The sequence below is a fragment of the Pedobacter steynii genome (genome assembly GCF_001721645.1).
Lineage (GTDB): Bacteria > Bacteroidota > Bacteroidia > Sphingobacteriales > Sphingobacteriaceae > Pedobacter > Pedobacter steynii_A.
On record NZ_CP017141.1, the window covers coordinates 980414 to 1211099 of the forward strand.

170 protein-coding genes, 3 tRNA genes, 3 rRNA genes and 1 pseudogene (1 of these 177 only partly in view) are annotated in these 230686 nt (G+C 40.8%); 78 read left to right on the forward strand and 99 right to left on the reverse strand.

What is annotated here, in order from left to right; translation table 11 throughout:
- From BFS30_RS03930 to BFS30_RS03940, 3 genes are all read right to left on the reverse strand, one after another.
- On the reverse strand, positions 1 to 1541 hold the 5' end (the start) of the coding sequence (locus BFS30_RS03930) for a TonB-dependent receptor (RefSeq protein ID WP_083251948.1). It extends 1936 nt beyond the left edge of the window; 1541 of the gene's 3477 nt are visible here — the first part of the coding sequence; it begins with the start codon at positions 1539 to 1541; its stop codon lies off the left edge, out of view.
- Between the two features lie 246 nt (positions 1542 to 1787).
- Positions 1788 to 2924, reverse strand: coding sequence for a FecR family protein (locus BFS30_RS03935; RefSeq protein ID WP_069378074.1), 1137 nt, complete (start codon positions 2922 to 2924; stop codon positions 1788 to 1790).
- A gap of 70 nt (positions 2925 to 2994) precedes the next feature.
- Complete coding sequence (locus BFS30_RS03940; RefSeq protein ID WP_069378075.1) at positions 2995 to 3558, reverse strand: RNA polymerase sigma-70 factor; 564 nt, start codon at positions 3556 to 3558, stop codon at positions 2995 to 2997.
- A 503-nt stretch (positions 3559 to 4061) separates the two neighbouring features.
- Between BFS30_RS03940 and BFS30_RS03945 the strand changes: the two genes are divergently transcribed.
- Positions 4062 to 4850, forward strand: coding sequence for a DUF6266 family protein (locus BFS30_RS03945; protein ID WP_069378076.1), 789 nt, complete (start codon positions 4062 to 4064; stop codon positions 4848 to 4850).
- Between the two features lie 99 nt (positions 4851 to 4949).
- On the opposite strand, the pseudogene BFS30_RS03950 reads toward BFS30_RS03945, so the two are convergent.
- Positions 4950 to 5846, reverse strand: a pseudogene (locus BFS30_RS03950) (Rpn family recombination-promoting nuclease/putative transposase).
- Between the two features lie 103 nt (positions 5847 to 5949).
- Here BFS30_RS03950 and BFS30_RS27690 point away from each other — a divergent pair.
- Complete coding sequence (locus BFS30_RS27690; protein WP_208603030.1) at positions 5950 to 6096, forward strand: hypothetical protein; 147 nt, start codon at positions 5950 to 5952, stop codon at positions 6094 to 6096.
- A 58-nt stretch (positions 6097 to 6154) separates the two neighbouring features.
- Here BFS30_RS27690 and BFS30_RS03955 read toward each other — a convergent pair whose 3' ends face one another.
- From BFS30_RS03955 to BFS30_RS03985, 7 genes are all read right to left on the reverse strand, one after another.
- Positions 6155 to 7558, reverse strand: coding sequence for an aryl-sulfate sulfotransferase (locus tag BFS30_RS03955; protein WP_069378077.1), 1404 nt, complete (start codon positions 7556 to 7558; stop codon positions 6155 to 6157).
- A gap of 60 nt (positions 7559 to 7618) precedes the next feature.
- Positions 7619 to 9136 (reverse strand): RagB/SusD family nutrient uptake outer membrane protein, encoded by a 1518-nt coding sequence (locus BFS30_RS03960; protein ID WP_083251949.1) that lies wholly within the window; start codon positions 9134 to 9136, stop codon positions 7619 to 7621.
- A gap of 18 nt (positions 9137 to 9154) precedes the next feature.
- Positions 9155 to 12169 (reverse strand): SusC/RagA family TonB-linked outer membrane protein, encoded by a 3015-nt coding sequence (locus BFS30_RS03965; protein WP_069378079.1) that lies wholly within the window; start codon positions 12167 to 12169, stop codon positions 9155 to 9157.
- 43 nt (positions 12170 to 12212) lie between these two features.
- Positions 12213 to 13208, reverse strand: a complete 996-nt coding sequence (locus BFS30_RS03970; protein WP_083251950.1) for a c-type cytochrome — start codon at positions 13206 to 13208, stop codon at positions 12213 to 12215.
- Between the two features lie 457 nt (positions 13209 to 13665).
- Entirely contained in the window at positions 13666 to 14997 is a 1332-nt protein-coding gene (locus BFS30_RS03975; RefSeq protein WP_083252283.1) for a hypothetical protein, read from the reverse strand.
- A gap of 46 nt (positions 14998 to 15043) precedes the next feature.
- Positions 15044 to 15805 (reverse strand): DUF2490 domain-containing protein, encoded by a 762-nt coding sequence (locus tag BFS30_RS03980; protein ID WP_167353125.1) that lies wholly within the window; start codon positions 15803 to 15805, stop codon positions 15044 to 15046.
- 200 nt (positions 15806 to 16005) lie between these two features.
- Positions 16006 to 17808 (reverse strand): serine hydrolase, encoded by a 1803-nt coding sequence (locus BFS30_RS03985; protein WP_069378082.1) that lies wholly within the window; start codon positions 17806 to 17808, stop codon positions 16006 to 16008.
- Between the two features lie 150 nt (positions 17809 to 17958).
- Here BFS30_RS03985 and BFS30_RS03990 point away from each other — a divergent pair, with 150 nt between their 5' ends.
- The 5 genes from BFS30_RS03990 (at position 17959) to BFS30_RS04010 (ending at position 26852) form a co-directional block, all read left to right on the forward strand.
- Complete coding sequence (locus BFS30_RS03990) at positions 17959 to 18549, forward strand: RNA polymerase sigma-70 factor (protein ID WP_069378083.1); 591 nt, start codon at positions 17959 to 17961, stop codon at positions 18547 to 18549.
- Between the two features lie 100 nt (positions 18550 to 18649).
- The gene (locus BFS30_RS03995) at positions 18650 to 19816 is read left to right on the forward strand and encodes a FecR family protein (protein ID WP_069378084.1); all 1167 of its coding nucleotides are present in this window, start codon (positions 18650 to 18652) and stop codon (positions 19814 to 19816) included.
- 210 nt (positions 19817 to 20026) lie between these two features.
- Positions 20027 to 23407 carry a TonB-dependent receptor gene (locus tag BFS30_RS04000; protein WP_167353126.1) on the forward strand — a complete coding sequence of 1127 codons (3381 nt, stop codon included), beginning with the start codon at positions 20027 to 20029 and terminating at the stop codon, positions 23405 to 23407.
- Positions 23408 to 23417: 10 nt separating this feature from the next.
- Positions 23418 to 25076 carry a RagB/SusD family nutrient uptake outer membrane protein gene (locus BFS30_RS04005; protein WP_069378085.1) on the forward strand — a complete coding sequence of 553 codons (1659 nt, stop codon included), beginning with the start codon at positions 23418 to 23420 and terminating at the stop codon, positions 25074 to 25076.
- Positions 25077 to 25274: 198 nt separating this feature from the next.
- Positions 25275 to 26852 carry a discoidin domain-containing protein gene (locus BFS30_RS04010; RefSeq protein WP_069378086.1) on the forward strand — a complete coding sequence of 526 codons (1578 nt, stop codon included), beginning with the start codon at positions 25275 to 25277 and terminating at the stop codon, positions 26850 to 26852.
- Positions 26853 to 26957: 105 nt separating this feature from the next.
- On the opposite strand, the gene BFS30_RS04015 is transcribed toward BFS30_RS04010, so the two are convergent.
- Positions 26958 to 28640: a PNGase F N-terminal domain-containing protein gene (locus tag BFS30_RS04015; RefSeq protein WP_069378087.1), complete on the reverse strand. Its 1683-nt coding sequence runs from the start codon at positions 28638 to 28640 to the stop codon at positions 26958 to 26960.
- Between the two features lie 185 nt (positions 28641 to 28825).
- Between BFS30_RS04015 and BFS30_RS04020 the strand changes: the two genes are divergently transcribed.
- The 7 genes from BFS30_RS04020 to BFS30_RS04050 all read left to right on the forward strand — a co-directional run bounded on the left by BFS30_RS04020 (position 28826) and on the right by BFS30_RS04050 (position 40993).
- Positions 28826 to 29728: a helix-turn-helix domain-containing protein gene (locus tag BFS30_RS04020; protein ID WP_069378088.1), complete on the forward strand. Its 903-nt coding sequence runs from the start codon at positions 28826 to 28828 to the stop codon at positions 29726 to 29728.
- A gap of 101 nt (positions 29729 to 29829) precedes the next feature.
- On the forward strand, positions 29830 to 30690 hold the full coding sequence (locus BFS30_RS04025; protein WP_069378089.1) for an alpha/beta hydrolase: 861 nt from the start codon (positions 29830 to 29832) through the stop codon (positions 30688 to 30690).
- Between the two features lie 32 nt (positions 30691 to 30722).
- Complete coding sequence (locus BFS30_RS04030; protein ID WP_069378090.1) at positions 30723 to 31736, forward strand: alpha/beta hydrolase; 1014 nt, start codon at positions 30723 to 30725, stop codon at positions 31734 to 31736.
- Between the two features lie 8 nt (positions 31737 to 31744).
- Positions 31745 to 33025, forward strand: coding sequence for a serine hydrolase domain-containing protein (locus BFS30_RS04035; protein ID WP_069378091.1), 1281 nt, complete (start codon positions 31745 to 31747; stop codon positions 33023 to 33025).
- A gap of 142 nt (positions 33026 to 33167) precedes the next feature.
- Positions 33168 to 36065, forward strand: coding sequence for a TonB-dependent receptor (locus BFS30_RS04040; protein WP_083251952.1), 2898 nt, complete (start codon positions 33168 to 33170; stop codon positions 36063 to 36065).
- Positions 36066 to 36320: 255 nt separating this feature from the next.
- Entirely contained in the window at positions 36321 to 39461 is a 3141-nt protein-coding gene (locus BFS30_RS04045; RefSeq protein WP_208603031.1) for a SusC/RagA family TonB-linked outer membrane protein, read from the forward strand.
- Between the two features lie 29 nt (positions 39462 to 39490).
- Positions 39491 to 40993 (forward strand): RagB/SusD family nutrient uptake outer membrane protein, encoded by a 1503-nt coding sequence (locus BFS30_RS04050; RefSeq protein WP_069378093.1) that lies wholly within the window; start codon positions 39491 to 39493, stop codon positions 40991 to 40993.
- Between the two features lie 92 nt (positions 40994 to 41085).
- Here BFS30_RS04050 and BFS30_RS04055 read toward each other — a convergent pair whose 3' ends face one another.
- Both BFS30_RS04055 and BFS30_RS04060 read right to left on the reverse strand, forming a co-directional pair.
- The gene (locus BFS30_RS04055) at positions 41086 to 42471 is read right to left on the reverse strand and encodes a sugar porter family MFS transporter (RefSeq protein ID WP_069378094.1); all 1386 of its coding nucleotides are present in this window, start codon (positions 42469 to 42471) and stop codon (positions 41086 to 41088) included.
- Between the two features lie 33 nt (positions 42472 to 42504).
- The gene (locus BFS30_RS04060) at positions 42505 to 44367 is read right to left on the reverse strand and encodes a class I mannose-6-phosphate isomerase (protein WP_208603032.1); all 1863 of its coding nucleotides are present in this window, start codon (positions 44365 to 44367) and stop codon (positions 42505 to 42507) included.
- Between the two features lie 221 nt (positions 44368 to 44588).
- On the opposite strand from BFS30_RS04060, the gene BFS30_RS04065 reads away from it, so the two are divergent.
- The gene (locus BFS30_RS04065) at positions 44589 to 45320 is read left to right on the forward strand and encodes a GntR family transcriptional regulator (RefSeq protein WP_069378095.1); all 732 of its coding nucleotides are present in this window, start codon (positions 44589 to 44591) and stop codon (positions 45318 to 45320) included.
- Positions 45321 to 45431: 111 nt separating this feature from the next.
- Here the strand turns inward: BFS30_RS04065 and BFS30_RS04070 are convergent, their stop codons facing one another.
- Complete coding sequence (locus BFS30_RS04070; protein WP_069378096.1) at positions 45432 to 47816, reverse strand: GH92 family glycosyl hydrolase; 2385 nt, start codon at positions 47814 to 47816, stop codon at positions 45432 to 45434.
- Between the two features lie 191 nt (positions 47817 to 48007).
- On the opposite strand from BFS30_RS04070, the gene BFS30_RS04075 reads away from it, so the two are divergent.
- The 3 genes from BFS30_RS04075 to BFS30_RS04085 all read left to right on the forward strand — a co-directional run bounded on the left by BFS30_RS04075 (position 48008) and on the right by BFS30_RS04085 (position 53939).
- Positions 48008 to 48400 carry a hypothetical protein gene (locus tag BFS30_RS04075; RefSeq protein WP_069378097.1) on the forward strand — a complete coding sequence of 131 codons (393 nt, stop codon included), beginning with the start codon at positions 48008 to 48010 and terminating at the stop codon, positions 48398 to 48400.
- A 69-nt stretch (positions 48401 to 48469) separates the two neighbouring features.
- Positions 48470 to 52798 carry a CusA/CzcA family heavy metal efflux RND transporter gene (locus BFS30_RS04080; protein WP_069378098.1) on the forward strand — a complete coding sequence of 1443 codons (4329 nt, stop codon included), beginning with the start codon at positions 48470 to 48472 and terminating at the stop codon, positions 52796 to 52798.
- Between the two features lies 1 nt (position 52799).
- Positions 52800 to 53939, forward strand: a complete 1140-nt coding sequence (locus BFS30_RS04085; protein ID WP_069378099.1) for an efflux RND transporter periplasmic adaptor subunit — start codon at positions 52800 to 52802, stop codon at positions 53937 to 53939.
- 55 nt (positions 53940 to 53994) lie between these two features.
- Here the strand turns inward: BFS30_RS04085 and BFS30_RS04090 are convergent, their stop codons facing one another.
- Positions 53995 to 55563 (reverse strand): M61 family metallopeptidase, encoded by a 1569-nt coding sequence (locus BFS30_RS04090; protein WP_069378100.1) that lies wholly within the window; start codon positions 55561 to 55563, stop codon positions 53995 to 53997.
- A gap of 188 nt (positions 55564 to 55751) precedes the next feature.
- Here BFS30_RS04090 and BFS30_RS04095 point away from each other — a divergent pair, with 188 nt between their 5' ends.
- Entirely contained in the window at positions 55752 to 56600 is an 849-nt protein-coding gene (locus tag BFS30_RS04095) for a sigma-70 family RNA polymerase sigma factor (protein ID WP_069378101.1), read from the forward strand.
- Here the strand turns inward: BFS30_RS04095 and BFS30_RS04100 are convergent.
- The 12 genes from BFS30_RS04100 to BFS30_RS04155 all read right to left on the reverse strand — a co-directional run bounded on the left by BFS30_RS04100 (position 56575) and on the right by BFS30_RS04155 (position 75291).
- Positions 56575 to 57210, reverse strand: coding sequence for a hypothetical protein (locus BFS30_RS04100; RefSeq protein ID WP_069378102.1), 636 nt, complete (start codon positions 57208 to 57210; stop codon positions 56575 to 56577). The two genes, BFS30_RS04095 and BFS30_RS04100, sit on opposite strands and share 26 nt — an antisense overlap.
- Before the next feature lie 52 nt (positions 57211 to 57262).
- Positions 57263 to 58411 carry a TlpA disulfide reductase family protein gene (locus BFS30_RS04105; protein ID WP_069378103.1) on the reverse strand — a complete coding sequence of 383 codons (1149 nt, stop codon included), beginning with the start codon at positions 58409 to 58411 and terminating at the stop codon, positions 57263 to 57265.
- A 13-nt stretch (positions 58412 to 58424) separates the two neighbouring features.
- Complete coding sequence (locus BFS30_RS04110; RefSeq protein WP_069378104.1) at positions 58425 to 60338, reverse strand: TlpA disulfide reductase family protein; 1914 nt, start codon at positions 60336 to 60338, stop codon at positions 58425 to 58427.
- A 7-nt stretch (positions 60339 to 60345) separates the two neighbouring features.
- Positions 60346 to 61176, reverse strand: coding sequence for a hypothetical protein (locus tag BFS30_RS04115; RefSeq protein ID WP_069378105.1), 831 nt, complete (start codon positions 61174 to 61176; stop codon positions 60346 to 60348).
- Between the two features lie 10 nt (positions 61177 to 61186).
- Entirely contained in the window at positions 61187 to 62632 is a 1446-nt protein-coding gene (locus BFS30_RS04120; protein ID WP_069378106.1) for a RagB/SusD family nutrient uptake outer membrane protein, read from the reverse strand.
- A 17-nt stretch (positions 62633 to 62649) separates the two neighbouring features.
- A complete protein-coding gene (locus BFS30_RS04125) occupies positions 62650 to 66051 on the reverse strand; it encodes a SusC/RagA family TonB-linked outer membrane protein (RefSeq protein WP_167353127.1) in 3402 nt (1133 codons plus the stop codon).
- A gap of 182 nt (positions 66052 to 66233) precedes the next feature.
- Entirely contained in the window at positions 66234 to 67370 is a 1137-nt protein-coding gene (locus BFS30_RS04130; protein ID WP_083251955.1) for a TlpA disulfide reductase family protein, read from the reverse strand.
- A gap of 24 nt (positions 67371 to 67394) precedes the next feature.
- Positions 67395 to 69977 carry a M1 family metallopeptidase gene (locus BFS30_RS04135; RefSeq protein ID WP_157262871.1) on the reverse strand — a complete coding sequence of 861 codons (2583 nt, stop codon included), beginning with the start codon at positions 69975 to 69977 and terminating at the stop codon, positions 67395 to 67397.
- Between the two features lie 2 nt (positions 69978 to 69979).
- Positions 69980 to 71332, reverse strand: a complete 1353-nt coding sequence (locus BFS30_RS04140) for a TlpA family protein disulfide reductase (protein ID WP_069378110.1) — start codon at positions 71330 to 71332, stop codon at positions 69980 to 69982.
- A 147-nt stretch (positions 71333 to 71479) separates the two neighbouring features.
- Positions 71480 to 72628: a FecR family protein gene (locus tag BFS30_RS04145; RefSeq protein ID WP_069378111.1), complete on the reverse strand. Its 1149-nt coding sequence runs from the start codon at positions 72626 to 72628 to the stop codon at positions 71480 to 71482.
- 7 nt (positions 72629 to 72635) lie between these two features.
- Positions 72636 to 73184, reverse strand: a complete 549-nt coding sequence (locus tag BFS30_RS04150; protein WP_157262873.1) for a sigma-70 family RNA polymerase sigma factor — start codon at positions 73182 to 73184, stop codon at positions 72636 to 72638.
- A gap of 28 nt (positions 73185 to 73212) precedes the next feature.
- Positions 73213 to 75291, reverse strand: coding sequence for a carboxy terminal-processing peptidase (locus BFS30_RS04155; RefSeq protein ID WP_069378113.1), 2079 nt, complete (start codon positions 75289 to 75291; stop codon positions 73213 to 73215).
- Between the two features lie 284 nt (positions 75292 to 75575).
- On the opposite strand from BFS30_RS04155, the gene BFS30_RS04160 reads away from it, so the two are divergent.
- The 4 genes from BFS30_RS04160 to BFS30_RS04175 all read left to right on the forward strand — a co-directional run bounded on the left by BFS30_RS04160 (position 75576) and on the right by BFS30_RS04175 (position 79243).
- Positions 75576 to 75797 (forward strand): hypothetical protein, encoded by a 222-nt coding sequence (locus tag BFS30_RS04160; protein ID WP_069378114.1) that lies wholly within the window; start codon positions 75576 to 75578, stop codon positions 75795 to 75797.
- Positions 75798 to 75850: 53 nt separating this feature from the next.
- Entirely contained in the window at positions 75851 to 77236 is a 1386-nt protein-coding gene (locus tag BFS30_RS04165; RefSeq protein WP_069378115.1) for a TlpA family protein disulfide reductase, read from the forward strand.
- A gap of 271 nt (positions 77237 to 77507) precedes the next feature.
- A complete protein-coding gene (gene lat, locus BFS30_RS04170) occupies positions 77508 to 78839 on the forward strand; it encodes an L-lysine 6-transaminase (protein WP_083251957.1) in 1332 nt (443 codons plus the stop codon).
- Entirely contained in the window at positions 78839 to 79243 is a 405-nt protein-coding gene (locus BFS30_RS04175) for a hypothetical protein (protein WP_069378117.1), read from the forward strand. Before lat ends, BFS30_RS04175 begins: the two co-directional genes overlap by 1 nt.
- A 6-nt stretch (positions 79244 to 79249) precedes the next feature.
- Here BFS30_RS04175 and BFS30_RS04180 read toward each other — a convergent pair whose 3' ends face one another.
- The 4 genes from BFS30_RS04180 to BFS30_RS04195 all read right to left on the reverse strand — a co-directional run bounded on the left by BFS30_RS04180 (position 79250) and on the right by BFS30_RS04195 (position 82546).
- Entirely contained in the window at positions 79250 to 80611 is a 1362-nt protein-coding gene (locus BFS30_RS04180) for an acyl-CoA dehydrogenase family protein (protein WP_069378118.1), read from the reverse strand.
- A gap of 75 nt (positions 80612 to 80686) precedes the next feature.
- A complete protein-coding gene (gene bshB1, locus BFS30_RS04185; RefSeq protein ID WP_069382292.1) occupies positions 80687 to 81403 on the reverse strand; it encodes a bacillithiol biosynthesis deacetylase BshB1 in 717 nt (238 codons plus the stop codon).
- A 24-nt stretch (positions 81404 to 81427) separates the two neighbouring features.
- Positions 81428 to 81925, reverse strand: a complete 498-nt coding sequence (locus BFS30_RS04190) for a glutathione peroxidase (protein WP_069378119.1) — start codon at positions 81923 to 81925, stop codon at positions 81428 to 81430.
- 3 nt (positions 81926 to 81928) lie between these two features.
- Positions 81929 to 82546: a DUF4294 domain-containing protein gene (locus BFS30_RS04195; RefSeq protein ID WP_069378120.1), complete on the reverse strand. Its 618-nt coding sequence runs from the start codon at positions 82544 to 82546 to the stop codon at positions 81929 to 81931.
- Between the two features lie 348 nt (positions 82547 to 82894).
- Here BFS30_RS04195 and BFS30_RS04200 point away from each other — a divergent pair, with 348 nt between their 5' ends.
- The 4 genes from BFS30_RS04200 to BFS30_RS04215 all read left to right on the forward strand — a co-directional run bounded on the left by BFS30_RS04200 (position 82895) and on the right by BFS30_RS04215 (position 88307).
- Positions 82895 to 85105 carry a RelA/SpoT family protein gene (locus BFS30_RS04200; protein WP_069378121.1) on the forward strand — a complete coding sequence of 737 codons (2211 nt, stop codon included), beginning with the start codon at positions 82895 to 82897 and terminating at the stop codon, positions 85103 to 85105.
- A gap of 63 nt (positions 85106 to 85168) precedes the next feature.
- Positions 85169 to 85660, forward strand: a complete 492-nt coding sequence (locus BFS30_RS04205; protein ID WP_069378122.1) for a Fur family transcriptional regulator — start codon at positions 85169 to 85171, stop codon at positions 85658 to 85660.
- A 40-nt stretch (positions 85661 to 85700) separates the two neighbouring features.
- Entirely contained in the window at positions 85701 to 86978 is a 1278-nt protein-coding gene (locus BFS30_RS04210) for an adenylosuccinate synthase (protein ID WP_069378123.1), read from the forward strand.
- A 75-nt stretch (positions 86979 to 87053) separates the two neighbouring features.
- The gene (locus BFS30_RS04215; RefSeq protein ID WP_069378124.1) at positions 87054 to 88307 is read left to right on the forward strand and encodes an anthranilate synthase component I family protein; all 1254 of its coding nucleotides are present in this window, start codon (positions 87054 to 87056) and stop codon (positions 88305 to 88307) included.
- Positions 88308 to 88360: 53 nt separating this feature from the next.
- On the opposite strand, the gene BFS30_RS04220 is transcribed toward BFS30_RS04215, so the two are convergent.
- From BFS30_RS04220 to BFS30_RS04235, 4 genes are read right to left on the reverse strand one after another with little or no spacing between them, the layout of a single operon-like run.
- Positions 88361 to 89191 (reverse strand): M48 family metallopeptidase, encoded by an 831-nt coding sequence (locus BFS30_RS04220; RefSeq protein WP_069378125.1) that lies wholly within the window; start codon positions 89189 to 89191, stop codon positions 88361 to 88363.
- Positions 89192 to 89203: 12 nt separating this feature from the next.
- On the reverse strand, positions 89204 to 89851 hold the full coding sequence (gene plsY / locus BFS30_RS04225; protein WP_069378126.1) for a glycerol-3-phosphate 1-O-acyltransferase PlsY: 648 nt from the start codon (positions 89849 to 89851) through the stop codon (positions 89204 to 89206).
- 52 nt (positions 89852 to 89903) lie between these two features.
- The gene (gene nadC / locus BFS30_RS04230; RefSeq protein WP_069378127.1) at positions 89904 to 90746 is read right to left on the reverse strand and encodes a carboxylating nicotinate-nucleotide diphosphorylase; all 843 of its coding nucleotides are present in this window, start codon (positions 90744 to 90746) and stop codon (positions 89904 to 89906) included.
- A gap of 36 nt (positions 90747 to 90782) precedes the next feature.
- Positions 90783 to 91175, reverse strand: coding sequence for a DUF4783 domain-containing protein (locus BFS30_RS04235; RefSeq protein WP_069378128.1), 393 nt, complete (start codon positions 91173 to 91175; stop codon positions 90783 to 90785).
- A gap of 152 nt (positions 91176 to 91327) precedes the next feature.
- Here BFS30_RS04235 and gpmI point away from each other — a divergent pair, with 152 nt between their 5' ends.
- From gpmI to BFS30_RS04255, 4 genes are all read left to right on the forward strand, one after another.
- The gene (gene gpmI / locus BFS30_RS04240; RefSeq protein ID WP_069378129.1) at positions 91328 to 92848 is read left to right on the forward strand and encodes a 2,3-bisphosphoglycerate-independent phosphoglycerate mutase; all 1521 of its coding nucleotides are present in this window, start codon (positions 91328 to 91330) and stop codon (positions 92846 to 92848) included.
- Entirely contained in the window at positions 92848 to 93381 is a 534-nt protein-coding gene (locus BFS30_RS04245; RefSeq protein ID WP_069378130.1) for a hypothetical protein, read from the forward strand. The genes gpmI and BFS30_RS04245 overlap by 1 nt, the downstream gene beginning before the upstream one ends.
- Positions 93382 to 93683: 302 nt before the next feature.
- Entirely contained in the window at positions 93684 to 94913 is a 1230-nt protein-coding gene (locus BFS30_RS04250; protein WP_069378131.1) for a PAS domain S-box protein, read from the forward strand.
- A 65-nt stretch (positions 94914 to 94978) separates the two neighbouring features.
- Complete coding sequence (locus BFS30_RS04255) at positions 94979 to 95368, forward strand: response regulator (RefSeq protein ID WP_069378132.1); 390 nt, start codon at positions 94979 to 94981, stop codon at positions 95366 to 95368.
- A 57-nt stretch (positions 95369 to 95425) separates the two neighbouring features.
- On the opposite strand, the gene BFS30_RS04260 is transcribed toward BFS30_RS04255, so the two are convergent.
- Positions 95426 to 96052: a tetratricopeptide repeat protein gene (locus BFS30_RS04260; protein WP_069378133.1), complete on the reverse strand. Its 627-nt coding sequence runs from the start codon at positions 96050 to 96052 to the stop codon at positions 95426 to 95428.
- A 380-nt stretch (positions 96053 to 96432) separates the two neighbouring features.
- Here BFS30_RS04260 and lon point away from each other — a divergent pair, with 380 nt between their 5' ends.
- From lon to BFS30_RS04275, 3 genes are all read left to right on the forward strand, one after another.
- The gene (lon, locus tag BFS30_RS04265; protein WP_069378134.1) at positions 96433 to 98904 is read left to right on the forward strand and encodes an endopeptidase La; all 2472 of its coding nucleotides are present in this window, start codon (positions 96433 to 96435) and stop codon (positions 98902 to 98904) included.
- A 39-nt stretch (positions 98905 to 98943) separates the two neighbouring features.
- On the forward strand, positions 98944 to 99453 hold the full coding sequence (locus BFS30_RS04270; protein ID WP_069378135.1) for a hypothetical protein: 510 nt from the start codon (positions 98944 to 98946) through the stop codon (positions 99451 to 99453).
- A 61-nt stretch (positions 99454 to 99514) separates the two neighbouring features.
- Positions 99515 to 100477, forward strand: a complete 963-nt coding sequence (locus BFS30_RS04275; protein WP_069378136.1) for a lipid A deacylase LpxR family protein — start codon at positions 99515 to 99517, stop codon at positions 100475 to 100477.
- A gap of 5 nt (positions 100478 to 100482) precedes the next feature.
- On the opposite strand, the gene arfB is transcribed toward BFS30_RS04275, so the two are convergent.
- Complete coding sequence (gene arfB / locus BFS30_RS04280) at positions 100483 to 100893, reverse strand: alternative ribosome rescue aminoacyl-tRNA hydrolase ArfB (RefSeq protein ID WP_069378137.1); 411 nt, start codon at positions 100891 to 100893, stop codon at positions 100483 to 100485.
- Positions 100894 to 100974: 81 nt separating this feature from the next.
- Here arfB and cmk point away from each other — a divergent pair, with 81 nt between their 5' ends.
- The 5 genes from cmk (at position 100975) to BFS30_RS04305 (ending at position 108224) form a co-directional block, all read left to right on the forward strand.
- Positions 100975 to 101655: a (d)CMP kinase gene (cmk, locus tag BFS30_RS04285; protein WP_069378138.1), complete on the forward strand. Its 681-nt coding sequence runs from the start codon at positions 100975 to 100977 to the stop codon at positions 101653 to 101655.
- Between the two features lie 174 nt (positions 101656 to 101829).
- A complete protein-coding gene (locus tag BFS30_RS04290; protein ID WP_069378139.1) occupies positions 101830 to 102417 on the forward strand; it encodes a TetR/AcrR family transcriptional regulator in 588 nt (195 codons plus the stop codon).
- 30 nt (positions 102418 to 102447) lie between these two features.
- The gene (locus BFS30_RS04295; protein ID WP_069378140.1) at positions 102448 to 103608 is read left to right on the forward strand and encodes an efflux RND transporter periplasmic adaptor subunit; all 1161 of its coding nucleotides are present in this window, start codon (positions 102448 to 102450) and stop codon (positions 103606 to 103608) included.
- A 10-nt stretch (positions 103609 to 103618) separates the two neighbouring features.
- Positions 103619 to 106795 carry an efflux RND transporter permease subunit gene (locus tag BFS30_RS04300; protein WP_069378141.1) on the forward strand — a complete coding sequence of 1059 codons (3177 nt, stop codon included), beginning with the start codon at positions 103619 to 103621 and terminating at the stop codon, positions 106793 to 106795.
- A 22-nt stretch (positions 106796 to 106817) separates the two neighbouring features.
- Complete coding sequence (locus BFS30_RS04305) at positions 106818 to 108224, forward strand: efflux transporter outer membrane subunit (RefSeq protein ID WP_069378142.1); 1407 nt, start codon at positions 106818 to 106820, stop codon at positions 108222 to 108224.
- Between the two features lie 89 nt (positions 108225 to 108313).
- Here BFS30_RS04305 and BFS30_RS04310 read toward each other — a convergent pair whose 3' ends face one another.
- Positions 108314 to 109258 carry a hypothetical protein gene (locus tag BFS30_RS04310; RefSeq protein ID WP_069378143.1) on the reverse strand — a complete coding sequence of 315 codons (945 nt, stop codon included), beginning with the start codon at positions 109256 to 109258 and terminating at the stop codon, positions 108314 to 108316.
- A gap of 48 nt (positions 109259 to 109306) precedes the next feature.
- Between BFS30_RS04310 and BFS30_RS04315 the strand changes: the two genes are divergently transcribed.
- The 4 genes from BFS30_RS04315 (at position 109307) to BFS30_RS04330 (ending at position 112543) form a co-directional block, all read left to right on the forward strand.
- A complete protein-coding gene (locus BFS30_RS04315) occupies positions 109307 to 109990 on the forward strand; it encodes a response regulator transcription factor (protein ID WP_069378144.1) in 684 nt (227 codons plus the stop codon).
- Between the two features lie 10 nt (positions 109991 to 110000).
- A complete protein-coding gene (locus BFS30_RS04320) occupies positions 110001 to 111323 on the forward strand; it encodes a sensor histidine kinase (protein ID WP_069378145.1) in 1323 nt (440 codons plus the stop codon).
- A 78-nt stretch (positions 111324 to 111401) separates the two neighbouring features.
- Positions 111402 to 111605 carry a hypothetical protein gene (locus tag BFS30_RS04325; protein ID WP_069378146.1) on the forward strand — a complete coding sequence of 68 codons (204 nt, stop codon included), beginning with the start codon at positions 111402 to 111404 and terminating at the stop codon, positions 111603 to 111605.
- Positions 111606 to 111712: 107 nt separating this feature from the next.
- On the forward strand, positions 111713 to 112543 hold the full coding sequence (locus BFS30_RS04330) for a 3-keto-disaccharide hydrolase (RefSeq protein ID WP_069378147.1): 831 nt from the start codon (positions 111713 to 111715) through the stop codon (positions 112541 to 112543).
- 10 nt (positions 112544 to 112553) lie between these two features.
- On the opposite strand, the gene BFS30_RS04335 is transcribed toward BFS30_RS04330, so the two are convergent.
- Both BFS30_RS04335 and serC read right to left on the reverse strand, forming a co-directional pair.
- Positions 112554 to 113414 (reverse strand): sigma-70 family RNA polymerase sigma factor, encoded by an 861-nt coding sequence (locus BFS30_RS04335; RefSeq protein WP_069378148.1) that lies wholly within the window; start codon positions 113412 to 113414, stop codon positions 112554 to 112556.
- Positions 113411 to 114514 (reverse strand): 3-phosphoserine/phosphohydroxythreonine transaminase, encoded by a 1104-nt coding sequence (serC, locus tag BFS30_RS04340; RefSeq protein WP_069382293.1) that lies wholly within the window; start codon positions 114512 to 114514, stop codon positions 113411 to 113413. Before serC ends, BFS30_RS04335 begins: the two co-directional genes overlap by 4 nt.
- A gap of 316 nt (positions 114515 to 114830) precedes the next feature.
- On the opposite strand from serC, the gene BFS30_RS04345 reads away from it, so the two are divergent.
- Positions 114831 to 115292, forward strand: coding sequence for an Lrp/AsnC family transcriptional regulator (locus tag BFS30_RS04345; protein WP_069378149.1), 462 nt, complete (start codon positions 114831 to 114833; stop codon positions 115290 to 115292).
- Between the two features lie 16 nt (positions 115293 to 115308).
- Here BFS30_RS04345 and BFS30_RS04350 read toward each other — a convergent pair whose 3' ends face one another.
- Positions 115309 to 115677 (reverse strand): VOC family protein, encoded by a 369-nt coding sequence (locus BFS30_RS04350; RefSeq protein ID WP_069378150.1) that lies wholly within the window; start codon positions 115675 to 115677, stop codon positions 115309 to 115311.
- 186 nt (positions 115678 to 115863) lie between these two features.
- Between BFS30_RS04350 and BFS30_RS04355 the strand changes: the two genes are divergently transcribed.
- Together BFS30_RS04355 and BFS30_RS04360 are read left to right on the forward strand one after the other, a co-directional pair.
- A complete protein-coding gene (locus BFS30_RS04355) occupies positions 115864 to 117018 on the forward strand; it encodes a PepSY-associated TM helix domain-containing protein (RefSeq protein ID WP_069378151.1) in 1155 nt (384 codons plus the stop codon).
- 90 nt (positions 117019 to 117108) lie between these two features.
- Positions 117109 to 118083, forward strand: a complete 975-nt coding sequence (locus BFS30_RS04360) for a GlxA family transcriptional regulator (RefSeq protein WP_069378152.1) — start codon at positions 117109 to 117111, stop codon at positions 118081 to 118083.
- On the opposite strand, the gene BFS30_RS04365 is transcribed toward BFS30_RS04360, so the two are convergent.
- A complete protein-coding gene (locus tag BFS30_RS04365; protein WP_069378153.1) occupies positions 118064 to 119416 on the reverse strand; it encodes a PepSY-associated TM helix domain-containing protein in 1353 nt (450 codons plus the stop codon). The two genes, BFS30_RS04360 and BFS30_RS04365, sit on opposite strands and share 20 nt — an antisense overlap.
- Before the next feature lie 281 nt (positions 119417 to 119697).
- Here BFS30_RS04365 and rpsA point away from each other — a divergent pair, with 281 nt between their 5' ends.
- Positions 119698 to 121632 (forward strand): 30S ribosomal protein S1, encoded by a 1935-nt coding sequence (rpsA, locus tag BFS30_RS04370; protein ID WP_069378154.1) that lies wholly within the window; start codon positions 119698 to 119700, stop codon positions 121630 to 121632.
- Between the two features lie 94 nt (positions 121633 to 121726).
- Positions 121727 to 123337, forward strand: a complete 1611-nt coding sequence (locus tag BFS30_RS04375; protein WP_069378155.1) for a beta-N-acetylhexosaminidase — start codon at positions 121727 to 121729, stop codon at positions 123335 to 123337.
- 5 nt (positions 123338 to 123342) lie between these two features.
- On the opposite strand, the gene BFS30_RS04380 is transcribed toward BFS30_RS04375, so the two are convergent.
- Positions 123343 to 123750, reverse strand: a complete 408-nt coding sequence (locus BFS30_RS04380) for a thiol-disulfide oxidoreductase DCC family protein (protein ID WP_069378156.1) — start codon at positions 123748 to 123750, stop codon at positions 123343 to 123345.
- A 211-nt stretch (positions 123751 to 123961) separates the two neighbouring features.
- On the opposite strand from BFS30_RS04380, the gene pyrR reads away from it, so the two are divergent.
- The 11 genes from pyrR (at position 123962) to BFS30_RS04435 (ending at position 140387) form a co-directional block, all read left to right on the forward strand.
- A complete protein-coding gene (pyrR, locus tag BFS30_RS04385; protein ID WP_069378157.1) occupies positions 123962 to 124510 on the forward strand; it encodes a bifunctional pyr operon transcriptional regulator/uracil phosphoribosyltransferase PyrR in 549 nt (182 codons plus the stop codon).
- A 1-nt stretch (position 124511) separates the two neighbouring features.
- The gene (locus tag BFS30_RS04390) at positions 124512 to 125444 is read left to right on the forward strand and encodes an aspartate carbamoyltransferase catalytic subunit (protein ID WP_069378158.1); all 933 of its coding nucleotides are present in this window, start codon (positions 124512 to 124514) and stop codon (positions 125442 to 125444) included.
- 131 nt (positions 125445 to 125575) lie between these two features.
- Complete coding sequence (locus BFS30_RS04395) at positions 125576 to 128593, forward strand: tetratricopeptide repeat protein (protein WP_069378159.1); 3018 nt, start codon at positions 125576 to 125578, stop codon at positions 128591 to 128593.
- A gap of 10 nt (positions 128594 to 128603) precedes the next feature.
- Entirely contained in the window at positions 128604 to 130307 is a 1704-nt protein-coding gene (locus tag BFS30_RS04400; protein WP_069378160.1) for a TonB-dependent receptor, read from the forward strand.
- A gap of 54 nt (positions 130308 to 130361) precedes the next feature.
- Positions 130362 to 131864, forward strand: a complete 1503-nt coding sequence (locus BFS30_RS04405) for a tail fiber domain-containing protein (protein ID WP_069378161.1) — start codon at positions 130362 to 130364, stop codon at positions 131862 to 131864.
- A 3-nt stretch (positions 131865 to 131867) separates the two neighbouring features.
- Entirely contained in the window at positions 131868 to 132578 is a 711-nt protein-coding gene (locus BFS30_RS04410) for a MotA/TolQ/ExbB proton channel family protein (protein WP_157262874.1), read from the forward strand.
- Positions 132578 to 132979, forward strand: coding sequence for an ExbD/TolR family protein (locus BFS30_RS04415; protein ID WP_069378162.1), 402 nt, complete (start codon positions 132578 to 132580; stop codon positions 132977 to 132979). The genes BFS30_RS04410 and BFS30_RS04415 overlap by 1 nt, the downstream gene beginning before the upstream one ends.
- The gene (locus BFS30_RS04420) at positions 132979 to 133794 is read left to right on the forward strand and encodes an energy transducer TonB (protein WP_069378163.1); all 816 of its coding nucleotides are present in this window, start codon (positions 132979 to 132981) and stop codon (positions 133792 to 133794) included. Before BFS30_RS04415 ends, BFS30_RS04420 begins: the two co-directional genes overlap by 1 nt.
- A 29-nt stretch (positions 133795 to 133823) precedes the next feature.
- The gene (locus BFS30_RS04425) at positions 133824 to 135110 is read left to right on the forward strand and encodes a bifunctional folylpolyglutamate synthase/dihydrofolate synthase (protein WP_069378164.1); all 1287 of its coding nucleotides are present in this window, start codon (positions 133824 to 133826) and stop codon (positions 135108 to 135110) included.
- A gap of 74 nt (positions 135111 to 135184) precedes the next feature.
- Positions 135185 to 136852 carry an alkaline phosphatase PafA gene (gene pafA, locus BFS30_RS04430; protein ID WP_069378165.1) on the forward strand — a complete coding sequence of 556 codons (1668 nt, stop codon included), beginning with the start codon at positions 135185 to 135187 and terminating at the stop codon, positions 136850 to 136852.
- A 142-nt stretch (positions 136853 to 136994) separates the two neighbouring features.
- Positions 136995 to 140387 (forward strand): methylmalonyl-CoA mutase family protein, encoded by a 3393-nt coding sequence (locus BFS30_RS04435; RefSeq protein WP_069378166.1) that lies wholly within the window; start codon positions 136995 to 136997, stop codon positions 140385 to 140387.
- 75 nt (positions 140388 to 140462) lie between these two features.
- On the opposite strand, the gene BFS30_RS04440 is transcribed toward BFS30_RS04435, so the two are convergent.
- The 9 genes from BFS30_RS04440 to BFS30_RS04480 all read right to left on the reverse strand — a co-directional run bounded on the left by BFS30_RS04440 (position 140463) and on the right by BFS30_RS04480 (position 153135).
- Positions 140463 to 142085: a SusD/RagB family nutrient-binding outer membrane lipoprotein gene (locus BFS30_RS04440; RefSeq protein ID WP_083252284.1), complete on the reverse strand. Its 1623-nt coding sequence runs from the start codon at positions 142083 to 142085 to the stop codon at positions 140463 to 140465.
- A 25-nt stretch (positions 142086 to 142110) separates the two neighbouring features.
- Positions 142111 to 145257, reverse strand: coding sequence for a SusC/RagA family TonB-linked outer membrane protein (locus BFS30_RS04445; protein ID WP_083251958.1), 3147 nt, complete (start codon positions 145255 to 145257; stop codon positions 142111 to 142113).
- 47 nt (positions 145258 to 145304) lie between these two features.
- Complete coding sequence (locus BFS30_RS04450) at positions 145305 to 146528, reverse strand: ROK family protein (protein WP_069378168.1); 1224 nt, start codon at positions 146526 to 146528, stop codon at positions 145305 to 145307.
- A 260-nt stretch (positions 146529 to 146788) separates the two neighbouring features.
- The gene (locus BFS30_RS04455; protein ID WP_069378169.1) at positions 146789 to 147769 is read right to left on the reverse strand and encodes an acyl-ACP desaturase; all 981 of its coding nucleotides are present in this window, start codon (positions 147767 to 147769) and stop codon (positions 146789 to 146791) included.
- A 243-nt stretch (positions 147770 to 148012) separates the two neighbouring features.
- Positions 148013 to 148124 (reverse strand): 5S ribosomal RNA (rrf, locus tag BFS30_RS04460).
- Positions 148125 to 148237: 113 nt separating this feature from the next.
- A 23S ribosomal RNA gene (locus tag BFS30_RS04465) occupies positions 148238 to 151115 on the reverse strand.
- Positions 151116 to 151330: 215 nt separating this feature from the next.
- Positions 151331 to 151407 (reverse strand) — tRNA-Ala (locus BFS30_RS04470).
- A gap of 14 nt (positions 151408 to 151421) precedes the next feature.
- A tRNA-Ile gene (locus tag BFS30_RS04475) sits at positions 151422 to 151496 on the reverse strand.
- A gap of 117 nt (positions 151497 to 151613) precedes the next feature.
- Positions 151614 to 153135: ribosomal RNA gene (locus BFS30_RS04480) — 16S ribosomal RNA — on the reverse strand.
- The 16S, 23S and 5S rRNA genes sit together here with 2 tRNA genes alongside, the layout of an rRNA operon.
- Before the next feature lie 808 nt (positions 153136 to 153943).
- On the opposite strand from BFS30_RS04480, the gene queD reads away from it, so the two are divergent.
- Both queD and BFS30_RS04490 read left to right on the forward strand, forming a co-directional pair.
- Complete coding sequence (gene queD / locus BFS30_RS04485; protein ID WP_069378170.1) at positions 153944 to 154297, forward strand: 6-carboxytetrahydropterin synthase QueD; 354 nt, start codon at positions 153944 to 153946, stop codon at positions 154295 to 154297.
- Positions 154287 to 155321: a COX15/CtaA family protein gene (locus BFS30_RS04490; protein WP_069378171.1), complete on the forward strand. Its 1035-nt coding sequence runs from the start codon at positions 154287 to 154289 to the stop codon at positions 155319 to 155321. The genes queD and BFS30_RS04490 overlap by 11 nt, the downstream gene beginning before the upstream one ends.
- Before the next feature lie 118 nt (positions 155322 to 155439).
- Here BFS30_RS04490 and tsf read toward each other — a convergent pair whose 3' ends face one another.
- The 4 genes from tsf to rplM form a co-directional block, all read right to left on the reverse strand.
- Positions 155440 to 156279, reverse strand: a complete 840-nt coding sequence (gene tsf / locus BFS30_RS04495) for a translation elongation factor Ts (RefSeq protein ID WP_069378172.1) — start codon at positions 156277 to 156279, stop codon at positions 155440 to 155442.
- Between the two features lie 101 nt (positions 156280 to 156380).
- Positions 156381 to 157205, reverse strand: coding sequence for a 30S ribosomal protein S2 (gene rpsB, locus BFS30_RS04500; protein WP_069378173.1), 825 nt, complete (start codon positions 157203 to 157205; stop codon positions 156381 to 156383).
- 19 nt (positions 157206 to 157224) lie between these two features.
- Positions 157225 to 157611, reverse strand: coding sequence for a 30S ribosomal protein S9 (gene rpsI, locus BFS30_RS04505; RefSeq protein WP_069378174.1), 387 nt, complete (start codon positions 157609 to 157611; stop codon positions 157225 to 157227).
- Between the two features lie 16 nt (positions 157612 to 157627).
- Positions 157628 to 158071, reverse strand: coding sequence for a 50S ribosomal protein L13 (gene rplM, locus BFS30_RS04510; RefSeq protein ID WP_069378175.1), 444 nt, complete (start codon positions 158069 to 158071; stop codon positions 157628 to 157630).
- A 932-nt stretch (positions 158072 to 159003) separates the two neighbouring features.
- Between rplM and BFS30_RS04520 the strand changes: the two genes are divergently transcribed.
- Genes BFS30_RS04520 through BFS30_RS04530 form a run of 3 tightly spaced genes read left to right on the forward strand, consistent with a single transcriptional unit; the run spans position 159004 to position 161327 of the window.
- Positions 159004 to 159210: a hypothetical protein gene (locus BFS30_RS04520; protein WP_069378177.1), complete on the forward strand. Its 207-nt coding sequence runs from the start codon at positions 159004 to 159006 to the stop codon at positions 159208 to 159210.
- Between the two features lie 8 nt (positions 159211 to 159218).
- Positions 159219 to 160616: an MBL fold metallo-hydrolase RNA specificity domain-containing protein gene (locus BFS30_RS04525; RefSeq protein WP_069378178.1), complete on the forward strand. Its 1398-nt coding sequence runs from the start codon at positions 159219 to 159221 to the stop codon at positions 160614 to 160616.
- A gap of 27 nt (positions 160617 to 160643) precedes the next feature.
- A complete protein-coding gene (locus tag BFS30_RS04530; protein ID WP_069378179.1) occupies positions 160644 to 161327 on the forward strand; it encodes a class I SAM-dependent methyltransferase in 684 nt (227 codons plus the stop codon).
- A gap of 40 nt (positions 161328 to 161367) precedes the next feature.
- On the opposite strand, the gene pepT is transcribed toward BFS30_RS04530, so the two are convergent.
- Complete coding sequence (pepT, locus tag BFS30_RS04535) at positions 161368 to 162621, reverse strand: peptidase T (RefSeq protein ID WP_069378180.1); 1254 nt, start codon at positions 162619 to 162621, stop codon at positions 161368 to 161370.
- 28 nt (positions 162622 to 162649) lie between these two features.
- Here pepT and BFS30_RS04540 point away from each other — a divergent pair, with 28 nt between their 5' ends.
- From BFS30_RS04540 to BFS30_RS04550, 3 genes are read left to right on the forward strand one after another with little or no spacing between them, the layout of a single operon-like run.
- Positions 162650 to 163345 carry an outer membrane beta-barrel protein gene (locus BFS30_RS04540; protein ID WP_069378181.1) on the forward strand — a complete coding sequence of 232 codons (696 nt, stop codon included), beginning with the start codon at positions 162650 to 162652 and terminating at the stop codon, positions 163343 to 163345.
- A 19-nt stretch (positions 163346 to 163364) separates the two neighbouring features.
- Entirely contained in the window at positions 163365 to 165104 is a 1740-nt protein-coding gene (locus tag BFS30_RS04545) for a M14 family metallopeptidase (protein ID WP_069378182.1), read from the forward strand.
- Positions 165105 to 165107: 3 nt separating this feature from the next.
- Positions 165108 to 165722: a rhomboid family intramembrane serine protease gene (locus tag BFS30_RS04550; RefSeq protein WP_069378183.1), complete on the forward strand. Its 615-nt coding sequence runs from the start codon at positions 165108 to 165110 to the stop codon at positions 165720 to 165722.
- Here BFS30_RS04550 and BFS30_RS04555 read toward each other — a convergent pair.
- The gene (locus BFS30_RS04555) at positions 165705 to 166673 is read right to left on the reverse strand and encodes a hypothetical protein (RefSeq protein ID WP_069378184.1); all 969 of its coding nucleotides are present in this window, start codon (positions 166671 to 166673) and stop codon (positions 165705 to 165707) included. The genes BFS30_RS04550 and BFS30_RS04555 overlap by 18 nt on opposite strands.
- 87 nt (positions 166674 to 166760) lie before the next feature.
- On the opposite strand from BFS30_RS04555, the gene BFS30_RS04560 reads away from it, so the two are divergent.
- Positions 166761 to 167798, forward strand: coding sequence for a dipeptide epimerase (locus BFS30_RS04560; protein WP_069378185.1), 1038 nt, complete (start codon positions 166761 to 166763; stop codon positions 167796 to 167798).
- On the opposite strand, the gene BFS30_RS04565 is transcribed toward BFS30_RS04560, so the two are convergent.
- Together BFS30_RS04565 and BFS30_RS04570 are read right to left on the reverse strand one after the other, a co-directional pair.
- Entirely contained in the window at positions 167770 to 167973 is a 204-nt protein-coding gene (locus tag BFS30_RS04565; protein ID WP_069378186.1) for a DUF6358 family protein, read from the reverse strand. The two genes, BFS30_RS04560 and BFS30_RS04565, sit on opposite strands and share 29 nt — an antisense overlap.
- Positions 167974 to 167976: 3 nt before the next feature.
- Entirely contained in the window at positions 167977 to 168294 is a 318-nt protein-coding gene (locus BFS30_RS04570; protein ID WP_069382296.1) for a rhodanese-like domain-containing protein, read from the reverse strand.
- A 170-nt stretch (positions 168295 to 168464) separates the two neighbouring features.
- On the opposite strand from BFS30_RS04570, the gene BFS30_RS04575 reads away from it, so the two are divergent.
- Genes BFS30_RS04575 through BFS30_RS04590 form a run of 4 tightly spaced genes read left to right on the forward strand, consistent with a single transcriptional unit; the run spans position 168465 to position 176084 of the window.
- Positions 168465 to 169565 carry a DUF4407 domain-containing protein gene (locus tag BFS30_RS04575; protein ID WP_069378187.1) on the forward strand — a complete coding sequence of 367 codons (1101 nt, stop codon included), beginning with the start codon at positions 168465 to 168467 and terminating at the stop codon, positions 169563 to 169565.
- Between the two features lie 21 nt (positions 169566 to 169586).
- A complete protein-coding gene (locus BFS30_RS04580; RefSeq protein ID WP_069378188.1) occupies positions 169587 to 171416 on the forward strand; it encodes a M61 family metallopeptidase in 1830 nt (609 codons plus the stop codon).
- Positions 171417 to 171443: 27 nt separating this feature from the next.
- Positions 171444 to 172754, forward strand: a complete 1311-nt coding sequence (locus tag BFS30_RS04585) for a M20/M25/M40 family metallo-hydrolase (RefSeq protein WP_069378189.1) — start codon at positions 171444 to 171446, stop codon at positions 172752 to 172754.
- 15 nt (positions 172755 to 172769) lie between these two features.
- Complete coding sequence (locus BFS30_RS04590; RefSeq protein ID WP_069378190.1) at positions 172770 to 176084, forward strand: S41 family peptidase; 3315 nt, start codon at positions 172770 to 172772, stop codon at positions 176082 to 176084.
- 3 nt (positions 176085 to 176087) lie between these two features.
- Here BFS30_RS04590 and BFS30_RS04595 read toward each other — a convergent pair whose 3' ends face one another.
- Positions 176088 to 176582 (reverse strand): GNAT family N-acetyltransferase, encoded by a 495-nt coding sequence (locus BFS30_RS04595; RefSeq protein ID WP_069378191.1) that lies wholly within the window; start codon positions 176580 to 176582, stop codon positions 176088 to 176090.
- Positions 176579 to 177142, reverse strand: a complete 564-nt coding sequence (locus BFS30_RS04600) for a thiamine pyrophosphokinase (protein ID WP_069382297.1) — start codon at positions 177140 to 177142, stop codon at positions 176579 to 176581. The genes BFS30_RS04595 and BFS30_RS04600 overlap by 4 nt, the downstream gene beginning before the upstream one ends.
- Positions 177143 to 177217: 75 nt before the next feature.
- Here BFS30_RS04600 and BFS30_RS04605 point away from each other — a divergent pair, with 75 nt between their 5' ends.
- Positions 177218 to 177799: an RNA polymerase sigma factor gene (locus tag BFS30_RS04605; protein ID WP_069378192.1), complete on the forward strand. Its 582-nt coding sequence runs from the start codon at positions 177218 to 177220 to the stop codon at positions 177797 to 177799.
- Here BFS30_RS04605 and BFS30_RS04610 read toward each other — a convergent pair whose 3' ends face one another.
- From BFS30_RS04610 to BFS30_RS04645, 8 genes are all read right to left on the reverse strand, one after another.
- Positions 177800 to 178999 carry a DUF5009 domain-containing protein gene (locus BFS30_RS04610; protein ID WP_069378193.1) on the reverse strand — a complete coding sequence of 400 codons (1200 nt, stop codon included), beginning with the start codon at positions 178997 to 178999 and terminating at the stop codon, positions 177800 to 177802.
- Between the two features lie 2 nt (positions 179000 to 179001).
- The gene (locus BFS30_RS04615; RefSeq protein WP_167353128.1) at positions 179002 to 180345 is read right to left on the reverse strand and encodes a glycosyl hydrolase family 18 protein; all 1344 of its coding nucleotides are present in this window, start codon (positions 180343 to 180345) and stop codon (positions 179002 to 179004) included.
- Positions 180346 to 180385: 40 nt separating this feature from the next.
- Positions 180386 to 181375: a glycosyl hydrolase family 18 protein gene (locus tag BFS30_RS04620; protein WP_083251960.1), complete on the reverse strand. Its 990-nt coding sequence runs from the start codon at positions 181373 to 181375 to the stop codon at positions 180386 to 180388.
- Between the two features lie 17 nt (positions 181376 to 181392).
- Positions 181393 to 182988, reverse strand: coding sequence for a SusD/RagB family nutrient-binding outer membrane lipoprotein (locus BFS30_RS04625; protein ID WP_069378196.1), 1596 nt, complete (start codon positions 182986 to 182988; stop codon positions 181393 to 181395).
- 26 nt (positions 182989 to 183014) lie between these two features.
- Positions 183015 to 186515 (reverse strand): SusC/RagA family TonB-linked outer membrane protein, encoded by a 3501-nt coding sequence (locus BFS30_RS04630; RefSeq protein WP_069378197.1) that lies wholly within the window; start codon positions 186513 to 186515, stop codon positions 183015 to 183017.
- 37 nt (positions 186516 to 186552) lie between these two features.
- A complete protein-coding gene (locus BFS30_RS04635) occupies positions 186553 to 187605 on the reverse strand; it encodes a FecR family protein (RefSeq protein ID WP_069378198.1) in 1053 nt (350 codons plus the stop codon).
- Positions 187606 to 187776: 171 nt separating this feature from the next.
- Entirely contained in the window at positions 187777 to 189270 is a 1494-nt protein-coding gene (locus BFS30_RS04640; RefSeq protein ID WP_069378199.1) for a RagB/SusD family nutrient uptake outer membrane protein, read from the reverse strand.
- 25 nt (positions 189271 to 189295) lie between these two features.
- Entirely contained in the window at positions 189296 to 192379 is a 3084-nt protein-coding gene (locus tag BFS30_RS04645; RefSeq protein WP_069378200.1) for a SusC/RagA family TonB-linked outer membrane protein, read from the reverse strand.
- A gap of 475 nt (positions 192380 to 192854) precedes the next feature.
- Between BFS30_RS04645 and BFS30_RS04650 the strand changes: the two genes are divergently transcribed.
- The 3 genes from BFS30_RS04650 (at position 192855) to BFS30_RS04660 (ending at position 194654) form a co-directional block, all read left to right on the forward strand.
- A complete protein-coding gene (locus BFS30_RS04650) occupies positions 192855 to 193406 on the forward strand; it encodes an RNA polymerase sigma-70 factor (protein WP_167353129.1) in 552 nt (183 codons plus the stop codon).
- A 62-nt stretch (positions 193407 to 193468) separates the two neighbouring features.
- Positions 193469 to 194128: a hypothetical protein gene (locus BFS30_RS04655; RefSeq protein WP_069378201.1), complete on the forward strand. Its 660-nt coding sequence runs from the start codon at positions 193469 to 193471 to the stop codon at positions 194126 to 194128.
- Between the two features lie 151 nt (positions 194129 to 194279).
- Entirely contained in the window at positions 194280 to 194654 is a 375-nt protein-coding gene (locus BFS30_RS04660; RefSeq protein WP_069378202.1) for a transcriptional repressor, read from the forward strand.
- On the opposite strand, the gene BFS30_RS04665 is transcribed toward BFS30_RS04660, so the two are convergent.
- From BFS30_RS04665 to BFS30_RS04675, 3 genes are all read right to left on the reverse strand, one after another.
- The gene (locus BFS30_RS04665) at positions 194627 to 197062 is read right to left on the reverse strand and encodes an outer membrane beta-barrel family protein (RefSeq protein WP_069378203.1); all 2436 of its coding nucleotides are present in this window, start codon (positions 197060 to 197062) and stop codon (positions 194627 to 194629) included. The genes BFS30_RS04660 and BFS30_RS04665 overlap by 28 nt on opposite strands.
- Positions 197063 to 197097: 35 nt before the next feature.
- A complete protein-coding gene (locus tag BFS30_RS04670; RefSeq protein WP_069378204.1) occupies positions 197098 to 198210 on the reverse strand; it encodes a PepSY-associated TM helix domain-containing protein in 1113 nt (370 codons plus the stop codon).
- A gap of 323 nt (positions 198211 to 198533) precedes the next feature.
- Positions 198534 to 199997: a gluconokinase gene (locus tag BFS30_RS04675; protein ID WP_069378205.1), complete on the reverse strand. Its 1464-nt coding sequence runs from the start codon at positions 199995 to 199997 to the stop codon at positions 198534 to 198536.
- A 274-nt stretch (positions 199998 to 200271) separates the two neighbouring features.
- Here BFS30_RS04675 and BFS30_RS04680 point away from each other — a divergent pair, with 274 nt between their 5' ends.
- Positions 200272 to 200934, forward strand: coding sequence for a porin family protein (locus tag BFS30_RS04680; RefSeq protein WP_069378206.1), 663 nt, complete (start codon positions 200272 to 200274; stop codon positions 200932 to 200934).
- A gap of 89 nt (positions 200935 to 201023) precedes the next feature.
- On the opposite strand, the gene BFS30_RS04685 is transcribed toward BFS30_RS04680, so the two are convergent.
- From BFS30_RS04685 to metG, 11 genes are all read right to left on the reverse strand, one after another.
- The gene (locus BFS30_RS04685; protein WP_069378207.1) at positions 201024 to 201509 is read right to left on the reverse strand and encodes a hypothetical protein; all 486 of its coding nucleotides are present in this window, start codon (positions 201507 to 201509) and stop codon (positions 201024 to 201026) included.
- A gap of 8 nt (positions 201510 to 201517) precedes the next feature.
- Positions 201518 to 202981, reverse strand: a complete 1464-nt coding sequence (locus BFS30_RS04690; RefSeq protein ID WP_083251962.1) for a SusD/RagB family nutrient-binding outer membrane lipoprotein — start codon at positions 202979 to 202981, stop codon at positions 201518 to 201520.
- An 11-nt stretch (positions 202982 to 202992) separates the two neighbouring features.
- Positions 202993 to 206094 (reverse strand): SusC/RagA family TonB-linked outer membrane protein, encoded by a 3102-nt coding sequence (locus BFS30_RS04695; protein ID WP_157262875.1) that lies wholly within the window; start codon positions 206092 to 206094, stop codon positions 202993 to 202995.
- Between the two features lie 304 nt (positions 206095 to 206398).
- A complete protein-coding gene (locus BFS30_RS04700; RefSeq protein WP_069378209.1) occupies positions 206399 to 207370 on the reverse strand; it encodes a hypothetical protein in 972 nt (323 codons plus the stop codon).
- A gap of 481 nt (positions 207371 to 207851) precedes the next feature.
- Positions 207852 to 209120 (reverse strand): DNA methyltransferase, encoded by a 1269-nt coding sequence (locus tag BFS30_RS04705; RefSeq protein ID WP_069378210.1) that lies wholly within the window; start codon positions 209118 to 209120, stop codon positions 207852 to 207854.
- Positions 209120 to 210178, reverse strand: a complete 1059-nt coding sequence (locus BFS30_RS04710) for a hypothetical protein (RefSeq protein ID WP_069378211.1) — start codon at positions 210176 to 210178, stop codon at positions 209120 to 209122. Before BFS30_RS04710 ends, BFS30_RS04705 begins: the two co-directional genes overlap by 1 nt.
- Positions 210168 to 210773: a hypothetical protein gene (locus BFS30_RS04715; RefSeq protein ID WP_069378212.1), complete on the reverse strand. Its 606-nt coding sequence runs from the start codon at positions 210771 to 210773 to the stop codon at positions 210168 to 210170. Before BFS30_RS04715 ends, BFS30_RS04710 begins: the two co-directional genes overlap by 11 nt.
- Complete coding sequence (locus BFS30_RS04720; protein ID WP_069378213.1) at positions 210774 to 212714, reverse strand: AAA family ATPase; 1941 nt, start codon at positions 212712 to 212714, stop codon at positions 210774 to 210776.
- A 388-nt stretch (positions 212715 to 213102) separates the two neighbouring features.
- Positions 213103 to 214299, reverse strand: a complete 1197-nt coding sequence (locus BFS30_RS04725; protein WP_069378214.1) for a HEPN domain-containing protein — start codon at positions 214297 to 214299, stop codon at positions 213103 to 213105.
- Between the two features lie 811 nt (positions 214300 to 215110).
- Positions 215111 to 215182, reverse strand: a tRNA-Arg gene (locus BFS30_RS04730).
- Positions 215183 to 215189: 7 nt separating this feature from the next.
- A complete protein-coding gene (gene metG, locus BFS30_RS04735) occupies positions 215190 to 217340 on the reverse strand; it encodes a methionine--tRNA ligase (protein WP_069378215.1) in 2151 nt (716 codons plus the stop codon).
- On the opposite strand from metG, the gene BFS30_RS04740 reads away from it, so the two are divergent.
- Positions 217339 to 218238 carry a S66 peptidase family protein gene (locus BFS30_RS04740; protein WP_069378216.1) on the forward strand — a complete coding sequence of 300 codons (900 nt, stop codon included), beginning with the start codon at positions 217339 to 217341 and terminating at the stop codon, positions 218236 to 218238. The two genes, metG and BFS30_RS04740, sit on opposite strands and share 2 nt — an antisense overlap.
- On the opposite strand, the gene BFS30_RS04745 is transcribed toward BFS30_RS04740, so the two are convergent.
- The 14 genes from BFS30_RS04745 to BFS30_RS04810 all read right to left on the reverse strand — a co-directional run bounded on the left by BFS30_RS04745 (position 218233) and on the right by BFS30_RS04810 (position 230351).
- Entirely contained in the window at positions 218233 to 218781 is a 549-nt protein-coding gene (locus BFS30_RS04745) for a hypothetical protein (protein ID WP_069378217.1), read from the reverse strand. The genes BFS30_RS04740 and BFS30_RS04745 overlap by 6 nt on opposite strands.
- Position 218782: 1 nt before the next feature.
- Positions 218783 to 220003 carry a PilN domain-containing protein gene (locus tag BFS30_RS04750; RefSeq protein WP_069378218.1) on the reverse strand — a complete coding sequence of 407 codons (1221 nt, stop codon included), beginning with the start codon at positions 220001 to 220003 and terminating at the stop codon, positions 218783 to 218785.
- A 1-nt stretch (position 220004) separates the two neighbouring features.
- The gene (locus BFS30_RS04755; RefSeq protein WP_069378219.1) at positions 220005 to 221900 is read right to left on the reverse strand and encodes a type II secretion system protein GspD; all 1896 of its coding nucleotides are present in this window, start codon (positions 221898 to 221900) and stop codon (positions 220005 to 220007) included.
- 65 nt (positions 221901 to 221965) lie between these two features.
- The gene (locus tag BFS30_RS04760) at positions 221966 to 223396 is read right to left on the reverse strand and encodes a GspE/PulE family protein (RefSeq protein ID WP_069382300.1); all 1431 of its coding nucleotides are present in this window, start codon (positions 223394 to 223396) and stop codon (positions 221966 to 221968) included.
- 5 nt (positions 223397 to 223401) lie between these two features.
- On the reverse strand, positions 223402 to 223923 hold the full coding sequence (locus BFS30_RS04765; RefSeq protein ID WP_069378220.1) for a hypothetical protein: 522 nt from the start codon (positions 223921 to 223923) through the stop codon (positions 223402 to 223404).
- Complete coding sequence (locus BFS30_RS04770; protein ID WP_069378221.1) at positions 223923 to 224342, reverse strand: type IV pilin protein; 420 nt, start codon at positions 224340 to 224342, stop codon at positions 223923 to 223925. The genes BFS30_RS04765 and BFS30_RS04770 overlap by 1 nt, the downstream gene beginning before the upstream one ends.
- Before the next feature lie 68 nt (positions 224343 to 224410).
- The gene (locus BFS30_RS04775; RefSeq protein ID WP_069378222.1) at positions 224411 to 225553 is read right to left on the reverse strand and encodes a type II secretion system F family protein; all 1143 of its coding nucleotides are present in this window, start codon (positions 225551 to 225553) and stop codon (positions 224411 to 224413) included.
- A 2-nt stretch (positions 225554 to 225555) separates the two neighbouring features.
- Positions 225556 to 226029 (reverse strand): hypothetical protein, encoded by a 474-nt coding sequence (locus tag BFS30_RS04780; protein ID WP_069378223.1) that lies wholly within the window; start codon positions 226027 to 226029, stop codon positions 225556 to 225558.
- Complete coding sequence (locus BFS30_RS04785) at positions 226019 to 226384, reverse strand: PulJ/GspJ family protein (RefSeq protein WP_069378224.1); 366 nt, start codon at positions 226382 to 226384, stop codon at positions 226019 to 226021. The genes BFS30_RS04780 and BFS30_RS04785 overlap by 11 nt, the downstream gene beginning before the upstream one ends.
- On the reverse strand, positions 226372 to 227610 hold the full coding sequence (locus BFS30_RS04790) for a hypothetical protein (RefSeq protein ID WP_069378225.1): 1239 nt from the start codon (positions 227608 to 227610) through the stop codon (positions 226372 to 226374). Before BFS30_RS04790 ends, BFS30_RS04785 begins: the two co-directional genes overlap by 13 nt.
- Before the next feature lie 16 nt (positions 227611 to 227626).
- Complete coding sequence (locus tag BFS30_RS04795) at positions 227627 to 228205, reverse strand: toxin-antitoxin system YwqK family antitoxin (RefSeq protein WP_069378226.1); 579 nt, start codon at positions 228203 to 228205, stop codon at positions 227627 to 227629.
- Positions 228202 to 228696 carry a hypothetical protein gene (locus BFS30_RS04800; protein ID WP_069378227.1) on the reverse strand — a complete coding sequence of 165 codons (495 nt, stop codon included), beginning with the start codon at positions 228694 to 228696 and terminating at the stop codon, positions 228202 to 228204. The genes BFS30_RS04795 and BFS30_RS04800 overlap by 4 nt, the downstream gene beginning before the upstream one ends.
- 2 nt (positions 228697 to 228698) lie before the next feature.
- Positions 228699 to 229646, reverse strand: coding sequence for a hypothetical protein (locus BFS30_RS04805; protein ID WP_069378228.1), 948 nt, complete (start codon positions 229644 to 229646; stop codon positions 228699 to 228701).
- Between the two features lie 66 nt (positions 229647 to 229712).
- Complete coding sequence (locus tag BFS30_RS04810) at positions 229713 to 230351, reverse strand: DUF6266 family protein (RefSeq protein ID WP_069378229.1); 639 nt, start codon at positions 230349 to 230351, stop codon at positions 229713 to 229715.
- Positions 230352 to 230686 lie beyond the last annotated feature (335 nt).

Consider the following 230686-nt stretch of genomic DNA (forward strand, 5'->3'; position numbering starts at 1 on the left):
TAAAGATTTGGTGTATCAAACAATTCCCTGGAAAAGCTTCCTCTGAAATTAAAGGTAAGCCATTTGGTTACGTCTGAGGTTAGGTTTGCCCGCAGGTTATAGCGCTTATATTTGTCATTTCCATAATTATACATTCCGCTTCTATCGTTAAGCCCTGCACCAATAAAATAAGTAGAGGATTCAGAACCGCCAGTTACACTCATATTGTGTTGCTGACTATAAGAGCGGTCCTTATAATAGATTTTAAACCAGTCATTATTTGAATTGGCAGCATTCCATGATAAATAGCTATTATTAGCCGGATTAGGATCCTTTATGGTTTCCGTAGCCAATGTTCCGGCCTGGTAATCCTTGATTCGCTGAATGGTTGCGGCATCATAAAAAGGGGATCTTCCTGCATTGATAAAAGCTTCATTATAGATATTGGCAAAATCCAGGGAATTTACCATTGTCGGCAAATTGAAGATTTTGTTCATGGAAATGTTATTGTTGTAGGTGATGCTTGGCGCTTTCCCGCGGCTTCCCTGTTTTGTTTTGATCAAAATTACTCCATAAGGTGCACTGGATCCATAAATAGCAGCTGATGCGGCATCTTTAAGCACAGAAATACTTTCCACATCATCCGGATTAAGCGCGTTGATGTCTCCACCCTGAACGCCGTCTATTACAATTAATGGTGAGGCAGGAGTTCCCAAACCGGTATATCCGCGGACGTTAATTCTCTGCGTTGCATTTGGCGCACCACCCCCGCCTCCGATACTGACATTCAGGTTGGCTACCTGCCCTTGTAAGGCCTGGCTCACCCGTGTAATCGGACGATCCGCCAGGTCTTTCCCCGTAACCTGAGCAACTGCACCGGTAAGGCGTGCTTTCTTTTGACTACCGTAAGCGACCACCACTACATCATCAAGTTCATTTGGTTTCGGCACCAGCTTAATCACCATATTTTGAGCCGAGGTCTTGATTTCCTGACTGATATAACCTACAAATGAAACCTCAAGAGTGACATTCTCCTCCACATTCTGGAGTACAAACGCTCCCGTGGCATCGGTAACCGTTCCTTTGCCTCCTCCTTTTACTTTAACGGAAGCTCCGGGTAAAGGCCCACCATTCTCATCTACCACCTTACCCCTCACCTCTATAAAGCGGAAAAGCTGGTTTATCTTTTCAGAAATGATGGTTTCTTTTTCTCTGATGACGACTATTTTGTCTTCGATGACATAAGCTAAAGGCAAATCTTTAAGGCAGACATCCAGCACAGTCTCCAGTGAAGCATTGTTAAAATTTGCATTTACACTGGTCGTATTTTTTACTTTTTTTGCAGACCAGATGATGTTGTACCCGGTTTGTTTGTTGATTTCATTAAACACCTGTTTAAGGGTGGCATTTTTTCTGGAATAAGTAACTTTTTGGGCGAAGCCGGTTGCGCTTACCTGCAGCGCAGTCGCAATCAAAAAGATGACGGTCAGTTTTATACTTCTCAGAAATTTAAGGGTGTAACCAGGAGGCACACCAAGACTTTTAGTATAATTTTTATACATTTGGTTGTTCTTTTTCGTCTGATTGCCAAAGCTTTCGACAGTTTCGGGCAAGCAGAAAAGGATTTAAGAAAATGGTTGAATCAATTGTTTTCAGTGATCACAGAACATGGGTCAGGGGCGTTCCAGCGCTCCTGATTTTATGGATCCTGAATCTGATAGCCGGTTGGGCTAAGGATCTTTTTCTATACGTCTCATACTGTTTTTGGTTAGGTTAGGTTTTAATATTTAGTTTCTGGTCTGATTCTGTTATTTTTTATGCTTGACGAGGATTCTTTTCCCTTCCAGCCTAAAAGTTACTGTTTTGGTGAGCTCCAGCATCCTCAATACCTTGGAGACTTTTTCTGACCTGCTGATGATGGCACCGAATTCCAGCTCTTTAAGGTCTGGTTCCTCAAATTCTATCTCGACATCATACCACCGGGATATCTTCTTCATGATGCTTTCCAGGGATTCTTCATCGAATCTGAAATACCCCATTTTCCAGGCCATTACACTTTCAATATCCGCTGGAACCACCTTTATATTTCCGGCATTGAAGATAGACTGCTGTTCGGGCTTGAGACGTGTTCCGTTTACGCCCACGCTCCCTTCCAGCAAAGTGGTATAGGTTTGTTGTTCATCAGGATAACTACTGATGTTAAAATGCGTTCCAAAGACAGCCACTTCCTGTCCGGCGGAACTCACTTTAAAGACCTTCTTTGCATCTTTAGCTACCTCGAAATAAGCTTCGCCAATCAGTTCTACACGGCGTTCCCTGCTAGCGGAAAAGTTCGTTGGAAACCTGAGCGATGAAGCCGCATTCAGCCAGACCTGTGTCCCATCCGGTAGGTTCACCTGGTACTGCCCTGCTCTGGGGGTACTGATGGTATTATAATCCACTTTATTTCCTGCAGAAGGTAATACGGTATAAATCAGTTGTGCATCTTTTCCTTTAGTGATCCTGACCCCTGCCTGTTCTGCCAGCTTTCCCGCTTTGCTATCGGTAAGGGATAGCTTTGTACCATCAGAAAGTGTTAGAAAAGCCTTATTTGTTCCCGGTAAAATGTCCTGGTTTTCAGAAATTTCCGTATGATCCCCGGATGCAGAAGGATATTGGTAAAAGAACAGTCCAACAGAAAGGCTGATCAACAAGATGGCCGCTATAGCGATACGGTACCGGATCAGAAAGGGTTTTTCCTGCCGGATTTCCTGTTGGATTTTTTTAAACAGCCGTGTCTTATGCCAGTCCTCATTATTGACAAAGGCCTCCGGAATCTCCAGTTCCAGTTCCTGATCTTTGTTATACCAATTGGCAAACTCGACTTCTTCTTCGGCTGTAATTGTTTTATCCAGCCATTTAGAAGCCAGTTCCTGATACCGTTTATTTTCTTTAGAATCGTCCATCCGTTATAAGGGCTATATAACAGAGGTCTCTTGTAAAAGACGAATCCCTTAGTGCGCTAAAAAATATTTTTTACAATAAGGTTGTCATAAATTGATTTAGCCCTGCACGCAAAGTTTTAATGGCTTTTCCTAGGTGGGCTTCAACGGTCTTTTCAGATATTTCCAGCTCCTCGGCTATTTTTTTCTGGGATAAACCTTCCTCCCTGCTCATCCGGTATACGATGCGGCATTTTTCAGGTAAAGTACAAACAAGTTTCTCTAAACGTTCCTTGAGTTCTAAAAAGTCAAGCCACTCCTGAGTGGAATCGTCTGTAATTCCTTTCATACCCAAACTGGCAGTATATTTTTGCTGGTGGTATTGTTTATCCAGGGACTTGATGACCCGGTATTTTACAGAAACAGACAGGTAGGCAGAAAGGCTGGAAGTAATCTTTAAGCTATCCCTTCTGTTCCAGAGAGAAACGAAGATATGCTGTACAATTTCTTCTGCCTCTTCCAGGTCCTTTATTTTATGTGCCGCAACGAGGAACAATTTTTTCCAATACCGGTTATAGATCTCAGTAAAGGCGGTATGATCCCCGTTCTCAAGCAAGCCGGTTAATTCCGGATCAGTAAAACTGCGATACCTATTCATGATTCTTCCCCTTTTTTAAATTCTAAAGAATAAGACCATCGAAACCGGTCCTTCTGTAAGTATGTCCCCTCACAATTGTAACAAAAAAATTAGGCAAAATGCACGGAGGAGAACCACAAAAAGTTGCGCATACGTTTGCATTATACATTTCAAACGTATGCGTAAATTGGGATTGAAGAATGATGAATAACCAGACCTATTATTAAATACAATTATATCAAGATACAAACCACACAAAGATATCAACATATCATGATATCAATATATAGAGATTCCGTCTGAAACCCTTCCGAAATCTTTTGTAGGTGCATTTAATTTTAATTGATTGTTACTTGGTTGTTATTAGGTAGTTGATAGGTCAATCATTGGTCTGTTAGACCTTTTAACAACGTCTTTACCCCTTAGCAACAATTAACTTTAATTAAGCATACGTTAATATTATATGCAAAACATTTCGTAACTTACTGTCAATAAAACCTAATAAGTTAATTAAAAGCATAAATATGGGAAAATTGATAAACGGGATATTTGGCGGATTCCATGGCAGAATCGGCAACCTGGTAGGTTATACCTTAAAAGGTAAACACATCATCAGAAGAATAGGTGTCAGCACTAAACCGCTTACCCCCGCAAGAAAAGCGAATTGCCAAAAAATGAAGGTGGTCAATGAAATTCTGAGCCCTTCACTCCCTGTTATCCGGGCCGGATTCCGTCTGGCGGTTACCGGAACGGACAAAAACGAGTATAACGAAGCCGTTTCTTATAATAAACTGAATGCCCTTCAGGGAGAATATCCGAACATCAGCCTGGATTATACTAAGGTACTGGTCAGCATGGGAGATCTCCCTATGGCGTTTAATCCTGCAATCAGCCAGAATGCTGATGGCAATGAAATCGAATTCAGCTGGGAAGTACCGGCTGATTTGTCCTATCAATATGATAACGACCGTGCCATGCTGATGATTTATTTCCCGGCATTGAAAGTAACCTGTTATCATTTGATCGGATCAAAAAGAACGGAAGGGAAAGACACCATCCGTATCGATGCAGCCCATGCAGGAGAACGTATGGAAGCTTATATCTCTTTTATCAAAGACGATGGAAAGGCGGTATCAAACAGTGTTTATGCCGGTTCCCTGAATACAAAGCCTAAAGTTAACGCTGAGATAAAACCTGAAAAAGAAACAAAGATCCCGGATAAAGAGGAACAAATTCAGAATAAGCCAGAAAAATCATCTCTTCGTTCTGAATTATCTGCCGAAAGAAATGATCTTTCCTCCGCTCCATCCTGAGTAATAGTTCTGAATAGAAACTAAGATTGTAAAGCAGGAAAAATAGTGAGAATGACCCATCTAATAATTAGATGGGCGGGTTTTTCTATGGCTGCTGTATTATAATAAAATGATTTCCTCAACTGAAAGCTTCGTGATTCTGGAAACCTGCTCAACTGACATTCCGGTTTCTCTGAGCTCCCGGGCAATAGCTGACCTCTCTTCCAATTTTCCTTCCAATTTTCCTTCTATCTTTGCCTTTGCCCCCGCTTCCGCACTGGCTGTAGCGAGGCCATTCTTATAGTCCCACTTCGCTTTTAAATTGGATTCATAAATTCTCCGTTGCGCTTCTGTTAGTTTACTCACCTCTGCAATTTTAAATAACTTTTGAAAGATTCCCTTATTGAGGTATAATGGTATCTTTTCCAAACGGCTCATATTTTTAAGAATATAGAACCATTTATCCAGATCCGATTCCAGCTCATGTTCCTCTTTATCAAAATTAGGTAATTCGAGAAACTTAAACCCCAACCCTTTATAAAAAACTTTACCGGTATCTTTATTCATTAAAGCAATATCATGCAAACAACTATCCCCTTCGTTATTTCTAAATTTGAATTCCAATATTGCAATTAAATGCACTTCCTTAAGCTGGACATCTCAGCTGGACTTCCCTTTGGGAAACTGTTCGCTGACCAATCTGGATAAATAATAAATGCATCGATCATGAAAATACGTTTGCTCTGTACGCTGCATTTCAATAATAAACTGATCTCCTTCCTTTCCGGTACACATCAGGTCAAAATACACTTTCTTGTACTTATTGGTACTTGCGGCATATTCAGTGGGACTGAAAACCAAATCAACAATTTCTTTTTCTCCGTCAAAAATCGCATTCAGAAAATTAATCATGATATCTTTACTGGGTTCACTTCCTAGAAGGTGTTTAAAACCAAAATCAGTAAGCGGATCGATAAAACGAGCGCTGGTGCCAGATGCTATAGCTGTAATTGTCATAGGCTAACTTATGTATAACAATACAGAAAATCAAATTTAAATTAAATTATTATCTCAATAATTAACAACATAAACCGACTTCGAGGTATCTGAACAAGACAGGATGATTCCACCGGCAACACAACATTTCTTTGCAGAACGAATGAAAGCTGAAACGATCAGTTTACCTTCAAGTCATGCTTCTATGGCTTCCCACCCACAGGAAATCGCTGATTTGATCCTGAAAGCAGCAGAAACACTTGAGGCATAATTTCCAGTTGATTTATTAAGAATTAAAAAAGCCTGATCTTTAAAAGATCAGGCTTTTTTTAGTTAACCAGAAAGGGTTTCAAACTTTCTTCCGGAATAAACTCCACCCGGTACGGCATAATGCTCGTATTTAACATCCATAAAAAAGTACCGGTAAAATTAGTGAGTACCACAATATGTCGCTTGGAAGTGGTCTGTAATATCGCTTTTCGATCAACTAAATAGGCACTTCCCATACGTTCGTTATAGATCTCTGAAGGAAGCTTAGTTTCTGTGATCAGCTTCGCCTGCTTCTGTTGCTCATCCAGTTTAAAGATCAGCGTTCTAGATCGCTTTTTACTCGTTCCATTATCAAACAGCATCAGGTTACCATCGCTGTTCATATGTACCGCATGGCCCTGATCAAAGGCGCTTCCTGCAGGCATTTTAAAATCCCCGTCCTTACCAAATTTCCAAATCACTTTTCCTGTTTTAGAATCGATTTTCCAGACCTGTCCGTTGTTATAAAATGAGATCAGGTAATTGCCATCAGCATCATAGTTCAGACTATTTGCATGCATCCAGTCTTTTTTGTCCCTGACTACATTTTTATCCTTTAACGGATCCAGCTCATCAAAAACAGACCAGCTCCAGATCTTTTTCCCTTGCCGGTCTAACACCATAATGCCATCGCTTTTTACCGTATCCTGCTTTCCACCTCCATATTTGCTCAGGTCAAAGATCTTTTGCTCTACACAAAGTGTTACGACCTGATCTTTTTTATTGAGTAAAATCTCATGATGGATAGTTTGCTTAAAATCTTTCTCTCCCTTTTTCAGGTGTAGCAGCGTATCTCCATTTAAAGAAACCTCCAATATCTCATTCCCGTAGCTGGTTGGATATTCTTCATTGCCTAAAATGGAAAGGATTGTTTTATTTTGGCTGAAGTGGCTGGTTTTAAACCCCGTTCCTGTTACCTGATGGTACCATTTGATCTCTCCTCTGGCATTGATCAGAAAGATGACACCAGGAAGTTCCCGCTGATAAATCAGCATAAAGCCTTTTTTAAAAACTTCAGGAATAACTTTTTGATCCGGGGCAGTGACTTTAAAAAGATCATGGATCCAGACCGGAAAATTCTGGGTGGCAAAATCATAGATTTTACTTTCTGCCTTGCAGCTTCCATCTTCGGTAATGACTTTATACTGGTAAGATTGCTTCGGCATCAGGTTGGTCATCATCAGGTGATGGTTCTTTTTATTCCTGGAAACCGGCGTACTGAATACCTCTTTTTCTTTTCCTTTTACCCAGTATTCGATCCTCGCATTTAAAGGCTCGGAAAGTACCACATCGGCATTTACCTTCAACGTGTTCCGCCCCGGGTTACTCAGCTTAACCTCTACGATTTTCTGATCACAGGTATTGCTACAAGCGGCAAGCAGGCCTAAAAACAAAAAAGGGAAGCTGATTTTAATCCATCTCATATGCTGTAAATGAAAAATCGGGGCAGCATGTACTGCTGCCCCGATCAAATATAATTAATATTACTGTCTGCCTGCGTTATTCAGATTTGGGTTTAAATCCGTCTGAGTCTGAGGATAAGAAAAATACTTATCTCTGGCAATGTTTACATTCGCCGGCTTACCGATCTTTTGAAGGTAGTTGTTTACCACCTGCTGATACATGCCTGTGCGGATCAGATCCTGTCTGCGTTTACATTCAAAGAAGAACTCCCATCCACGTTCCTGCAAAATGGCAGTACGTAACGTTTCTTTGGTATAACCAGCTGCAGGTCCAAGTAAAGTTGCTTTCGAACGTGCTTTTACCCTGTTGATCAGGTCTATACTTTGTTGTGTAGGTCCGTTCAATTCATTTAGCGCTTCTGCATGACACATGATGATATCCGCATAACGAAGAATCGGAATACCATGTCCATCATAATAAGTTTTGGAACCTGAAGGATCCGCATATTTTTTGGTGGCCACATCAGGCAGATAATAAACTCCTGCCGGCGGTGTAGTTTGCCCTGCAGGCGCCTGCATATAATGCAATTTATCAGAGCCAATATAATCGTAATAAAACATCTCACGACGCTCGTCATTTGGCGCATAAGAATTCCAGAAGGACCAGCTCGCCGCATAATACTGCCAACGATCAGCAACTTCTGTATTGTTTAAAGGCCCAAAGTGGTTCATTAATTCCGTACCATCGTTTAGCGCATCTGCAAGTGCACTAAAGATCGACTCCTGACACCATTTGTTGCTCTCTGCGAATAAACCTTTATAAGAAGGGAATAAATCATACTCGTTTAAAGCATTCACTTTTTGGATGGTCGACAAAGCATCCTGCCATTTGTGCTCCCGCATGTATAATTTCACCAGTAAAGAAAGCGCAGCACCTTTGGTTACACGTCCTACATCGTTAGTCGGATACATTGTTTTGCTTTTATAATTTACCGGCAGATTGGCCGCGGCAAATTCCAGGTCAGCAATGATGAACTGATTGATGTCTTCTACACTTGAGGGCGCTACCTTGGTTACATAATCAGGATTCTCTACATTCTTCTCTGTTACCAGAATTACCGGACCAAAAGCATCCGTTAAGTCCATATAGCCCAATGCCCTCAGGAACCGGATTTCGGAAAAATACTGGTTCCGCTCTTCAGCTGTCAGGGTTTTGATCCTCGGAATATAAAACAATGCATTGTTCGCGTCAGAGATCATTTTATATTGATGCTGATAGGCGAAATTAGTGTATTTATTGGTTGGTGACCATTGCGCATCCGAAAGCAGGGAGATGTCTCCCGACTGAAATGAATGGCCGATATCTGTAGTAAAATCGGTAATTGCCATCTGGAAACCAGCATAATACTGGTAGGAATCACTGATCCCACTTGGCTGTTTTAAACGGGCATAAACCCCATTTACTGCAGCAATGGCATCTGCTTTTGTTTCGAAGGCATTTACATCTGTTAAAAGGCTGTAAACTTTAGGTTCCGCCATCTTTTTACAGGAGGTAAATCCTATTAAACAAGCTGAAAATATAAATATTGTACGTTTCATAATTAACATTTTAACAGGTTAGAAGTTTACTTTTAAGCCAAGTGTGTAAGAACGGAATGCCGGATACGCATTGAAATCCAAACCAGCTCTTAAGTTAGAGTTTCCGCTATCATTGGTACTTACCTCAGGATCTGAACCTGTGTATTTAGTAATGGTGAACAGATCCTGTGCAGTAAAATAAACTCTTGCTTTACTGATCCCTTTCAGGACGCCTATTTTGGCAGTTGGCAGACTATAGCCAATGGTCAGATTTTTAAGCTTCAGGTAAGAAGAATTCTCTACAAAACGGGAGTTGATGTAATTTCCATATTTGGAAGTAAAATAACCGTTTCTTGGAATGTCTGTATTCTCATTTTGTGGTGTCCAGCGGTTTAAGGCATCAGTACCGGTGTAAGTTTCCAATAGCAATCTATTCATATTGAACAGATTAGAACCTAAAGCACCCTGGAAGAATATACCCAGGTCAAAGTTTTTATAGGTAAAATCGTTGCTAAAGCCTAAAACAAAACGCGGATATGCATGTCCTAATACTTTACGGTCGGCGGAATTGACAATTCCATTGCCATCCAGATCTGCATATTTCGGATCACCAGCTTTAGAACCCGGCTGTGGAGCATATACCTCGCCCGTTTTAATCACTCCAATATACTCATAACCAAAAAGTTCACTCAGCTCTCTACCTACAGCCAGCTTGGTAAAATCAGCCGCCGGTACGGAACCGTCAGGATTTGCAGTTTGGCTAATGATAGATGGTCTTCCATTTAAATCCAAAGCCTTCTGTTTATTATAGGCTATATTTAAGGTAGTGTTCCAGCTTAAGTCATCATTTGAAATGTTTTTGCTGCTGATGGAAAGTTCAACCCCTTGGTTTTGCAAGGAGCCACCATTAACCAACTGGCTATTAAACCCATTGATTTGTTCAATAGGCAGATCCAATAATAAATCCTTCGTCGTTTTTTTATAATAATCTATAGTTACGTTTAAGCGGTCTTTCAAAAAGCCCATGTCCAGACCTGCATTAAACTGCGCATTACTTTCCCATTTCAGGTCAGGGTTAGCCAAACGTGTAGCCACTAATCCACCAGCACTATGCCCCCCATCATCCAGCGTCACATTGGTTGGACCAAAAGTGGCCATGTAAGCATAATTATCGATCCTGTCATTACCTGTCACTCCATAACCAGTTCTGACTTTCAAGCTCGAGAATACCTTATTATCCTTCATAAAATCTTCATCGCTGACTTTCCATGCCAATGATCCTGAAGGGAAAAGCCCGGCACGGTTATTAGGACCAAACTTTGAGGAAACATCCTGACGTAAAGTAAATGTAGCCAGGTACCGGTCTTTCAGGCTATAGTTTACACGTCCAAAATAAGAGTACATAATGGCCTCATCCTTATAACTCAGGGAAGCAATCCTTTCGGTACCTGCATCTAATCTGTGGTATAAATACTTATCTGTTGAAAATTTCTGCACCTGAGTATAATGTCTTTCGTAAGTATCAAACTGGTAAGAAAAACCAGCCAATGCAGTTAAGGAATGAATTCCTCCAAAAGTCTTTTTGAACGTTAAGTACGATTCCATCAGGTTCCTGGTGGTATTAAACTCATTTACCGCAGCCTGCCCGCCCACTTTATTACCAGGAAGCAAGGTGGTAGGTAAATACGTTCCTTCTTTAGTAGCCGAGAATTCGGTACCTCCGCTAACATGTAAAGTAAGGGGTTCAATAATTTTCAGATCACCAAATATATTGGCTGTAAGTTTATTATTGAAACGCTCATTAGTCGGTTCCAATAACCAGGCTAAAGGATTGTCCTTTCCATTTCTAACCCCGTATGTACCATTTGCATTATAAGCAGGAATAGCTGGTGAAGTAAGCATAAGCCCGTAGAGTACATTTGAAGGCACGATATTCCCATCATAAGTTTTATACTGAGCAGAAGCACGCGCACCGTAAGCATTAGCACCTACTGTTAACCTGTTATTTACCTTATGATCAATATTAAAACGACCTGAATAGCGGTCATAATCTGTTTTTTTCAAAGCTCCCAACTGGGAAAAATAGTTTCCTGAGATGGAAATTTTAGTGCCTTCATTCCCCCCTCTGATGCTGAGGTTATAATTTTGTACGCCTGCATTACGTGTAGCAAGGTCAAACCAATCAGTATTGACATTGCTGTTCAGATCTGCTGCTGTATATTCAGGCGGGTTTCCCTGCTCGATGGCTTTTGCATTGGCAATGGCTTTGAAATCAGTTGCATTCATCAGTTCTGGTTTCGTTTTGATGCGCTGCGTTCCATAATACCCTTCCAATTCCACAATAGACTGACCTGTTTTACCCCTTTTAGTGGTAATCAATACTACACCATTTGCTCCACGGGAACCATAAATTGCAGTTGCAGAAGCATCCTTAAGGATCTGGATATCCTCAATATCACCCGGAGCGATATCTTTTCCATAATCAGAGATGAATCCATCGACTACATATAAAGGTTCATTGGTTGATTTAATAGAGTTACCGCCGCGGATACGGATAATCGTAGTTCCACCTGGTGCAGCACTGGCCTGACTAACCTGTACCCCCGAAGCACGGCCTTGAATGGCTTGCGCAACATTCGATGTTACCCCTCCAAGATTCAGGCTTTCTTTACCAATAGAACTAATAGAGCCCGTCAGGTCTTTCTTTTTAACCGTACCATAACCTACAACCACGACCTGGTTCAGGTTATTTTCTGTTTCAGTTAAAACAATATTGAGCTGGGTTTTCCCAGCCAGTTTAATTTCCTGGGCATCATAACCGATAAAAGAAAATTGCAGGACACTGGATGGCTCCAATGCCGCAAAACTGAAATTTCCTTTCCCATCAGTCACAGTTCCCATCTGCGTTCCTTTTACTTTTATGCTTACGCCAGGCATTGGTGCCCCGGCAGCATCGGCTACTTTACCCGTAATTTTCGACCCATTCTGAGCATAACTTTCAATCGATAAAATGAAAGAGATCAGTAGTGAAAATAGTAGAATTTTTGTTTTCATATTTATAGGTTTAGGTGGTGTTAGTGGTTAGTATTGATATTTATTAATAGGTCGGTGTATACCCCCTACTGTTCAGGTAATCAATGATTGGCTGATATGGGCCCAACCGGTGTTGTTCTTCAGAAAAAGGGTCTACAAATGGCTTGTGTGCATAATCTATCGCTTTCTCCTCCGCATGAGGGTAGTCAAAATTTTTAGGATTTGGTCTTTTATGGATCAGGTCTGAATTCACGAAAGAAGCAATATCCAGGGCTTCTTTATCGGTTAAGAAAGGTTTATCTGCAGTAGCCTTATCATGGGGCATATTCGCTTTTAACCATTGTGCCTGCTTGATATTTCTATGCATACTGGAGCCCGGCTGATAACCTTCAGGTCCCCATAATGGCGGATACTGGTAACTGAGTTTGTCTTTTTGCAATAAGCCTTCCCCATCTTTGCCATGACACCTGACACAATGAGCCTGATAGAGTATCTGTCCCCGCTCCGGACTTGCAGCGGTGGTGGGTAATTCAATGCTTTTATTTTTTTGTCCGGGGAAAGGATCTCCTTTTGGGACGAAAGAGTTAATCCATTTAAAATAGGATAAAAGAGCTACCATCTCCGCCCCGTCCAGAGGAAGAGGTTTTCCGTTATGGGGGCGCATCACACAATTGTTTACCCTTTCTGCCAATGTCAGGATTTTTGCTTCCCTTGCCCTGTATTGCGGATAATCTTCATGAGATTTCATCAGGTTAAAAGAGTACAGCTTGGTTCCCGCCTCCTGATGACAATTTGTACAATTCATTTTATTTCCCAGAAACCTGCCTTTAACCCCATTTGGCCCGATGTAATAGGCCGTATTGAGCATCAGGCTCCGGCCATATTTAACGGCCTTTCCAAATTTATTATCGGGAATTTTAGTGGTGTCTACCTGTATGATCTGCGGTTCTTCAGTTAGTTTCTGTTCCGCTGCAGTATTACAGGAAAAAAATACAATACCAAAAGATGCTGTAATGAATAAAGAGGCCGTAATAACAGCCCTATTAAAATTAAATATCATGTAGTATTTCGGTTAGTCTTGGTCTGGTCTAGTTAGGTATATTTTGGATAGCCCCCTGCCTCCCTGGGGCATTGGATTCGATCTAAAACATTAAAAGTAAAGATATCACTAAGAATCAAGGGCTTGCCCAGTTAACAGGGCATAAAAACTGCGCAAACGTTAGTGTTGAATAAGATTTTTTACGGAGTTATCCCTCCTTAATAAAAAATTAATTTTATTAAAAAACACGTACAAGACCCTATTTTAAAGATAGTTACATTGACCGTATTAGCTGATTTATAAGCAAATAAAGATGGAGTAAGCAGCATGCTTTCCTAAAAAATCAGGAAGAATCAATTGCAAAGCGCAAAAATAAACCCCAGTCCACAACAACAAGAAAATCAGACACTTAACATCAATGCAAACGTTTGTTTTAGAAAATCGGCTAATTCCCGGGAATCAGACTCATCCCGATGGCTTAGCGTATGGTAAGGTTAATTGGCAGGAACGAATAAACCGGAAAATTATAGTCATTGTAAGTGCTGAAAAATGTTGTTCCACAATTTTCCGGTAAAGATGCCAATCCAAAAAGCATGGATGAAAAATCTATTCCCTGAACTTCATTTGCCCTCCAGGAAGGATTGCTGATGCTATATCTCCATAAAATTTTATGGGAAGTTCCGGGAAGGGTATAAACGCCCTTATTGGCATTGTACAAACTCAGTAAATCATCTTTTGCACTGGAGTTGATGGGAATAAAGCCACTGATGATATGAGGGGAAACGACCTTACCCGAATTGTCGTTAATCCGGTTGGCATGATAACCCGATGGATCGCTACCAGCACCTAATCCCCATTCGTATGGCGAAATACCACTAGTAAAAGTCCACCATTTTTTATCCGCCTGCATGGCATTGTTCATGTATTGTATGTAAGCTGTATTTGCAGCATAGGGATGGCATAGGTAATAACAGAACTGCGGTATAAAATCAGAAAGGAACGAACCCGGTGCATCCGTTAAAACCTGATATCCCCAATAATTCGATTTCGGCAGATTGCTGGTATTTGCATAGAAGTTATTCCATAGCGTTGTTGCCGGTCCACCGGCTCCGTTTTCAGCTTTATAAGCAAGATGAGCCACGATCATGTATTCATTATACACTGCGGTATGCCCGATACCATTTCCATTGGCATCCAGAGAAAGGTAGATGGCACCGGTTGAAGGATTGGCAATCGCTTTTGACCAGTTTATGGATTGGTATAAGGCATCGACAAGACTGGCGATAGTAGTATTTGCACTGAAGTATTTTTTACAAAATAATGCTCCTGAAACCATGATCGCCGCATCAATCGTACTATATTCTGAATTCCACGCCCGGGCACCCGTTTCCATATCGACAAAATGTCTGGGGAAACCTGCAGTGTTTACATCCAAATGAAAAGCCGGGTTCTGACCTAATATCGTTTGCAGAGTGGTAATGGCCTGCTGGCTTCCATTGGAAGTCCATCCCATTTTATCGGCAATACAAAGGGAGATTAGTCCCGTTCCTATGTTGGCAACCGATGCGGGATGGTAGTCCGTACCATTGAATAGTTTTGAATCCCTATAAATCCCTTTTGCGTTTCGCTGCATTTCGTAGACACGATAGGAATTTCGGAACAGATCAGTTAAAATGGGAGAACCAGAAGGTTTGGCTTTTACTTCCTCTCCAGAGGTAGCCTGTTGTTCTTTTGAGCAGGAGGTTAATACTGAACAGAATAACGTTAAAATTAAAGGTAGCTTTAAGCTGATTAACAGGTTTGATTTCATAAAATCAATAGTTTTGTTTAAGATCATATTAAGCATTGAACTTATTTCAGAGTCTCTTAAGGTGCTGAATCCAATTATACATGCTGAAGTTTAATTGCATCGCATGATAAGAAGACTGTTTATTCTTATAAAAATAGTAATCATTGGAATAATCCAGTTCGATTAAAAGATCATCACTTAAAGCATAGCCGCAACCTAACATTAACCGGTTACTTCCAAATGAAGGCTGACTAAAAACGTCAGCTGAAGCCTGGGTAAATAATTCTTCTGACATTACCCCATAGATTGTTCCTTTAACTACTTCTTGAGCATTTAATGGCTTTACGAACTTTAGTTGACCTCTTATCCTGTAATTATCACTAAAATCCCCGGATTCTTTTTTCTTATGATGATCTTCAATCCGTAGACGCCCACTTAATGTGTACCCCTCCTTGTTAAAATAATAAAGCCCCTGAACCGCAGAACGAAACTCGGGCAATCCCTTTTGTCCGACTGCCATGAGTTCAGGATTATGATTATAACCTGTAAATACCGATAATTTCCAGTTTTTTAAAGCGTAATGCAGCCATATTCTGGCATACAGTTGCGCGTTTGAGTGAAAAGGAGTATTGCTTAGTCCCGGGATACTTGTCCAAACCTGACCAAGGTTAATTTCATTGCTCCAATTATGGGAAACAGGAGTAACAAACTGAAAATCATTCCAGAATTGATTATAGGAACTCTTTTGCGCGTTTACAAAACTACAAGAAAAGATTCCCATCCAAAGTAAAATCAGCTTTAATAAGCTAATCAGATTAAAATGCTCCACCCTCATGAATTTATTGCTGAACTTATCTTTTCAAATCAATATCAATCCCGCCTCATTTCCGATGTTTAATACAACCGATGCGGTAAACAAATATAAAACAATAGTTTAGTATTTATAAACAAAATCATTTATTCATAAAAAAGGCCTGCCGATTTTTTCGGCAAGCCTTTTCTTATTATTTCTGTTAAATATTATTTCTGTTAATTTTTCCGGCTCGCTTTAAAATTACCATTTGGCTGTTTAAACGTAAGGGACTGCACTTTATCACCGGTCAACTCAAACTTCAGGCTGTATCCTTTTAAGGCATTAATTTTAAACGAATGCTCCCCTAAAGAAGTGGTTTCATAATCTGGCTGTCCCGGAACGAGAACAAACAGGCTCTTCTCTTTAAGATAGACTTTAACCACAGTTTTGTTCAGGTCATACTCCCCTACATATTTTTGAAGCATTTCTTTAGTTAAAGCGACTGCTTTAGGTTGAAAGGCGAACATCACCTGCTTTCCATCAAGAGGAACATTCATACCTTCTATTTTTCCATCGGCCCCGGAGCGAAAATTGATTCTGAAAGTGCTTACTGCAGAATCGATTTTCCCTTTTTTGTCCATATCTCTGCACTCAAAAACATCATAATGATAATGTTTCAGGAAAACCTGCTCTTTACCCAATACTGCAAACAGGGAATCGCCTCTCTGAAATACGTCAATAGCTCCTGCAATTGGGTTTTGGTAGAAGCCCACATAACTTTTAGCAGGGTGCGAAGGTTTGGTATTTAGGACCTGCTCCGGTCCTGATTCTGGCTTTTCGGCTTTTTTCTTCTCCATAGCCTCTTTTTTCTTTTTGTTTTGCTGACCATTCCAATCGATGTTGTTCAGCTTAAAGATCCGGTCGGCGATGCTGTTGCGGATCAGGCCTGGAATGGCAGAAACATTCTGATTGCTCAGCACTACAATTCCAATCTTATCTGCGGGAAAGAAAGCAGCATTGGCCGAAAAGCCATCAATATTTCCACCATGTTCTACCAGGTAATGTCCACGGTAAGAGCTGATCATCCAGCCAAGGCCATAGCTAGCGGAGTAAATATCTTTAAATTCTCCGGGCAAAGCCTCATTCATGACCATTTGTGCACCGGCAGCCTCAGCAATATAAGACGGGGGAAGGATCTCCTTACCCTGATATTGACCTCCTTTTATCCAAAGCTGTAACCAATGGGCCATTTCATTTACACTACTGTTGATTGATCCCGCCGGGCCCATACCAGAAATATCATAGTAATCCATCTTTTTGATGATGCTATCCCGCTCCAAGCCATAAGGTAAAGAAGCGTCAGCGTCTTTCTGCATGTCGTAGATACTGGTATTTGATCGCTGCATGTCCAGGGGAACAAAGAACTTCTCCTTTATATTTTGTTCCCAGGTTTTTCCTGTTAATTTTTCGGCGATCATTCCCTGAGCAAGAAACATATAATTGTTATACTGCCATTTCTCTCTTAATCCGGCATTGGGTTCCATATATTTCACACGTTGCAGAATGCTATCCCGATTAGGCGTGTTAAAGAGATACCAGGAATAATCATAGCGGGAAAGTCCCGTTCTATGACACATCATATCACGAACGGTAATCTGGTTATTCATATGGTCATTAAAAAAACGCAACTGCGGCAGATAAGAAGTTGCCTTACCATCCAGGGAGAGTTTACCTTCCTTCTCCAGTAATCCAAGCAAAGCTGAGGTAAACGCTTTCGAGCTTGAACCTATCGCAAAAAGTGTATTTGGAGTTACAGGTTTCTTATTTTCCAGGTCCCGGTAACCAAATCCTTTGCTATAAATTACCTGATCTCCCTCTACTACTGCTACTGCAAAACCAGCGGCTTTCTGATCTTTTAATATTTGATTTAGCAGGATATCCAGATCTGCGAGCCGGCTATCCGGAGTAGTTTTCTTTTGTTGGGCAAGGACGCAAACGCTAAAACAAGAAAGAAAAAGGCAGGTAAATATTTTTTTCATACAATTGGGTTTTGTAGCATAGGACGCATGATTTTGCAGATAGTTACAATAATTTGAGCTTAATGAACTTCCTTCAATTTTAGATCATCGTGACACATTAAACTATTTTTTCATAAAAAATATACTAGTTTAGTAACTCGAACGTTACAAATGCACCTAAAGAAACAACAACGCCAATCTGATGATGAGCTTCTGAAAGCAATTCAAAACGATGATCGTTCTGCTTTCGAGAGTCTCTACTATAAATACTGGCAGAAGCTCTACCTTTCTGCCTACCATATTCTCAAGGATATCCATGCTGCGGAGGATATCATTCAGGAAATCTTTGCACAATTGTGGTTAAAACGAGATCAGGTTTCCATTGATAATTTAGCCGCTTATCTACATACTGCAGTCCGTTTTCAAGTGTTTAAAGCCATCCGTGACGGTAAAGCCAGGATAGATTTATCAAGTCAGGCCGAAGAATTTTTCGACAAAAACAGTATAGAAGATTCCCTTCATGAAAAAGAGCTGGATAAGCGTTTAGAAGAAAGCATTGCAACCTTACCGGAGAAATGCAAGGAAATTTTTATCCTGAGCCGTAAGGAGCACCTAAGTGTTAAAGAAATTGCAATACGCCTTAACATCTCTCCGAAAACCGTAGAAAATCAAATCACCATTGCATTAAGAAAGCTTCGCACCCATATGGGTGATCTTTTATTCTGGGCACTAATCTTACTCCGGGTGATCATAAGACATTAGCCACTGGCAATTTTCTGATCAGAAACAATATTTTTTTATTTTTCTTCAGTTCCTTTGGGGGATCGCCCTTGTTTATGGTACATACCTAAAAATAACAGGAGTGAACGAAGCTGAATTCAAACATTTAATAGAAAAATACCTGGACGGGAAAGCCAGCGATGCCGAACAGGTATTACTGTTTAGTTTTTATGATGAATTGCATAAGGACCAGTCAGACTGGAATCCGACAGTGATGGGTGAATCAGAAGAAATAGAACGGATGATTTTAGGAAGGATCAATGTGAACATTGATGCAAACGAAGTAAAACCTGTCATCAAAAGGTTCCCTTGGTGGTCTGTTGCCGCTTCCATACTCATCCTGTTAAATCTGGGCCTTTATTTTTTTAGTCAGCAACCACCAGCTCATAAAGTAACCGAACAAGCCATATCAAGGATTAAAGCAGGCGGAGATAAAGCCTTTCTGATCCTTGCCAATGGAACAAGGGTAAGCTTAACCGATGCCGATACCGGAAAAATCGCTGAACAAATGGGTTTAAAAATATCAAAATCTGCAGACGGACAGTTGATTTATACCATTTCAGACACCAAATTATCCATGCCAACCGGCGAACCTGTTTATAATAAAATTGAAACCCCTATTGGCGGAAAATACCAGATTAACCTGCCCGATGGCACAAAGGTATGGCTGAATGCCGCATCATCCTTAAGGTATCCTGTTATTTTTACCGGTACAGAGCGTAGAGTAGAGCTTACCGGGGAAGGTTATTTTGAGGTCTCCAAAGATAAACACAAAAGGTTTATTGTAAGCACAGAAGGTCAGGAATTAAGCGTTTTCGGGACTCATTTTAACATCAATGCCTATCATGATGAACCTGCCATAAAAACAACGTTATTAGAGGGTAGTGTTAAAGTAAGCCAGACCAGCCGAACCCATTCGGCACAACCTGCCCTATCCCGTTTTCTTAATCCCGGACAGCAATCTATATTAAGTGCCAAAACTTTTGAAGTGAGGACAGTAGATACAGAAAGTGCAGTAGACTGGAAAAACGGACGGTTTATATTTAATAATGAAGACATTAAAAGTGCCATGCGCAAACTGTCAAGATGGTATGACATTAAAGTTTCTTATGATGGGAATTTTGAGAACATCCACTTTGGAGGCTCGTTTTCACGGACGAATCACCTGGCTGATATTGTAAAAATTTTAGAAGCTACCAATGAGTTTAAGTTTAAAGCTGAAGGAAGGGAGGTGACGATTGTAAAATAAACATTTACTCAACAGCAGCCCAAAATAAAACCGGAAGTGTTGACTCCACTCCCGGCAGTAATAGTTTTGGGATTGCCATTCCAAAGAATCAATATTTTTTAATCAACCAAACATAACAGCACATGACTTGTCATGCGATGTCTGTTGTTGAAACCCAAACTAACCAAATGTATGAAAAATTACACTTTTAATTCATACGGCACCCGCTGTATGAAAAATAAGTTACTTGTTACCCTAAAGTTTACAGTACTCTTAATTATTTCTGCTTTTATGCAGGTAAGTGCTGCCAGCTTCGCTCAGAAAAACATCACCTTATCCGAAAAGAACGGTTCCTTAAAACAAGTCCTGAAATCTATAGAGACACAAAGCGGATACAGCGTTTTTTTTATCCAGAAAATCATAGACAAAGCACTTCCGGTAAGCATTGATGTAAAAGATGTTCCCTTAAAGACAGCCCTTGACCAATGTTTTGAAAATCAGCCACTCAGCTATTCCATTCAGGCAAACACCATTGTTATAAAGGAAAAAGATCAGAAAATCCTGAAAGTAAGTATAGCGGCAAATGCACAGGATGTAACAGGAACGGTTGTTGATGAGAACGGATCCGGAATTCCCGGGGCAAACATCAGGATCAAAGGAACTGATCGCGGTGGCGTAACCGACAACAATGGACAGTTTAAACTGACCAATGTACCGGCAGGGGCTATTTTAGTGATCTCTTATATCGGCTATTTTACCCAGGAAGTGAATGTAGGCTCAAACAGCCGTATCTCCGTTAAAATGCAGGTACAGCCCAGCGACCTGACCGAGGTTGTAGTGGTTGGTTATGGTGCACAGAAGAAAGCTAACTTATCCGGATCAGTAGCCACCATCACCTCTTCTCAACTGAAAGATCGCCCCGTAACCTCTATGCAAAATGCTTTACAGGGATTAACACCGGGATTAACCATTATACAACGTCCCGGAGATGTGACTTCTGTAGGTTCAGTGACCTTAAGAGGGCGTACCAATCTGGGCGCCGCAAGTCCGATGTACATCATCGACGGGATACCCGCTACCAGCACTCAGTTTGCCTCATTAAATCCAAATGATGTGGAAAGTATTTCTGTATTAAAAGATGCTGCCGCAGCTTCAATTTATGGATCCAGAGCAGCGAATGGCGTATTGGTCATCACCACCAAACGAGGTAAAGGAGAGGATAAAGGTGCTGTAGAATTCAATACCACCTATGGTTTACAATCCCCGACCAGGTTACCAAAATATACCAATGCAACAGATTATGCCACCTTGCTGAACGAGGCATTGACTAATGCAGGGAGAGCAGCACTCTATTCTCCTGAACAAATACAAAAATTTGGCAATGGCAGTGATCCGGATAACTATGCCAATACCGACTGGTACAAACTTGCATTACGGAAAAATCCGGCGCAAAGCAACTCAACTATTAGTGTGAGCAGTGCGGGGAAAGCTACCAACTACTATTTAAGCGCATCTTATCTGAATCAGCAATCTGTGGTACCTAATAAAGATCAGAACAGATATACCTTAAACTTAAACGCAGATACTAAGGTAAATTCCATTTTGAAACTGGGAACAAACATCTCTTATTATCGTCAGAACTACGATATCAATGGTGGCGACCTGAGCTGGGTAGCCTTAAACCGGTTAACTCCTGTATTGGCTGCCCGTCAGTCTGATGGCTCATGGGGAACCATTGCCGGAGGTGCCCTGTCGACTACCCTTGCTGCCGATAACGTATTGAGAAGAATGGCAGAATCAGGAAAAAGTTATAACAGAAACAACTACCTCCAGACTGCCGCAACTGCAGTATTGACTCCGGTAAAAGGCTTATCTATTAACGGTCTTGCTTCCTTAAAAACAACCAATACCAACTCATGGGCATTCACCAATACGATGGACCCATTGATTAATTTCCTGACTAAAGCACCGATCACTTCAACTGCAGTAACGGTAAACGAACTCAAGGAAAAATGGGGTAAAACACAAAACTTTCTCGTACAGGGTTATGCCGATTATGAATACAAAATCAATCAGCATGTAGCCAAACTGATGGTGGGTGCCTCTCAGGAAAGTAACATTGCCAGATCAGCATATCTAGGCAGAAAGAGATTCCCGAATAATGACATGACGACTATCGTATCCGGTTCCTCTGCTACCGAAGATGTGAGTACCCTGACAGATGATCTGAATCAGAATATTCTGGGAAACAGCACCTCAGACCTGGAATGGGCAATGCGTTCTTTCTTCGGAAGGTTTAACTATAGTTTCAATGATAAATATCTGCTGGAAGCAAATTTAAGGATGGATTATTCCTCCCGCTTTCATCCGGATGTGAGACGAGCCATATTCCCTTCATTTTCAGCAGCATGGAGACTATCACAGGAAAGTTTCATGAAAAATGTAACCTGGATAAGCGACCTGAAACTCCGTGGATCATGGGGTATGTTAGGAAATCAGGATGCAGTTCCTCTGGGCAATTACTTTTCATTGCTTAAATCGGGTTATTCCTATAGCTTCGATGGAACCCCATATGATGGCGTATGGCAGGCCGCAGGTGTGGAACCATCTGCAACCTGGGAGAAAGTACGCATGACTAACTTTGGGTTAGACTTCTCTGTACTCAAGGGAAAACTGGTTGTAAACGCAGATTATTACATCAAGAATTCTACAGACATTCTCATTCAGCGTAATGCCCTGGCCCCTTATGCCCTTACCCCACCAGCCAGAAACGCCGGATCGGTAAAAAATAAAGGACTGGAACTTAACCTGAGTTATAATGATGTCATCGGTACAGATTTCAGGTATTCCATTGGTGCCAACTTATCCAAAATCAGCAATAAAATCACTGGCCTTGGCGGAGACAACAACCGGATGACCGGAACATATTTTATAGAAAAACTGGGTGAATCCGTAGGTTCATTTTACGGTTATGAGGCAGAGGGTTTATTTGTTGATGCCGCAGACGTTGCAGGCCATGCCTTCCAGACTGCTGCAACAGGTCCTGGTGACATCAAATATAAAGACCTCAATGGCGATAGTAAAATTGATGCCGCAGACCGTAAAGTAATCGGTAATGATGTTCCTTTTCTAAACTACGGCCTGTCACTGAACATGGCTTATAAAAACTTTAACCTGGAAGTATTAACCTATGGTGTAGCCGGGGTTAAAACCTATCTGGAAAGTGAAGCAGGGTCTCCCTTTTTTAACAGTGCCGGTGTAAAAGAAGCTTTCAAAAGCAGGTGGACCAAGGAAAATCCGGATCCAAATGCGGACTTCCCACGGTTGTTACGCAGTCAGGATGGACCACAAAATGCACAGATTTCTTCTTTCTGGCTCTTCAGTGGTTCTTACTTCAGGGTGAGAGGACTTACGCTTGGCTATTCTCTGCCGACATTGCTCACTCAACGATTAAAGGCTCAGGGCATTCGCTTCTACATTACAGCAAACAATCCATTTACCTATATGGCTGATAAACGCCTGGCGGATTACGATCCGGAAACAGGTTCAGGACGTGGAGGAAATGGACCGGGATTAAAAACCTGGTCAATAGGTGCTAATATTAAATTTTAAGTAGAACAAGATGAAAAAGAATATTTATATCAAATGGATTGGTGCTTTTGTTATCGTACTGGCTATCAGCTCCTGCAAAAAAGACTTTTTAAACAGACCTCCACAGGATCAGTTGTCGGACGCCACTTTCTGGAAAACAGAAAATGACCTGTTTTCAGCATTAAATGACACCTACAGCTCCACCCTTCCCGGTGAAGGCGGTACTATCTATGATGATGCCAAAACCGATAACGCCTATGGTCAGTATCCATGGGAAAGTACAGCCACCGTCGTTTCCGCAGGAGACATTACTTCTACCACCGATGCAGGATGGAGTTTTGGAGCCATCAGAAGTGCCAATCTCCTCTTAGAAAATGCAGACAAAGTACAAATGGATGCCGGCAGAAAAGAAAGGTATAAAGCGGAAGCCAGGTTCCTAAGGGCATTCTCTTATCTGGATCTGCTCAATAAGTTCGGAGATGTTCCGCTGATTACCAAAACCCTTCAGTTTGCAGAAGTAGACGTCAAGAGAGCCCCAAAAGCAGAAGTTTACAAGTTCATTATAGACGAACTGACAGCAGTAGCTCAGATCCTGCCTCAGACTTATGCCGGAGGGAAATATAACGACAAAGGCAGGGTTACCAAAGGTGCGGCAATTGCCCTTAAAGCCAGAGCTGCGTTATACAATTCGGACTGGAAAGTTGCTACAGATGCCGCTAAAGAAGTCATGACATTAGGTTATTCCTTATTCAAAGTAAGTGCAGAAACCGGCGATGATTTAGGTGACGACTATAGCAAATGGGCTACTTTCAGCAATGCTGCAGAAGAGAAAAAATTCCGTCTGGGTATCAGAAGCTATGAGCAGATTTTCTGGGCAAAGAACAAGCAAAACAGCGAGGTGATCCTTGACAGGCAGTACATCCAACAAAAAGATGCCAATACCCTGAATACCTTTTTACCTTCTGCAAACCTTGGGGGATGGTCTTCTGTAACGCCTACCCAGGAACTGGTAAATGACTACCTGAACTATAAAACAGGAGAACCTGTACCAGTGGTAGATCCTGCAGTACGTGCCACACTCTTCAAAAACAACGATGCAGCATTTGCCAATGAATATAAAAACCGTGATCCAAGGTTTTATGCGACTGTTCAATTTGTGGGAAGCCCCTGGAATAACATAGAAAGCGGGTATGAATTTGCCTGGAATGGCGGAGGTAACAACAACTCCTCTACAGGATATAATTTCAGAAAAATGGTTGACCCTGAAATTTATAAGGCCCAGCTGGACAATTATTCCAATGTGATCCTGATCCGCTATGCAGAAATTCTATTGACTTATGCGGAGGCTCAGAATGAATTGGCAGGCCCAGATGCCTCCGTTTATCAGGCACTTAATGACATCAGAGACAGGGCAGGTATGCCGCAGGTAGATCAGGCAAAGTACAATTCCAAAACATCTTTACGGGAATTAATCCATAGAGAAAGAAGGATCGAACTTGCCCTTGAAGGTCAGCGTTATATGGATATCCGCAGATGGAAGATTGCGCCGCAGGTGATGAAGAACATTACGGATATAAGGAATACACTGGCTCAGAAAAGAGTATGGACAGACAAATTGTACCTGATGCCAATTCCACAGAACCAGATGGACTTATCAAACGCAATACTCACACAAAATACTGGTTATTAATCTTCTGCCATCAGGGTGATTTGGTTAGCACCCGGCAACATGAGATACACAAAAGGTTTGGTCGCCTTTTACCGGTGTCTCAAACCGGGCATCAAAAACACGATGTCCGGTTTCTTTAAATCCGATTCCCATTTTTTTCTATGTAGGTCCTATTAAATCAAAAACTAATCATCAACTATAAATTTAAACCAACAAACTATGAAAAAAAACCTATTACTAGCCATTCTAATTGCGGTGGCAACGATGACGACTTTTAGCTGTAAAAGAGCAGTAGAAGTCCCGGCTAACGGACAAATCCGGGCAAATGCTATAGCTGGTACCGGCGATGGTCCACAATCTGGCTTAAACAACCTCAATGTCGTTTACTTCATCCCTTCAGATTTAGACACCGTTCCAGGTTACCAACAACGGATAAATGGCGTAATGGTCTATACCCAGAATTTTATTTCCAAATGGATGAACCACTGGGGATATACCAATAAAACAATTGGATTGCCTGTTAACGCGCAGGGAAAATTAAAGATGGCGGTCATCAGAGGGGCACAACCTAAAGCTCAATATCCTTATGAGGGCGGAGCCGGAGCAGTAATGACAGAGGTTAATGCTTATTATTCGGCACATCCGACAGAAAAAACCAGCGACCATATTCTGGTGATTATGCCTACTTATTCCTATGGCTCAAACGGTGATCCTAGCGGAGGGCCGTTTTACGGAATCGGCCGCTGGTGTTTCGCACTGGATTACACTGGCCTGGATACCCTCAACCTGGGTAAACCAGATGACAAATTCTCTACTAAATGGATTGGTGGCTTTGCGCATGAGCTGGGACATGGCATCAACCTTCCGCATAATGGCGGAGCTCAGTCTCAAAATATTTCGTACGGTACCACCTTGATGGGCTACGGAAATGGGACTCTTGGCAAATCAGCTACTTATCTCTCTCCTGCAGACGCCGCCATCCTTGCCAATGGCCAGACTTTCAGTACCGCATCCAGATCAGATTGGTATGCAGATCCGGGATTCCAGCTTAAAAAACTTTTCGCAAAGTATCAAAATGGGAATATCATTGTTTCCGGAAAATTCTCCACTACCAAAGCGGTGAAGGATATAGCCTTTTATCACAGAAATAAAGGAAATGATAATGGTGGATACAATTCGGTGACCTTTGCGGCAAAGCCAGTTGGAACGGATAGCTTTTACGTGAGCATGCCTGTTTCAGACTTCAGGGATAAAGCGAATACCAATTATGAATTTACGATACGTTATGTCCATGAAAACGGCAGTATAAGTACTTATGCAACCGATTATTCATTTGCCAATGATGTTCCTGTCATCAATTTCGGCGACAAGCCCGTTTACAATAAATCGACATGGAGCATTACTTCTTTCAGCTCGCAGGAAACGGCAAGTGAAAGTGGAGCAGCCGTTAACGTAATTGATGATGCAGTGAATACTTACTGGCATTCCCGTTGGTCTTCCAGTGCTGCCAGTTACCCACATTACCTGGTGATTAACATGGGTGCACGCAAAGACGTTAACAGGTTTACCTTCAGACAGAGAGATTCCAGAAAAGTAAAGCTTCTTGAAATTCTAACCAGTAACAATGGCTCCAGCTGGACCAGTCTTGGTGATTTCACCTTACTGGATACGACCACTCCACAGGATATCATTTTATCAACCGTTAAAAATTTCAAGTATTTTAAGTTAAACATGAAATCTTCTTATGACGGTGCACAGTTCGCAGCACTCAGCGAAGTGGGTACTTATAAAGACTAAGATTATTTTTTCAGGAATAGCAGCTTAATAAAAAAGGTTGGATTTCATCGTGCTTTCGCCGTTTGAAATCCAACCTTTTATGATAAAAAGCTACAGGTTTCCGGTCTATTCCCGCTCTCCGATCAGTACACCAGAGACATTCCATGCACTGAAGCTCGTTCCTTCCGGTTTACCCAGCGGAATAGCCACCTTTAGCGTATGCTTTCCTTCCTTCAGCTCCGGCAAAGGAATTTCCACCGGAAGGGTAATTGTACCCGGACACCAGTTGGAGCGGCTCAGGTCTGAAGAAGACAAGCCATTGCCAAAATTACCTGAAGCAGGATTCAACATGCGGTAAGTCGCACAATCTTCCCTCCATGGGATAAAATGATAAACCCGTTTTCCGTCCACAAAAATCTCATTTTGTTTAGGCACAAATTCATCTCCGTTCTCCCATCCACCATGTCCGGTAGTCAGGTACCTTAAGCGAAGGTTTTTAACCCCTGCAGGCACATCTACGGTTACGGTAAGCGAATCCTTGTCGAACATTGTCCCATACTCCTGCCCTGCCATCTCCATCAGATTCGTGGTGTTAAAGGCCGGCATCATCCAGGTCTTTTTAAGGTTTTTATCTTCAGCTCCATCTCCCGGATAATATTTAAAATTCAGGCTCGCTTTATGCCCGCCTTTATCATAGTTCCCAATAAAAACCCCGATCCATACTTCGCCTTGTAAGCTTGGCAGCAATGCTGTAATATCTTGTTTGTATACTACCGAATCTGCCCAGTTGTATCCCTGTATTTTTGCCTGTTCGTTAAAGTGTCCGGCTCCGAAAGAAGTGAAAAAACGCATCAGTTCCAGTGGCGGGAGATATTGATCCGTAGCGGTTACCCCCTGATATTTCTTCCCGTTTTTTCCCTCATATACAGGGAGTACCTGTAAGCCGTTCTGAAGGGCCTGAAGAAAAGATACTTTCCGGTCTACCGGGATCATAAATACGGATCCGGTACGGTCGTATGCATCTCCGTTAGAATGTTGTATCAATTCAGCAAACAGGTTTTGTCCGGCCGAAGTTTCAGGCAGCTTCACTTTTTTAAGGATTACGGTACCGCCGGAAAAATGATAGGTAACATTGGCCCGCTCCCCGGTTGGGTTTTCTATTTTCCGGCCAAAGTGAATCTGTTCATCATTGAAAATCCGGATCGTCTGATACCGGCTTTCTATGATCTGACGCTGATAAGCCGGTTCATCCAATAACTTTCCCCATTGTGCAGGCCAGTTCAGTTCCTCCGCGGTAATTTTGCGATAATCGATACGGCTTGCCACTGTTTCAGAATTCCCGTTGCGGATCACTTTAAGTACCAGGCCCATATCGGGTGCAATAGAAATCGTCGGTGTACCTTTGATTTTTAAGTCAGTATTGTACCATACCTCAATCGTATTGGAACGGATAAAGAGCTTTGCCTTTTTACAGGCGATGCCACAGATGGTATCTATACCTGGCAGCAGTTCCGCTTTGGTATATTCAGAAAATGGCTTTTTAAAGGTATAAGCCATTCCCTTGTTGTTCAGCACCTGATAACTTGCAGCTTCTTTAAATTGCAGGAATTGTTCTTCAGTTTGTTTACCCTGACGGGCTACGCGTGCCTGGGTTCCATTGGTAAATAGTTTTAGCTCTCCGCCAACATCTTTCCCATTGCTACGGAATTTATACGTAACAACCGCCTGGGAAAGATCAGCATTCTTTTTCTGCGCAAATAATGGTGAGCCCATTAAAAGCAATACACATCCGGTTAGTAAGGTTCTCATGGGGGCTAAAGTTAAGCATAGGATCATCATTAAATCTATTTTTGATAAAAAATGAATATTTCTGCTTTCCGCAAAAAATCAGCTTAACCAGCACATAATAAGATCATTATATCTTAAATATTTCATAAAAAAAAAGTAGATTGCAAATACCGCATACAAAAAATTCAAATTACAGGCAATTTACCATGGAACTAAACTTACCATATATTAACCCTGTCAACTTCGCAAAAACACTGGTCAACAACTATGGTTTCAGTATCAATGAGGCCTGGAATTCACATCATCTGGCATTACCAGACCGTATTGGTGAAGGTATACTGCAATTGTTTATCCGTAAAGACATCCACTTCTTCAGAGGGAAATGGAAATTTCTGGAGGATACAACTTTCCTGTCAAATGACCCTGTCGGACAAAAAGGCCTCATCGATTTCAGGTTGAATAAGCACGGTAACATTCATTCCTCCTTTATAGAAGGGATTAAACGGTTTGAATGGGAGATCACTGAGACAGACGGCATCAGGTTCTTTATTCCTGAAGTTTACCTGAATATCGATAAACATAAACTTACCGATCAGTTTGAAAAATACTGCAACAACAAACATATTGTAAACCTGCAAAAACAAATCTTCAACATTCCCATCGGTCAGGCATCCAATACCATCCTGCTGGAAAGCAAGATGCTGGAATTTATCTATTTCTGGATGGATTCTATAAAGAACAATAATTTAGACCGACATTTTGAAGGCATTAGAGATTCCCGTCTGGCCGCTCTCGATGAAGCCAGGTTCCTGATCGAAACCGACACCTCCAATATTTTAATCATCAAACAGCTGAGCCGTAAAGTAGGCTTAAATGAATGTGACCTGAAACGGGATTTCAGAAAAGTATACGGACTGCCGCTGCACCAGTACAAAATTAAGTTTCGGATGGAACAGGCGCGTGAGCTGATCCAGAATACCGACCTTCCTATACAGGAAATCTGTAACAGGTTGGGTTATACCAATCGTTCACATTTTTCTAAACTTTACGAAAGGTTTTTTGGTGTTTCTCCGGCTATGGCGAGAACAGCTTGTATCAAAAGGTTCTAATCTGGCCCAAATATTCCCGATTGGAGTCAAATGATTTCCGATTCGACATACCGGGGCCAATCAATGCGAGTAATTTTAGGAAACCAAATGTATTTTCTATTATGAAAAAGTCCATACTTGCTGTATTTACCTTGTTTATCATCCTCAGTGGCTGCTCCTCCACAAAACAGGTTACTAGCTCTTCCACAGAAAAAAAACTAAAAAACGTCGCTTATGGGAAACATCCAAGAAATGTAATGGATGTCTATTTGCCGGCAGGTAGAAGTAAACAAACTCCTCTTGTATTGCTGATCCATGGTGGGGCATGGGTAAAAGCTGGGAAAGAAGATGCGCAGGAATACGCAGATTCTCTATTCAACAACCACATTGCCGTAGTCAGCATTAATTACCGCTATGCCAGTACCGACAGCGTACATTATCTTCAAATGATGGAAGATGTAGACAATGCCTTAAATTATTGTATTGCTAATGCCCAGGACTGGAACATCAGAAAGGATAATTTTAGCCTTACCGGTGGTAGTTCAGGAGCACATGTTGCCTTATTGTACAGCTATACCACTAACAAAAAAATTAAGGCCATTGTTGACCTGTGCGGTCCGACCAACCTGGCAGATACCACCGTCCTGAATTATTCCGCAAAAGTCGGACTGCTTGGCGTCATAGAAATGATGACCGGTAAAAAATACATCAGAGGTCAGGCTCTGGACCCTGCCTATGCCAATTCCAGTCCGATTACCCACATTAAGAATATTCCTACACTGATCATTCATGGGACTACTGATCCCGTTGTTCATTTCTCTCAGTCACAACAATTAAGCGATCAGCTCAAAGCTAAAAATGTAATCCATAAATTATTGCCAATTCCAGGGGCTGGCCATGATCTGAATACAAAGAAAGATCCGGCGACCCGGACATTGGTTTATCATGAAGCCATTAACTGGATCAGTAAATACGGAAAATAGTCACCTAATTTCATCACCATACAGTTAGTCATATGAGAAAACTGATACCAACATTACTGTTAGCCACGCTAACTTTAACGGTCTGCGCACAGAAAAACCAGGAGGTCAAACCTTTGGTACCAAAAGAAGTGGCGGAAAGACTTATTCCCCAATTCAAACCCGCAGCCTTCTGGCCGGTCACCGTTCTGAATATGGAAAATATTCGCAGCGTCAGAAAAAAGGAGCAGGAAAGAACCATCCCGGTACTTAAAAATGCCGATAGTGTAGACATCACCTATATCAATATTCCCGGTTTAAACCCCAAAGATCCGGAAATCCCGATCCGCATTTATAAGCCTAAACATTTGACATTAGCGCCCTTGTTACTGCTGTTTCATGGTGGTGGGTTCATATATGGTGATTTAAACAGCGACCATCAAATGGCCGCCAATACTGCCATCAGAGCCGGTGTAGTGGTAGTTTCTGTCCAGTATCGTCTGGCGCCGGAAAACATTTATCCTGCAGGGGTAAATGACGGATATGCCGCCTTATTGTGGAGTGTAAAACATGCTGCAGAAATCGGCGCCGATCCCAAACATATTGCAGTAGGTGGCGGAAGTGCCGGTGCCGCAGTTGCCGGAACAGTTGTACTCAGCGCAAGAGATAGAAACGGACCCAAGATAGGTTTACAGGTTTTGCTATTCCCACCAGCAGATTTAGACACCACCAGGACCTCAGTCGTAGAATACTATAACATCCCAGGTGTAAAAGGAGCTGACATCAGTCCTTTGTTAAATATGTACATTGGGGCTGACAATGTAAAAAAGGGTTTGATACCGGATCATGCTTTACCCGGCCTGGCCAAAAACCTCCAGGGCCTGCCTCCTACTTATGTGGTCACCTGTGGTGTTGACCCTTTGCGTGACGGCGCCCTGGACTATGCAAACAGGCTGATCGCTACCGGTATTCCGGTTGAGCTGCACAACTACCCAGGATATCCACATGGTGCGTTACCTGACCGGTTTTACGGTGAATTTTACAGCATTTTAAATCAGTACCTTAAATAACAGCTGATATGAAAACTTCTATTTTTAACCTCCTTGTATTAGGTCTGTTTATGCAGCAATACGCATTCGGACAAGCTAAGACTCTTCAACCAGGCAGCCCTTCGGCCAGCGGTTTTTCAGAAGAGCGCTTACTCCGTATCGATCAGACCTTAAAACAATATATAGACAGCAACTGGATTAACGGGGCCGCGGCATTTATCGCCAGAGATGGTAAAATTGTCTACCACAAAGCTTTTGGAAAAGACGACGTCAAAAAAAACACGCCACTTCAAAAAGACGCCATCTTTCGCATTGCCTCGCAGACAAAAGCCATCACCAGTACTGCGGTCATGATCTTATTTGAAGAAGGGAAATTCTTGTTAGATGATCCGATATCAAAATACATTCCTTCTTTTGCCAAACCTGCCTTATTACAAACCTTTAATGAGAAAGACTCCAGCTATACGACCGTACCGGCAAAGCGGGAAATTACGATTCGCGATCTGCTTAGTCATACTTCAGGGATCGACTATGCCCAGATCGGCTCCCCGCAAATGAAAGCGATATATGCCAAGGCCGGCATTGAGGCAGGTTTTGTTCTGAAAAAACAAAGTTTAGCCGAGGCCATCAATAAGTTAGGGAAGCTCCCATTAATTCATAATCCCGGAGAAAAATTCACCTATAGCTTAAGTATTGATGTATTGGGTCGCCTGGTTGAAATTGTCTCCGGTATGAACCTGGACGACTTTTTCCATCAACGGATTTTTGAACCGCTGGGCATGAATGACACCTATTTTTATCTCCCCGAAAACAAACAGGGACGTCTGGTAAAAGTTTACACTGAAAATAAACAAAGCCACCGACCAGAACCCTGGACCAGTGACACCTTTCCCGGCATGACCATCGATTATCCCACTAACCAGAACGGATATTTTGCAGGCGGTTCGGCTCTGGTATCGACCATACAGGATTATGCCATCTTCCTGCAGATGCTGCTAAATAACGGAACTTATAACGGCAAAAAGATCCTGGCCAGACATACCGTAGAAATCATGACTAAAAACCAGATCGGTGAGCTTTCCTTAGGTGACGATAAGTTTGGTCTTGGTTTTTTAATTACCACAGCGAAAGGCAGTTTAAAACTCGGGCAGTCTGAGGGCAGCTTTTCCTGGGGTGGTTTTTTCGGCACCGTTTATTGGGCAGATCCCAAAGAAAAACTGGTTGCATTACTGTTTATGCAGCAATACCCATTTAGCCGGAATGAATTAGCTGACAAATTCAGGGTACTGGTCTATCAATCACTGGAATAAACTATGGATTAACAAAAATATCATCCCCTTTTTTTGAAATTATCTATTTACTGCCGGAGGTAAAATTCGGCACCTGAGATCACTATGTCGTTTTTTTCTACCTGGTGACTACAGAAGCTACTCCTAACCAAATCATAATGCTATGAAAAGAATGATATCAAAACATACTGCGGCTAAGATCTTCCAGATATTTTTCTGGATGCAGTTTATTTTTAACCTTAGCTATGGCCAGCAAACGACCATAAATGGCAAAATCACTGACAAGACAGGCCTTGCCATTCCCGGAGCGAGTGTTAAAATTAAGGGTAGCGAAAGGACTACGATAAGTGATCAGAATGGAAATTTCTCCTTACCCGGCCTTTCACAAGGCAATATGGTACTGATCATTTCATTTCTGGGCTATCAAAGCAAAGAAGTGCCCATATCCGCCATTCCCCCCGCCACACCATTACGCATCATCATGACCGAATATACCAATGAAATGGATGAGGTTTTAGTTACAGGCGTATTCGATAAACGTAAGCGTATGGACGCTTCGGTAGCGATCAGCACCCTAACTGCCAGTCAGATGCAACGTATTGTACCTGCCAGTGCGGCAGATTTGCTGCGTAATGTTCCCGGTGTTTTTGTCAATTCTTCCGCCGGAGAAATCAGAAATACAGTAACCTCAAGGGGAACCACAGTAGGCACACAAGATGTAGGCTATGAATATGTGTCTATGCAGGAAGACGGTCTGCCCGTTACCAATACCACCTATTACGGTTATACACCGGATTATTTTCTTCGTCCGGATATTACCCTCGACCGGCTTGACGCAGTAAGAGGTGGCAGCGCTTCTATTACCGCAGCCAATGCTCCAGGAGGTATTTTTAACTACGTTTCTAAAACCGGAGGGGATACTTTTAAAGGAGAATTGAGAGCCAAATACGGTCTGGTTGGAGATGGAGCCAACAACTACGGAAAAATAGATGCAAACTTCAGCGGGCCGGCTGCGAAAGATTGGTTTTATAATATCGGTGGTTTTTACCGGTATGACCAGGGAGCACGATCGCCAGGTTATCGCATGAATGCCGGAGGTCAGGTTAAAGCCAATGTGATCAAAAAATATCATAACGGGACTTTAAAGTTCTACCTGAAATACCTGAATGACAAAAATGCAAATCCACAACCCATCCCGACGACCAGTTACTCCAATCCCAGACCTGCAAACGGCTTCGATGCAAATGGCACCGTATTGCCTCCGGCTTATACCTTTAGTTCCACTGATTTTCTAAATAAAGCCGGTGGATCAATTGAATACAACCCAAAAAATTTAACCCATAACCTCTATAAATCCCTGGGTTTTGCCTGGGACCATCAAATGGGCAAAGGCTGGACTTTTAACAATAACGCCAGGTATTCAGACAACCGGACGCTGGCCAACTTCACGAATGCAAATATTGCCACCAGTGTTGCAGACCCCACTCTTTCGGCCCTGATGCTGGGCACTATCGGTGTGGGGACTTTTTCATTCAAAAATGTAAATACCGGTCAGGAGGTCCTAAATGTGACTTCAAACGGACTTAGCTATGTAGTCAATAAAAATGACTTACCCGGACAGGACATCGCTGCCAACTCCATTCTCGCCTCTCCATTGGGCTATTATGACAACAAAACCAATGAATTTCTGGACCAGTTTTCATTTAATAAACGAATCGACCATATGACCTTTACACTTGGCGGGTATTTTGGCTATTCCAATGTCCACCGGTATTCCGGAACAAATGGAATGACATTAAGCACCCTCCAAAACCGTCCCCAATTGCTATCGCTCAGTCTTACCGGCGCACCCGTATATGGACTTACACCGGCAAATGTTCCAATCCTCGGACCTGCAGGTGTTTATCAGTTTACCAATCCGGAAGGGACCGGACAGCTGAGTGGTGATTTAGGAAATATGATTTCTTATAACGCCCGTCAGACACAGGGAGCCCTATTTTTTGGACATAGCTGGGAAATCAACCCGCAATTAACCTTCGACTGGGGGCTACGTTATGAAAGGGTAAATGTAAAAGGGCATAATATTCGCGGTTATTCAAAAACAGGAATACAGGGGGGAGTTGACGGCAGTATCTTTACCTTGTACGACAATAATGTTCAGGGCCATGAGACCACCGTACATTTTGATAAAACACTCAACTCCCTGTCTTTTTCCGGGGCCTTAAACTACAAATTCAGTGACAACCTTGCCTTATACGGACGTTACTCTCAAGGCAAGAAAGCGCCCGATCTGGACATCTATTTTGCCTCGAACAGAACAGAGACCATCGGGCTGCTGAATCCACAATTGAGAACCACTCAACAGGTAGAATTTGGGTTAAAAGCAAGATCAGGAGCACTAAACCTTTTTGTTACCCCATTTTACAGCATTTTAAGCGGGGTTCCTAACGGTGCTTTCTTTGGGTCTGTTGAAACCGGGTTCTACTCTCCTCCGATGACTTATGGTAAATACAGAACCTATGGAGTAGAGATCGAAGCAAATTACAGGCTTGATGAGCATTTTAGCCTGCGTGGCGTGGCGACTGTACAAAAATCCAGGATCCTGGCCCTCGACAATTGGGTAGCTAACGGAAGCGGGCCTGCCGATGACAGCATCATATCTTATACCGGAAATGAAACTGAAAATGCACCGAGGATAATGATTAATGTTTCCCCAACGTACACCTCTGGTAAATTTTATACTGCTTTAACCTGGTCCTATCTCGGCAGCCGTCAGGCAAATTCTGTCAATGTCTTTAAACTGCCTTCCTTTTCGCAGTTTGATCTTGCCGCAGGCTATGAAGTATCAAAAAAGATGCAGCTTAGCTTAAACATCAACAACCTGTTCAATAAATACGGTGTAATGAGCTGGGTAAGACCTGGGGGTATATTCGAGGTGATTTCGGGTAATTCCAGTTTTACGAGTGCCATGTATGATAAAGCGGTAGCTACAAATCAGCCCTATTCTACCATCGCTGTTTTACCAAGAGCATACTATCTGACAGCAACCTATCAATTCTAATCATTTGGTCCGGTTATCCTAAGGATAACCGGATTTCTACTCCATCCAACGGATTTCCCTCCAACTTGTCAACCCTGACAAACCCATGCATAATGCGGTTAGACACAAGCGAATACAGCTGTCTTCTTGACAAAATAACTTAATAAATAGCAAAAATTTGCTAATAATGGCAATAGTTTTTCGGATAACTTCATCAGTATAGCACCATATCCTTTCAAGGATATGAGTTACCCTAACCAAATTAATCAGCTAACTATGAACAAGTTTTTCGCCTTTAGGCCCAATGGCCGGGCTTTGCGCCAAAAAATCATTTGCCTTCTCGCCATCTTATTTATGGCCACTAACATGCAGCTAAATGCTAAGGATTTAAAAGACCCCGGTCATTATTCAAAGACCCCTCCCATCGATGTACGGGGTCGGGTATTGGATGAACAGGGCCTTGGAATACCAGGAGCCAGTATTAAAGTAAAAAACACCGAAAGGACGACCACCACTGATAACGACGGAAATTTTAGTCTGAAGGATCTTGCTGACAATGCGGTCCTGATGATTTCTTATGTTGGTTATACCAGCAAAGAGGTAAAGGTTACTTCCGGAACGATGACCATCCGGATGGAACCACAACTACAGGATCTCGATGAAGTCGTGGTAGTTGGATATGGAACGGCTAAAAAATCAGATTTAACCGGAGCCGTGGGTACCGTTAAAGCTGAAGCCCTGCAGGAGCGTCCCGCCTCTTCCCTTAACCAGGGACTGTCTGGCCGTGTATCCGGAGTCAATGTATCTTCCAATTCAGGCAGACCAGGTGGCAGGGCTAATATCCGCATCCGCGGATCAAGCTCACTGAGTGTTTCCAATAATCCATTATATGTTATTGACGGGGTTATCCTGAATGCCGTAGACCTTAGAAACGGCAGCACCCCGATAGATTACCTCAACCCCAATGATGTTGCCTCTATTGAAGTCCTGAAAGATGCTTCTTCTACCGCAATTTATGGAGCAAGAGGCGCAAATGGTGTCATTATGGTTACAACTAAACGCGGCAGTTCAGCCGGAGGAGTCATTACCTATGATCCTGATTTCAGCATAGGTGTGCTTCCCAGAAAGCTGGAAGTACTCAATTCAAAAGAGTTCCTGGCTGTGGAAGACCTCGCGTATGCCAATGCTAAAAAATACGATCCCATAGGATGGGCAACCGGTACAAAATATACCGACCCTAAAACCAAACGTACCAATCCTAAACTATTCGATGCCCAGGGAAATCCATTGTACGATACAGACTGGCAGAAAGAATCCTTCCAAAACGCTTTCACCCAAAATCACCAGCTTGGGTTTAGCGACGGCACAGAAAAGAAGAGTATGGCTGCCTTTTTGAATTACCGCAATCAAGAAGGCCTGGCAAAGGGCTCCTGGCAAAAAAGATATGCAGGCCGGTTTGTGTTTGACAGTCAGATCAAAGAATGGCTGAAAGTAGGTGGCACGATGGGATACACCGATCAGAACGAAAAGCAGGTAGATCAGCTTGGCGGAGGAGGAATCACCATGATGCGCCAGGTGCTGGAAGCATTGCCCATCATCCCCGTAAAATATGCAGACGGGTCATGGGCCAGCAACAGAGATTATCCGGGAATGGAGGGCGGCGATAGTCCTTTGCGTGTTGCCGCGGACAGGATTTCTCTTTTACGCACCCAAACCTTTCTGGGTAATATGTATGCCAACATCCATCTTGCCCCCGGACTGGAATTTAAATCCAATATCGGAACCAATATCATTAACCAAAGGGAAGACTATTTTGCTGCGAGGGGCATGCAGTATATTTCTGACAACGGAAATGCCTATGTCAATAACAACAGATACAATTCATGGCAGTTCGAAAACTACCTGACCTATCATAAAGAATTTGCAAAAATACACTCCTTAACTGCGATGGCCGGTCTTTCCTGGCAGCATGTTGACCGTTTTGAAAATCAGGCCAATACACAAGGGTTTAGCGACTCGTATTTTCTATATAACAATCTCGGCGCCGGATCCAGTCCACAGGCCCCTTCGTCTAACGGACAGGCTTATGGCTTAAACTCTTATTTTGCCCGTATCAATTACAGTTTACACAACAAATACCTGGTTACTTTTACGGGTCGCGCAGACGGTTCCTCCAAATTCGGTAAGGAGAATCAATATGCCTTCTTCCCTTCCGCAGCCCTTGCCTGGAGGGTTATTGAAGAAGATTTCATGAAAAGCCTTCCTGCAATTTCCAATCTGAAAATCCGCGCCAGTTATGGGGCTACCGGAAACTCCGAGATTCCGGCCTACCGTGCACTTGCAGGCATGGGAAACTACAACGTGATTTTTAATGGAGAGCGCAATATCGGGATCGGCATCGACCGGATGGCCAACTCCACTTTGCAATGGGAGAAAACAAAACAGATTGATTTCGGACTGGAACTGGGTTTATTCGCCAACAGGTTAAATTTCGAACTTGATCTTTATCGCAGAAAAGTAGACGGGATGTTACTGGACGCTCCTCTTCCTTTCAGCAGCGGATATGGCAGCATCTTTTCCAATGTTGGAAGTATGGAAAATAAAGGGGTAGAATTCAGCATCAATTCTACCAATATCAAAACAGATGATTTTTCCTGGAGTACGACCTTCAACATTTCCATCAACAAAAACAAAGTACTTGCCCTGGCCAGCGGGGATATTTTCTCGGGTAACGGAGTCATCAGGGTTGGGGAACCTGTTGGCTCTTTCTTTGGAAGAGTACATCTGGGTACCTGGGGAAGCAATGAGGCTGCTGAGGCCAAGAAATACAATATGCTGCCTGGTGATGTAAAATATCAGGACCTGAATAGCGACGGCAGGATTAATGACCTGGACAGAACGATTATAGGACATGGCATTCCCGACGGTTTTGGTACATTTCTGAATACTTTCCAATATAAGGCATGGTCACTGACCGTAGATCTGCAATATATGTACGGCAACGATGTGCTCGACAGGAGTATACATTCAGCAGAAGACAGACAAGGGATTGCAAACAGTTATAGAACCGTACTGAATGCCTGGACGGAAAGTAATCAGAACACTTCCATTGCTCAAATACGGCCGATTAACGCCTATTACACCACCAACAACGACAGTCATAAGGTAACAGATGGTTCATTTATCCGTGGGCGCAACTTGTTACTTTCCTATACCTTCCCTTCAAAAACCGCGGCTTCATTAAAACTGAACCGGTTAAGGGTATATGGTTCCGTACAGAACTTTTTCGTGGCAACAAAATATAAGGGATATGATCCTGAAGTTTCCAACTCCGGTGCCCCTTTCGATCAGGGCCTGGCATTGTATGATTATCCAAAGCCAAGGGTATTTATGCTCGGCCTGAACATTGGATTATAATTGAATGCAAACCTATTAAAAGAAAAATCATGAAGACAATCATAAAAAAATATGGGTTTCTGGCCTTGACCAGCGCTGCATTATGCATGAGCGGATGCAGCAAATTTCTGGATGAATCAGATCCCAGCAATTTTACCGTAGAAAATTATTTCACCAAACCCGAACACGCCAGAAGCTCAGTAAATTCGATTTATGCCAGTCTGCGGGAACCAATGAACAGCGGCTTTGGCGGCGGGGCCTGGACCATGACAGAATTTGCTACCGGACAAGCCGCTACTGACCTAGGACAAGCCGTAGACAGCTATTTTGTCAAAGACCTGCAGAATACTGCCGACAATAATTATGGGCTCAGTTACTGGCAAAATTATTTTAAAGGCATCGCTAATGCGAACCTTTCCATCGCCAAGATCCCGACGATTACCATGGATGCCTCAGAGGCAAAAAGGTTAATCGGAGAAGCGCATTTTTTGAGGGCTTGGTATTATTTCAACCTGGTGCAGTTATTTGGCAACATCCCTTTGGTTACCGAACCCGTTGACTTGAAGTCAGAGCAGTTAAGACCAAATCAGGCTCCTGCCGGAGAGGTTTACAACCTGATCGTAGCAGATTTAAAAACAGCCGAAGCTGCCGGTCTGCCCTGGGTAGATCTGACCGGAAAAGCAAGTATGGGTGCCGCAAAATCATTGCTGGCAAAAGTATACCTGACCATGGCCGGTTACCCTTTACAAAAAGGTGCTGAATATTATGATCTGGCGGCAAAAAAGGCAGAAGAGGTATTGGATTCCAAACAATTCAGGCTCTTTGATACTTACGCCGACTTACACAATCCAGCCAAAAAGAATGTAGATGAAAACATTTTTATGATCCAGTATAAAACCCAGATTGTGCCGGGCAACTGGCAGGAACTCATCATTCCTTATAACAAGAACATTTCTGCCTACTCTGCCGAAACCGGCGGTATTTATGCAACGGCAGATTTTGTGAAGTCATACGAGCCTGCAGATTTACGCGCCAAGGAAGGGCAGTTCTTTTTCACCAAGTTTACCAACCAGGACAATAGAAACCTGGTAGTGGATCTGGGCGGATATTTTCTGTATAAACTTTTTGATGTAACGGCGCATACCAGCACAGCAAACAGCGACCTGAACTGGTCATTGATTCGTTATGCGGAGGTATTGCTCCTCTATGCAGAAGCGTCCAATGAAGCGGCCGGGCCCGGAGCCAAAGCCTATGATGCCCTGAACCTCATCAGGAGAAGAGCAAAACTGACTGATCTGCAGAGTTTATCTAAAGATCAGTTCCGCGAGGCAGTCTGGAGAGAGCGCTGGCACGAGCTCTGCTTTGAAAACGTGACCTGGTTTGACATGGCACGTCTGCGCAAAGCATTTAATGTAACGACGAAAGGCTTTGATAATTTTGTGGGCCATAAATTCAGTTACGGTCCCGTGCTGACCGACAGAGAGCTATTATTCCCGATCCCAAGCAGGGAGCTGAGAAATAATACGAACCTGATCCCGACACCAGGATATTAGCCCCGGGTTTGTCAATAAACTAAACGACACAAAACACTAAATACGATCAAGGTCAGTAGTATACTACTGACCTTGATTCTTTACCCTTCCCCCTAGGACTTCTCTGTCCAGAAGGACTCAATCTCTTCCAGTGACTTCCCTTTAGTTTCGGGTAATAGTTTATATACGGTAAAGAAAGCGATCAGACAGAAAAACCCAAATACCCCGAAGGTAACTGCCGTACCCGCTTCCCTTAACAGGATTGGTGTAACCTGGCCCACAATCGTATCGGCGACCCACATCACCATAATACTGATTCCCATTGCTTTCCCCCTGATTCTTGTTGGAAAGATTTCTGATGCCACCACGAACTTTAAAGGTCCGATAGAGAAGGCAAAGCAAACCAGAAAAAGCGTAATACTGATGATTAAAAGCACGCTGGAGGTTAATCCCTGATAGAAAAGCCATCCGGTTAAAAATAAACTCACTGTAGCTCCTATCGTACCAATCAGGTACAGTGGCCTTCTGCCCCAGTTGTCAACCTTCCATATGGCAATTAGGGTAAATATCATGTTGGCCAGTCCAAATATAATCTGCCCAAGGAAAGAGTTATGTAATGCAATACCTGCGTCGTTCAGGATGGAGGGACCATAGTAAATGATTGCATTTATACCACTGAGCTGAGAAAACAAGGGCAATAAGATCCCCAGCAGCAAAGCCTTTCTCAATTTTGGAGCAAACAGTTCCTTATAAGAACCATGCTGATCACTGTTGTCGCTCTCCACCGCGGCAGGAATGACTTCTGTTTTACCATCATTAATCTTTTCAAGGATAGCAAGCCCCTCTGCAGTTCTCCCCTTCTTAATCAGCCATCTTGGGCTTTCCGGAACAAAAAACAATCCGATCAGAAATAGCAAAGCAAACACCGTTCCGATGCTAAACATCCCCCGCCATACTTCTTTTGTATAGATCAGGTCGATCAGGGGAAAGGCTGATGAAGCCACCTGCTGTTCTGAATAATTCAATAAGAGTGCATTGGTTATATAGGCCAGCAGAATTCCTGCAGTGATGGCCAGCTGATAACAGGTCACCAATCTGCCACGGATGGCAGCAGGAGAAATTTCCGAAAGGTATAAGGGAACCACAATAGAGGCAATACCTACCCCTAACCCTCCGATCAGCCGGGCAGCAATCAGCCAGTTCAGGGAAGTCGCGACCGAGCAGCCTACTGCAGAAAACAAAAATAGCACAGAGGAGAGAAACAATAATTTTTTGCGTCCAAGACGATCACTTAAGTCGCCCGAAAACGCCACTCCGAGAATACAACCAACCAAAGCAGAGGAAACAAACCAGCCCTCCTGAAAAGGACTTAAGCCGAACTGCTTTTGTACAAAAGGCAGCACTCCTGATATCACTGCCATATCGAAACCAAAAAGCAAACCTCCAAGAGAGGCAACCAGGCAAATGATACCCAGATAAATTTTATAATTGTTATTCATATGACAAGTATTTGGTTGTATTTAGGATATTCGTTACAGCTGGATCTCGTTTTTAAGAAAGGCTTTGATGACTTTCAGCTTTTCTTTTCCGGGATTCAGTAATTTATAGTTTTGTGTAGCTGCCGGAATGACAAAAGTTTCTGCGTAATGGAAAATGCCAACCCGTTCTCCATTGATTTCCACTGCAACAGCAGTACCTTCCACCAACATCAGTACATGACAACTATCTTCCGTAGCCACCGCCATTTCCGTATCAAACTCCAACCGGTGTACATCATAAAAATGATCTTCATGGGTTGGTAAGTGAATCAGTTCCCAATCTGCCCCTTTCTCTAATGATACCGGGATTGAGATCAGTTCCTGTTCGACTAATTTTCCTTTGCGTTCGAACCTGAGGTTATTAAATGCATGTGCAATATTTATCGGTCGTGGATTTCCATGGAGATCAAGCGAAAGCCAGTCGTACATTTTAAAGGTGAAGATATAGGGTGTTGCGCTGATCTCCAGCACCATATTGTTCCGTCCTGAGCTATGTACTGTGCCATTTGGAATCAGAAAGAGCTCATGTTTAACAGAGGGAAAACTCCGTACATATTTTTCTATGGCGATTTCTTCATTTTTCAACTGACTGTTTTCCAAAGCCAGGCGAAATTCTGCCGGGTTAATATCGTCCTGAAACCCTAAATAAACCTTTGCTCCCGGTGCCGCATCCAGGATATAGTAGGTCTCATCCTGTGTAATGGTTTCTCCGAAATTGGCCCTGATATAATTTTTGGAAGGATGGCATTGTATCGAAAGATTTCCACCATTAAAAGTATCCAGAAAATCAAAGCGTATCGGAAAATAAGCTCCGAATGTTTCTGCATGTTTTCCCAAAACAGCCCCGGATTCACATAACATTAAAAAGTCGAAAGACACTTCCAGCAGATTGCCATCACTTTCAAAGACCAATCCATTTTCCGGGCTGATCAATTCAAAAGACCAGGCATAATTCACTTCGTTAACGTTCAAGCCTTTGAGCTTGCTTTTCATCCACTGCCCTCCCCATGAACCACTTTCAAACCAGGGTCTTGCGCGCAGTACAGTATGGCTAAGCTGGTTCAGCCCTTTCAGTAAATCTGCTTTAAACAACCAGTTCAGCTCATGAAGTCTCTGTCCGTCTGCAACAATAGAAATACGCGCCAACAATTCTGCTCTATATCTGTTCAGTACCTCCCAATCAACAAAATAGAAGCGCTTATACATACTAAATGACCGTTCTGAAGCAGATTTCCCCAGGTTAGCGATTGACCTGGCCCTCATCCGGTACTGAATTTCATTTTTTGGGATATCCAGATAGATCACCGGGGCTTCCCTGTTCAATAATCCGGCACCAATACCAATTACAATATTGATGTCTTTTTCCGGGTCCATGTTCAGTTTTAAAAACTCGCTGGATTTAAAGAAATCCTGAAGGTTCAGGTTGCATTTCGTTCCCCAAACCTCATCCTCTCCACCCAAAAAAGGCTTAACCAGTTCATCAACCTCCTTTTCCGGTTTAAGATAATCTGTAGCCTGGTGCCATTTTACAGAAAGGCCCTTCTGATTCAGCTCTTTTTGAATCTGCAATTGAACATCATGAAAAAACACACCTATATATCCATCAATAACTACTGTTTTCTCACTAATGATCCATTCTGCAAGACTGGTATATCCATTAAGTATTTTATGGTCCCCCAGCGCCTGGAAAGGAGACAAAATATAATCATCAACCTTCTGACGGTCAGCATCTAAAACCTGAGCCGGCAATAATGATTGTGAAGTACGTCTCCATTCCTCCCCCATTGTATTTTTATTTATCTGCATTTCGTCCTTTTTAAACTCTTCCAAAGCCCCAATCGTGTGTTCACTATTCATTATATCAATCAACAAATTCCATATGTACAAACATTAACAAACATAAAAAACACGCTTAATAATAAAATAAAAGGCTAAAAAGCAAAACAACAATAGACAACCCTTCATCAAAAAAACATGTATGTACAAACATAGTAATTTAATAAACCATTGCAAATATATTTTCATAATTTTGCGGAGCAGCCAACTACCGGGCTGCTCTTTTAAACGATCCGGATAACATGAAAATAGCACTTAACCATAAAAGCCCGATTCCGCTGCATATACAGGCAGAAGAGTTGTTGCGTAAAATGATAAAGGATCCTCAGTTTCAGAACAATAAGCTATTACCTAATGAAATTGATCTGGCTAAACAACTGGCTATATCGCGGACCACGCTTCGACAGGCTTTAAATAAATTGGTTTATGAAGGCCTGCTGATCCGAAAAAAGGGCGTTGGGACAAAAGTTGCAGACGCGTTGATCAGCTCTAAGTCGGTTAACTGGCTAAGTTTTTCTCAGGAGATGAATGCACGCGGCATTCCGATCAAGAATTTTGAGCTGCACATCAGCTGGGTCTATCCGGAAGAGAGTATTGCTAATTTTTTCAATATTAAAACCGACCAAAAGATTTTAAAGCTGGAACGGCTGAGGGGTAAACCGGAAGGTCCGTTTGTATATTTCATTTCTTACTTTCATCCACGTGTCGGCTTAACCGGCGAGGAGGATTTCAAAAGACCCCTTTATGATATACTGGAAATGGATTACAACATCATTACCGAGTTATCAAAAGAGGAAATCAGTGCCAAAGCGGCAGATAAATTCATCGCTGAGAAGTTGGAAACAGAACCAGGAAGCCCGATCCTGTTCCGTAAAAGATATGTATATGACCAGGCTGAACGCCCGGTAGAATACAACCTTGGTTATTATAAAGCAGACAGCTTTGTATTTACTGTGGAAAGCAGAAGAGGATAAATTTCATTATGTCTACTGAGTTGTATCTTCTGATCCTGGTGATTGATACTCACTTTAAGCAGGGGCAGAAACTTCTTAGCACAATCCCTTATTTATTAAACCAAATCCGTCCTATTTCTCCGTACTCATGGAAGGAGGAGGAACCGATATTCCCCAGGAAGTATTCGGTTTGGGTCCCATTTTAAAAGTCAGTATCCCTCCGTCCGTCAGCTTTTTTCGGTCGATCCAGCAATTACTTAGATTTTTCAGGTTGAATGAACCAGATTGTATGTACTTGTTCTCTTTTGAGTTATTTACGGTTTTAATGACCAGTTCTTTTCCGGAATAGTATTTAGGATTCAGTTTTATCGTCACCTGATCAAAGATCGGACTACCAAACTGAAAGGAAGGATTCATGGCTGCATGTCCCTGAACATCAAACAAACCCAGGGCAGCCATCACAAACCATGCCCCCAACTGTCCCTGATCCTCATCCTGACCAAAGCCATAACCATGCAAAGGTTCAGCGCCGTAAAATTCATCGCAAATGGTACGTGTCCATTTTTGAGAAAGCCAGGGTTTTCCTGAATAATTAAACAACCAGGACTGATGTAAACATGGTTGGTTTCCATGGTTATACAATTTCTCCAGTCCGGAAAAACTGTCAATTTCCTTTCCGCCTCCAAAGGTAGACTTCTGACTTTCCTCAAAAGTTTCCTCCAGGCGTTTATTGAACAAATCTTTGCCCAACAGCGCGATCAGGCCTGCAGGATCCTGAGGAACATACCAGGTATATTGAAATGCGTTGCCTTCCTGAAATCCACGCCATGCCTGCATGGGTTTAAAATCTTCAATAAAGCTCCCGTTTTCATATTTGGGTCTGATAAATTTAGTTTCCGGATCGAACAGGTTTTTCCAGGCCCCCGCCTGTCTGATTAGTTTCTGATAGTCTTTGGTTTTCCCTAAAGCTTTAGCAAAATTAGCCACACCGTAAGAAGTATAAGCATACTCCAGGGTATGTGATCCACCGAAATTAAAGACCCATCCATTGGAAATGGTCGTATCTTTTGATGGAATATATCCTTTCTCCACCAGGTGCCAAAGGTCATATTTCCCTGATCCAAAAGGCCGGTCAGTGTAGCCGGTTTCATTTTTATAGGCCGCCTGATAAGCTTCTTCTACATCAAAATCCCTGATCTGAGCATGATAAGTTGCCGCCAGCATCAAGCCAAAACAATTGGTTTGTACCCCATTTGTATGGGTTCCTGCCGCAAGGCCATCATGAAGCCATCCTGTTTCTTTGGCAAAATCCAGATTGGACTGCATGTATTCACTCAGGTAGTCCGGATAAACCAAAGCCCACAACTGGCCCAGGTTCCAGAACGCGCCCCACATCCCATCGGTATTATAATGGTTGTACCTGGGCTTGCCCCTGGCATCCAAAGGAATCTGTCCGATCTGACCGTTGTGTTGCGGGTATTGCCCGTTAACATCACTCGCCAATCCACGTCCCAGCAGTGCATGGTATAGTCCGGTGTAAAATTTCACCTTGCTAACGCTATCTTTTCCTTCTGCCACAATTCTCCCCAGCTTTTCATTCCAGAGCTGATGTGCAGCTTTTCTGACCCCATCAAAGGTTTTCCCTTTAGCTTCAGTCTGGAGGTTTTTCGAGGCATTCTCTATACTGGTATAAGACAGCCCAACCTGCATTTCAATCACTTCATTCCTGCTCGTTGAAAAATTCAGGTACATGCCATTACCCTGTCCTTTTGTTTCCTGCTCCCCATCTTTGATTTGCTCGTCGACGAAAGTGCCATAAGATTCCGGAGCTTTATTCAAGAGAACTGAAAAATACATTTTAACCCGTTTATCAGGATCACAGAACTTCAGGTACTCCGGATAGGTTTCTATCCATCCTTCCAACCTGTTCTTTCCAGAAAGACGGATGCACGCTTCATTCACCTTCCCGCTTTCTCCCTGACGATGTCCCACATCAAAAATAATCCTGGATTGCTTTGATTCAGGGAAGGTATAGCGGTGAAAACCTACCCGTTCAGTAGCTGTAAGTTCCGCTTTTATGTCATAATCTTTTAGAAAAACCTCATAAAAACCAGGTTCTGCATGTTCCGTTTGTTTATCAAAACGGGATCGATATCCAGAATCCGGATCCTTTAGATCGCCGGGAACCGTTTGTAAAGCACCCCTTACCGGCATCACCACCAGCCCCCCTATCTGGAATTCATGAAAATGGCCAAAGCCTTCAATCGAGCGATGAAGATCATCATAACCGGCCGGTGTCCAGCCACCTTCCCTTCCGTAGGCATTGGTATGGGGAGCTACTTTCGCCATTCCGAAGGGCAGGGCTGCCGGAGTATAAAAAAACCAGCGTCCATGTACTGATCCGATCTGAGGATCAACATAAGCCGCCGGATTAAATGTCCCGTTTTTTACCTGAGCAATTGCTGAAAAAGCAAAGACAGGTAATATCAAAGCAAGCAGTTTTATTCTCTTTATCATATGATATCAAATGAATATTGTACATATGTATGTACATAAACCAAATATATACATTTACTTTACCTTTTAACAAGATTTTGCGCAAAAGAAAAAAACGCACTGATCATCAGCCACACAATTGTGACCAATAAGAATTGTAAAAAGCACCCTGATTCTTTCAGAATAAACAATTTCCCATTACCTTTAGGGCATTGAAAAAGCTGATCACACTTTTTATCCTGTCATTTTATCTCATTTCCTCCACAGAGCTCCAGGAAATGGCTAAACTGCCTGTGCTGTTTCAACATTACTTTGAGCATAAGCTGATAAACAGCGAAATTACTTTTTCAGAATACCTTAGCGATCATTACAATTCCATTCCACATACCGACAATGATGAAGCCCGGGACAATCAATTGCCCTTTAAATCATTAGACCTGAGTAATTTTTTCACTCCTGCCATCCCAATTTTTCACAGCAACAATTTTCAAAAAGCGGTATGGGCAACAGTGAAGAACGATTCCTTTCTTTATAAAGAAAACTTTATCCCCAGCTGCCATTGCAGAAAAGTATGGCAACCTCCTAAAGGCATGATCATTTCTTAATTTTCAGGATTCAGCTTTCATTGGTATTGCTGTCCTTTTTCATTCAGGAATTTATCATACCAAATTTTCATGTTAAATAAAATCATTGGGTTTTCTGTAAAGAATAAACTCATCGTTGCGTTATTTACTATCGCACTCATCATATATGGGGTTTTTGAACTTTTTAAACTTCCCATAGATGCCGTACCCGACATTACCAACAATCAGGTACAGATCATTACTGTAGCCCCCTCCTATGGCGCTACAGATATCGAGCGGCTCGTTACTTTTCCGGTAGAGCAGGCCAGCAGTAACATTGCCGGCATCAAAGAAATCAGAAGTTACAGCCGCTTTGGCTTATCCCTGGTTACCCTTGTCTTTAACGACGATGTAGATGTCTACTGGGCCCGTCAGCAGGTATCAGAGCGGCTCATTGCGGTACAGGAATCCATTCCGGATGGGATAGGAAAACCCGAGATGGGGCCTATTTCCACAGGACTGGGGGAAATCTATCAATACGTAGTCAGGCCAAAAAAGGGTTACGAAAGCAAGTACGACATTACCGAGCTCAGGACCATTCAGGACTGGATTGTACGCCGGCAATTGCTTGGCGTTCGTGGCGTAGCTGAGGTCAGCAGTTTTGGAGGCAAGCTGAAGCAATATCAGGTAGCCATTAATCCCGGAAAGCTACAGGCCCAGCAGGTTACCATTGCAGATGTATTCCATGCACTGGAAAGCAATAACCAAAACACCGGCGGTTCCTATATAGAAAAACAATCTACCGTACTCTATATCAGAAGTGAGGGATTAATTGGCAATAAAGAAGATATTGAGAATGTGGTGATCAAAAATACCGGTGGGAACACGCCCCTGCTGATCCGTGATGTAGCCGAAGTCACCATCGGCGCGGCCACCAGATACGGTGCCTTGACCTATAACGACGAAGGTGAGGTATCCGGGGCCATCGTGATGATGTTAAAAGGAGCCAACAGCAATGTGGTGATTGAAGACATCAAAGAAAAAATAGCAGAGATTCAGAAGACCCTGCCTGAAGGCGTAATTATAGAACCTTTTCTGGACCGTACCAGCATGGTCAGTAATGCCATTAATACCGTAGAGACCAACCTATTGGAAGGCGCACTTATTGTCGTTTTTGTACTGGTACTTTTTCTGGGCAACTTAAGGGCAGGTTTACTGGTCGCTTCAGTGATTCCGCTATCTATGCTATTTGCAGTCATTATGATGAACCTCTTTGGAGTCAGCGGAAACCTCATGAGCCTTGGGGCACTCGACTTTGGATTGATTGTAGACGGAGCGGTCATCATTGTTGAAGCTGTGATGCACCAACTTAGCCACAGCAAAAAATTTGGCGGACTGACGCTGCTTTCCCAACACGATATGGACAAAGAAGTTAAAAGTGCTTCTTCCAAGATGATGAATAGCGCAGTCTTCGGACAAATCATTATTTTAATCGTATACCTTCCGATTTTTAGTTTACAGGGTATAGAAGGGAAAATGTTTAAACCTATGGCCCAAACCGTAGCCTTTGCCCTTCTAGGAGCATTTATACTCTCGCTTACTTATATCCCAATGGTCAGCAGCATCTTTCTGAGCAAGAAGATCAAACTGAAACAGAATTTTTCAGACCGCATTATGGCCAAAATTGAAAACAGGTATAAATATGTGCTGACCAGGGCTTTAAAGATTCCAAAAATCATCATTACTACTGTGGTCGTCTTGTTTGTAATGGCTGTTTTTCTACTCAGCAGATTAGGGGGCGAATTTATTCCATCCATCGAAGAAGGTGACTATGCCGTGGAAACCCGTGTTCTTTCCGGCAGCAACCTCAACACCACCATAGAAAATGTACAGAAAGTAGCTGGTATTCTGAAAGCCCGTTTCCCGGAAGTCAAAAATATTGTCACTAAAATAGGCAGCAGTGAAGTTCCTACAGAGCCCCTGCCAATGGATATGGGAGATATGATCATCAACCTTAAAAACAAATCCGAATGGACTTCTGCAAAATCATTTGAAGAACTTTCTGAAAAAATGAGTGCCGCAGCCACTGAAGTACCAGGTGTAACCACCAGTTTCCAGTTTCCGGTACAAATGCGTTTTAATGAACTGATGACCGGTGCCCGTCAGGATGTGGTTTGTAAAATCTTTGGCGAAAACCTGGATACGCTGGGTATTTACGCGAAACAACTTGGCAACATTGTCAAAAACGTCCAGGGAACCACAGAACTCTATGTAGAACAGATCACAGGCACACCCCAGATCGTGATCAGGTACAACCGCGTTGCAATCGCTCAATACGGGTTGAACATTTCAGAAATTAACAGAAACATCAATGCTGCCTTTGCGGGTCAGACTACCGGGCTGGTTTTTGAAGGAGAAAAGCGATTTGACCTCGTTGTACGCCTTCAGAATGAACAAAGGCAGGACATCAAGGACGTACAAAACCTGTTGATCCCTACGCCTGCAGGCACCCAGATTCCTCTAAATCAGGTGGCAACAGTAGAATTGGTAGACAGCCCAAGTCAGATTCAACGGGAGGATACCAGGCGCAGGATTCTGGTAGGCTTTAATGTGAACGGGCGGGATGTTGAAAGTATTGTCGAAGAACTTCAGGAAAAAGTAACTGCCGGTTTGAAGCTGCCTACAGGATACACCGTTAGTTATGGTGGATCATTTGAAAACCTGAATGAAGCTAAATCCCGTCTTTCGGTAGCCGTACCGGTTTCGTTGGTACTCATTTTCCTGCTGCTTTATTTTGCTTTCAATTCCATTAAATATGGATTACTCATTTATACCGCTATTCCCTTATCAGCCATTGGCGGGATTTTTTTACTGGCACTCAGGGGCATGCCGTTCAGCATTAGTGCAGGAGTAGGCTTTATTGCACTATTCGGGATTGCAGTACTCAACGGGATTGTACTTGTAGCTGAATTTAACAGGATTAAAACAACAGGAGAAACAGATATGAAAAGTATAGTTACACAAGGGACAGTAACGCGGTTAAGACCTGTACTCATGACCGCCTTCGTCGCTTCTCTGGGTTTTTTGCCCATGGCATTAAGCAATGGCGCCGGGGCTTCGGTACAACGTCCGCTCGCTACGGTAGTCATAGGTGGTCTGATGATTGCCACCCTGCTTACCCTTTTTGTCCTGCCTATTCTTTACATTGCTTTTGAGAAAGGCATTAAAACCAAGCGCGCTAAACAAGCGATTACTGCCGCCTTGCTGTTGTTCGCCTTTTTACCGGCACATGCACAAAGACCAATTACAATTGAAGAGGCCCTTGATAGTGCCACTACCAATAACCTCCTCATAGCAAATAGAAAATTAAGGGCTGAGCAAGCCAAACAACTCATTAAAAGCGGGAATACCATTTCCAAAACTGCGATCAATGCAGAATATGGGAACTTCAACAGCCCTTTAACCGACAATAAGCTCAGCATCACTCAAACCCTGAGCCTGCCCTCAGTTTATAGCCGGCAAAGGAAACAGCTCACTGAAGAATGGAAATCAGCCCTGCTCAACGTTGATCTTCAGGAAGCAGACATCAGGAAAATTACTAAAAGCATATTCTATGAATTGCTTATCCTTCATGAAAAAGAGCAGCTATTGCTGAAAATGGATTCCACTTATACCACATTTTTGCGCATTGCCGCACTGAGGCTCAAAGCCGGTGAAAGCAATATGCTGGAAAGGGCAACAGCAGAAAATCAGCTCATACAGATCAGGGTCCAAAAGAAGGTGCTTCAACAGGAAAAGGAATCACTTCAACAGAAATTCCTTTTATTGCTGCAGACCAGGGAATACCGCATTCCAAAATCTGAGTTTTTTAAATTGGAGATGAGTGTATTGGATACTGTTGCATTGTCCGGTCATCCCTTGCTCCGGCTATCGCAGCAACAGGAAAGAGCTGCTGATGCTGCAATGCTGGCAGAAAAGTCCAGACTCCTGCCCGATATCAGTATTGGTTACGCCAACATGAGTATTCAGGATGGATTAAAATATAACAGGGCCAACAGGTTTCAATCTTTTCAGCTTGGTCTGGAAATCCCTGTTTTCTCGGGCGGGCAAAAAGCAAGAGTGAAATCAGCCAGGGCCTTTCAATCCATTACCAAAAATGAGACAGACTATATGAACCAGCAGCTAAAGGCCGAACTCCATACCACATTAACCAGTTTTGAACAAAACAGGGAAATTGTAGCAGAATTTGAGAGCGCCGCCCTAAAAAATGCGAAGGACATCACCAACACCCTTAATAAGCAGTTACAAAATGGAGAGATCAATTATCTGGAATGGACCATTTTGAACCAGCAGTCGCTGAGTACTCAGCTTGATTATTTTGAGGCCATAAAAAACCTGAACAACAGCATTATCAATTTGAATTACCTTTTATCAAAGTAACATGAAACCAAGAATATTTATATATGGAATTGCTGCAGTGCTAAACACGCTTTTATATGCATGTGGCAGCAGCAGTGCAGAACAAATTCCTAAAGAGCAGGCGGTAAACCCTGACGAAACCCTTGTTCAACTGAGTACCGAACAGGCAAAAATCATTAAGCTCAAAACAGCAGGGGTTACCTTACAAAACATCAGCGCTGTTCTTAAACTGAGTGGACAAATCGATGTTCCCCCTCAGAACCTGGTTTCGGTTAGCATTCCTTTGGGCGGATACCTGAAGTCGACCAATATGCTCCCCGGCACACAAGTCCGTAAAGGGCAGCTCCTGGCAGTTATGGAAGACCCGCAATATATCCAGTTACAGCAGGATTACCTGAGCGCAAAGAACAAATTGAACTATGCAGGCAAAGAATATGAAAGGCAAAAGGAGCTGAACAGTACCAAGGCCAGCAGCGATAAAATCCTGCAACAGGCAGAAAATGAATTCAGAAACCTCAGCATTGAAACCCGGGCACTGGCAGCAAAACTGAGCCTGATCGGTATCAGTCCCCGGCAACTAACAGAAAATTCGATTTCAAGAACGGTCAACATCCACTCTCCTATCAATGGTTACATCAGCAAAGTCAATGTTAATATCGGTAAGTATGTAACCCCATCCGATGTCATCTTTGAACTTGTAAATCCTGCAGATATCCACCTGAACCTTAAGGTATATGAGAAAGACCTGAGTAAAATTGCCATAGGACAACAGGCTGTTGCCTATAATAACGCCAGCCCTGATCAGAAATATAATACGAAAATTATACTGGTGAGCCATGCCTTAAATGAAGAACGCAGTGCAGAAATACACTGTCACTTTGAGCGATATGATAAGCGCCTGGTTCCCGGAATGTACATGAATGCAGAAATACAGGTTAAAAACACAAAGGAAAAGGTATTGCCAAGTGAAGCCATCGTAAATTTCGAGAATAAAGATTATGTTTTCGTACAGGAGGGCAGCCATAGCTTCCGGCTAAGCCCTGTTCAGAAAGGGATTTCGGAAAACAATTTCACCGTCGTAGGAAATCATCTCGATGATAAAAAGGTAGTCACCACAGGAGCTTATTCTTTGCTGATGAAGTTGAAAAACACCAGTGAATAGCAAATAAAAACCCCTGACTCTGGAGTCAGGGGTTTTTATTTTGCAGTCGCTAAATTTATCTGAGTATACCCCTGCCTATTTCTTTTTCTGACGCAGCAGCATGTTCATTTGGATCTATCTCATAGTTCTTTTTAACAAAATTATCAGTACGCTTATTCTGATCCTTTAACACCTCAAGGTTGATTTTAAATCCTCCATAATTTAAATATTTCTGATAATCAATCTTCTTTACTGTGGACGCATAGCTAAACAACTCCGGCAATGATGTCCCGGCCGTTTCTTCACAAACTTTTCTGAATTCTTCATCTGTAAAACCTCTCTTTTTTTCCTGATAAAATTCCTTGTACAGCCTGCGCATTACATCATCCAGTGATTTCCGGTTTTTTGTTTCCTGTCTGATCTTCAGATCCATGAGCAAGCCCAGAATACAACCTTTATCATAATAAGAGATGGTGGTATTTGAGGCATTATCATTTCTATTAAAGAACTGGATCCAGGTATCAAAACTGGCTTCAGTTGCAGATTGCAGCAGGTGTCCGGGTATATTTTCGTAATTGCGGATTGTCTTGCTGATCACCTTTAAAAACTCGTCCCGGTTTAGCAGCCCTGCTCTGTTTAGGATAACATATTCATAATAAACCGTAAAGCCTTCCGAAACCCATAACATCCGGGTAAGATTTTCTTTGTCATAATTGAATGGCCCGAGAGACAAAGGACGTATGGCTTTGATATTATACAGGTGAAAATACTCATGCGCCAGAAAAGACAACCACCTGTCATAAGATTCTTTAGTTTTCATCATGTAACTGGCCGAAGAAAACACAGCGGTAGAATTGCGGTGTTCCAATCCTCCTTGTCCGGGTCCCATAATGATGAAGGTATAATGTTTATAAGGAATATGTCCCATGAGATCGGTAGCCGAGGTTACAATCTTTTTCAGGTCTGCTATAAAAGTGGTCGTATCAAACATTTCCGGACTAACCATTGCCACGGTATGCTTCAATCCTTTCACATCAAATGTCATCGTTTTTTGATTCCCAATATAGATCGGACTATCATACAAAGTATCAAAATCATCTGCCCGGTAAGTATTGGGTTTACCTTTCAGCTCATCCAGTCCTGTAGAAACGGCAGTCCATCTATCTGAAAATTTCAGATTCACTTCTGCAGGATGGTTCAGTTCTCCTGAGAGGTGCATAAAAATTCCCGCCGGCGAAATATAGGCATGACTTTCGTCGAGAAAAGCATCTGCCACTGAAGACGTATGTGCAAAAACATCATATGAAATGATTACGATCTCTGCATTTTCACTGTCCACTTCCCAGTTATTTTTATCTACTTTTTCCCAATCCAGTTTTTTTCCTGAACCTGTTTCCGCCTTGAATCTGACTACATTTTTAGCAAAATTCATGATCCAGTAATAACCTGGCGTCCAGGCAGGGAGTTTAAAATTCAGTTTATCTTTAACAAAGCCCTCACAGCGCAATTCTACATGATAGTAATGAGACTGAGGATCTTCCATATTTACTTTAAACCGGAAAGATGGTTCTTTTGCTGATGAAACGAAGTAAAAGGTCACTATCAGGATCAGTGTAAGCAGCGTTTTTAAGGATTTATTCCGCATATTTTTAATTCTTTATCAAACGTAAATATTATGATCCTGATGTTACCGGCATATTTTAATCAAAATCGCTTCAATATTAACCCTTTAAAAAAAGAATTATTTATTTTTCGTCCGCGTAGCGTTTATTTTACATCCTCAGCATTGAGGATCGGCTACCTTTATTACAGTTATTTTATCCCGGATTTAAGATGACAGAACGCTTTCAGGAACATAAAGACAAGCTATTTGCTCTGGCTTACAAAATGACAAAAAGTGCGGCAGATGCAGAGGATATTCTTCAGGATATTTTCCTGGCTTTTACAACACAAGCTGTTTCAGGAATTCGTAATCCGGAGGCTTATCTGGTAAAATCAGTCGTCAATCGTTGTTTATCGCTCCTGGAAAAACGAAAACGACTGGTTTATCCCGGTCCCGATTTACCTGAGCCCTTATTTCAGGAACGTTTCCAGCATATGCACCGGCAGGATGTTTCCTATGCACTCGTGCTCTTGCTACAACAGTTAAATCCAGTGGAAAGGGCTGTATTCCTGTTAAGAGAGAGTCTGGATTATGCTTATCCGGAAATTGCAGAGGTATTAGCTATAGAAGAGGAGAATTGCCGGCAGTTATTGCATAGGGCAAGGAAGAAGGTCGCTGAAGGAAAGACCCGTTATATTCCTTCAGCAGAGGAAAGCAGTTCATTTATCAATGCCTTTTTACAGGTTTGTGCAGGCGGAAATGTACAAGAGCTGATGAAATGTCTTCAGGAAGACATCACCATCTATTCGGATGGTGGCGGAAAGGTATCCGCAGCAATGCAACCCATTTCCGGCCGGAAGAATTGTATGGCTTTCCTCAATGGGTTATACCAGAAATATGGAGAACAGCTTACGTTTAAATGCAGCGCCATCAACGGTGAAAATGGGATTCTGCTGTATGATAAAATAAACGGACATGTGGAGACCGTCATTGTCCTGGTTATATTGGACGGTCAGATTTCCACGCTTTATTTTATCCGTAATCCGGATAAAATCAGGAACCTCCAAAAAAAGCCCTGACGAACTGCAGGTATTCAGCTGGTACTTTTCTGAAATGGAAACTATCGGTATAACCGATTATGATCCCTATTGCGACCAACACGCCTATGCTACCAATGATCCAGGCTACCAAAGCTGATCCGGTTTTCAGGTAATGAATAGCAGCTACATGAAGGAATATGGCCAGTACGGCAAAGAAATAATAAGGAATAAAATAAAGCATTGCCGGATCATCATTTAGTCCGGCCGCAGCAAAGTTGAAATTGGTGTCCAGCTGCAGGTAACGACCATAAAGGACAGCGGCAACATGGGCAAGCAGGAAATAAGAAAGATACAAGCCAGAGTAAATCTGCAATTTTTCTATCCTGTTTTTTTTTCTCTTGTTAAAAAGCATGCTGATCCCCGTGATCAGCTGAAAGCTTACTGCCACCATCAGGAGGGTTTCCAATACCGGATGGCGGTATAGTTTCCTGAAAGTCTCCATCATTTCTATATGTGCAGCGGGACCGGCCAGGGAGTACAGCTGATTGAACAAATGAAATGCAATAAATACCGCCAGGGTAAGCCCGGAAAAATAATGTAGTTTCTTCGCATTAGACCGGGAGAAAAGGTTGTTTTTAATGGTTGTCATTTTTTCTGTTTTACCAAGGACAGGTAAAACAGAATTTTGTGACAACCATTATTTACTTTTTCTTTGTTTTATCTAACAATTCCAGGATTTTGTTTTCCAGGTCAGCTCCTCTGAGATTTTTTGCCAGAATTTTCCCATCCGGGCCAACCAGGAAATTAGTGGGGATGCTTTTCACCTGATACATTTCAGCAACCTCATTGTTGCCTCCTTTAAGGTCGGAAACCTGTGTCCAGCTCAATCCATCTTCTTTTATCGCCTGCAACCAGGCCTCTTTCTGTCCCGGATTATCCAGTGAAACTCCCAATACCGTAAAATTTTGGTCTTTATATTTGTTGTATGCCCTGAGCACATTTGGGTTTTCCTGTCTGCAGGGTCCACACCATGAGGCCCAAAAATCAATCAATACGTATTTACCTTTAAAATCAGATAATCTAACAGGCTTCCCATTTACATCATTTTGTGTGAAGTCCATAGCCTTCTGACCCAATGCCAATGCACCGGCTCCATTTATAGATTTCAGGAGCCGCTTACCAAGTTCAGTTGATTTCAAACGGGAAGAAAACGCAGCAAATTCCTTAGCCGCATTATCGGGATTCGCCTCGACGTTAACCGTACTCTTAAACAGGATTAAACTGTAATAGGAATCCCGGTTGCCGCGCATGAAATTGTTATTGATGTTCCTGATGTCCTGATCAAGTACTTTTAATTGCTTGTTAAACCTTTCGAGATAAGCCGTATCTTTTAATTGCTCAGGCGTCCCTGATTTATATTGAGCTACAATTTGTTGCGCCCGGAGCTGTATCTGATCGGCTGTAGCCTTACATTTTGCAATATCATCGTTAATAACAGATCCTTTTATAACTGCATTCCTGACAGAATCATTTTTTGAGGTCACTGCGATCGTTCCAGGTTCCAGGTAAAAATCCAGGATGTCTGAAGGCAGATTTCTGGCTCCGGCTTTGTAGCCGGGACTGCGTTTGATCTTAATATGCGCCTGTGTCACTTCAGACAGGGTACCTTTAAATGTAAAAAGCCCTCCGTTTATAGCTGTAGAATCTATTTTATTCCGGCCATTTACCGCATAATATAGAAATGCTTTTGCGGGAGGGGGCATTACGTTAAGACTGCCGTTTATGGTAAATTTTTGCTGGGCCAATGTCATCAACGGACACAGGCAAAGCAGGAGAAAAACTCTTTTCATAGTGGTATATAATTTATTTTTCGAGTAAGGTTTTAATCAGCGTATCCATTTCGTCGTTTAGCATGGAGTAAACACGCATGATGACTTCCCCATTCTTATCCAAAAGAATTTTTGTGGGATAAGTGGTAATGCCATAAGCCTTCACAATATCCATATTCTCCTTGCCTTCATCATTCAATACCTGTACCCAATCCGCACCATCCTTTTTAATTGCCGCCAGCCAGGCTGCTTTACCTTCAGTTAGGGATTTGCTTCGCTCATTAGCGACCCCTATGATTTCCAAACCTTTGTCTTTATAAGTTTTATAAAGTTCTTTTAAATGAGGATGACTTTCCCGGCAAACGACACACCAGCTGCCCCAAAAGTCCAGCAAAACCAGTTTCCCTTTATAGTCGCTCAATTTTACGGTTTTACCATACTGGTCTTTTCTCGTAAAGTTCTGAAGCTTTTTACCTGAAGGTGTAATTTTCAATTGTTCTATCCTGTTTCGGATTGACTGGGCAGCCAAGGTATTTTTAAGTCTTTCAGCCAGCTGCTGATAAGCAAGCACATAGCTATCTGAACTATACATACAGTTATTTTCCTCTAACAAATACAAGCTGACAAATGAGTTGGGATGATCCCGAACAAATTGTTGTTTCAGCTTCATCTTCTCCCTGGTTAAAGCAACCCCTTTGGTAGAGATTAAACCATAAAAAGCGGCGCTATCTTTTACCATATCCAATGTACTCAGTTCCTTTACCATCTCCATTTCTCCAATATCACGGCTAAGAATTTTATTCAAGGCATCGCAATCCTCTGATACATCAGCCTTACTGATATTATCTTTCAACAGGAAATTGACTACCTCCTGAGGTTCCAGTTTAATCATGGGCTCTTCAAGTTGGCCATTGCTAGCTTCAGAACCATCCCGGACCTTTAATTTTTCCATCAGCAGTGCGCTGTTCGGCCCCGGGCCAACAATCCTTCCATCCGGATCTATTAAGAAACTGGCAGGAATCATGGTCACATCATACAATTGGGCAGCCTTATTGACCGGAGCATTCAGATCCGCTACCTGTAACCAGGGAACATTATCTTCCTTCATGGCTTTTAGCCATGCGGACTGCTCCTTATCCAAAGAAACTGCAAGGATAGTAAACTTACCCGTAGATTTTAATTCATTATAGAGTTCCAATAATTTAGGTTGCACCGCCCGGCAGGGTTTACACCAGCTGGCCCAAAATTCCAGCAGTACATATTTGCCCCGGAGACTGGAGAGTTTAATCAACTTCCCAGTCTCATCCGGAAGACTAAAATCCGGTGCCAACTGTCCTTTTCGGATTGCCTGGTTAGCTTTCACGACTAAGCCCAATTCCCGTCCTTCTTTTGTTTGTCTCAAAGACGCCGATAATTTAGGATAGCTGGCAATTACAGCACTATCCCTTCCTCCAATTGCCCTCATCCAATCCAGGCTTACCAGCGAGGCCGGATGAGCACTGACAAATTCGGCCATAGCTTTCGCTTCCTCCTTCGTCGGGCCCAAACCCATTTGCTTTTGAGATGGTCTGATCCTCTTCTGGTTATCCAGATTTAAGGCAGTCCCCCATATTTTACAATGTGCCAGAGAATCCTTTCCTTCCACATGAACGACCCCGTTTTCAAGATAAACAGATCTCGAATCGACCTGATCATTGGCAGGAAATAAACCTTTATGCTCCAGTATGACCGTAGCTTCCATAGGTGAATCCACCGTACCTGAAAACTCAAAAGAGCCATGGTTAAGGCGGGCAGAATCAAGAATCATCGTAGAACCTACCTGATAAAAGAGATAAGCCTTTGCTTTCGCCGGAACATCCCTGACCATGCCCTTAATTTTAAACTTTTGCTGCTGACAAACTCCAATCAAAGGGAGAATAAGCATACCACACAGGAATATTCTTTTCATTATGTTATTATTTTGAATTACCAATGGCCTGTAAATCCAGGTTATATTTTGCCTTGTAATAATTGATGACTGCATTATATTTAAACTTAAAGCGGCCCTGGGGATCATTTTCCGGCAAGAAGATCGTTGCCTCGAGTTCCTCTGCTGTATGGGATACAATAGCAGTTATGTAATCCAGAAAATCATCACTGGCAGTCATTCCATAGGAATAGGTAAACACACCATATTCATTCTTATTGTAGTCCTGTACCATTCCATAATCTGTTGCGGCAATAAAGAGGTCAGGAAGTTCAACTTTTTTGGTAATGACCGCCTGTTTCCAATAGGCAATATGCAGCTCATTCTTCATTACAGTTAATTCCTGTTCTGTCAGATTTCCTAATCGTGGGCTGGCCTGACCAAAGGTAAAATGACTAAATGTACTGACTGCGTTAACAGGTGTAGCCAGCGTATCCGGCGCCACTACCCTTCTGATTCTGGAGGAAAGCAAAATTTTGTATGGCAATGAAAGCTTTAAAAACGGTTCAGTATAAAAGCTGAACAGTTTTTTATCCATCATTTCCAGGGATTGAGCGATATAATCCTGATCGCCTGGGTCTGCTGCGTATAGAATATTTGCAGAAATGTTCCACTGAAAATCCTTGTCATTGAATTTATAAAGGATATAAGTCCCATATTTCTTATAGAAATCCAGAATCTTATTATCGTATGGTTGGTTCCCCTGAGGGAGTTGATATTCGGGCTGTAAAGTATCCGGCTGAATCACCGGTTCCTTTTTACATCCAAGTGCCAGTGCAATCATCAGGGAAAGGAGAGAAAATAATAGTTTTAAGTTCATATGGCAATACTTATTGTCCGACACGAATGGCAGGTCTGGGGTTATCAACTAGACTTTTATTCAGGATTAACGCCTCCTTGGGTAGCTGCATCAAGTAGGCAGGGTCATGATCCTGAAGAGTGAATTTCAATTTCAGTCCTTCACTTTCATAAAAGTGATGACTGAAGGAAGGCATTCCATGACGCCTCAGATCGAACCATCGATGTTCTTCTTCCTCAAAAAACTCCCTGCGTTTCTCATCGTAACACTTTTTCAACAGGTCATCTGCATCTGTACTGGAAAGGTCTGCATATTTCTCTGTGGCGAACCGTTTCTTCCGCAACGTATTCAAATCTTTCAAAGCCAGTTGTGCATTTGCTATACTCCCTGATTTATTCAACTGAGCATAAGCTTCCGCCCGGTTCAGGAAAGCTTCTGATACCCGTAAGGCCTGTGCTGTTTTACCAGATCCCAGATTATAGCTTCGTCTTTTAATAGATTTCCCCCCTTTGATATAGATGCTCTTCCTTAAATCTCCATCCTCGTAAATAGAAAGCAAACTTTCTGAAAGCAAATAATTACCTCTATCATTGATCGCATGGTTACCATCAAAAGTTACATCATCCTGTTTCCCGAATGCCCATAATGTTTCGGGACTCTCCCCATTAATTATAGGTTTATTATTCTGATCCGGAGTTCCCCAGGTATTCAGATCAATAAGTGAAGGCTTATTGTTGATCACCACGGTTGCAGCTTCTATTGCCTTTTCCCAATTGCCCATATATAGATTTATCCTGGAGCTCAAAAGATAACCTGCCAGATAACTGATGCGATATACACCATTATCTTTTTTGTGTTTTTCCAGAAGGGCGATTCCCTTTTCGACGTCACTGAGAATTTGCTGATAAACTTCTTTTACGGTATTACGTGGTTTTCCTTCAAGTGACACACCTGAGGTAAGCATCAAAGGCACGCCCAGGTCTGTTTCAGGAGAAGAAAGCCGGTCAGTATAAGGCTTGGCATAAAGATTTACCAGTTTAAAATAATAAAATGCCCTGAGCAAATGCGCCTGTCCTTCCAGATTGTCTTTTTCGGCCTGCGTTCCCTTTACTTTACCGGAATAATCGAATGCTACATTGCAGATCTGTATGAATTTATAATAACCTGCCCAGGGAGCGTTTTCCCAAAAGCTTCCAAATAACATTTGCTCCTGATCCGGTTGCCAGGTATAAGGATAATAAGAAGCTTTTTTTCCGAAAACAAATTTGCGATGTTCCTTATCGTCATCATAGAAGCATTGAATACTGCTCACTCCTCCATATACGCCTTGATAACCTTCCCCCAATAACAATTCATTTAAAGACTCCACTGTTTTAGGGATAATTTCTGTTTGAGATTGTTCTTCCAAAAATTTTTTGCAGGATAAGGATATCGTACAAAAAAACAGGAGGCACAATACCGGTATATATTTTTTCATGTTCTTCAGGATTATTATTAAAATGACAAATTCACTCCGAGATTATAGGCCGGGACGATAGGTAAAGCTGTTGTTCCCACACCATCTATTTCCGGATCCTGCCCTCTCAGTTTTTTATCTGCAATTACAAAAAGATTGGTTACCGTAGCCGTTATCCCCATTTGTTTGATTTTCATTTTTTTCAACCAGCTTTGTGGCATGGAATATCCAATATTCATAGCACGACATCTCAGGAAATCCCCGGAAACCAGGTTCAGGTCAGAATGATCATACAGATAATACCGGCCATAACGGTTACTAACGGCAACATCAACCTGCTGATCAACTCTATCGGTAACAAACGCCGGTATGTTTGTAAAAGCTTCATCACCTGGTTTACGCCAGCGCTGTTCAAAAATTGCCGGCATATTTTGTTCTGGCATTGGGATATATTGATTTTCACCGGCATATACTGCATTTAATAACCTTGTGCTTCCCAGGCTAAAAGCAAATGAAAAACCAAGTGAAAATGCTTTATATCTGAAGGACGTGTGCAGGCCACCATCGATATCCGGTAAACGCTTACCACCTACTACCAGCGCATCCATAAAAGTTCTGTCCAGATAAGAACCGTCGTCATCAATCTTATTAAAAAGCGGCATGCCGTTAGAGGGGTTCAATCCTTTATAAGAGACTACATAGAAAGTACTGGCAGGTTGCCCCGTTACATATGCGGTTCCATTCAGATAATCATCCATACTATAGGGAAGGTCACCTACCCCTTGTTTAACAGCATTAAAGTTTTTAGCTACGTTTGCAGAAAGTGTCCAGCTAAAATTATCCGTTCGTATCGGGTTTAAGACCAGATTTGCCTCAAGGCCATGGTTGCGCATGGTCCCTCCATTCAGATACATGCTTGAAATTCCATACTCCACCGGAACCTTCCTGACGGTGATGATGTCAGATCCTCTTTTATCGTAATAACCCAGGGTTAAATCCACGAAGGAATTGAAAAGAGAGGTATGTAATTCCAGATTGTAGGACTTGGTTTTCTCCCATTTCAGGTCAGGATATGGCAATGATTTCAAATTAAGAATGTACTCCCTGGCAGCCGGATCAATAGGGGATCCGCCCTCTACCAGACGGGCAATAAGATCTGGTCCCACCGCGCCCACTACATTCCCCTGAAATCCATAAGATGCTTTCAGGTCTAAAGCATCGACTACTTTGCTATCTTTCAGCCAGGCCTCTTCCGCTATGTTCCAGCGGGCAGCCACACTCCATATTGGCAAAAACCTGCGATTAGCATATTGCCCGAATCGATTAGAGGCATCGGTACGAACATTTGCGTTTAAGATATACTTATCGGCGAAACTATACGAAGCTGAGGCAAACATTGATAAGCTATTCTCTACCGTGTTTGTTTTTTTGGGACTAAACGAAAGAAAGTAAATGGGCAATTGAACAAAGGATTCGCCCTTATCCTTTAAATATCCTGGCGTCCTTTCTGCAAAACCATCATACTTGAGAGACTTGATCTCTTGTCCAGCAAGAATATTAATCTGATCCCGGTCGCCGAAAATCCGTCTGGTATATTCTGCTGAGTTACGAAAGGTAAAATTATAACTGTTCATACGATCAGTCATCAACATTCCACCGAAAGGTAAAAATGACATCTGTTCCTCCATCCCTCCGGGAACCACACTTCCATAATCATAACCACGCATGGTTGAGATATAATTAGACCGTTCCGTAGCGTATTGTTCTGAACTGGAATGCTGCGTGCTAATACCCAACAGCGAATTAAACTTCAATCCGTCGATAATGCGGTAGTTAAGGCCAAGATTTGCATTGAGTTCTGTGACTTTCACCTTACTTCCACTTTCATTGATTTCATTTTTCACATTATAAGACATCGGGGTCCCATCGCCGGATAGATCGTAAGTAGGCATTTTGGTTGGATAAAATATATCCTGATCAATCGTCCTGCTTGTTTTCAACGCATAATCAAGTGGATTTACCTGAAGGTAGCCATTTGAGGTACGCTGGCTACCCGACAAGTTAAAGTCTAACTTTAAACGGCTGCTGAGATCAGCATTCAAGCCCAACTGCCCGCTAAGTCTATTTTGCCAGTCTTCTTTTGCACTGCCTTTGAAATTGTCATAAGAGAAAGAAGAATAGTGCCTCACCTTTTCTGTACCGCCGGAAAAGCTTACATTATGTGCCATATTCACAGAATTCTGAAACAAGACATCAAACCAGTCGGTATTGATGCTTTCATAACCAGCCACTCTCTTTTGAAACTCAGCTTCTGTAATTTTTCTGTTCATCAGGTCCTGAAATGCTCCTTCATAAGAAATGTTAAAAGGAGTTCCCGTATAAAAAAGGCCATCTTCATAAATTTCCCTTGAAAACCGGACCCTTTGCTGAGAGTTCATCAGTTTCATTCCGGTGTAGGATGGCTTTTGAGTAAATCCGGAACTAAAATTATAATTGATTACCGGTTTACCACTCACTCCTTTACGTGTAGTGACTACGATCACTCCGTTGGCGGCCCTGGTTCCATATATAGCCGTTGCTGAAGCGTCTTTCAGGAAGGTAATGCTTTCAATATCGTTCACATTCAAACCACTTACAGAATTACCGATATTAGCCGCTTTAGAAAAGGCACTTTCCTTTCCCATAATCAGATCCATATAAGATGAATTCGTCCCCATTACATTATCCGGATTACCATTACTTGGATTCTCTCTTACAATTCCATCGACTACCCAAATCGGATTGGCATTACCAAGTAAGGTCGAAGTTCCTCTTAAACGTAATTTTGGTACTGCATTGGGGCTGCCAGAGGTATTGACCACAGAGAGCCCGGGAACTTTACCCTGAAGCATTCCCGTAATATTTGGCACTCCCGGGACTTTGACATCTGCTGCTTTCAGGGTAAAGGTTGAACTTGCAGAAAGTCTTTTGCTGACCTCCTGGTAACCAGTGATCACCAATTCGTCCATGTCATGTTGTTCAGGCTCCAGCTTAATACGGACAACATCTCCCAGCTGAGGTTTTATGGTTTTCTTTCGGAAACCCACATAGGAAAAGGTAACGGAATTTCCTTCTTCGGCATCAATAGCGAATTTCCCTTCTTCATTGGTAATTGTGTTCGCCGGCGTTCCGGTTATATTCACAGTAACCAACAGGAGGGGAACATCGTTATTATCAAAAACCTGCCCCTTAATGACGCCTGCTTTTTTTTTCACCTCTTCCGGTTCCTCTTTTGGCCCAATCACCATGACATCGTCCTGCAGTACAAAAGTAAGATTTGATCCTTTTAACAAACGCCTGATCACGGGTCTCAAATCTTCATTATTTGCCTTAAAATCCATGGGGGCCGCCTTCTGAACCAGCTCCTGATTGTATACAATTCGTATAGATGTCTGCTTCATAATAGCTTGAATAATGTTTTCAAGCGTACCATTACGAACATTCAAAGTTACCTTCTTTGAATTTTTTTCCTGAGCAGAAACGGACAGGACAAAAACAAAGAGGAATAGGGTACTGTAAATTACAGTACGAATTATTCTATAATTCATTAGTTTGGTCTAGTTTGGTTTAGGTTTCGGGTCAATTAGTTAAGAAGTTTGCTCAACGTTTTGTCGAGCATTTTGGCTCCTGGATTATTGCTTTCGCGATAACCTGCACCAATAATTTTCCCGGAAGGATCGACCAAAAAATTGGCGGGGATTCCCAAAACTTTAAAGATTCTGGCCGCTTCATTCTGATCTGCTTTCAGATCCGACAACTGAGGCCATAACAATTGTTCCTGATCAATCATTTTCAGCCACTTCTCTTTATCCTTATCCAGAGATACGCTTAAAATTGTAAAGTTCTTGTCTTTATATTTAGCGTAAACAGATTTCAGTTCATCTAATTCAGATAGACAAGGTGTGCACCAACTTGCCCAGAAATCCACCAGCACATACTTTCCCTTAAAATCTCCTAAAGAAACTGTTTTACCATTTACATCCGGTTGGATGAAATCAGGTGCCTGTTTCCCAACCCAGTTTGTCGTCATTCCAGTTAGGTTAGAAAGCATCTTGGTGGTGATCTGGCTATTTTTTGCATTTCCAGTAAACTTATTTAGATAAGCAAGTTCCTCATCGTCCTTAAGCAAAGGAGAAAGGAGGGCATTTAATACGTAAGTAGAAGCGCCTACATTTAAATGTTCATCTAAATATTTCTTACAGCTCGCCACAGCCTTTTCAACCATCATCGTCTTCCGGGCGGTTTCCGATTTTACGGCATCCTCATCGCCCAACTTGCTTGCCTCTGCAATAATTGCATCAACGCTATCCATCTTCGATAAATCGTCCAAAGCAGGGCCCAGTATTCGTTTCATCTCTACCCATTCCTTAACAAAAGCATCCCCCTTCATATTCGCTGTATCAAAGCCCTTAGCATTGCCGGAAATGTTGATCTTCCCCGGCTCCAGGTAAATGAAAGTTGCAAGTCCTGATGCCAGCTGATCTCCAATTCCTGCCTGTAAAATAAAAATACTTCCTCCTCCATTCATTGGTTTAGAGAAGGAAAAACTGTTGTTTTTAACATAAGTAGAATCCGTGGTTGCATCAATGGGATTCCATAAATAGACCACTGTATTTTCTTTAAGGTCTGGCAAATTTGCTGTCAGCTCTAATCTTTCCTGTGCAAATACACCCAATGTTCCCATGGCCAGAGTGCAAATTGTTAATATTGATTTTTTCATTGTTGGTTAGTTTAGTTGATATAATTAGTTCATGGTTAGTTTAAATTCCTTGCCTTTAAGCAGTGTCTCATTTTCTCCGGCCCGTTTAAAGATCAGTGTGTATGGCAGCATCAGGCCGTCTAATAGTTTGTACTCTGCCATTTCCATACTCGTATAGGGCAGGTCTGGATCTAAATGCATCAGGTCTTCTTCTTTTACTTTAAGCCCGGTCTTCACGTCGTAATAATAGGCCCGTCCGGCAGCATGATTTTCATTTGCAAAAAGAACATAAACATCAGTCCCACTTAAGTTCCTGGTAGAATCAGCCAGTCTTAACTGATGTTTACCTGTATTCATTTCTAGTTCCGGAAACAGGCGGCACATGAGTTTAACCTGCAGGCTTTGCTTTGCATTGAGTTCTTCCGGAGCGCCAAACTTCTGGTAATTCACGTTTTCTCCATTTACCGTATATTTTTGTAATGGCTGAGCGAGGGGGGCAAAATCAAGTATAAAACTGTATTGATCAGGGAAGGAAGCGGTTTGTTCCAATGTATAAAGCATTTTCCCCTCCCCCCTGGTATATTTGAGAACGGCACTTTTTAATTTCAGAACTAAGGCCTTCCCCCCTATAGCTGCAAAATACCGATCAAGAACAGTTTGGGCAGTCATTCCTGCAGGCACCTTTTTTTGACTGGCATTTCCACGCCAGATATTATTACCCAGGTCCGTGTCCGGGAGTGCACGGTCCGGATCTAACTTTACCGAAATGACCGCAGTGGTTGAGGGGTAGTGAAAAGTCCATTCCGTACCTTTTTGCCAGACCTCTGCTGGCAGGCTGACTCTGTTTACCTGCCCGTTAAATTCTATAATCTCCAGCACCAGCGGCATCACCATTTTCCCTTTATTAACCAGCTTGATGTCTATTCCCTTTTCTGGTTGTTCATTTACATATTTGACATTTTCAATGGATTGGTCCAGGCTCCAGTCGTTCAGAAACCAGCTTTGCCAGAACCAGCTGAGATTTTCTCCGGTTTCCTTTTCCATACACCTGAAGAAATCAGCGGGAACCGGATGTTTAAACTTCCAGGCCTGAACAAAAGTCCGGAAAGCGTCATCAAAACGCTTCTTACCCAACACCTGTGTCCTCAATAAGTTCAGGGCCACAGCTGGTTTCATATAAGCCAGCAGCGCAAAGTTCTTATCGATCATCAGCTCATAAGGTGTTGCGACGGACTGACCGGGTTTAGCTTTTCCAAGCCAGTCAACCGCATCAGCCATCAAAAAAGCGGTCTCACCTTCCAGCACCTCTCCATTCACATGGTTGATGAAAGAATTTAATCCTTCCACCATCCAGGCCTGGCGACCATTACCTGCAATCATCATATTAAACCAGGAATGCCCCAGCTCGTGGTTTATCTTAGACCACACTCCGTTGGCCATACCGTCTGATTTATAATGAATAAAACTTACCCCCGGACCGCCTATACCTGTAACCGGGCCTGCAACATTGACCGAGGTTTCAAAAGGATATGGAGACCATAACTTTGAATAAGATTCCAACACTTTTTTCATCGTTTGCGCCGACTGCTTCCAGGTGTCATAATTACTTTCTACCGGATATAGCGACATAGCCATAACTACTTCTTTATTCGGCATGTCAACTTTCACCGCATCCCATATAAAAGACTTTGAGACCACAAACAATCCATCCCCCGCATTATCTGCGCTAAAATGCCAGGTTAAGCGTCCCGGGCCAGGCCTTGATGAACTCATGCCCGCTTCTTTAGCCGTACGAATCTGAACAGTCTGGTCGCTTTTTTTTGCAGCATGTAATCTTTCCAGTTGGATTTTAGTTAAAACCTGTTCCGGATTAAGGAGCTGCCCTGTACCCTGAACGATACATTCCGAAGGCACCGTAATTTTATATTTCAGCTTTCCGGGTTCGATATAATACCCGGAGTTTGAAGTGTTCCAACCTTCTATATCATCATAGACCAATATCCGAGGAAACCAGGAAGCAAACTGGTAGATTGTACCATTTACGGTTGGCAAAACACCCATAAAATCAGAGCCGTTTTTGGGAAGTATAAAATGATAATCGATACGGATACTCAGCTTAGCCTTCGTGTTTAAATCTTCCGGCAGTATGACCTTAAGCTGATCATTCATGATCTTATAGTCTACTTTACTCCATGTTCCGTCTTTATTATTTTTGATCATCACTTTCTCCAGCACAAAACCATCAGTGAACTCCATGATTCCAAAGCGGCTACCATTTAATGGGGTCAGCATGGTAGTTCTGGAATCTTTACGAAAGCGGTTCTGTCCCAGCAGGAACCAAAGCTCTGATAAGGCATCAGGACTATTATTAAAGTAACTTACTTCCTGAGTAGCTTTTAATTGACGTGATAGCGTATCAAAGTCTGCCGAGATCTGATAATCTGCCCGGTTCTGCCAATATTGAGATCCTGGTTTTCCGTTTACTGTCCGCAGGGCGTTTCCAGCCGGATACATCACTTGTTTAAAGCTTTCCAGTGGATTGAATGCTACAGGCTGTTGCCCACATACCGGACTTAGGCCTGCTATACAACAAACCAGAGTGAGCATATTTTTAAATAATCTGGTCATGCTTATCTTTTTTCTTTATACCAGCGATCGATCTTTTCTTTGAAAACAGGAAACATCGGATAATCCAAATAAGCATCGATAAAATTACCTTGCCGGTCTATCACCATATATCTTGGGTAAGTGTCCAGCTGATAGACATTTCTCAATAAACCCCATACCGGGTCTGTTTCTACATTTGGAATATGCAAGTGGATGCCCTTTTCCATATGGTGTTCTTTGATGTATTGCCTCCATGACAGCCCATCTTCAGGTTCAAGCGCCATTGTCATAAATACGATATCCGTACTATCTTTATAGCCCTCTGCAATTTTCTCAAAGAAGGGAAGATTCTCCAAGCACCCACTGCACCAGGTACCCCAGCAATCTATCACCAGCATTTTTCCTTTAAAATCAGAGATTTTAACCATTTTTCCATTCCAGTCGCGTAATGCAAAATCTGTAGCAGGTTTTCCAGGCATGAGATTAACCTGATAAGTATAGAACTGATCAAGTTCCTTCAGTATTTCAGCATCAGTGCATGCCAGTTTGAGTTTGGAATAGAAAGCATCCAGTTCAGGTGTTAATCCTTTCGGTCTGAACATCGCGCGAAATTCCGCTATCACATAACGTTGTATTACAAACTGGTTCCTGTCGGTTAACAGCAATTCCATTTTCTTTAATCTGGCATCTGAAGGTCTGGATTTGCCCGCCAATAAAATTTGCACATAGGAATCCATAGTATTCCCCTGACAAATGCGATTCAGGTTTTCGCCTTTAAAATTATATGCTTCAAGAAGAGCAGTATAAATTTCGGCAGAGATATCCTGTTTTGTTTCATGCGCCCTGTTAAAGGCCCCGATTGCCAATACCCGAAGTACGCTTTCATACCTTAAAAGTAAAGACCTTTCCTTCGGATCCTCGACTTTAGCTTTACGGATTAGCTGCTGTGCCTGCCTACCCTTTTCCAGGAAACATTTTCTTAATGCCTCAGCATCCATCATTTTAAGGTCTTCGACTGAAATCCTGTACAGGCTGCTGATCTGGTAAGGAATGCTTTGTTTAAAAGCATTGATCCCTTTAAATCTGGCAATATAAGCATGTCCCGCTATTCTCTCTTTTAGTAATTCAATTGATAAATTAACTACTCCTCCTTCACTAACCAATACTGGAATCTCACCAAAAGAGGCAATTTGCAGTTTAGCCGGAATTTTTCTTTTGATACTGGCCTGTCCCTGGTCTAACATGATCATTTCGGTTTCCTGCGCATGCTTACCTTTCAAATGACCAAATGCAATAAAAGGGGGCTTTGGCGAAGTAATTTTCACATTAAACCTTATGGTATTTTCCTGCTTATCAGCGTAGGTCTGCTTACTCATAGAAAACATAAAAATGAGCAGAGACCATAAGAATAGTTTTATTACATTCATTAGTTTAGGTTGGTTGGTTTTAGATATAGGCACCAAAACCATAAAAAAGGGTGAAAACAATTTGAATTATTTTCACCCTTTTTTATAAATAGAAGTTTATCGACGTTGTACCAGGATCAGATTCCCCTTAACCACAAAATTAACCTGATTGGTACTTAACCTGATATTATTCAGAATCTTTTGTACATCACCTTCATTTTTCGGCATATCGATGGTAAAATGGAGATTTTTAAGGGATTCATCCTGAAAATTAAAGTCAAGATCATACTCCCTTTCCAGGCGGGATGCGATCTCGCCCAACGAGTTGTTATTAAAGTAAATTTCTCCTTCTTTCCATGCGGTATAGGTCCTTAAATCTGTTTCATTTTTTTGCAGACTGCCATTTGAAACGGTATAAGACCCCATTTCTCCTGGCATCAGCGATATAAAACGACTTCCCGCTTCAAGATTTACCTTACCTTTTACCAAGGCTGTATGGACTACCGGGCCAAAAGAATTGACATTAAATGCTGTACCCAGCACCCTGATATCTAAACCATTAACATGAACCACAAAAGGTCTTTTTGTGTTGTGACTCACTTCAAAAAATGCTTCACCTTCTAAAGTCACCTCTCTTTTAACAGCAGAAAAACGTGTAGGATAGCTTATTTTTGAGCCAGCATTTATCCATACTGATGTACCGTCGCTTAATTCAACCTTGGTTTGTTTACCAAACGGTACTTCCAGTACATTCAAATTATGCTGTTTTTCGTTTTCTTGCGGCATAGCACTTTCTTTTTGATAAATCAGGGTATTATCCTTTAAAATTGCTCCTGCGTCTCTTAATGCCGCTGTCTTAGCCGGATCAACCGAAACAGTTTCCCCGTTATCCATCGTCAGTTTAATACCGGCTACAGCGCTGTCAGGGACCGGAGCTTCAGCTATGCGATAAAACCACAAAGCAGACCCAATAAAAGCCAGGAAAATGGCAGCAGCAACCCTCAGCCAATGGCGTTTGTTGCGATGAGTAACCAGCTTTCGCGTATTATTTTTTTCTTTATATCTTTCCTGCAACTCTTCCCAGCCCGCTTCTACAGGAAATCTCATTTCTGGGTCTGTTCTATTTAAATTCATATTTGTTTCTTCTGCCAGCAGCAACATCTCAAGCTCCTGCTGATTCAATTCATCATCCCCACGTCCATTTTCCTGATGGTCTTCCAAGTGCTTTAACAGCTTTTCCCAGTTTATTTTTTCTTCCTGATCCATAACCCTGTTAATAAAATCCTATCCACATATAAATGATCACCACTATCCTGATCAGTGACTTACATTCCTTTCTCAAAAACTCATATGATAATTTGATATGCGTTTTTACCGTATTCACAGAAATATCCAGCTGTGCTGCAATTTCAGTGTACTTCAGGCCCTCCTTATTACTCAGTAAAAATATGTGCCTTCTTTTCTCAGGCATCTGACCTATGATTTGCCAAAGTACAAGATCCCTTGCAGTTTCACGTTCCTCCTTGTCCTCCTCCAGTGTACAAGCCATATTCGCGCCCGTTTTTCTTAACAACTCGTCATTGTAGTCCACTTTCTTTGCCTTTTTTTTATAACTGAGCGAAGCATTTTTTACCGCTCTGAATGCGTAGCTCTTAAAGCTGGTCTGAACAGTGATCACGGAGATCTTATCCAGGCAATACAAAAAGAAATTCTGAACAATGTCTTTGGCAACATCCTCATCCTCTACCACCCTATATGCGACTGCACATAGAAAAGAATAATGCGCTCTGAATAAAGCTTCTATCTTGGAAAGATCTGCCATTGGCCTTGTAGTTTTATAATATCCCCGGTTATTTAACTGCAATAATTTTATTGATAATATCCAGACTCTTGTCAAGGTATAAGTCTGCCGAAATCCCCTCTATCCATTTTTGGTACCATTCGTTACCAGATACTTCACTATAATTCGCGATGCGCATCACACTGATCTTTTTTGCGTCCGGTAACTGGGCCGCATGTTCGATGTTCCGAACATAAGTTAACAATTCTGATTGCTGTTTACCGAATTTACTGTAGTTTAAGCTCACAGGATCCAGCTGATGTTTTGCTAACAATTTACTATTTTCATCTATAATTTTAAATACATCTTTATTTGCTGCCGCTTCTTTTGCCAGATTTAACATCTTATCCCAGACTTCCGCTTTGTGGGATTTAATATAAGCTGCGGCCGGGATACTATCCCAGGCCAGAGCAGTTATATTGTCACTTTCTTTAATTTTAAGGTAGGCTAGTTTTCCAGGTAATACCACATCTGATTGTACACCTTTTAGTTGTGTAGACGCGCCATTGATCCGGTAGAAATGATGTTGAGTCAGGCGCATGGAGCCATAGCTAACATTAGGGCTTCCCGTTATTTTATCTCCCATTTTACCCATTGGGATTGTTGCCTGGGCTGTTCCTTTTCCATACGTAGAGGGGCTGCCCACAATAATTCCCCGATTGTAATCCTGAATTGCAGCGGCAAATATTTCGGAAGCTGAGGCACTTTGCTCATTAACCATTACCACCAGTGGTCCGTCATATAAAGCCGAAGTTTTAGTGGTATGTATTTTAATTTCTTTAGGATCTTTAATCTGCACCTTTGGCCCCGGTCCGATAAAGTAACCAGTCATTTTAACCACTTCATCTAATGAGCCGCCGCCGTTGTTGCGCAGGTCAAAAACGATTCCTTTTACCTGTTGTTCTTTTAACCTGATGATTTCATTCTGGACATCATCTGCAGACCGGATGCCGTTTGGATTGTTCATGTCTACATAAAACTCCGGTAAATAAAGGTATCCTATTTTCTGCCCGTCTTTTTCGATTACCGCACTTCTGGCTCTTCCTTCTTCATCTTTAATTTCGGCTCTTTTTAAAGCTACAGTTTTTTCCTGCCCATTCATTTTCAACAAGGCAAGCGAGACTTCAGTATCCTTATCGCCCCTGATCAGATTAGCAACCTCTGTAATGGGAACTCCGGAAATATCAAGCATTTTACCGTTGGCATCACTAATACTCAGAATGCGATCATTCACATCTACCAACCCGCTTTTTATAGCCATACCTCCCGGCCTGAGGGCTTTAATGAATACATCACCTTCTTTATCCTGTAATTCCAGCCCAATGCCATAAAAGCGTTTTGCCATCTGACTATTCATGTTTCTGGTCTGAACAGGGGCGAAATACGAAGTATGCGGATCAACTTCAAGTGTTACGATATTCAGATACTGACTAAATTTTTCATTTACAGCAGAGGGGCCTGTTAAATTCTTAAATGTACCTGCCAGCCACTTGTCTACTTTTACACGGGCTTCCTTTTCCTGAACAGGGTTATTTGTTTTGCTTTTATCAAGATCCATCATTTTCTTTAACACCATGTATTTTGCTTTTTGCTGCCACAACCTTGTTAAAGCAGTCTGATTTTCTGCAAAATCGCGTAAAGTACCATTCAGTTGAACAGATTCGTTATTGCTAAAATTAAGAGGGGTTGCCAATATCTTTTTGTAACCCGCAGCTGCGGCAATTAGTCTTTGCTGGTAGATCTGATAAGCCGCGTTAAAAAAGGCGGCAGATCCATTATGGAGATCATCGTCGATATTCAACTCATATTTTTTCAATTGTTGAAAATCAGTTTTCAGCAATATATCTTTATTGGGGTCCAGACTTTCCAGGTATTTTTTCCAGACTATAGCAGAGAACTGATCATCGATAGCTTTAGGCTTCACATGTTTTTGCTCCAGGTTCTGAACTACGGCCAAAATGGTTTTCTTTTGCACTGCAACTGCATCCGGAATTTCCGTCTGTGCAGTTGCCATATTCAGCGGATCTAAAAAAAATGCAGCAATGCAGATAAAAATCCGGAAGCTATTGGATTGGTTAGTATAATTCATCGCGTTTTTAAGGTTCGTTACTGGTATAGGCGAACTGAACTCAAAAAAGGGTGAATCGAAATCCAAAAAAACTGAAGATTTATGAATTATGGTTTAATGGCTGCATTGTCCGAAAGCCATGATTGGTCTTACGCGCCTTAACAAGAAAATTATTTTTTAATCAAAAAAGTGCTTTACAATCATGGATTCGATATATTCTTATATTATTTATTTTATTTACTAAAACTATTTGAAAAACAGAAATTAATTTATAAGTTTAGTTTAACTTAAAAAACCAAAAAAACATGAAAAATCTAAACGTGCTTGGAAGAGCAGAAATGAAACAAGTAAAAGGAGGAAGGGTTGCTAAAGACCTATGTGTATTAACAGTAACTTATGCTAACGGTGGTGTTGGCAGTGGTGATTATGTTACAGATGATGCCAATGCTTTATGTGTACATTGGATTACTACCGGTCAGGTAGCCCAATGTGGATATGACTGTGCGGCTGATGGCTGGGGCCATTAAAATTTAACTCTTTCTTGCCCTAAATATTTAGGGCAAGAATTTACATATAGAATATGAAGCTATATTTAATCTCCTTTATACTGCTTTTTAATTTCCTGGAAAAATGTAGCAGTACTCCTAGAATTTCTGATCACATTACCATCAATATACACCTAAAACCTCAAAATGTTATGAGATTGAGGTATTATGATGACTTCTTAGTAGAAAAAGTATTATCGTTCAGAAATGCATCAGAAAAAGACAGTGTGTTAACAGAAAAGATTTACTCAGACCATATCCTTGAAGTAAAGTATAGTGTGATGGATGCGGCAGCGAATAAAGAGTATTTCAATGTACTATATCTGAAAAAAGGTGACAGTATCAATATCGCACTGGAAGAGTTCCGACTTAAAAACCTCACTGACAATCAATTTTTATTTGTAAGTGATTTTTTAGACGTCAACAGTTCCATTTTCAGACATGCAGATATTACAAAGGGGTTAAAAGATCAGATGAACTCGAACAGGATCACGTTAAGAGCTAACCTGACAAAAATAGATTCTTTATTGGCACACAAAAAAATAACTGATTCTGTTGCAGGTTTATGGAAAGAGGTTTCAAATAACTTCTATTATTTAAAGCAATCGAGATTAAACTATACTTCCAATCCCAAAGACTTAGACACCCTGGTATCGGACCTGAAATCAGCATTGGCGAAGAAAACAAATATCAATTCTACTTTTTTGAGTCAGGCAATTGTTGTAGTAGCCAATTATAATAAGACACATACGAACCTGAATGACAACTTAAATACTTTTGTCAAAGAGGTGATCAATATTAATACAGAAAAAAGATACAAAGCCGGAGTTGCTTTTCAGGCACTCAAAACTTTTCCGGAGAAAAAATCGTCGCTTTACCTGGAAACCTATAACCTATTTAAAAACAAGCTTAATGATTCGGCCTTTATGGCCAAAAGCTATGCAAATGAAATTATTCCTATTCAAAAGTCTTTTGACCAGGCAGCAATCAAATTAACAACTCCCGGTAAAGCATCTTTAACACTTGCCGATATTTTCAGGAATAACAAGGGAAAAGTAATCGTGTTTGATCTTTGGGCAAGCTGGTGCGTTCCATGCATTGCTGAGTTTCCTTATCTGGAAAAAACTAAGGCCAGACTGGCTACAAAAAATATTTCCTTTATAGGTATTGGCTTAGATAAGGATATTAAAGAAAAAGATTGGAAAGACATTTTAGCAAAGTCTAAAGTGAGCACTAAAAACCAGTTTCGGGTTATTGAGCGATCAAATAAACTAATCAGTCAATTGTATAGAATAGAAACGATACCCCGTTATCTGGTTTTCAATACCAATGGAATGCTGGTTAACGATCATTTTTTAAAGCCATCTGATAAAAATTTTGAACAGCGGCTTTTAATGTATATCCAGCCTAAAAAGGATTAGCAAAAACACTCCTCCAATTCTATTTAAAAGGAAGCGGTTTCGGAGAAGGAATAAACTACAAATCAGGAACGAAAAGAGGAAATAAATTCTTAAATCTGTCTAAATCGTGTCACGAAAATTCCCAACAATTGTTAGGATGAAATTTATTTTTCCCTAAAATCATACTTTAAATCGTTTAAACCTACTTTTTAACTTTTCGAGTCTAAAAAGTGCCTACATTTGTTAATTAGGCACTTTTTGTTACATTTGGCTACACCAAATTATAGAATTTATGTATCAACTAACTGTAGCTCCGGATCAGGTAAATGAAACTTTAAGTAAACACATTTTAGCCGATGGTTTCGACCTTACCTATGATATGGAACAAAGCCAGGGGGCTTATATTTACGACTCTAAATACAAGCGTAATTTACTGGATTTCTTTACTTGTTTTGCTTCTGTCCCACTAGGATATAACCATCCTAAAATGATCAATGATGAAGCCTTTAAAAAGAACCTTTTATTGGCTGCATTGTCCAACCCTTCGAACTCCGATGTTTATACACAGCAATATGCCCAATTCGTAGATACCTTCTCCAAAGTTGGAATTCCTGATTACCTGCCTCATGCCTTTTTCATTGCTGGTGGTGCACTAGCGGTTGAGAATGCAATCAAAGTGGCAATGGACTGGAAAGTTCAAAAAAACTTTGCCAAAGGAATAAAAGAAGAAAAAGGATTCAAAGTACTGCATTTTGAAAAAGCTTTCCATGGCAGGACCGGATATACGCTGAGTTTAACCAACACACTACCCGATAAAACTAAATGGTTTGCAAAGTTCGACTGGCCAAGGGTATCTGTACCAACTGTGAAGTTTCCCTTACAGGACGAAAACCTAAAAAAGGCTATCGATACAGAGGAAGCATCTATCGCACAGATCAAACAGGCCTTTGCAGACAATAAAGATGAAATCTGCGCCATCATTGTGGAGCCAATCCAGTCTGAAGGTGGAGATAACCATTTACGCGAAGAGTTTTTAATCCAGTTAAAAACCATCGCCGATGAGAATGATGCCTTCCTGATATACGATGAAGTACAGACAGGCGTTGGATTAACCGGTAAATTCTGGTGTCACCAGCATTTCAGTGAAAAAGCACGTCCTGATATCGTTGCTTTTGGTAAAAAGATGCAGGTATGCGGAATTCTGGTAGGCAATAAAGTAGATCAGGTAGAAGGCAATGTATTTAATGTTCCTTCAAGGATTAATTCTACCTGGGGCGGTAACCTTGTGGATATGGTACGCTCTTCACAGATTCTGCAGATCATCCATGATGATAAATTATGTGATCACGCTGCAACTATCGGTCAGTATTTAAAAGAAAATCTGGAGCAGCTTGCTCAGAAACATGATAAAATCACTAATGTAAGAGGTAAAGGTTTACTTTGCGCCTTTGACTTTCCGAGTAAAGAAATGCGTAATGCATTTATCCAGAAAGGGATGGACAACAATGTGATGTTCCTGGGTTGTGGAAATCAAACCATCCGCTTCAGGCCAGCACTTTGTATTGAGAAAAAACACATTGATGAGGGACTTGCAGCAATGGAGAAAATTTTGCCTGCGTTATAATGAACAAAAAGAAGTCTAATATTATCCTGTGTATAGTTGTTTTGTTGTTAATCGGATGGATGCTGAAAGGCACTTTTACCCAGCCAGGCATCGACCATCTGAAAGGAGAATTTACCGAGATTGCGCATTATCGCAACGACAACAATACCGGACCGATCCAGCATGTTTTTGCAGTGACGGTTAAGGATACCCTATGGTCTGAGATGGAGACTTATGGTAATTTCAAACCTCATCATAAAGGGGGAAATACCAAGGTATATTTTTTCCTAAAAGGCAGTAAGGTTCCTGAGCAGCTGACAGCAGGGAAAATAAACTTCGACCCTTCTTATAATCATTCTTGTATTGCCCTTTACGAAAAGAGCGCAATGGGCAATACAAGTCTTAGCAAAAAACCGTTCAAATAATAATATTTACACAAAGGCAGAAAAGCCCGTGATGGCCCTGCCTACAATCAGGGTATTGATCTCTTTAGTTCCTTCATAAGAATAAATAGCTTCCGCATCTGCTACAAAGCGGGCTACATCATATTCCAGCAAAATCCCATTTCCGCCCATTACTTCCCTTGCCCTGCTTACCACATCTCTGGTGCGCATAGAACAGAATACTTTTGCCAGCGAAGCATGTTCATCTGTAAGCAGGTTCTGGTCCTGTAACTGGGATAAGCGAAAGCACAGTGTTTGCATGGCAGTGAGGTTAGACAGCATTTCAACAAGGTGGTTTTGAATGAGCTGGAAAGAAGCAATAGGCTTTCCGAATTGTTTTCTGGTACGCGTATAGTGCAACGCGCTCTCATAAGCTCCTCTGGCGCAACCTACGGCCTGCCAGGCCACTCCTGCCCTGGTCATCTTGAGCACTTTGGCTGTATCTTTGAAAGAATTGGCATTTTGTAACCGGTCTTCTTCATCCACCTCACAATTGGTCAGAGTAATCAATCCATTCTGCACAATACGCAAGGCCATTTTATCCTCCATCTTCTCTACCACAAAACCTGTTGTCCCCTTACGCACCAGAAATCCTTTCACTTCCTGGTCATCCAGATCCCTCGCCCAGATGATGGTGACGTCCGAAAAGGTGGAGTTTCCAATCCACTTTTTCTGCCCGTTCAGTATCCATTTACTGCCAATACGTTTTGCCGTAGTGGTTAATCCTCCCGCTACTCCTGAACCCACTTCTGGTTCTGTCAGGCCAAATGCGCCAATTGTTTTCATTTGCTGCATATCAGGCAACCACTGCTGTTTTTGTGCTTCTGATCCCAGGAGATAGATAGAGCCCATGGCCAATCCACTTTGCACGCCAAAAAAAGTAGACATTGAGGTATCCACCCTCGCCATTTCCATGGCCAGTATACCTTCCATCAGGTTTGACTTATTGGGGCAGCCATAACCTTCGTAAGTAAGGCCACAGATATTGAGCGCTGCTATACCCGGAATGAGTTCAAAAGGGAATTCCGCTTTCAGCCAGTATTTATTCACTACCGGTTTCACTTCTTTTTCCAGAAATGCCCTGACCTTTAATTGTAAGGCACGGTCTTCCTCACTCAGCGCTTCATCACCGAGATGATAAAAATCCCCTTCTATCGGAGGAAGTTCTCTTTTTTTATGAGGACCGTCCATCATTTTCATCAGTCCCTGTAACTGAGTCTCATCAAGATTCGATACGGAATTTACAATTTTCGGCAGGTCTACCTTTTTAGAAAGTGCTTCCAGTTTCTGAAAATCTACACTTTTAAAAAGAGTATATGCATTTTTTAGGGAAGAAAAGATATTGGCCATGTTTTGCTGTTTCTATTAAAAACAGCAAAACAGACATTTTGTTGGCGGAGCGGCGAAAAGCTGCCCTGCAATAACCTAACTCAGGTTAAAAAGATCATTTACGCCCAATAGTTTACGACAGGTAAATCCTTCACCATACGTTGCTCCTATAGATTTTCCGAATTCCCGGGCACGACCGATTACACTATCAAAAAATTCAGGTGAGGAGATATAGGTTTCGGCTTCTTCATGATCCGGGTTAAAAAACTGCGTTCTGAAGGCTTTGATCGAGTCTATTTTGGTTTGGATGTAAGGAGTAATGTCTATGATGATATCGGGTTCAATATAACGATCCTGAATGTATTGAAGTACCAGACGCGGCCTCCAGGCCTCCTGCGCCTGTCCATCGAGACTGGTAGAGATTTTAGACAGGCCCGATAAAAAACAAGCATCATTAGCCAGGTCACCTGCCCGTCCATGATCCGGATGACGATCATCCAGGGCGTTGCTAAGGACAATTTCCGGTTGATACTTGCGGATCATTCTGATCACTTCCAGCTTATGTGCTTCATCATTCGCAAAGAATCCATCTTTAAAGCGCAGATTTTCCCGGGCATGGAGTCCTAATATTTTTGCAGAATCTGCAGCTTCTTCATCCCTGATTTCTGCAGAACCACGGGTTCCTAATTCTCCTCTGGTAAAATCAACAATTCCTACTTTTTTCCCCATTGCAATATGTTTGGCAATAGTTCCGGAACATCCTAATTCTGCATCGTCCGGATGAACGGCAAGGACTAATATATCTAACTTCATCATGTTATTTAAATGGTTTTGGGCCTAGCCCAGACGTTGTATTTTTTTCTTCACTTTGGAAGACAAAGGTTTGGTGAAAGGGAAGAAATAATCTACTACTTCTCCTTTTTTATTCACCAGGTATTTATGGAAGTTCCACCTTGGAGTGGAAGTCAGTTTGCCGTTGAGCTTCTTATCGGCCAAAAACTTAAACAGCGGGTGTGCATGCTCACCTCTGACCATAATTTTCTCAAAAACGGGAAACTGAACGCCATAATTCAATTCGCAAAAAGAATGAATCTCTTCGCCCTCCAGCGGCTCCTGTCTGCCGAAATCATTGGATGGAAAAGCAAGCACTTCAAAATCTTCATTTTTAAGCTCTTCCCTTAGCTCCTGCAACTCCTTTAACTGAGGAGCAAAGCCACATGCAGAAGCGATGTTTACAATTAATAAGTTTTTGTTTTTAAAGTCAGAAAGTTTCTTTTCTGTTCCATTGATCAATTTTACCTTAAACTGGTGCACACTTTTCGAGTTATCAGACATATTTTATTGGTAAAACCCGGAAGAAAGAATGATGGACTCAATGTCCCTTTCTTCCGATGGGTTGTATTTACTTTTGAGATTGTGGCCTACAACTCTGGCCACAGATTGATATAAAAATGCGGTGATTCCACCTTTGGTTTCCTTAACAATTTCGTAGGTAGTCCTCCCCAGCTCCCGGTCGATCAGTTTGGTTAAGATCTGGCCCTGGGAAATGGTGAGCTCTTTGATTTCGCGGTTAAACATGTCTTTGATTTCCTTATCACACTGTTTAACCAATTTCTTTTGTAGCTTTTTGTCCTCGGCTAATGCCAGGTCCTTCTCCAGCTGTTCATACCTTCTTTTTGCATATAAGGCATAAGGCATCACTTTCATGACATTGTAACGCAAGCGATTATAGGCTGCGCGCTCCTCAGGGCTTTTGAATATTCTATAACCGTAAATCACCACTTCATTTAGCGGGATCCAGGGGATCATTTCTCCATCTTCATTGGTAGAGGCTACCCGAATCGTGTCATTCTTTCCCAGAACGGGAAATTTCACTTTCACAGGGCTTTGCTGCGCTTTGGCAGAAGCACCTGTAATAATGACAATTGACAGAAAAAATAACCTGTAAAATTTCATAAATTTATACCTCTTACATTTAAGGCTAAAATAATTATATTAGTTTTATTTCATGTCTAAGATAATCTTTTAAGAACAAATCGCCATCATCTTGACGTAAATAATACAAATGAAACCGGCATCATTTGAAACCGGCAGCTGATCAGAACGCAAGCTGAATTCGCTTATATGAAAAACTTAAATTTGGAGGAATTATTGCATATACTAACATGATCTTTACAAAAAGCTTATATTAACAAAAGTATCCGGAAAATGGGCTGGCAATTGCGTAAATTCGTAGGTTCCTTTGCCATTTGAACAAGAATAACCGACAAAATAGCAGATTAAGACAAAACACCATATATATTGATGAAGAACACATTAGTGATTGATTTAGAAGCAGAGAAGCAAGAGATATTAAAGCGATACCGTGCGCTTTTGCGTGCCTGTAAGCCAACACTTCAAAGGGGGGATAAAAAAGAAATCCGGAAAGCATTTGACATGGCCCTGGAAAGCCATAAAAATATGCGTAGAAAATCAGGAGAGCCTTATATCTACCACCCTATTGCTGTTGCACAGATTGCCGCGGAAGAAATCGGACTGGGAACCACTTCGATAGTATGTGCTTTACTACATGATGTGGTAGAAGATACTGACATCACATTAGAGGATATTGAGCGGGAGTTTGGAAAAAAAACGGCAAAGATCATTGATGGCCTGACGAAAATATCCGGTGTTTTTGACTATAACAGTTCTTTACAGGCAGAAAATTTCCGGAAGATGCTGCTGACGCTGGCAGACGATGTACGGGTGATCCTGATCAAGCTGGCAGACCGGTTACACAATATGCGGACGATGGACTTTATGCCGAGGCAAAAGCAATTAAAAATTGCTTCGGAAACCATTTATCTGTACGCTCCCCTGGCCCACCGCCTGGGCTTATATGCGATTAAATCTGAGCTGGAAGACCTTTCCATGAAATATCTGGAACCAGACACCTATAAATACATTGCGACTCAGCTGAATGAGAAAAAAGCTGAACGGACCTTATTCATTAAGAGATTCGTGGAGCCGATCAACGAGATTCTGGCAGAACAGGGATTAACGGCCGATATTTACGGGCGTCCAAAATCCATCCACTCGATTTGGAACAAAATGAAGAGTAAGAATATTCCTTTTGATGAGGTTTATGATCTTTTTGCCATCAGGATTATTCTGGATAGCAATCCGGAAAACGAAAAAGCGGATTGCTGGAAGGCCTATTCTATTGTAACGGATCTCTACCGTCCAAATCCTGACCGCCTGCGGGATTGGGTTTCCTCTCCTAAAGGGAATGGCTATGAATCCCTGCACACCACGGTAATGGGCCCTAAAGGACAGTGGGTAGAAGTTCAGATCCGGACCCAGAGAATGAATGAAATTGCGGAGAAGGGTTTTGCTGCACATTGGAAATATAAAGAATCTAGCAATGATAATGGTCTGGACCAATGGATCATGAAAGTGAGAGAGATGCTAAACAATCCTGAAGCTAACGCCCTGGACTTCCTGGATGATTTTAAAATGAATCTCTTCTCAGATGAAATCTTCATTTTTACGCCGAAAGGCGCTTTGCTCCAATTGCCATTGGGAGCGACCGCATTAGACTTTGCTTTTGAGATCCATACTGATGTAGGTGCCAAATGTATTGGCGCGAAGGTGAACCACAAGCTCGTTCCGCTCTCCTACAAATTACAAAACGGAGATCAGGTAGAAATCATCACCTCCAGTAAACAGACACCTAAGGAAGACTGGCTGAATACGGTGGTGACCGCAAAGGCTAAGTCTAAGATCAAATCATCTTTAAAAGAAGAGAAAAGGAAAATAGCTGAACAGGGAAAAGAAACCCTGGAACGCAAGCTGAAATCATTAAAAATTACCTACAATACAGATAACCTGAATAAGCTGACCTATTTCTTTAAACTGCCCTCTACACAGGAATTGTTTATCGGAGTTGCAAACGGCAAGATCGAACTGAAAGACCTGAAAGATTATCTGGCAAGTGAGAAAGAGATAGAAAACAGAGGTTCATCTGAAAAGAGCGACAATCAAAAGATTGAAGCGCTGTTGAGCAGGGTTAAAGGCCCTGAATCTGACATTTTACTAATCGGCGAAGATCTGCAAAAGATCGATTATACCCTCGCAGCCTGCTGTAACCCTATTCCCGGGGATGATGTATTTGGTTTTGTAACAGTTAATGAAGGAATCAAGATTCACCGTACCAACTGTCCCAATGCGGCACAACTGATGGCCAACTATGGTTACCGGGTGGTGAAAGCAAAATGGAACCGTCAGCAGGAACTCACATTCCTGACCGGACTGCACATTATCGGAATTGATGATGTAGGTTTGATCAATAACATTACCAAAGTAATTTCGGGAGATTTCAAGGTAAATATGCGTTCTATTACTGTCGACACAGATAATGGTATTTTTGACGGGTCAATTATGATCTTTGTAAATGATAAAGAGCACTTAGACAACCTGATCAAAAATCTGCTGGAAGTAAAAGGAGTAACAGGTGTCACCCGTTTTGATGCCTAAAAAAACGAATAAAACATACAGGTTTATATAAAAATTGGTACCTTTGAAAGGAGTTTAAAAACTATGTCTACAAACCACAACAGCGAGTTAGTAAGAAAAATATTCGAAGCTTATCTCGAAAATAAAAGTCTGAGAAAAACACCGGAACGTTTTGCCATCTTAGAAGAAATCTATTCCAGAGATGACCATTTCGATGTAGAGACCCTCTATATCCACATGAAAAATCAAAAGTATCGGGTAAGCAGGGCTACTGTGTACAATACTTTAGAGTTATTGGTATCATGTGATTTGGTGACCAAACATCAGTTTGGTAAAAACATGGCTCAGTTTGAAAAATCATATGGCTATCATCAGCATGACCATGTCATCTGCATTGACTGCGGTAAGGTAGTAGAATTCTGCGATCCCCGTATCCACCAGATTCAAAGTATGATTGGGGAACTGCTTAAATTTGACATCAAGCATCACTCTCTGAATCTATATGGCAGCTGTTTTGATTGTTCTGCAAAGCATGCGATGAACAACCAGACTGCCGATATTAAACATGCAAGTTAACATATCCAATTTAATATATTTCTATTCTTAAATTTAAATAATGACGCAAGTAGACGTGCTTCTGGGCCTGCAATGGGGCGATGAAGGCAAGGGAAAAATTGTTGATGTTCTAAGTCCGCAATATGATTTGATAGCTCGTTTTCAAGGCGGTCCGAATGCTGGACATACGTTAGAGTTTGATGGCAAAAAGTTCGTTTTAAATACCATACCATCAGGTATTTTTAACGAGAAAACAATGAACTTAATCGGTAATGGTGTGGTTATTGACCCGATCATTCTGAAAAGAGAGTTAGACAACCTTAAAGCAGCCGGCCATGATCCTGTAGCAAAAGGGAAACTGGTAATTGCCCGTAAAGCACATTTAATTCTGCCAAGCCACCAGGTTCTGGATGCGGCGAATGAACACAAAATGGGCAAGGATAAAATCGGTTCTACGTTAAAAGGAATTGGTCCGACTTATATGGACAAAACCGGACGTAATGGATTAAGAGTTGGTGACACTACCCTTCCTGACTTCAAAGACCGTTACAACAAACTGGTAGAGAAACACAAAGAGATTCTTGCTCATTATGATTTTGAATATGATCTGACAGAGAAAGAAGCTGCGTTTTTTGAAGCTATCGAGTTCATTAAAAGCATTCCTCATGTAGATAGTGAGCACTATGTAAATGGTTTCCTTAAAGAAGGAAAAACAGTATTGGCAGAAGGTGCACAGGGAACACTTCTGGATGTAGATTTCGGATCTTATCCATTTGTAACTTCTTCTAACACGACTACCGCCGGTGCTTGTACCGGTTTAGGTATTGCACCTAATAAAGTAGGCCATGTATATGGTATTTTCAAAGCTTATTGTACCCGTGTTGGTGGTGGTCCTTTTCCTACTGAACTGGACAATGAGATCGGAGAGAACCTTCGTCAGGTTGGTCACGAATTCGGTGCAACTACCGGCCGTGCCCGTCGTTGCGGATGGATTGATCTTCCGGCTTTAAAATATGCGATTATGTTGAATGGTGTTACTGAGCTGATCATGATGAAAGCTGATGTACTGGATGGTTTTGATACCATCTACGCATGTACTCATTATGAACACAATGGTGAGACCATTGATTACATGCCATATGACATCATTTCTGTAAAACCTACTCCGGTATTAAAAGCCATTGAAGGTTGGAAAACAGATGTAACCAAAGTAAATAAAGTAGCAGAAATTCCTGCGAAACTTGCAGACTATATCGCTTTCCTGGAGAAGGAGTTAGAAGTTCCTGTAAAATATCTTTCAGTTGGACCTGACAGGGTTCAGACTTTGGAATTGAACTAAGAAAGTTCTTTTCCAGCTATAAAACCGCCTCATGACCAGTTTATGAGGCGGTTTTTTGTTTACCTTTGCAGGTAAATGAGTAACCCCGATATTTCGTTATTTAAAAGCAAGGCAGTCCAATGGGCCAATTCTTTTGACGTCTGCTGCTGTCTGGATTCCAATAGCTATCTGGATCCCTTTGGAAAGTTTGACTTTATCCTGGCGGCGGGAGCTACACAAGTCTTAAGTAAACCATCAGGGCAGGCATTCGAAGCTTTGCAATCCTTTTATGAGATACACAAAACCTGGATGTTCGGTCTGTTTAGTTATGACCTTAAAAATGAACAGGAAGTGCTATATTCAAAAAACCCGGACGCCTTACATTTTCCGGACCTTTTCTTTTTCATTCCAGAATACCTGGTTGTCATAAAAAACGGGCACATAGAGGTGCTGCTGGGCCCCCCTGGAGTTCTGGAGCTGATTAATAGAACAGAACTGGCGAAACCGGTTAAAGGCAAAGCGTTAAATATCCGGCATAAGCTGGATAAACCTGCTTACCTGAAAAAGATAGCGGAACTCCAGCAGCACATCAGCAGAGGTGACATCTATGAAATCACCTATTGCCAGGAGTTTTTCGCGGAACATGCAGAAATAGACCCTTTGCAGGTGTTTAATAAATTAAATGCGGTATCTCCTACCCCATTTGCCGGCTATTTTAAGATTTACGACCAATATATTCTCTCTGCCAGCCCTGAACGTTTTCTATGTAAACGCGGGAATAAAATGATCTCTCAGCCCATAAAAGGTACGGCCAAGAGAAATGCAGATCCCTTAGTGGATGAGCAGCTGAAACTCAATTTGAGTAACAACAGCAAGGAACAGGCAGAGAATGTGATGATCGTTGACCTGGTTAGAAACGACCTTACGAAAAGTGCGGTAAAAGGCAGTGTGAAGGTCGAGGAACTGTTTGGCATTTATAGTTTCCCTCAGGTACATCAGATGATCTCCACCATCAGTTGTGAGTTAAATCCCGAACTACATTTTATAAAGGCAATCAAAAATACCTTTCCTATGGGCTCGATGACCGGCGCACCAAAAGTCAGGGCCATGGAACTGATTGAATCATCAGAATTGAGTAAACGGGGAGCCTATTCGGGCTCTATAGGATATATTAATCCGGATGCAGAATTCGATTTCAATGTGATCATCCGTACTATCCTTTATCAGCAAACAGCTCAATACCTCTCCTTTCAGGTAGGTGGCGCCATCACCTTTGCTGCAAATGCAAATGATGAGTATGAGGAATGTATGGTCAAAGCCTCTGCCATTATCCAGACCCTTGCACATTAAAAAAGGCCGTTAGTTGATTTACTAACGACCTCTGCGATTTTAGATTCCAAAAACTACCTGATTGGTTTACCGGTAGTGGAATTATAATATTTTTGTGCCTGAGGCAACAGTCTTTGAATCTGCGCAATTCTGGTTTCATCGGCAGGGTGCGTACTAAAAAATTCAGCTGGTTTCTGAGAACCTCTACTGGCTGCTGCCATTCTTTGCCAGAAAGAGACCGCTGTAGCTGGGTCATATCCCGCAATCGCCATAAAAGTAAGGCCTAAATTATCGGCTTCCAGCTCCTGTTTTCTGGAATTCGGCAAAAGGACAAATCCCTGAGCGCCCAATCCATAAGCCTGGCTGATCAATTCCTGTGTACCTGATGATTTACCACCTGTTGCTGCGCTCAGAATGCCACCACCAGCTTGCGCTAACGCTGCCTGAGAGGCACGCTCCGAGGAGTGTTGTGCAATAGCATGTGCAATTTCATGGCCCATTACGGTTGCCAGTCCGGCATCGTCTTTTGCTACCGGAAGTAAGCCGGTATAAACAGCCACCTTACCACCAGGCATACACCAGGCATTTACTTCTTTACTGTCTATCAGGTTGAATTCCCAGGCAAAGCCCTGAATCTGACTTGCATAACCATTGGCATTCATGTACTTGGTAATGGCTGCCTGAATACGTTGTCCAACACGTTTTACCCTTTGGGCATCCGCATTATTGAGCACTTTAGTTGAAGGACTTTTAATGAATTTACTGTATTCTAAAGAGGCTGCTCCCCTCATTTCACTTTCACTGATCAAGCTCAGTCTGCTGCGCCCTGTTAGCGGAACTGTGGAGCAGGAGGATATCGAAAACATCGCTGCCGCAGCAATGACTGTTAAATTTAAAGCTTTCATGAATTCTTTGTTTTAGTTGTTTTTCTTTTTAAACAGGTAAACTTTAGATTCTTTGCCTTTGAGGAGTCGTTCGAGGTTTTTCTGATGGGTAACCAGAATAAGGATGCATACACACATCCCATATAAAACTTCCGACTTGACCGAGGAATGAAATAAGAACACAATGCTCAGCGGGAACGTAAAGCCTGCCAATATAGAGCCAAGGGAAACATATTTCGTGGTCAATAATACGACTACAAAAACAAGAACGCAAAGCATCGCTGCAGGAAAGTTAACTGCCAAAATCATTCCAAAAAGTGTGGCCACCCCCTTCCCACCTCTGAATCCCGCAAATATTGGGAATAAATGCCCCATTACAGCAGTAACTCCAAGGGCAAGCTCATAGTTAATAAACTGAGAAGAATTCTGTGGACCGGTAACGGAGAGACCTATAAAGTAGGCAAGTTTAGTAGCGGTGTAGCCTTTGGCAATATCTATGGTCATTACAGCAAGGCCGGCACGTTTCCCCAATACCCTGAAAGTATTGGTTGCACCAGCGTTTCCACTCCCATATTCCCTTACGTCGACACCGTAAAATGCTTGTCCGAGCCATACCGCTGTCGGTATAGACCCAAATAGATAGGCTAAAATTACTGCTGATATAGAATAGACCGAAATCATTAACTACAATTATAGTAAAAAAACAGAATCAAATTCTGATGAATTATGGTTTTTAGCATGCTTTTAAGCTCATGTCTAAACTTTTGACAGAATGGGTTAAAGCCCCCATGGATACAAAATCTACCCCACATGCTGCATACTCGATAACATTTTCTTCAGTAATTCCACCTGAGGCTTCCGTAATAAACCGGCCATCAATGGTACTCACTGCTGCTCTCAGGTCGGCAAAGCTGAAATTATCCAGCATGATCCTGTCTACGCCTCCGGTAGTTAAAACATCATTTAACTCGGAAAGGTTTCTAACTTCGATCTCTATCTGCAGTTTTTTACCTTTATCTGTCAGGTATTGATTTGCAGCATTAATGGCGTTTGAAATTCCACCGGCATAATCTACGTGGTTATCCTTAATGAGGATCATGTCATATAACCCGATGCGGTGGTTTACACCGCCACCAATACGAACAGCCCATTTTTCCAGGTATCTTAAACCTGGTGTAGTTTTACGGGTATCTAATAATTTAGTAGAATAAGTAGCCAGCGACTTTACAATACGATTGGTTTTGGTTGCGATCCCGCTCATGCGCTGCATGCAGTTCAGCACCAGACGTTCAGCCAGTAAAATAGAATGTGTACTTCCTGAAACTGTAAGTGCGATATCGCCATATTTAACTTCAGCACCATCAGTAATCATTACGTCGATGATCAGTTGGGCATCGATATAATTGAAAATCTCTACTGCAAGCTCGACTCCTGCAATGATTCCATCCTCCTTAATCAGCAATTTAGCTTTGCCTTGTGCATTTGCAGGAATGGTAGAGAGTGAGGTATGATCTCCATCACCTAAATCTTCGGCGACAGCGTTCTTTATGAATTGATCTATGATTTGCTTATCCAAAACTTATAATTAAACCCAAAAATAGCATTTTTACTATTATTTATCCGGCTCTATTCTTAATTCTGTAATAAAAAAAGCATTGTTAGATTTTTTCATCGTTATAGAAACCCTGAATTTTCCGTTTTTAGTATGCAGGGAAAGAATGCCAAACCTAAAATTTGGATTTGCATTAATAAGGTGTATGACGGAAGATTTTACCGGAGGATATTTAGTAAAAAAGTTTCTTAAAATTTGTTCAGCCTGTGCTTTAGAGTAGACATCCTCCTCATCTATTATGATTAATTCCACAGAGGAAGAGAAATTTCCCGCCACATCTTTCGAGCTTCCATTTTTAAAGTAAGTCGATAGATTGTCAATAATATCGCTCTGCGTAGCAATGGAAGAAGAAAGGGAGGTAAAAAGAATCGTCAAAAAAAGTAAGGGCTTCATATTCTCTATATAGCTAATGTATCAGCATCACATAAATTATGCCACTAATGACCATTAGAAAAAAACAAAGATACTACAGAGGAATTACAATTTGCCTCAAAAAAAACACACAATAGGTTTATATTTGTTAGATATTAAAAAGAAATTCACTGATGAATCATAAAAAATTAGTCCTACTTATTCTTGATGGCTGGGGATATGGAAAACAAGACAAATCCGATGCAGCTTATGCCGCCAATACACCTTTCTTTGACTCTTTAATTAAAAACTACCCGAATTCTAAACTGGAAGCCTCAGGTGAAGCGGTGGGTTTACCTGCCGGACAAATGGGTAATTCAGAGGTTGGTCATATGAATTTAGGAGCAGGAAGAGTAGTTTATCAGGAATTAGGAAGAATTAATAAGGCGATTACAGACCGCAGCCTTCATCAGAATGAAGTACTGCTGGATGCCTTCAATTATGCGAAACAAAACAATAAAGCCGTCCATTTCATTGGATTAGTTTCTGATGGAGGTGTACACGCTCATATCAATCACCTGAAAGCTTTATGCGATGCTGCAACTGAACAAGGATTAAACGAAGTATTTGTCCATGCTTTTCTGGATGGCAGGGATACTGATCCAAATTCCGGTTTAAACTTTATCAAAGACCTGGAACATCACCTGGAAGGCAATACCGCTAAGGTTGCCAGTTTAATCGGCCGCTACTATGCGATGGACAGAGATTCCCGCTGGGAAAGGGTAAAGCTGGCTTACGATTTACTGACTAAAGGGATCGGACAGTCTACCAGCAATGCCGCACTTGCTATCGAACAATCTTATAGCGAAGGCATCACTGACGAGTTTATAAAGCCAATTGTGGTAAGCCAGCCTGATGGCAGTCCGGTTGCGACTATTCAACCAGACGATGTGGTGATCTGTTTCAACTATAGAACAGACAGGGGCAGGGAAATCACAGCTGTTTTGAGTCAGAATGACTATCCTGACTTCCAGATGCACAAACTGCCATTGTATTATGTGACCATGACCACCTATGACGAGAACTTTGAACATGTAAAAGTAATCTTCACAAAAGATGATCTTTCTGAAACATTAGGAGAAGTTCTGGAGAAAAATCATAAAAATCAGATTCGTATTGCAGAGACGGAAAAATACCCACATGTCACCTTCTTTTTCTCCGGAGGAAGAGAAGCGGAATTTGAGAATGAGAAAAGAATCCTGATTCCCTCGCCAAAGGTTGCCACCTACGACTTACAGCCAGAAATGAGTGCTGCTGGAATTACCGAGGCGATCAGTAAAGAGCTGGAAAGCGGTTGGGCTGACTTTGTTTGCCTGAACTTCGCAAACCCTGATATGGTGGGGCATACCGGTGTTTTCGAGGCTGTGGTTAAAGCGGTAGAAACTGCCGACAGCTGTGCGGAGATTGTGGTAAAAAAAGGTGTTGAAAACGGATATTCATTTATCATTCTTGCAGACCATGGAAATTCAGAATATATGGTGAACAATGATGGTTCTGTCAATACGGCGCATACCACCAATCTGGTTCCATGCATTTTGATAGACAATGATTATAAAACTGTGGCTGACGGGAAACTTGGCGATATCGCCCCTACTATTCTAAAAATAATGGGTATTCCGGCGCCGGCTATTATGACTGGTAATTGTCTGGTATAATGAGATACAATCATTTATTATGTGGTTTTCTTTTGTTGTGGTGTTATGGCTGTGGAGATTCCACAGTAACCACACAAAAGAATGCCCATTCTTATTTTAACCTGAAAGGCTATTTTGAACAGGAAGTCTTAAGGCTAAACCGCTCCAATCCAAAGGTCAGCAAAACAGTAACCGTTAATGGTTCTTCAGAAAGCAAAGAACTTCAGATTGCAGACTGGAAAAAGGAACTGTCTGTCTTTTCTGATGCAGATATCAACAGGGCTGCATGGAAAGGATTGTTTGAGGAGAAAAAATCTGCCGATCGGGAAGTATATACCTCCAACCAGGCGAAGGTACCGGTAAAGGAACTGACCGTGATCAAGCGAAACGGACAGCTATACGGCATTCAGATACTGATCAGAAATTCCAACAGCTTATACACTTCAGCTGACACCCTTAGCTACTACCCTGACAGTGTTTATGAAGTCAAAAAAACTCAGAACATCAGGCTGCTTTCGGAAAAGAATTACCGGGTTACCGGAAAATTTAAATAAACGGACTTCATCCGGCTTTTTACCCATCTGCTATTTATTGCAACTTACCTTTCCTCTGGCTCAGCTCCTGACCGGGAGGAAGGTGGTATGGCATGATAATAGGCCTATTAATCAGAGATATCTATGATTTTTTTAACGTTTAAATGCCTTATCAGCATGAGAACGTATCTTTTATGATTTACAAAGAAGAGGTTTAATTACCACCCGATTGCTGAACAAACAGATTTCGGGAAATATATTCCTCATTTAATGTATTCATATCATCGATAAATAATAAAATTATTGAAATAGATCTCTAAAAAATGGAACGAGTTAAATCATACTGGAAAAAATACAAGAAAACATTTGAATATGTTTTTCCTGTTGAAAATCAGTTTACGCTCTTCCGGATCAGTTCCTGGCGGATAGACTTATTCAGAAATACAATGATGTATTGTTTTCCAATAAGTCTGGTTGGACTGGTTTTATTTCTGATTCATGAATTTATAACAGGTAAGGTATTCTTTCCTGCATTTATGGTCATTGCGGTGATATTGCTTATGGGTTTTGTGATAAATAGAAAAATTGAATTGGATTACAGAATGGTCATTATGGTCATTCTCCTCTATTTTATTGCCGTAATTTACCTCGTTTTTGTAGGTTCTGACGGGCCTGGGGCTCTTTATTTATTGATCATTACCTTTTTTACGGCAATGATCTTTCCTCCGAAAGCCACTTATATCCCACTGATTATTAACACACTGATTTGCATCGGGATCGGTCTGATCATCAAATTTGATATTTTCCCGACTCCTTTATCTGATACCTATGACCTCACTTTATGGATTGCCTATTCGGGAAACCTGATTTTCATCAGTTTTGTAAGCGTATTGATGATCGGCAGTATTTTAAATGGATTTGAGAGAACGCGGATAAAAGAGGTGATGCTGTTAAAAAAACTGGACACTTCAGAAAGGTATTACCGGAATGTTTTTGATTCCAATCCTGTTCCAATGTACATTTTTGAATTAAATACCGGAAACTTCCTAAAGGTGAACGAGGCTGCTGTTAAGAAATACGGGTATTCGAAGGAAGAATTTCTGTCCATGAACATTACGAAAATAAGACCCGCTTCAGAGATCAGCAAGTTAATGGACATTTTTAGTACCATTAAGACCAGGGCTTATTCCGGAATATTAACACATATGAATAAAGAAGGGCAGTCCTTTCCTGTAGAAATAGATACCAATATTGTCAATTTAGATGGGATTGATGCCAGATTAGTATTAGCGACAGATGTGTCTAAGCGCGTCAATTACATCCGCATGATCGAAAAGCAGAATCAGGATTTTAAAGAGATTGCCTGGATTCAGAGTCACAAGGTCAGGGCACCGTTGACCAATATCATGAGCCTGACCGATCTGATGCTTCAGGATCCTCATGAGGATCATATTGATTTACTACAGATGCTTAAACGATCTACTACTCAGCTGAATGAAGCCATTGAATCTATTGTTCATCAGGCAGAAGAGAATCAGATTCCACCGGAATGAAGCAGGATTAAACTCAAATTTTTGAACAAAAAAAGTAGCGATAACGAACCAATAAATATATTCCAATGAAAAGATTTTATCTGATAGATGACGACGCGATATTCGTTTTTTTAACCAGAAAGACGTTACAGGTTGCCAATCTAAATACCGATCTCACCGTTTTTGAAGATGGCCAACAGGCTTTAACAGACTTGGAGCTAAGTGCAAATCAGCCAGGAATGTTGCCGGACATTATATTTCTGGACCTTAATATGCCCGTATTGGATGGGTGGGGATTTTTGGATAAGTATTCCTTATTGGAACCCAAAATGAGTAAAAAAATAGCCATTTATATTGTTTCATCTTCCATCTCTCCATCCGAACTGGAACGGTCGCAGAACATTCCCGTAGTAACGGAATTCCTGACTAAGCCACTCAGTCGTTCGAAGTTTGTGGAAATCTTTGAAGGGGCGTAAAATAAAAAGGCTGCTTTTGCATCAACAAAAGCAGCCTTTTTAGAGATCAGTATTTCTTTATTTTAAGCTCGATATCTGTGCTTTAACATAATCGATTAAAGAAATGATGTCTTTACGTAAAGGCTGAGCGACCAATACCTTCTGAAAATCGGCAATTGAATTATTAAATAACGCTACTACAGCAGCTTTTTCAGCAGATTTCTTGATCTTGTAAGATTTATATATTGCATAATCCTTATACGCCAAAGCCCTGTTTTGAAATAACTGGGTATCTTCTTCCCCGTTAACCTCAATTCCTTTAGTAAAATCCTTAATTGCGGATAGGTAGAAGCTCTCTCTGATTTGATTTAACGATTCCTTAGGATCATTGGCAATATTTAACCTGGCTTTACCTCTATAGTAATAAGCAGAATTATCTGAAGGTTTCAAAACAATTAAGCGGCTATAAGTCGCAATTGAATTTTCGAAGTCACCGCACTGAAAATAAGAGTAACCTAACATTTTCAACACATTTGCATTGTTAGGGTTTTTTGTATCTGCCTTTTCTAATTGTCCTACCGCACCTTTGAAATCGCCTTTCATCATGGCCTGCATGCCCAATTTATCGTAACCGCTGTTCTGCGCGATACTAACCTGAGTAGAAAAGACAAATAATAATAAGATGGTTTGCTTAAAATAGTTCATTAAGTTTTATTTAAAAAAATAAATATATTTAGATTTAGTTCAATACCCTAATAAAATATACAAAACGAGTTTACCAGTGGGTATTGGGATAAAGATACATCTAGGCAACTATCATACCATTTATAAATATTCCTCTTAAACGCTAAATAAATGAAAATATGATGAGAGGAGAAATTATTCTCTTTTTTTCAAAAGAAATACCAGACAATTCAGGCTTATTTTTCAAGCATATGTCGAATGTCCCTGACTTTTTAACAGAGAAAGCAGGGTAACCCCGTTTTGGCACAAGAGTTGAAAATATGCATAATTCAATATAATTAATAATTCATAAACGACATGCTGTCAGATTGTCGTTTTTTATTTTAGAAAGACTTACTTAAATGAGTAAACAAGATCATTTTGATTTTAGCAATGCACTACCCATCATAAATGAAGATACAGAGTTCTTTCCCTTGATGTCTCAACAGGACGAAGATGAAATGAATAATGAAGAAACCCCTGAAATACTGGCTATTCTTCCATTAAGGAACACCGTATTATTTCCAGGAGTTGTTATCCCAATTACTGTTGGCAGGGATAAATCCATAAAACTAATAAAAGAGGCTTACAAAGGCGACAAGATCATTGGTGTGGTTTCACAACGTGATGTTTCTATTGAGGATCCCACATTTGAGCAATTAAATAGTGTAGGTACGGTTGCGCACATTATAAAAATGTTGCAGATGCCTGATGGGAACACTACGGTGATCATTCAGGGTAAGCAACGTTTTCGTTTAATTGAAGAAGTTCAATCCGAGCCCTATATCAAAGTAACGATCAGCAAATTTGAAGAAGGCAAACATAAGGCCGACAAAGAATTTAAAGCGATGGTTGCTTCCATTAAGGAAATGTCTTCTCAGATTATTCAATTGTCGCCCAATATTCCAAGTGAAGCAGGGATTGCGTTGAAGAATATCGAGAGTACTTCTTTTTTGATCAATTTCATCTCTTCAAATATGAATGCAGATGTTTCTGATAAGCAAAAGATGCTGGAGATGACCAATCAGCGTGAGCGTGCCATGATGGTCATGGAACTGTTGACCTTAGAGCTTCAAATGCTGGAATTAAAAAACCAGATCCAATCTAAAGTGCGTACTGACCTGGATAAACAACAGCGTGATTATTTTCTGAATCAACAGCTGAAAACCATCCAGGAAGAATTGGGCGGCACTTCGTCAGACCTGGAATATGAGGCGCTGCAGATTCGCGCCAAGAAAAAGAAATGGTCAGTTCAGGTGAAGGAGCACTTTACAAAAGAACTGGATAAACTGGGAAGAATGAATCCTGCTGCACCGGATTATTCGGTACAGATCAATTATCTGGAGTTGTTACTAGACCTTCCATGGAATGATTTCACTAAAGATAACTTTGACTTAAAACGTGCACAACGCGTATTAGATAAGGATCACTTTGGTTTAGAGAAGGTTAAACAACGTATTATTGAGTATTTGGCTGTCCTGAAGCTGAAACGCGATATGAAGGCTCCCATCATTTGTCTGGTAGGCCCTCCGGGAGTAGGAAAAACTTCATTGGGTAAATCTATTGCAAAAGCACTAAACCGCAAATATGTAAGAATGGCATTGGGAGGCATCAGAGATGAGGCTGAGATCCGTGGCCATAGGAAAACCTATATCGGTGCAATGCCTGGCCGGATTATTCAGTCTATTAAAAAAGCTGGTGCGGCCAATCCTGTTTTTGTACTGGATGAGATTGATAAAGTAGGTTCTGACTTCAGAGGTGATCCTTCTTCTGCATTACTGGAAGTTCTGGATCCGGAGCAAAACAGTGCTTTCAATGACCACTATGTAGAAGCAGATTATGACTTATCAAATGTTCTTTTTATTGCTACAGCGAATTCATTGAGCAGCATCCAGCCCGCTTTACTTGACCGGATGGAGATCATTGAAGTAAATGGCTATACCATAGAAGAGAAAATCGAGATTGCAAAAAAATACCTCTTGCCTAAACAAAAGGAACAACATGGTATCAAGACAAAAGACATCAATCTGAAAAGCGGTTTAATAGAGAAAGTGATTGAAGATTATACCAGAGAGTCAGGTGTTCGTGGTCTGGAGAAAAAGATAGGTTCACTGGTACGTGGTGTGGCGACTAAAATAGCCATGGAAGAAACCTATGAAGCCAACCTGACCAATGAGGATGTGGAACGAATTCTAGGTGCGCCAATTTACGACAAGGACCTTTATGAAGGAAATGAAGTTGCCGGCGTGGTTACAGGCCTGGCCTGGACTCAGGTAGGTGGCGATATCTTATTCATTGAAGCCAGTTTAAGTCCCGGTAAAGGAAAATTGACCTTAACAGGAAATCTGGGTGAGGTGATGAAAGAATCTGCAATTATTGCGCTTGCTTATTTACGTGCCCATGCAGATTTGTTCAATATAGATTATGCATTATTTGACAATTGGGACATTCACGTACACGTACCTGCCGGAGCCACACCGAAAGATGGTCCCTCTGCAGGAATTACCATGCTCACCGCACTGACTTCTGCTTTTACGCAACGGAAGGTAAAATCAAACCTGGCGATGACCGGCGAGATCACTCTAAGAGGTAAGGTACTGCCTGTTGGCGGTATCAAGGAAAAAATCCTTGCTGCCAAACGTGCCAATATTAAAGATGTCATTTTATGTAAATCCAATAAGAAAGATATTCTGGAAATTAAAGAAAGTTATATCAAGGATTTAAACTTCCATTATGTTTCCGAGATGAAGGAAGTAATTGAGCTGGCTTTAACTAAAGAAAAAGTAAAAAATGCACAGGACCTTAGTGTAAAGGTTAAGCCGATTGCAAACTAAACTGTTTTTTCTTAATATTGCGCCACCAAACAAACAAAAATGAGAAAATTAACATTAGTTTTTAGTCTGCTGTTAGCGGTACTAAGTGTACAGTCCCTTTTTGCACAACAAAGCACTACACCTGCGCCTGTTACTGCAAGGGCACAGAATATCTTCATTGAACTTGGTGGTCAGGGTTTGACTTTTACAGCAAATTATGACTCCCGTTTTTCCAATAAAAGAGATGGTTTAGGAGGCCGCGCAGGTATTGGTTATTTCTCTGTTGATGGAGATAAGGTAATGACGCTTCCCCTTTCCTTAAATTACCTCCTTGGAAAAGGAAACAAATTCTTTGAACTGGGCCTTGGTGCCACTTATATTTCTACCAGCGGAGATTCTGAAGTACTTTTTAACAAGAATGAAAGCAATGTAATCGGAACAATGAGTTTCTTCTACCGGGTACAGCCTGAAGACAGCGGTTTTGCTTTCCGGATCGGTTTAAGTCCGGTCTTCAGCAGAGATTTCTTTTTGCCATATTATGGTGGTCTTAGTCTTGGCTATACATTTTAAGAATAAAAATACGATATTCAACTCCGGCAACACTGCCGGAGTTTTTTTTTAGAAAATAACCATGAAAACCTTTAGTAAAATACTACTTCCCTTTTCCCTGATCTATCTGTTGACCGTAAATCCAGCTGCAGCACAAACATTCAAAAATGAGTTCGGCTTCAGCAGCGATAACGATTCTTATTTACTTCAGGGTTCGGATAAATATTATACCAACGGTTTATTTATCAATTTTCGTCATGCTTTAGATCAGCAAAAGCTGACTGAAAAGCTGGAAAAGAAAACCTATGAAATTGCAGTTGGCCAAAAGATGTACAACCCTTATTCCGGTTCTGCCCCTGATCCAGCTAAACAGGACCGTCCCTTTGCAGGATATCTATATGCCGAAGGAACGATGAATTGGTTCTACAAGAATGAAAGCATTTTAAAGACCTCTGTACAGATCGGGGTAACCGGTCCTGCATCTCTGGCCGAAAAAGGACAAGAACTTCTTCATAACACCGTTGGATTCTATGAGCTGGAGGGCTGGGATTATCAGATCAAAGAAGAAATGCAGGTTAATCTTTCTGCAAAATATACCAGATTACTACATCGCTTTGATAGCAAAGCTGCAGATTTTTCATTTGAAGGTTATGCCAATATAGGAACAACCTTTAGTGGTGCTGGTGCTGGGATCTTGTTCCGTGCAGGCCGGATCAATCAGCTTTTTAATTCAGCATACACCAATTCTATGATCGGGAATAACTCAAAAACCAGAGGTCTGGTTAATAGCGAACTGTTCTTTTATGCTAAACCGCAACTGAATGTCGTGGCTTATGATGCGACCATACAAGGAAGTATGTTTAACGATAAGAGTCCGGTTACCTTTGGTGTAAAGCCCGTGGTTTTTGCGCAGCAGCTTGGCGTTAATTACAGCAGTCAGCGTTTTACTTTTGATTTTGGCCTCTTATTTAAATCTAAAGAAGTAAAAAGCATGGCGAAGGCACACCAATATGGCACCATTAGTCTGTTTTACCGTTTTAATTAAGCAGTTTAATCTAACGCAGGCCGTTTTCTGAATTCTTTTTTCGCCGAGACGGATTGTTTATCCGCCAGCCTCTTTCTGATTACAGATTTAGGCGTTTTTGTAGGCTTTCTTTTTTTCTGGATGTGCAGGGCTGATTTTAGCAGGGCGGTTAACTTGATAATGGTCCGCTCTTTATTCATCAGCTGGCTTCTGTCTTCCTGTGAGACGATGTGCAGGTTTCCTTCCTGATCCAGGCGATGGGCAAGTCTATCTTTTAAAAGCGCACGTTCTTCTTCTGTAAATAATCCGGCGTCATCAATATTTAGAATCAACTCTACTTTACTGGAAACCTTGTTTACGTTCTGTCCCCCCTTTCCGCCACTGCGGGAGGTTTTAAAGGTGACGGCTTTAACAATATCTTCTTTAAGGAGTAACATAGGTGCAAAAGTAATAAAGAAAAGCCGCCGTGAATGAAAAATCATTTAAAACAATTCCCTAAAATATTAACTTTGCCCTATATGAGAAAAAATCTGGTTGTAGCTATAGATGGCTACTCATCTTGTGGAAAGAGTACATTGGCAAAAGCATTAGCAAAAAAACTAGGTTTTATTTATATAGATAGTGGTGCAATGTACCGCGCAGTAACACTTTATTTTCTCCGGAATCATATTGATATGAATAATGAGGAAGCGGTTAAAGATGCCCTTCAGCATATTGAGTTAAATTTTCATTCAAGAGATTACGAATCACATATTACACTGAATGGTGAAGAAGTATCTGAAGAGATCAGACAAATGCCGGTTTCTGAAAATGTGAGTGAAGTTTCTGCCCATAAGCTTGTCCGCAAAGATATGGTGAAACAACAGCAACGTATGGGTAAATCAAAAAACATCGTGATGGATGGCCGTGATATCGGAACTACGGTATTCCCTGATGCCCAGATAAAATTTTTCATGACTGCAGATCCTAAAGTAAGGGCTGAACGTCGTTTTAAGGAATTGCAAAGCAAAGGAGATACCAGCACCACATTGGAAGATGTATTTGAAAACCTGGCGCATCGCGATTATGCAGATACGACCCGCGCAGAGAGTCCTTTAACCCGTGCTGAAGATGCAGTGATATTGGACAACACAGAAATCACCCCTCAGGAACAACTCGATTTTGCCATTGAACAGGTAAAACTCCATTTTCCGGAATAAAGTAATTTTACCACTCCTACGTTTTTATTTTCTCCTATACAAGCCCTTTATCGTTGTATTTTTGTCAATATTCAGTTACAAAAGGGCTGTTTACCTAAACATTACATTTCGATGTTTTAAGTAAAATATACGATTGATACTTTTGTTTAACAATTTTGTCAAACTCAAAAGTATATGTCTACCCGAGATACAGGTACAGAACAATTAATTAAAGATACGGCCAAACATCTGTTTTTTGCTGAGGGGAAATTACACGCCACCACACAAGAGATTGCCGATGCAGCCGGAGTAAACCGAACGTTGGTAAATTACTATTTCCGTTCCCGCGACATCCTCTTTGATCAGGTATTTAATGAGGCACAGGATGGCTTCGCCAGCACACTCGATGAGGTATTCAAATCCAGCATGCCTTTCAAGGAGAAAATCAGGAACCTGATTCATGTATTTATTAATGAAACAACGAAATACCCCTACCGTCAGCTCTTCATCATCACAGAAATGAACAGGGATAACGTGATTAATGCCAAGAAATCCAGGGCTAAAGAAGTCAAGGTATTTCTTGCTGAAATACAGGCAGAAATGGACCAGGGAAACGTCCGGAAAATGGAACCTAAGCAGTTCATTATGAACCTTTTTTCCCTGATGGCCCACCCCCTGCTTACTGCCCCCTTGAATCAGGCTCTTTTTGGCATGAATGATGACGAATACGCAAAACTAATGGAAGACAGAAAAGAATTAATTTTTGAAACCATTTTCCGATAAATAAAAGCAAACCCTCCAATATCCATAACAATGAAACATACAATTCAATCACTATTATTACTTCCGGCAGTTCTGATCCTTAGTTCTTGCGGAGGTGGTGCCCCTCAAAAAGGCGGCGCACCTGGCGATCAGGTAAAAGAATTCAAAGTATTAGAACTTCAGCCGCGTGTTGCGGTATTGAATACAGATTATCCGGCCAGCGTTCAGGGACAGGAAAACATAGAAATCAGACCTAGAGTAGATGGGTATGTGGAGAAGATTTATGTAGACGAAGGTTCTGTAGTCAAGAAAGGACAACTGCTCTTTAAAATCAACGCCCCTCAGTATGAGCAGGAAGTACGTACCGCTACTGCAAGCATAAAAAGTGCTGAAGCCGAAGTAAGTTCTGCTAATATGGCTGTAAATAAAGTAAAACCTTTGGTAGAGAAGGATATTGTGAGCAAATACGAATTAGAATCTGCTCAATATACTTATCAGGCAAAAGTTGCGGCATTGGCACAAGCTAAGGCTGCTCTTTCCAATGCGAGAACAAACCTTGGCTATACTTCGGTAACCAGTCCGGTAAACGGAGTAGTTGGCGCCATTCCTTTCCGTTTGGGAAGCTTGGTAAGCGGCAATAATACGGAGCCATTAACTACCGTATCCAGCATTGGCAATGTATATGCTTACTTTGCATTTAATGAAAAACTGTTGCTTAACTTCTCTAAAGAAGGCGAAGGCAGCAGTCTGGCGCAGAAATTAGCAAAACTACCTCCGGTTTCCTTATTGTTATCTGATGGCACTTTATACGATCTGAAAGGACGCATTCAAACCATCACCGGACAAATCAATACTGCCACAGGTTCTGCAAATGTACGTGCGACCTTCCCTAACCCTAAAGGACTCATCCGTAGCGGCGCAAGTGCTACTGTCAGGATTCCTAATGAAATTAAAGAAGGCTTACTTATTCCACAGAGTGCTACTTACGAATTACAGGATAAGCGTTTTGCCGTGGTTGTAGATAAAGACGGTAAGACAAAAAATGTAGCCATTACCGTATTGCAAAATACAGCAGGTAATTTCTATGTGATCCAGGATGGATTAAAAGCAGGCGACAAGATTGTCCTGGAAGGAGTTGCCACACTTAAAGACGGCACGCCAATCAAAGCAACTGCGACAAGCGCAGAAACTGTTTACGCAGACCTAAAATAAAGAAACAGATATGTTTAAGCAATTTATACAGCGACCAGTGCTGTCGACCGTGATCTCCGTGATCATCGTCATACTGGGACTTTTAGGGTTACTTGCGTTACCCATTTCACAATACCCTGATATTGCGCCTCCGACGGTTCAGGTTTCTGCTTCTTATACCGGAGCAAATGCTGACGTTGTACTTAAGAGTGTGATTATACCGCTTGAAGAGCAGATCAACGGGGTGGAGAACATGACCTACATGACCTCTACCGCTACGAATGAAGGATCAGCCAGTATCAACATCTTTTTCAAAGTAGGTACTGATCCCGATTTAGCTGCTGTAAACGTACAGAACAGGGTTTCCAGAGCAACGAGCTTACTCCCACAGGAAGTTACACAAGCCGGGGTTACCGTGACAAAGAGTCAAAGTAGTAACCTTTTGATTGTTTCCCTGAACAGCGAGAACAAAGCTTATGATCAGACTTTCCTTCAGAATTATATCAAGATCAACCTTGTTCCTCAGATTCAGAGGGTAACGGGTGTTGGTAACGTCAACGTATTCGGTTCAAAAGATTACTCCATGAGGATCTGGTTGAAACCAGATGTGATGGCACAATACAGCCTGATTCCTGCTGATATTTCTGCTGCATTGGCAGAACAGAACATCGAAGCAGCACCGGGTAAATTCGGCGAGAATGGGAATGAATCTTTTCAATATGTAATTAAGTTTAAAGGAAGGCTGACAAAAGCGACTGAGTTTGAGAATATCATCGTTAAATCTGCCGGAAACGGACAGTTACTGAGACTGAAAGACGTTGCCCGGGTAGAATTGGGTTCATTAACCTATTCCTCCAATATTGTAACCAATGGTTTACCATCAGTAGCCTTTGCAGTGAGCCAGACTCCGGGATCAAATGCAAGAGACGTGATCAACGAATCTAAAAAGATCCTTGATGCTGCAGCAAAAGACTTCCCTAAAGGAATTAAGCACATTTACCTGGTGGATGTGAATGAAAACCTTGATGCTTCCATTGAAAAAGTAATCCATACGCTAATAGAAGCCTTCATTTTGGTATTTATCGTCGTATTTATCTTCCTTCAGGATTTCCGTTCCACGTTAATCCCGGCAATTTCAGTTCCGGTGGCGATTGTGGGTACGTTCTTCTTCCTGAATTTGTTTGGGTTTACGATCAACTTACTGACGCTCTTTGCCCTCGTCCTCGCGATTGGTATTGTGGTGGATGATGCGATTGTGGTCGTCGAGGCCGTCCATGCCAAGTTAGATCAGGGTTATAAATCGGCAAGAAGGGCAACCGTTGATGCCATGGGAGAAATCTCCGGTGCGATCATCTCGATTACACTGGTCATGGCCGCTGTATTTATTCCGGTAACGTTTATCACCGGATCTACCGGGGTATTCTATAAGCAATTCGGGCTTACCCTTGCCGTTGCAATTATTTTATCTGCGATCAATGCCTTGACTTTAAGTCCGGCTTTATGTGCGATTTTATTGAAACCACATGCAGACGATCATAAACACAGTAGCTTTATCCAACGTTTCTACACTGCTTTTAACGTTGCATTTGATAATGTAACCAGCAAATACAAACGTTCTATTCAGTTCTTTTCTGTAAAGAAATGGATCATCATTGCTTCGATTGCGTTCTTTGGGATCGGGCTTGCTTATATGATGAAAACCACCCCTTCTTCTTTCGTTCCTTCGGAAGATCAGGGAACTATTTTTGCCAATATCAGCTTACCTCCATCTGCATCGATGGAAAGATCAGAAGTCGTGACTAAATATGTAGACAGTCTTGCGAACTCTATTCCTGAGGTTAAAAATACCTTGAGAATTGTAGGGCAAAACTTTACTGCTGGTCAGGGTAGTGCTTATAGTATGGTAATTTTGAAACTCAAAACATGGTCTGAGCGTAACCGGAGTGTGGACCAGGTGATTGGTGAGCTTTTTGCCAAGACCTCAGGGATACGCGATGCGAAGATTTTCTTTATCGCCCCTCCTACCATCCAGGGATTCGGACAAAGTGGTGGATTTGAGTTCCAGCTTCAGGATAAAGGCGGGCACAGCATTCAGGAATTATTTAAAGTAAACACAGACTTCCTGGCAGCTTTATCTAAACGTCCGGAGATTCAGTACGCCCAAACCTCTTTCAACCCCAATTTCCCGCAATATATGCTGGACATTAACCTGGAGAAATGTAAAGAAGCAGGAATTACAGTAAACTCTGTATTGAATACTTTACAAGGTTATTATGGAGGGTTATATGCCTCGAACTTTAACCAGTTTGGAAAACAATACCGTGTAATGATTCAGGCGGATGCCAATTACCGTAAAAACCCGGAAGGACTGAACAAGATCTTTGTCAGGAATAGTAAAGGTACAATGGCCCCTATTACAGAGTTTATCAATCTCACAAGGGTATATGGTCCGGAGTCGATCACAAGGTTTAACCTTTTCAGTTCCATTGCCATCACTGGAGCACCAAATCCAGGTTTCAGCTCCGGAGATGCGATCAAAGCCATCCAGGAAGTAGCTGCGGAGTCCTTACCTGCGGGTTATGGATATGACTTTTCTGGTCTGACCAGGGAAGAGCTTGCTTCAGGTAGCCAGACTGCATTTATCTTTATCTTATGTCTGGTATTCGTTTACTTCCTGTTAAGTGCGCAGTATGAAAGTTATATCCTCCCATTTGCGGTATTACTTTCTGTGCCATTCGGTTTAGCAGGTGCGTATATTTTCTCTATCATTTTTGGCCTGAACAACAGTATTTACCTACAGATTTCACTCATCATGCTCATTGGTCTACTGGCCAAAAACGGGATTTTGATTGTGGAGTTTGCATTAGAGCGAAGACGCCATGGACTACCTGTTGTACAAGCAGCTGTTGAAGGAGCCGTAGCACGTCTGAGACCAATTCTAATGACCTCCTTTGCCTTTATCTTTGGATTGGCTCCATTGATGATTGCTACCGGAGCAGGTGCGGTAGGTAATAAATCTATCGGTACAGGTGCCGTAGGCGGGATGCTGATCGGAACAATTCTGGGGGTATTTGTGATCCCTGTATTGTTTATCATCTTCCAGACTTTACAGGAAAAAGTGAGTGGTCCTCCGCATTTGAAAAAGCATGACGACGAGGATGAAAATCCTATCGACCCGGCTTTAGCGAAAAAGCTTCCAGTGATTTAAGTTCATATATCAGAGAAATACAATGATTCATACATATAAAAAACAGCTTTTCTCCCTGGCAATTGCAGCTACAGTATTTGCATCCTGCAAGGTGACTAAGACTTACGAACGCCCCGCACTGAAAACAGCCGGATTGTTCCGTGAGCAGACAGCTACAGATACCACTACCCTGGCAAATACGCCATGGCAGACCCTCTTTGCCGACCCTCAATTGTCGGCATTGATCCAGGAAGGGCTGGATCAGAACCTGGATTTAAAGAATGCCATACAAAATATTGTACAGGCACAGGCAACCTTAAAACAAAGCAAAGCGGCTTACTTTCCTACCTTAAGCCTTGATGCCAATTACACCAGGTCGAAACAATCTGAAGCAGGACTGAATTTTCCTCCTGGAATCAACATCAACACACTGACCAATAACTTCAAGGCGCAGTTGAGTACGAGCTGGGAAGCAGATATCTGGGGTAAACTCAGCAGTACGAAAAGATCTGCATTGGCTGGTTATTTAAAGAGTGATGCGACCAAAAGGGCAGTTCAGACTCAACTGATTGCTGATATTGCCAACAACTACTATAACCTGCTTGCTTTAGACAGGCAGCTGGAAATCACTCAGGAGACTTTAAAAAGTAGAATTGCTGGTGTAGAAACGATGAAAACACTGAAAGAAGGTGCCGTAGTTAACGGGGCTGCAGTGGTACAAAGTGAAGCCAGCCGTTATGCAACGGAGGTAACGATCCCTGATTTGAAAAGAACGATCAGAGAAACTGAAAATGCCATGAATATTTTGTTGTCCAGGGCACCGGGCCCAATCAGCCGCAGCAAACTGAACGATCACAACCTGAGTACCGATGTAAAAATCGGTGTTCCAACCCAATTGCTGGAAAACAGACCCGATGTTCAGGGAGCAGAGTATGCTTTCAGGGGTGCATTTGAAAATACCAACCTTGCCCGTACTTATTTTTATCCTTCACTAACCATCACGGCAGCCGGGGGATTATCGAGTCTTGACATTAAGGATTTCTTTAGCAAGTCTATCTTTTACAATCTGGTAGGCGGTTTAACCCAGCCGATCTTTAATAAAGGTCTCAACAAACAAAGGCTGGAAACTGCAAAATCTGCACAGGAACAAGCAATGAACTCTTTCCAGAAAACCTTATTGGTAGCCGGACAGGAAGTATCCAATGCCTTATATGCTTATCAGACTGCTGTTGAAAAAGAAGAAGCAAGAGCAAAGCAAATTGCTGCCCTGGAAAAATCAGTGAATTATACCCAGGAATTATTGAGGTATAGCTCTGCAACAAATTATACAGATGTGTTGACTTCAGAGCAGAGCCTTTTGGCTGCACAGCTGAGTGGGGTGACAGACAGGTTACAAAAATTGCAATCTGTAGTTAATCTCTACAGAGCACTTGGCGGAGGCTGGAAATAACCGATTTCTTATAATAAAAAAAGGGATTTCTTAACAGAAATCCCTTTTTTTATATCCTATTTTTTGGTTTATAATCAGACAAAAGAAACTTATTTCCTGCAGACGAGCAGGTTCGACTGCCCCAAACGTTGAGAACCTCTGCTGGCAGGTACTGCAACATCACCTACAGGCAAATAATGTATTGATCCCGCTTTTTGGGGAACGTAGATCACCACTTCGGTTTCAGAATAAGAATGGGGCAGGTATTTGATATAGTAACCATCCGGATGTAAGCCCCATATCCCACCTGGAAAATCAGGGTTTACCGGTGCGGCACCATCAAGCATGGCCAGTCTTTCAATCTGGTCATAAGAAGAGTTGGCCTGATACATCAATCCCCGGATCTTGTTTTCCATTTCCATAACCCGTTTTGCTGGTTCCGGCAGGTTGCCTGTGAGTTTAGACATGGCTTCATCAGACAGGTAATCAACCAAAGTACTGCCTAAGCCAGCCAAATCATTTTTATTCAACAGCTTAGCTGCAACGAGTTGAAGTTCAGCAGACAACTTACTAAAATTCGTTTTCGCCACTATCGCCCATAAAAGTAGCTGGACCTGTCTTTGTTCAACCTCAGGATGTAATTCCCAGTTCGAAATCAATGTTCTGGCTGTTTTTTCTTTCGGACCAGCCAAAGGGGCAAAAAGATAAGCATTACCTTTATCCGGGCCATAAGTTCCGGCCTGTAAGCAGAAGCTTTTAAAGGTTCCGGTATAGAAGCCTGGTGTCAATAAAAAACCTTTCTCTTTTGTATAGCTGGCGGTTAAAGCACACAATTGTTTTCTGGCAGAATCTGCTCCAAAATCTACGGGTAACAGGTCTCTTTTATTACAATCATCGAAATTGGTGGTTATGGGTTGATTTTGTAATAACTTGAGCTGTTTATTGTTTAAAACAGAAGATGCTCCGGTATTTAAGATGTCTTTTAACTTACCAAATTGAGCATTGGCCGTTACCGAGCATAGGCACAATAACAGGAAGAGGTAGTTTTTTTTCATAAGAAAAGATAATTATAATTAAATGGATTTTTACGTAATATTGAACGCATGAATATTCTGATTGTTGAAGATGAAAAAAATTTAGGGCTGGAGATAGCGGCATTTCTTGGTAAAGAAGGTTATACCATAGAGCATGCCTGGAAGAAATCATCCGCTGAAGAGAAAATATTTGTCAACACTTACGATTTTATTCTGCTCGACCTGGGTTTACCGGGAGGGGATGGTTTTGAACTTTTACATCAGCTAAAGCAGCTCAAAGACCGGGAAGATGCTGTCATTATCCTGACCGCCCGGGGTGATGTAGAAGACCGTATCAAAGGATTGGAAGCCGGAGCTGATGATTACCTGCCCAAACCTTTTTCTTTAACAGAGTTGCTGGCACGTATGCATGCCATTATCCGGAGAAAACATAAACTGGAAATGAATGAAGTAAATATTCATAATTTCATTCTGGACATCAAAAATCATAAGGTAAGTTTTGAAGGACAAAAAATCAGTCTGACCAGTAAAGAGTTTGAGATTTTCAATTACCTTGTTCTGAATAAGGATAGGGTGATCTCCAGGATTAACCTGACTGAACATGTCTGGGGTGATATTCTGGAAATCAACTCTGATTCGAACTTTGTGGATGTCCATGTTAAGAACCTTCGCAAGAAGCTGTCCGTCCATACCCCCATTGACTGGTTTGAAACGGTCAGGAGTATCGGCTATAGAATAAATTCCGGCAAATAAGAACTGGCTGATGAAACTGCAACTTAAACTGGCCTTATACAATACCTTAACCAAGGTTGCAATCATCACCGTTATGGGAATTCTGATTCTGGTTTCCATCAACAGAATCTCTGTCAATCACATGCATCAACGTCTGGTACAGAAAAAAAACAAACTCATCACCAATCTGTCCAGCGTGAAGATCAACGATCTTCTGACTCAGCAAAAGACCTTTACCGATTACAACCTGCTGAAAGAAGAATACATCATCCTAAAAGAAGTAAAGAATAGCGATACTTCCAAGCTAAAACACTATTTCAGTCAGGAAACCAGGGAAATTGAGGGTAGTCAGGAAGAATACCAGATTCTGAGTGCAGAATTTAAATATGAAGGAAGACGATACCTGCTCGAGCTTGGGGAAACCATGTCTACTGTGGGTCAGTTAGAGCATACCATTTCTGTATTTACCTTCCTGATCCTGCTGGCAGCAGTAGTTCTGACCTTATTGACAGATCTTGCTTTCAGCAAGTATTTACTTGCCCCATTTTATCAGATCATTGATCAGAAACTCAATAAAGTGAACGATCCTATCAGCTTCAATTATGAGCCTGTAAAGACAACAACAGAGGACTTTAAGATATTAGACCAGAGTATCAGCATCTTGATGAATAAGATTGCTGACCTGTTTATTACGGAAAAAGAATTCATTGCTAATGTTTCTCATGAACTTCTCACTCCTATCTCCATCTTAAATACCCGTTTAGAAAACCTCCTGAATGACGAGCAATTAAGTCAGGAAGGAGAGAATAAAGTATTTGCCAGCTTAAAAACCTTAAACCGTCTTAAGTCGATCATCAACAGCCTCCTGCTCATTTCAAAAGTTGAAAACAACCAGTACAAAAAACCAGACCGTATTTCTGTAAAGGAAGTTGTTCATGAAGTTTATGAAGAACTGGAGCACCGGTTAATGATGATGGAGCTTAAATTCAGCATTGACCTTTCAGAAGACTATATTTTCACGGGAAACCGCTCCTTGTTCAATACTTTATTGATGAATGTGGTCAACAATGCCATTAAGTACAACCTTCCTTCAGGAAGTGTACATATCTATGATTCCAATACGGCAGAACGTTATCAGCTCAGTATAGAAGATTCCGGACAAGGAATGGACCTGAATGAGGTTCAGCATGCTTTCCAGCGCTTTGAAAAGTTCCAGTCGGAGAAGGAAGATAGCCATGGACTTGGTCTTTCTATCGTGAAAAGCATTGCTTCCTTTCATGGAATTGACATCGAAATTGAATCAGAAAAGAATAAGGGAACACGGGTAATTATTACTTTTTCCGGAAAAGAATAAGCGCTTTTCCATCTTCATGAAATCTTCATATTTGATCTGCAACTTTGATCTAACAAATCACATTAAATATTAAAAAACATGAAAAGAACAATTTTAGCGTTAGCATTAGTTGCAACAACTTTCGGCGCATTCGCACAAACTCCGGCTACTACTGCAAAACCTGTAGCTCATAAAGTAAAAAAAGCTAAAAAAGCAGAAGTAAAAAAAGCGGAAGTATTAAAACCAGAAGCAACAAAAGCTGCCCCGGTTGCAACTACAAAAGCACCAGCAAAGCATAAATAAGGCTTTAAGCACCTCGTTAAGAACTATAGCCGAAGAGGATATCCAATGATGGATATCCTCTTTTTTTTGTACTTTGTGATCAACCACACACACATTTGAACTAAATCATGAAAACAAACGCCGTAACACTCATTTTTTGCTGTTTTATACTTTCTGCCTGTACAACGATAAAAAAACAACCTGGTGAACAGACTTCCGATAAAAAGGGATGGATTTCTCTTTTCAATAAGAAAGACATTAAAGACTGGTTTGTCAAGATCCATCACCATGGAATGGATGAGAATTTCGGCAACACTTTTCGCGTAGAAGATGGTATGGTAAAAGTAAGATATGACCAGTATGGCGATTTCAATGATCAGTTTGGTCATCTGTATTATAAAGTCCCCTATTCCTATTATCATCTTGTAGTAGAATATCGTTTCGTGGGGGCGCTTCAAAAAGGCGCACCTTCCTATACCCTGCGAAATAGTGGAGTGATGTTCCATTCTCAGGATCCGCGAACGATGCTTAAAGAACAGGACTGGCCGATTTCTGTTGAAATGCAGTTTCTGGGTGGCCTGGGAGATGGCAAACCAAGGCCAACAGGGAATATGTGTTCGCCTGGAACAAATGTCGTTTATAAAGGAAAAATAGCAGATGCTCATTGCCTCAATTCCAGCTCAAAGACCTATGACGGTGATCAATGGGTCAGGGCTGAGCTCATCGTTCTTGGCGATTCGCTGATTACCCATATCATCAATGGAGATACCGTACTTCAGTATTCGAAACCCCAGATCGGCGGAGGTGTTGCCAATGGTTATGATCCTAAAATGAAAATAGATGGAAAACTGCTCAGCAGCGGTTACATCGCTCTTCAAAGTGAAGGACAACCCATTGATTTCCGAAAAGTGGAATTAAAAGATTTATCTGCACTTAAAGAAAAAACAAAACGCAAATAGCAGAATTCAGTTAAAAATACTCTGCCAGATAAGGTGTCCTGCAATTCTGTCTCAGAGTTTTCAGGGCCCTGTCTTTCAACTGACGGATCCTTTCTTTGCTCAGGTTGAATACCTCAACCATATCATCAAGTGTCAGGGCAGTATGGTTATCCAGTCCAAAGAAAAGTGTGATGATCCATTTTTCCCGTTCCGGTAAAATACCTAATGTTCTGTTAAGGTCTTCGCTCAATGACTCAGTCATCATCAGGGCATCGGTATTCGGAACGTTATCATTGACAAGGGTATCCATCAGGGTAAATCCACTTTCTTCACTGGTAGTCATATCCAGCGAATAAGACAAAGGTGCGCTGGACAGGTAATCGGCTACTTTTTCCTGAGAGAGGTCAGTAGCAACAGAAAGCTCTTCATAAGTAGGCAATCTTTCCAGCTCCTGTTCTAAAAGGTCAGCAGCTTTGTTAATTTTTATGATTCCGAGTACCTGATTCCCCGGAAGCCTGATCATTCTTTTCTGATCAGCAAGTGCCTGCATAATGCTTTGGCGGATCCACCAGACGGCGAAAGAAATAAACTTGAATCCTTTCGTATCATCAAAGCGTTGCGCAGCCTTAATGAGGCCCAGATTTCCTTCACTAATCAAGTCTGCCAGCTGCAAGCCTCTGTTCTGATATTTCTTTGCAACCGATACCACGAAACGCAAATTCGTTTTCACCAGTTTATCCAGTGCGGCAGTGTCTCCTTTTTTAATTCTCCTGGCCAGGCTCAACTCTTCATCAATAGTAAGCAAGTCTATTCTTCCAATATCAGTCAGGTATTTATCAATAGAATCAGTATCTCTGTTGGTAATGGATTGTGCGATCTTTAACTGTCTCATAGGGACTCATTTTGTGCTAATTCTACTTCTTTATTCAGCTTTTCTTTTTCAAAATCGCTCATACAGCTGACCAGGATTTCCACACTTGAAATCGGCAGTGCATTATATAAGGAAGCCCTGAAGCCTCCAACTGAACGGTATCCTTTTACGCCAACTATTCCTCTTGTCGAGGCAAAATCAAGGAACTCCTGCTCCATAGCTGGTTCGTACATTTTGAAAGTCACATTCATTCTTGATCTGTGATCAGGATCGGCAAGCCCGTAAAACAATGGATTGCGGTCAATTTCTTCATATAATAATGCCGCTTTAGCGATATTTTCAGTTTCAATTGTTTTTACTCCACCTTTCTCTTTTAACCACCTCAGGTTGAGCATAGCCACATAGATAGAGAATACCGGAGGGGTGTTAAACAAAGAACCATTGTCTCTGTAAATCCGGTAATCTGACATGGAAGGAACCTGTCTCTGTATGTGCTCCAGCAAAGTATCTTTGACCACAACCAATGTCATTCCGGCAGGCCCCATATTTTTTTGTGCACCTGCATAAATCAGGTCAAAATCGGCAACATTTACCATTCTGCTGAAGATATCAGACGACATATCGCAAATCACCGGAACTGTGGTTGGAGGAAAACTGAACATTTCAGTTCCTTCGATCGTATTATTAGAGGTATAATGGAAATAGGCAGAATCCTCAGGGATTTCATATCCAAGAGGGATATAGTTATATCCTTTATCTTTCGATGACGCGACAATGTTTACCTGACCAAACAATAGGGCTTCTTTAATCGCCTTTTGAGAAAAATAGCCACAATCCAGATAAGCCGCTTTTTTCTCCTGATGCAGGAAGTTCATGGCCAGCATAGAAAATTGGGTACTTGCTCCTCCCTGCAAAAACAGAATGCTATAACCTTCCGGCACCCGCAATAATTCCCTGACCAGATCCTGAGTTTCCTTCATTACTGCTTCGAACTCAGGAGTCCGATGTGAAATTTCCAGAATACTCAGCCCAAGGCCATTGAAATTTCTGACAGCGTCTGCTGCCTGATCTAAAACTTTAGCAGGTAATATGCAAGGCCCGGCTCCGAAATTATGTTTGATCATTGTCGTCATCAGTTACAGTTGATTGCTCCAAAGTTCGGAAGGTCAAAACAGATATCTAATTTTTCAGCTACATTCAGCAAATTTTTCTGTTTTGACCACTTTAAACCATACAATTTTTGGCGGGCAATTATTATCCATCTGTCAGGCAAAATATAATTTCCCTACTATCCTATTTTTTAGCGAGTTAAGGTATTATGTACACTATCCTTAACACAGAAGAGGTCAAATGTTTCATAAAAAATAAATAATACTATATTTGATCGAAATAACGTTATAAAAAAGATACACTAAGTCAGAAATTCATTCCCGAACGATGTCTAAATTAGATCCCACCCATCTTGGAATTTTACGCCTGTTACAGGAAGATGCCAGAATGACTCATAAAGAGTTGGCCAGAAGATTGAGAAAAAGTGTTTCTCCGATTTTTGAGCGGGTAAAATGGCTGGAGCAGAACGGCTATATCAAAGGATATACTGCATTAGTGGATTTACAGAAGAGCAGCAACAGTATCATTTCCTATACCCATATCCAGATGAATGATCACTCCGAAGAAGCCTTAAGTGCTTTTCAAAGAGAAGTGGTTCTTTTTGAGGATGTCAGGGAATGTTATTATATCACCGGAAATTTTGATTTTATTCTAAAGATTGTATCTCCTGATATGAAGGGCTACAATGATTTCCTACGTGGCCAGTTGTCCAAACTACCTAATGTGGGGAGTGTTCAGAGTTTCCTTGTCTTATCAGAAGAGAAAAGAGACACTACTTATAAAATATAGACAGAAAGCTTCAAAACTACTCTTCCATTAAAGCAAGATAAGCACCCGCAGGATCCTGAATTACAATATATTTTTGTTTTCCCATCATCGCAGGGCCCACAATTACTTTACCTCCTGAGGTGCTGCATTTTTCAGCACAGGCATCTACGTCCTCCACGATAACATAGTTTAACCATTGGGAAGGAAAGTCCAATAATGCCCCTCTTTTATGGCAGATGCCGCCAACCACTTCATGGTCGGAACTGCTGATGATGTTATAGTCATCGTATGCCCCCTGACTAACAGGAGAAAATGTCCAGCCGACTACTTCAGCATAAAAATCTTTTACTTTTTCGGCATGCTCTACAGTCAGGTCCTGCCATAGTATTTTTCCTGTTTTACTCATCTTTGATTTTCATTTGGCTAAGGTCTGATCAAATCTAAAAAGAAAATCAGTTTTTTAACTCTTATCCTTCGGATGCTAAAAAAGATTGATTCAGATCGGCAAAATTATGCCTATTTATTTTGTGATTAATGAAGGAGTTGTTTTCTTTGCAATTGATTAGATTTAATCCAAATAAACTATCCCCCGTTGAATAAAAAGAAAAACAGATTCAAGTACTGGATCGGACAAATACACCTGTGGCTGGGATTAATTTCCGGGATTTTCGTGTGTTTCTTAGGCATCACAGGATGCATTCTTGCATTTGAACGTGAAATAGAAAATGTGACTCAACCTTATCGTTTTACAACCGTAAAAAAGGCTGCATTGCTGGCTCCTTCCAAACTAAAAGAAATCGCAGACCGGCAGCTTCCCGGAAAACATGCACATAGTGTGGGTTATCAGACCGGCAAATCTGCTCAGGTTGTTTATTATGCAGCGGATCCTGAATATTACTGGATTGTCTTTTTAAATCCATATACCGGAGAGATATTGAAGGTAAAGAACATGGATGACGATTTTTTCAGAGTGGTCATTATGGGACATTATTACCTATGGCTTCCTCCTAATATCGGCCAGCCTGTATTGGCCAGCGCGACTTTAATGTTCCTCTTTCTGCTCGTTTCCGGGCTCATATTATGGTGGCCTAAAAACAGAGCTGCCAGCAAAAAGAGGTTTTCTATAAAGCTCAATGCCAAATGGAAAAGGGTTAATTATGATTTACACAACGTGCTGGGTTTTTACATGACCTGGATTCTGATCTTTATTGCAATTTCCGGATTGGTGATGGGCTTTCAGTGGTTTGCGGGTTCCGTGTACTGGCTATCTTCCGGTGGAGAAAGTATTAAGCCATTTCAGGAAACCTATTCAGATACCACAAACATAAAGCCCGCTATATTGCAAAAGCCTGCTATAGACAGGTTATGGGAAAGAACGATGAACAACCTTCCCGGTTATACCGGCGGCATAGAGGTTCACGTGCCGGCAAATGATAAACTGGCCATTGAAGTAGCCATTAACCCGGATACAGATACCTATTGGAAAGCCGACTATCTTTATTATGATCAGTATACACTGAAAGAGATTCCAGTAAACCATATCTATGGAAAACTGGCCGATGCCAGCCTGGCCGACCGGATTTCAAGAATGAATTATGATATCCATATTGGAGCTGTTGCCGGGCTAACCGGCAAAATCATGGCCTTTTTTGCCAGCCTGATAGCAGCAAGTTTACCCATTACAGGCTTTATCATCTGGTGGGGAAGAAAAAAGAAACAGAATAAAATACCCAGGCCTGCCCAATAGGAAAACACCTCTTTTAAATAGTTAAATATTTAATAAAGAGGGTATTTGAGACAGAATTTCTTAATTTGCCTGTCATAAATATATAATCATATGATACAGGTAGGCTTATTATTAACCAATAAATACCGTCTGCTTAGCGTAGCAGCAATATTAGATGTGTTTGATACGGTAAACAACCATTACGAAAACAATGGTGAATCCCCTTTTTTTAAGATCAACCTGATCCGCAGTGGAAGCTCGGCCAATGAAGGAGTTTCCTTTGAAAAATATACTTCTCTTTCTTTGAAAGAGTCCGGTCAGCAAGATCTGGTTTTAATTCCTGCGTTTGACGGGACAGACCTCAGTTCTTCCATCCATAATAACCTGGAATTTTTACCCTGGATGCAACAGCAATATAAAAAGGGAGCGGAACTCGCCAGTTTCTGCACAGGAGCATTCTTACTTGCGGCCAGTGGCTTATTGAACGGCAAAAGTGCCACTACTCATGTCAATTCAAGTCATGCTTTCTCTTCAAATTTTCCTGATGTTTACTTTAAACCCGATAAAGTAGTCACCATTGATCAGGGAATTTATACCAGCGGAGGGGCTACCAGCAGTTTTCATCTGATGCTGACACTCATTCACAATTATTGTAGTCGTGATCTGGCCATTCATATTGCAAAGGTATTTGCAATAGATATGAACCGGGAACAGCAAAGCTATTTCGGGACTTTCCATCCAGCCAAGGATCATGGGGATGAACTGGTGGTCAAAACGCAGCTTTGCATAGAAAATGCCTATAAAGAAGCAGTCACCATTGAGGACATCTTACAACAGATTCCATCAAGCCGACGCAACATTGTGCGTCGTTTTAAACAAGCCACCGGAACTACATTGATTGAATATTTACAGAAAACCAGAATAGAAGCGGCCAAAAAACTATTGGAGCAAACCAATTTCAGCATTTTGGAAATCATGCTCCACTCCGGTTATAATGACCTGAAAACTTTCCGTCAGCTTTTCAAGAAAAACTCCGGAATGACTCCTAAAGACTATCGGGACAAGTTTAAGCCGAAAGCTGCATAACTGTTTTCCGCTTTACTTTTTTCTTCTTCTTTTTCAATTTGTTCAACCAGATCAACGTTCCGGTAATGGGTAAGCTCGTGGCAATCAGGCAGGCAATAAAATAGATTATTTTTGTAAACATCCCATATACATCTCCTAAATGTAAAGCTTTAATCGAACCTGAAATACGTTCATTAAAAGGTTTGTCTTTAAATACCTCTATTTTAAGTACGCCGGCGCTGTACTGGTCTAACAGCAGTTTATCTCCTGCTGAAGGTGCAAAAAAGCCGACTTTATTTTTGGTAATTGCAATTGCAGAAACAGAGTCCTTAGCCAGGCTAATGTTGTAATCTCCTCTATAAGGCAAAACAGTCTCTGCTTTTTTTATATAATCAGCAATGTTTAATGGGGTACTATTTTCTACACCGGCCTTAATTACTGAAACAGGGTCTTTTGGCGGCTCAAAACCTTCAGGCTGATAGGTGCCTAATGTTTTACGTAAAGCCTCCCTATACCATGGGAATGACCATTGGGGCCCCGTAATCCCCATCAGGAATAAAAAAATACAGGCATAAAAGCCTAAACTATTGTGCAGGTCATGGTTTGTTCTTTTCCAGCTTCCGGTCCATTTTATTTTTAATCCCTGTTTCCAGGATTTTAATTTTTGAGGAAACCAGATAATCATTCCGGTGATTACCCCGAGTGTAAAAAGGATAGTCGCTGCACCGGAGATATAGCTTCCCAGTTTCCTGTTTTCCAGTTCCCCAAAGATTGGTTTTTCAATTTTGTCTAACAGCAACCACCTGTGAAGGCTAAACATCGTCTTCATGAAAGAAGCCGCTGTACTCTTCGCTTCTGAAATATTGCCGATCACCACTCCTGTATATGGATTGACGGCAAAAGCTGAAGGACGTTTTCCCTCTGCAGGTTTATCTTTACCTTTTTCGTCTTTCCCTTTTTTAGCCTTCCCATCTGTAGCTACTGCTGTTTTACTGATATCATCAGCCTTAACTTTCCCCTCTCCTTCTTTTTTATCTTCTTTCATTTTAACCATGAACTGATAGGTACGGTTAGGGTCTGCCGGAATTCTTACGGAAACGACTTTTCCACCGGTGCTGGCTTTAACTTTTCCAATCAGTTCTTCTACCGGTAAAGCGATCGCGCCTGCTGTACGTTCTACTTTATACAATTCGGGCGTCGCCATTTCTTTGAGCTCAGTGTTAAACACATAAAGTGTCCCGCTTAAGCAGACCAGGATAACGATAATCCCACTGGCTAATCCAAGCCATAAATGAATATCATTAAAGAGTTTACGTGTAATTTGCCAGGCAGATTTTGGTGTGGTGTGTTTCATTTAGGCCGTATATTTTTTGCAAATTTAGAATAATTCTGCAAGTATTAAGAACTAGTCTAAATACCTATAAAATTAAGAGGAGTTTCTACGGTTATTTATCTTCCGGGATTTTACCTGCTATGGCTTTACGATCCATCTGATTTTATTCCAGATGTCCTGATAATTTCAGGTTTCATCTACAATCTGTTCTAAATCAACAACATTTATCACAAAATTCTTTTCTTTAAAATAATTAATTTCTATCTTTGCCGTCCCTCACGGGAAAAGGAGATTAAATTTTAATGGCTAAAAAACAAGTAGCAGAAAAAGAACTAGAGGCTAAAAAAGCCGAATTACAAGGTGCAGACGCTCGTCTGACCGAGAAAGAAACCATTGAGTCAGAAGCTGATTCAGTGTCGATCGAACAGATCAAATCATCATTAGCTACCCCTGATCAAGATTTTGACTGGGATGCAGATGACAAAGTTTTCGGAAAATATTCTGATGAAGACCGTAAAAAGTTTGAAGACATGTATACCGATACTTTCAATCAAATCAACCAAGGTGAAATCATCAGCGGTATTGTTGTATCAATCAACAATAAAGATGTAGTATTAAACGTAGGATTTAAATCTGACGGATTGGTATCTACTTCTGAATTCCGTGATACACCTGACTTGAAAATTGGTGATACAGTTGACGTATTCGTTGAAGCTCCGGAAGATGCGAACGGTCAGTTGATTTTATCTCGTAAAAGAGCAAAAACCCAAAGATCATGGGAGTCTATCAATGAGGCTCTTGACAATGACAGAATCATCAACGGATTTGTTAAAAGCCGTACTAAAGGTGGTCTTATCGTTGACATCATGGGTGTTGAAGCTTTCTTACCTGGTTCACAAATCGACATCAAACCTATCCGCGATTACGATGTATACGTGGGTAAAACAATGGAATTCAAAGTTGTTAAGATCAACCATGAGTTTAAAAACGTAGTCGTTTCTCATAAAATCTTAATTGAAGACGATTTAGAAAGCCAAAAAGTTGAAATCGTATCTAAACTTGAAAAAGGACAGGTATTAGAAGGAACAGTTAAAAACATCACAGATTTCGGTGTATTCATCGATTTAGGTGGAGTTGACGGTTTACTTCACATCACTGATATTTCTTGGGGCCGCATAGAGCATCCGAAAGAAGTATTAAGCTTAGATGAGAAAATCAACGTGGTAGTTCTTGACTTTGATGACGAGAAAAAACGTATTGCATTAGGTTTAAAACAATTGACTCCACACCCTTGGGAATCTTTGGATGCTAACTTAGCTGTTGGATCTAAAGTGAAAGGTAAAATTGTTACTGTTGCTGATTACGGTGCTTTCTTAGAAATCATTCCTGGTGTTGAAGGTTTAATCCACGTATCAGAAATGTCTTGGTCACAAAACCTACGTAGCCCACAAGAATTCTTGAAGGTTAGCGATGAAATCGAAGCTGAAGTATTAACTTTAGACAGAGACGAACGCAAAATGAGCTTAGGTATTAAGCAATTAACTCAAGATCCTTGGCAAAATGTTGCTGAAAGATATCCTATCGGAAGCAAACATACTGCTGTAGTTAAAAACATGACTAACTTCGGTGTATTCGTAGAAATTGAAGAAGGTATTGATGGATTAATCCATATCTCTGATCTTTCTTGGTCTAAAAAAGTTAACCACCCTAACGAATTCACTAAAGTAGGTGATACATTAGACGTAGTTGTTCTTGAATTAGATGTTGAAAGCCGTAAATTAAGCTTAGGTCACAAACAATTGGAAGAAAACCCTTGGGATACTTTTGAAACTATCTTCACGTTAGATTCAATCCACCAGGGAACTGTTGTTAAAGTAACCGATAAAGGTGCTGTTATTGCTTTACCATATGGTGTAGAAGGTTTCGTACCAACTAAACACATGGCTAAAGAAGACGGATCTGTTATCAAAGCTGAAGAAACCAATGACTTCAAAATCATTGAGTTTAACAAAGATGCTAAACGTATCGTTGTTTCTCATGCCCGTATCTGGGAAGAGGCTAAAGCTGAAGCTGTTGCTGAAGAAAGAGCTACTAAGAAAAAAGAAGCTAAAGCATCAAGCAGTGCAGTTAAGAAAGTTAAAGATTCAGTTGAGAAATCAACTCTTGGCGATCTAGGTGTATTGGCTCAGTTAAAAGAGCAGATGGAAGGTGAAGAAAGCAAAAACAAAGCTAAATAATCTTTAAAGCTGAATATATTAAAGGCATCCCTAACCGGGATGCCTTTTTTTTGTTATTTTGCCCTCAAAATCAATATACCCCAATTCAGTTTCTATGAGATTTTTTATCAGCATGATCAGTAGTTTACTATTGTTCCAGATCGGTAACGCACAGCTTCCTGCCCTGATCCCGCAACCGGTGGAAATGGCAATAGGAAAAGCATCAGAGAACTTTTCTATCGATAACCACACCACACAGCTATTCATCAGTGACAACAAGCTGAAACCTGCTGCAGATTTCTTCATTAACTATATCAAAAGATACTATAACCTGGATATTAGCCTAACTACGTTTCCTGATTTAAACAGAAAAAATGTAATCAATCTAAGCCTCACAACAGTCATCGATCCGAATCCGGAACAGTATGTTTTGGGGGTAAGCAGTAAATCTGTCAACGTTCGCTCCTCTTCCCCTACAGGCATATTTTATGGGATACAAACCCTGATTCAGCTTTTGCCTCCCAGTGCCAAAGCATTTCCTTTACAGGTTCGGGCAGTAACGATTACAGACTATCCACGTTTTGCCTATCGGGGTATGCACCTGGACGTTAGCAGGCATTTTTTTGATATCAGCTTTGTCAAAAAGTATATCGATTACCTGGCGATGCACAAGCTTAATTATTTCCATTGGCACCTGACGGATGATCACGGATGGCGTATAGAAATTAAAAAGCACCCAAGGTTAACCGAAGTTGGCGCCTGGAGAGATGGCTCTATCATTGGCCTTTATCCCGGAACCGGAAACGATGGCGTTCGCTATGGTGGCTACTATACCCAGGAAGAAGTGAAAGAGGTGATCCGCTATGCAGCAGACCGGTACATTACCATTATTCCGGAAATCGAAATGCCTGGACATAGCATGGCTGTCCTTGCGGCTTATCCCGAATTGAGCACGACTCCTAAGCTACCTAAGAAAGTCGCCGAGACATGGGGAATCTTCAACAAATTCAATAATGTATTACTCCCTTCCGAGCAAACCTTTACTTTCCTTGAAGAAGTGCTGACTGAAGTGATGAACCTCTTCCCTTCTCCCTATATTCATATTGGAGGAGATGAATGTTCAAAAATCTGGTGGAAGCAATCTGCCTTTTCTCAACAACTGATCAAAGAGAAAGGATTGAAAAATGAGAATGGTCTGCAAAGTTACTTTATTCACCGGATAGAAAAGTTTGTGAACAGCAAGGGAAAAACCATTATAGGCTGGGATGAGATCCTGGACGGGGGACTGGCTCCCAATGCCGTAGTCATGAGTTGGCGTGGAGAAAAAGGAGGTATTGCAGCTGCAAAACAAAAACACAAAGTGATCATGACTCCCGAAAATTTCATGTACTTTAACCATGCACAATTCCTGAAAGAAGATTCGCTGACGGCAGCAAAGTACCTGCCTCTTGCCAATGTCTATAATTACGAGCCTGTGCCCGCTGAATTAAGCGCCGCAGACAGCAAATATATCTGGGGAGGACAAGGCAACCTATGGTCAGAATACATTACCAACCCAGCTAAAGTAGAATACATGCTATTCCCGAGGCTTGATGCTTTAAGCGAAGTACTATGGAGCCCAAAAGCTAAACGTGATTTTAACAACTTTCAACAAAGGCTAAAGCAGCAATTCAGAAGATATGATCAGATGGGCATAAAATACAGTAAAAGATATTGGGAGAACTAAGCTTGTTAAAGAAACTTGTTTTTCAATTCAGGGGAAGGGACCATACAACTTTCTGTCTTTCCCCAGATTCTATACCTGTTTTTAGAGATCAGCTGGTAAATGAAATCCCGGATGAATGCAGGGATAATGATCAATCCATAAAACATAGGCCAAAGTCCGCCGAGCTGTCTGGCAATTCGAAGCGCAGCATTAGAACGGAGATAGATTTCTCCATCTTCCAGAAGTATGATCGTTTTTAAGTCCTCGCTCCTGAAATTAAAACCTGACAATTTTTGCTGAGCAACTTCACTTTGCAAAGCAGCAAAACGAAAATAATCTTTACGGTCTCTTTTGATCATGAACTGTACCGTATGATTACATAAATTACAGACGCCATCAAAAAAAACCAAGGCCTGCTCTCTATCTTCATTCATTTGATTGTGTTCACCTTAATCGTTCCCAATATTGGATTTATACAAATATAATTTTTTAAATCCAGAGCTTCTATCTATAGATTTATAAATAAGCGAGTTAAAAGTTTTATCTCATTTAAAATCAATACCATTCGGAAATCAGATCGAATAATTCCAGATTCAACTTTACAGAATTGAAACATTTTCCTATATTTGGCCAATCCTTTAGTCAATGCAAAAGAGAACCCTGCTAGACGGTCAAAAATTCCAGATCACAATTAAGAGACTTTGTCATCAATTAATTGAGAACCATACCGATTTTTCAAATACTGTTTTAATCGGCATTCAGCCAAGAGGCAGCTATTTTGCCGATAGAGTGCAGACCGAACTCTCCCAAATCCTTAAGAAAAGTACGATCAAAAAAGGCAATTTAGACATTACCTTTTTCCGTGATGATTTTAGAAGGAAAGATGGAATCGTTTCTGCAAACAGCAATACCATAGATTTTATTATCGAAGGGAAAAATGTAATCCTGATTGACGATGTACTCTGGACCGGACGTACCATACGTGCCGCAATGGATGCATTACTCGCTTATGGAAGGCCTGAAAGAGTAGAATTGATGGTCTTAATTGACAGGCGTTTTTCAAGGCATTTGCCTATAGAACCCGATTATATCGGTCAGCAGGTAGACAGCTTAAACTCACAACAGGTAAGGGTGAGCTGGAAGGAAACCGAAGGAGAAGACAAAGTAATCTTAATATCAGAAAGCAATAAATAATATGGCAGTAGAAAAATTATCAACCCGACATCTTTTAGGTATCAAAGATATTAACCGAAATGATATCGAATTGATCTTAGAAACTGCAGATAATTTTAAAGATGTCATCAACAGACCGATTAAGAAGGTTCCTTCCCTGAGAGACATTACCATTGCCAATATTTTCTTTGAGAACTCTACCCGCACCAAGCTTTCTTTTGAGCTAGCAGAAAAGAGACTTTCAGCGGACACCATCAATTTTGCAGCCTCCTCTTCTTCAGTGAGTAAAGGAGAAACATTGATCGATACCGTAAACAATATACTGGCCATGAAAGTGGACATGGTAGTCATGAGACATCCCTATGCCGGAGCTGGTCAGTTCCTGAGCAAACATATTAATGCCCAGATTGTAAACGCCGGAGATGGCGCACATGAACATCCTACCCAAGCCCTTTTAGATGCTTTCTCTATCCGCCAGAAACTAGGTGATGTAGCTGGTAAAAAAGTAGTTATTGTAGGTGATATTTTACATTCCAGAGTGGCCATATCAAACATTCTATGCCTGCAAAAACTGGGTGCAGAAGTAATGGTATGCGGCCCGACAACCTTAATTCCGAAACACATTGAGAGTCTGGGTGTAAAGGTAGAACATAACCTGATTAAAGCTTTAAACTGGTGCGATGTAGCCAATATGCTGCGCATCCAGCTGGAAAGACAAGATATCAAATACTTCCCATCCCTCAGGGAATATGCCATGATGTACGGCTTAAACAAGCAGATCCTGGACAATTTAGATAAAGAGATCGTTGTGATGCATCCCGGTCCGATTAACCGCGGCGTAGAGATCACCAGTGATGTGGCAGACAGCAAACAATCCATCATTCTTGAACAGGTGGAAAATGGCGTTGCTGTGAGAATGGCTGTACTTTATCTGCTGGCCTCTCAAAGAGATTAAAAAACCAAAAAGTTTTTTATACCAATCTCGTTTTCTTTTCGTTAAACCAGTGTTATCAACAGTTGTTAATTTCTTATGTTAATAAGACATAATACTATTTTTATATTAGTACCAACCATATTTGAAACCAGATGCAGAAAAAATACTTTTTTATTCCGCTATTACTAGCGGGTAGCTATACGTCTAGTTATGCGCAGTCCAGCATACTAGTGCACTTAAATCAAAATTACCGAACCGGTCTGGAGTTACTGGACAATGAAAAGTACATCGCAGCAGCACAACAATTTAGGTTGGTAGAACAAGCCAGACAAAAGCCTGGTGCACAACAGGAAAGTAACTCAGAGTTATCTCTTCTTAAAGAAAATGCAAAGTTCTATGCTGCAGTTTGTGCCCTTGAACTAGGAAATAATGATGCCGAAAGTCTCTTTCAGAATTTTATTAAAGATTACCCACTAAACGCAAATACCAAACTGGCTTATTTCCATGTTGGTAAATCTTATTTTGCTCAGGAGAACTATCAGAAAGCATTGGATTGGTTTGAAAAAACGGATCCTTCTACCCTCTCCGGCAAACAACGTTTAGAATATCAGTTCAAACAGGGTTATGCTTACTTTATGTTGAAAAACACCGAGAAGGCAGAACCTTTATTTGAAATCGTAAAAAAGGAACAGTCTCCATATCAGGAAAGTGCAACCTATTATTTTGCTTACATCAATTACCTGAACAAGGAATATAAGACAGCCTTAGCCAATTTTGAGAAGCTAAAAGGTTCTCCAACATACGAAGCGAGTTATCCTTACTACATCACTTCCATGTATTACCTGGATGAGCGTTATGACGATGTAATTGCTTATGCTACTCCGATCTTAAAAACATCAAAACAACAGTATGAAGCGGAAATGCTGAGCCTTATTGCAGCTTCCTATTTTGCTAAATCTGATTATACCAATGCAGAGAAATATTTTAGTGAGTTCTATGCAAAAGACAAATCAGAAGTAAAAAATAACCTCTTTATTTACCAATACGGATATTCCCTGTTTCACTTAAAAAGGTACCAGGAATCTGTTACCATCCTCGAAAAACTGGATACTGATGATGTGTACCTGCAAAGCGGGATGTACACCTTAGGCCGTTCATTCATTCAATTGAAAAACAAGGAAAAAGCCCGGAGTGCTTTCTTCAGGTCTTCAAGACTTGATTTCGATAAGTTTATACAGGAAGAGGCCTGGATCAACTATGCCCGCTTAAGTTATGAACTTGATTTCAATCAGCAGGCGCTGGAATCTACACAGAACTTCCTAAAGCAGTTTCCAAAATCGCGTAAGGCGAATGAGGCTAAAACCTTGTTGGGGGAGATTTTGTTAACCAGTAAAAATTACCAGGCAGCTATTGACATCCTGGAACCAATTCCTGACAAATCACCTGAGGCCAAAGAAGCTTATCAGAAAGTTACTTATTTCAGAGGACTGGAATTTTATAACGAAAGAGCATTCCCGAATGCCTTATCTATGTTCTTACGCTCAGAAAAGTTCCCTGAAGATCAGGAAATCCATGCGCTAAGCACCTACTGGAAAGCAGAAGCCAGTTATGAACTGAGAAAATTCGGAGAAGCGGTGAAAAACTTTGAAAAGTTCCTGGATATGCCTGGAGCAGACAAAACAGAGGTTTACAACTTTGCCAATTATGCCCTTGCTTATGCCGCTTTTGAAGACGAACGCTATGGAAAAGCAGCCACCTATTTTGAGCGTTTCCTGAAAGGAAATGACAAAGACCAGAAAACGATAACTGATGCGACAATCAGGTTAGCGGATTCTTATTTCGTCAACAAAAGCTATGGCAATGCCTTAGAGAATTACAATAAAATCATTGCCTCAAAAGCGACCGGAGAAGATTACGCCCTTTTCCAGCGCGGAATGATCCAGGGACTGGAAAACCAGAACGATGCAAAAATCAACACCATGCAGAGTCTGTTGAAACAGTTCCCAAATTCAAACTATGCGGATGATGCAGGATTCGAAACTGCCTATACCTATTTCAATAAAGGAGATCTGGATAAATCCAGAACGGATCTGACCTCTTTGATCAGTCAATACCCTCGAAGCAGCTATGTGCCCCGCGCATTGGTTACCATTGGATTAGTTCAATACAACCAGGATCAGGATGATGCGGCAGCAGAAACCTTCAAGAAAGTCATTGCTGATTATGGAAGCAGTGAAGAAGCCAAACAAGCCCTGGAATCGATCAAAAACATTTATGTAGATAAGGGAGATTCAGAAGGTTTTATCAATTATGCAAAGACTACCCCAATCGGAGATTTCTCTCTTGCGGAACAGGATAACATTGTTTTTACTGCAGCGAATAACCGCTACCTGAAAGGGGATGCAAAAGGTGCCTTTGAAGCAATCAATGCTTATTTCGACAAATTTCCTAAAGCCATTCATACCAAAGAGGCTAAATTTATCAGGGCAGAATCCCTGGTAAAATTAGGCAGACCTGATGAAGCAATTCCTGATTACGAGTTCATCCTGAACGATTGGACCAGCGATTATACAGAACGTTCATTGGTGAGTATCTCTAAGCTGTTCCTGGATCAGAAAAAATACAATGAAGCCATTGTTTACCTGAAAAGACTGGAAACCACTGCAGATTATAAGGTACATTATACCTATGCCATCAATAACCTGCTGAAAGCTTACAGTGCACTGAACATGCCTGATGATGTGATCAAATATGTTGCACTTATAAAAGAATCTGATAAATCTTCTCAGGAAGAGAAAAGCAGTTCAGAATTGTATGCAGGGAAAGCTTATCTGGCGAAAGCCGATACGGCGCTTGCTGTGAAGTCATTCAACCAGGTAGTAGAAAAAACAAAAACGCTGGCAGCTGCAGAAGCAAAATATAATCTTGCCGCTATTCAGTATGCGAAAAGAGAATACAAGACTTCTACAAAAACCTGTTTTGACCTGATCAATAACTTGTCATCTTATGATTACTGGGTTGCTAAATCTTTCATTCTGCTGGCCGACAATTATGTGGCATTAAAAGACAATCTACAAGCTAAAAGTACGCTCCTTAGCCTTATAGACAATTATGAAGGAAAGGACGATATTGTCCAAACCGCTAAGGAAAAATTACAAAAAATTAAATAAGACAAGCACGATGAGATTGACGAAATTAATATATACTACCCTATTTTTTATTACTGCAGGATCTCTGAGCGCATTGGCACAGGATACCAAGACTAATGAAAAGAAAAGCGAAGAAAAAGCTGTAACAGAAGAGATCGAAGTTGTCAGGCCTTATAAACCTGTTCTGGCAGAAGCGGTAAAGCTGAGAAGAAGTCCTGATCTGAATACAGTAAAAACCTATAAAGCAAAATTCAACTATAGCCTGACCGACAGAAAGCTGGAATTGAATTCAGACATCAATAAATTACAGGCAGAGCAGGTTGCAAAGGAAAGAGAAACAGAACTGATCAACAATTATGTGAAAGGTGGTTTTGGAATCCGCACGACTGTTTTAGGTGAGGCATACATCAACCTTGGAAGAGATGAAGCGCTGCAGGCCGGTGCCTTCTTTAAGCATTTCGGACAAAAAGGAAAGCTGAAGGGACAAGAGGTTAACCAACAACAATTGAGTGTCTTTGGAAGAAGCATTGGTGATCAGGTGACCATGAGTGGTCGTATCAATTACCAGAGAAACGGGTTGTTCTTTTATGGCTATAATCCGGCACAGCCAGAACTCAACCTCAACCCGGACAGACAAACCCTGAGCTTCATTGAAGCAGAAGGTGAAATCGTTAACAAATACACTGACGATCCTGATGCCCTTAGCTATGCCGTAAAATTAAACGGATATTTATGGAACGATAAGTATGCCGCAAAGGAAAATTCCATTGTCCTGAACGGTTACGTGAACAAAAGAATCAGTAGTTTTAACTTAGGCCTGGCTGCTTCAGCAGAATTTGGAAATACCAAAGACGCCCTGGTAAGCGTTGGAAATAACCTGTTAAAATTAAACCCATACATCAGACTTCAGGCAAACGGAATAAAGATCAATGCCGGAATTAATTTTGTTCAGGAATTTGGTGCATTCTCTAAAAGCAGAATATTCCCGGCTGTTACTGCAGACCTGACATTAATCCCTGACTACCTGCAATTGTTTGCAGAAGTGAAAGGAGATGTGAACCGCAATTCGCTAAAACAGTTTACTGATGAAAACCCATTCCTGAACTCGAACATCCAAATCAGAAACTCAGTTGAAAAACTAGGTTTCAGCGCCGGAATTAAAGGAACAGGAGGCCCGGGCTTTGGCTATAAAGCGAGAGTATATCACAAAAAAATCTCCGATATGCCACTCTTCGTAAATAATTTCAACAATCCAAGCCGCTTTGATGTGATCTATGATTTCGGATCAACAACAGTAACTGGTCTGGAAGGAGAAATCTCTGTACAGGTGAGCAATTCCTTAAAATGGACTGGTAAACTGAATTTCGAAGATTATAAACCTGCACAGGAAACGGAAAGCTGGTACAAACCTCAGATGAGAATCAGCTCAGACTTATTGTTCAACATCACAGATAAGATTGGATTAAATGCATCTGTAGCCATTCAGGATGCCAGCAAAGCTAAAGTATATACTGCTGAACCAGCTAATCCTTACCTGATTCCGAACCGCGCTATCGAAACCGTAGAAAGTGTGAAGGCTTTTGTAGACCTTGGTGTTGGTGCCAGTTATAAAATCAACAACAAATTCTCTGCTTTTGCCAGGGCAAACAATCTGTTGAATACCTCATATAGCAGGTACCTTTATTATCCAACTATTGGAACCAATATTTTCGGAGGTTTAACTTACTCCTTCTAAGCGGTTTTCAATTATTAATTGGTTGATATAGAATTAAAATTTAATTTTACCAGAATGGACATGCTAGCGTATCTTACAGAGCTTATTAAAACCCGTAAAGAGGTTGGAATCCCCGGACTTGGAACAATCTATAAAAAGAAATCACCGGGAAGGTATGATGCGGAAACACATTCGTTCCTGCCTCCCAGTTATGTATTGGATTTTAGTTCTGAAGTAAGGGAACAAGCGCTGCTGATTGACCATATCTGTAAAAAAAGAAATATATCCCCGGATGCGGCTACTTATTATGTGGACGAATTTTCGGACGAAATAAAAAGACAATTAGAGGAACACCAGGAGGCCAGTTTTTATCCTCTTGGAACTTTATATCAAAAATCAGAAACGTTAAGCTTTAAACCTGTAAATGATCAAAACTTCGGTTTTGATTTTTACGGTTTACCGCCTGTCAAAGAAGAAGCTGATTTACTGGAAGAGGAAGTAGAAATACCTCATTATTCGCCGAAACCTGTAATCGAAGCGCCTCAACTCCAGGAAGAAGACCTTGTGGAGGAAGTCGCAGAACAGGGACCTGGGGAAGAACAACTGAACCTGGAAAGCAGCAATGCTGACCTTAGGGATGCAGAAGAAGAAATCATCACATCCGGGCCTCCTGTGATTGAAGAGGCCATTGTGTCTGAGAAAGAAGAATCCCTTCCTGAAGAACAAGTAGTCACGGAAGAGCTTCCTATAGAAGAAGTATATGAGGTAGAGGAAGAAACCCAGGCACGCTCCGTATCTGATGAACAAGTCGTTTACGAAGAAATCGCAGAAGTCGAATTCCCCGCTAAACCAGTGGAGCAGCCAGTAATTGAAACGGTAATTCCTACGACCATTAACGATACCTACGCTCAGTCTAACAAGCCCGTTTATGAACCTCGTCCTGTAGTATTACCTGAGCCGGCAGCAGAGAGAGAACCGGTTGCCGATACCGGATTCTACAACTCCAATGGAGAATATACAGAAAAGGCTTCAACACCAGTTTATTTAAAAATCCTGATTGCTTTATTGCTGATTCTTATCGGGCTTGCTGCTGCTTATTTCATACGTCCGGATCTCTTTGATCCCATGCTGAAAAGAGGACAGAGTTCAACAGTCCTCCCTGCAGAAACAGGTACTAACGAACAGAATTTAAATCAAACAACGGATTCCCTTTCGCAGACAAAAGGTAATGAAATACCTGACTCTGCAAAAAAAGATACAGCGGTAAACACGAAACCTGTCCCTGTAAAACCTGCAGGCACAACAGGGACAAGTACCGTACCTGTTGCAAGCACAGAGACAACCTATGAGGTTATTGGTTCCTCAGTATCCAGTCAAAGAGAAGCAGAACGCTTTATCGCCAATATGAAATCTATTGGGGTTACTGCTAAAGCGATCCCTCCTGCCCCGGGAAAAAAGAAAATAAAGATCAGTATTGCAACGTTTAAAGACTATGCATCTGCTGACGCAGAAAGACCTAAGCTGGAAAAAAAACTGGGCATTAAAGATTTATACATACACACAAACAAACCACTATAAATTATGATCGCATTAATACAGGGTGCTAATGATAGCCTGAAACAACTTGTTGATACCGCTAATAACGCTACTCAAGCCGTAACTGCAGCACCTCCGGAACTACACTTTATCGACCTCCTGCTAAAGGGTGGATGGGTAATGATTCCCCTGGCTTTCCTTGCTTTTTTAGGATTAGTCATTTTTGTGGAAAGATACCTCACCATCAGGAAAGCTTCCAAAACGGAATCAAACCTGATGCTTCAGATTAAACAATACATTCATGATGGCAGGTTAGACAATGCGATTGCATTATGTAAGAACAACAACTCTCCTTTAGCCAGGATGTTGGAAAAAGGACTAAAACGTATTGGCCGTCCGATTAAAGACATTGAAGCGGCAATTGAGAACAATGGAAAACTGGAAGTATCCAAGCTGGAAAAAAACATTGGTATACTTGGAATTATTGCCGGTATTGCGCCAATGCTTGGTTTCGTTGGTACCATTATTGGGGTAATTACCATCTTTCATGATGTATCCATCAAAGGAGCAATTGAGATCGGAACCATTTCCGGAGGTTTATATACTAAAATGATTACTTCCGCTACCGGTCTGATCATCGGTATTATTGCTTATGTACTATATCATATATTGAATATGATGGTAGAGCGCATCATACTAAGAATGGAAACGGATGCTATTGAGTTTATTGATCTATTAGAGGAGCCAGGCAAATAATGAATCTACGCAAGAGAAATAAAGGAACAGTAGAGGTTCATACTTCTGCACTGAATGACATCATGTTCTTCCTGCTGCTGTTTTTTCTACTGGCTTCTGCTGTAGTTAACCCGCAGGTAGTAAAGCTGTTGTTGCCAAGATCAGAATCAGGACAACAATCTTCAGCGCAGAAAACCGTTACTGTATCTATAGATGAAAAGCTGAATTATTTTGTAGACAAGCAACCTACAACTCTGGAAAATATCCAGGCGGCAATTGAAACTTATCAAAAGGCATCTCCTGATCTGACTATTGTGCTTTACGTAGCCAGAGGAGTTTCCATCGAAAACACCATGCTTGTCTTTGATATTGCAAACAAGTTAAAACTTAAAGTTGTACTCGCTGTAGAACCTAAGAAATAATGATGTACCCAAAGGAAGAAAACAATTATCCTAAAGCAGTAGCCATTTCTACTGGTATTATGATTTTCCTCATCGCTTTGAGTTTCTTCATCGCGATAGGAACATTCCAGCCTCCTGTAGAGGCGGGTATGGGGGGAATTGTGGTCAATTACGGAACATCTGTCACAGGAATGGGAACAGACTATACAAGTATAGAGGAACCTTCCGCAGATCCGAATGCCAATAACAAACCACCAGATAAAGTGGTTCCAAAAGAACCAACCAAGGAAACCCCAACTAATCAGAACAGCACTAAAGAGATCGTTACGCAAAGTACGGAAGAGGCAGTGAGTGTCAATACAAAAAGCAGTAATAAGAACACCGCTCCCACTGCAACTACGGAGACTAAACCTGCCAAACCTGTAATCAATCAGAATGCTTTGTATAAAGGTAAATCTAATAAAGGTACAGGTGGTGGTGATGGAACCGGTACTACTCCGGGAAACCAGGGCGACAAAGACGGAGATCCGCTAGCCAATAATTATGGCGAAGGTGGATCCGGATTTGGGGAGACCCCTATTGCACTTAGAAAGTTTACAAACCTCGTTACTCCTCAGGATGACGGGCAAAAAACGGGAAAAATTGCAGTGAGGATCAAGATCAATAAAAGCGGTGTTGTGATTGATGCAACACCTGGAGTGAAGGGGACGACTCTGAATGACAGAGAGCTGTGGCAAAAATGCAAACAAGCCGTAATGGGTGCACGCCTGACCCAATCTGAATCTGCCCCTGATGTTCAAATCGGAGTGGTGGTATTCAACTTTAAAGTGAAATAACACCTGGTATTCTTTTTTAGAACTCCAAAATGAACTATAAACAAACTCTCGATTATCTGTACGGTAAATTACCTATGTTTACCCGTGTTGGGGCAGTAGCCTTCAAAAAAGACCTGCACAACACCATCGCCATGTGCGGGAAACTGGGAAATCCTCAGCAGAAATTCAAAACGATACATGTCGGTGGAACCAATGGAAAGGGTTCCACCTCACACATGCTTGCTGCCATCCTCCAGCAAGCCGGGTATAAGACTGGTTTATATACCTCTCCTCATCTTAAAGATTTCAGGGAACGCATCCGGATCAACGGGGTAATGGTTTCTGAATCGTTTGTGACCGATTTTGTAGAACAGCAGCAGGACATTATGGAGGAAATCAGTCCTTCATTTTTTGAAGTCACAGTTGCAATGGCATTCTCCTATTTTGCGGAAGAGCAGGTAGACATTGCCATTATAGAAGTGGGCTTGGGTGGCAGACTGGATTCTACCAATATCATTACTCCCGAGCTATCTGTCATCACCAACATCAGTCTCGACCATACCAATATACTCGGTACTACCCTACCCGAAATTGCAATGGAGAAAGCGGGAATTATCAAATCCGGCATTCCGGTAGTAATAGGAGAGCAGCAGGAAGAAACTACAGCAGTGTTTACCCGGAAGGCTCAGGAAACCAATAGTCAGATTACTTTTGCAGATCAGGAACTTCAAATCACACATCTTATTAAAAAGGAGAAATACCTTAACGCGGATGTACTGCTCGCGAACAAACCTTTATACCAGCACCTGGAATCAGACCTCAACGGATCTTACCAAAGGAAAAATATCCTGACAGTAATTCAATCTGTTCTCATTTTAAAAGAAAAAGGTTATCATATTACAGATGAGGCACTCTATACTGCTTTAAAAGATGTAAAAGGATTGACAGGTTTACAAGGCCGATGGCAGACATTACAAGAAAACCCATTGATTATCTGTGATACCGGACACAACATTGCAGGCATTACAGAAGTGATGCAAAATATCAGTGATACACCACATGATCAGTTACATATGGTTATCGGAATGGTTAAAGATAAAGACATCAGCGGGGTTTTGGCCCTGCTTCCAAAAGATGCACATTACTACTTTTGCCAGCCTGAACTGGAAAGGGCACTTCCTGCGGCGGAACTGGCGGAAGAAGCGAAGAAGTATCACCTTATCGGAGAGGTGTTCCCTACCGTACAATTCGCTTTTCATGCCGCAAAAGACAATGCCGATTCCAATGACCTGGTCTTTGTAGGCGGAAGCACTTTTGTCGTGGCTGAAGTCCTATAAAATCTTTACATTACAGTCAATTCAATAATTATATGGATTAACTACCTTTAAAAATTCTTAATACACACAACTCAATGAAAAGAATTTACCTGTTATTTTCTGCACTACTTGTTACCTGTAGTGTATCCATGGCGCAAAAAAAAACACCTGCCGCTACAAACAAAGACTTCCCTGCTTCCATCAACAGACCTAAACTGGTCGTTGGTATGGTAATCGATCAAATGAGATGGGATTATCTTTACCGCTACTACAACAGATACAGTGCAGGAGGTTTTAAAAGACTTATCAATGAAGGTTTCTCTGCCGAAAACACCTTCATCCCTTATACTCCTACTTATACCGCATGTGGACACGCCAGTATTTATACCGGCTCTGTTCCCGCCATCAATGGAATTATCGGTAACGACTGGTATGATCCTCAATTGGGTCGTAATGTATATTGCGCGGAAGATACCGCGGTAACCAGTGTCGGAAGCACCACAATGGCTGGCGTCATGTCTCCAAAAAACATGTTGACGACCACCATTACCGATGAACTTCGCCTGGCTACTAATTTCCAGGGTAAGGTAATCGGTATTTCTCTGAAAGACCGCGGGTCTATCCTTCCTGCCGGACATTCTGCCAATGCAGCTTACTGGTTTGACGGACAAACCGGCGACTGGATCACGAGTACTTACTATATGTCCAAACTACCATCCTGGGTAGAGGATTACAATAAAATCAAGCTGGTAAATAAGTTTTATGAGAAAAACTGGCCTACACTTTACCCAATCGAAACCTATACCCAGAGTACAGCAGACGATAAGCCTTATGAAGGAAAAGCGAGAGGCGAGCAAAGCCCTGTTTTCCCTCATCCTTTAAAATTGTATGCAGGTAAGAATTTTGAGATGATCAAAAGTACACCTTATGGAAATACCATGACTTTAGATCTGGCTAAACTGGCCATCCTATCTGAAGACCTGGGTAAGGATAATGTCACTGATTTCCTTGCAGTAAGCTGCTCTTCTACAGATTACGTAGGACATATGTTCGGTCCGAATTCTATTGAAGCAGAAGATACTTACCTTAGATTAGACAAAGACCTGGCAGAATTTTTCGACTACCTGGACAGCAAAGTAGGTAAAGGAAATTACCTGTTCTTTTTATCAGCAGATCATGGTGCAGCGCATGTACCTGGATTTATGGCAGAGAACAAATTACCGGGTGGAACTATTGACGACAGTCCGGTGGTAAAAGAACTGAGTACCCGCCTGGAAGCTAAGTTTGGCATAAAACAAGCCATCATCAAATCAATGAACAACCAGATCTATTTTAATCATAAAAATATAGAGCATGCAAAACTTGATTTTGATGCCATTAAAGCTTTCAGCATTGAATTCCTAAAAACCCAAAATGGTTTTGTAAATGCGGTAGACCTGAATAAAGTTGGAGCAAGCACTTTACCTGAACCGATAAAAACAAGGATCACCAATGGATACAATGCCAGAAGAAGCGGAGACATCTATTTTATCCTTCAGCCCAACTATTTCGATAGCAGCAGCAAAACCGGAACCACTCATGGTTCATGGAATCCTTACGATGCTCATATTCCCTGTGTATTCATGGGTTGGAATGTAAAACCAGGAAAGACAAACAAGACACATTATATGACAGATATTGCTGCAACACTGGCCGCAATGCTGCATATACAGATGCCAAGCGGTTGTGTAGGAGAACCGATCACAGAGCTTACCCATCAATAAATCAATTTATAAGAAAAAAAGCCGTCCTGAATGTAATCAGGACGGCTTTTTTTATGCATCATCCTATTGTATTGATTTGGCTATTTTAACCACCCTACGCTCAGTTTTTGTTACCTTTACCTACCAATTATAAAACCATCCTATGGAGAAAATTGAAATCTATAAGCCCAAACATAAAATACGTTTTGTAACTGCTGCTGCCCTGTTTGATGGACACGATGCAACCATTAATATCATGCGCCGCATTCTTCAGTCGTCCGGAGCAGAGGTCATACACCTTGGTCATAACCGGTCTGTGGATGAAGTGGTAAATTGCGCCATTCAGGAAGATGTACAAGGTATTGCCATGACTTCCTATCAGGGTGGGCATATTGAATATTTTAAATACATGTATGACCTGTTACAGGAACGCGGTGCTGCTCATATCAAAATTTTTGGCGGCGGCGGCGGGGTAATCCTTCCTTCCGAGATTGCAGAATTACAGGAATATGGCATCACCAGGATCTATTCCCCTGATGACGGACGTAAAATGGGCTTGCAAGGCATGATCAATAACATGCTGGAACAAACGGATTACATCACGACAACCACGCTTAATGGAGAGCTTAAAACCATTCCTCAGAAGAATGTAAAGAGTATTGCTTCCGCTATTACTGTTGCAGAAAATGATCCGGAAGCGGCACAGTCATTTGTAGATGAGCTAAAAAAACTAACGCTTAAAAACCAGGCTCCGGTATTGGGAATTACAGGAACAGGTGGTTCCGGTAAATCTTCCCTTGTAGATGAATTAGTAAGACGCTTCCTGATTGAAGTAAAAGATAAAACCATGGCAATCATTTCGGTAGATCCTTCCAAACGTAAAACAGGAGGTGCTTTGCTGGGCGACAGGATTCGTATGAATGCCATTAATAACCCAAGGATCTACATGCGTTCCCTGGCCACCAGACAAGCCAATCTGGCCTTATCTAAAAATGTTCAGGAAAGCATAGACATCTGTAAAGCCGCCGGTTACGACCTGATCATTGTGGAAACTTCCGGAATTGGACAATCTGATACTGAAATTACTGAGCATTGCGACGTTTCCCTCTATGTAATGACTCCTGAATTTGGCGCTGCGACACAGTTAGAAAAAATCGATATGCTTGATTTCGCCGATCTGGTAGCCATTAATAAATTTGATAAACGTGGAGCATTAGATGCGTTACGTGATGTTCGCAAGCAATACAAACGCAATCATAACCTTTTCGATGCCAAAGACGAGACAATTCCTGTTTTTGGAACCATGGCCTCTCAGTTCAACGACCCTGGAATGAACAACCTTTTTACTGCCCTGATGGGCAAAATCAAAGAGAAAACCAAAGTCGATTTCAACGCGCAAATGGAACTCACCTTGGAGCAGTCAGAAAAGATTTATATCATCCCGCCAGACCGAACCAGGTATCTCGCAGAAATTGCCGAAGCCAGTCAGACCTACAATGAATGGGTTGAAAAACAAAGCGCCATTGCCAGGAAACTATACCAGCTTCAGGGGGTCATCCAACTGTCTAAAGAACAAAAACTGATTAAAGATATTCCGGCAACTGAAAATATCGGAGATGCACTACAGGATATCTATCAGCATCTCGAAGAACAACTGGACGGAGAGTGCAGAAGATTACTGCGCCAATGGCCGGAAACAAAGATCAAATACAAACAGGAATTCTTTGTGTATAAAGTAAGGGATAAAGAGATCAGACAACCTTTATTTTATGAGTCCTTATCCAAACTTCAAATCCCTAAAGTATCCCTTCCGCGCTATGAAGACTGGGGTGATATCCTGCGTTGGTTATTAACAGAAAATGTTCCGGGTGAGTTCCCTTATGCTGCAGGGGTTTTCCCGCTAAAGCGTGACGGAGAAGATCCAACACGAATGTTTGCTGGTGAAGGGGGACCGGAAAGAACAAATAAAAGATTTCACTATGTGTCTTTAGGCCAGCCTGCACATCGTTTATCCACTGCATTTGACTCTGTAACTTTATATGGTGAAGATCCGCACCTCAGGCCTGACATTTATGGCAAAATAGGGAATTCCGGAGTGAGTATAGCCACATTAGATGACGCAAAAAAGCTATATTCAGGTTTTGACCTCTGTGCTCCTTCAACATCGGTATCCATGACGATCAATGGGCCTGCTCCTATGTTATTGGGCTTCTTTATGAATGCAGCCATAGATCAGCAATGCGAGAAGTATATCATGGAACATGAGCTTCAGGAAGAAACAGAAGCTAAGATAACCGCGATTTATAAGGCTAAAGGAATCGCAAGACCAAGCTATAGCGGAGGGCTTCCTGAAGGCAATAACGGTTTAGGCCTGATGCTACTGGGAGTAACCGGAGACCAGGTTCTGCCAGCCGACGTATATGCAAAAATCAGGGCCTATGCCATCAGTACCGTAAGGGGAACAGTTCAGGCTGATATCCTGAAAGAAGATCAGGCACAAAATACCTGTATATTTTCTACAGAATTCGCCTTGAGAATGATGGGTGATATCCAGAACTATTTTATCACTGAAAAAGTGCGTAATTTTTATTCGGTATCCATCTCTGGCTACCACATAGCTGAAGCAGGTGCCAATCCGATTTCGCAACTCGCCTTTACCTTAAGTAATGGGTTTACCTTTGTGGAATACTACCTAAGCAGAGGAATGAATATTGATGACTTTGCCCCTAACCTATCGTTCTTCTTCTCCAATGGAATCGATCCGGAATATTCGGTTATCGGTCGTGTTGCCAGAAGAATCTGGGCAAAAGCCATTAAAAATAAATACAAAGGAAATGATCGCTCACAAAAACTGAAATATCACATTCAGACTTCAGGCCGTTCCCTGCATGCTCAGGAAATTGATTTTAACGATATCCGTACCACATTGCAGGCTTTGTATGCCATCTACGACAACTGCAACTCATTACACACCAATGCCTACGATGAAGCCATTACGACCCCAACAGAAGAATCTGTACGCAGGGCGATGGCAATTCAGCTGATCATCAACAGGGAATTAGGGCTTGCAAAGAATGAAAACCCTTTACAGGGAGCTTTTATTATTGAAGACCTGACTGACTTAGTAGAAGAGGCAGTATTGCTTGAGTTTAAACGGATCAATGACAGAGGTGGTGTATTAGGTGCAATGGAAACCATGTATCAGCGAGGTAAAATCCAGGAAGAAAGCCTGTATTATGAAACACTCAAACATACCGGTGAATATCCAATTGTAGGAGTAAATACCTTCCTGAATAAAAATGGTTCACCTACTATTGTCCCTGGAGAAGTAATACGCGCAACAGAAGAGGAAAAACAATATCAGATTACCGCGTTAAAAGCTTTCCAGGAAAGAAACGCAGACAAAACAGCCTCAGCCCTTAGAAAACTGCAGAAGTCTGCCATAGCAGGAGATAATATCTTCGAAGAACTCATGGAAGTCTGTAAAATCTGTTCATTAGGCCAGATATCGAATGCTTTATATGAAGTTGGGGGACAATACAGAAGAAACATGTAATGTTTTTTTCTAACCTATAAAAAAGGCTCCGTTATCAACGGAGCCTTTTTTATACAGTGATGATGAAATTACCTGTTAAAAATTAGGCTTATTTACATCCCACCATAATCTGGTTCCCCCATTATCCGGTCCTCCTAGCATCTGAACCGCTTTTTGAACTTCAGCTCCATTTGTAGAGTATTCATTGGCAGGGTAAGCAAGCCTTCTGATTTGGACTTGTGTATCTATAGCTCCGTTACTATTGTTATTTACGACAGTAAAAAGTTTAGGATATCCGGTACGGCGGAATTCTGTCCATGCTTCCTGACCTTCCGGAAACATCGCCAGCCATTTTTGAGTAATAATTCGTTCCAGCTTGCGCTCATTGGAAGCCCCTGAATCCCAGCTGATGGTAATTGTAGATACCGCAGGAGCGTTATTTGCTGCGTTTAAAGGATCAACATAGGCTTTAGGTAAACTGGTTGCATCATTTTTATAATTACCGGCAGATACCCCCCATTGATCCATTGAGGCCTGGATTCCTGTTTCATAATTACTTTTTACATCTCCCGCACCCGTCCAGTTGCGTAATCCGGCTTCTGCTTTTAGAAAATATACTTCTGCAGCAGTCATCATCCACATGGGCGAATTAGGCCCAAAAGCAGTGGATGCATTTAAGGTAGAAAAACCATTATAACCCGGTTTAGCTGTGACCGCCGATCCTAGGCGAATTCCTTTATACTGACCTTTAAAAAGGTTATCAGTTGCAGGCGAAACATATTTAGGTAATCTGGGATCATTATACCCTGTCATATAAGACTCTAAGGAAGCTCCCATCGAAATATCAGTCCAGCTGCTTGCAATTACATTTAATGGATTGTGATAACCTCCGCCGGAAATACCCGCATTGTCCGCATTTGTAGCCAGCAATCCACCATTAGCCGGATCAAGAGCTTTCTGTCCCTGCGACTGTGCAGTAGCCGGATCAACTTTTACGATGTGCATAGCCAAACGCAAACGCAGGGAATTGGCCAGCTTAATCCATTTGCTATACTCACCACCATACACAAGATCGTATTTTGCAAAAGGATTTTTTTCCATGCTTGAGTTTTGGGCGGCAGCTTTTACATAGGTGTTCAGATTGGTAACAGCAGTATCTAATTCCAGAAAGAATTGCTTATAAGCATCCTGCTGACTATCATAAGGGGTTGAAATTAAAGAACTGCCGGATTTACTGTAAGCAATCGGACCAAACTTATCTGTTAACCGGCTAAAAGTCTCCACCTTAAGAATCAATGCAATTCCCCAAAAATCAGGTAACTTAGTTCTTGTTCCTGCCTGAGCAATTGAGTTGATCGCAAATAAGGAGTTGGTATAGGAAACGATAAAGGATTGCCTGTTCCAGCCATCTACCAGATCATAATTCAGGTTATTAATATTGCCTCTGAAAGGGTTCGGAGACATCATATAACCGGCATAACAATCTGCATTTAAATTCTGGGTCAATTGATAGTCTCCTTCAAGGCCAAAAATTGCACTCTGAATTCCAGGATAAACCAGACCAATATGATATTGATCCGGAGTAAAACCGGTATTATCTGTATTGAACTTTTCAAAGTCTTTCGTACAACTGCTTAAGGAGAATAATAGTAGAAAACATAAGACTGCCTGGCAGAACTTATATCCATGATGTACCATTAATATATAGGGTGTTTTCATTGTTTCTTTTTTTAAATTGAATAATTTACAGGGTAACATTCAGGTTAAAACCAATATTACGTGTTGCCGGCTGACTAAACACATCTACGCCAGAAAGTCCGTTTCCGGTTGACATCGTAACTTCAGGATCAAAAGGTGCTTTTTTATGAAAGTATAAAAGGTTTCTTCCGATTAAAGAAAGCCTTACATTCTTTACAAACCCTTTAGTGAAAGGTACGCTGTATCCCAGAGACACCTCGCGCAAACGAATTGCAGTAGCACTATAGATATAATTCTCTGTGATCCCATCACGTCCGCCAACAGTGGTAAACCATTTTTTTGGATCAACACTGCTGATCGGAGTACCTTTAACGGCATCAACACCATTGATATTTACACTCCCCCGATCCCTCGCTTCTCCGGAAGCTTTAGACACCCCATATTTATCCAGTAAAGCTTCGGTCAGAGAAAGTACTTCACCACCAAATTTGCCATCTATCAGAAAGTTCAGGCTGAAATTTTTATAATCGAAGCTATTGCTCCAACCCAATTGAAACTTAGGATTAGGATTTCCAATATAGTTAAATCCAGGATTCACCATTGGTGCTCCTCCGCTACCGATTAAAATTCTACCCTGTGCATCACGTTGAAAAGTAACCCCATGAATATCACCAAAAGAACCACCAGTAGTCAACACTGATTCGTAAGTATTGTTACGATTGGGCGTCAATACAAAACGATTTATACCATCTTTCGAATCTACATCGATCACTTTGTTTTTATTAGCGGATCCGTTAAAAGAGGTATTCCAGCTAAAATCGTCGTTTTTGATCACATCGTACCCCAGGTTAAATTCTATACCTGAATTTTGAATATCACCCGCATTTACATATCCCAATGAGAATGTAGTGGTATAAGCAGGAATAACCTGGATAAATTGATTCAGTGTATTCGATTTGTAATAGGTAAAGCTCAGACTTAATCTGTTGCTCAGAAAACGAAGATCTGCACCTAACTCAAAGGAGTTTGTTTTCTCAGGTTTCAATTGAGGAAAAGGCGCAACAGAGTTCAAAAGCACACCTCCACCGATATTCATATGGGTTAAAGGTCTGGTTACATAAGAAGGAACTGTATTTCCAACCTGTGCATAAGTACCCCTCACTTTCGCATAGCTGATGATCTCAGGTAACTTCATTGCCTGATTCAGAATAAAGGACAAACCTGCGGATGGATAAAAATAAGATTTGTTGGGAGTGAAGGCCAGATTTGACGACCAGTCACTTCTTCCGGTCAGGGTAAGGTAAGCCCAGTTTTTATAAGAAAAATTTGCATTTGCAAACAGAGACTGAATCTGGCTATGGTTATTAGGCAAAGTCAATGTAGGCGGACCTCCGGCTGCGGTAGCAATATTCTCCGGTAAAAAGATATTTGGAATGGTTAATCCGGGTTCGGTATAATTGTTACTTGCATCAGGACCAGTACGGGTTCCCACAGTCTTTGTATCTGTAATACTAGTGCCCAATACCCCATCTATTTTTAAATCCGACTCACCTGGAACGGAGAAAGTCAATAATAAATCTGCATACTTTTGCTCATTAGTCTGATCACTCATCAGCAACTGACCGTTCTTTTTCGCTAAAACCGGATGCGTTCCTGCATAAAGGCGTTGTTCATACTTATCATTGGTACGGTCGATACTTCCGCGTGCCTGCAGGTTTAACCATTTCGTAAAATCATATTTTACGCTGGCATTCAACAGGATTCTGTTTCTCCTGGATTCATTAAGGTTGCGGTTTAATATCCACCATGGATTTTGTTGCACATCTTCATTAAAGGGCCAGTTTTGAATTGGGGCACCATTCCCTCCTGCAACAGCAGGCAATTCAAACTGATCTCTATAAGGGGAAAGGTCTTTTCCCCGTGGGAACAAATACAAACCGGTTAAAGGATTCAGATATAGTCCCAGTCCAGGGCTGTTTTTTATCGTTTGTGAAATATAGTTTATATTTCCATCTACACTTAGCCTGTTATCAAAGAATTTTGCACTCTCCCGGAAATTAACATTATGCCTGGAAAGATCATTGGTCGGCTCAATTCCCCTCGCCGCAGTATTAGCGTAAGAGAAATAACTTTGTGCAGCTTCCGTACCACCAGAAAGATTAATAGAATTGGTCCAGTTTCTGCCGGTTTGAAAAAAGGAAGATACATGATCTGCCGCTCCTGTTAATTTCTCTCCCCAGCTATCCGTAGCTCCTGCTTTGGTTTCTCCATAGTTATTTTGGAACTTCGGTTTATAAGCAACCTGGTCCAGCGTAAGAGAAGAAGCGTAATTCACTATTGCTTTACCTGCTTTTCCCTTTTTAGTGGTAATCATGATTACGCCATTTTGTGCCTGACTACCATATAAAGCAGAGGCAGACGCCCCTTTCAGTACAGTGATGTTCTCTATATCGTCGGGGTTCAGGTTAGAAATACCATCACCGCCGTCCTGACTGGCGCTAACGGCAGCTGTTCCACCTTGTCCGACATTAGATCCGAAGGTATTATTGGGTTGACCATTCGCATTTGAACCGTTAGATATAGGTACTCCATCAATCACATATAAAGGCTGATTGTTTCCTCCTGCTGACTTATTTCCTCTTAATACCACCTTTGCAGAACCTCCCACACCGGAAGCACTAGGTGATATCGTTACTCCCGCTATTTTACCGTTAAGGGAATTCATCAGGTTATCGCTTTTTACCTTTGTCAATTCAGATCCTGATAACTGCTGACTGGAATAGGTGATTGATTTTTCTGATTTTTTGATACCGAGTGCAGTTACCACTACCTCACCAAGTTGTCGGCCATCCTCCTCGAGGACAACACTTAACTGTTTGGAACTAATGGTGACCTCTTTTGTGGTATATCCCAGATAACTGAATACCAATACATCGCCGATATTGGCTTGTATGGAGAACTGGCCATCTCCATTTGCGGAGGTGCCAATTTTTGTTCCTTTAAGCAAAACATTAACACCTGCAAGGGCCTGCCCTTTGACATCTTTTACGGTTCCGCTAATAGTTTCTGCTTTTTTTGCGAACTCGGTCCTGGTCAGAGATCGAATTCTTAATGCACCGTGATCTGTATTGGAAGCCAAAGCTCCCAGCGCAAGACAGGGCATTACTACGGTCAATAGTAATGATTTTTTCATTGTTGATTTGTGGATGATTAGGTTAATTTTGGGTTGATTGATTATATTTATGTATTCATTTGAATTCTTTTAGTGTTTACAATTAGCTTTTCCTGGTCAAAATTTTCCATAACCAATACAGCAGCGCCGATGATCTCTCCGTCGAAACCAAGCTTCGAAATGAGTATTTCTATATTCGCTGCCAACCGGGGAATGCAATATTTATTCAGCGCGAGTTGAATTGGGGCCATCATGATTTTACCACCTTTAGCACCGCGCCCACTCAGGACAATAGTTTTTGGATTCATAATATGAATCAGAATAGCCAGGGCTTTTCCGATCTTATAACCTGCATCAGAAAGTAATTCGATAACGAAGGGGTCTCCCGTTGCAGCCACTTCGAAAATAGCATCTCCCATTAACTTCAGCGGATCGTCAATAACAGATTGTAAGGTAGACAGGCGACCTTGTTTAATGCCCTCTTTTGCTTTTTCTACCACCACCAACATAGATGCTTCTGCCTCCAGGCATCCCTGTTTGCCACAAATACACAAGGCTCCATCTTCAAACAGGGGGATATGGCTAAATTCACCGGCAAAACCATCATGTCCTCTGAACACCTCACCTTTAACAATCATCCCAAGGCCAATCCCCCAGCCAAGATTGATGACCATTACTTCTTCCTGAGATTTTGCAACGCCAAATTTTTGTTCTGCCAATGCAATGACACTGGAATCATTCGCTACATAGGTAGGCAGACCAGTTGCCTTAGAAATATATTCGTTCAGGCTCTCTCCCTGAGCATCGAGATAGGAATAATTAATTCCTCGTTCTGCACTTACAAAACCTGGCATTCCTATTCCAATTCCTAATATTTTCGCTTTCTCAATTCCAGTTCTTAAAATATAGCTATTGATGTATTCAATCAGCTTATCCAATGCGATGGCATTGTCGTTCAATAGCAGTTCTACCATTTCAACTTCCGCTACGGGACGGTTGTACAAATCGACAATTGTAATCCTTGTAGATAGCTGATCCATCGCTACAGCCATAATATACATTGCATCAGACTTAACAGCATAAGTCAGAGGTCTTCGCCCACCACTTGAAGGAGCGTATCCAACTTCCACAACAAAGCCTTCCTCAATCAGCTCATTAATAGCTTTCATAATTATTGGCAGACTTTTACCAAAAAGGATACTCAACTCGGCACATGAAAGAGCATTTTCATAGTAAAGCTTCTTTAAAATTTCGCTTTTCAATTCTGATGCTTTTACAAGTTTAATCTTCATATTAAAATAATCTATTTAATAAACTTAATAAATTATTTTAAAATGTTTCAATTTTTATTAAATAAATTCAATTAAATGCACTTATAAACAAAATAACGTTCATAAGTTGGCAGAGTTAAAATATTTATTAAGACAAGAAAATCAGCTGTTATTTAATTTGTTGATCTTTGAGTACCCATCAGCACCCAAAAATGATTTATCACAAAAAAAGCCCGGATAATGATATCCGGGCTTTTTTTGTGATATGGACTTGATTTCTATTAAGCGTGTATCCAGCTAAATTTATAGTCCATTGTAGGATTTTTCATTCTTTCCGCCACGCGTAGCAATCTGTTTGGAAGAGCCATGATATAATCACGGGCTTTTTCACCAGCATCGTTTAAATCACGCATGCTCTCCAGTTTCCACTCTTCAATCAGCTGTTGCATAATTTCCACGTAGTCCACTGCAGTATATACTCCTAAACGCTGCGCAGCATCTGTAAAATGACCAAAGGTCTGGCCAATTTTAAGGCCCATTTCACGTAAGAAATGTGCAGGCATTACAATCTTCTTGCGCATCATATCTTCAAAAGCAACCATTGCTTCATTAGGATCCACTTCAAAGATTTTCGCCATAAAGTCTTTATATGCTTTCGCATGACGAGCCTCGTCAGAAGCAATCACACCACACATTTTAGACAGCAAGGCATCTCCGTCTTTTTTCGCCATTGAGGCTACTCTTCTGTGAGAGATATTGGTAGCTAACTCCTGAAAGCTGGTATATACAAAGTTTCTATATGGATCATGTCCTGTACCGATATCAAAACCATCAGCAATTAAATATTGGGTAGAGATTTCCATCTGGCGCATATCTACACGCCCTGACAGATAAAGATATTTATTTAATAAGTCTCCGTGTCTGTTCTCTTCTGCAGTCCAATGACGTACCCATTTCATCCAGCCACCTTGTTCGTTTTTTGAGATATCATCAACCATTGTTAACCATGATTCATAAGTAGGCAGCGCCTCTTCTGTAATGGTATCTCCGATTAATACAGCGACAAGGTCATAAGATAACCCATCTGCATTCTCACGCAATAGTTTTATATCCTGGAAAAATGTTTCACTGGTTGAATCAGGCAAGAAATCAGATGGCTGCCAATTAGTGTCAATCGGTTTCAAGTAGGTGTCCATTACATCCAGCATATAGCTTTCAATGTGCAGCATCACTTCCCTTCTTTTTTCTGCGAAAAAACTCATTGTTTTTTATGTTTTAAATTAGTTCCAAAGATAACCAAAAATTGCATATTTTATCGTTTCACCATTATTTTATTCGCAATTAAGGGCCTTATAAAGGAGTTTCCCCGACATAATATTTGGCACCATCTACTAACAACATCAGATGAAAGAATAAGTTTTAAATAAGACATCCTGTTCAGCAAATCAGGAAAAAAAACCTTTAAACAAGAAAAGCCTGTAGTATTACTACAGGCTTACTTTAAGATTTGGCACCGACCTACTCTCCCACGTGTTACCGCAGTACCATCGGCTCTGGTGGGCTTGACTTCTCTGTTCGGAATGGGAAGAGGTAGACACCACCGATATAGGCACCTAAATATTTTTATTGTCTGATCTTTTATCAGTGTATCTGCTATTGCAGCTCACCATCAAACAGTGACATATTATTGAAAGAAGTTAAGTTAGGAAGAACAAACAACAGTTTATTGCTCTTGAAAGCTTCGGATTATTAGTATTACTCGACTTTGATGTCACCACCTTTACATCTGTAACCTATCAACGTAGTAGTCTGCTACGGTCCTATATGGAATTCTCATCTCGTGGCTAGTTTCGCACTTAGATGCTTTCAGCGCTTATCTATTCCCAACGTAGCTACTCTGCAATGCCCCTGGCGGAACAACAGATTCACTAGAGGTTAGTCCAACCCGGTCCTCTCGTACTAAGGTCAGCCCCACTCAAAATTCCTACGCCCACAACAGATAGGGACCGAACTGTCTCGCGACGTTCTGAACCCAGCTCGCGTGCCACTTTAATCGGCGAACAGCCGAACCCTTGGGACCTTCTCCAGCCCCAGGATGTGACGAGCCGACATCGAGGTGCCAAACCTCCCCGTCGATATGAGCTCTTGGGGGAGATCAGCCTGTTATCCCCAGCGTACCTTTTATCCTTTGAGCGATGGCCCTTCCATGCAGAACCACCGGATCACTATATCCGTCTTTCGACCCTGCTCGGCTTGTCTGCCTCACAGTCAAGCAAGCTTATGCTATTGCACTCCTCATACGGTTACCAAGCGTATTGAGCTTACCTTTGAAAGCCTCCGTTACCTTTTTGGAGGCGACCACCCCAGTCAAACTACCCATCAAACAATGTCCCCCACTGAGTGGGGTTAGACACCGAATACAGAAAGGGTGGTATTTCAACGTTGACTCCACAACACCTAGCGATGCCACTTCATAGTCTCCCACCTATCCTACACATCCTGTATCCAATGTCAATGTTAAATTGTAGTGAAGGTGCATGGGGTCTTTCCGTCCCGTTGCGGGTACCCGGCGTCTTCACCGGGACCACAATTTCACCGAGCTCATGGCTGAGACAGCGCCCAGATCGTTACACCATTCGTGCAGGTCGGAACTTACCCGACAAGGAATTTCGCTACCTTAGGACCGTTATAGTTACGGCCGCCGTTTACTGGGGCTTCGATTCAATGCTTCGCCTTGCGACTAACATCCCCTCTTAACCTTCCAGCACCGGGCAGGTGTCAGGCCTTATACTTCATCTTTCGATTTTGCAAAGCCATGTGTTTTTGTTAAACAGTCGCCTGGGCCTTTTCACTGCGGCTGACATTGCTGTCAGCGCCCCTTCTCCCGAAGTTACAGGGCCATTTTGCCGAGTTCCTTAGCCATGATTCACTCGAGCACCTTAGAATTCTCTTCCCGGATACCTGTGTCGGTTTGCGGTACGGGTTTTTATAACCTGAAGCTTAGCGGTTTTTCTTGGAAGTCTGATTACCTGCGCTATCTACGCCCCCGAAGGTTTGCAGTACTATCGGGTTTCAGCTAGATCTGCGGATTTACCTACAGTCCTAATACCTACGCCCTTTAACGATCTATTCCGTCAGATCGCGGCAGTGTCACTACTCCGTCCCCACATCGCAGTTATAAAAAGTACTGGAATATTAACCAGTTGTCCATCGAATATCCCCTTCGGGTTCTCCTTAGGCCCCGACTAACCCTGATCCGATTAGCGTTGATCAGGAAACCTTATCCTTTCGGTGGGCGGGTTTCTCTCCCGCCTTATCGTTACTTATGCCTACATTTGCTTTTCCAGAAGCTCCACCACAACTTACGTCATAACTTCGCTGCCGCTGGAATGCTCCCCTACCGTAATATTAATATTACCCATAGCTTCGGTGTATAGTTTAATGCCCGTTTATTATCCATGCCCGATCGCTCGACTAGTGAGCTGTTACGCACTCTTTAAATGAATGGCTGCTTCCAAGCCAACATCCTAGCTGTCTATGCAATCGGACCTCGTTAGTTCAACTTAACTATAACTTGGGGACCTTAGCTGATGGTCTGGGTTCTTTCCCTCTCGGCCCGTGACCTTAGCACCCCGGGCCTCACTGCAGTGTATATTATATAGCATTCGGAGTTTGTCTGGATTTGGTAGGATTTGACTCCCCCGCACCCAATCAGTAGCTCTACCTCTATATAACTTTACCACCACGCTGTTCCTAAAAACATTTCGGGGAGTACGAGCTATTTCCCAGTTTGATTAGCCTTTCACCCCTACCCACAGATCATCCGGAAACTTTTCAACGTTTATCGGTTCGGTCCTCCAGTACGTGTTACCGCACCTTCAACCTGTCCATGGGTAGATCACAAGGTTTCGCGTCTACCTCCCCTGACTATACGCCCTATTCAGACTCGCTTTCGCTTCGGCTGCGTGTCTTAAACACTTAACCTTGCCAGAGAAGAGTAACTCGTAGGCTCATTATGCAAAAGGCACGCCGTCACGCCACCTGGACGCTCCGACCGCTTGTAAGCACACAGTTTCAGGTTCTATTTCACTCCCCTGTTCGGGGTTCTTTTCACCTTTCCCTCACGGTACTGGTTCACTATCGGTCTCTCAGGAGTATTTAGCCTTACCGGATGGTGCCGGCAGATTCCCACAAGGCGTCTCCGACCTCGCGGTACTCAGGATACTACTAGGTTACTATTACTTACGTGTACGCGGCTCTCACGCTATATTGCCAGGCTTCCCATCCTGTTCCACTTCATTTTAGTATACCACATCGTAGTCCTACAACCCCACATATGCCGTAACATAAGTGGTTTGGGCTCTTTCCCTTTCGCTCGCCACTACTTAGGAAATCATTATTATTTTCTCTTCCTCTGCTTACTTAGATGTTTCAGTTCGGCAGGTTTGCGTACATTGTACGACTAGTCTTCAACTAGCCAGGTTTCCCCATTCGGAAATCTTCGGATTAATTCATATTTGCTAATACCCGAAGCTTATCGCAGCTTATCACGTCCTTCATCGCCTCTGAGAGCCAAGGCATCCCCTGTGTGCTCTTAATTACTTTCTTCTCTCCATAGCCTTTTGCGCCTATGGAAATGCTTTTTTTGATTTGTTGTTATCTCTACGGACTGAATAATTGCTTATTCCTTCCTTCAAGCTAACAACGTCTCTATTGTTGTTTGCTCTTCTTTTTTAACTTCTTCCAATATGTCAAAGAACTTTACTTCCCCTGATCACAATCCGTAATCATATTTCTCGGCCTTTTGTATTAAGCCTGGGTAATGGTGGAGAATAACGGAGTCGAACCGTTGACCTCCTGCGTGCAAGGCAGGCGCTCTAGCCAGCTGAGCTAATCCCCCTTAGAATATATCTGTAGTCCCGAGCAGATTTGAACTGCTGACCCCTACATTATCAGTGTAGTGCTCTAACCAAACTGAGCTACGGGACTATTTGTCTTTACTGCAGTATGAGAACACTAAGTGATGTTTCATCCTATGGGTTTTTCTTTTTGAGATTTTTTTGTCATTTATATCATTTACGTAGCGAGTAGTCTGAACTACTCCAGAAAGGAGGTATTCCAGCCGCACCTTCCGGTACGGCTACCTTGTTACGACTTAGCCCCAGTTATCGGTTTTACCCTAGGACGCTCCTTGCGGTTACATACTTTAGGTACCCCCAACTTCCATGGCTTGACGGGCGGTGTGTACAAGGCCCGGGAACGTATTCACCGCGTCATTGCTGATACGCGATTACTAGCGAATCCAACTTCAAGAGGTCGAGTTGCAGACCTCTATCCGAACTGTGAATGGCTTTTTGAGATTTGCTTGCTGTTGCCAGCTTGCTGCCCTCTGTACCATCCATTGTAGCACGTGTGTAGCCCCGGACGTAAGGGCCATGATGACTTGACGTCGTCCCCTCCTTCCTCTCTGTTTGCACAGGCAGTCTGTTTAGAGTCCCCACCTTAACGTGCTGGCAACTAAACATAGGGGTTGCGCTCGTTGCGGGACTTAACCCAACACCTCACGGCACGAGCTGACGACAGCCATGCAGCACCTAGTTTCGTGTGATTGCTCACTGAAATATCTCTATCTCATTCACTAACTTTCAAGCCCGGGTAAGGTTCCTCGCGTATCATCGAATTAAACCACATGCTCCTCCGCTTGTGCGGGCCCCCGTCAATTCCTTTGAGTTTCACCCTTGCGGGCGTACTCCCCAGGTGGAATACTTAACGCTTTCGCTTAGCCGCTAACTGTGTATCGCTAACAGCGAGTATTCATCGTTTAGGGCGTGGACTACCAGGGTATCTAATCCTGTTTGATCCCCACGCTTTCGTGCCTCAGCGTCAATGACACCATAGTAAGCTGCCTTCGCAATCGGTGTTCTGTGACATATCTATGCATTTCACCGCTACTTGTCACATTCCGCCTACCTCTAGTGTATTCAAGCTCATCAGTATCAAGGGCACTGCGATGGTTGAGCCACCGTCTTTCACCCCTGACTTAATAAGCCGCCTACGCACCCTTTAAACCCAATAAATCCGGATAACGCTTGGATCCTCCGTATTACCGCGGCTGCTGGCACGGAGTTAGCCGATCCTTATTCCTTCGGTACATTCAGCTACTTACACGTAAGTAGGTTTATTCCCGAATAAAAGCAGTTTACGACCCAGAGGGCTGTCTTCCTGCACGCGGCATGGCTGGTTCAGAGTTGCCTCCATTGACCAATATTCCTTACTGCTGCCTCCCGTAGGAGTCTGGTCCGTGTCTCAGTACCAGTGTGGGGGGTCATCCTCTCAGATCCCCTAGTCATCGTGGTCTTGGTGAGCCGTTACCTCGCCAACTAACTAATGACACGCATGCCCATCTTAATCCTATAAATATTTGATCATTGTACAATGCTGTACTGTGATTTTATGCGGTGTTAATCCGAATTTCTTCGGGCTATCCCCCTGATTAAGGTAGGTTGCATACGCGTTACGCACCCGTGCGCCACTTTCCCATCTAGCAAGCTAAATGGTATCGTTCGACTTGCATGTATTAGGCCTGCCGCTAGCGTTCATCCTGAGCCAGGATCAAACTCTCCATTGTAAAATGTGTTGTTTGAACGCTGACCATTCTTAACTTGTTAATAATAGTCTTTATTCTTTTTTGTATTGTCTGTCAGATTCTGACTTGAAAAAATAGCTTTGGTTTTCATGTACTTTGAAACGGTACTATCTTACCTCGCTACGCTATAAATGACATCTCTTTAATGAACTTTTCGAATCTCCTCGCGGTTCTTCTTTTATGTGGCAATCTTCTTTTCTCTGTTTCTTCCGGGTCTTAATGTTCCTGGTGTCAGTTTCGAAATTCCAATCGTTTCAGTCTTTTTGTTTTTGTTACTAAACTCCGTTTGGTAACCCCCGTTTTTGTTGGGACTGCAAAGGTAGAAATCTTTTTGTTATTGTCAAGCTTTTTTTGAAACTTTTTTACTTTGTCTTTCCTGGTTAATAAACCGTCAAAACAACCTCTGACTTATCTCTACTGCAATCTTTCAAATCCTTCTCTCTTATCAACCTCAATGTTTCTCTTCCTCCGAAGCGGGATGCAAAAGTAGGAAATTTTATCCGTTCTCAAAACAATTCATCCATTATAATTGTATCACACCCCTAACTGCATGATTTACAGAAGAAAAAACTTCATCTATACTTAACGTAAAATATACACCAAGGCCGAATTAGCTGAAAACACCAGTCAAATACGCTGCGAAAACCCTGTACAATCAACATCGAGGCAAATCCCTTCGCTAAAAAAAGACTGGAGCAAGCCTGATAATCTCGCACATTATTTCAAATAATGATCCTCATCATTTATTTTCCTATGCCCAAACCAGAAATTTGATCACTATATACTTGAAATGATTATCTATAAAACTTTCAGTTTTGATGCTGCACATTACCTGCCCCATGTTCCGGCCGGGCACAAATGTGGCAGAATGCATGGACACACTTACAGTCTTAAAGTATTCATCACCGGAGATCCCGAACCACATTCAGGCTGGGTTATGGATTATACCGATCTAAAAAACGGAATCAGCCCTCTGATAGAAATACTCGACCACAAGGTACTGAATGACATTCCCGGCCTGGAAAATCCAACAAGTGAACAATTGAGCATATGGCTATGGAATAAAATCAAACCTGTGTTCCCCGGCTTGAGCAGGATCGAACTAAACGAAACACCAAGCTCAGGAGTGATATATGAAGGATAACACCAACAGAGCTATAGCCATTTGGTTATATTTCGGCGCATTCAGCATCCTCATACAAATACTGCTTGGTGGAATCACCAGATTAAGCGGCTCAGGCCTATCTATCACAGAATGGAAACCACTACTTGGTATCCTTCCTCCATTAAATGAAAACGACTGGCAGATGAGCTTTGATAAATACAAACAGATTGCCCAGTTTCATGTGGTCAATGCACACTTCTCTCTGGAAGATTACAAATCCATCTACTTTTGGGAATGGCTCCATCGGAATTGGGCACGTTTTATCGGCCTGGCCTTTATCATCCCCTTCCTCTATTTCGTCTTAATGGGGAAAATGGACTTCAAGTTGCGCGGCATGATCTTTATCCTATTCCTGTTGGGCCTGTTACAGGCGGTCATAGGCTGGCTCATGGTTCAAAGCGGCCTCAATGACACCGATATCAGCGTAAGTCATATCAGGCTCGCCATACACTTTATAGCAGCTGTAATTCTATTGTGTTATACGCTGTGGCTTGCCTTCGGCTTAAGTTTGAACCACATCAAGATGAGGCATCGGCTGAGGTTTAGCAAATTAAACATCCTCATACTAAGTCTTCTTTTTATTCAACTCATTTTTGGAGCATTCATGGCAGGGACCCGCGCAGCACTTGCTGCTCCAACATGGCCCGACATAAACGGCTTTATTGTCCCTCCGGATTTATACCATCAGCCGCTTACCCTTCAATATTTAACAGAAAATTTATTCGCTATTCAATTTATCCATCGTTTGCTCGCCTATATCATCTGCCTGTTGATTCCCATCCTTTATTTGAGAAGTGTTTCCTGGAAAATCAGCCCCTTACTTTCCTACGTGCGCCTATTTCCACTGCTCCTGATTGGAATACAGGTGATATCCGGGGTCAGTGCATTACTGAAAAGTATAAGCCCCGACTATCTGGCTTTTGCCTTATTTCATCAGTTTACAGGCATCCTTCTGACCGTCTCACTTTTATTAATGCTATTCTTAAACCTCAAGAAAAGCTAGATAAAAGCCATTCATAAAAGATAAAAATAGCAAGAGGGTCAAATTCAACCAGAAAAGCAGGCATAAAAAAAATAGGGTGCCTTTTGGACACCCTATTTTTTTATGCGGTAAAGTAGGACTAAGCTCCTAATTGTACACGTTTGAATGCAGTTACGGTTAAACCTTTAGCTGTCTCATCTAAGAATTTACGAACATCTTTAGAAGAATCTTTAACAAATTCCTGGTTTAATAAAGTACTGTCTTTGTAGAATTTATTCAATTTACCAGCAGCAATTTTCTCTACCATTTCTTCAGGTTTACCTTCAGCACGGATTTGTTCTTTAGCAATCTCAGTTTCACGCTCGATAGTAGTTGAATCTACGCCATCTTTATCTAAAGCAACAGGGTTCATTGCAGCGATTTGCATAGCTACATCTTTACCTGCTTCTTCAACGCCTTCACCTGCCTGGTTTAAAGCAACCAATACACCTAAACGGTAGTTACCGTGGATGTAAGGAACAACTTTATCACCTGAAACAGTTTCGAATTTAGAGATACCAATTTTTTCACCGATTTTACCAGTATTTTCGATGATGATATCAGAAATTTTCTGACCATCAATTTCCAAAGATAAAAGCTCTTCTAATGAAGCAGGATTTTTATCGATAGCAAGGTCTGTGAATTTATTAGCCAAAGCAACGAAATCAGCATTTTTAGCAACGAAATCCGTTTCGCAGTTTAATTCAACAACAACACCACGTTTACCGTCTGCTGTAGCTTTAGCGATAACAACACCTTCATTAGAATCACGATCCTGACGAGAAGCTGCTACTTTAGCACCTTTTTTACGTAAGTAATCAACCGCTGCTTCGAAATCACCGTTAGCTTCGATTAATGCTTTTTTGCAATCCATCATACCGGCACCGGTTTGTTGGCGTAATTTGTTTACATCTGCTGCAGAAATTTGTACTGTAGACATCTTATTTCTTTTTTTAAGTTTTTATCAAAAAATTATGGGTTGTACAGTGTTTGTTGTAAGTAAAACCTGCAACGCACAACGTACAACCCATATTATGTTATTTAAGCTTCTTCGCTAGTACCTTCTTCAGTATCAGCATTTACTTTCTTTCTTCTTGCACCAGGAGCAGCAGCTTCAGGAGCATCAGCAGCAGCTTTAGCAGCTACAGCTTCTTTCTCAGTTTCTTCGTCTTTCTCACGTTTGCGCTCATCTAAACCTTCTTCAATCGCTTTGATGATTACATCAGTGATTAAAGAGATAGATTTAGTAGCATCATCATTCGCAGGAATTGGGAAATCGATGTTAGAAGGATCAGAGTTAGTATCAACCATTGCAAATGTTGGAATGTTTAATTTCAACGCTTCGCTAACAGCAATGTGCTCTTTTTTAACGTCAATTAAAAAGATTGCAGCTGGTAAACGGTTAAGATCCGCGATACCACCTAATAAGCTTTCCAATTTAATACGCTCACGTTGGATCATTAAACGCTCTTTCTTAGAAAGAATCGAATAAGTACCGTCTTTAGTCATTTTATCGATGTTAGACATCTTTTTGATTGACTTGCGAACAGTAGCAAAGTTAGTTAACATACCACCTAACCAACGCTCAGTTACGAAAGGCATGTTTACTTTTTTTGCTTGATCAGCAACGATTTCTTTAGCTTGTTTCTTAGTAGCTACGAAAAGAATCTTACGACCAGATTTAACGATCTGTTTGATTGCTGAAGCAGCTTCTTCAGTTTTAGTTAAAGTTTTATTTAAATCTATAATGTGGATACCATTGCGCTCCATGAAAATGTAAGGCGCCATTTTTGGGTTCCATTTACGGGTAAGGTGACCGAAGTGTACACCTGCATCCAATAAGTCTTGATATGTAGTTCTTGCCATTGTGTTTGTCTCCTTAAGATTAACGTTTACTGAATTGGAATTTCTTACGTGCTTTCTTACGTCCTGGTTTCTTACGTTCAACCATACGCATATCACGGGTCATTAACCCTTTAGCGCGTAATGCTGGTTTTTTCTCAGCATCCAATTCCACAATAGCTTTAGCGATAGCTAAACGAACTGCTTCTGCCTGACCTTTGATACCACCACCTGCTACATTTACGTTTACATCATACTGACCTGTCAATTCAGAAACTTCGAATGACTGGTTAACGATGTATTGTAAAGGTAATGTTGGAAAATATACTTTATGGTCTTTACCGTTTACGGTAATTGTGCCGTTGCCTTCTTTTAAATAGATGCGTGCAACAGCAGTTTTTCTTCTTCCTGAAGTGTTAGTAACTGACATTTCTTTCTTCCTTTAATTAAAGTGTAATGGTTTTTGGTGATTGTGCTGCATGAGGATGTTCTGCACCTGCATAAACAAATAGATTGGTGTATAATTTAGCACCAAGTTTTGTTTTAGGTAACATACCACGTACCGCTTTCTCGATAACACGCTTAGGATGTTTCGCCAATAACTCTTTAGGAGAAATGAAACGCTGACCACCTGGATAACCAGTGTAAGAAATATAGCGTTTATCGCCTAATTTATTTCCTGTCAATTTAACCTTGTCTGCATTAATAACAATAACGTTATCACCGCAGTCTACGTGTGGGGTATACTCAGGCTTGTTTTTACCACGGATGATCATAGCGATCTTCGATGACAAGCGCCCCAAAATCTCGCCTTGTGCATCAACAACAACCCACTGTTTGTTAACAGTTTTTGCATTGGCAGAGACAGTTTTGTAACTTAACGTATTCACTTGCTTGTATTTAATTTGTTAAACAATTATTTATTCACCCTTAAATTTAGGGACTGCAAAGATAGATAGAAATATTTAAATGTCAAACAGTTGAAGAGATATTATTTGTTTATTTTAAGGAATTACCAAATTCATTAGAAATCCACCCCCTCATTTAATTATCCGGAGGGGCATTTCAGGCAAACTTTTTTCAGTAAAGAGCACCGCTATATTGAGCTGCATATGTGCCCGGACTGAGTCCACATTAAGTCCACACTGAGTCCACAGTGAGTCCACGTTTTTGTAAGGAAAACATGGAACACGGATGGAGGGATTATGCACTACTCCTGCAGTCAGTCAGAACTCAAAGCGGAGGAGGTCCGAGTCCTCTCCTTTTCAACACAAAACCAGAAATGAAAAAATTAAGCCGGAGTGCGGTAAAAGCAAAATAGGATGAAATGTACCACCATGCTCAAAACAAAAAGAGAAGTTACCACCGTGTAGTTTAGTGTATTTGAAAAGTAATGGTAAGCAATAGAGGACTTAATAATGTGAACCAGCCCAAATAAGAGGAAACCTGCAAAACCAAGACTCCCCAACCCAAGAGCGTAATGAATCAAATTGCTCCTTCCCTGACTCTGTATCATTTTAATCACAAGTGTACTAAAAACAATCACCATTAAAACTCCAAAAATTATCAGCAGATTCCCATTCAAAAGAAACATCAGCAGATATACTATTGCCATGAATATATTGAAATAAGAAAGGATTCTAAACATTTGACTAAAATTAAAAGATATCCTTACAATTTACGGTTTTATACAAACTATTCGGCATCGTCTTTGTTAACTATTTGACAAAAAAACAGGAATTATTTGAAACAATCATGAGTATATTGCCCTTCAAGCGCATTATTTACATGATCAATCATTCAACCAAAAAAATACATTAATATGAAAAAGGAAACCAAAATCATCGCAGGTTTATTGGCAGGAGCTGCCTTAGGTGCTGCCATCGCATTAATATTATCAGCAGATAAAGACGGAGACATCAAAGAGAAAGTGTCAGACTGGTTCTGTGACTTATTAGACTCTTCCAAAGAAAAACTGGTAGACGCGGCAGGACATGTTAAGGATACCATTGCTAAAGTCAGAGCTTAAGGGAATTAATGAAGATCGCATTTCATGGAGCGGCGCGTGCCGTTACAGGTAGCAAACACCTGATTACCTTAAAAAACAATACTCAAATCTTACTCGACTGTGGATTATTTCAGGGAATGGGTGATCTCACCGAAGGGCTCAACGAGTCTTTTGGTTTTGATCCCTCATTAGTCAGCTACCTTATCCTTTCTCATGCCCATATAGATCACTGTGGTTTATTGCCACGTCTTGTGGCTGAAGGTTTTAAGGGAAACATTTACTGTACCCCTGCGACTATGGATCTTGCAAGAATTCTACTGATGGACTCTGCTAAAATCCAAACTCAGGATGCAGAGTATGCAAATAAAAAAATGCGTCAGGGTGGTGAACCGGAGCTTCCTCTCTACAATGAAAAAGATGTCATTCAGACGCTTAGTCAGTTTAAAGTAGTCAATTATAATGAGGATTTTCAGATTGGCCCAGATGTAGTGCTGCATTTTACAGATGCAGGTCATATTGTAGGTAGTGCGGCCGTTCATTTAAAGATTAAGGAGGAAGAGAGAACCATCAATCTTACTTTTAGTGGCGATGTTGGGAGGTACGGCGACTTATTACTAAAAAGTCCGCAGTCCTTTCCTCAGGCAGATTACGTCATTATGGAATCCACCTATGGCGATTCTCTGCATCAGGATCTGGAGCCGATTGAAGAAACCCTTAAGGAAATCATTCACCAAACCTGCATCCTAAAAAAAGGAAAGGTTATTATTCCAGCCTTTAGTGTAGGCCGGACCCAGGAACTGCTGTATGCATTAAATGCAATGGAGTTAAAAAATAACCTTCCTGATGTACAATATTATGTAGATAGCCCTTTGTCCCTTCAGGCAACAGAAGTATTGAGAAATCATCCCGAAGTCTATAATAATGGGGTGAAGGAAGTGATGAAAGTTGACAAAGATATCTTTGGCTTTAAAGGCCTAAAGTTTGTTGAAAGTGTAGAAGAATCCAAAGCTTTAAATAGTGATCCCCGCCCGTGTGTGATCATTTCCTCTTCGGGAATGGCGGAAGGCGGCCGTGTAAAACACCACATCCGCAATAATATCGGCGATCAGAAAAACACCATTTTGATGGTGGGTTATGCGGAACCAAGATCTTTAGCCGGTAAACTTCTTGCCGGACAACCAAAAGTCTGGCTTTTTGGACAAGAATATGGAGTTGTTGCCGATATCCGGTCGATCAGGTCAATGAGTGCCCATGGTGATTATGAAGATTTACTGCAATTTCTTTCCGGACAGGACTCCAATCTGATAAAACAGATTTTTCTTGTTCATGGAGAATATAAAGTTCAGCAAATATTTGCCGGACACCTCAACGATAAGGGCTTCCATCAGGTAACTATTCCAGAATATCATCAGGAATTTGAAGTTTAATCATTAAAGCTTTTTTATCTTTGTCCAATGGACGTTTTTGGTGAGGCTTTAAAAGATCAATTTACTAAACCACCCGCAGAAACCCTGTGGGTGCATAATTCATTTGATTATCCGGAAGAAATGCCGGTTGACATTTATTTCAGAAATGAAGACGAAATGCCTGAACTGGAGCTGAAAGCCCTGAACCTCTGTAAAGGAAAAGTGCTGGATGTAGGGGCGGGTGTCGGTAGTCATGCGCTTGTTCTTCAAAAACGCGGGTTTAATGTCACAGGTATGGACATCTCTGCCTCTGCTGTAGAAATAATGAAGCAACGCGGATTAAAACAGGCTATTGAAGGAGATATCCTTACTTACAAGGATCAAAAATACGACACCCTTCTTTTCATGATGAATGGAATTGGTCTCACTGGCTCCATTTCAGGATTAAAAACATTTCTTAACCGGGTTAAAGGCCTGCTTAACCCCGGTGGACAACTCGTCTTTGACAGCTCCGATCTTTCTTATCTATATGAGGATATTCCTTTTCCTTCAAAAGGATATTATGGAGAAGTGAGCTTCCGATATGAATATAAACTTATTAAAGGAAACTGGTTCAAGTGGATCTATATAGACCAGAAGACTTTGGCTGATCTGGCAAAAGCAATTGGATGGACTACTGAAATCATCTTCGAAGATGACCAGGATCAATACCTGGCGAGATTAACCCTTTAAAAATAAAAAGCCTGGTGTGGCCACCAGGCTTTCTACTTAATTATGCTTTCTCTTCCCAAATGGCAGAGATGTTAATAATCGTTTCTACTGCTTTTTCCATGTCCTGAACCGAAGCCCATTCCTGTTTACCATGAAAAGCATGCTCACCTGCAAAAATATTAGGACAAGGCAGGCCCATAAATGAAAGACGTGAACCATCGGTCCCTCCACGGATACTCTGTCTTTTTGGTGTAACTCCAGCTCTTTTTATAGCCTCAACACCATATTCGATTACTTGTGGATATTCATCAAGCACCTTTTTCATATTTCTGTACTGCTCCGTAATCTTCAGTTCATAGGTAGAATTCGGAAAATCTTCAATGATATTTCTTACGGTAGCATCCAGTAATTCGCCGTTGGCTTCTAACTGTTCATCGTCAAAAGCGCGCAAAATAAAACGGGCCTGTGCCTGCTCAACACTTCCAGAAATCGTTACCGGATGAATAAATCCTTCTTTTAGTTCTGTTGACTCCGGAGAAAGACAATCAGAAGGCAAAGAACTGATGACATCTGATAATATCTTAATCGCACTTTCCATTTTATCTTTGGCAAAACCAGGGTGTGTACTTACACCATTGATCGTCAATACTGCACCGTCCGCCGAAAAAGTTTCATCTTCGATAGATCCTAAGGTTTCTCCATCGATTGTATAGGCGAAATCAGCACCTAGTTTTTTAAGATCTACCTTATCTACACCCCTGCCGATTTCTTCATCCGGAGTAAATAATATTTTAATGACCCCATGTCTGATATCCGGATTTGTGACCAGGAAAGCCGCTGCTTCCATAATCTCTGCCAATCCAGCTTTATTGTCCGCACCAAGAAGTGTTGTTCCACTTGCAGTAATGATATCATTTCCAATCTGATCTTTTAAATCCGGATGCTCAGACATCTTCAGAACGATACTTTCATCGTCAGGAAGTACCAGATCCTCCCCCTGATAGTTGGCATGAATGATTGGCTTTACATTCGTTCCACTGCAATCCGGAGAAGTATCCATATGCGAACAAAAGCAGATCACAGGAACTTTTTTTTCTGTGTTGGAGGGAATCGTAGCATATACATAGCCGAAATCGTCAAGATGAGCGTCGGTAATCCCCATTTCCAATAATTCTGCTACAAGAACTTTCCCCAGGTTCTTTTGCTTCTCTGTAGATGGAATGGTGGCAGATGCCGGATCTGATTGCGTATCAATCTGCACATACTTTGCAAATCGGTTTTGAAGGGAATTGTTTTTATTTTGATATTTTAGCATAGTCTTAAAAAAAACAAAGCTAAATAATTTGAAAACAATTCTCACCGCGTGCCTGTCACTTCTGTTCTGCATTCATGTTAAGGCACAATCCAACTTCTATAAAATAAGCGTTGGGGGTGGTTTTGGAGTTACCCAGTCTTTCACGGATCTGAAAAAACATTCCTTTGGGCTCGCCGGTTATGGCCTGGCCGATTACTACTTTACCCCTTTTATCAGTGCAGGAATAGAAGGACAAATGGGAAAAATCAAGGGAGACGATACCAAGATTCCCGCTAATGAACGCTATTTTACCAATTCCTACAAAGCTTTTACATTGAACGGCAGAATCGCATTGGGGGCTTTAATTGATTATGAAAAAAATGGCTTTTCCAATACTATAAAAGGGCTCTATCTGGGCACTGGACTTGGTTTAGTCCTCAACAAAGTAGACCGAATTAAAGAAGACCGGGAGGTGCCGTTATACCCTGGAAAGGAAAGTTCAAAAAACCTGCTCTTTCCCGTAAATGTTGGTATAAACTTTTATTTTTCTGATCATTCAGACTATACCCGTTATATTTTAAACTTCAATTACCAAAGTAACCTGACCATTGGAGAAGGACTGGATGGTTATGACGATTCCTCAAAAAAGTTCAGAAGTGGTAATCCTGATATCTATACTTATTTTTCCGTCGGACTGAGGTATCAATTCGGCAGTGTCGGACTTTTTAAAAAAACCGTGTTTTAACCTTATCACCACAAAACCAATGCGCCGCATAATTTTCATTTTACTTCTTTTAACGACTATAGACAGTTTAGCACAACAGACTCCCTTTGAGCGTAGTCATAAGCAAGAAACAGCCACTTATGCAGAAGTGATTCAGCATTATCAGGCCCTGGCAAAAACTTATCCTCAGGCTAAATTAATTAGTTATGGTCCTACAGACTCGGGCAAACCGCTGCACCTATTGGTATTATCCAAAGATCAGGTATTCGACCCGGCAACGATAAAAAAGAATAATAAAAGAGTGCTCCTCATCAACAATGGCATCCATCCCGGAGAGCCTGAGGGAATTGATGCAAGTATGATGCTTGCCAGAGACTTGCTGAAAGCGCATAAACTACCTGCAAATGTTGTCATCTGCATCATTCCTGTGTATAACATTGATGGGAGTCTCAATCGGAGTTCAACATCAAGAGCAAACCAGAACGGGCCAATAGCTTATGGATTCAGGGGAAATAGTAAAAACTATGATTTAAACCGGGATTTTATTAAAACGGATTCTAAAAACTCACACTCTTTCCAGGAAATTTTCAATATCTGGAAACCGGAAATATTTGTAGATACCCATACCAGCAACGGAGCCGATTATCAATATACCATGACGCTCATCCCTACACATAAAGATAAACTTCAGCCGGTTCTTTCTACCTACATGACCCAAACACTGGTTCCTTCACTATATCAGGAGATGGAGAAAAAAGGATATGAAATGATTCCTTATGTCAACTCCATTGAAGAAACACCAGATCAGGGAATCACTGGCTTTTTGGAGTCTCCACGTTATTCTACCGGATATACGACTTTACACAATACCATTGGTTTTATGCCGGAAACCCACATGCTAAAAGCCTATGACAAACGGGTGGACGCGACATATAAACTACTCCAGACCTATATTGATGTGGTGGTAAGAGATGCAAAAATAATCGGAGAAAACAAGAAAAAAGCAGATGCAGCCATTGCTGCACAACAGGAATTTGCCCTGGAATGGAAGCTCAACGAGAAAAAAGAAGAACCCATTGTATTTAAAGGTTATGCGGCCAGGCAAAAACCGAGTGAAGTAAGCGGGCTCAACAGGTTGTACTATGACAGGAATGAACCTTATACCAAAGAAATTAAATATTGGAATACCTTTGAGCCTTCCTTAACCATCAGTAAACCCATTGCATACCTCATACCGCAGGCCTGGACTAAAGTTGTGGAGCTCTTAAAACTCAATCAGGTCAAAGTACAACAACTGACAAAAGATGCCGTTATTCCGGTAGAAATGTATTACATCAGTGATTATAAAACGACAACACGTCCTTATGAAGGTCATTACCTGCACAGCGCTGTTAAAGTAAATCCAACGCTTCAAAAGCTTCCTTTTTATACCGGGGATTATGTTGTTTATGTAAACCAGCCTTCCAACAGGTATATTGTAGAAACCTTAGAGCCACAGGCAATGGACTCATTCTTTAACTGGAATTTCTTTGATGCCATACTGGGGATGAAAGAACACTTTTCTGCTTATGTTTTTGAAGATACTGCTGCAGAACTCTTAAAAAAAGATCCGGGCCTAAGAGAAAAACTGGAAAAAGAAAAAGCAGCAAAGCCGGAAATGGCAAAAGACGCGGCAGCACAACTCAATTTTATCTATAAAAATTCCGACTACTACGAAAAAACGCATACCCGCTATCCAATTGCCAGATTACTAACAAACGAACATTTAACCTTAAAATAAAAAATGGATTATATCAATAATACCCCAGTAGCCTCCCTTATTTTTGTTTTTACGATTATTACCAGCATCTATGCTTTCAATGACCATACGCTATTTGGAAAATTCATGCTACATCCTTATAGCGTATCCAGAAGACATAAGCTATATACTTTAATTACCAGCGGGCTGATTCATGCCGATTGGATGCACCTGATATTTAATATGATGACCTTCTTCTTCTTTGCCTTTAGGTTGGAAGCAATGATTGGCTCATGGCAATTTGGTATATTATATTTCCTCGGCCTGATTCTAAGCGACATTCCTTCTGTCATCAAACATAAAGACGATATGTGGTACAATAGTCTGGGTGCCTCAGGAGCAATAAGTGCGGTATTGTTCAGCTTCATTCTACATGATCCCATGTCAAAAATGATGATCTTTCCCTTACCAATTCCAATCTGGGCATGGTTATTTGGATTATTGTACCTGGCTTATTGCTGGCAGATGTCGAAAAGATCTCAGGATAACATCAACCATGATGCACATTTCTTTGGTGCGTTAACCGGAATGATCATCACTATTCTCCTTGTTCCGGGAATTATTCCAAACTTTATCGCAAGATTAACCGGTAACGGGTAGAGCAGGCGGAACAAAATAACTCATTGGATTCGTCGGATCTTTAATGATCTCAAATAACGTATGCCCCCATGGTTTCCAGAAATCCTGTAATACCTGGGCATATGTTTTATGTTGCCAATGATCAAACAAAGGCTTGTTTAAGGTTCCTCTAAGCGGCATTGCATCTATGTATATTGAACCCTCTACAGGCATAATTGCATATTCCGGAAGCCTGTTGAATAAATATGCGGAATAGTAGAATCTTGCACAAATTTCTTCGAATTGGGGTGCAGAAAGAGGTGATTTTCCGATCTGATCTAAGATTTCCTGATGAAATTTCTTATTGGTTCCATTATCCTGAAGGCAGGCAATAATGCCAAAATTCTTAAGCTTTAATGAAAAAGTTAAGGTATTGATCTCATCACGGAAACTGAAACCCGTATCCTGATCTTCCAAAGGAACAACAACAATAGACCATGGGCAGAAATCTTCATATACCACATCCAGATAGATACTTTGAATCATGGTATTCAGGTTGCCAAATTTATGCATCAGTCCCTGCGACATATTCACACCGTCTGAACTGATTTGCTGCAAACGTACCGCAGCATTCATTTCCACATAAATCAAACTGTACATGAACTTTCCGATCCACTTAAATAAATCCTCCTCATCAAGTTTGGAAACGGCATCATAGCCAATAGAAAAAGCTGCAGCTATCTTTTCCTCTAATGGTTGTATAAAATGAGCCTGGACTTCTGTATTACAAGGCACCTTTAAACTATTGTAAGACCTCACGCTTTCGTCCAGCAATTTAATCTGTTCCTCGCCACTAAAATTAGCGACTTCCAAAAGCCAGGAAGGCAAAATGTTAATCTCCTCTACCGGTGACTTAAAAGTATCTCCGCTCAGAAAACAGTTTTTATATTTAAAATCGAAATTTTTAAAGGGCTGGTATATTGTGCTATTCATACAGGGCACAATATTAAGTATATTATTTTTACATTCGCTGAAGCACCGATTTTTTAACTTTGATATTACTTTAGCCAATAAACATCCATGCAGGCAACCTACACCCCTTATAACCTGGAACTGAAACATCCTTTTGCTATTGCTAAATTTTCAAGAACAAGCACACCGATTATGCTCCTGAAACTAAATTATGAGGGCAAATATGGATACGGCGAAGCATCCATGGTTCCTTATATGGGGGAAAGTGCGGAAACGGCCCTGTCTTTTTTAAAGAAAGTAGATTGGAAAAGGTTCGTATTTCCCTTCAATTTTGAAGAGATCATAGCCTATCTGGACAGTATTGAAAAAGGACAACCCGCCATAAAAGCAGCAATAGATATTGCGTTGAATGATCTGAACGGAAAAATCCTGCAAAAACCTTGTTATGAAATCTATGGTGCAGATCCCTTAAAAATGCCGGTAACATCTTATACAATTGGTATTGACAGTCTGGATGTTATCAAAGAGAAAGTAGCCGGTGCCAAAGATTTTAAAGTCTTGAAGGTAAAACTGGGAAGAGATAACGACAAAGAATTAATCAATACCATCAGAACGGTAAGCAATGTCCCTTTATATGTGGATGCCAATCAGGGATGGACAGACCGGAAACAAGCGATTGATATGATTTACTGGTTGCATGGCCAGGGAGTGGTACTGATCGAGCAACCAATGGACAAAACCAACCTGGAAGGAAATGCCTGGCTAACCGGTCGTAGTCCGATTCCAATCCTCGCGGATGAAGCCGTACAAAGATTAAGTGATATGGATGCTTTAAAAGGGGCTTATCACGGTGTGAATATTAAGTTGATGAAGAGCACCGGCATGTACGAGGGCCATCAAATGATCAAAAAAGCCCGCTCTTTAGGGATGAAAGTACTCATTGGTTGCATGAGCGAAACCTCTTGTGCCACACAGGCCGGAATGGCTTTAGCCCCGCTTTGCGACTGGGCAGACCTGGATGGTCCCTGGCTTACTAAAAATAATCCTTTTGATGCCCCGCAAATCATTGCGGGGAAATATCATTTAAAAGATGTGCCAGGATTAGGCCTGGAGGGGATTAACCCAGCTCTTTTTCCTTCTTCTTAAGTGCCGCACGCATGTCCTTAATGAGTTGCAGCTTCAGGTAAAGAAAGAACGCTGCTGTCGCCACGAAAAGGACAATGACAAGGTATTTTGTATTGTTAAAAGCCCATACTGCTCCAAAGATGGATACAATAAGCCCAAGGTTGTAAAAAACGTTTAATGCAATTTTCTTTCCCATGTCTTAGTAAACCGGCATATTAGGATCAAACGCTTCCTGCCATGCAAGAATTCCACCTTTAAGGTTGTATAAATTTGTAAATCCGTGCATTTGCTCCAATTGCATAATTGCAGCTGCACTTCTTTTACCACTTCTGCATTGCACAATTACTGGTTTGTCCTGGGCAATTTTATCTGTTTCAATCAGGATACCACCCAAAGGGATGTTCAGACCATCAAGGTTCGATGTCTCATATTCGAAAGTTTCCCTTACATCGATCAATTGGAAATCTTCCTTATTATCGATTTTTGCTTTCAATTCCTGAACTGTTATTTCCTTAATCATATATTTTGCTTTTTTCAAAGATAAGCAATGCCGAAATTATTAAAGGCAAAAAAACCACAAAATCACATTAACATGAAGATAATAGAATCATTTCAAGCAAATTACTGTAACAACTAGGTGAGCCGGGCGTTTAATAGTAAGTCTTTATTAACTTTGATTTTTACATCATGAATGCTATATCCCGCTTCTTTTGGTTTTGCTCCGGGGCACACATTTCTACACTTGAAAAACATCCCACCGAGCATAACAAATATATTGGAATAGGTGCGACCATTTTCTTTACCGGATTATTTGCAGCCCTCTCCGGTGGCTACGCCATGTATTTCGTTTTTAAAGGGGATACCGCTGCCGTTCTTTTTGCCATCTTTTTTGGATTAATCTGGGGCCTTGCAATTTTTAACATGGACCGGTATATTGTTTCCAGTATCAACAAAAGCTCCAGCACCAATAAACAGCTCCTGCAGGCTACTCCCCGGATTTTACTGGCTATTATGATCGGAATCGTCATTTCCCGCCCACTGGAGCTTAAAATCTTTGATAAAGAGATTAAAGAGCGTCTTAAGGTGAGCTATCTCAATAATCAGCGGTCAAAAATAGATACCCTGAATCTAGCCTTTGAAAATAAATATAAGATCGAAATCGATAAACTCAATGAGGCTAAAGCCGAAAGAGACTCTCTTACAAATGCCATAAAAACGGATCGTCAGAAGCTTAACTTTGAGATCTTCGGTAATAAAACGACAGAAACATCCGGTGTAATGGGTTACGGACCTTATGCAAAGAGAAAGGAAGCAGAGCTCAGACAAAGGGAACAAAACCTCGATACGCTAACCGCAGATGTCAGGGCAATGGAAAAGTTCGTAGATGGAAGGAAACAGTTTGATGGGCTCATGACGGAGAAACTCTACACCGGAAAACAACTCGACAGCCTTACCAGCATTGCCGGCTTTGCGGATCGCAACTGGGCATTGGGACAACTGAGCTTCAATACTGATGGAACGAGAGATCTGAATACGTCACTGGCCGTCACTTTTATCGGCTTGCTTTTTATTTTCTTTGAATGCCTTCCTGTTTTCGTTAAGCTGATGAGCAGCAGTGGCCCCTATGATCACTCGGTTCAGAATCTGGAAACCAGTCAGGTACACGAGTCCGATAAAGATAAAGATTATGAAATAGAAGTGATAGACGCTGTTCATGACACCCGCGTTTCTACAGAGATTGAGCGAAGGAAAAGGAGATTAATGCATCCTCCTACTGACGAAGAATAACCTGAAACCAAATATACCCCGATGAAAAAAACCATACTAGGATTAGGCTTCTGCGCTTTGGCTTTTACCGTCAATGCACAAAATGAGATCAGCTATGAAGTAAGTTTCCCTAACGCCATTCACCACGAGGCAGAAATTGTAATGCACATTCCTTCCATTCCCAATGGTTCTTTAAAAGTAAGAATGAGCAGATCCTCCCCGGGAAGATATGCGACTCATGAATTCGGAAAAAACATTTATAATGTCAGGGCTTTCGATACCGATGGAAAACCCCTTCAGCTGAAACAACCTGAAGGAGATGTTTACCTGATTGATAAACCAGGAAAATCAGTAAAAATCAGCTATACCTTATATGGGAACTGGATAGACGGTACTTATGCGGGTTTTGATGAAACACATGCCCATATGAATATTCCCGCAACCTTTGCCTGGCCCGTAGGAATGGATAACCGTCCAAGAATTGTACATTTTAAATATCCTGAAAAAAAGGACTGGAAAGTTGCAACCCAGCTTAAACCGCTTGGCAACGATAAATATTACGCGGCCAATCTCCAATATTTCATGGATAGCCCTACAGAGATTTCCAACTATAAAACCAGCAACTGGTCCGCAAAGAATCCTGATGGGAAAATACAAACCATTCATCTGGTTACCCATTCCAATGATCCTCAGGAAGTGATTGACGGATATGGTCTGATGGTAAAAAAAGTAGTGGAAGAACAACAGGCTATCTGGGGCGAATATCCAACCTTCGATTATGGAAACTATTACTTTCTACAGGATGTTCATCCGGAAAATGCCGGAGATGGGATGGAGCATAGAAATTCGACCTCGATTGTAGAACGAACAGATAAGATCGCAGGAAATGAGGCAGATCTGCTTGGAACATTTTCCCATGAATTCTTTCATGCATGGAATGTAGAGCGCTTAAGGCCTAAGACACTGGAGCCATTTGATTTTTCTCACTCCAATATCAGTGATGAGCTTTGGATTGCAGAAGGTTTCACCCAGTATTATGGAGAACTTTCCTTAAAACGTGCCGGCTTCAGAACACTGGAACAAGCCGCACAAACCTATGCCGGACTGGTCAATACCGCGCTAAATACGCCCGGGGCAAAATTTTATAGCCCTGTTCAGGCTAGTCGTTATGCCGTATTTGCAGATGCAGGAGTCGCTATAGACCAAAGCAATAAAACCAATATTTTCACCTCTTATTATACCTACGGTGCTTCGACAGCTTTGGCATTGGATTTACGGTTAAGAGCGGAGTTCAAGCTCAGTTTGGATGATTACATGCGTGCCTTATGGAAGGCTCATGGAAAACCAGAAATTGCTTATACAATTCCGGATCTGGAAGCCGTTTTAGCGACACTAACGAATAAAAGTTTTGCATCGGAATTCTTCAGAAAATATATTTACGGAACTGACAAAAATGATTATACCTCACTCCTGTTAAATGCAGGGTTCGTAGTCAGAAAAGCCAATCCCGGAAAAGCCTGGACAGGAATCAACAGACTTCAGGCTACAGATGGAAAGGTGTCCATTGCCGGTAATACCTTAATCGGGAGTCCTGCCTACAATGCAGGTCTTGACGTAGGCGATACCTTATTAAGCATTGAAGGCACAGAAATTAAAGACCAGAAAGGCCTGGCAGACCTCATTGGAAAATATCAACCTGGAACAAGTATCACCGTCCAATATCTACATAGGGGCATTCCGAAATCCGCGACATTGGAGCTCGCCGAAAACCCCTACCTGGAAGTTGTTCCTATTGAAAAAACAGGTTCGGAACTTAGTCCGGCGATGATTACCTTTAGAGCTCAATGGTTAAACTCAAACATTAGACAATAATTCCTAAAAAGCAATAATACCATCATAATGAAAAAAACAATTTACACCTTATTCGCATTGTTTCTTGCCCAGCAGACATGGGCGCAAAATATTGATAAAATCATTACCAGGCCTTATGTAGACCGTCTGATCAAAACGCTGAGCAGTGACGAGATGCAAGGCCGGGCCACTTTCTCTCCAGGGATAGATAAAGCCGCCAGTTTCATTGAAGCTGAGTTTAAAAGCATTGGTTTAAAGCCACTGGAAGGAAATACATTCAGACAATCTTTCTTTCAACAAAAACTAAAACCCTTAAGTACCAAAGTGATTATTGATGGAAAGGAAATCGAGGGGGCAAACGTTCTTGTTTATGGCAATACCGTTGAACATCTGGTTTTTGATAAGTCAAACAGCGGTGGGTGGCTGAAACTGGATCCGGAGAAGCCTTTCATGGCCCAGATCAGAGCATTAAGCAAAGAAAACAAAAAACAGCTGATCCTTGTAGATCCAAAATTCGCCGATATCTTTAAAAGAATCAAAGATTACCTTGCCGGCGGAGCAGAGATCGATGAAAAGAAAGCAAATGAACCTTCTTCTGCATTGGTATTGGTAATGGGAGAAGAAACCGTTGCTACGGATTTTAAGGTAGAAGTAAAAAGTAAACTGGAAAAACTTTCGCTCTTCAACGTAGCAGGTGTGATCCCTGGAAAGTCAAAAGCCAAAGAGCTGGTGGTATTTTCAGGTCATTATGATCATTTAGGCATCATTAAAAATAACGATGGACAAGATAGTATTGCCAATGGTGCCGATGATGATGCTTCAGGAACCACTGCAATGATTGCGTTGGCGAAGTATTACAAAAAGCTAAATAATAATGAGCGGACTTTAATATTTGTTGCCTTTACTGCAGAAGAAATCGGAGGTTTTGGTGCCAAACATTTTTCGCAGAAGCTAAACCCAGATGAGGTGGTTGCTATGTTCAACATTGAAATGATCGGAAAGGACAGCAAATTTGGCAAGAATACCGCTTTTATTACCGGATTCGATAAATCCGACTTTGGCAAGATCCTGCAAAAAAACCTGGAGGGAACCGAATTTACTTTCCATCCTGATCCTTATCCACAACAGAATCTTTTTTACAGAAGTGACAATGCTACCTTAGCTGCACTTGGCGTTCCTGCCCATACCATCAGTACAGATCAGATCGACAGCGATAAATTCTACCATACGGTAAAGGATGAATATGAAACACTGGATGCAGACAATATTCTCTCTACCATAAAGGGAATTGCCAAAAGTGCCATCAGCATTATAAAAGGCATTGATACCCCTACCAGAATCCCCAAATTAAGTAACTAACTATCATACCCCCATATGACTTTTATTAAACCTAACAAACTAACCCTCCTTGCAACCGCCACACTGTCGGTCTGCATCACGATGGGCATGGCTTTACCAGCCTCTGCTCAACAAGAAACACTTTTAATCCGAAGTCCGGCTGTAAGTTCCAATCACCTTACTTTTGTATACGGTGGAGATATCTGGATTTCTGGTAAAGACGGAAGCAATCCCAGAAGATTGACTGTAAACCCTGCAGTAGAACAAAACCCTCTTTTTTCTCCTGATGGGAAGCAAATTGCTTTTACCGGAAATTATGATGGCAATACCGATGTATATGTTATTCCTATTGAAGGCGGCGACCCAAAAAGAGTTACTTTTCACCCCAATCCAGATGTATTGAGGGGATGGATCGGAAATAACCAACTATATTTTACTTCTACCCGTGATTTTCGTTTTGCACTAAGTCCGAGAATGCACAAAGTGAATCTGGACGGCACCGATGAACAGGCTTTGCCAATGCCGGAAGCTGTACAGGGAACTCCTTCAGCAGATCAGCGTTACTGGGCATATATAAAAAATACAGATCCAACAGAACGTTCTAATGTTGCTTTTAAACGTTACCGCGGTGGTGGAATGCCACAGATCTGGATCTTTGATACCAAAACAAAAAGTACAGAAATCATTCCAGGTACAGGATCCAATAATGTGAAACCACAATGGCTGGGCAATAAGATTTATTTCCTGTCAGACAGGGACCTCACTATGAACCTTTTCAGTTATGACATTAATACTAAGAAAACAGAAAAGCTGACCAACTTTAAAGACTATGACATCAAAACATTAACTGTTGGTCAGGGAGTAGTGGCATTTGAACAAGGAGGTAAAGTACACCTGTTGGAAACCACTAACAATAAAGTAAAAACCATCTCCATTAATATTCAGGCTGATGCCCCTTATAAGCGCCCACATTATATTGATATGGCTGCCGGCATCCGTAATATTGAGATCTCTCCGAAAGGAGTAAGAGCATTGTTCGAAAGTCGCGGAGAAATTTTTTCCGTACCGAAAGAAAAAGGAGATGCCAGAAACATCTCAAACTCCCCTGGCAGTTTCGAGAAATTCCCATCCTGGTCGCCGGATGGAAAATATATCTCTTACCTTTCTGACAAGAATGGTAATTATCAGCTTGTCCTTTTGAATCAGGTGACAAAAGAAGCTCCGATTTATATTTCTTTGGGAAACACCCCATTTTACTATCAGCCGATATGGTCGCCGGATAGTAAGAAAATTGCTTATGGCGATGCTCACCTGAACCTATTCTATGTCGATATCAATGCAAAAAAACCAGTATTGGTAAAGGCAGATAAATTGGGTTCAACTACAGGAAGGAGTTTTAGTGCGCTTCAACCAGCCTGGTCTCCGGATTCTAAGTGGCTTACTTATGTAGCCACGCTTCAGAATATGGTAAGTGCGGCTTTCCTTTATCATGTGGAAACAGAAACCCATACCCAGATTACAGACGGAATGAGTGAGGTCAACTCTCCAAGCTTTAGCCGTGATGGGAAATATCTCTTCTTTACTGCCAGTACCGATGTAGGTTTAACCAATAGCGGGTTACATATGTCTGCTTATCAGCGTCCGGTAAACTACAGTGCTTATGCTCTGATCCTTTCTAAAAAAACACCTTCATTATACAAGACCGAAAGTGATGAGGAAAGTGTAAAACCAGAAGAACAACCGGAAAAAAAGAAAGAAGACCCTAAAAAAGATAAAAAAGGGAAAGATGAGAAAGGCAAAGAAAGCGCTCCGGCAGCAGTTAATAAGTCGATTGAAGTAGATCTTGCCGATTTAAGTAACCGGATCATCTCTCTGCCTATTCCTTCGGGTGGTATTCAGGGTGTGGATGGAAGTGTGGAAGGACAGGTTCTTTATTTCAGAAATGGAGAACTAGGCGCGCTGGATCTGAAAAAGATGGAGGCCTCTACCCTGATCAGTGGAATTAACCGGTTAAGCGTCAGTTCTGACGGAAAATCTATGTTATACGGTTCCAGAGGCAACTACTATATTGTAGATGCTGGTAAAAAGCCAGCCAGTTCTGAAAGTGGTAAATTGAAACTGGACGACATCAAGGTATTGGTTGATCCCGCAGCAGAATGGAAACAGATGTTTGATGAAGTCTGGAAAATGGAAAAGGATTTCTTCTACGTAGAAAACATGCATGGTGCAGATTGGCCGGCAATGAAAGTAAAGTATGAAAAATTCCTTCCTTATGTAAACCATCGTTCTGATCTTTCCTATGTATTCAATGAAATGATGGGAGAAATGGTCGTTGGACACAACTATATCTCACCAGGTGATGAACCGAGTGCTCCTGCAGTTGGCGTAGGGATGTTGGGTGCTGATTATGAAATCGACAATGGTTTTTATAAGATTGGCAAAATCTTTACCCGCCTGGACTGGAATCCAACATTTAAAGCTCCTCTTGCTGAACCAGGCTTAAACATTAAAGAAGGCGATTATATTGTTGCTATAGAGGGTATCCCTGTAACAGCAAAAAAATCGATCTATAGCCTTTTTGACTTCAAAGCTGGCAAACAAGTGGCGATAAAAATCAACAGTAAACCAAGTCTTGACGGCGCCAGAGAAGTAGTGGTAGTCCCGGTTAACATCGGCCAGGAAATGGAATTGAGAAGAATGGACTGGGTAGAGAATAACCGCAAAAGAGTAGATAAGCTGAGCAACGGACAGATTGCCTATGTATATATGCCGAATACCGGCCCTGATGGTTATACTTACTTTAACCGGTATTATTTCTCGCAGATGGACAAGAAAGCGCTTCTGATGGACGAACGGAACAACGGCGGCGGCTGGGTTGCAGACTATGTGATTGACCTGCTAAGTCGTGAGCTGATTAGTTACTGGGCCATAAGAGATGGAAAGAGCTTTACCACTCCAGGTAATGGAATTTTCGGTCCAAAAGCGATGCTCATCAACGAGAATGCGGGTTCAGGTGGAGATATGATGCCCTATATGTTCAAAAATAAAGGACTAGGCAAATTGGTAGGTCGCACTACGATGGGTATATTGGTAGGAATCAGTGGCTATCCTAGTCTGATAGACGGCGGAAGCATCACTTCTCCAAACTTCGGAATATACGATACTAACGGAAAATGGATTATTGAAAATGAAGGTGTTGCACCTGATATCTTTGTAGAACAAACTCCTAAAGACCTTTTGGAAGGAAGAGATCCTCAGTTAGAGCGTACGGTTCAACAGCTTCAGGAGGAAATAAAAACATATAAATACCCTAATGTAACGAGACCTAAGGATCCGATCAGAGGTCAATAGACCTTAGATGATCTTTTCCATTACCTCATCAGTTATAAAGAAACCGTTGCCTAAATCAAGGTTAACGGTTTCTTTTTTAGTAAAGCCTGCGCTTTCATAAAAATCTCTTGCCTTATTTTCCCGGTGAATATTCAATTCCAGCCTGCGTCCACCTTCTGCCTTTACCTTGTCAAGGACCTCGTTGATCAGAAATTTTCCGACTCCCTTTCCATGACATTCCGGTAAAACGTAAAGTTTATGCAGCTTATAGACTTTATTAATCGCTTCAATCACAGAATAAGAAACAAAGCCTACATCTTTAGAATTGATTTCTGCAATCAGAAACACATACCCACCCAGCAGTTGTTCCAGCAGAATCCCTTTATTATACATTCTGTCCAACATATTTTCAATTTGTTCCCCACTGAGAATCTTTTCATAAGAAGGGGGACAGGCAATATGGGCAATTTGCTGAATCACCGACAGGTCTTTCTCTTTTCCTTTTCTAAGCAGGATCATAGCTTTTCACTGATGAACAGATATGGTGTTGTAAAATCAAACGTCACAAATCCATCATTAATTACGCTGAAATCACCATTTTCTTCTGGTTTCAGATTGCTGGTTTCAAAATAAGAGATGACTTCAATCTTAAAAATACTTCCCTTAGGTTTCCAAATACTGAATCCTGATTTGATGGCATAAGATTTTTCAGTTTCCGTAAATACCACAATATTAATTTCAGAGATGTAACTCCCCAATTCCCTGAGGTTACTTTTAGCATCAATAACATTCACAGCCGGATATTTCTCTGCAATCAGGTAATCCAATACCGCATCTAACTCCTCCGTTGATGCCTGGATCAACTTTGTGTTTTCCTGAAAGAAGTCCTGACCTTTAGGATTAACTACCAGGTCTACTTTTAACCCAAGGCTGATGATTTTTTCATAGAGCGTTGCATTGACAATTAAGGTTGGGCTCCATTCCAGCAGCTGCCCCAGATACTCTTCATTAAAAGCACCTAAATGATGGATATACAGTGCTGGTTCCTGTTTTTCGCGAACAATGTGATGTGATGACATAAGACAAATATATCTTATTTTTTTCTTATTTTCGTCTAATTCAAACGCCCTTTCCAGATAAATCATGACTAATGTATGGATGATCATCGTCGCAGTATCATAAAAAACTGGAAGCTGTTAGTGGAAGGGGAAAAACAAGGCCTGTATACCTGTTTCAATCTCTTTTATGACGATCTATACCGGTTTGGCCTGTCTTTATACCGGGACCCGGAGCTGATAAAAGAAAGCATTCAGAATTTATTTATAGAACTTTGGGCCATACGGGATAAACTGGGTGATGTAGGGAATATTCAGCAGTATGTTTTTACCATTTACAAACGGATCATTTATAAGACTCACCAAAAATCGTTCAGCAATGATCCTGAAAACAACCTTCCCTTAGAAAATGTTAAAGAAGAAGTACTAAGTGTGAGATCCTATGAATCGATCTTAATTGCAAGCCAGGAAGATGAGTACCTGAAAAAGAGGTTGAAGCACGCCCTTGCAAAATTAACGCCCCGGCAGAAAGAGATCATCCTCATGCGCTATTATGAATGTCTGTCCTTTAAAGAGATCGCGCACAAGACGCTGCTAACAGAAAGAACGGTTTACAATACCCTTCATAATGCCATCAATGCCTTGCGCGAAAATCTTCTTTTTATCTGGCCATTCTTCTAATTAAATCTTTAGCCGGATCTTTCGCTTTTCCAGTAATCCGGTAATCATTACTATAATCAACGCATAACACAAAGATTTGAGTAGCCCCACTTCTCCTGTTCTTAAGAAAAGAGGCAATTGAGGAATGCTCATCAGGGTCAGCAATGCATAATGAATATAAGGTAAAAGATAACAGGTTAATGTACTCGTTCCTGCAGGTTTAACCGGCAAATACCACTTCTGCAGGCTTAAAACCTCCGTCAGGTAAACCATCAGTGCAAAAGCAATGGCTGTTATGCCTGCACAGATACTCGTCCAGGATGGCGTGGCTCTTATTTTGGAAATTCCCCATAAAGGATTTGTAAAATAGCCAAACAAGAACAACAATATGCTGAAAGCCATAATGCCTACCCAGAAATTTGAACTTTTGCTTCCAAATTTACGATATAGTAATGCCGTGATGATTCCCGCCATTGGTAAAGCAGGCATCGCTCCGTCTCCTGCAATCCATATGTAGGGCCGTATCTGCTCAAAAAGGTCCAGCCATCCCAGATTATTGGCGATACTAAAACCAAGAAAAAACAAAAATACTAAGATCTGCAGCAGCAATTTTCCGCCTGAAAAAAGAAAGACACAACTGGAGATAAAGTAAGCCCAGCCAATCAGCCCTAAGATCCCCCACCATTGAACTTTCATTGCCATAATTCCGGATGCCTCATCGCTTTCAAATAAAACGGCCATTCCAATGAGCAATAGCATTCCAAGAACCTTCAGCCATTTACTTAAAGTCGCTTTGTAGGAAGAATAGTCCAGCCAGATCAGAAAGAAACTTATCGTAACCAGGATTTGCCATAGTGGCTTGCTAAGCAGAGCAGTCTCACTATACCCTTCCATATTCACATGAAAAAATCCCATAATGAGCAGTGCAACCGTACGGGAAGAGATATGTAAAAAGAGCTGCAAATCATTATCCCCTTTTTTCCTTCTGCTGTGAACCGCATAAGGAACAGACAACCCCACGATGAATAAAAAAGCAGGGAACACAACATCAGCAAGGCCCATCTCATTGGCATCAGCTGCTGCATGCTCCAACCAGACCGGAACTCCTGTTAACGTCCAGAGGTCATTTACGAAGATCATGAGAACCATTACCACAGCTCTTAAAGCATCAATAGCTACCAGGCGTTTTCCTGAATCTTTCAATGGTGTACTGCCTGTCATCCTTAGTTTAGTGTTTTATAAATCGCGCCCATTAATGAGTTTGCTCCTTTTACATCATAGTCGCCGGCGTAGAGGTAAGCTCCCTTGAAACCATTTGATTTGATATATGCAGCTTTTTTATCCACCAATGGAATACCATTGTAATATACGCCAAATTTAATGTCCGACATTTCTTTCTGATGAGCATTAGGATCCAGGCTCAGGATATCCTTAAAAGGCATGTAATCATAAGAACCCCAGCCAAGGTTATTTCCCGCAGCATTGATCTCATTATAGCGTAAACCAAATGCTGGAATACCAATAACGATTTTTTCTTTAGGCATCTTATTTTTCCAGATATCCGCCCCTGCAACCATAAAGTCAAACCCGGAAGGCTGCCCCCTTGGTGCATCCGGACCAACATGAACCCCATCTTCATAAGCATGCACATTAACCCAGTCTGCTTTAGCAAAATCGGCCACCGGATAGTCCCAGTGCAAATAATTAGTGGTCACAGAGACAGTCAACAATTGTGTAGGCAAGGCCGTACGGAGCAGTGATAAAAACGGACCTATTGACTGCATGTTCTTGTTGGTAATTGCTGCATCGTCATTTCCCAGGTCCGTCATCAGGATATCTACCCCGTCCACTTTATGGTCAGTTACATATTGAGCTATTGTTGTCGCCAGCGCAACCCTTTTCACAGGATCGCTAATCACTGATCCAAAATCAGCATTATTATAAAGCGACCAGCCATCGATTCCTGATAAGGTTCCTGTTACTCCTAGTAACAACGGCACTTTGTTGATGTGAGCCCTTGCCACCTGTTCATCAAGATTCTGTGCCTGGTTGCCTTTAGAGAAATCCACAGCTCCTGTTGGGGTTACCCTTGCTCCGGTATACACAATATGTGTTACTGTTGCATAGTCAACACTTGCAGCGACTGCATTTTCTGTCAGATAAGCTACCGCCACATTCGTAAAAGTTTTGGGTGTATAGGTAGAGGGGCTCACCAACACTTTTGAGATGCGCGTAGAAGTCTGACCGTTATAAGTAGCCTCCACTTTAATCTCATATTCTCCCCCCGCTACCGGAGCAAAGGTAAAAGTGGTATCCGTTGATACTTCCTTATTGTTGACTTTCCAGGAAATTTTCGTTTTCTCTATCGGCTTAGGGGAAAATGCCAGTCCCGAATATATAGCAGACTGCCCCTGGAATATGATTCTGTTGGGGCTGGTAAAAACCCCGTTATTATCTATAATTCTGGGATGAAAATTATCATCGTAATCTGCTTCCTTTCCCTTTTTACAACCTACTAAACAAGTTAGTAAAACCACATAAAGCATCAGGTGTTTAATATTTCCCATATGGTATATCTTAAATGATGTAATCATCTGTTTATCTAAATTAATTTTCAATTTCTCTGTGGATTGCATTGAGCAGAGAAAGTGCTCCGCCGGCATCTCCCAAAAGTTGCCAGATCATCACTCCTCCAGCTTTCTTTTGCCGGGCATAAGAAAGTTTTTTCTGTAGGGTGGGCCAACCGTTATAGTAAAAGGTTCCCTTGCCGGGTAATTCCCAAAGGTCAACCTTTTCAGCACCAGGGTACAGTTGTACAATTTCTCCATAGGTCAGACTTTCGGGAATATCTGCTCCAAAACCATAAGCATAAAACGGAAGCCCAAGGATGAGCCGCTCTGCGGGAATATTTCTTAACACATTCCAATGATTAAAATCTGCCTCTGCAGCCTCATAGGTAGAATGAGGCCCGGGTTTATCCTTTCGCCATGGCCCGGTCTGGTCATAAGACATGATATTGATCAGGTCAAATAAAGCCAATGCTTTGTCAGAATAAGCAGCAGAATTCCAGGTGGCCACCGCAGCCGTCATCAGCTTATTTTCTTTTTTAAGGGCAGCAGATAAATCAGTTACAAAGGCTTCGTAATCTTCATTCACAAAATCGCCCTCCAGATCTACATCTATTCCATCCAGGTTGTAAGTCCGGGTCAGTTGTATTAACCCACCCACTAATACCTTTCTTTTATCTGGTTTTAGCAGATCTTTAAGGTACTGAGGAGGATTTCCTCCTGCAATAGCCGCAATCACCTTTACTTGCTGCTGATGTGCTTTCTTCACCAGTTCCGCTAACCCTTTAACAGGAGCGAAAATTCCCGAAGCATCGGGATTAATAAAAGCGATGTTTAAATGGGTGATTTTGTTAAAATCAATCGTAGCAGGTTTAACCAGTAAATCCCCATCGGCAAACAGGTATCCAATTACTTTAAAGCGTTCAACTTTTTCTATTTCTGGTTCCGCTGCGGTCACCGGATTCTTACTACATCCCGTCAGCATCAGGGAAAAGCAAATGAGGTGGGCCAATAATCTTATATTTTTCATACTTCTCTTTTTTAATGTTATTCCTTATCCCACCATACTCTTTTAGTCCAGCTGTCTACCCCACCTAATGCCGGTAAAACTTTTTCAAAGTTTGCCTTATTCTGTTCCTCTTCCAGGTAAGGATATTCAAACCTTCTTGGAATAGTCAGGCTTTCTCCGGTTTCAGACACACCTACTGCAGGCAGCAGATTAGGGAAACCAGACCTTCTCCAGTTGGCATAAGCTTCAGGCCCGTTTAAGAATAATGTAATCCACAGCTGTTTATTAATCGTCTCAATCTCTCTTCCCGAGATCAATTGGTTTCCCTGAATAAAGGTGTTGATTTCATTAGCCGGAACTGTTGGTCCTCCCGGAAAGAACCCCAGTTGCTGAAAAGCAGCTGTGACTCCTTTTTCAAAATGGCTTGCAGCTGTTCCGCCAAAAGATGGTCCAAACCGAACCGTAGCTTCGGCCAGTAAAAGCTCTACCTCTGAATAGGTGAGATGCAGAAATGGGGCATTAAAACGAAGCAGGAAATTTGCAGGTTGTGCTTTCTGGTCATTATTAACTGCAGTATAGGGTCCCTTTCCAGGGATATCTACAATGACATTTGGTAAAAATCCATCCCATATATAGCTTCCAGGAATCACGCCAACATAGCCTACTTTTTCTACCAGAGGCTCAGTAAGATCAATCCTGCTTAAAGGATTACCACCAGGGATATCTACATAGTATTTTACCATATATTTCATTCTGGGATCATTTGTTGTCCGGAGCTGATCAAGAAATGGGGTGGTAAAACGTCCGGGAATTCCTCCTCCGTTAAAGAATGAAGCCGATACACCATTACCCCGGATATTTCCTTTACCATCTTCATAAGGATTCTGAATATCTTCATGATCCAGCTTACAGACATCTCCATTACTGGTAAAGACACCCTCATTATAAGCCTGCTGAGCTTCGGCCTTTGCTTTTACCGGATCCCGTTTTACCAGGCGCATGGCCAGTCTTAAACGTAAGGAGCTGGCAAATTTCTTCCAGGCATTGATGTCCCCGCCGTAGAACAAATCTCCCTTTACCACATCCTTTCCTCCATCAAGCTGCGCCCGGGCCGCTTTTAATTCCTGAAAAAAGTTAGTGTAAATTTCTTCCTGAGTATCAAATTTGGCTTTAATGCCAAGACCCGCTTCGCTATAGGGAAGGTCACCATACAAGTCAGTCATCCTTGCAAAGTTATACACCTTCATAATGCGGCAAATCGCATTCAGATTGGTTTTATCAGGCACATTAGTTGTTCTTTTTACCGCATCAACTACATTCACCAGATCACTTCCGTAAGAGTCCTCCCAAAGCACCCCCATGATATTAGGATCCCTGAAATATATTCCTCCCCAACGGTTGCTATAAGGTCCGGCAATATGTTGTACCAAAGGCATGGTCATCATAAAAGTGGTTCGTTCATTCACATTGAGATCACCCGAAAACCGGAGTTGAATTAACGAAAGCTGTACCGAGGGGTCCAGGTTAGAGGATCTTGTAGGATCAATATTTGTATCCCCAAATTTTTTACAAGAGCTGAATAATCCAACAATCGTTAATAAACTGAGGAGGTATGTCTTTAAAATCGTTTTCATCGTTATTTTATTTAAATACTTACCTGTTAAAATCTAAAATTTAAATTAAGTCCAAAGCTGCGTCTGCCCGGAAGAGAGCCATATTCAATGCCTTGCCCATTTCCGTTATTATAATTCGAATCGGGATCAACATTCGGGACATTTTTGTAAAGAATAAATGGATTTCGGCTCACTAAGCCTACCTGCACATCTTTTACTCCCCACCTGGCAGTCAATGATGAAGGAAGGCGATAATTCAAAGTAATTTCTCTGATCTTAACATAAGAAGCATCATAAATAAAAGGTCTGGCAACGGAGTTCGAAACATCGAGGATTCTTCCCCAATACACTGAAGGATCGATCGCTTTGGTATTTTGGCTATATACCGGAGTTCCATCAGGATTGGTCCCTATCTGAACTACGCCTACCGGAACAAGTCCTCTTACCATACCAGCTGCTGTCCACTCCTGAATGGTTTTTCCTGCGGCCTGACGATCTTCTTCAGACTTTATCCACTCTGCTCTTCCCCCCAATGTTGTTTTCAGACTTCCGGAACCGGCTGCAGAATAATTGGTCAGAGAGAGTAAATCTGCTCCAAATTTCAAGTCGAAAATTGTTCCCAGGCTAAAGTTTTTATATCTGAATGTACTGCTCAATCCCCCAGTCCAGTCGAATACTCCTTTACCTACAATTTGCCGCGTAGGGCTTAGCATTGGTTGAAGGTCTATCGGATTGAGTATAATGTTTCCCTGAGGATCTTTCTGATAATCAAAAGCCAGAATTGCACCATACAAAGCACCCGGCTGAGCAACGACAGATACCCCAAGCCATCGGGCATCAGAAAGACTTAAAAAGGGTGTTCCGGGAGCTAAAGATTCTACCTTATTCACATTTCTTGCAAAGCTGATGTTGATATCCCAACTAAAATCTTTGCTGCTGACCGGTGTTCCACTCAATGCAACCTCTACTCCCTCATTGGAGATCACTCCTGCATTCCTGATTTCATTCTTGTACCCGGAAGAAGGAGGAATCGGTACGATATTTAGCTGATCTTTTGATTTCGAATTGTAATAAGTAAGGTCAAGCCCCAGCCGCTGGCCAAAGAATTTAAGTTCTGTTCCAAATTCATAAGAACGGGTAGTTGTTGGCTTCAGGTCAGCGTTTGGTTTAATACTTGTTGAAATCCCTCCGATCGTCTGTCCCTTAAATGGCAACGGACTTGTGGCATAATATGCATCGGTAAGGTAAGGATCCGTATCAGATGCAACCTGTGCTATGGAAGCCCTGATTTTACCAAATGACAAGATTTTTTTATCAATTTTCAAAGCTTCTGTGAAGATAAAACTCCCGCTCAATGAGGGATAAAGCTTACTGTTTTTTCCTAAAGCCAGGGTTGAATAGGCATCCTGACGAAGTGTAGCATCTACATACAGGTATCCTTTATAACCTGCTGCCAGGATCCCATAAACAGAGTTAAAGCCCTTTCTATACGCAGTGGGCTGTACCGACTGAGAGGTATAGCTGGTTGGGCTTACCACATCTAACACGGTCTGATTTGTGAACTGCAGGATACTTCCATCCGCACGACTTCTGGTAATGCTGCTTCCCAGACGGGCAGATAAATTTAAAGAAGGGGTCACCTGTCTCTCGGCAGAAAGCAAAAGGTCTGCTTCTATGGTTTTCAATTTCCTTTTTGTTTGATCCAGTGTTCCGGTGAGCGCTCCCGGTGTTGATCTTGGGCTAAATTTTTCAAAGTCAAGATCTGTCTGGTCTGCGGATGCTCTTCCCTGTAAATTCAACCAGCTTAAAATGCTATAGTTGAGTTGTAATGTGCCCATTAAACGATCTTTAGTCGTTTTATTTTTCATTTCATTGATAACCCAGTAAGGATTCAGGCGGTACTGGTTTCCATTGTTCCAGTCCAGATAGCTTCCATCTGCATTTTTATACTCATTTTTAAAACGGGCCTGATCTACAGTATTTGCCAGAGACAGGAAGCTGTTTCCGATATTAGCTGGATCATCAGCCAGTGATGGCCTATTGTTCACTTTTTCGTTCATGTAAAAGGCCCTTGCTTCCAGCGTAATCTTAGATCCGAATTTAGAACTCCCGTTAAAAGTAAAAGAGTTCCTATGCATTCCACTTGCCGGAATGATGTCTTTATTTGTCAGATTAGATGCAGAAAACCGAAAAGAAGAAACATCAGAAGCGTTTGTAAAGGAAAGCGTATTGGTAAAGGTTGAACCTGTACGAAAAAAACCATCTATATTATTTTTCACATAGGCATAAGGTCTGCGTTCGCCGGTTCCGGTAATGACCGTTAAATCCGGATCAATCCGGGCTCCAAAATTTTTGGTTAACGTATTGTAATCCTGTATAGCCAATGTATTTAACTGTTGCTTGGTTCCCTGACCATACAGAGATTGATAACCATCATAACTGGTCAGCTGACTTTCAATAGATGAAGTATTGTTAAATTCAATCCCCAGGTCTTTAGATCCAATTCCTTTTTTAGTAGTGATCAGAATTACCCCGTTAGCAGCTCTGGCTCCGTACAAAGCCGATGCGGAGGCCCCTTTCAGGACACTGATTTTATCCACATCATCCGGATTGATAGCAGAAATGGCATCCCCAAAATCAAGCCCTCCCGCATATTGCCCGGAGCCTGTCCCCCCATAGTTAGAATTGTCTATAGGTACTCCATCAACCACATACAGCGGCTGGTTATTGCCTGTAACAGTTGTACTCCCACGAATAATGACACGGGAAGATCCTGCAGGTCCTCCGGCTGTTCCGGTGATAATCAATCCAGGAACTTTGCCTGCTAGCGAGTTGATAACATTAATCTCTCTTGCTTTTTTCAATCCCTTTCCATCTACTTCAGATACGGAATACCCTAAAGATTTTTGCTCTCTTTTAATTCCTAAGGCAGTTACCACGGCCTCCTGTAATTCAGTAGTCGCTTCTCTTAAAACAATGGTTACACTTTTTTGCTGTTCAGTGGCTACAATCGCTGTTTCCTGAAATCCCAACATTCTGAAACGAATCACATCTCCCTGGTCTGCCGGAATAGAAAATCCTCCTTCAGCATTAGTTGCCACAGTTTTATTATTCTTCGTATTGACGACTACCACACCGGGGATGGCCGATCCTTTTTCATCGTTTACCTTTCCTGTTAATGTAAAAATGGTATTCATATGGGGTACAGGCTGGTAGGACTGTATCATAATGGTCTGCCCATTGATCTGGTATTTTATACTTACTTTTTTAGCAATGGCATTCAGTACCTCATCAATCTTTTGTTTTTCAATTTTAAGATCAATTCGCGTATTGACGTTTAAGTCAAGAGGATTATAAGAAAAATGGACTCCTGCCTGACCTTCAATTTGCTTAAAAGCAGTAAGAACGGTGGTGTTTTTCCAATTAAAGGAATATAGCTTGTCCTTGGATTGTGCAAATCCCGAGAAGGAGAGAATCAGGATAGAGGATAAACAGGTTTTTAATAAGAGTCCATAAAAAAAATAATAAGGGGGTAATTTTTTTTTCATACTGGGTTTGGTTAGTTTGGTTTGGTTAGTCGGGTTGTTACTTCTTATCGAAGTCGAGGGTCACAATGTCATTTTTTATGGTGTATGTAAAGTGGTTAGAAAAGCCGATTGCATTGAGCACTTCATTGAGCCCTTCATTTTCAAATGTTCCGGTAAAGGCAATTGGCTTTTTAGGCTGGTTTTTACTTCGTACCTCAATGCCGTAAATTTCTTTTAAAACGGATTTAATCTCTTTCAAAGAAGCCATGGAAAACACCAGTTTTCGGTTTGCCCAGTTATCAATGTCCTCGGGATTAAATGTTGATTTCACAAATTTATCCTGAACAACTGCCACCTGTTCGCCTGGAATAAGCTGGAGATGATCTACCACTTTCTGATCTACCAAAGAGCCTACACTAACCTTTCCTGAGTTAAGCATGACTAAAGTATGAGCGCTGTTATGGTAATTATTGATCTTAAATGAGGTTCCTAAAGCCGTGGTTGTCGTTGTTCCGGAAATAACGATAAAAGGCTTTTCTTTGTTACCGGCGACTTCAAAATAGGCTTCGCCGCTTAACCAAATGACTCTTTTTTCGTTATTATAACGACCATCGAGTTTAAGCTCTGTAGATCCGTTGATTGTGACTTTAGTCCCATCGCTAAGTGTCAGGATCTTTCTTTCGTTGTAGGCCGTTTTTACCAACATACTTTTAGCCCCTACCGTGTAAGGCTGGATTTGATTTCCGTATTCTTTTTTATGGAATAAGGCATAACCTACAATACCAATAAGAATTGCTGCTGCAATAGAAATCCATGTACTTCGGCTCATGATTCTTCGTACCGGCGCTTCTTCGATGGATTCAGATTTCTGTTCCGTACGCTCAATCACGAGTTTAAGCTTATCTAACTCCTGCTGTTTTTCCAAAGGATCAACTTTTACAGCAAGTAAGAAGAAAAGTATCCGTGCTTTACGGGTACGTTCTTCCAGCTCAGGCTGCTCTTTCAGAATTTTTTTCCAGAAAGAGACATCTTCTTCAGGGGCACCCAGGCAATAATTAACGAAGCTTTCTTCTGTTAAGAAGTCTTCAATGGCATAAGCATCATATTTCATTCCAGCAGTTATATAGGTTTATCACTATAAGTGCAGCAGAAATTGATTTTTTACCAAAGAATTCTGAAATATATTTTCAGCAGCAGAATGCTATTGAATCCGGACTTTGTATAAAACAGAAAGGCCGGTAATTTTACCGGCCTTTCTGTTAACTTAACTCAATTCATATTTTTATGGATTCTGAACCAGATTTGGATTCAGGATCATCTCTTTTTGAGGGATAAAATAAATTACCCTTGGATCTGTGTATGGAATTACCTGACTAATCTGTCCCGATGCCAAGTGTGTTCCTGGATAATCCCGGACCATAGATTTTTTATTTCTAAATACATCAAATTTACGCTGGGCTTCAAACGAAAGTTCCAACCTTCTTTCGTCCAAGACAACATCCAAAACATTCGTATATCCCATCATATTACTGGAAGAGAACAACTCATTATCTTTTAAACCAGCACGTGCCCTGATCACATTAACATCTGCAAGGGCCTGATCTGCTTTTCCTAATTTAGCAGCAGCCTCAGCTCTGTTTAAATACATTTCGGCTAAGCGAAGTACTACTGGAGAACTTAATGTTTCTATATTATCCTGATAAGAATATTTGGTAATGAAGTACTTTGGATATCCGTTACGTTTTAGCAAAATCGGATTGCCATTTGGATCTTTTTTAATTGTTCCATCTTCGTTCTTTTCATATTGAGGCTGAACAAAAGCATGGCGTAAATCAGCAGGGAATTTATCCAGTAATGCCCTGTAACTTTGAGAAGCATACATCTCACCATAACCATTTCCAGCTGTAAAATACATCGACCCAATTGAGTCATCTGAACGGTCATCTTTAACTTCGTGCTTGATGGCAAAAATTGTTTCCGCTTTTTCAGGTCCTCCAGGTGCTATGGTATAATAAGAAGCCAGATTCCCCGATGCTACCAACAGGTACCGGTTTGATTTGATGACTTTATCCGAATAATTATAAGCATCATCATAATTCCCCATATTAAGGTATACCCTACTCAGGAGTGCCATGGCAACTTCTTTTGAAGCATAAATATTTGATTTATCACTACTCATCAGTTCTACTGATTTTAATAAGTCGGAGACAATTAACGCATATACCTCTTTTACTTTAGATCTTGCCGGCAATTCTTTTGTATCGGTATTTGTCTTAATCATCACTCCTAATGACTCTCCATTATCATCAGTATAAGGTCGGCCAAAAAATCTAACAAGATCGAAATGAATCATAGCCCTTAGGAAATAATTCTCACCCAGCAATTGGTTTCTAAGCGCATTTTCACCCGGCTGGACACGTTCTATTACCACGTTTGTACCATAAATAGCCTGATAGGCTTTACGCCAGAAATTTTCAGTATTACCTTGAGTGGTCAGGTGCTGATAGTTATAGGCAAAGAAAAGAGCGTCAGTAGTGGTTCCACTCAAAGAAACGTTATCACTCGCATACTCAGAAAGCATGTGATAATTTCGTGTATAATAAGGGTCTTTAATGTAATTGTAAGTTCCCAAAGTAGCAGCAGTTAACCCTTCTATTGTATTTACAATTTTATCACTCGTTAAACCATTATAAGGATCTAAAGCAAGGTCTTTTTTACAGGAAGTAACAGCAAAGATCAATACTGCTGCTACAGCCAATTTATATTTTTTATTCATGATTATTCTCTTAAATTTTGGTCAATTAAAAACTTACGTTTACTCCAAACAGGATTTTTTTACTGACTGGATATTTGGTCCCGCTCACCCCGTTTGAGGTATCATTTAAGTTGGAAACTTCAGGATCCATTCCTGAAAATTTAGTCAATGTAATCAGGTTGTCGCCACTTACAAATACACGGACATTGGAAACATTTAGCTTTTCAGTAAGCTTATCAGAAAGGCTATATCCTAAAGTAATGTTACGTAATCTGATATAGGAGCCATCTTCTAAAAATCTTGAGGATGATTTATAAGATGCTCTATTTCCGTTAACTACTGCTTTTGGATGGGTAGCAACATCACCTGGTTTCTCCCAACGGTTCCAACCGTCTTTTAACACCATGCTGTTATACTGAGGATATGCCCCGTCTGAATCAAATAATTCCCTGTTCGAATTGTAAATTTTGCTTCCTGAAACAAAATTGATAAAGGCATTCAGGCTAAAGTTTTTATACTCGAATGTGTTTCCAAATCCACCAGTGAATTTAGGTGTTGCAGTTCCGACAAAATTTAGATCTGCACTGTTATAAGAATTGGTCGTTGCTTTGTAGGAATTTCCATTTCCATCTTTTTTAGTTACATACCATAGCGGATCGCCGTTATTAGCATCTACTCCTGCCCATTCCCTCATATACCAGGAATTGATATCATGCCCTACAGCAACCCGTTGAAGCCCTCTGTCAATAGGTTGATCTTTATATAATTTCAGTGCTTTATTTCTGTTTATTCCAATGTTAAAGGTCGAAGTCCATTTAAACTCTCCTGTCAGGTTTTTAGTATTTAATTCCAGATCAATACCTCTGTTTCTAACCGTTCCTATGTTTTCAGTAGAATAATAAAATCCTGATGCCGATGAAAGAGGCACGTCTAAAATAAGGTTCTTATTTGTTCTCTGATAAACATCCACACTTAGATCAATTCTATTAAACAAACCGATATCAACTCCGGCATTAATTGTGGTTGGTGTCTCCCATGTTAGGTTTGGATTTGGAAGACTACGAGGAAATGCTCCTGGTTCTCCTCCATATTGAACATTTGCAAGATAAAGATCAAGATGAGCATAATCACCATTAGGTGTATTTCCGGTTACTCCATAACTACCACGCAGTTTTAGGGTATTGATGCTCTTCGAACTAAAGAATTTCTCGTTAGCAATATTCCAGCCTGCACCAAAAGAGTAAAATAAACCATATAGGTTGTTTCTTCCAAATTTTGAAGAACCATCATTTCTTAATGAAACGGTTGCAAAATAGCGGTTATCATAATTATAATCTCCCATAAATAACTCCGAAACAAACCTGCTCATAGAGTTATTTCCAGTTAACGATTTAGGGTTTGCGCTTGCATCCATGGTATGCAGATCCGGCAATAATCCTGTTGCGACTCCTTTTATGCCATCAACATAATTCTGCTGATATTCAAAGCCGGCAACACCAGAAATATTGTGTTTACCAAAACTATGTGAAGCATTAAATAAGTTTGAAGTGATAAAAGAATTGTTGTAACCATATTCATTGGTCAACTCGCCTCTTAACGCTTTTCCTCCAGGTGTTCTTGGATCGGTTAGTCTTTCTATACGGCTGTTATTCGTTGTATACCGATTTGAACTTGCGAAATTCAACCAGTCTGTGATCTTATACTCTAATTTCACATCACCTGCAAGATTTTGACCTCTGGAGTTGTCTTTATTATATTGACTTAAGAATATGAAATTGCTATCATCCCGTCCATACCAGGCGTCGGTTTTATCATCGACATATCTTGGCGTTCCATCTGCGTTATAAGGATTATCCCATGGCATATTTGTGTACGCCTGGTATAATGCGCCACTTGGGTCATTATTTGTTTTTGTAAACCCAGTATTAATTCTCGCTGTAACTTTAAAACGTTCGTTAATTTTATGCTCAAGATTGACACGGAAGCTAAAGCTTTTATAATCCGTATTAATCAATGTACCCTGTTCATCATAATAATTGGATCCGATGTAAAATCGGGTTCTTTCATTTCCTCCTGATATGCTGATTGCGTGGTTGTTCGTATATGCCTGTCTAAATGCCAGGTCTCTCCATTTCGTATTTCCAGGAACTGCAGGCATATAGTCAGATAAATATCCTACAGCTGTTAACGCAAGCCCCTTAGAAGTTAAATAAGCATCAATTTGTGCAGAGGTAGGATTTGGGGTTGTTTTTTCTAACTCTTTAATAAACGCAGCACGTTTACCATTATAATCATTGGAATATAAATAAGTACTAAAATCGTGAACTTGTTGTCCGCTCATCAATTCAAATTTACCTTGAGACGCATTGTTAAGTCCAAAAGTTCCATTGTAATCAACTTTTGTCTTTCCAGCTTTACCTTGCTTTGTTGTAATTACTAATACACCATTCGCTGCTCTGGAACCGTATAATCCCGTTGCAGCAGCATCCTTTAATACGGTAATTGATTCGATGTCCCTGGGATTCGCACTACCTCCGATTACTCCATCCACTACAGTGAGGGGCTCTGATCCAGAGGTAAGCGTTCCTGTACCACGAATACGAATAGAAGAAGAACTTCCAGGCTGTCCGGAAGCAGAAGATACCATAACCCCCGCTGCCTTTCCCTGCAATAGATTACCTGTACTGTTACTGGTCACATCCAATAACTTCTCTGCAGAAACAGTAGATACCGAACTCACGATCTGTGATTTGTTCTTTGTCACGTAACCTACCACCACTACTTCATTCATTAAGTTTTCGTTTGGTTTCAGGCTGATGTTAAAAGGGCCTTGTCCCGCAGCGCTGATTTCCTGGGTGATATACCCTAAATAAGAAAACAAAAGGATGGCTTTATCATCCACATTCAGGCTAAATTTACCTTCTTTATCGGTCATTGATCCTGCGCTTGTATTTTTTACTTTTACGGATACACCAGGTAAAGGTTGTCCCGTTTCGTCAATCACCTTTCCGGTTTTAACGCTCGTTGTCTGACTCATTGCCGTGAGGACACTTAGTGCCACCAGTAACAGTGTCAGGAAAGATCTCTTCGTATAGAGTATCCCTTTGAATAAGTTGTAATTCTTGGTCATGAATTATTTGGTTATGTAAGTTAGTTGTCTGATTTGTCTGGTATTGGAACCGGACATTCTTCGAGGCCGAAAGTTATAGACTTAAAAGATCATGCTCCTGACAGATCTTATACTAAATTCACGCAAACGGTTGAGTTTTCTTTATGCTACGTTTCAATTAGAGAACTAAATATCCTCATTCCTGAGGTTAATTTTACCTAATTATTAAAAAATATCAGATTTAAAACAACACAAAGCCGTTATCTAAAGAAAAAATCAGATTTTACTTCATTAAATGAGAAAATATCAAACGTTTGCGTTGCATTTAAAGAAACACAACCTGCTCTTTTACAGAAAATTAAATATTCATAGGAATTTCAGTCATAAAATGAAAATCTTCTATCATCAAAGTGTTATATCCATACCAAATTATTTCTACAGCTAGTTTTTAATCATTCTAAATTATGTTAGCTTTGCCCTTTAATCAGAGTTAATCGTGTCAGGACAACCTACATCTCATTCAAAAGGCCAGATCAAAATTGATGAAAGCTCGTTCTTTCATCTCTATCAGACCTATTGGAAGAAATTATATCAATTAGCCTACAAATACCTGGGTGATGTTTACCGTGCAGAAGGCGCGGTACAGGAAGTCTTTACTTCTATATGGCAACGAAAAGATAAAATTTTGCTGGAGGAGGAAACGGTAGAAAATTACCTTGTCCGTGCCGTTCGTTTCCGCATTGCAAGAAGCTACAGTGATGAAATCCGGAAAACAAAAAAGATGGATGAATTGCTCAGCAGACAGAACAATACGGATTCTCATACTGAAGAACAGATATTATATACTTTTTTAAGAGCAGAAATAGACAAACTGGTTAATCTGCTTCCCGAGCGCTGCAAGGCAGTTTATGACCTCAGCCGCAACAAAGGCCTTAACAACAGAGAAATCGCATTAAATTTGTTAATTTCTGAAAAAACAGTAGAAAATCAACTCACGAAAGCTTTAAAATTCATACGAAAAGGGCTGGAACAATATCCCATTAGTTAAATGATCTAAATGAATAGGGGATAAGCCTTTGTCATGATAATTTATAATAGTAAACCTTAGTTATGAACCCGGAAACACTAAAAAAATGCTTATCAGGCGATGCTTCGGAAGAAGAGTGGTCGGCTTATGAACAGTGGCTTGAAGGGGAGGACGATGCAAATGAGGACTTGTCTGAAATCGCAGTTACAGAGGGCACTGATACCCGGATCTGGAAACAAATTGAAGGGCAGAATCAGCAACAGGATCGTTCGAGAATAAAAAGGCTACGAGCCGTATGGATATCTGCAGCTGCCAGTTTGGTCCTGATTGGATCATTTATACTTTTTTCATCAAAACAAGCCATCCCTAATCAAAAAATAGTTTTTCAATCAGACCATTCCCTGCCTCTGCCGGAACGGGAATTTGAGGGCCTCCGGATGAAATTAGGAGCCAACAGTAAAGTAAAATTACAGCGCCAGCAGGACAATGACATCAACATCCAACTTTCTGGCAATGTGATGCTCAGCAATACCTCTGCCCAGGATAAATATACCCAGGTATCATACACTACATCAGATGGACATCAAATGAGCCGTAAAATCTGCCTGAAGAAAGGGCAAAAATATCTTTTTGCCTATTATCCACTTAAAGAGGATAAACTCCTGGTTATAGAAAACAATGCCCTTATGGATATGCCCCCCGCCCTGGTAATGAACCTAAAGAATGATTTTGACTTGCTTTAAATCAGATTGATCCAAGCTATTTCCTAAAACGATCTGATCCCATTTATTTTCTAGTTATTTATTTTTCAGGACAATATTTGACCTGCAGACCTTTTCATTACGATCAATTATTTAAATTTATTCTAAATAATATGGGGGAAAAACCAGCTTCATGATAATAGTATGTATAAGAGCTTACCAGATCATGAATAAAGAGCCGTTAAATTTACCAGAGGAAAAGGCAATCGTTGAGCAAAAGGATTATGCGGTTAATAAATTAGAAGAAGTATTTTTAAGAGCAAGGGAAGCAAAAAGATCTTATTTAACCCCTTTTGATCGTTTATTATTAGAGTTCCTTTATACCGAACAAGTAATGATCACTACGGAAGAGCTTTGGATGGCCCTCAAAAGAGAAGGGGTAAAAATCAGTATTGCTACCGTGCAGCTTTGTCTAAATAGATTTCATCGTTGCGGTATTCTTGAGAAACAAAGGCTGGAGGGCGAGAAAAAACATCGCTATCATTTTATTCTGTCTTTCAGCTCCTGACTTCCCGTCCTCCGCACTTTTTCTGCAGAGGGCCCTGCACCAAAACGATAAGAAAAGGAAAGAATTACAGAGCGGCTATCCGGACGGCCATAACTATAAGTCTTGATTCCCCCATAGTTTGACGATTCCTTGTACTGAACACTTTTGAAAATATCATTTACCATCAGGTTAATTGAAGCCTTGTTTTGCATCAGGTCTTTTTTTGCTCCCGCAGCAATCATGTAATATCCTCTAGTCGTAAATACACCTGAAAGCTCTTTAGACCTATACAATCCATTAAGCTCGATCTTCCAGCTATCGCCGACTTTAAAAGAGTTCTGTGAATCAAATGTAAAACTGGTTCCTTTTAATGTAGTTCTGCTTCCTTTATCATCCACATTGAACTCATTCCGAAACAGGTTTGCAAACTGTGTTCCAGTCCACCAACTGGTAAAGTCGGTTGACCCGGTAATACTAAGTCCATAATTGATAAAAGTAGCCAGGTTCTCCGGTTTTAAAAAGGTCAGGTTTTGCTGACCAAAACCGCCTACAATATTGCTGATCACATTATTACTGCGGCTATAAGTGAGGTTGACATGATATTTTGACTTAAAACTGTACCCGAATTCAAAAGAATTTACCATTGCTGGATGCAAATAAGGGTTTCCTTCCTCATAACTAAATGGGTCTACATACACTCTAAAAGGATTCAGGTCCCAATAACTCGGGCGCTCAATCCTTCTGCTGTAACCAACCTGCAGCTTATGATTTTCTGTCAGTTCCTGATTTAGAAAGACACTGGGAAATACTTTAAAATATTCTCGGCTTACCAGTGAATCTGTAGTGATCTGATGCCCCTTAGTGAAAGTATACTCCCCTCTCAGTCCGATCTGGACACTAAATTTCCCAAAAGCCTGTTTTAGATTAACATAGCCTGCCTGGATCTGTTCTTTATATTTAAAGTGGTTACTGGTGCCATGATCCGGCAGATAAGTCTCATTCCTTAAAGTATCATATTTCAGATTATTTTCAGTCCGGACATCACTCCCTTTCCAGCCTGCGTCTAATTTTCCTGAGCTCCCCAATGGCAATGTATAATCCAGCTTAGCCACATATATATCATTGCTGGAGGGAAGATCTCCCCTTCTGGATGCCGGAGTCCGCAATGCTGCCCCTGAAGGATCCATATACCGGGTATCCAGCTGCTGGTCCATTTTAGAAAAATGACTTACATAATCTACATCCATAGTCAGTTCATGTCCGCTATCGCTAAAACGGTGGAGGTAATTGATATTGTAAAGCATATCTTCCCACCGCTCTTTCCCTTCTGTAAGCGTTCTGGTATCCCATAACAGCTCCTTCCCCGTACCATTGTATAACCCGTTTTTTGTAGTTTGAATAGAAGGATATTTTCCGACACCTCCGTTGATCAGAAAGCCCAGGGTATTCTTTTCATCGAGGAACAGGTCCAGTCCGGCACGAAAGTTCTGAGAACGTAATTTTGCCGTTTCTACTGTTTCCTGTCTGGAAATTCTCGAAGGAAACTGCGCAGCCTGCTGATCAGAAAAGAAGGTCCGGTCTGTATGCGTATAGCCTTTTAAATTCTGATAGAAATAATTATAGTTCCCAAATAAGTTTAGCTTTTCTGTCCGGTAGTTTAGATCTGTTCCTCCGCCAAGGTGGGTCCCCCTTCCTGCTCCTCCATTCAAAGAGACATTTCCATTCCATCCCGTTTTTACATTTTTCTTTAACAGGATATTGATGATCCCTCCTTTACCCGCGGCATCATAACGGGCAGATGGGTTTGCCATAATTTCTATCCGGGACACTGTATTTGATGCGGTACCACGAAGCAGGTTTGCCAGCTGGCTCCCCGATAGGTAAGTCAGCTTCCCATTGATCATTACTGTTGTACCTGGTCTTCCTTTCAGACTGATTTCGCCTTTATCATCAACTGTCACTCCGGGAGCTTTGGATAACAATTCCAATGCTGTGCTTCCCTGGGCCATTACACTGTTTTCTACATTCATCACCATTCGGTCCAGGCGCTGCTCAATCAAAGGCCTGGAAGCAGCAATCTCTACGGTACGGAGCAGCTGTTTATCTTCTAATAGCTTAATATTTCCTAAGGACAATACCTGATGGGGTCCACTTAAATCTAACAAATGACTGGTGTAGCCCAGATAACCTACATAGCTGATTTTTACTTTATAGCTTCCTTTGGACAATTCGTTCAAGTGAAAGTATCCCAGAGAATCGGTCATAACAGTGGCAACCTTTAAGGAGTCCTGCGATTTTAACAGGTAAATTCCGGCATAGGAAACAGGCCGATCCCGTTCATCCAGTAACCGGCCTGTTATACGGTGAGATTGAGCATAAACATGGAGAGAACAAATAAGCAGGCATAAAAAGGACAGTACGACTTTCATATCTTAAGGATCATTTACAATAAATTTGAAAAAAATTAGACTTGCGGTATCATTTTCTTCTTCTTGCTCTTCTTTTTGCGGTGCCACCAGACATAAAACCCGGTAATGGGCAAACTCGCACAAATCAAACTGGCAATGAAGTAGAGTATTTTGGTAGTCAGCCCTCCGATAGCGCCGACATGCAGCCCGTAATTCACCGTGCGCAGCCAATTGGCAAAAGGAAGCTCAGAAACCCTGGCCCTGGATTGCGGCAATAATTCCAGCGTATTGGGGTCTATAAATAAGTCGCGCCAATGGCCGTTAACCATATCCGTACAAACATAAATCGACTCATCAGGTTCGTCGGGAAACCCTACAATGATGTCATTTACATTATGTTCTGCAATTTCTTTTCTAACTTTCAACCAGGCCTTATCTATCTGAAAGTGTACCGTATTCTGGGGATAAGGAATGATCTCAGCCGGTTTTTTTCGTTCTGTAACTTTTCCACCAGCCAGCCAGTATACCCCTTTTGAAAACCAGGAGAAACTCATGATCAATCCTGTTGCTGCCATTAAAAGGCCCAGAAGCAAAGAATAAAAACCCAATACATTATGTAAATCATAATTGAGCCGCTTAAAGCGGGCAGACCATTTAATTTTAAAGCTTTTATCTACATTGGTCTTGCTCCACTTTTTTGGAAACCATAAGATCAGCCCACTAATCATCAGGAAAAAAAAGATGAACGTACCCCAGCCTACAATCTGACGACCGATCTTTCCTTCCATCCATAAATGACGGTGCCCCTCGTCCATGAAATGAAAGATGTCATCATGATCTTCTATGGCAAGAATTTCGGCGGTGTATGGATTTACATAAAGCACAGAATCAGATTCCAGGTCAATATGGGCAGATTTACTTAAACCATGGTACCAAATGGAATGGATCTCTTTTCCTGGCAGCGTTACAGATAGCGCCTCCCGGATTTTAGACGGAGGCATCAACTTACTTTCATCCTGTGCTACAACCTTAGTCCAGGGTTGTGTCAGGTCTTTAATTTCCTGTTCAAATACCAACACGCAGCCAGTAAGACTAATAATGAACACGATGATCCCCGAGGCTAGTCCAAGCCAGAGGTGGAACCAGGCATTTATCTTTTTAAACAACATGGATAAGATTTATGTCTGGTAGAAATATAAAGGCATAGAGAATGCCTGTAACAAAAAATGTTTTATTTTGCATTGCTTTTAGATGATAATCGATTTAGAAGTGACCTCATTTAGTTGAGGGTAAACCTGGCAGGTACGAACTGCCAGGTTCTTTTTTATTGCATTAGAGGGGGGGGGGAGTATCATTATACCATATGTATCGTTCCTTTCTATTGGTTTAAGTAGTTTAACCTGCTCTCACTATATAGAATTATCACAACTCAGGATTTCCCCCTATTCTATTTAGAATTATTTTAAATAGAAAACCATATTAAAAGATCTTTTTAAGAAAGGGCACCCAAAAGATGAAGTTGATGCATACTGTCTTTCAGGCCTGGATAAAGCTGTTGGTAGATCCTAAACATTTCTACATACAACTTATGATTTTGCTGGTTTGGCTTAATGGTTTGTTTGCCATTCTTAGAGGAAGGATATTCCGTCTGTAACCCAACTGCTTTTATGGCCATATAGGCTGCACCAATAGCCGAGGCGTCTTCTGTTTGCAGGAGGACAATATCCTTTCCGGTAATATCAGCCAGGATTTCCATCCATATTCTGGAATGTACAAAGCCACCACTCACATTGATTTGCCTGATCTCTTCGGAGTATTTTTCTACGGCAAGAAGCACATCATTCAACGCATAACAAATCCCTTCCAGCACTGCGCGGGAAAAGTGTCCCTGACGGTGATGAAGCCTAAGGCCAAAAAAAGCGCCGCAGCTTTCTGAATCCCATGTCGGAGCTCGCTCACCCGTCAGATAAGGAAGAAAGATCAGTCCTGCGCTCCCTGCCGGAATGGTTTCAATTTTTTCAAAAAAAGACGTATAATCCTCAGGAGAGAGTTCTTCTCTACCTAAAGAATGTTTAAGAAACCATTGCAGCGCTATCCCCCCGTTATTTACCGGGCCGCCGCAAACATACTTCTGTTCATCCAGAAGATAACTGAAGGTCATCGCCTCTTCGTTAAAGATCGGGTCTTTACTGGAAATACGCACTGCGCCACTTGTTCCAATTGTCAATGCTGCAATTCCCGGGTCAGTGGCGTCGCTCCCGATATTAGCCAGACAGCCATCACTGGCGCCGATTACAAATGTTACCCCCCAATCATCTTTCCTGCTGTAACTTGTGCTAACCGGAACAGATAAACGCTCCGGAACAAGGTTTGCCATCGCTAAGGCTTCAGTACTCCAGGCCAATGATTTTATATCAAATAATCCAGTACAGGAAGCTATTGAATGGTCTATTTTGAACTCTTTAAATAGCCGGTACCAGATGTATTCCTTGATCGAGATAAATTTATAGGTCTGTTTAAATAACTCCGGATTGTTCTCCGCCTGCCAGATCACCTTACAAAGCGGAGACATTGCATGAATCGGTGTTCCGGTTGTCTTATAAATCTTCATTCCCTGATCGGATGCTTTTATTCTCGATGCAATCTCTGAACTACGGGAATCAGCCCATGTCATCATAGGAGCAAGAGGATTACCATTCTGATCCACATTAATAAGACTGTGCATTGCACTGCTTAATCCGATCACCACCGGGCTTGCTCCATTTCTAGCTACTATTTCACGGATACAAGCTGTAAAAGCTGTCCAGATTACCTCAGGATCCTGCTCGCTATAACCTGGGATTGGTGAATAAGATGGATAAAATTCCTGGAAGGAATCCACAGGTTCATAATTCATGTTCAGTACAACAGCTTTTGTACTTCCCGTACCGATGTCTATTCCCAGAATGTATTCCATGATCTAAATTTAGATGCAATTTATATTTTTAATATCAGAAACCCGTTCAAAAGCAACCTGCACATATCGATGAAATTTTGATTCATCAAAGTTAAGCCAGCAATCAGTATAAGCTTTTATTCTATTCCCTAGAATTAAAACAAGCTATAAAAATCCCTCAAAAAACACCTTAACATCAACAAAAAACCGTATTGTTAAAATAAATCGCTTTTGACGACAACCCGTTGCTATTTTTTCTATAGCTTTAAGCAAAATTTATCACAAATATAAAAGAATGAAAAAACTACTACTATCACTAACAATTGCTACAGCTGCACTAACTGCTTCTGCTCAGACAACCCCAATTACTTTCGGAGTAAAAGCCGGAGCAACATTTCCTACTGTGTCGATGTCGGAATCAGAAGGCTCAGACCTAAAATTAAACACCTCTTTCTATGTAGGAGGTACTGTAGATTTTGCAATTGGAGAAACCTTCTCTATTCAGCCAGGAATCACCTTTTTAGGTAAAGGTTTTAAAATGAATTCTACTGAAACCGAAGAAGGGGTTAATGTAAAGACTACAATTAAGTCAAATGTATGGCACATTGAAGTTCCTGTAAATTTTCTTGCTAACATTCCTGTTGGCGATGATAAATTCTTTATAGGAGCAGGACCCTATTATGGAATCGCAATTTCCGGAAAAAACAAAGCAGAAGGAAGTGCAACACAAGATGGACAAACTGTGAAAATATCTACGTCGGAAGATGTTGATTTTGGCAAAGATGGCTCTCACAAACGTGGTGAATTCGGAGTAAACTTTTTAGGCGGTTATCAGCTAAGCAATGGCTTTAACATCCATGCTGGTTATGGATTAGGTTTAAGCAATATCGCTAAGGACGCTGATGGCATTAAAGTAAAAAACAGAGTGCTGTCAGTAGGTGTTGGTTTTTCTTTTTAAAACCTAACGCCCAAGATGTTCTACCTAAAAAAATGAGCCCGATAAATTATCGGGCTCATTTTTTTATTCGAAAAGAATAAATTTATAAACTATGCGGTTAATCTCACTCTTACCTGCACCGGAATAATGGTTTCACCATTATCCAATGTTACTAAAAACATAAAAGCAATTTCACCATTTGCAACAACCAGTTTGCTATTAGCTTCTGAGGAGGCCTTGAAAGCCGCAAGGGTGGTCTGAAATACAGCAGTCTTTCCATTACCAGCAATCGGCGTTGTAATATACTTCGCATTAGCAACTCCCCCCGGCTGAATAGCTGTAGCGCCTCCCAATACCTTTGTAATCTCTTTTATCGATCTCGGAGAGTTATCAGGAATGGCTAACGTAAACTTAAGTGGAGCATTTAAGTCTGCAATAGACATGGAAATATAAGGGTTAAACCCATAAGTAGTTGTTCCAGGGAAAGTAACCGGTGTTTCAGGCAAATTGTCTTTATAAAATTGACCGTATTCTTTCTCACAGCCTGTCATTCCAATTGTCAGGAACAAGACCAGTATCATATATATCTTTTTCATATCATTAATTAGTTTACATCCCACCAAACTTTTACATTTGGCAAAATACCTGTTTTAAAATTAGGATTACGTTGTATCTCCTGACTGATGTACTGTAGCCTAACCGGACGGGTTCCATCTATACCAACTGCATTCTGATGTGGCAATAAATCAGGATAACCTGTTCTTCTCCAGTCTGTCCATTGCTCAAATCCATTTCCAATCAAGGAGATATATTTTTGATTGATAATCTGTTTTATTTTAGCTTCATTATTCCCTGTTAACGTTGCAATAGTCGGATTCGCCGTAAAGAAAGCAGCTATATTTGCATCAGACACTCCGGCAGATTTCATCGATTCCGTTATCCCTTCCGTATACAATGCCTGCGGATCACCAGCAGTCCCTAACCTCAACGCTGCTTCGGCAAGAATAAATGCGCGTTGCCAGTTGGAAACTAACCTTACCGGCCCTTCTCCATTTACTCCGGTTACATAATCACCAAGCTGAGAACGCGTTCCAAAAGCAGGAACCGTTCCTGCAAAACCGTTATCCACAGTTACGTAGTTTGCTCCCGGCTTAGTAATGAAGGCAGTTAACCTAGGGTCGTTTGTCTCCTGCAATCGTGTTAAAAATCTGGTACTAATCAATTGATCCGTTCTAAAAGCACTAATCCTTGTATACTCATAAACAGGACTTCTGCTACCAACAGCTGCACCAAACTTAACTTCCAGGTTTTCATTATTATTCTTGATATAACTATCAGAAGCCAGCACTTCATCTATAATCGCTTTTGCTTTTACGGGTTCAACCAAACTGATTTGAAGTGCCAATTTAAGCAAGAGTGTATTTCCAGCTTTTTTCCATTTTGTAAGATCTCCGCCATAAACCACATCGTCAGTTTTAGGTTTTAGCAACCCTTGCTTATCGAGATCCTTGATCCCCTCTTTTATCAGATCAAAGAGGCCCTGAACATTTGCGTTCCCCAAATAAATATCCTTTTGAGTATCTATTTTTGGTTGAGTGGCATCATTTCCTCTTAACGCGTCTGAATATGGAATATCTCCCCAGCAATCCGTTGTCATGCCAAAAGTATAAGCCATCATTATCTTTGAGATTCCTGAATAAATCGGCGACTGATATTTACCTTCATTTTCGATAATTTTTTTATAATTTATCAACGCAGCGTCGTATATTTCAAGACGCCATTGGTTTCCAAAATCATCACCATCCGTATTGTATCTATCCCATCTTAAAGGGCTATTGCCCGCACCTGCAGTGACATCAATCAGCACAGAACCGAATCTGTTCAATTCGTTAGAATTTGCGAATGCCGAACCCACAAGTGCTCCTGGCAAGACTACCGAAGGAGGAACATCCAGAGGATTGTTAGGCGTTTCATTAACATCAAGAAATTTCTTACAAGATGCTGTGCTCAGAACTAATGCTGCAATGGCACATAATGATAAAATTTTATTAACTCTTATATGTTTCATAATCGTTTTTACTAGAAAGTTACTTTAAGATTGAATCCATAATTTTTGGTTGCAGGGATACCATTAAAATCAACACCCTGCATATTACCTGCACCAGAACTATTAATCTCAGGATCCTGAGGGAAACCAGGGGCAAATAACCAAAGATTTCTAGCACTAAATCCTATACTAACTTGTCCAAAAGGTGTTTTTGTTAACATCTTGGCGGGTAAAGCATAAGCAAGAGCAACCTCTCTCAGCCTATATGCTGTTGCATCAAAAACCGCACCTTCAGAAGCCAAACCACCTAAACCAGACCAGTAAGTCTGAGCAGAAACCTGAATATTATTCGGTCTGTAAGTTCCATCTCCGTTTGCTATTACTCCAGGAAGAATTCTAGGCAATTCTCTGTCTACCGCAGTCATGGCAACTGAGCCTCCGGAACGCATATCGGTTTGACCAAATGAATAAATCTGACCTCCTTTATTGATATCAAATAAGGCAGATAATGTTAATCCTTTATAGGTAAACCTGTTATTGATTCCAAGAATATAGTCTTTCTGCGGATTCATAATTACACTATTTGGAATACCCGGTGCAAAAGCACCCGTTTCGCCGTTAACCAGCAGCTCTCCATTCGGAGTTCTTGCATTTGCAGTAGAAATAACCACTCCATGAGGATAACCAACTTTTATTGATGGATTGATACCAATAAACGCATTTCCCGTGATCGGTGCACTGTCTACTCCTTCGTCAATAGATAAAACTTTATTTCTGATTCTCGTAAAGTTCATGGTAACATCCCAGCTAAAATCAGCTGTTCTAACAGGGGTTGCATTTAATTGCAGCTCAATCCCCTTGTTTGTCATTTCGCCAATGTTAGTTGTTCTTGTGTCGTACCCTGAAGAATTAGATACCGCAACATTCAGAATCTGTTTTGTACTTCGGGTATCAAAATAGGTAAAGTCTAGGCTCACTCTATTTTTTAGTAAGCCCAAATTAAATCCTCCTTCGTATGAAGTGACAAACTCAGGGCCCAAATTAGGAGAGCCAATTCTAGTACTTACTCCAAATCCTGGGATACTATTCCCTCCAACGGAGATCGGAAATGTAATATTTGCCGTATTGTTTCCGTAAGCAGACTTAACATAAACGGAATTTAGTAAATATGGATCAGCATCCCGACCTACCCTGGCAATATTTCCTCTGATTTTAAGGTAAGAAAGCCAGTCTGATTTGATATCAAATACCTCTGTTGGAACAAAACTAACCGCTACTGAGGGGTAAAAATAAGTGTTTTTATTTGTTGGCAATGTAGAAGACATGTCTGCTCTTCCAGAAAGCTCCATAAACAAATAGGACTTGTAATCTAATGATAACTGACCATAATGCCCTACCAATCTACGTGTTTCCCTTGTAGCAGTTGAGCCTGTAAACACAGTACCATTACTCACATTATCAAAGCCGGGAATAACCAAACCTTCGGCAACAATTTCGCTAGCCCTTAATGTTCTTTGATTAATGTTTTGTCCTAACAACAATGTAGCATTTAGTCCCGGGGTAAATATGTCATTCTTTCTCATGTTGATTAATAAATCACCATTATACTCCCCTCTTAGTATCCCCGACTCACCTAGAAGACCTCCTGGATTTCTGGCAGCACCAATTCTATTGATCGCATTTTTATCATCCTGATAAACATCTCCTGTTATTCTATAGCCAATATTAAGCCAATCTGTAATATCATAACTGATCGAAGTGTTACCAAATACCCGATCAACCTTATTGTCTAAATATTCATTCTCCAAAGACCATCTGGGATGATTTTGCCCCGGCAGAAAATAGATACTGTTTCCAAGATCATCTTTATACCTAGAACCATTTAAATCAAAACTACGCGGTATCCTGGTGATTTGACCAAAAGCACTTCCACCGTTTCCGGTAATCGTATTTGAGGTAAAACTCTTCACGTAAGTGACCGTTCCACCCAATTTAATACCATTTTTTAGTTTGGTATTTCCACCAACCTGTACACTATGTCTTTGATACTTGGAACGGTCAATAATCCCGTTCTGTAAGGTACTCCCTAAATTCACGACAAAATTATTGTTCTGATCTCCACCAGCAATATTTAAGCTGTTCTGTAAGATTGATCCTTGCTTATAAAAGTCTTTTATGTTATTCGGATATGCTATATATGGCACTACGCCCGCGTAACTTGTTGTAACTTCAGATATCGTTCCAAACTTAGGTCCCCAGGAGTTGGTACTGGTTTCAACAAAATTATTCTGTGTTCCCTGTCCATATTCATTCTGAAAATCAGGAAGATAACTCACATTCTGCATATTATATGAAGAACTAAATGTCACTTCAGTTTTTCCCTTCATTCCCGACCCATCTTTGGTGGTAATCACAATTACACCTGCAGAAGCCCTGGATCCATACAAAACTGATGCAGCCGGGCCTTTTAAAACGTTAATAGAGGCAATACTCTCAGGATCTACATCAGAAAGACGACCTGAAGGCTGAGATCCAAATAATGTGTTCTGAGTATTATCTACTCCATTGTTAAAAATAATCCCATCTACAACAATAAGGGGCTGATTATTTCCATTAAAAGAAGTTACCCCTCTAATGTTAATATTGGTGGATGCACCTGGAGCACCTGATGAACTGGTAATATTTACACCAGTCACCTTTCCCTGTAAGGTATTCAAGAGATTGGGGTCCGACTTTTGTGCAACCTCGTCACCTTTAACAGTTTGAGTTGCATATCCAAGCGAGCTTCCCTGTCTTTTAATACCGAGAGCAGTCACTACGACTTCGGAAAGGACTTTTGAATCTGGTACTAAAACAATATCTGCAACTGTTGAACTGCCGATTGTTTTACTTTGTTTTACGAAACCAAGATAGCTAAATTCGAGCTCTGTTGCACCGGCAGGAACCTGAACAGAATACTTTCCGTTTGCCCCGGTTACCGTGCCGCTTTTAGTTCCTTTTACCTTCACACTTACCCCAGGAATTGGCAATTTATCTTCCTTTGAAGTAACTGTACCTGAAATTGTTCGCTCTTGAGCCATTGCCGTTATAGCAATAAACAACAAAACGAACAAACTTTGTAGAAGTTTTTTCATAATCTGAGTTGGTTGGTTAATTTATTTGCAATAATAATGTAAAATAAATAACACATACAAATTATTTGTCGAATAATCACAAAAAAAATAATTTTATGAAATCTTCTTATTACAAAACGCTATGAGTTATAATTAGAATTGCAAAGTTTACTATGGTTTTTCACAACACACAGATAAACAACAACATGACTAAGTCTCACAAAACAGGATAATTTTCCTTTATCGTAAAGCAGATTTTTGAAAATTGCTCCAAAAAGAAAAAGAGAAAAAAACAGCATAGACAAAAAATGACACCGCTTTTTTTTTATTTAAAACTTTCTTTTACCACAAAACCCGGCTTTTTATCTAAGCTATACCTGAAATTCAGGTTTACCGGCCCTTGTTTTTGACTAATCTTCAACCTCTCGGGCAAGTTCAAAGAACTTTGATTAAAATTTAAGGTATTATCCTCGTTAACTCTGATCTCGGTCATATAACAAAGCTGTTCATCTTCTAAAATATTGACCCGAACGTCCTGATCAGCAAATTCCCAGTTTCTCAATGAGGAATTCTGGATAATTGAATACATCAATCCTTTATTAAAATTAATGAGTTCAGCTATCTTTTCTGGTTCTTTGTTTCCGTCATTTAGCTTGCAAAGCGACACCTTAATTTCCTCTGGCAGAAAAACAACTTCTTTAGGCAGTTGACTTGCTAAATTGAGCATGATTGCTACCTGCGGCTCCGTAATTAAAGCCCGATTCATGGTCTCACTTATCACAATATCGATTTCAGAAGAAGAAACGTCCCATACTGTGGCATCGCATTGATGAATGTTTTTAACATAGGGATCCAAATCAAATAAATTAATTACTTCTTTTAATTTCGCGATGCTTTCTGGGTTAATCTCCAGGAAAGTAAATTGAACGTCTTCGGGTGCTAGCAGCATCATAACCGGTAGCGCAAGCGCTGCGAACGGCCCTGTCCCAGCATATAGTACATGAACAGGCTTTTTACTTTGATTTACCATTTTCAGCACAGAAGAATAAAGTCCCCTTGAAAATCGCTGTGTCCTTAAAACTTCTCTGATACACCTTGCCGCCCAAAAAGTGCCGATTGCATTGCCATGAGTCGTTTGAATATCTTCCCTCCCTGCGGTATTGTTGACATCGAAATACTCAAATAAAAGATCGGCATAGCCCATCACTGCCGGAGCGAGCTTATCATGAAAGTCTCCGTCTTTGAGTAGATCTCTGCTATATTGTAAAAGGCGCTTTTTTAACTCTTGTTTTTCCATCAATTTGTATATTTCGGTAAATGTAGCGCCTTAGTTCCGGGCCAAAATGGCCACTAATTCGGCTACCGAATTTAGTAAGATGTTACCATCGAGATTATCAAATATAGAAAAATCAATCAAGCCCAGGCTTCCTCCCTTCAAAATCACCCCTAGCATTTTTTTAACTCAAAAATGGGTACATGTGGGCTAGACAAGAATGAAGACCCTTGTTCACAAAATAAGAGCGTTTAAACAACTCAAATTCCACGGCAGCATTACCCTCATCTCAAGGTTAGAGATAAGCTTAGACACACGGATTGTGCGTGAAAATGTTGGAATTTATTCCCGTACCTTATGTGTTAAAATATTAATTGATTATACTAATTAGGGCACTTTAATCCGAAACAAGGGGGGGGGGGGGCAATTTCGTCCAGAATAACTGGCCAGATTATTTACGGAATAGCTGCCACATCCTCCGAATTTCCCACTAGTCCGAGTTCGACTATTTTATCCTACTTGAGCTGAAAATTATTACACTTTCTCTTAAATGAGTAATATCAGGACTATGCTTGGTTTTCCGTCTTTTTATTTCTCGGAGAATCCCTATTTCACGTAGATGCCATCCTGCTTTACATCCAATATCACCAATAATTAAATCTACAGGAATTTCCTTATTTGCGTATGCTGAGTTTGACACTACGAGCCAAATTTGAGCGTCTTTTTCTGCACGCTTTTTTAGTGAACACAGAATATTGAACATATCTTCAAAATACGCTTGTACCATTAATGGAATATCTCGATGCATTAAGGCATCTTTGTTACCATTAATATGGTTAATGGAATCATTATACAGGGTTCCAAAGTCTTTTAATTTGGGCAACATCCATTTTGCCTGCACATGAGAACGAACTGTTCGTAGTCTTAAATCATACAATTCCTGACCTGAATTTACAAATTTCCCTAAAAAAAGCTCTGGTCTATATATATCAGTATAATCAAATGTATTAAGATATGGTGGTGATGTTATGCAAAGCTTAAATTTGTCAAATTCCTGAGAATCATCCAAAACTCGTCTACAATCACCGTTAATTATATTTGGTTTTCTATCTATAATCTGAGCCTCAATATCTTCTTCTACTCTCTGAATATTTTCTTCGAAAGACATTAAAAAAGTCTCTTTATCAAAGTTTCGTTGTTCCCATGTTGGGCGATATCTTAAACACTTTCCGTCTTTTTTTGCATTGCAATTGGACATAGCAGACGACATCAAAGAAAGTTTAAATAGATTCTGAACACTTTGATTATTTAACGATTTAACAGCCTGCCATCCTCCTTCAAATGAAGACAATATACTGTCGTTAAACAGCCACTTCTTATTATCAATGGTTTTCGAAAATGTTGAAAATCCAATTAAATTAGAATTAAAACCATTTTCAATTCCCTTCAAGACCTTGGATTTAGCTATATTGAGTTCTAAAGCGGTAGCATTTTCATTTTTTACACTAGAAAGAAACGCCGTAAATGGATTAACTTCAATTCCTAGGGAATTATAACCATTTGTACTGGCAGTCAAACTCGTTGTGCCACTACCATTAAAAGGATCGATGATCAAATCATCAGGTCCAATATTGGCTAATTCGATTGCTTTCTCTACCAAATAAGGTGAAAACCCCTCTTTATAGTAGTACCATCTATGTCTAGGCAAAGAGACGGTATTTTCAGCATTAGAGTACCCAGAATCTTTTAAATTAAAATCTTGATTTATGGGCATTAATTTAGGTATTTAGGTTCCATAAAAAATCTAAAGGGACTAGCAAAATCTGTCCTATTCCTATGAAATTCCGGTTCGTATTGGATCTCACTATTCACATATTTCATAGCATTATTTTGATTAAGTTGAACTGTATTTGTATTACACAACGCTCTTCGGGCATCAAATATAACCAAGTATCCTTTAGAAACATAAGTAGGAGCCTGTTTTAGATTCTCATCTAAATAATTTGCCAATTGTGACGCACCTGATAATGCTCTGGCGTCAGTATAGATTTGGGTAAATTGCTTTTCTCGCCTATGTAATGATTTTCCAAGCCATTTTATTTCTATTAAGGCTAACCTATTTACTAAAGACCAAGTTATTTTAATATCTACTGGATGAGAGCGGTCAACAACCTGTTCTGGGCGAGCTTCAGTATTTCGTAGACTAATTTTTAAATATTGTGTTAAAGAATCTCTAAGACGGTGCTCTGGTGCCCTCTTGAAAAACAATTGATTTTCATCAAACCAAACATTTTTTAATATTTCACAATCTGAATGTCTAGCAATCTTTGATTTATAGTAGTCCAAAGCTTCGTCAAGCTTTTTGAATGTTTGTATAGCAAAATGACTATCTGCCCCAGGAATGGGAATTAGTTTTTTTGAATCAGTCTTACCGTATATTCTTTCTGTTTCATTATGTTTTTCAAATGTATATATTAAAGCGTTTTCTCTTACAACATCCAAATTAAGCTCATACTCAAGGGCTACATCAATATTACCATTCTCTTTTATCTCTAAAACGATTTTCTCTCCGTTAAGAGGCGTGAGATTTTCTAGGGCATAAATCGTAGTTGGATTTGCTCCCAATGCTGATAAGTAATAAGCTTTATCTAATGCCAAATAGATAGTAACCGACTGAAAACCATTATAATTTAAATATTTATAAATATTCGCAATTGAATCTGTTAAAAAAATCAGGCTGTCTTCGGAATCATAATCATCCAAAATCATTGTGGCAAATTGATTTTTTGCAATCTTTTTGAAATAATCAACCTGTATCTGATCAGTTATCATAACGCAATAAGTGATTTGAATTTAATGATTCTATCCAAACGATAGCGGGTCCAATTAAGCTTTTGTATTGCCCTTCGAGAGCTGTTTTTAATGAAGCAAATTGAATATGAAGTGCTTCTGTTGCAGGGTTTGAGCTTTCGAGTAAGCTTTTACTGATATGTGAATTTCGAGCAGAAAATACTACAGGCTCTTTTGTTAGGGCTTCTTTGATGACTCCATATGGCAACACAGACAGGCTTTTACATGCAGTTTCAAGATATGAGCATCTCCAACTTAATTGTGTTTGTGTCTTAAAAAAATTTAAATTCCTAATCCCTTTTTCCGTTATCTGATAAAAATCCTGATCCGTTTCTACTATGGATCCATTGGAAATCAATAGATCCAACGAGGACTGTATATCCGAACTATATGGGCTCCCTAAATTACTCTTAATAAAAGCACAATTCCATTCACTCACTGTACGGCCATCATACAGTGAAAGCAGACAGCTTAAATATGCAAAAAATTGGATTTCAGATAGAGAAAAATCGCCTATTCTTGACTGAAGTTTACTACCTATTAGGAGGGTATCTAATATTGACTCTGGCTTGCCCATCTATTCTCCAAGTTTAGTTTCAATGTTAGAATACGCCTCTTCAATACGTTCACTTTCTTGTTGTTGAACATCTGACAACAGCGTCCAATTTGTCATTCTTTCGAGAGACATTCTCTCGATTTTGCAAATAGATGCTAACTCAATCAATAGCTGAGAGCTATTAATATTAGCTGTCATTATGATTTTGTGATTTGACTTAGCAAAATCAGCTAACATTTTTCCAGCACGACTCTCATAAGCAATATCAAGAGACCCCTCAGGAGTGTCAACTAAAAAGGTTGCAGATTCTGTACTAAGCTCTATTAACGCCATACGCAAGGCTATATCAATAAAATAGCGTTGACTTTCTGACAATTGGAACGCATCCTTTCTTCTGGAATTCTGAATATTAAGAGATAAGTTAGCTCCTCTTGTCGATGTAGATAGTTCAATACTAATGTCTAATCCTAAGAAGCTTTTTGCATAATCATTAAAAATAGGAATAAAATCAGACTCAGCACTTATATATCCTTGGTTTAGTACTTTTTCAAGCTTTTGAAGTTCATCCCGAACAAGACTTCGCTTGGTGGAACTTTCGTCTTTTTGGGCAGAGTACCTAGAAATCTGATCCTCGTATCCCTTAATTAAATTGGAGTAATCATTTTCTTGCTTGAATTTATGTATTCTTCTTAATACCTCTTCATTCGCTTTTTCTATGTCATATATTTTGTCGCTCAAAACCTTATTTTCGGACATAAGATGATCGTGTTCTTGAATTAAGCGATCTTTCCTTGACTGAAAATTTGCGATTTGATGGGATATATCAGACAATTTTAAATCTAAACTAGTTAATTGTTTAAAATACTCCTCCTCCTGTTTTTCCTCCTCATCCTTTTTTTGTCCTTCAATCAATGAAACTAAAGCCTGGATAAGATCATCAAATTCCTTTGATGAATATATTCTAAGCTTTAAGTCATTTAATATTTTGATAACCTCGCTATTTCTTTCTAAAGGTATATCCTCCTTTAAAGATTTATTAAAAATACTTTCATACTCGCTTCTCAAAGCAGACGCTTTTAATGAAAAATCAGAAATATTGAGATCACATTCCTTTATCTCAATGATTTTTTTATCAATTTCTAGATTGATTTCCTCCGTTTTTTCTATAAAAAATTTATGCTCCTCGTAAATCTGGATGTTCTCAGTATCATCTGTTTTGGAAGCATTAACTGATTTCATAATGCCATTCAATTCATTTCGTGTCTTCGTAATCTGCCATTGAAGATTTCGAAAATCAGAATCATGCTTATTGAATTCTTTTCTATATTTATCTGCTAGCTTAGCCTTGTCAGCATCAACTCCAAAAACCAAATAGAGCACGCGTTCCATTACGCTTTCATCCCAAAAAAGAAGTTGATGACTTTCATCAAATGTAAACACGAACGATTGCAAAAAAACAAATTGATCGAAATGCGCAAGTTTTACATCCTTAGTAAAACAAGTCTTATACAATTCATTCAAATCTGAAGTAGTCATTTCGTTTGAAACAATAAGATCTTCAGTAGGAGTACTCCTTTTAAATAATCTTAACTCATCAGGTTCGAAGAATCCACGGGTAATTGTATATTTAATATCTCCAATTGTAAATTCGATTGTCACCTCCGCTAATTCATAGTCATCCTCAGAAACTCTCCCATCAAAATATGTTGATGCAAAACCTTTACTTTGATTATAAAATTTCGTTATTTCATTGTACCATGTAAAGCGTCTTTCCGGATTTTTTACAATACCTGTTAATCCAAAATTTATTATGGTAATAAATGTAGACTTACCTAGACCATTCGCCCCAGCAAGGCAAAAAACGTCTTTAGTTAAGTCAATATCCAAAAAGTCAGTTCTTTTATATAGGCTAAAATGGCTTATTTGAACCTTTTCAATAGTAGGAAAAATAAATTTTTTCAAGATTTAGCGTTTCATTTTGCGAAAAATACATATAATCATCTGATTTCGCAATCTTATAGAAGCAATTTATCTTGATAGCGATTTCGAATCCACAATCATTTCGAAATATCATCGCAAAAACTCTCATGGATAATCAAACCTACGCATAACTATCTTAAATTTTCTCGCCCCTTGAGGCAAAAAAAGCCAACAGTTATATATAGCGATTGGCAAAGATCGTGGTCTCGACGGAAGAAAGAACGCTGTTTTTTATAGCTTAAATCGAATCATGGCGGCTCAAATCAGATCATTTTGAATCAAATAAGTTTCCCTTTTATTTACCCTTTCAGGACGAGTAATCATCAAGATCAACCGAAAGGCTTAGATAAATTCGAAGCTCTTATTGAGGTTAGCTGAGCTTTCGACGAATCGCCTTCAAAGTATGCGACTTATCTAAGGATGGCACTTCAAAAAGTTCAATCTCTCCTTTGTCTACCAATATGTTTACTAAAGCAGAACTTGGCCCAAATGAAAAACCTTTCCGTTCAGTCAAAACATTCTGAATGAAATGTTTAAGCCCAACAAATCCAGAAGCATTAGTTTCGGCCCAAATTTGAGTCTCATCGAGCGCTTTCAAAAACTCTTCTTCCGTAATTATATAAATCGAGGAATCAAAAGACGAAAAGAATGATTCCCTTATTGCAATTTTATCAGACGCCGTTAAATCGACTTTATTTTGATCGACATCCTTGATAGCAGAATCTATAATACTCTTCAAATCCGTGGTTAATGATTTCGCCTCATCAAAATCTTGCATCACAAATAAATTATTATGCGCAACTTTATGCCTGATCTTTTCAAGTTGCTGCCATTTTGATTGAAAGTCTTTTTCCTTAAATGCCTTTAGAAAGTACTTACTGTAATTTGGTTTCAGTTTTTCACGAAACTCTTTCAATTGTTCTATTGTGCTTACCATCTCGAGCTGTTCTACAATGTCCTTCTTCTCATTGTACCCTGATGACTGTGAATAAATAAGCTTTCCCAAATCACCAAAGTCAATTAAATAGGCTTGATTGTCGATATGCTTTGAAAATACCCTTTCATTATCCTTTCGCTCTCTTGTCTTTTGCTTCATTTTATCATCAGATGTATGGTTCCACCAATTTGTTCCCAACTGTGTGATAAAAAATTGAATTAAATATTTTCTTAAGAGATTCTCTATTGTATTAATCTGAGGGTAAATTCCTTTTGATATAGTTTCAGACACATCGTCAGTTAATACATACACAGTTTCAAACTTTGCATTTCTCAAGTGCTCAACTATGTCAATTCTAATCCTTTCCATAATATCAAAACCAGTCGCAACCGAAATCTTGAATCCAGCCTTAAAATCAAGCGTTTTTTTATCGTCAAGAATATGAGCATGAAGCTTTATATTTAAATCTTTATCCTCTATATGCTTTTCAGAGTATTCGGCTCTCTTCCAAATTTTTTCATTAGACAATAAATTATATTTTATGCTCCTTTCTGTGGTGATGTTAGTAGAACCGTTCGGATCGATACATATAATCTCAAACTTATAGGTACCAGAAGTTTCAAGTTTCATATAATGGCGTTAATTTCTGGGAAAATAGCACTTTAAGAAGAGCAATCAAAATTTTTAAGCTTTATATGCACTCATTGAAGGTCATTCTTCCTCATTTTTTATGGTGAGCCGAAATCTTCAACTTCTTACAAGTATGCACATAGCTTGAATAAGGGGTCATTATCTTTTGAGAGGGCAAAGAATACCACACTTCTGACCTTGGCTCTGAACTAAATAGCTTTCATCGTTCTCGGACAAGAAAAAGTGGTTAAAATTATGATTAAGCTTAACCCGATCTACCTTTTAAATTTCCACCTTTTTAACTGTTCAGTTGTTCGGCTCGGATTACTATTTCATTGCTATGTACCTCAAATGGCATTTACCTTCAATGGACTGAAACTAGACTTGAGCTCTTTCTCATTTCTCAGTTAAGCATTGCTCATCTATTCTCCTTGGGATTTATCATTATTCTGGGACTAGTAAATAAATCAAAGTCATTTACTTACATATTCATATACTATTATTTATCATTTCCCCTCGGCGGGTAAATGACGTAACTTTGAGATCTCGAATCGAACACTGGATGTATACAAAACCAAGAAATTCCTACAGCATCAAAGAAATCTGTCAGAAAAATATTTTAAAATAATTTTTATCTATACAGGAATTTATTTTCTTGAGCTCTGAAGAACTCATTTTGATGAAGCAAAAAGATCAATCTCAAAGCTCATTAAATCATTTGAAGACCGATCATCTTCAAATTTACTCGCCCCATTTCTAGCCCTTTGAAGCAAAAAAGCCAGCAGTTATGTATAACTACTGGCAAAGTAAGTGGTCCCGACGAGAATCGAACTCATATCTAAAGTTTAGGAAACTTCTATTCTATCCGTTGAACTACGGGACCAATAAACCTATCTAATTACGCTACCATTACCATGGTTTTGTATAGGAGCCACAAAAGTAAGTTTTCCTTCTGAATTTTCAGACATTAATATCATTCCTTGTGATAAAATTCCTTTAATTTCTCTTGGAGCAAGGTTCACAACTACGCTTACCTGCTGTCCAACAACCTCTTCCGGCTTAAAATACTCCGCAATGCCAGACACAACAGTCCGTTGATCTATTCCTGTATCCAGGGTTAATTTTAATAGTTTCTTCGTTTTTTCTACCTTCTCAGCGGCAATAATCGTCGCAACCCGAATATCAATGGCACTAAATTGTTCAAATTGAATGTTTTCTTTAGCTGCAGCAACCACGGCGTTATTTATGGTATTGTCTGCTTTGCTTTGATTCAGTTTATCAATTTGTGCCTGAACCTCTTCATCTTCAATTTTTTCGAATAATAATTGAGGCTCATTCAACTGATGACCGCGGTGAAGCAAATCAGATTTTCCTGCATCAGCCCACTGATGACCGCCATAATTTAACATCTTCATCAATTTATCTGCAGTGAAGGGTAAAAATGGTTCAATCAGGATCTCTATATTCGCTGCAATCTGTAAACTTATATTTAAGATCGTACGAACCCTGTCTTCATCCGTTTTAATTACTTTCCATGGTTCGGTTTCTGCCAGGTATTTATTTCCCAGACGCGCAACATTCATCACCTCCGATAAAGCTTCTCTAAAGCGGTAACTTTCTATTGAGGCGCTAATCTTTGCCGGGAACGCTGCAAGCTCGTCAAGAACCTCCTGATCAACGGGAGTAACGTCCATCCGCATCGGCACCTTACCACCAAAATATTTATGTGTTAAAACAGTTACCCTATTAATGAAATTGCCTAAAATCGCAACCAGCTCATTGTTATTTCTGGCCTGAAAATCTTTCCAGGTAAAATCATTATCCTTCGTTTCCGGAGCTGTGGCAGTTAAGACATAACGTAGTACATCTTGTTTGTCTTTAAACTCCAGCAGATATTCATTTAACCAAACTGCCCAGTTTTTAGATGTAGAGATTTTCTGACCTTCCAGGTTAAGGAATTCATTGGCCGGAACATTATCCGCCAAAGTATAACCTCCATGGGCCATTAACATTGCAGGAAAAATCACACAATGGAAAACAATATTATCTTTACCAATAAAGTGCACCAGCTTGGTTTCTTCATCTTTCCAATAATCCTCCCAATTTCCTTTTGTTAGGCCGGTTTTGTTGATGTAATACTCTTCAGCCTTAGGGTTCCATACATCCAGACGGGCATATTCAAACAATTCTTTTGTAGCAGAGATATAACCAATAGGTGCATCAAACCACACATAAAGAACTTTACCTTCAGCATCCTTAACCGGAACTTTCACACCCCAATCCAGGTCCCTGGTCATGGCACGTGGTTGTAACCCCGCATTTAACCAGGACTGACATTGCCCGTATACATTCGGACGCCATTCTTTATGACTTTCAATATATTCTCTTAGCTGACCTTCATATTTATCAAGAGGCAAAAACCAGTTTTTAGTTTCTTTTCTTACCGGCTGCTCTCCTGAAAGCGTAGATTTAGGATTGATCAGATCTGTAGCATTTAAGGTGCTTCCACAGTTCTCACATTGATCACCATAAGCATTTTCATTCCCACATTTTGGACAGGTTCCGGTGATGTACCGATCAGCCAGAAATGTTTGTGCCTTTTCATCATAATATTGTTCAGTCACCTCTTCCGTAAACACTCCTTTATCATACAGGTTCTCAAAAAAATCAGAAGCCGTTTGATGGTGCATTAAAGATGAAGTACGATGATAGATGTCAAAGGAAACACCAAATTCTTTAAAAGAATCTCCAATGATTTTATGATATTTATCAACGATGACCTGAGGGGTTACTCCTTCTTTCTTAGCTTTAAGGGTAATGGGTACACCATTCTCATCAGATCCACAAATAAATTTCACATCTCTCTTATTCGAACGCAGGTACCTTACATAAGTATCTGCAGGCAGATAAACACCGGCTAAGTGTCCAATATGCACTGGTCCATTGGTATAAGGCAAAGCGGCCGTAACCGTATATCTCTTTATTTTACTATTATCCAAAACTATTTTTATTATTTTGTCAAATATAAGTGTTTTACCCATGATTAAGCAGCCGCCATATTTAAAAAAAGGAGACAAAATTGCAATCGTATCTCCCGCAAAGAAATTACCAGGAGATATCAATAGCGCCATTACTGTTTTGGAACAATGGGGGCTGGAGGTCGTTCTCGGCGAAAGTGTCTATGCCGGACACTATCAATTTGCAGGAAGCGATGCGCAACGGACAAAAGACCTCCAAACCTTTTTAGATGATCCTGATATAAGCGCCATTATTGCCTCAAGAGGTGGATACGGAACCATCAGAATTATTGACGAGCTTGATTTTACCCGCTTTAAAGAACATCCAAAATGGCTGATCGGTTTCAGCGATATCACCATATTACTTTCTCACCTTTTGGCTGCACTGAATACACAAAGTATTCATGGACAAATGCCTAAAACTTTCGATGAAGCTTCTCCGGAATCGCTCGAATCTTTAAGAAAAGCATTATTCGGAGAAGAAGTTTCCTACGAATATGAAAGTGATTTTAAAAATAGGGAGGGCGATGCTACCGGGGTGATTATAGGAGGAAATCTAACCTTATTGGTAAACACAGAAGGTTCAGCCTCTGCCGTAGATTATACAGATAAAATTCTGTTCCTGGAAGACGTCGGTGAGCAGGAGTATGCAATAGACCGTATGATGAGAATGTTAAAACGCAGTGGAAAATTATCAAAATTAAAGGGACTAATTATAGGTGCTTTTAACGCGATTAAACCTGAAGACGTTTTCTTTGGATCAAGCCCGGAGCAAATCATTATGGAGGTTACAAAAGAATACGATTATCCGGTTTGTTTCGGCTTTCCTGTTGGCCATATAGACGATAACAGGGCCTTGATTATCGGAGCCGCAGCACAGCTAACCGTTGGTAGGAAAAAGGTATCATTAAAGTATTTATAATGTCTCCTTATATTTATCCAATCCTCTAAAGTCTAATCTCAATACATTTTTGCCTGCTCTTTCGTTTAAAATGTCAGGGTTTGGCGCTTTCAATTGTAAGCCCGAGATTTTCCCTATTTTCGAAACACTTTCCAGGGTATCAATTAGCCTCACCAGCTGAACATAATTTCCATAGAAATATAATGATTGAGTCATTCCAACAGCGGCACTATCTTTTTCGATTGGGGGTTTAGTTGCGGTATAATCTATACTAACATTTCGTTTAGCAGCAATTTCAGAAACCTTCATCCATAAGTGATCGTTCCAATCATCCCCTACCTGATATCCATTTAGTAACTGATCCAGAGCAACCTGCTTACGCTGAACATATACCGGGTTAAAAGAAAGATCATTTCCCTGATCTGATTTTGCACTAAGCTTATTATGCAGCGTAACTGCTTCAAAAGTTTTACTAAATGCCAAAAACCAGCTTAACAAAAGACCTAACCCAAATAATGGGAGTAACATTTTCTTTCTGTTGGTATAACTGAACTTAGCTAACATATCAATAACTTAAAAACATAGTAAATACCTGAACCTGTTTTTGATCATCGGCAGTATATTTTTCCAGCTTTACTTCTTTCACCCATGATTTATCTTTTAAGGTATAAATCCAATTGTTAACGGCATAAATACTTTCGGTTTGTCCCTTAATCCTGATCACTCCATTCTTAGGCTCAGGTTCATCTAAAATTCCTGTCGTTGTGCTGGATAAGGTGTTTATCTGCAATTCATTCAACTTAATTTCTTTAGGTACTGTTTGTCCGATCTGATCGCAGATATAGGCATAACGAAAGCCCTTGTTCCAGCCTAATTTTAGCAATTTAGTCTCTTTCATCTTGACATCTTCCTCCAGCTTCTGACGGTTCTCAAAGACATAAGATTTTGCTCCGGTCGCATTGATCAAGTCCTGATTGGCGGAGTTATAATGGCTAAACAGCAAAAAATTACCCATTAGCAATACAAAGAAAAACACCAGCATTAACATCCCAATCTGTTTAAATTTAAGTCGTGCTAAAAACTCAGAAAGGTTATTCTTAATTTCATTAGCTTCAACTTCAATAAGATTCAACCGTTCATGGAGAGCAAGCTGAAAAGCAACTGCATATGCTAATAAGAATTGTTCAGGCATGATTTCTATATCAACTTTTATTGGGAATTCAGCTTTTGTATCAGCAGAGAATGAATATTCCTTCCAGTTTTTGTTTTCATCAAAAATCAGCTGATGCCCATCAAATCCAAGTATCTCACCGTATACATTAATTTGCGGACAGATCTGATCCGCTACAAATGGCCCTAAGCTAAAAATTACCACATCAAGACCTATTCCTTTAAACGAAGTAATAATCCGCTCCGCTATTTCCTTTCTTATCACCGCGACATAAGAAAAAGCTCCACTTGGAAAATGTTGTATATAAAATTCCGACAGTTTCATATGGGGAAATAGGTGCTGTAAACTTTGTTCAGTAATTATTTCTAAACCGGCTGTCTTTTTTATTAAGACTCCTTTTCCAGTAACTGTAATGGCTAATGGCCCCTCTAGATCACTTTTTTCTAAAGCCTCAGGCATCATTCCTGAATATTCTTTCTTAGCCTCAATATGAATTTGTTTCTTAGAAATGGAGAGACTTACCAGCCTGACAGAACAACTTCCATCCTGCTTAAGACGAATCTCTGCTCCGCTACAATTGTTTAAGCCACTATTCCAGTTCAGAAAAGAATTCATACTAATAGATAATAGTCGGTTTAATGAAAACAACAGTTACCACTTTGCTATTTGACTTACTTTTACTACTAAACAGCCATTTCAGAATAGGGATTCTAGATAGGAATGGAACCCCCTCACCACTTTCACTACTTTCTGTGCGTTCAAGTCCACCCAAAACTACCATTTCTTCATTTTTCATTCTAATGATCGATTCAAATTTACTAGTAGACGTAGGGGGAGGGGCATTTAATGGAGGGTTGCCAATAAAATCAGAAATATTTACCGTAATGTTTAAGGTAACCTGATCATCACCCGAGACAATTGGCTTTATTTTAATATCCAAATTGGCATCAACAGCAGTAAATTGTTCTGTAATCACGGTCTGACTGGTCAGCGAGGGAATAACATTCTGAGTTTTAGTGCTATAATATTTTTTACTTCCTATGCTAAGAGTAGCTGTATGCCCATTTAAGGTAGATAATTTAGGAACAGAGCGAATATCAACGTTACTATTGTTCTCCAATGCACTCAATTTAACATAAAAATTAGGGGTTACCCTTCCCAGATTAATAGAATTATTTCTTCCCAGCCTGGATAAAAAGCTATTGATAGAATTTGCACCAAAAGTATAATTTAATCCAGGGAATACAGTTCCTCCGGTTTTTATGGTATCCGAAACTCCGGCCGAAATCCCGGTTGAAATGCTTTTACCCTTACGGACGTCAATGAGTGTTACTTCAATTAAGATCATAGGCACCAACTTGTCCAGCTTTTTAATATAGGCCTCAATCTCCGCGATCTGAGGTGAAGACCCTGTTAAAAGAATGGTATTTTGCTCTCTGAACTCTTTAATTTCTACGCCTCTTCTCCACTCTGTAGGAATCATATTCTGTATCGTATCAATAGATCGGTTTTGCAGATGTACTAGTCTATGCGCTCGCAATCCCTCATTTTTGCGATCACCGATCAAATAAATCCCATTTTCTGATCTGTAGGTATAATCTGTTCCCTGAAAAACTGAAGTCAACAGATCATCAAAACCTATATCGTTCACCCTGGAAGTAATGTTTCCTCTAATTTCCGAGTACAGAAAATAATTAGAGTTATTCTCCTGAGCTGCATTTTTTACCAGGTCCAGTATGGGTACATTTACCGCGTCAATGCTGATTAGGGTTTTTCCCTGAACTACCCGGCTTTGAATCCTAAAATTAGCCGGGGCCATATTTCCATCATTATTAAACGGCTTGGGAGATCTCCTCACTGAAGTATTGCGTTCATTATTAATGTATAACTCTTCATCATCGCGCAAAGGTTCAAAAACATATACCTGATCATTCGTTTTTACCACTTTCAGGCTATTTGCAAAGGCCATCTTCTCCAGGGCCGTATCAAAGGGAGCATCGGAAAAAAAAGCAGTAACTTTCTTAGATAACAACCCACTCGGTATCACTACATTTTTATGTGATAGCATCGTAATTTTACGTGCAACAAGTCCCAATGAATCATTGTTTAACTCCAGACTCAAAGTATTATTTTCGGCATTATACCTGGCATTAATTTCCTTCAAGGGAATTACCGGCTTTTGTTCCGCAGCCTTGGTCACAGACATGATAGACCCTATCAGATTAATATCCAACCCATATTCTTTACTTAAAAAAATCAGCACATTCAGCGCTGTTTCGTTTGTAAAGTTGTTATAAATCTTAAAGTTCAGCTGAGGATCAATATTAATATTCAAATTATTTGCCTGCGCAAGCGCACGAAGAAATTCCTGCACAGAAACATTCGAAACATTCATCTGGACTTTCTGGTTTAGCCCCGGAACAGTGATAGCAAGACTTCTCAATCGTTCTTCTACTTGTTTGTGGCGGTCGGAACCTGGTTCTACTTGGGCATTTACGCTATTTGTGCACATCAAAACAAGCACAAAACAGAAAACGGCACACATCAATCGGTTTGTGTAAATTTTGAGGGTCTTCATCAATTTATAAATAGTAGAGGGTATATTTCTTCAATAGTGGTGTAACCAGAGGCAAAAAGAGCAAATGCATTTTCTCCCAATGTTTTTATTCCCCGGTCTTCAAGGAGCTCATTAATGTACATATTTCCTTTCTTAATCTCGAGGGTCAATTCCTGATCTAGGGGAATCACCTCATAGACTGCTTTTCTACCCTTGTAACCCGTATAATAACATTGCTCACATCCTTTGGCAACATAATGTACGTTAACAGGAGCAAAAGGTTTAAACTGCTTTGGATAAGAAGCCGGATCAAATGCTGCCTTCTCTTTACAGTTTTCACATAACAAGCGAACCAGACGTTGCGCTACCGATGTGTTTAAAGTGTTTGCTACAAGAAACGAGGGAATTCCCATATCCATCAAGCGGGATACCGTACCCCAGGCAGAATTGGTATGTACTGTTGAGAGCACCAGGTGACCGGTTAACGCAGCCCTGATCGCCATATTGGCGGTTTCCGGATCACGAATCTCTCCAACCATAATAACATCAGGATCCTGTCTTAGAAAAGTCCGCAGCGCAGAGGCAAATGTAAGCCCGATACTTTCTTTCAGCTGCACCTGGTTAATTCCCTGAAGCGTATATTCAATAGGATCCTCTATAGTTAAGATATTTCGGGTTTCTTTATTAAGGTATTTTAGTGTCGCATACAATGTTGTTGTCTTTCCTGATCCGGTAGGCCCACTGATTAAGATAATTCCATTGGGTCTTTTTACGCCCTGAAGATAATTTGCTAAATCAAAATCCGAAAAGCCAACATGATTTAAATCAATATTAGCCGCATTATTATTCAATAAACGCAGCACCACCTTTTCTCCATGTAAAGTAGGTAAAACAGAAACCCGGATATCGAACTGCTCCTCTCCATTTCTAAAATTAATCCGCCCATCTTGTGGTAGCCTTTTTTCGGCTATATCAAGATTTGACATAATTTTTATCTTATTGATCAGAGCTGGATATTCTGTCTTTTTTAATAGATAACGCTCAACCATCATTCCGTCAATTCGAATTCTTACCCTGCAGCGAGCTTCATAAATCTCTATATGGATATCACTACTTTTCAAATTCCTGGCCTCACTGATCAGGTCATTTAGAAAACTCTCTCCTTCTATAGCCGAGGCCATCTGCTGGATCTGGTGTTGCCCGCTTTCTTTCAGGTAATGTTTATTCAGGAGCATATTAATCGTCTCTGCAGGATGTCCTTCTAAAAAGATCCTTTTACCTAATAAAACCTCTAGCTCATCGGAAAGCTCGGCCCCCTCCTTGTCTTCATCACAAAGCAAAATCAACGTTTCGGTATTGTTTTCTTTTGGTAGGATGCGGTAATGCCAGGCTTGTTCTTTACTTAAGGCATGGATATGTGCAGGGTTGAATTCTTGATTTTTTATTGCCATATCTTTTAAACCACTAAAGTATAAATCCAATTGTCATTGTATAAAGTAATTGCCGGTATCAAAGGATGAGCTATTATGATCATAGCAAACAAAAACGCCTGTAATCCTGCCAACGGAATATGCTTACCCGCATTCTTCTTCTGAAGATAAGCAGTACATAAAGCATAGATCAAAACCAAAAATAGGCTACTGATATAAAACAAGATGTAATTACCTGGCGAAAGATATAAGGTCAATACAACCAGAAACAGAATATCACCCCAACCCAGATGGTCATTGGTAATATCTACAGCTCTTCTATGTTTTATAGAAAAATATCCCCATAGCACCAGCAACTGGATTAACAAAAACAACAACCCATACCCTGCGTCTATGACTGTATTTAAAAATCCTGTCTCCCAAAATTTCAAACTGAATAATAACAGCGCTAAAATGGGGAAGCAGATCCAATAAACAGCTTTATAACGCAGATCCTGATAAAAAATAAATACCAGGCACATCAGAATTACGACCTTAAGATAGATCATTAATCAGCAACCACTTCTTTCAGGTTCTTATCCTGATCAATTTCCCATATATTAAAGGTGCCATCTCCATCAAAATCCGTTACAGCAGTAGCTCTGGCCAGAAAAGAGTTGTTGGTTGCATTCACTATTTCGATTTTATAGTTTGCTTTCCCATCTTTCCCACCCGTGGTTAGCTTCTCCTGAATAAAGCCTAATTCTGTCAGATCATTACTATACCTGGACTTTTCATAAAAGTAAGTCTTCTCCAACGTAGCTACATGCTCCAACTGAACTTTAGCTTCTGTACTTTTGGCTTTTGTTATTAAGGGTAGTAGATTAGGCAAGGCCAGTAACACAAGAATTCCGATAATCACCAATACGACTAATATTTCTGTAAGTGTGTAGGCTTTTACTCTTCTTTTTAGTAATTGTCTATTCATAAGTTGACGATATTTCGGACGAAAATAATACATTTTTTTGCTTTATCAGGAAGGATAAAAATAACCTATTAAAAACTGTTACTCATCTGGAACATTGGCAGATACATCGCAATCAATATCAGCCCCACCACAAGACCTAAAAAGATAATGATCAATGGCTCCAACAGGCTACTAATTGTATTTGTCCGATATTCTACCTCTTCTGTATACTGTGCCGCAATTTTCTCAAAGAAATAATCCATTCTGTTCACTTCCTCCCCAACTTTGATTAACTGAATCATCTTAGGAGGATAAAATGAAAAAGCAGAAAGACTCTTGTTTAGTGATTCTCCCTGGAGAATGTCCTGCTCTACTTTCAGCAAGGAACTTTCAATAGGGTAATAATTGATCATCTGTCTAACTAGTGCTATCGAACGTAATAAAGGGGTATCAGTACTGACCAGTAAGCGCATGGTATTTGCAAATCTCGCCAAATAGATTTTTCTGATGATATCACCCGCCACAGGTATTTTTAACAGGATCCCAGATGTAGTTTTCCTAAACCACTCCGTATTTCTTTTCAAAAAATACCATATTCCCAAACCTGCAACAACAAATAACATCCATATGAAATAGCGATCAAACCATCCCGAAAAACTAATAATGGCAGCGGTAATCCAGGGTAGTTTTCCTCCAAAACGCAGAAAGACATCAGCAAACATGGGAACTACAAATTTTATCATGAAAAATACAGCTCCCATAGAGGAAAACAATACAATTGCCGGATAAGTAATTGCACTAACAATTTTCCTGCGTTGCTGTATTTTACTCTTATAATATTTAGCCAGATCGGTTAAAACATCTCCTAAACGACCTGTCTCTTCACCAATTTTAATGCTATAAAACTCATAATCACTAAATCTATCGGTTTCCTTCAGTGCTTCAGATAATGCGAGCCCCGATAAGATTCGTTGCCTGATCCCCTCAAACAGCGTTTTGTCTTTTAACTGCTCCTGATCTACAAGAATTAACTCCAATGATGTTCTTAAGTCTATACCCGACAATAACAAAGTACTAAGTTCAACATAAAAACTCTCCTTCTTTTTATCTGGCAACTGCTTACTACCAAAATTAATCTCCTTATTTAGAAAAGCAAACACATCAAGGCTCTGCTCGTTATGATCTGGTTGTTTTTTTTTCCGTGGGTATCTTGAGATATCTATTGAAGGCATGGTTATTCAAATAAGTCTTCGGCACTATATACTTTTCGGTAATAAAGCAAAGCCGGCTCAGCACTTACTTCCGTTTCAAAGCTACATTTATCTACCAGATGCCCATTCGTAGCTTCTTCATTTTCAAATAAAAAAATAAGGCGGCTGGTCTTCAACTTAAAGGTATCTATTCCCAGAGAAAACTGATCACGAAGGATATAATCATGCTTAAAACTATAATTAATCAATCCGGCTTTCATTTCAAATGTCAGCCCGTCATTAGATCTGATAATACGTTTCGCCTTAAAAAAATCTTGCTTTAAAAGCTGGTCTGCAATTGTAAAAGTAGCGACTTTATTCTGTTTTCTTGTAAAGTCCAGATACACACCACTTACAATCCGGTAAGCGGTAAAAGTAACCCCAATTGCTATAGCAGCAATGAGCATAGCAATCGTTACTTCCATCAGCGTAAAAGCTGGTATTTTTTTATGGAGCATCGCTTCTCCCTTTCTTTACAAGATGGCTTAACTTTCCAAGTTCTTTACCCCTTTCCATGGCAACAATATTAATCTGCAAAAGGTTGGGAGAATCCTGATATAGCACTACTGTTTTTTGAAAAACGATACTGTCAACCTGGATAGTTTCATCGTTCCAATTGCGTTCGTATAAAGATTCCTGGATAATAGCTGAGCCAATTGATCTGACTTGTAATTGTCTGACTGAAGGTGCAGAACCAATCACATTGGTAAATATACCCGTAGCCATCACAAATACAACCAATATGATCACCATTGCCACAATCACTTCCAAGAGCGTTGAAGCCCGTACCTTGCTTTTCTTTAATTTAGCCATTTCAAAATCTTTTGGTCGGGGACAGCCGTTTTAAATATTGGAGAACTCAGATAGTACTTACTCAGCAATTTGCGATTCAAGGTAAAATCGATCAGATAATTCTCATACAATGTATTTGGGGTTTGCATCATAAAACGTTTGGCATAAATTTTTCCATAAACCGTAACCTCTCTTTCCAGTTTAATATACCCTGTTGCAAACACTTCTCCACGCACTTCGCTATTTTTTCTCAAAGAGATTAAGGTTTGCAGATCACTTTGCTTTTTCTCGTAACTCAGCAATATACCCGCAAATGTTCCTCCTTCGCCTATATTAATCTTTGCCTGAACTTTTCCGTCTTCAGGCTTAAAAACCCCGGCAAAAGAAGGGTAATTAAACTTGCAATCCTTTCCAATAATAATAGAATCCCGGGCAAATAGCTGACAGCTGCCTGTAAAGCCAGAGTCCACCACGATGGCAGGGGCGTAAATCTGCACGTCTTCCAGCACCGCTGACGCAGCTATATTTATAATGGTATCTGAAACTAAAATAATTTTCCCCCGCAGTTTTACATCCTTGATTGTTCTTTGATCTGGTCTCAATTTATACAATTGAACTGTATTGAAAAAAGTGTTAAACAGAGAGTCAGCAGCAGGACGAGGCGGGCCTTCTGCTTTTTTCAGTCTTTTGTTGATTTCTTCCAGGAATTTAAGATTTAGTGACGGAAGGTCTCTATCGCTCTTCGTAATTTTTCCAGTAATCAGTTCCTTCCCTTCATAAGGTTGCCCATCTACATAAGCACGTTGCAAGCCTGATTTTGGCAATTTGGCATCGCCTGTAAGTGCCGTTTTCCCGCTAATAGAAAGGGGTCTGTCTTCATCAGCAAGATAAATAGCATTGGGATCAGAAAAGGCATCCCCAATAAAAAAAGTACGTTGCACAGTGTCCTTTAACTCAAAAGCTTTTACAGTTCCCAATTCATAGACACCCCAAATCTCTTTTCTAAAAATCAGACTATCTTTTTGGTTGCCATATAAATCCATAAGATGGAACTCGTCATCCGTATTAAATCCACCGGAAAGCAAAGCTTCACAACCAGATTGTAAATTCACAAGCAACCGCTCCTGCCTTACCTTTTTTTGAACTCCCAGCCGATAATAAAATGCAATAGTCAGTAAGGATGCAGAAATAACTGCAATCAATAATGAAACAATCACGACAATATATAGAGCGGAGGCTTTAACCATTTTACTTCTTCCGAAGCTATTTAAAAATACGTTTTATAAATCCAGGACGGCTTTTATGGGTAGTTAACACGCCTTTGTCGTAGTAAAGTGTTTTCGTGCTGTCGCCAACTAGTATTGTCTGTATACCATCCAACACATCGTTATTATACTTTCCAGTCTCAATTACCCTTCCGAGAGCGTCATACTTGTGATAGACTCCGTTCTTTTTACCAAAGTTCCAGGTATAATCTTCCTTTAGCTTTCCTGACTCATTCCAGCCTTTCCAGATTCCGGTTTTTAATCCTTTGTAAAACTGACCTAGTTCTTTTAAATTCTTATTGGGATAGAATGCTCTATAATCTCCATGCAGTAACTTTTTGCTATACCCGCCAAGGGTATTTCTAATCTTATTACCAGAGAACCAAAAATAATATTTATCTGTTTCTACCGGAAGACCTTTTGTTGGCTTAACATAGGCTACAATATTGCAATCATCCTGATTTACAATGATTTTATGACTTAGTATATCTTTGGAATAATGCTGTGCATGAACACCTTTAGCCAGAAAAATAAGACAAGCGAAAAAAAATAGCGTAGATACCTTTAGTTTATTCATCGTTTTATATATTTCTTCTTACCCTGCCAGGATACCAAAATAGAATCTCTTTTATTTTTAAGCACTTTCACCCCCTCCAGAAATTCTCCATCTGAAAGCATTCGCTCGTTACCATTAACAGACACAATAGAGACCAGTTTTTTCGTATCTGGATTAACTACATACCCCAGGTATTTTATGATTTCCCAGTTTATTGGCGGATCAAAAGGAGGTGGAATCACATTGACTGTTTGAGGTTCCAGATTTGCGGTTTTAACCCCTGCTTCTTCTGCACCAAGAAAAGGATCTTTATAATTCAAAGCTAGCTTAAAAGTATCTTCCTTTATTATATATTGATCATAAGAATCTCTCTTTTCCACGGCCATTTTACTTTTGACAGGGACATCTTCTTCTTGCTGGCTGGCAAACACTCTATACAAGATAATTCCCCAGACCACAATTACTGCACAGATCAATAAATAGGTTAATTTCTTGTTCTTTACAGCTTGCATACTTACTGAATGGAAAAGCTCCTTGATTCACTTATAGGGCCTACATTTCCAAGCCCATCAATTGCCTTAACTGCCCAAAACAACTTTTCTCCCAGAATTCCACCGGTAAAAGAATAAGTAGCCGTGGTTAAAGTTAACGGAAACCCCTCATATGGTGTTTCTCCGTTACTTTTGTATACAAAAAGCTGATATTTTTTAGCAGAAGCCAGAGCTTCCCATTTTAAGCTAACAGGTCTTGTTACCAAAGCATTATTTGCAGGAGAACTAAGGGTAACTTTTGTCGGACCAGATTTATCAAATGTAATCTTCTGAATTCCAGACCATTTTGAGGTTTCTGTATCATTTTTGGCCTGTACCCGCCATTCGTAAGTTTTATTTCGACTAAACACAACCGTTAATTCCTGATTAGTCAATGTTTTATCCAGAAAAAGTTGGGTTTCGTCTGCAAAGCTATTGGTATCTATCTGTAATCTATATTTATCTGCTCCAAACAATTTCAGCCATTTAAAAATATTTACAGGCTCGTTGGTCATTGTGTTATTGGCTGGAGATAATAACTGCACCTGTTGTTGATTGATAGAAGAAGGAAAAATGGAAAAATAAGCTTTCACATAAGCCGTCTTACTGCTTCCATTTTCAGCCCTGACACGCCATTCGTAATTACCCGGTTCAAGCGTATAGCTGAACTTATTCTTTTGAACAAGCGTATCCATAATTAACCTTGCTGTTTGATCAAAATTTGGACTTACGATCTGAAGCCTGTATTTTAAAGCATCTTCGACCTCTTCCCACCAAAAAGTCTGGTTGTATAAAGTACTTTCTGTCCCATTAGCAGGGGCAAGCAAAACAACATTCTTTTTATTTATGGGAGGTTCTATAAACTCTTTACATCCGAAACTGAACATCAATAATAGCAGTGCTATTTTCGAGAAGTTATTTAGATTTAACATATTGGCTATAAATATAACAAAGAAACCTGAACATTATTCAGTCAAAGCCAAACACGATAAATTCAACTATCTACCAACCATAACTGTCCCTAAATACTGGCTATCCGACTGTCTAGATCTGTCTTTAGCTAAAACTGCAATATAAACCGCTACTTCTTTACCAAGCAAATCTTCTGGAAGCGCTAACATAGTGGTACCAGTATTTCTAAAACTACCATATATGAAAGAACAAGCTATATTACTTTTCAAATCAATAGCCAGTAACATTACCTGGTCTTGAGGAGAAGCATCCTGAACAGAATCGATACTCCAATGGAATTTCAAAACTTTGGCACTTTCCAATTCTACCCTTATTTCTTTTAAACCAGGAAGTGTACCACCACTAATCCTAAATGCTGCCGGATCAATATAAAACGCTTCTTCTGTAGCTTTAACTGCAAACATTTTGTTATAAGAAACAGCACCTCGCATGCCTCCTGTTTTAGTCCAGTAGTTATTAAACCCTACTGCGATCAGTTCTTTACAGGTGTTTAAAGCATCCTGAATCAACTTAAACTTTGCCCTGTTCTTAATCTCTCCAATTGTGGCTGGAGCGGTTCGCACAGGTAATGTTCTCATCCGATCTACACCATACGTATTGTAACCGACAACATTCCCAATTTTACCGCTAAAACCTCCTAAAATTCCATTTTTATTTCGCGCCATAATACAATTATTTAATTAAAAGATATACAAACATACTAAAAAGCAGATACCAGTTAACCTCCTCACTTTTTGATCATCCAAACCATACTCATTGCTTACCCGACTTTAATACGCTATTGACCGAGTGTGCACCGAGTATAGACCGAGCTTAGATCGAGGATAGTGCGTGTTCAGATCGACGCACTCCTAAAGCAGGTTAAAATCAGCTTCAAATGATGTAGATCCCAGAAATAATCTATTTTGGAAGCATCAGAAAGCATAGGAAATAATTATAGAAAAATCTCATAGCCCACTCGTCATAGGTGCTGATTGAGTCCAAAAAACGACCGCTAATA

Excerpts from the sequence above, each read along its gene's own strand:
- bshB1 (WP_069382292.1), bottom strand. The coding sequence starts at position 81,403 with ATGAAGTTAGATATATTAGTCCTTGCCGTTCATCCGGACGATGCAGAA.
- metG (WP_069378215.1), bottom strand. The coding sequence starts at position 217,340 with ATGGGTAAAACACTTATATTTGACAAAATAATAAAAATAGTTTTGGAT.
- BFS30_RS04130 (WP_083251955.1), bottom strand. The coding sequence starts at position 67,370 with ATGAAAAAATCAATATTAACAATTTGCACTCTGGCCATGGGAACATTG.
- BFS30_RS04200 (WP_069378121.1), top strand. The coding sequence starts at position 82,895 with ATGAAGAACACATTAGTGATTGATTTAGAAGCAGAGAAGCAAGAGATA.
- BFS30_RS04045 (WP_208603031.1), top strand. The coding sequence starts at position 36,321 with ATGAACAAGTTTTTCGCCTTTAGGCCCAATGGCCGGGCTTTGCGCCAA.
- gpmI (WP_069378129.1), top strand. The coding sequence starts at position 91,328 with ATGAATCATAAAAAATTAGTCCTACTTATTCTTGATGGCTGGGGATAT.
- BFS30_RS04740 (WP_069378216.1), top strand. The coding sequence starts at position 217,339 with ATGATTAAGCAGCCGCCATATTTAAAAAAAGGAGACAAAATTGCAATC.
- BFS30_RS04550 (WP_069378183.1), top strand. The coding sequence starts at position 165,108 with ATGGATTATATCAATAATACCCCAGTAGCCTCCCTTATTTTTGTTTTT.
- BFS30_RS04090 (WP_069378100.1), bottom strand. The coding sequence starts at position 55,563 with ATGCGGAATAAATCCTTAAAAACGCTGCTTACACTGATCCTGATAGTG.
- BFS30_RS04190 (WP_069378119.1), bottom strand. The coding sequence starts at position 81,925 with ATGTCTGATAACTCGAAAAGTGTGCACCAGTTTAAGGTAAAATTGATC.
- BFS30_RS04745 (WP_069378217.1), bottom strand. The coding sequence starts at position 218,781 with ATGTTAGCTAAGTTCAGTTATACCAACAGAAAGAAAATGTTACTCCCA.
- BFS30_RS04455 (WP_069378169.1), bottom strand. The coding sequence starts at position 147,769 with ATGAGTTTTTTCGCAGAAAAAAGAAGGGAAGTGATGCTGCACATTGAA.
- BFS30_RS04655 (WP_069378201.1), top strand. The coding sequence starts at position 193,469 with ATGAACCCGGAAACACTAAAAAAATGCTTATCAGGCGATGCTTCGGAA.
- BFS30_RS04645 (WP_069378200.1), bottom strand. The coding sequence starts at position 192,379 with ATGACCAAGAATTACAACTTATTCAAAGGGATACTCTATACGAAGAGA.
- BFS30_RS04610 (WP_069378193.1), bottom strand. The coding sequence starts at position 178,999 with ATGACAGGCAGTACACCATTGAAAGATTCAGGAAAACGCCTGGTAGCT.
- BFS30_RS03940 (WP_069378075.1), bottom strand. The coding sequence starts at position 3,558 with ATGAATAGGTATCGCAGTTTTACTGATCCGGAATTAACCGGCTTGCTT.
- BFS30_RS04810 (WP_069378229.1), bottom strand. The coding sequence starts at position 230,351 with ATGGCGCGAAATAAAAATGGAATTTTAGGAGGTTTTAGCGGTAAAATT.
- BFS30_RS04795 (WP_069378226.1), bottom strand. The coding sequence starts at position 228,205 with ATGAATAAACTAAAGGTATCTACGCTATTTTTTTTCGCTTGTCTTATT.
- BFS30_RS04595 (WP_069378191.1), bottom strand. The coding sequence starts at position 176,582 with ATGATCCTGCTTAGAAAAGGAAAAGAGAAAGACCTGTCGGTGATTCAG.
- lon (WP_069378134.1), top strand. The coding sequence starts at position 96,433 with ATGAGTAAACAAGATCATTTTGATTTTAGCAATGCACTACCCATCATA.
- BFS30_RS04400 (WP_069378160.1), top strand. The coding sequence starts at position 128,604 with ATGAGATTGACGAAATTAATATATACTACCCTATTTTTTATTACTGCA.
- BFS30_RS04050 (WP_069378093.1), top strand. The coding sequence starts at position 39,491 with ATGAAGACAATCATAAAAAAATATGGGTTTCTGGCCTTGACCAGCGCT.
- rpsB (WP_069378173.1), bottom strand. The coding sequence starts at position 157,205 with ATGGCAAGAACTACATATCAAGACTTATTGGATGCAGGTGTACACTTC.
- BFS30_RS04425 (WP_069378164.1), top strand. The coding sequence starts at position 133,824 with ATGAACTATAAACAAACTCTCGATTATCTGTACGGTAAATTACCTATG.
- pepT (WP_069378180.1), bottom strand. The coding sequence starts at position 162,621 with ATGCTAAAATATCAAAATAAAAACAATTCCCTTCAAAACCGATTTGCA.
- BFS30_RS04080 (WP_069378098.1), top strand. The coding sequence starts at position 48,470 with ATGTTAAATAAAATCATTGGGTTTTCTGTAAAGAATAAACTCATCGTT.
- BFS30_RS04685 (WP_069378207.1), bottom strand. The coding sequence starts at position 201,509 with ATGAAAAAGATATATATGATACTGGTCTTGTTCCTGACAATTGGAATG.
- BFS30_RS04180 (WP_069378118.1), bottom strand. The coding sequence starts at position 80,611 with ATGGCCAATATCTTTTCTTCCCTAAAAAATGCATATACTCTTTTTAAA.
- BFS30_RS04145 (WP_069378111.1), bottom strand. The coding sequence starts at position 72,628 with ATGGATCAGGAAGAAAAAATAAACTGGGAAAAGCTGTTAAAGCACTTG.
- BFS30_RS04105 (WP_069378103.1), bottom strand. The coding sequence starts at position 58,411 with ATGAAAAGAGTTTTTCTCCTGCTTTGCCTGTGTCCGTTGATGACATTG.
- BFS30_RS04725 (WP_069378214.1), bottom strand. The coding sequence starts at position 214,299 with ATGAAACTTGAAACTTCTGGTACCTATAAGTTTGAGATTATATGTATC.
- BFS30_RS04395 (WP_069378159.1), top strand. The coding sequence starts at position 125,576 with ATGCAGAAAAAATACTTTTTTATTCCGCTATTACTAGCGGGTAGCTAT.
- BFS30_RS04135 (WP_157262871.1), bottom strand. The coding sequence starts at position 69,977 with ATGACCAGATTATTTAAAAATATGCTCACTCTGGTTTGTTGTATAGCA.
- BFS30_RS04705 (WP_069378210.1), bottom strand. The coding sequence starts at position 209,120 with ATGCCCATAAATCAAGATTTTAATTTAAAAGATTCTGGGTACTCTAAT.
- BFS30_RS04670 (WP_069378204.1), bottom strand. The coding sequence starts at position 198,210 with ATGTTGTTTAAAAAGATAAATGCCTGGTTCCACCTCTGGCTTGGACTA.
- BFS30_RS03985 (WP_069378082.1), bottom strand. The coding sequence starts at position 17,808 with ATGAAAAAAATATTTACCTGCCTTTTTCTTTCTTGTTTTAGCGTTTGC.
- BFS30_RS04680 (WP_069378206.1), top strand. The coding sequence starts at position 200,272 with ATGAAAAAACTACTACTATCACTAACAATTGCTACAGCTGCACTAACT.
- BFS30_RS04775 (WP_069378222.1), bottom strand. The coding sequence starts at position 225,553 with ATGCCTTCAATAGATATCTCAAGATACCCACGGAAAAAAAAACAACCA.
- BFS30_RS04620 (WP_083251960.1), bottom strand. The coding sequence starts at position 181,375 with ATGAAAAATATAAGATTATTGGCCCACCTCATTTGCTTTTCCCTGATG.
- BFS30_RS04025 (WP_069378089.1), top strand. The coding sequence starts at position 29,830 with ATGAAAAAGTCCATACTTGCTGTATTTACCTTGTTTATCATCCTCAGT.
- BFS30_RS04125 (WP_167353127.1), bottom strand. The coding sequence starts at position 66,051 with ATGAAGCAGACATCTATACGAATTGTATACAATCAGGAGCTGGTTCAG.
- BFS30_RS03965 (WP_069378079.1), bottom strand. The coding sequence starts at position 12,169 with ATGAAAACAAAAATTCTACTATTTTCACTACTGATCTCTTTCATTTTA.
- BFS30_RS04770 (WP_069378221.1), bottom strand. The coding sequence starts at position 224,342 with ATGAATAGACAATTACTAAAAAGAAGAGTAAAAGCCTACACACTTACA.
- BFS30_RS04585 (WP_069378189.1), top strand. The coding sequence starts at position 171,444 with ATGAAAAAAACAATTTACACCTTATTCGCATTGTTTCTTGCCCAGCAG.
- BFS30_RS04235 (WP_069378128.1), bottom strand. The coding sequence starts at position 91,175 with ATGAAGCCCTTACTTTTTTTGACGATTCTTTTTACCTCCCTTTCTTCT.
- BFS30_RS04005 (WP_069378085.1), top strand. The coding sequence starts at position 23,418 with ATGAAAAAGAATATTTATATCAAATGGATTGGTGCTTTTGTTATCGTA.
- BFS30_RS04085 (WP_069378099.1), top strand. The coding sequence starts at position 52,800 with ATGAAACCAAGAATATTTATATATGGAATTGCTGCAGTGCTAAACACG.
- BFS30_RS04245 (WP_069378130.1), top strand. The coding sequence starts at position 92,848 with ATGAGATACAATCATTTATTATGTGGTTTTCTTTTGTTGTGGTGTTAT.
- BFS30_RS04520 (WP_069378177.1), top strand. The coding sequence starts at position 159,004 with ATGAAAAAGGAAACCAAAATCATCGCAGGTTTATTGGCAGGAGCTGCC.
- BFS30_RS04270 (WP_069378135.1), top strand. The coding sequence starts at position 98,944 with ATGAGAAAATTAACATTAGTTTTTAGTCTGCTGTTAGCGGTACTAAGT.
- queD (WP_069378170.1), top strand. The coding sequence starts at position 153,944 with ATGATTATCTATAAAACTTTCAGTTTTGATGCTGCACATTACCTGCCC.
- BFS30_RS04765 (WP_069378220.1), bottom strand. The coding sequence starts at position 223,923 with ATGATCTATCTTAAGGTCGTAATTCTGATGTGCCTGGTATTTATTTTT.
- BFS30_RS03970 (WP_083251950.1), bottom strand. The coding sequence starts at position 13,208 with ATGATATTTAATTTTAATAGGGCTGTTATTACGGCCTCTTTATTCATT.
- BFS30_RS04435 (WP_069378166.1), top strand. The coding sequence starts at position 136,995 with ATGGAGAAAATTGAAATCTATAAGCCCAAACATAAAATACGTTTTGTA.
- BFS30_RS04375 (WP_069378155.1), top strand. The coding sequence starts at position 121,727 with ATGAGATTTTTTATCAGCATGATCAGTAGTTTACTATTGTTCCAGATC.
- BFS30_RS04695 (WP_157262875.1), bottom strand. The coding sequence starts at position 206,094 with ATGAAAAAACTTCTACAAAGTTTGTTCGTTTTGTTGTTTATTGCTATA.
- BFS30_RS04790 (WP_069378225.1), bottom strand. The coding sequence starts at position 227,610 with ATGGTTAAAGCCTCCGCTCTATATATTGTCGTGATTGTTTCATTATTG.
- BFS30_RS04380 (WP_069378156.1), bottom strand. The coding sequence starts at position 123,750 with ATGAATGAAGATAGAGAGCAGGCCTTGGTTTTTTTTGATGGCGTCTGT.
- BFS30_RS04120 (WP_069378106.1), bottom strand. The coding sequence starts at position 62,632 with ATGAAAAAATATATACCGGTATTGTGCCTCCTGTTTTTTTGTACGATA.
- BFS30_RS04715 (WP_069378212.1), bottom strand. The coding sequence starts at position 210,773 with ATGGGCAAGCCAGAGTCAATATTAGATACCCTCCTAATAGGTAGTAAA.
- BFS30_RS04060 (WP_208603032.1), bottom strand. The coding sequence starts at position 44,367 with ATGAATAGTGAACACACGATTGGGGCTTTGGAAGAGTTTAAAAAGGAC.
- BFS30_RS04800 (WP_069378227.1), bottom strand. The coding sequence starts at position 228,696 with ATGCAAGCTGTAAAGAACAAGAAATTAACCTATTTATTGATCTGTGCA.
- BFS30_RS04155 (WP_069378113.1), bottom strand. The coding sequence starts at position 75,291 with ATGAATTATACTAACCAATCCAATAGCTTCCGGATTTTTATCTGCATT.
- BFS30_RS27690 (WP_208603030.1), top strand. The coding sequence starts at position 5,950 with ATGATTCCACCGGCAACACAACATTTCTTTGCAGAACGAATGAAAGCT.
- BFS30_RS04525 (WP_069378178.1), top strand. The coding sequence starts at position 159,219 with ATGAAGATCGCATTTCATGGAGCGGCGCGTGCCGTTACAGGTAGCAAA.
- BFS30_RS04320 (WP_069378145.1), top strand. The coding sequence starts at position 110,001 with ATGAAACTGCAACTTAAACTGGCCTTATACAATACCTTAACCAAGGTT.
- pafA (WP_069378165.1), top strand. The coding sequence starts at position 135,185 with ATGAAAAGAATTTACCTGTTATTTTCTGCACTACTTGTTACCTGTAGT.
- BFS30_RS04665 (WP_069378203.1), bottom strand. The coding sequence starts at position 197,062 with ATGAAAGTCGTACTGTCCTTTTTATGCCTGCTTATTTGTTCTCTCCAT.
- BFS30_RS04110 (WP_069378104.1), bottom strand. The coding sequence starts at position 60,338 with ATGAAAAGAATATTCCTGTGTGGTATGCTTATTCTCCCTTTGATTGGA.
- BFS30_RS04115 (WP_069378105.1), bottom strand. The coding sequence starts at position 61,176 with ATGAACTTAAAACTATTATTTTCTCTCCTTTCCCTGATGATTGCACTG.
- BFS30_RS04140 (WP_069378110.1), bottom strand. The coding sequence starts at position 71,332 with ATGAGTAAGCAGACCTACGCTGATAAGCAGGAAAATACCATAAGGTTT.
- BFS30_RS04625 (WP_069378196.1), bottom strand. The coding sequence starts at position 182,988 with ATGAAAACGATTTTAAAGACATACCTCCTCAGTTTATTAACGATTGTT.
- BFS30_RS04635 (WP_069378198.1), bottom strand. The coding sequence starts at position 187,605 with ATGAAATATGATGCTTATGCCATTGAAGACTTCTTAACAGAAGAAAGC.
- BFS30_RS04580 (WP_069378188.1), top strand. The coding sequence starts at position 169,587 with ATGAAAAAAACCATACTAGGATTAGGCTTCTGCGCTTTGGCTTTTACC.
- BFS30_RS04250 (WP_069378131.1), top strand. The coding sequence starts at position 93,684 with ATGGAACGAGTTAAATCATACTGGAAAAAATACAAGAAAACATTTGAA.
- BFS30_RS04700 (WP_069378209.1), bottom strand. The coding sequence starts at position 207,370 with ATGGAAAAACAAGAGTTAAAAAAGCGCCTTTTACAATATAGCAGAGAT.
- BFS30_RS04040 (WP_083251952.1), top strand. The coding sequence starts at position 33,168 with ATGAAAAGAATGATATCAAAACATACTGCGGCTAAGATCTTCCAGATA.
- BFS30_RS04065 (WP_069378095.1), top strand. The coding sequence starts at position 44,589 with ATGAAAATAGCACTTAACCATAAAAGCCCGATTCCGCTGCATATACAG.
- BFS30_RS04605 (WP_069378192.1), top strand. The coding sequence starts at position 177,218 with ATGGATGATCATCGTCGCAGTATCATAAAAAACTGGAAGCTGTTAGTG.
- BFS30_RS03960 (WP_083251949.1), bottom strand. The coding sequence starts at position 9,136 with ATGAAACGTACAATATTTATATTTTCAGCTTGTTTAATAGGATTTACC.
- BFS30_RS04020 (WP_069378088.1), top strand. The coding sequence starts at position 28,826 with ATGGAACTAAACTTACCATATATTAACCCTGTCAACTTCGCAAAAACA.
- BFS30_RS04750 (WP_069378218.1), bottom strand. The coding sequence starts at position 220,003 with ATGAATTCTTTTCTGAACTGGAATAGTGGCTTAAACAATTGTAGCGGA.
- BFS30_RS04410 (WP_157262874.1), top strand. The coding sequence starts at position 131,868 with ATGATCGCATTAATACAGGGTGCTAATGATAGCCTGAAACAACTTGTT.
- BFS30_RS03945 (WP_069378076.1), top strand. The coding sequence starts at position 4,062 with ATGGGAAAATTGATAAACGGGATATTTGGCGGATTCCATGGCAGAATC.
- BFS30_RS04195 (WP_069378120.1), bottom strand. The coding sequence starts at position 82,546 with ATGAAATTTTACAGGTTATTTTTTCTGTCAATTGTCATTATTACAGGT.
- BFS30_RS04150 (WP_157262873.1), bottom strand. The coding sequence starts at position 73,184 with ATGGCAGATCTTTCCAAGATAGAAGCTTTATTCAGAGCGCATTATTCT.
- BFS30_RS04630 (WP_069378197.1), bottom strand. The coding sequence starts at position 186,515 with ATGAAAAAAAAATTACCCCCTTATTATTTTTTTTATGGACTCTTATTA.
- BFS30_RS04305 (WP_069378142.1), top strand. The coding sequence starts at position 106,818 with ATGATTCATACATATAAAAAACAGCTTTTCTCCCTGGCAATTGCAGCT.
- BFS30_RS04615 (WP_167353128.1), bottom strand. The coding sequence starts at position 180,345 with ATGGGAAATATTAAACACCTGATGCTTTATGTGGTTTTACTAACTTGT.
- cmk (WP_069378138.1), top strand. The coding sequence starts at position 100,975 with ATGAGAAAAAATCTGGTTGTAGCTATAGATGGCTACTCATCTTGTGGA.
- pyrR (WP_069378157.1), top strand. The coding sequence starts at position 123,962 with ATGCAAAAGAGAACCCTGCTAGACGGTCAAAAATTCCAGATCACAATT.
- BFS30_RS04035 (WP_069378091.1), top strand. The coding sequence starts at position 31,745 with ATGAAAACTTCTATTTTTAACCTCCTTGTATTAGGTCTGTTTATGCAG.
- BFS30_RS04165 (WP_069378115.1), top strand. The coding sequence starts at position 75,851 with ATGAAGCTATATTTAATCTCCTTTATACTGCTTTTTAATTTCCTGGAA.
- BFS30_RS04360 (WP_069378152.1), top strand. The coding sequence starts at position 117,109 with ATGATACAGGTAGGCTTATTATTAACCAATAAATACCGTCTGCTTAGC.
- BFS30_RS04310 (WP_069378143.1), bottom strand. The coding sequence starts at position 109,258 with ATGAAAAAAAACTACCTCTTCCTGTTATTGTGCCTATGCTCGGTAACG.
- BFS30_RS04675 (WP_069378205.1), bottom strand. The coding sequence starts at position 199,997 with ATGGAATACATTCTGGGAATAGACATCGGTACGGGAAGTACAAAAGCT.
- BFS30_RS04315 (WP_069378144.1), top strand. The coding sequence starts at position 109,307 with ATGAATATTCTGATTGTTGAAGATGAAAAAAATTTAGGGCTGGAGATA.
- BFS30_RS04205 (WP_069378122.1), top strand. The coding sequence starts at position 85,169 with ATGTCTACAAACCACAACAGCGAGTTAGTAAGAAAAATATTCGAAGCT.
- BFS30_RS03955 (WP_069378077.1), bottom strand. The coding sequence starts at position 7,558 with ATGAGATGGATTAAAATCAGCTTCCCTTTTTTGTTTTTAGGCCTGCTT.
- BFS30_RS04095 (WP_069378101.1), top strand. The coding sequence starts at position 55,752 with ATGACAGAACGCTTTCAGGAACATAAAGACAAGCTATTTGCTCTGGCT.
- rpsI (WP_069378174.1), bottom strand. The coding sequence starts at position 157,611 with ATGTCAGTTACTAACACTTCAGGAAGAAGAAAAACTGCTGTTGCACGC.
- plsY (WP_069378126.1), bottom strand. The coding sequence starts at position 89,851 with ATGATTTCGGTCTATTCTATATCAGCAGTAATTTTAGCCTATCTATTT.
- BFS30_RS04690 (WP_083251962.1), bottom strand. The coding sequence starts at position 202,981 with ATGAAACATATAAGAGTTAATAAAATTTTATCATTATGTGCCATTGCA.
- BFS30_RS04300 (WP_069378141.1), top strand. The coding sequence starts at position 103,619 with ATGTTTAAGCAATTTATACAGCGACCAGTGCTGTCGACCGTGATCTCC.
- BFS30_RS04545 (WP_069378182.1), top strand. The coding sequence starts at position 163,365 with ATGCGCCGCATAATTTTCATTTTACTTCTTTTAACGACTATAGACAGT.
- BFS30_RS04450 (WP_069378168.1), bottom strand. The coding sequence starts at position 146,528 with ATGAAGATTAAACTTGTAAAAGCATCAGAATTGAAAAGCGAAATTTTA.
- BFS30_RS04010 (WP_069378086.1), top strand. The coding sequence starts at position 25,275 with ATGAAAAAAAACCTATTACTAGCCATTCTAATTGCGGTGGCAACGATG.
- BFS30_RS04415 (WP_069378162.1), top strand. The coding sequence starts at position 132,578 with ATGAATCTACGCAAGAGAAATAAAGGAACAGTAGAGGTTCATACTTCT.
- BFS30_RS04780 (WP_069378223.1), bottom strand. The coding sequence starts at position 226,029 with ATGCTCCATAAAAAAATACCAGCTTTTACGCTGATGGAAGTAACGATT.
- BFS30_RS04365 (WP_069378153.1), bottom strand. The coding sequence starts at position 119,416 with ATGAAACACACCACACCAAAATCTGCCTGGCAAATTACACGTAAACTC.
- BFS30_RS04175 (WP_069378117.1), top strand. The coding sequence starts at position 78,839 with ATGAACAAAAAGAAGTCTAATATTATCCTGTGTATAGTTGTTTTGTTG.
- BFS30_RS04000 (WP_167353126.1), top strand. The coding sequence starts at position 20,027 with ATGAAAAATAAGTTACTTGTTACCCTAAAGTTTACAGTACTCTTAATT.
- BFS30_RS04530 (WP_069378179.1), top strand. The coding sequence starts at position 160,644 with ATGGACGTTTTTGGTGAGGCTTTAAAAGATCAATTTACTAAACCACCC.
- BFS30_RS04390 (WP_069378158.1), top strand. The coding sequence starts at position 124,512 with ATGGCAGTAGAAAAATTATCAACCCGACATCTTTTAGGTATCAAAGAT.
- arfB (WP_069378137.1), bottom strand. The coding sequence starts at position 100,893 with ATGTTACTCCTTAAAGAAGATATTGTTAAAGCCGTCACCTTTAAAACC.
- BFS30_RS04640 (WP_069378199.1), bottom strand. The coding sequence starts at position 189,270 with ATGAATAAAAAATATAAATTGGCTGTAGCAGCAGTATTGATCTTTGCT.
- BFS30_RS04660 (WP_069378202.1), top strand. The coding sequence starts at position 194,280 with ATGATAATAGTATGTATAAGAGCTTACCAGATCATGAATAAAGAGCCG.
- BFS30_RS04325 (WP_069378146.1), top strand. The coding sequence starts at position 111,402 with ATGAAAAGAACAATTTTAGCGTTAGCATTAGTTGCAACAACTTTCGGC.
- BFS30_RS04445 (WP_083251958.1), bottom strand. The coding sequence starts at position 145,257 with ATGAAAAAATCATTACTATTGACCGTAGTAATGCCCTGTCTTGCGCTG.
- BFS30_RS04575 (WP_069378187.1), top strand. The coding sequence starts at position 168,465 with ATGAATGCTATATCCCGCTTCTTTTGGTTTTGCTCCGGGGCACACATT.
- BFS30_RS04710 (WP_069378211.1), bottom strand. The coding sequence starts at position 210,178 with ATGATAACTGATCAGATACAGGTTGATTATTTCAAAAAGATTGCAAAA.
- BFS30_RS04030 (WP_069378090.1), top strand. The coding sequence starts at position 30,723 with ATGAGAAAACTGATACCAACATTACTGTTAGCCACGCTAACTTTAACG.
- BFS30_RS03935 (WP_069378074.1), bottom strand. The coding sequence starts at position 2,924 with ATGGACGATTCTAAAGAAAATAAACGGTATCAGGAACTGGCTTCTAAA.
- BFS30_RS04565 (WP_069378186.1), bottom strand. The coding sequence starts at position 167,973 with ATGGGAAAGAAAATTGCATTAAACGTTTTTTACAACCTTGGGCTTATT.
- BFS30_RS04755 (WP_069378219.1), bottom strand. The coding sequence starts at position 221,900 with ATGTGCACAAATAGCGTAAATGCCCAAGTAGAACCAGGTTCCGACCGC.
- BFS30_RS04785 (WP_069378224.1), bottom strand. The coding sequence starts at position 226,384 with ATGGCTAAATTAAAGAAAAGCAAGGTACGGGCTTCAACGCTCTTGGAA.
- BFS30_RS04345 (WP_069378149.1), top strand. The coding sequence starts at position 114,831 with ATGTCTAAATTAGATCCCACCCATCTTGGAATTTTACGCCTGTTACAG.
- BFS30_RS04555 (WP_069378184.1), bottom strand. The coding sequence starts at position 166,673 with ATGAATAGCACAATATACCAGCCCTTTAAAAATTTCGATTTTAAATAT.
- BFS30_RS04055 (WP_069378094.1), bottom strand. The coding sequence starts at position 42,471 with ATGAATAACAATTATAAAATTTATCTGGGTATCATTTGCCTGGTTGCC.
- BFS30_RS04560 (WP_069378185.1), top strand. The coding sequence starts at position 166,761 with ATGCAGGCAACCTACACCCCTTATAACCTGGAACTGAAACATCCTTTT.
- BFS30_RS04070 (WP_069378096.1), bottom strand. The coding sequence starts at position 47,816 with ATGATAAAGAGAATAAAACTGCTTGCTTTGATATTACCTGTCTTTGCT.
- BFS30_RS04440 (WP_083252284.1), bottom strand. The coding sequence starts at position 142,085 with ATGAAAACACCCTATATATTAATGGTACATCATGGATATAAGTTCTGC.
- BFS30_RS04590 (WP_069378190.1), top strand. The coding sequence starts at position 172,770 with ATGACTTTTATTAAACCTAACAAACTAACCCTCCTTGCAACCGCCACA.
- tsf (WP_069378172.1), bottom strand. The coding sequence starts at position 156,279 with ATGTCTACAGTACAAATTTCTGCAGCAGATGTAAACAAATTACGCCAA.
- BFS30_RS04100 (WP_069378102.1), bottom strand. The coding sequence starts at position 57,210 with ATGACAACCATTAAAAACAACCTTTTCTCCCGGTCTAATGCGAAGAAA.
- BFS30_RS04255 (WP_069378132.1), top strand. The coding sequence starts at position 94,979 with ATGAAAAGATTTTATCTGATAGATGACGACGCGATATTCGTTTTTTTA.
- BFS30_RS04290 (WP_069378139.1), top strand. The coding sequence starts at position 101,830 with ATGTCTACCCGAGATACAGGTACAGAACAATTAATTAAAGATACGGCC.
- BFS30_RS04335 (WP_069378148.1), bottom strand. The coding sequence starts at position 113,414 with ATGAGACAGTTAAAGATCGCACAATCCATTACCAACAGAGATACTGAT.
- BFS30_RS03990 (WP_069378083.1), top strand. The coding sequence starts at position 17,959 with ATGCACCTAAAGAAACAACAACGCCAATCTGATGATGAGCTTCTGAAA.
- BFS30_RS04220 (WP_069378125.1), bottom strand. The coding sequence starts at position 89,191 with ATGAAAGCTTTAAATTTAACAGTCATTGCTGCGGCAGCGATGTTTTCG.
- BFS30_RS04490 (WP_069378171.1), top strand. The coding sequence starts at position 154,287 with ATGAAGGATAACACCAACAGAGCTATAGCCATTTGGTTATATTTCGGC.
- rpsA (WP_069378154.1), top strand. The coding sequence starts at position 119,698 with ATGGCTAAAAAACAAGTAGCAGAAAAAGAACTAGAGGCTAAAAAAGCC.
- BFS30_RS04275 (WP_069378136.1), top strand. The coding sequence starts at position 99,515 with ATGAAAACCTTTAGTAAAATACTACTTCCCTTTTCCCTGATCTATCTG.
- BFS30_RS04600 (WP_069382297.1), bottom strand. The coding sequence starts at position 177,142 with ATGTCATCACATCACATTGTTCGCGAAAAACAGGAACCAGCACTGTAT.
- BFS30_RS04260 (WP_069378133.1), bottom strand. The coding sequence starts at position 96,052 with ATGAACTATTTTAAGCAAACCATCTTATTATTATTTGTCTTTTCTACT.
- BFS30_RS04330 (WP_069378147.1), top strand. The coding sequence starts at position 111,713 with ATGAAAACAAACGCCGTAACACTCATTTTTTGCTGTTTTATACTTTCT.
- BFS30_RS04160 (WP_069378114.1), top strand. The coding sequence starts at position 75,576 with ATGAAAAATCTAAACGTGCTTGGAAGAGCAGAAATGAAACAAGTAAAA.
- BFS30_RS04405 (WP_069378161.1), top strand. The coding sequence starts at position 130,362 with ATGGACATGCTAGCGTATCTTACAGAGCTTATTAAAACCCGTAAAGAG.
- BFS30_RS04760 (WP_069382300.1), bottom strand. The coding sequence starts at position 223,396 with ATGGCAATAAAAAATCAAGAATTCAACCCTGCACATATCCATGCCTTA.
- BFS30_RS04295 (WP_069378140.1), top strand. The coding sequence starts at position 102,448 with ATGAAACATACAATTCAATCACTATTATTACTTCCGGCAGTTCTGATC.
- BFS30_RS04210 (WP_069378123.1), top strand. The coding sequence starts at position 85,701 with ATGACGCAAGTAGACGTGCTTCTGGGCCTGCAATGGGGCGATGAAGGC.
- BFS30_RS03975 (WP_083252283.1), bottom strand. The coding sequence starts at position 14,997 with ATGAAATCAAACCTGTTAATCAGCTTAAAGCTACCTTTAATTTTAACG.
- lat (WP_083251957.1), top strand. The coding sequence starts at position 77,508 with ATGTATCAACTAACTGTAGCTCCGGATCAGGTAAATGAAACTTTAAGT.
- BFS30_RS04215 (WP_069378124.1), top strand. The coding sequence starts at position 87,054 with ATGAGTAACCCCGATATTTCGTTATTTAAAAGCAAGGCAGTCCAATGG.
- BFS30_RS04350 (WP_069378150.1), bottom strand. The coding sequence starts at position 115,677 with ATGAGTAAAACAGGAAAAATACTATGGCAGGACCTGACTGTAGAGCAT.
- BFS30_RS04015 (WP_069378087.1), bottom strand. The coding sequence starts at position 28,640 with ATGAGAACCTTACTAACCGGATGTGTATTGCTTTTAATGGGCTCACCA.
- BFS30_RS04420 (WP_069378163.1), top strand. The coding sequence starts at position 132,979 with ATGATGTACCCAAAGGAAGAAAACAATTATCCTAAAGCAGTAGCCATT.
- BFS30_RS04805 (WP_069378228.1), bottom strand. The coding sequence starts at position 229,646 with ATGTTAAATCTAAATAACTTCTCGAAAATAGCACTGCTATTATTGATG.